203 protein-coding genes, 6 tRNA genes, 9 pseudogenes and 1 riboswitch (1 of these 219 only partly in view) are annotated in these 227249 nt (G+C 72.0%); of the genes and pseudogenes, 109 read left to right on the top strand and 109 right to left on the bottom strand.

Annotated elements, in window-relative coordinates:
- Positions 1 to 1484: pseudogene (locus AY578_RS11240) on the top strand (ABC transporter permease); the annotation flags it as partial.
- A 40-nt stretch (positions 1485 to 1524) separates the two neighbouring features.
- Entirely contained in the window at positions 1525 to 2502 is a 978-nt protein-coding gene (locus tag AY578_RS11245) for an ABC transporter ATP-binding protein (protein WP_028959259.1), read from the top strand.
- Between the two features lie 178 nt (positions 2503 to 2680).
- Here AY578_RS11245 and AY578_RS11250 read toward each other — a convergent pair whose 3' ends face one another.
- The 3 genes from AY578_RS11250 to ettA are packed head-to-tail and all read right to left on the bottom strand — an operon-like array spanning position 2681 to position 5428.
- Entirely contained in the window at positions 2681 to 3346 is a 666-nt protein-coding gene (locus tag AY578_RS11250; protein ID WP_258902321.1) for a DUF8185 domain-containing protein, read from the bottom strand.
- Positions 3343 to 3759, bottom strand: a complete 417-nt coding sequence (locus AY578_RS11255; protein WP_019527603.1) for an acyl-CoA thioesterase — start codon at positions 3757 to 3759, stop codon at positions 3343 to 3345. Before AY578_RS11255 ends, AY578_RS11250 begins: the two co-directional genes overlap by 4 nt.
- Positions 3760 to 3763: 4 nt before the next feature.
- The gene (ettA, locus tag AY578_RS11260; protein ID WP_026244242.1) at positions 3764 to 5428 is read right to left on the bottom strand and encodes an energy-dependent translational throttle protein EttA; all 1665 of its coding nucleotides are present in this window, start codon (positions 5426 to 5428) and stop codon (positions 3764 to 3766) included.
- A 185-nt stretch (positions 5429 to 5613) separates the two neighbouring features.
- Between ettA and AY578_RS11265 the strand changes: the two genes are divergently transcribed.
- The 3 genes from AY578_RS11265 to AY578_RS11275 all read left to right on the top strand — a co-directional run bounded on the left by AY578_RS11265 (position 5614) and on the right by AY578_RS11275 (position 8548).
- Complete coding sequence (locus tag AY578_RS11265; RefSeq protein WP_258902322.1) at positions 5614 to 6501, top strand: aminoglycoside phosphotransferase family protein; 888 nt, start codon at positions 5614 to 5616, stop codon at positions 6499 to 6501.
- A 136-nt stretch (positions 6502 to 6637) separates the two neighbouring features.
- On the top strand, positions 6638 to 7729 hold the full coding sequence (locus tag AY578_RS11270; protein WP_019527600.1) for a cation diffusion facilitator family transporter: 1092 nt from the start codon (positions 6638 to 6640) through the stop codon (positions 7727 to 7729).
- A 318-nt stretch (positions 7730 to 8047) separates the two neighbouring features.
- Positions 8048 to 8548 (top strand): HAD domain-containing protein, encoded by a 501-nt coding sequence (locus AY578_RS11275; RefSeq protein WP_258902323.1) that lies wholly within the window; start codon positions 8048 to 8050, stop codon positions 8546 to 8548.
- Between the two features lie 36 nt (positions 8549 to 8584).
- Here AY578_RS11275 and AY578_RS11280 read toward each other — a convergent pair whose 3' ends face one another.
- From AY578_RS11280 to AY578_RS11295, 4 genes are all read right to left on the bottom strand, one after another.
- Complete coding sequence (locus AY578_RS11280; RefSeq protein ID WP_258902324.1) at positions 8585 to 10006, bottom strand: Cys-Gln thioester bond-forming surface protein; 1422 nt, start codon at positions 10004 to 10006, stop codon at positions 8585 to 8587.
- A 288-nt stretch (positions 10007 to 10294) separates the two neighbouring features.
- Positions 10295 to 10798, bottom strand: a complete 504-nt coding sequence (locus AY578_RS11285) for a single-stranded DNA-binding protein (RefSeq protein WP_258902325.1) — start codon at positions 10796 to 10798, stop codon at positions 10295 to 10297.
- Between the two features lie 276 nt (positions 10799 to 11074).
- The gene (locus AY578_RS11290; protein WP_258902326.1) at positions 11075 to 12979 is read right to left on the bottom strand and encodes a YfjP family GTPase; all 1905 of its coding nucleotides are present in this window, start codon (positions 12977 to 12979) and stop codon (positions 11075 to 11077) included.
- 3 nt (positions 12980 to 12982) lie between these two features.
- Positions 12983 to 14593, bottom strand: coding sequence for a dynamin family protein (locus AY578_RS11295; protein WP_019527595.1), 1611 nt, complete (start codon positions 14591 to 14593; stop codon positions 12983 to 12985).
- A gap of 323 nt (positions 14594 to 14916) precedes the next feature.
- On the opposite strand from AY578_RS11295, the gene AY578_RS11300 reads away from it, so the two are divergent.
- Both AY578_RS11300 and AY578_RS11305 read left to right on the top strand, forming a co-directional pair.
- Positions 14917 to 14992: transfer RNA gene (locus AY578_RS11300), tRNA-Arg, on the top strand.
- An 82-nt stretch (positions 14993 to 15074) separates the two neighbouring features.
- A complete protein-coding gene (locus tag AY578_RS11305) occupies positions 15075 to 15659 on the top strand; it encodes a hypothetical protein (protein ID WP_136239765.1) in 585 nt (194 codons plus the stop codon).
- Between the two features lie 34 nt (positions 15660 to 15693).
- On the opposite strand, the gene AY578_RS11310 is transcribed toward AY578_RS11305, so the two are convergent.
- Positions 15694 to 16251 carry a hypothetical protein gene (locus AY578_RS11310; protein ID WP_136239766.1) on the bottom strand — a complete coding sequence of 186 codons (558 nt, stop codon included), beginning with the start codon at positions 16249 to 16251 and terminating at the stop codon, positions 15694 to 15696.
- Positions 16252 to 16427: 176 nt separating this feature from the next.
- Here AY578_RS11310 and AY578_RS11315 point away from each other — a divergent pair, with 176 nt between their 5' ends.
- Positions 16428 to 17195, top strand: a complete 768-nt coding sequence (locus tag AY578_RS11315; protein ID WP_258907320.1) for a hypothetical protein — start codon at positions 16428 to 16430, stop codon at positions 17193 to 17195.
- Positions 17196 to 17398: 203 nt separating this feature from the next.
- Complete coding sequence (locus tag AY578_RS11320; protein WP_258902327.1) at positions 17399 to 18367, top strand: alpha/beta fold hydrolase; 969 nt, start codon at positions 17399 to 17401, stop codon at positions 18365 to 18367.
- A gap of 92 nt (positions 18368 to 18459) precedes the next feature.
- On the opposite strand, the gene AY578_RS11325 is transcribed toward AY578_RS11320, so the two are convergent.
- The 4 genes from AY578_RS11325 to AY578_RS11340 form a co-directional block, all read right to left on the bottom strand.
- Positions 18460 to 18600: a hypothetical protein gene (locus tag AY578_RS11325; RefSeq protein WP_258902328.1), complete on the bottom strand. Its 141-nt coding sequence runs from the start codon at positions 18598 to 18600 to the stop codon at positions 18460 to 18462.
- A gap of 295 nt (positions 18601 to 18895) precedes the next feature.
- A complete protein-coding gene (locus AY578_RS11330) occupies positions 18896 to 19165 on the bottom strand; it encodes a hypothetical protein (RefSeq protein ID WP_258902329.1) in 270 nt (89 codons plus the stop codon).
- Between the two features lie 214 nt (positions 19166 to 19379).
- Positions 19380 to 19643: a hypothetical protein gene (locus AY578_RS11335; RefSeq protein WP_037779503.1), complete on the bottom strand. Its 264-nt coding sequence runs from the start codon at positions 19641 to 19643 to the stop codon at positions 19380 to 19382.
- Positions 19644 to 19750: 107 nt separating this feature from the next.
- On the bottom strand, positions 19751 to 20023 hold the full coding sequence (locus AY578_RS11340; protein WP_019527569.1) for a hypothetical protein: 273 nt from the start codon (positions 20021 to 20023) through the stop codon (positions 19751 to 19753).
- Positions 20024 to 20338: 315 nt separating this feature from the next.
- Between AY578_RS11340 and AY578_RS11345 the strand changes: the two genes are divergently transcribed.
- Positions 20339 to 20578, top strand: a complete 240-nt coding sequence (locus AY578_RS11345; protein ID WP_028959252.1) for a chaplin — start codon at positions 20339 to 20341, stop codon at positions 20576 to 20578.
- 178 nt (positions 20579 to 20756) lie between these two features.
- Here AY578_RS11345 and AY578_RS11350 read toward each other — a convergent pair whose 3' ends face one another.
- Both AY578_RS11350 and AY578_RS11355 read right to left on the bottom strand, forming a co-directional pair.
- The gene (locus AY578_RS11350) at positions 20757 to 21023 is read right to left on the bottom strand and encodes a hypothetical protein (RefSeq protein ID WP_019527567.1); all 267 of its coding nucleotides are present in this window, start codon (positions 21021 to 21023) and stop codon (positions 20757 to 20759) included.
- A 161-nt stretch (positions 21024 to 21184) separates the two neighbouring features.
- On the bottom strand, positions 21185 to 21997 hold the full coding sequence (locus AY578_RS11355) for a hypothetical protein (protein WP_258902330.1): 813 nt from the start codon (positions 21995 to 21997) through the stop codon (positions 21185 to 21187).
- 325 nt (positions 21998 to 22322) lie between these two features.
- On the opposite strand from AY578_RS11355, the gene AY578_RS11360 reads away from it, so the two are divergent.
- The 8 genes and pseudogenes from AY578_RS11360 (at position 22323) to AY578_RS11395 (ending at position 31734) form a co-directional block, all read left to right on the top strand.
- Positions 22323 to 23414: a DUF3344 domain-containing protein gene (locus AY578_RS11360; protein WP_136239771.1), complete on the top strand. Its 1092-nt coding sequence runs from the start codon at positions 22323 to 22325 to the stop codon at positions 23412 to 23414.
- A gap of 45 nt (positions 23415 to 23459) precedes the next feature.
- Positions 23460 to 24707, top strand: coding sequence for a glycosyltransferase family 4 protein (locus AY578_RS11365; RefSeq protein WP_136239776.1), 1248 nt, complete (start codon positions 23460 to 23462; stop codon positions 24705 to 24707).
- Positions 24704 to 26128 (top strand): exopolysaccharide biosynthesis polyprenyl glycosylphosphotransferase, encoded by a 1425-nt coding sequence (locus AY578_RS11370; protein ID WP_136239772.1) that lies wholly within the window; start codon positions 24704 to 24706, stop codon positions 26126 to 26128. The genes AY578_RS11365 and AY578_RS11370 overlap by 4 nt, the downstream gene beginning before the upstream one ends.
- A 6-nt stretch (positions 26129 to 26134) precedes the next feature.
- Positions 26135 to 27481 (top strand): O-antigen ligase family protein, encoded by a 1347-nt coding sequence (locus AY578_RS11375; protein ID WP_136239773.1) that lies wholly within the window; start codon positions 26135 to 26137, stop codon positions 27479 to 27481.
- The gene (locus tag AY578_RS11380; RefSeq protein ID WP_136239774.1) at positions 27478 to 29193 is read left to right on the top strand and encodes a lipid II flippase MurJ; all 1716 of its coding nucleotides are present in this window, start codon (positions 27478 to 27480) and stop codon (positions 29191 to 29193) included. The genes AY578_RS11375 and AY578_RS11380 overlap by 4 nt, the downstream gene beginning before the upstream one ends.
- Positions 29177 to 29944, top strand: coding sequence for a polysaccharide deacetylase family protein (locus tag AY578_RS11385; RefSeq protein ID WP_136239775.1), 768 nt, complete (start codon positions 29177 to 29179; stop codon positions 29942 to 29944). The genes AY578_RS11380 and AY578_RS11385 overlap by 17 nt, the downstream gene beginning before the upstream one ends.
- A gap of 1 nt (position 29945) precedes the next feature.
- Positions 29946 to 31100, top strand: a complete 1155-nt coding sequence (locus tag AY578_RS11390) for a glycosyltransferase (protein ID WP_028959245.1) — start codon at positions 29946 to 29948, stop codon at positions 31098 to 31100.
- Positions 31097 to 31734: pseudogene (locus AY578_RS11395) on the top strand (lipopolysaccharide biosynthesis protein). Before AY578_RS11390 ends, AY578_RS11395 begins: the two are co-directional and overlap by 4 nt.
- Positions 31735 to 31760: 26 nt before the next feature.
- On the opposite strand, the pseudogene AY578_RS11400 reads toward AY578_RS11395, so the two are convergent.
- A pseudogene (locus AY578_RS11400) lies at positions 31761 to 33067 on the bottom strand (glycoside hydrolase family 26 protein).
- Positions 33068 to 33229: 162 nt separating this feature from the next.
- Between AY578_RS11400 and AY578_RS11405 the strand changes: the two are divergent.
- Both AY578_RS11405 and AY578_RS11410 read left to right on the top strand, forming a co-directional pair.
- Positions 33230 to 34486 carry a carboxylate--amine ligase gene (locus tag AY578_RS11405; RefSeq protein WP_136239642.1) on the top strand — a complete coding sequence of 419 codons (1257 nt, stop codon included), beginning with the start codon at positions 33230 to 33232 and terminating at the stop codon, positions 34484 to 34486.
- Positions 34487 to 34488: 2 nt separating this feature from the next.
- Positions 34489 to 35754, top strand: coding sequence for an NAD(P)-binding domain-containing protein (locus AY578_RS11410; protein WP_136239662.1), 1266 nt, complete (start codon positions 34489 to 34491; stop codon positions 35752 to 35754).
- Between the two features lie 99 nt (positions 35755 to 35853).
- On the opposite strand, the gene AY578_RS33835 is transcribed toward AY578_RS11410, so the two are convergent.
- The 5 genes and pseudogenes from AY578_RS33835 to AY578_RS34070 all read right to left on the bottom strand — a co-directional run.
- On the bottom strand, positions 35854 to 36792 hold the full coding sequence (locus tag AY578_RS33835; protein WP_028959241.1) for a chaplin family protein: 939 nt from the start codon (positions 36790 to 36792) through the stop codon (positions 35854 to 35856).
- Positions 36793 to 36971: 179 nt separating this feature from the next.
- Positions 36972 to 37874 (bottom strand): ABC transporter permease, encoded by a 903-nt coding sequence (locus AY578_RS11425; RefSeq protein WP_019527553.1) that lies wholly within the window; start codon positions 37872 to 37874, stop codon positions 36972 to 36974.
- Positions 37871 to 40516, bottom strand: a complete 2646-nt coding sequence (locus AY578_RS11430) for an alpha/beta fold hydrolase (protein ID WP_136239643.1) — start codon at positions 40514 to 40516, stop codon at positions 37871 to 37873. Before AY578_RS11430 ends, AY578_RS11425 begins: the two co-directional genes overlap by 4 nt.
- A gap of 133 nt (positions 40517 to 40649) precedes the next feature.
- Positions 40650 to 42152 (bottom strand): CoA-acylating methylmalonate-semialdehyde dehydrogenase, encoded by a 1503-nt coding sequence (gene mmsA / locus AY578_RS11435; RefSeq protein ID WP_019527551.1) that lies wholly within the window; start codon positions 42150 to 42152, stop codon positions 40650 to 40652.
- 206 nt (positions 42153 to 42358) lie between these two features.
- Positions 42359 to 42520: pseudogene (locus AY578_RS34070) on the bottom strand (5-deoxy-glucuronate isomerase); the annotation flags it as partial.
- Between the two features lie 422 nt (positions 42521 to 42942).
- On the opposite strand from AY578_RS34070, the gene AY578_RS11450 reads away from it, so the two are divergent.
- Positions 42943 to 43134 carry a helix-turn-helix transcriptional regulator gene (locus AY578_RS11450; protein ID WP_019527550.1) on the top strand — a complete coding sequence of 64 codons (192 nt, stop codon included), beginning with the start codon at positions 42943 to 42945 and terminating at the stop codon, positions 43132 to 43134.
- A gap of 67 nt (positions 43135 to 43201) precedes the next feature.
- Here the strand turns inward: AY578_RS11450 and AY578_RS11455 are convergent, their stop codons facing one another.
- The gene (locus AY578_RS11455; RefSeq protein ID WP_136239644.1) at positions 43202 to 44245 is read right to left on the bottom strand and encodes a zinc-dependent alcohol dehydrogenase family protein; all 1044 of its coding nucleotides are present in this window, start codon (positions 44243 to 44245) and stop codon (positions 43202 to 43204) included.
- A gap of 201 nt (positions 44246 to 44446) precedes the next feature.
- Here AY578_RS11455 and AY578_RS11460 point away from each other — a divergent pair, with 201 nt between their 5' ends.
- Both AY578_RS11460 and AY578_RS11465 read left to right on the top strand, forming a co-directional pair.
- Positions 44447 to 44686 carry a heavy-metal-associated domain-containing protein gene (locus AY578_RS11460; protein ID WP_006136275.1) on the top strand — a complete coding sequence of 80 codons (240 nt, stop codon included), beginning with the start codon at positions 44447 to 44449 and terminating at the stop codon, positions 44684 to 44686.
- Between the two features lie 155 nt (positions 44687 to 44841).
- Entirely contained in the window at positions 44842 to 47109 is a 2268-nt protein-coding gene (locus tag AY578_RS11465) for a heavy metal translocating P-type ATPase (protein ID WP_136239645.1), read from the top strand.
- Between the two features lie 742 nt (positions 47110 to 47851).
- Here AY578_RS11465 and AY578_RS11470 read toward each other — a convergent pair.
- The 3 genes from AY578_RS11470 to AY578_RS11480 form a co-directional block, all read right to left on the bottom strand.
- Complete coding sequence (locus AY578_RS11470) at positions 47852 to 49141, bottom strand: citrate synthase (protein ID WP_019527547.1); 1290 nt, start codon at positions 49139 to 49141, stop codon at positions 47852 to 47854.
- A gap of 178 nt (positions 49142 to 49319) precedes the next feature.
- Positions 49320 to 51674, bottom strand: a complete 2355-nt coding sequence (gene recD2 / locus AY578_RS11475) for an SF1B family DNA helicase RecD2 (protein WP_019527546.1) — start codon at positions 51672 to 51674, stop codon at positions 49320 to 49322.
- Between the two features lie 55 nt (positions 51675 to 51729).
- Positions 51730 to 52221: a MarR family winged helix-turn-helix transcriptional regulator gene (locus AY578_RS11480; protein ID WP_028959237.1), complete on the bottom strand. Its 492-nt coding sequence runs from the start codon at positions 52219 to 52221 to the stop codon at positions 51730 to 51732.
- Between the two features lie 94 nt (positions 52222 to 52315).
- Here AY578_RS11480 and AY578_RS11485 point away from each other — a divergent pair, with 94 nt between their 5' ends.
- Complete coding sequence (locus AY578_RS11485) at positions 52316 to 53434, top strand: epoxide hydrolase family protein (RefSeq protein ID WP_161233001.1); 1119 nt, start codon at positions 52316 to 52318, stop codon at positions 53432 to 53434.
- Here the strand turns inward: AY578_RS11485 and AY578_RS11490 are convergent.
- From AY578_RS11490 to AY578_RS11500, 3 genes are read right to left on the bottom strand one after another with little or no spacing between them, the layout of a single operon-like run.
- Positions 53412 to 54407, bottom strand: coding sequence for a DUF1648 domain-containing protein (locus tag AY578_RS11490; protein ID WP_337590622.1), 996 nt, complete (start codon positions 54405 to 54407; stop codon positions 53412 to 53414). The genes AY578_RS11485 and AY578_RS11490 overlap by 23 nt on opposite strands.
- Entirely contained in the window at positions 54404 to 54751 is a 348-nt protein-coding gene (locus AY578_RS11495) for a GntR family transcriptional regulator (protein WP_019527542.1), read from the bottom strand. Before AY578_RS11495 ends, AY578_RS11490 begins: the two co-directional genes overlap by 4 nt.
- A gap of 40 nt (positions 54752 to 54791) precedes the next feature.
- Positions 54792 to 55247, bottom strand: coding sequence for a VOC family protein (locus tag AY578_RS11500; RefSeq protein WP_019527541.1), 456 nt, complete (start codon positions 55245 to 55247; stop codon positions 54792 to 54794).
- Positions 55248 to 55354: 107 nt separating this feature from the next.
- On the opposite strand from AY578_RS11500, the gene AY578_RS11505 reads away from it, so the two are divergent.
- Complete coding sequence (locus AY578_RS11505) at positions 55355 to 55876, top strand: hypothetical protein (RefSeq protein WP_136239647.1); 522 nt, start codon at positions 55355 to 55357, stop codon at positions 55874 to 55876.
- Positions 55877 to 55909: 33 nt separating this feature from the next.
- Here the strand turns inward: AY578_RS11505 and AY578_RS11510 are convergent, their stop codons facing one another.
- From AY578_RS11510 to AY578_RS11520, 3 genes and pseudogenes are all read right to left on the bottom strand, one after another.
- Positions 55910 to 56122 carry a DUF397 domain-containing protein gene (locus AY578_RS11510; protein ID WP_136239648.1) on the bottom strand — a complete coding sequence of 71 codons (213 nt, stop codon included), beginning with the start codon at positions 56120 to 56122 and terminating at the stop codon, positions 55910 to 55912.
- Positions 56109 to 56315, bottom strand: coding sequence for a DUF397 domain-containing protein (locus tag AY578_RS11515; RefSeq protein ID WP_258902331.1), 207 nt, complete (start codon positions 56313 to 56315; stop codon positions 56109 to 56111). The genes AY578_RS11510 and AY578_RS11515 overlap by 14 nt, the downstream gene beginning before the upstream one ends.
- Positions 56316 to 56318: 3 nt before the next feature.
- Positions 56319 to 56579 (bottom strand): annotated as a pseudogene (locus tag AY578_RS11520) (Scr1 family TA system antitoxin-like transcriptional regulator); the annotation flags it as partial.
- Between the two features lie 139 nt (positions 56580 to 56718).
- Here AY578_RS11520 and AY578_RS11525 point away from each other — a divergent pair.
- The 5 genes from AY578_RS11525 to rbsD all read left to right on the top strand — a co-directional run bounded on the left by AY578_RS11525 (position 56719) and on the right by rbsD (position 62644).
- Positions 56719 to 57759 (top strand): LacI family DNA-binding transcriptional regulator, encoded by a 1041-nt coding sequence (locus tag AY578_RS11525; protein ID WP_019527538.1) that lies wholly within the window; start codon positions 56719 to 56721, stop codon positions 57757 to 57759.
- Positions 57756 to 59297 carry a sugar ABC transporter ATP-binding protein gene (locus AY578_RS11530; protein WP_137208418.1) on the top strand — a complete coding sequence of 514 codons (1542 nt, stop codon included), beginning with the start codon at positions 57756 to 57758 and terminating at the stop codon, positions 59295 to 59297. The genes AY578_RS11525 and AY578_RS11530 overlap by 4 nt, the downstream gene beginning before the upstream one ends.
- A complete protein-coding gene (locus AY578_RS11535) occupies positions 59287 to 61245 on the top strand; it encodes an ABC transporter permease/substrate-binding protein (protein ID WP_258902332.1) in 1959 nt (652 codons plus the stop codon). Before AY578_RS11530 ends, AY578_RS11535 begins: the two co-directional genes overlap by 11 nt.
- A gap of 107 nt (positions 61246 to 61352) precedes the next feature.
- Positions 61353 to 62258: a ribokinase gene (locus AY578_RS11540; RefSeq protein WP_028959231.1), complete on the top strand. Its 906-nt coding sequence runs from the start codon at positions 61353 to 61355 to the stop codon at positions 62256 to 62258.
- Positions 62255 to 62644, top strand: a complete 390-nt coding sequence (rbsD, locus tag AY578_RS11545; protein WP_028959230.1) for a D-ribose pyranase — start codon at positions 62255 to 62257, stop codon at positions 62642 to 62644. Before AY578_RS11540 ends, rbsD begins: the two co-directional genes overlap by 4 nt.
- Before the next feature lie 190 nt (positions 62645 to 62834).
- Here rbsD and AY578_RS11550 read toward each other — a convergent pair whose 3' ends face one another.
- From AY578_RS11550 to AY578_RS11560, 3 genes are read right to left on the bottom strand one after another with little or no spacing between them, the layout of a single operon-like run.
- Positions 62835 to 63668 (bottom strand): sugar phosphate isomerase/epimerase family protein, encoded by an 834-nt coding sequence (locus AY578_RS11550; protein WP_019527533.1) that lies wholly within the window; start codon positions 63666 to 63668, stop codon positions 62835 to 62837.
- Positions 63665 to 64822, bottom strand: coding sequence for a dihydrodipicolinate synthase family protein (locus AY578_RS11555; RefSeq protein ID WP_258902333.1), 1158 nt, complete (start codon positions 64820 to 64822; stop codon positions 63665 to 63667). Before AY578_RS11555 ends, AY578_RS11550 begins: the two co-directional genes overlap by 4 nt.
- Entirely contained in the window at positions 64819 to 65970 is a 1152-nt protein-coding gene (locus AY578_RS11560; RefSeq protein ID WP_028959228.1) for a Gfo/Idh/MocA family protein, read from the bottom strand. The genes AY578_RS11555 and AY578_RS11560 overlap by 4 nt, the downstream gene beginning before the upstream one ends.
- Positions 65971 to 66316: 346 nt before the next feature.
- Here AY578_RS11560 and AY578_RS11565 point away from each other — a divergent pair, with 346 nt between their 5' ends.
- A complete protein-coding gene (locus tag AY578_RS11565) occupies positions 66317 to 67363 on the top strand; it encodes a LacI family DNA-binding transcriptional regulator (protein ID WP_136239653.1) in 1047 nt (348 codons plus the stop codon).
- Between the two features lie 297 nt (positions 67364 to 67660).
- Positions 67661 to 68461 (top strand): sugar phosphate isomerase/epimerase family protein, encoded by an 801-nt coding sequence (locus tag AY578_RS11570; RefSeq protein WP_019527529.1) that lies wholly within the window; start codon positions 67661 to 67663, stop codon positions 68459 to 68461.
- Positions 68462 to 68633: 172 nt separating this feature from the next.
- Here the strand turns inward: AY578_RS11570 and AY578_RS11575 are convergent, their stop codons facing one another.
- The 4 genes from AY578_RS11575 to AY578_RS11590 form a co-directional block, all read right to left on the bottom strand.
- Complete coding sequence (locus AY578_RS11575) at positions 68634 to 69320, bottom strand: response regulator (RefSeq protein ID WP_028959226.1); 687 nt, start codon at positions 69318 to 69320, stop codon at positions 68634 to 68636.
- Between the two features lie 4 nt (positions 69321 to 69324).
- Positions 69325 to 70548, bottom strand: a complete 1224-nt coding sequence (locus tag AY578_RS11580; protein ID WP_028959225.1) for a sensor histidine kinase — start codon at positions 70546 to 70548, stop codon at positions 69325 to 69327.
- Positions 70549 to 70560: 12 nt separating this feature from the next.
- Positions 70561 to 71418: a CPBP family intramembrane glutamic endopeptidase gene (locus AY578_RS11585; RefSeq protein ID WP_028959224.1), complete on the bottom strand. Its 858-nt coding sequence runs from the start codon at positions 71416 to 71418 to the stop codon at positions 70561 to 70563.
- Between the two features lie 309 nt (positions 71419 to 71727).
- Complete coding sequence (locus AY578_RS11590) at positions 71728 to 72645, bottom strand: EamA family transporter (RefSeq protein WP_019527525.1); 918 nt, start codon at positions 72643 to 72645, stop codon at positions 71728 to 71730.
- A gap of 159 nt (positions 72646 to 72804) precedes the next feature.
- Between AY578_RS11590 and AY578_RS11595 the strand changes: the two genes are divergently transcribed.
- The 3 genes from AY578_RS11595 (at position 72805) to AY578_RS11605 (ending at position 76749) form a co-directional block, all read left to right on the top strand.
- Positions 72805 to 73722: a LysR family transcriptional regulator gene (locus tag AY578_RS11595; RefSeq protein ID WP_019527524.1), complete on the top strand. Its 918-nt coding sequence runs from the start codon at positions 72805 to 72807 to the stop codon at positions 73720 to 73722.
- Between the two features lie 343 nt (positions 73723 to 74065).
- Positions 74066 to 75910 carry a glycoside hydrolase family 3 protein gene (locus AY578_RS11600; protein WP_258902334.1) on the top strand — a complete coding sequence of 615 codons (1845 nt, stop codon included), beginning with the start codon at positions 74066 to 74068 and terminating at the stop codon, positions 75908 to 75910.
- A gap of 245 nt (positions 75911 to 76155) precedes the next feature.
- Positions 76156 to 76749, top strand: coding sequence for a hypothetical protein (locus tag AY578_RS11605; protein ID WP_258902335.1), 594 nt, complete (start codon positions 76156 to 76158; stop codon positions 76747 to 76749).
- A 13-nt stretch (positions 76750 to 76762) separates the two neighbouring features.
- Here the strand turns inward: AY578_RS11605 and AY578_RS11610 are convergent, their stop codons facing one another.
- The 3 genes from AY578_RS11610 to AY578_RS11620 all read right to left on the bottom strand — a co-directional run bounded on the left by AY578_RS11610 (position 76763) and on the right by AY578_RS11620 (position 82512).
- Positions 76763 to 78196 (bottom strand): S28 family serine protease, encoded by a 1434-nt coding sequence (locus AY578_RS11610; RefSeq protein WP_137208406.1) that lies wholly within the window; start codon positions 78194 to 78196, stop codon positions 76763 to 76765.
- Positions 78197 to 78302: 106 nt separating this feature from the next.
- Entirely contained in the window at positions 78303 to 78692 is a 390-nt protein-coding gene (locus tag AY578_RS11615) for a hypothetical protein (RefSeq protein ID WP_026244229.1), read from the bottom strand.
- 112 nt (positions 78693 to 78804) lie between these two features.
- A complete protein-coding gene (locus tag AY578_RS11620) occupies positions 78805 to 82512 on the bottom strand; it encodes an ABC transporter ATP-binding protein (protein ID WP_026244228.1) in 3708 nt (1235 codons plus the stop codon).
- Positions 82513 to 82727: 215 nt separating this feature from the next.
- On the opposite strand from AY578_RS11620, the gene AY578_RS11625 reads away from it, so the two are divergent.
- On the top strand, positions 82728 to 83564 hold the full coding sequence (locus tag AY578_RS11625; RefSeq protein ID WP_136239658.1) for an endonuclease I family protein: 837 nt from the start codon (positions 82728 to 82730) through the stop codon (positions 83562 to 83564).
- A 60-nt stretch (positions 83565 to 83624) separates the two neighbouring features.
- Here the strand turns inward: AY578_RS11625 and AY578_RS11630 are convergent, their stop codons facing one another.
- Both AY578_RS11630 and AY578_RS11635 read right to left on the bottom strand, forming a co-directional pair.
- Complete coding sequence (locus AY578_RS11630) at positions 83625 to 83993, bottom strand: hypothetical protein (protein WP_028959219.1); 369 nt, start codon at positions 83991 to 83993, stop codon at positions 83625 to 83627.
- The gene (locus AY578_RS11635; RefSeq protein ID WP_234008017.1) at positions 83990 to 84469 is read right to left on the bottom strand and encodes a hypothetical protein; all 480 of its coding nucleotides are present in this window, start codon (positions 84467 to 84469) and stop codon (positions 83990 to 83992) included. Before AY578_RS11635 ends, AY578_RS11630 begins: the two co-directional genes overlap by 4 nt.
- A 77-nt stretch (positions 84470 to 84546) precedes the next feature.
- On the opposite strand from AY578_RS11635, the gene AY578_RS11640 reads away from it, so the two are divergent.
- A complete protein-coding gene (locus tag AY578_RS11640; RefSeq protein WP_028959217.1) occupies positions 84547 to 85341 on the top strand; it encodes a helix-turn-helix domain-containing protein in 795 nt (264 codons plus the stop codon).
- Positions 85334 to 85555 (top strand): DUF397 domain-containing protein, encoded by a 222-nt coding sequence (locus tag AY578_RS11645; protein ID WP_019527514.1) that lies wholly within the window; start codon positions 85334 to 85336, stop codon positions 85553 to 85555. Before AY578_RS11640 ends, AY578_RS11645 begins: the two co-directional genes overlap by 8 nt.
- A gap of 77 nt (positions 85556 to 85632) precedes the next feature.
- Here the strand turns inward: AY578_RS11645 and AY578_RS11650 are convergent, their stop codons facing one another.
- The 4 genes from AY578_RS11650 to AY578_RS11665 are packed head-to-tail and all read right to left on the bottom strand — an operon-like array spanning position 85633 to position 90302.
- Positions 85633 to 86031, bottom strand: a complete 399-nt coding sequence (locus AY578_RS11650) for a VOC family protein (RefSeq protein ID WP_019527513.1) — start codon at positions 86029 to 86031, stop codon at positions 85633 to 85635.
- A gap of 35 nt (positions 86032 to 86066) precedes the next feature.
- Positions 86067 to 87803 carry a thiamine pyrophosphate-binding protein gene (locus tag AY578_RS11655; RefSeq protein WP_136239659.1) on the bottom strand — a complete coding sequence of 579 codons (1737 nt, stop codon included), beginning with the start codon at positions 87801 to 87803 and terminating at the stop codon, positions 86067 to 86069.
- Positions 87800 to 88768, bottom strand: a complete 969-nt coding sequence (speB, locus tag AY578_RS11660) for an agmatinase (RefSeq protein ID WP_028959215.1) — start codon at positions 88766 to 88768, stop codon at positions 87800 to 87802. Before speB ends, AY578_RS11655 begins: the two co-directional genes overlap by 4 nt.
- Positions 88769 to 88823: 55 nt before the next feature.
- Entirely contained in the window at positions 88824 to 90302 is a 1479-nt protein-coding gene (locus AY578_RS11665) for a sodium:solute symporter family protein (protein WP_136239660.1), read from the bottom strand.
- 183 nt (positions 90303 to 90485) lie between these two features.
- Between AY578_RS11665 and AY578_RS11670 the strand changes: the two are divergent.
- A pseudogene (locus AY578_RS11670) lies at positions 90486 to 91946 on the top strand (PucR family transcriptional regulator).
- A 626-nt stretch (positions 91947 to 92572) separates the two neighbouring features.
- Here the strand turns inward: AY578_RS11670 and AY578_RS11675 are convergent.
- Positions 92573 to 93253 carry a TetR/AcrR family transcriptional regulator gene (locus AY578_RS11675; RefSeq protein WP_240801049.1) on the bottom strand — a complete coding sequence of 227 codons (681 nt, stop codon included), beginning with the start codon at positions 93251 to 93253 and terminating at the stop codon, positions 92573 to 92575.
- A gap of 112 nt (positions 93254 to 93365) precedes the next feature.
- Between AY578_RS11675 and AY578_RS11680 the strand changes: the two genes are divergently transcribed.
- Both AY578_RS11680 and AY578_RS11685 read left to right on the top strand, forming a co-directional pair.
- Entirely contained in the window at positions 93366 to 94337 is a 972-nt protein-coding gene (locus AY578_RS11680; RefSeq protein WP_019525196.1) for an NAD(P)-dependent alcohol dehydrogenase, read from the top strand.
- Positions 94338 to 94425: 88 nt separating this feature from the next.
- Positions 94426 to 95214 carry a phosphatase gene (locus tag AY578_RS11685; protein WP_136238507.1) on the top strand — a complete coding sequence of 263 codons (789 nt, stop codon included), beginning with the start codon at positions 94426 to 94428 and terminating at the stop codon, positions 95212 to 95214.
- A gap of 110 nt (positions 95215 to 95324) precedes the next feature.
- Here the strand turns inward: AY578_RS11685 and tesB are convergent, their stop codons facing one another.
- The 3 genes from tesB to AY578_RS11700 all read right to left on the bottom strand — a co-directional run bounded on the left by tesB (position 95325) and on the right by AY578_RS11700 (position 98137).
- Complete coding sequence (tesB, locus tag AY578_RS11690) at positions 95325 to 96203, bottom strand: acyl-CoA thioesterase II (RefSeq protein ID WP_136238508.1); 879 nt, start codon at positions 96201 to 96203, stop codon at positions 95325 to 95327.
- A gap of 35 nt (positions 96204 to 96238) precedes the next feature.
- Complete coding sequence (locus AY578_RS11695) at positions 96239 to 97396, bottom strand: acyl-CoA dehydrogenase family protein (protein WP_019525193.1); 1158 nt, start codon at positions 97394 to 97396, stop codon at positions 96239 to 96241.
- 138 nt (positions 97397 to 97534) lie between these two features.
- Positions 97535 to 98137: an SACE_7040 family transcriptional regulator gene (locus tag AY578_RS11700; protein ID WP_136238509.1), complete on the bottom strand. Its 603-nt coding sequence runs from the start codon at positions 98135 to 98137 to the stop codon at positions 97535 to 97537.
- A gap of 86 nt (positions 98138 to 98223) precedes the next feature.
- Between AY578_RS11700 and AY578_RS11705 the strand changes: the two genes are divergently transcribed.
- The 10 genes from AY578_RS11705 to AY578_RS11750 all read left to right on the top strand — a co-directional run bounded on the left by AY578_RS11705 (position 98224) and on the right by AY578_RS11750 (position 111403).
- Positions 98224 to 99876 carry a carboxyl transferase domain-containing protein gene (locus tag AY578_RS11705; RefSeq protein ID WP_026243871.1) on the top strand — a complete coding sequence of 551 codons (1653 nt, stop codon included), beginning with the start codon at positions 98224 to 98226 and terminating at the stop codon, positions 99874 to 99876.
- A 26-nt stretch (positions 99877 to 99902) separates the two neighbouring features.
- Positions 99903 to 101927, top strand: coding sequence for an acetyl/propionyl/methylcrotonyl-CoA carboxylase subunit alpha (locus tag AY578_RS11710; protein WP_019525190.1), 2025 nt, complete (start codon positions 99903 to 99905; stop codon positions 101925 to 101927).
- Positions 101924 to 102871 (top strand): hydroxymethylglutaryl-CoA lyase, encoded by a 948-nt coding sequence (locus tag AY578_RS11715; RefSeq protein WP_019525189.1) that lies wholly within the window; start codon positions 101924 to 101926, stop codon positions 102869 to 102871. Before AY578_RS11710 ends, AY578_RS11715 begins: the two co-directional genes overlap by 4 nt.
- A 4-nt stretch (positions 102872 to 102875) precedes the next feature.
- Positions 102876 to 104036, top strand: a complete 1161-nt coding sequence (locus AY578_RS11720; protein ID WP_136238510.1) for an acyl-CoA dehydrogenase family protein — start codon at positions 102876 to 102878, stop codon at positions 104034 to 104036.
- A gap of 198 nt (positions 104037 to 104234) precedes the next feature.
- Entirely contained in the window at positions 104235 to 105278 is a 1044-nt protein-coding gene (locus AY578_RS11725; RefSeq protein WP_136238511.1) for an ABC transporter substrate-binding protein, read from the top strand.
- Between the two features lie 68 nt (positions 105279 to 105346).
- Entirely contained in the window at positions 105347 to 106219 is an 873-nt protein-coding gene (locus AY578_RS11730) for a siderophore-interacting protein (RefSeq protein WP_136238512.1), read from the top strand.
- Between the two features lie 157 nt (positions 106220 to 106376).
- Positions 106377 to 107819, top strand: coding sequence for a lysine decarboxylase DesA (gene desA / locus AY578_RS11735; protein WP_136238513.1), 1443 nt, complete (start codon positions 106377 to 106379; stop codon positions 107817 to 107819).
- Positions 107776 to 109095: a lysine N(6)-hydroxylase/L-ornithine N(5)-oxygenase family protein gene (locus tag AY578_RS11740; RefSeq protein ID WP_086020175.1), complete on the top strand. Its 1320-nt coding sequence runs from the start codon at positions 107776 to 107778 to the stop codon at positions 109093 to 109095. Before desA ends, AY578_RS11740 begins: the two co-directional genes overlap by 44 nt.
- Positions 109092 to 109634, top strand: coding sequence for a GNAT family N-acetyltransferase (locus tag AY578_RS11745; RefSeq protein ID WP_136238514.1), 543 nt, complete (start codon positions 109092 to 109094; stop codon positions 109632 to 109634). Before AY578_RS11740 ends, AY578_RS11745 begins: the two co-directional genes overlap by 4 nt.
- Positions 109631 to 111403: an IucA/IucC family protein gene (locus AY578_RS11750; protein ID WP_028959208.1), complete on the top strand. Its 1773-nt coding sequence runs from the start codon at positions 109631 to 109633 to the stop codon at positions 111401 to 111403. Before AY578_RS11745 ends, AY578_RS11750 begins: the two co-directional genes overlap by 4 nt.
- Before the next feature lie 94 nt (positions 111404 to 111497).
- On the opposite strand, the gene AY578_RS11755 is transcribed toward AY578_RS11750, so the two are convergent.
- Positions 111498 to 113123 carry a beta-N-acetylhexosaminidase gene (locus tag AY578_RS11755; protein WP_136238515.1) on the bottom strand — a complete coding sequence of 542 codons (1626 nt, stop codon included), beginning with the start codon at positions 113121 to 113123 and terminating at the stop codon, positions 111498 to 111500.
- 90 nt (positions 113124 to 113213) lie between these two features.
- On the opposite strand from AY578_RS11755, the gene AY578_RS11760 reads away from it, so the two are divergent.
- From AY578_RS11760 to glmS, 3 genes are all read left to right on the top strand, one after another.
- The gene (locus AY578_RS11760; protein ID WP_136238516.1) at positions 113214 to 114107 is read left to right on the top strand and encodes a DUF4429 domain-containing protein; all 894 of its coding nucleotides are present in this window, start codon (positions 113214 to 113216) and stop codon (positions 114105 to 114107) included.
- Positions 114108 to 114182: 75 nt separating this feature from the next.
- A complete protein-coding gene (locus AY578_RS11765; RefSeq protein ID WP_019525179.1) occupies positions 114183 to 114440 on the top strand; it encodes a hypothetical protein in 258 nt (85 codons plus the stop codon).
- A gap of 12 nt (positions 114441 to 114452) precedes the next feature.
- Positions 114453 to 116270 carry a glutamine--fructose-6-phosphate transaminase (isomerizing) gene (glmS, locus tag AY578_RS11770; RefSeq protein WP_019525178.1) on the top strand — a complete coding sequence of 606 codons (1818 nt, stop codon included), beginning with the start codon at positions 114453 to 114455 and terminating at the stop codon, positions 116268 to 116270.
- A 141-nt stretch (positions 116271 to 116411) separates the two neighbouring features.
- Here the strand turns inward: glmS and AY578_RS11775 are convergent, their stop codons facing one another.
- On the bottom strand, positions 116412 to 116939 hold the full coding sequence (locus AY578_RS11775) for a universal stress protein (protein ID WP_019525177.1): 528 nt from the start codon (positions 116937 to 116939) through the stop codon (positions 116412 to 116414).
- A 338-nt stretch (positions 116940 to 117277) separates the two neighbouring features.
- Between AY578_RS11775 and AY578_RS11780 the strand changes: the two genes are divergently transcribed.
- The 4 genes from AY578_RS11780 to AY578_RS11795 all read left to right on the top strand — a co-directional run bounded on the left by AY578_RS11780 (position 117278) and on the right by AY578_RS11795 (position 120197).
- Positions 117278 to 117646, top strand: coding sequence for a hypothetical protein (locus AY578_RS11780; protein ID WP_258902336.1), 369 nt, complete (start codon positions 117278 to 117280; stop codon positions 117644 to 117646).
- Between the two features lie 378 nt (positions 117647 to 118024).
- On the top strand, positions 118025 to 119257 hold the full coding sequence (locus AY578_RS11785; RefSeq protein ID WP_028959207.1) for a helix-turn-helix domain-containing protein: 1233 nt from the start codon (positions 118025 to 118027) through the stop codon (positions 119255 to 119257).
- A gap of 146 nt (positions 119258 to 119403) precedes the next feature.
- Positions 119404 to 120006: an oligoribonuclease gene (orn, locus tag AY578_RS11790; protein WP_026243869.1), complete on the top strand. Its 603-nt coding sequence runs from the start codon at positions 119404 to 119406 to the stop codon at positions 120004 to 120006.
- Positions 120007 to 120124: 118 nt separating this feature from the next.
- A tRNA-His gene (locus tag AY578_RS11795) sits at positions 120125 to 120197 on the top strand.
- 99 nt (positions 120198 to 120296) lie between these two features.
- Here AY578_RS11795 and AY578_RS11800 read toward each other — a convergent pair.
- Entirely contained in the window at positions 120297 to 121352 is a 1056-nt protein-coding gene (locus AY578_RS11800) for a LacI family DNA-binding transcriptional regulator (protein WP_026243868.1), read from the bottom strand.
- A 343-nt stretch (positions 121353 to 121695) separates the two neighbouring features.
- On the opposite strand from AY578_RS11800, the gene AY578_RS11805 reads away from it, so the two are divergent.
- The 4 genes from AY578_RS11805 to AY578_RS11820 all read left to right on the top strand — a co-directional run bounded on the left by AY578_RS11805 (position 121696) and on the right by AY578_RS11820 (position 126541).
- The gene (locus AY578_RS11805; protein WP_019525172.1) at positions 121696 to 123054 is read left to right on the top strand and encodes an ABC transporter substrate-binding protein; all 1359 of its coding nucleotides are present in this window, start codon (positions 121696 to 121698) and stop codon (positions 123052 to 123054) included.
- A 5-nt stretch (positions 123055 to 123059) separates the two neighbouring features.
- Positions 123060 to 124070, top strand: coding sequence for a carbohydrate ABC transporter permease (locus tag AY578_RS11810; protein ID WP_215048188.1), 1011 nt, complete (start codon positions 123060 to 123062; stop codon positions 124068 to 124070).
- Positions 124071 to 124081: 11 nt separating this feature from the next.
- Positions 124082 to 124987: a carbohydrate ABC transporter permease gene (locus tag AY578_RS11815; protein WP_026243867.1), complete on the top strand. Its 906-nt coding sequence runs from the start codon at positions 124082 to 124084 to the stop codon at positions 124985 to 124987.
- Positions 124988 to 125101: 114 nt separating this feature from the next.
- Positions 125102 to 126541 carry a GH1 family beta-glucosidase gene (locus tag AY578_RS11820; protein ID WP_019525169.1) on the top strand — a complete coding sequence of 480 codons (1440 nt, stop codon included), beginning with the start codon at positions 125102 to 125104 and terminating at the stop codon, positions 126539 to 126541.
- A 228-nt stretch (positions 126542 to 126769) separates the two neighbouring features.
- Here AY578_RS11820 and AY578_RS11825 read toward each other — a convergent pair whose 3' ends face one another.
- The 3 genes from AY578_RS11825 to AY578_RS11835 form a co-directional block, all read right to left on the bottom strand.
- Complete coding sequence (locus AY578_RS11825) at positions 126770 to 127807, bottom strand: chitinase (protein ID WP_026243866.1); 1038 nt, start codon at positions 127805 to 127807, stop codon at positions 126770 to 126772.
- Between the two features lie 112 nt (positions 127808 to 127919).
- A complete protein-coding gene (locus AY578_RS11830; RefSeq protein ID WP_258902337.1) occupies positions 127920 to 129329 on the bottom strand; it encodes a sensor histidine kinase in 1410 nt (469 codons plus the stop codon).
- Positions 129326 to 130060, bottom strand: coding sequence for a response regulator transcription factor (locus AY578_RS11835; protein WP_037778703.1), 735 nt, complete (start codon positions 130058 to 130060; stop codon positions 129326 to 129328). The genes AY578_RS11830 and AY578_RS11835 overlap by 4 nt, the downstream gene beginning before the upstream one ends.
- A gap of 145 nt (positions 130061 to 130205) precedes the next feature.
- Between AY578_RS11835 and AY578_RS11840 the strand changes: the two genes are divergently transcribed.
- Positions 130206 to 130763 (top strand): hypothetical protein, encoded by a 558-nt coding sequence (locus AY578_RS11840; protein ID WP_258902338.1) that lies wholly within the window; start codon positions 130206 to 130208, stop codon positions 130761 to 130763.
- A 38-nt stretch (positions 130764 to 130801) separates the two neighbouring features.
- On the opposite strand, the gene AY578_RS11845 is transcribed toward AY578_RS11840, so the two are convergent.
- Both AY578_RS11845 and AY578_RS11850 read right to left on the bottom strand, forming a co-directional pair.
- Positions 130802 to 131671, bottom strand: coding sequence for a spermidine synthase (locus AY578_RS11845; RefSeq protein WP_258902339.1), 870 nt, complete (start codon positions 131669 to 131671; stop codon positions 130802 to 130804).
- A gap of 76 nt (positions 131672 to 131747) precedes the next feature.
- Complete coding sequence (locus tag AY578_RS11850) at positions 131748 to 132134, bottom strand: hypothetical protein (protein WP_037778713.1); 387 nt, start codon at positions 132132 to 132134, stop codon at positions 131748 to 131750.
- 287 nt (positions 132135 to 132421) lie between these two features.
- On the opposite strand from AY578_RS11850, the gene AY578_RS11855 reads away from it, so the two are divergent.
- Positions 132422 to 133876 (top strand): NsdA family TPR-like regulatory protein, encoded by a 1455-nt coding sequence (locus AY578_RS11855; RefSeq protein WP_215188760.1) that lies wholly within the window; start codon positions 132422 to 132424, stop codon positions 133874 to 133876.
- Between the two features lie 93 nt (positions 133877 to 133969).
- The gene (locus AY578_RS11860; protein ID WP_234008016.1) at positions 133970 to 134446 is read left to right on the top strand and encodes a TetR family transcriptional regulator; all 477 of its coding nucleotides are present in this window, start codon (positions 133970 to 133972) and stop codon (positions 134444 to 134446) included.
- A gap of 24 nt (positions 134447 to 134470) precedes the next feature.
- On the opposite strand, the gene AY578_RS11865 is transcribed toward AY578_RS11860, so the two are convergent.
- Positions 134471 to 135067 carry a histidine phosphatase family protein gene (locus AY578_RS11865; RefSeq protein ID WP_258902340.1) on the bottom strand — a complete coding sequence of 199 codons (597 nt, stop codon included), beginning with the start codon at positions 135065 to 135067 and terminating at the stop codon, positions 134471 to 134473.
- A gap of 185 nt (positions 135068 to 135252) precedes the next feature.
- Here AY578_RS11865 and AY578_RS11870 point away from each other — a divergent pair, with 185 nt between their 5' ends.
- The 5 genes from AY578_RS11870 to AY578_RS11890 all read left to right on the top strand — a co-directional run bounded on the left by AY578_RS11870 (position 135253) and on the right by AY578_RS11890 (position 141643).
- A complete protein-coding gene (locus AY578_RS11870; protein ID WP_019525160.1) occupies positions 135253 to 136206 on the top strand; it encodes a phosphatase PAP2 family protein in 954 nt (317 codons plus the stop codon).
- Positions 136157 to 137305 (top strand): hypothetical protein, encoded by a 1149-nt coding sequence (locus AY578_RS11875; RefSeq protein WP_019525159.1) that lies wholly within the window; start codon positions 136157 to 136159, stop codon positions 137303 to 137305. Before AY578_RS11870 ends, AY578_RS11875 begins: the two co-directional genes overlap by 50 nt.
- Complete coding sequence (locus AY578_RS11880) at positions 137296 to 138897, top strand: amino acid adenylation domain-containing protein (protein ID WP_215188762.1); 1602 nt, start codon at positions 137296 to 137298, stop codon at positions 138895 to 138897. Before AY578_RS11875 ends, AY578_RS11880 begins: the two co-directional genes overlap by 10 nt.
- Positions 138894 to 140243 carry an AAA domain-containing protein gene (locus AY578_RS11885; protein WP_258902341.1) on the top strand — a complete coding sequence of 450 codons (1350 nt, stop codon included), beginning with the start codon at positions 138894 to 138896 and terminating at the stop codon, positions 140241 to 140243. The genes AY578_RS11880 and AY578_RS11885 overlap by 4 nt, the downstream gene beginning before the upstream one ends.
- A gap of 266 nt (positions 140244 to 140509) precedes the next feature.
- Positions 140510 to 141643 carry an LLM class flavin-dependent oxidoreductase gene (locus AY578_RS11890; protein ID WP_258902342.1) on the top strand — a complete coding sequence of 378 codons (1134 nt, stop codon included), beginning with the start codon at positions 140510 to 140512 and terminating at the stop codon, positions 141641 to 141643.
- Here the strand turns inward: AY578_RS11890 and AY578_RS11895 are convergent.
- Positions 141619 to 143562, bottom strand: a complete 1944-nt coding sequence (locus tag AY578_RS11895; RefSeq protein ID WP_037953126.1) for a putative bifunctional diguanylate cyclase/phosphodiesterase — start codon at positions 143560 to 143562, stop codon at positions 141619 to 141621. The genes AY578_RS11890 and AY578_RS11895 overlap by 25 nt on opposite strands.
- Positions 143563 to 144003: 441 nt before the next feature.
- On the opposite strand from AY578_RS11895, the gene AY578_RS11900 reads away from it, so the two are divergent.
- Positions 144004 to 145242 (top strand): M6 family metalloprotease domain-containing protein, encoded by a 1239-nt coding sequence (locus AY578_RS11900; RefSeq protein ID WP_078504591.1) that lies wholly within the window; start codon positions 144004 to 144006, stop codon positions 145240 to 145242.
- Between the two features lie 199 nt (positions 145243 to 145441).
- Here AY578_RS11900 and AY578_RS11905 read toward each other — a convergent pair.
- The 5 genes from AY578_RS11905 to AY578_RS11925 all read right to left on the bottom strand — a co-directional run bounded on the left by AY578_RS11905 (position 145442) and on the right by AY578_RS11925 (position 148466).
- Positions 145442 to 145515 (bottom strand) — tRNA-Lys (locus tag AY578_RS11905).
- The gene (locus tag AY578_RS11910; protein ID WP_026243862.1) at positions 145506 to 146090 is read right to left on the bottom strand and encodes a hypothetical protein; all 585 of its coding nucleotides are present in this window, start codon (positions 146088 to 146090) and stop codon (positions 145506 to 145508) included. The genes AY578_RS11905 and AY578_RS11910 overlap by 10 nt, the downstream gene beginning before the upstream one ends.
- A 156-nt stretch (positions 146091 to 146246) precedes the next feature.
- A complete protein-coding gene (locus AY578_RS11915; RefSeq protein WP_019525152.1) occupies positions 146247 to 146612 on the bottom strand; it encodes a DUF8844 domain-containing protein in 366 nt (121 codons plus the stop codon).
- Positions 146613 to 146880: 268 nt separating this feature from the next.
- A complete protein-coding gene (locus AY578_RS11920; protein WP_161107393.1) occupies positions 146881 to 147612 on the bottom strand; it encodes a maleate cis-trans isomerase family protein in 732 nt (243 codons plus the stop codon).
- Positions 147609 to 148466, bottom strand: coding sequence for a maleate cis-trans isomerase family protein (locus AY578_RS11925; protein WP_019525150.1), 858 nt, complete (start codon positions 148464 to 148466; stop codon positions 147609 to 147611). Before AY578_RS11925 ends, AY578_RS11920 begins: the two co-directional genes overlap by 4 nt.
- A 194-nt stretch (positions 148467 to 148660) precedes the next feature.
- Here AY578_RS11925 and AY578_RS11930 point away from each other — a divergent pair, with 194 nt between their 5' ends.
- Entirely contained in the window at positions 148661 to 149608 is a 948-nt protein-coding gene (locus AY578_RS11930) for a D-2-hydroxyacid dehydrogenase (protein WP_258902343.1), read from the top strand.
- Positions 149609 to 149628: 20 nt separating this feature from the next.
- Entirely contained in the window at positions 149629 to 151017 is a 1389-nt protein-coding gene (locus tag AY578_RS11935) for an amidase (RefSeq protein WP_258902344.1), read from the top strand.
- Here AY578_RS11935 and AY578_RS11940 read toward each other — a convergent pair.
- Positions 150998 to 151492, bottom strand: a complete 495-nt coding sequence (locus AY578_RS11940) for a DUF3830 family protein (protein ID WP_258902345.1) — start codon at positions 151490 to 151492, stop codon at positions 150998 to 151000. The genes AY578_RS11935 and AY578_RS11940 overlap by 20 nt on opposite strands.
- 97 nt (positions 151493 to 151589) lie before the next feature.
- Here AY578_RS11940 and ehuB point away from each other — a divergent pair, with 97 nt between their 5' ends.
- The 5 genes from ehuB (at position 151590) to AY578_RS11965 (ending at position 155587) form a co-directional block, all read left to right on the top strand.
- Positions 151590 to 152504 carry an ectoine/hydroxyectoine ABC transporter substrate-binding protein EhuB gene (ehuB, locus tag AY578_RS11945; RefSeq protein ID WP_028959195.1) on the top strand — a complete coding sequence of 305 codons (915 nt, stop codon included), beginning with the start codon at positions 151590 to 151592 and terminating at the stop codon, positions 152502 to 152504.
- On the top strand, positions 152501 to 153205 hold the full coding sequence (ehuC, locus tag AY578_RS11950; protein WP_028959194.1) for an ectoine/hydroxyectoine ABC transporter permease subunit EhuC: 705 nt from the start codon (positions 152501 to 152503) through the stop codon (positions 153203 to 153205). Before ehuB ends, ehuC begins: the two co-directional genes overlap by 4 nt.
- The gene (gene ehuD, locus AY578_RS11955) at positions 153202 to 153852 is read left to right on the top strand and encodes an ectoine/hydroxyectoine ABC transporter permease subunit EhuD (protein ID WP_028959193.1); all 651 of its coding nucleotides are present in this window, start codon (positions 153202 to 153204) and stop codon (positions 153850 to 153852) included. Before ehuC ends, ehuD begins: the two co-directional genes overlap by 4 nt.
- Positions 153842 to 154633: an ectoine/hydroxyectoine ABC transporter ATP-binding protein EhuA gene (gene ehuA, locus AY578_RS11960; protein ID WP_019525143.1), complete on the top strand. Its 792-nt coding sequence runs from the start codon at positions 153842 to 153844 to the stop codon at positions 154631 to 154633. Before ehuD ends, ehuA begins: the two co-directional genes overlap by 11 nt.
- 195 nt (positions 154634 to 154828) lie before the next feature.
- On the top strand, positions 154829 to 155587 hold the full coding sequence (locus AY578_RS11965) for an IclR family transcriptional regulator (RefSeq protein WP_019525142.1): 759 nt from the start codon (positions 154829 to 154831) through the stop codon (positions 155585 to 155587).
- Between the two features lie 15 nt (positions 155588 to 155602).
- Here AY578_RS11965 and AY578_RS11970 read toward each other — a convergent pair whose 3' ends face one another.
- Entirely contained in the window at positions 155603 to 156154 is a 552-nt protein-coding gene (locus tag AY578_RS11970) for a DUF2690 domain-containing protein (RefSeq protein WP_202414786.1), read from the bottom strand.
- Positions 156155 to 156506: 352 nt separating this feature from the next.
- Here AY578_RS11970 and AY578_RS11975 point away from each other — a divergent pair.
- Positions 156507 to 156580 (top strand) — tRNA-Lys (locus AY578_RS11975).
- A gap of 75 nt (positions 156581 to 156655) precedes the next feature.
- Here AY578_RS11975 and AY578_RS11980 read toward each other — a convergent pair.
- The 3 genes from AY578_RS11980 to AY578_RS11990 all read right to left on the bottom strand — a co-directional run bounded on the left by AY578_RS11980 (position 156656) and on the right by AY578_RS11990 (position 159976).
- Positions 156656 to 157261, bottom strand: a complete 606-nt coding sequence (locus tag AY578_RS11980; RefSeq protein WP_258902346.1) for a lytic polysaccharide monooxygenase auxiliary activity family 9 protein — start codon at positions 157259 to 157261, stop codon at positions 156656 to 156658.
- Positions 157262 to 157400: 139 nt separating this feature from the next.
- Positions 157401 to 158603, bottom strand: coding sequence for an SPFH domain-containing protein (locus tag AY578_RS11985; RefSeq protein WP_258902347.1), 1203 nt, complete (start codon positions 158601 to 158603; stop codon positions 157401 to 157403).
- A gap of 80 nt (positions 158604 to 158683) precedes the next feature.
- Entirely contained in the window at positions 158684 to 159976 is a 1293-nt protein-coding gene (locus AY578_RS11990; protein WP_028959189.1) for a peptidoglycan-binding protein, read from the bottom strand.
- A gap of 196 nt (positions 159977 to 160172) precedes the next feature.
- On the opposite strand from AY578_RS11990, the gene AY578_RS11995 reads away from it, so the two are divergent.
- The 3 genes from AY578_RS11995 to glxA all read left to right on the top strand — a co-directional run bounded on the left by AY578_RS11995 (position 160173) and on the right by glxA (position 164684).
- Positions 160173 to 160246 (top strand) — tRNA-Lys (locus tag AY578_RS11995).
- A 470-nt stretch (positions 160247 to 160716) separates the two neighbouring features.
- Entirely contained in the window at positions 160717 to 162747 is a 2031-nt protein-coding gene (locus AY578_RS12000; RefSeq protein WP_258902348.1) for a glycosyltransferase family 2 protein, read from the top strand.
- Positions 162744 to 164684: a radical copper oxidase GlxA gene (gene glxA / locus AY578_RS12005; RefSeq protein ID WP_136238539.1), complete on the top strand. Its 1941-nt coding sequence runs from the start codon at positions 162744 to 162746 to the stop codon at positions 164682 to 164684. The genes AY578_RS12000 and glxA overlap by 4 nt, the downstream gene beginning before the upstream one ends.
- Positions 164685 to 164763: 79 nt before the next feature.
- On the opposite strand, the gene AY578_RS12010 is transcribed toward glxA, so the two are convergent.
- The 4 genes from AY578_RS12010 to AY578_RS12025 all read right to left on the bottom strand — a co-directional run bounded on the left by AY578_RS12010 (position 164764) and on the right by AY578_RS12025 (position 168437).
- Complete coding sequence (locus AY578_RS12010; RefSeq protein WP_019525135.1) at positions 164764 to 165795, bottom strand: glycoside hydrolase family 6 protein; 1032 nt, start codon at positions 165793 to 165795, stop codon at positions 164764 to 164766.
- A gap of 417 nt (positions 165796 to 166212) precedes the next feature.
- Entirely contained in the window at positions 166213 to 166899 is a 687-nt protein-coding gene (locus AY578_RS12015) for a class F sortase (protein WP_037778708.1), read from the bottom strand.
- 8 nt (positions 166900 to 166907) lie between these two features.
- Positions 166908 to 167468, bottom strand: coding sequence for a hypothetical protein (locus AY578_RS12020; protein WP_136238540.1), 561 nt, complete (start codon positions 167466 to 167468; stop codon positions 166908 to 166910).
- Between the two features lie 189 nt (positions 167469 to 167657).
- The gene (locus AY578_RS12025; protein WP_028959186.1) at positions 167658 to 168437 is read right to left on the bottom strand and encodes an HAD-IIA family hydrolase; all 780 of its coding nucleotides are present in this window, start codon (positions 168435 to 168437) and stop codon (positions 167658 to 167660) included.
- Between the two features lie 102 nt (positions 168438 to 168539).
- On the opposite strand from AY578_RS12025, the gene AY578_RS12030 reads away from it, so the two are divergent.
- On the top strand, positions 168540 to 168701 hold the full coding sequence (locus AY578_RS12030; RefSeq protein WP_161107387.1) for a hypothetical protein: 162 nt from the start codon (positions 168540 to 168542) through the stop codon (positions 168699 to 168701).
- A 67-nt stretch (positions 168702 to 168768) separates the two neighbouring features.
- Here the strand turns inward: AY578_RS12030 and AY578_RS12035 are convergent.
- Positions 168769 to 169066: pseudogene (locus AY578_RS12035) on the bottom strand (ATP-binding protein); the annotation flags it as partial.
- 619 nt (positions 169067 to 169685) lie between these two features.
- Between AY578_RS12035 and AY578_RS12040 the strand changes: the two are divergent.
- Both AY578_RS12040 and AY578_RS12045 read left to right on the top strand, forming a co-directional pair.
- A complete protein-coding gene (locus tag AY578_RS12040; RefSeq protein ID WP_136238541.1) occupies positions 169686 to 170576 on the top strand; it encodes a hypothetical protein in 891 nt (296 codons plus the stop codon).
- A gap of 83 nt (positions 170577 to 170659) precedes the next feature.
- Positions 170660 to 171087 (top strand): annotated as a pseudogene (locus AY578_RS12045) (IS5 family transposase); the annotation flags it as partial.
- A gap of 89 nt (positions 171088 to 171176) precedes the next feature.
- On the opposite strand, the gene AY578_RS12050 reads toward AY578_RS12045, so the two are convergent.
- Positions 171177 to 172262 carry an ROK family transcriptional regulator gene (locus AY578_RS12050; RefSeq protein WP_258907324.1) on the bottom strand — a complete coding sequence of 362 codons (1086 nt, stop codon included), beginning with the start codon at positions 172260 to 172262 and terminating at the stop codon, positions 171177 to 171179.
- A gap of 80 nt (positions 172263 to 172342) precedes the next feature.
- Between AY578_RS12050 and AY578_RS12055 the strand changes: the two genes are divergently transcribed.
- The 3 genes from AY578_RS12055 (at position 172343) to AY578_RS12065 (ending at position 176728) form a co-directional block, all read left to right on the top strand.
- On the top strand, positions 172343 to 173419 hold the full coding sequence (locus AY578_RS12055; protein ID WP_019525130.1) for a Gfo/Idh/MocA family oxidoreductase: 1077 nt from the start codon (positions 172343 to 172345) through the stop codon (positions 173417 to 173419).
- Positions 173416 to 173907 carry a heme-degrading domain-containing protein gene (locus tag AY578_RS12060; protein WP_019525129.1) on the top strand — a complete coding sequence of 164 codons (492 nt, stop codon included), beginning with the start codon at positions 173416 to 173418 and terminating at the stop codon, positions 173905 to 173907. The genes AY578_RS12055 and AY578_RS12060 overlap by 4 nt, the downstream gene beginning before the upstream one ends.
- Positions 173908 to 174043: 136 nt before the next feature.
- Positions 174044 to 176728: an erythromycin esterase family protein gene (locus AY578_RS12065; protein ID WP_258902349.1), complete on the top strand. Its 2685-nt coding sequence runs from the start codon at positions 174044 to 174046 to the stop codon at positions 176726 to 176728.
- A 22-nt stretch (positions 176729 to 176750) separates the two neighbouring features.
- Here the strand turns inward: AY578_RS12065 and AY578_RS12070 are convergent, their stop codons facing one another.
- The 4 genes from AY578_RS12070 to AY578_RS12085 all read right to left on the bottom strand — a co-directional run bounded on the left by AY578_RS12070 (position 176751) and on the right by AY578_RS12085 (position 179618).
- Positions 176751 to 177608 carry a fumarylacetoacetate hydrolase family protein gene (locus tag AY578_RS12070; protein ID WP_028959185.1) on the bottom strand — a complete coding sequence of 286 codons (858 nt, stop codon included), beginning with the start codon at positions 177606 to 177608 and terminating at the stop codon, positions 176751 to 176753.
- A 148-nt stretch (positions 177609 to 177756) separates the two neighbouring features.
- A complete protein-coding gene (locus AY578_RS12075; protein WP_161107386.1) occupies positions 177757 to 178494 on the bottom strand; it encodes a YidC/Oxa1 family membrane protein insertase in 738 nt (245 codons plus the stop codon).
- A gap of 136 nt (positions 178495 to 178630) precedes the next feature.
- Positions 178631 to 178987, bottom strand: coding sequence for a DUF6412 domain-containing protein (locus AY578_RS12080; RefSeq protein ID WP_215188319.1), 357 nt, complete (start codon positions 178985 to 178987; stop codon positions 178631 to 178633).
- Positions 178988 to 179090: 103 nt separating this feature from the next.
- Positions 179091 to 179618: a winged helix-turn-helix transcriptional regulator gene (locus AY578_RS12085; protein ID WP_251143144.1), complete on the bottom strand. Its 528-nt coding sequence runs from the start codon at positions 179616 to 179618 to the stop codon at positions 179091 to 179093.
- Between the two features lie 154 nt (positions 179619 to 179772).
- Here AY578_RS12085 and AY578_RS12090 point away from each other — a divergent pair, with 154 nt between their 5' ends.
- Together AY578_RS12090 and AY578_RS12095 are read left to right on the top strand one after the other, a co-directional pair.
- Complete coding sequence (locus AY578_RS12090; protein ID WP_019525123.1) at positions 179773 to 181173, top strand: MFS transporter; 1401 nt, start codon at positions 179773 to 179775, stop codon at positions 181171 to 181173.
- Between the two features lie 119 nt (positions 181174 to 181292).
- Positions 181293 to 182303 carry an SEC-C domain-containing protein gene (locus tag AY578_RS12095; protein WP_019525122.1) on the top strand — a complete coding sequence of 337 codons (1011 nt, stop codon included), beginning with the start codon at positions 181293 to 181295 and terminating at the stop codon, positions 182301 to 182303.
- A 123-nt stretch (positions 182304 to 182426) separates the two neighbouring features.
- Here AY578_RS12095 and AY578_RS12100 read toward each other — a convergent pair whose 3' ends face one another.
- The gene (locus AY578_RS12100) at positions 182427 to 183260 is read right to left on the bottom strand and encodes an alpha/beta fold hydrolase (protein ID WP_019525121.1); all 834 of its coding nucleotides are present in this window, start codon (positions 183258 to 183260) and stop codon (positions 182427 to 182429) included.
- A gap of 274 nt (positions 183261 to 183534) precedes the next feature.
- Between AY578_RS12100 and AY578_RS12105 the strand changes: the two genes are divergently transcribed.
- From AY578_RS12105 to AY578_RS12140, 7 genes are all read left to right on the top strand, one after another.
- The gene (locus tag AY578_RS12105) at positions 183535 to 183927 is read left to right on the top strand and encodes a very short patch repair endonuclease (RefSeq protein WP_028959183.1); all 393 of its coding nucleotides are present in this window, start codon (positions 183535 to 183537) and stop codon (positions 183925 to 183927) included.
- Positions 183928 to 184131: 204 nt separating this feature from the next.
- Positions 184132 to 186681 carry a Z1 domain-containing protein gene (locus AY578_RS12110; RefSeq protein ID WP_028959182.1) on the top strand — a complete coding sequence of 850 codons (2550 nt, stop codon included), beginning with the start codon at positions 184132 to 184134 and terminating at the stop codon, positions 186679 to 186681.
- Positions 186678 to 187703, top strand: a complete 1026-nt coding sequence (locus AY578_RS12115; RefSeq protein WP_161107383.1) for a PD-(D/E)XK motif protein — start codon at positions 186678 to 186680, stop codon at positions 187701 to 187703. Before AY578_RS12110 ends, AY578_RS12115 begins: the two co-directional genes overlap by 4 nt.
- On the top strand, positions 187703 to 189652 hold the full coding sequence (locus tag AY578_RS12120) for a hypothetical protein (protein ID WP_258902351.1): 1950 nt from the start codon (positions 187703 to 187705) through the stop codon (positions 189650 to 189652). Before AY578_RS12115 ends, AY578_RS12120 begins: the two co-directional genes overlap by 1 nt.
- A complete protein-coding gene (locus AY578_RS12125) occupies positions 189649 to 190542 on the top strand; it encodes a hypothetical protein (protein WP_199781920.1) in 894 nt (297 codons plus the stop codon). Before AY578_RS12120 ends, AY578_RS12125 begins: the two co-directional genes overlap by 4 nt.
- A gap of 2 nt (positions 190543 to 190544) precedes the next feature.
- Positions 190545 to 192365, top strand: a complete 1821-nt coding sequence (locus AY578_RS33840) for a DNA cytosine methyltransferase (RefSeq protein WP_337590558.1) — start codon at positions 190545 to 190547, stop codon at positions 192363 to 192365.
- Between the two features lie 9 nt (positions 192366 to 192374).
- Positions 192375 to 193727 carry a DNA cytosine methyltransferase gene (locus tag AY578_RS12140; protein ID WP_161107381.1) on the top strand — a complete coding sequence of 451 codons (1353 nt, stop codon included), beginning with the start codon at positions 192375 to 192377 and terminating at the stop codon, positions 193725 to 193727.
- Here the strand turns inward: AY578_RS12140 and AY578_RS12145 are convergent.
- Positions 193706 to 194371 carry an ATP-binding protein gene (locus AY578_RS12145; protein WP_258902353.1) on the bottom strand — a complete coding sequence of 222 codons (666 nt, stop codon included), beginning with the start codon at positions 194369 to 194371 and terminating at the stop codon, positions 193706 to 193708. The two genes, AY578_RS12140 and AY578_RS12145, sit on opposite strands and share 22 nt — an antisense overlap.
- Before the next feature lie 245 nt (positions 194372 to 194616).
- Here AY578_RS12145 and AY578_RS12150 point away from each other — a divergent pair, with 245 nt between their 5' ends.
- Together AY578_RS12150 and AY578_RS12155 are read left to right on the top strand one after the other, a co-directional pair.
- Positions 194617 to 195465 carry a helix-turn-helix domain-containing protein gene (locus tag AY578_RS12150; protein ID WP_028959176.1) on the top strand — a complete coding sequence of 283 codons (849 nt, stop codon included), beginning with the start codon at positions 194617 to 194619 and terminating at the stop codon, positions 195463 to 195465.
- A complete protein-coding gene (locus AY578_RS12155) occupies positions 195462 to 195662 on the top strand; it encodes a DUF397 domain-containing protein (RefSeq protein ID WP_028959175.1) in 201 nt (66 codons plus the stop codon). Before AY578_RS12150 ends, AY578_RS12155 begins: the two co-directional genes overlap by 4 nt.
- A gap of 48 nt (positions 195663 to 195710) precedes the next feature.
- Here AY578_RS12155 and AY578_RS12160 read toward each other — a convergent pair whose 3' ends face one another.
- From AY578_RS12160 to AY578_RS12190, 7 genes are all read right to left on the bottom strand, one after another.
- A complete protein-coding gene (locus AY578_RS12160; protein ID WP_136238551.1) occupies positions 195711 to 196244 on the bottom strand; it encodes a GNAT family N-acetyltransferase in 534 nt (177 codons plus the stop codon).
- A 172-nt stretch (positions 196245 to 196416) separates the two neighbouring features.
- Positions 196417 to 197064 (bottom strand): LysE family translocator, encoded by a 648-nt coding sequence (locus AY578_RS12165; protein ID WP_161231570.1) that lies wholly within the window; start codon positions 197062 to 197064, stop codon positions 196417 to 196419.
- A 317-nt stretch (positions 197065 to 197381) separates the two neighbouring features.
- Positions 197382 to 197735, bottom strand: coding sequence for a hypothetical protein (locus AY578_RS12170; RefSeq protein WP_019525111.1), 354 nt, complete (start codon positions 197733 to 197735; stop codon positions 197382 to 197384).
- Positions 197736 to 198064: 329 nt separating this feature from the next.
- Positions 198065 to 199096 carry a peptidoglycan-binding protein gene (locus tag AY578_RS12175; protein WP_258902354.1) on the bottom strand — a complete coding sequence of 344 codons (1032 nt, stop codon included), beginning with the start codon at positions 199094 to 199096 and terminating at the stop codon, positions 198065 to 198067.
- Positions 199097 to 199436: 340 nt separating this feature from the next.
- Entirely contained in the window at positions 199437 to 199940 is a 504-nt protein-coding gene (locus AY578_RS12180; RefSeq protein ID WP_161107415.1) for a TetR/AcrR family transcriptional regulator, read from the bottom strand.
- 166 nt (positions 199941 to 200106) lie between these two features.
- On the bottom strand, positions 200107 to 200610 hold the full coding sequence (locus AY578_RS12185) for a DUF2267 domain-containing protein (protein WP_019525109.1): 504 nt from the start codon (positions 200608 to 200610) through the stop codon (positions 200107 to 200109).
- A 236-nt stretch (positions 200611 to 200846) separates the two neighbouring features.
- Positions 200847 to 201266: an Hsp20/alpha crystallin family protein gene (locus tag AY578_RS12190; protein ID WP_028959170.1), complete on the bottom strand. Its 420-nt coding sequence runs from the start codon at positions 201264 to 201266 to the stop codon at positions 200847 to 200849.
- A gap of 215 nt (positions 201267 to 201481) precedes the next feature.
- On the opposite strand from AY578_RS12190, the gene AY578_RS12195 reads away from it, so the two are divergent.
- Positions 201482 to 201784, top strand: a complete 303-nt coding sequence (locus tag AY578_RS12195; protein WP_019525107.1) for a hypothetical protein — start codon at positions 201482 to 201484, stop codon at positions 201782 to 201784.
- Positions 201785 to 201841: 57 nt separating this feature from the next.
- On the opposite strand, the gene AY578_RS12200 is transcribed toward AY578_RS12195, so the two are convergent.
- Together AY578_RS12200 and AY578_RS12205 are read right to left on the bottom strand one after the other, a co-directional pair.
- Entirely contained in the window at positions 201842 to 203320 is a 1479-nt protein-coding gene (locus AY578_RS12200) for an MFS transporter (RefSeq protein WP_019525106.1), read from the bottom strand.
- 89 nt (positions 203321 to 203409) lie between these two features.
- Positions 203410 to 204768 (bottom strand): DUF445 domain-containing protein, encoded by a 1359-nt coding sequence (locus tag AY578_RS12205; protein WP_258902355.1) that lies wholly within the window; start codon positions 204766 to 204768, stop codon positions 203410 to 203412.
- Positions 204769 to 205086: 318 nt separating this feature from the next.
- Here AY578_RS12205 and AY578_RS12210 point away from each other — a divergent pair, with 318 nt between their 5' ends.
- The gene (locus tag AY578_RS12210) at positions 205087 to 206481 is read left to right on the top strand and encodes a GDSL-type esterase/lipase family protein (protein ID WP_258902356.1); all 1395 of its coding nucleotides are present in this window, start codon (positions 205087 to 205089) and stop codon (positions 206479 to 206481) included.
- A 24-nt stretch (positions 206482 to 206505) separates the two neighbouring features.
- On the opposite strand, the pseudogene AY578_RS12215 reads toward AY578_RS12210, so the two are convergent.
- From AY578_RS12215 to AY578_RS12230, 4 genes and pseudogenes are all read right to left on the bottom strand, one after another.
- Positions 206506 to 207352: pseudogene (locus AY578_RS12215) on the bottom strand (DUF1707 SHOCT-like domain-containing protein).
- A gap of 34 nt (positions 207353 to 207386) precedes the next feature.
- Complete coding sequence (locus tag AY578_RS12220; protein ID WP_258902357.1) at positions 207387 to 208400, bottom strand: ABC transporter ATP-binding protein; 1014 nt, start codon at positions 208398 to 208400, stop codon at positions 207387 to 207389.
- Positions 208401 to 208408: 8 nt separating this feature from the next.
- Positions 208409 to 209230: an ABC transporter permease gene (locus tag AY578_RS12225; protein ID WP_161232875.1), complete on the bottom strand. Its 822-nt coding sequence runs from the start codon at positions 209228 to 209230 to the stop codon at positions 208409 to 208411.
- Positions 209223 to 210023 (bottom strand): ABC-2 family transporter protein, encoded by an 801-nt coding sequence (locus tag AY578_RS12230; RefSeq protein WP_037778661.1) that lies wholly within the window; start codon positions 210021 to 210023, stop codon positions 209223 to 209225. The genes AY578_RS12225 and AY578_RS12230 overlap by 8 nt, the downstream gene beginning before the upstream one ends.
- A gap of 290 nt (positions 210024 to 210313) precedes the next feature.
- Between AY578_RS12230 and AY578_RS12235 the strand changes: the two genes are divergently transcribed.
- The gene (locus AY578_RS12235) at positions 210314 to 212872 is read left to right on the top strand and encodes a transglycosylase domain-containing protein (protein WP_020700129.1); all 2559 of its coding nucleotides are present in this window, start codon (positions 210314 to 210316) and stop codon (positions 212870 to 212872) included.
- A 7-nt stretch (positions 212873 to 212879) separates the two neighbouring features.
- Here the strand turns inward: AY578_RS12235 and AY578_RS12240 are convergent, their stop codons facing one another.
- From AY578_RS12240 to AY578_RS12250, 3 genes are all read right to left on the bottom strand, one after another.
- On the bottom strand, positions 212880 to 213200 hold the full coding sequence (locus tag AY578_RS12240; protein WP_019525098.1) for a DMT family transporter: 321 nt from the start codon (positions 213198 to 213200) through the stop codon (positions 212880 to 212882).
- 33 nt (positions 213201 to 213233) lie between these two features.
- Positions 213234 to 213298: riboswitch (guanidine-III (ykkC-III) riboswitch) on the bottom strand.
- Between the two features lie 83 nt (positions 213299 to 213381).
- Positions 213382 to 213735, bottom strand: coding sequence for a GroES family chaperonin (locus AY578_RS12245; protein ID WP_019525097.1), 354 nt, complete (start codon positions 213733 to 213735; stop codon positions 213382 to 213384).
- 62 nt (positions 213736 to 213797) lie between these two features.
- Positions 213798 to 214127, bottom strand: a complete 330-nt coding sequence (locus AY578_RS12250) for a DUF3618 domain-containing protein (RefSeq protein WP_019525096.1) — start codon at positions 214125 to 214127, stop codon at positions 213798 to 213800.
- A gap of 139 nt (positions 214128 to 214266) precedes the next feature.
- On the opposite strand from AY578_RS12250, the gene bcp reads away from it, so the two are divergent.
- From bcp to AY578_RS12270, 4 genes are all read left to right on the top strand, one after another.
- The gene (bcp, locus tag AY578_RS12255; protein WP_019525095.1) at positions 214267 to 214734 is read left to right on the top strand and encodes a thioredoxin-dependent thiol peroxidase; all 468 of its coding nucleotides are present in this window, start codon (positions 214267 to 214269) and stop codon (positions 214732 to 214734) included.
- 136 nt (positions 214735 to 214870) lie between these two features.
- Entirely contained in the window at positions 214871 to 215521 is a 651-nt protein-coding gene (locus AY578_RS12260; protein WP_258902359.1) for an HNH endonuclease signature motif containing protein, read from the top strand.
- Complete coding sequence (locus AY578_RS12265) at positions 215521 to 216189, top strand: HNH endonuclease (RefSeq protein ID WP_258902360.1); 669 nt, start codon at positions 215521 to 215523, stop codon at positions 216187 to 216189. The genes AY578_RS12260 and AY578_RS12265 overlap by 1 nt, the downstream gene beginning before the upstream one ends.
- Before the next feature lie 15 nt (positions 216190 to 216204).
- Positions 216205 to 216280 (top strand) — tRNA-Leu (locus AY578_RS12270).
- Between the two features lie 56 nt (positions 216281 to 216336).
- Here AY578_RS12270 and rdgB read toward each other — a convergent pair.
- The 4 genes from rdgB to AY578_RS12290 form a co-directional block, all read right to left on the bottom strand.
- On the bottom strand, positions 216337 to 216939 hold the full coding sequence (gene rdgB / locus AY578_RS12275) for an RdgB/HAM1 family non-canonical purine NTP pyrophosphatase (RefSeq protein WP_019525092.1): 603 nt from the start codon (positions 216937 to 216939) through the stop codon (positions 216337 to 216339).
- Positions 216940 to 216975: 36 nt separating this feature from the next.
- Positions 216976 to 217374: a hypothetical protein gene (locus AY578_RS12280; RefSeq protein ID WP_019525091.1), complete on the bottom strand. Its 399-nt coding sequence runs from the start codon at positions 217372 to 217374 to the stop codon at positions 216976 to 216978.
- Between the two features lie 140 nt (positions 217375 to 217514).
- Complete coding sequence (gene rph / locus AY578_RS12285) at positions 217515 to 218252, bottom strand: ribonuclease PH (RefSeq protein WP_019525090.1); 738 nt, start codon at positions 218250 to 218252, stop codon at positions 217515 to 217517.
- Between the two features lie 111 nt (positions 218253 to 218363).
- Positions 218364 to 218597 (bottom strand): PTS sugar transporter subunit IIB, encoded by a 234-nt coding sequence (locus tag AY578_RS12290; protein ID WP_006131663.1) that lies wholly within the window; start codon positions 218595 to 218597, stop codon positions 218364 to 218366.
- A gap of 184 nt (positions 218598 to 218781) precedes the next feature.
- Between AY578_RS12290 and AY578_RS12295 the strand changes: the two genes are divergently transcribed.
- The gene (locus AY578_RS12295; RefSeq protein WP_026243857.1) at positions 218782 to 220089 is read left to right on the top strand and encodes a PTS transporter subunit EIIC; all 1308 of its coding nucleotides are present in this window, start codon (positions 218782 to 218784) and stop codon (positions 220087 to 220089) included.
- Between the two features lie 210 nt (positions 220090 to 220299).
- Positions 220300 to 221550 (top strand): PTS transporter subunit EIIC, encoded by a 1251-nt coding sequence (locus AY578_RS12300; RefSeq protein WP_210633930.1) that lies wholly within the window; start codon positions 220300 to 220302, stop codon positions 221548 to 221550.
- A 90-nt stretch (positions 221551 to 221640) separates the two neighbouring features.
- On the opposite strand, the gene AY578_RS12305 is transcribed toward AY578_RS12300, so the two are convergent.
- Positions 221641 to 222393: an MBL fold metallo-hydrolase gene (locus AY578_RS12305; RefSeq protein WP_019525087.1), complete on the bottom strand. Its 753-nt coding sequence runs from the start codon at positions 222391 to 222393 to the stop codon at positions 221641 to 221643.
- Between the two features lie 202 nt (positions 222394 to 222595).
- On the opposite strand from AY578_RS12305, the gene AY578_RS12310 reads away from it, so the two are divergent.
- A complete protein-coding gene (locus AY578_RS12310; RefSeq protein WP_215188628.1) occupies positions 222596 to 222736 on the top strand; it encodes a hypothetical protein in 141 nt (46 codons plus the stop codon).
- Between the two features lie 66 nt (positions 222737 to 222802).
- Here the strand turns inward: AY578_RS12310 and AY578_RS12315 are convergent, their stop codons facing one another.
- The 6 genes from AY578_RS12315 to AY578_RS12335 form a co-directional block, all read right to left on the bottom strand.
- Entirely contained in the window at positions 222803 to 223753 is a 951-nt protein-coding gene (locus AY578_RS12315; protein WP_019525084.1) for a PLP-dependent cysteine synthase family protein, read from the bottom strand.
- 5 nt (positions 223754 to 223758) lie between these two features.
- Positions 223759 to 224037 carry a MoaD/ThiS family protein gene (locus tag AY578_RS12320; RefSeq protein WP_019525083.1) on the bottom strand — a complete coding sequence of 93 codons (279 nt, stop codon included), beginning with the start codon at positions 224035 to 224037 and terminating at the stop codon, positions 223759 to 223761.
- Between the two features lie 89 nt (positions 224038 to 224126).
- Entirely contained in the window at positions 224127 to 224222 is a 96-nt protein-coding gene (locus tag AY578_RS33845; RefSeq protein ID WP_019525082.1) for a putative leader peptide, read from the bottom strand.
- A gap of 96 nt (positions 224223 to 224318) precedes the next feature.
- Positions 224319 to 224741, bottom strand: coding sequence for a M67 family metallopeptidase (locus tag AY578_RS12325; protein ID WP_019525081.1), 423 nt, complete (start codon positions 224739 to 224741; stop codon positions 224319 to 224321).
- Positions 224742 to 224873: 132 nt separating this feature from the next.
- Positions 224874 to 226292, bottom strand: a complete 1419-nt coding sequence (locus tag AY578_RS12330) for an amino acid permease (RefSeq protein ID WP_028959164.1) — start codon at positions 226290 to 226292, stop codon at positions 224874 to 224876.
- A 401-nt stretch (positions 226293 to 226693) separates the two neighbouring features.
- A protein-coding gene (locus tag AY578_RS12335; protein WP_019525079.1) for a DUF2017 domain-containing protein crosses the window boundary here: on the bottom strand, positions 226694 to 227249 show its 3' portion. Its footprint extends 53 nt past the window's final position; the window shows 556 of its 609 coding nt (coding positions 54–609); its start codon lies off the right edge, out of view; it ends in the stop codon at positions 226694 to 226696.

Genomic DNA, 227249 nt, shown 5'->3' on the forward strand with positions numbered 1-227249 from the left:
CGGGCGCCGTCGCCCTGGTCGCCGCCCTCGCGCTGCCGCTGCGCGCGGTGGCCGTCCACCGTGCGGTGGGGGTGCACACGGGCCGCGAGGACGTCGTCCGGGCCCGGCCCACCAAGCGGCGCCTGGTCGCCGAACTCACACTGCTGGCCGTGGCGGTGGGCGCGGTCCTGACGCTGCGCACGCGCGGCACGTCCGCCGAGGGCGACCCCACCGGCGACGAACTGGTGTCGCTGGCCCCCGTGCTGGTGGCGGTGATCGCCGCCCTGGTGCTGGTGCGCCTGTACCCGCTGCCGCTGCGCGGCCTGGCCCGCCCGGCGCGGCGGATGCGGGGCGTGGTGGGCCCGCTGTCGCTGGCCCGGGCGGGACGCGCGGGCGGTTCCACGGTGCTGCCGCTGCTCGCGCTGCTGACGGCGCTGACCACCGCCGCGTTCGGCGGCTCGGTCCTCACGGGGGTGACCGACGCCCGGGAACGCGCCGCGGTGTTCGCCGTCGGCGCGGACGCCCGCGTCGACAACCTCGGGGAGAGAGCGGCGGCGGACGTCGAGGAGCGCGTACGACGCGTCCCCGGCGTCGAGGACGTCACCCCCGTGAAGGTGTCCTACACCGCGCTCGCCGCGAGCCTGCGCGTGTCGCTGGCCGGGGTCGAACCGGACGCGTACGCGGCGCTGAGCGGCCGCCTGGACGCCGGCGCCTTCGACGCGGACCTGCTGAAGGCGGACGGTGAGGACGCGGTGCCCGCGCTGGGCTCCCCCGAGATGCAGGAGCGGCTCGGCGACGCCCCGTTCCCGGTGATCCTGGACGACGGCGACTCGTTCACCGCGCGGATCGTGGCGGTGCGCACCTGGACACCGGCCCTCGGCGCGGACGACTTCCTGGTGGTGGACGGCTCCGCCCTGCGCGCGGGTCTCGAACCGCCCACCGGGCTGCTGGTCACGGGCGACCACGCGGACGCGGCGGCGCTGAAGAAGGCCGCGGGCGGTGACGCTCAGGTCCGGCTCCGGTCGGACGTGGCCGCCGCCACCGTCGAGTCGCCCCTGCAGACCGGCGCCGAGCGCGTCTACGCGGCCGCGGTGGCGGCGGGCGCCGGGTACGCCGCGCTCGCCCTGCTGCTGACCCTGCTGCGCGCCGCACCGGAACGCGCCGCGCTGCTGGCCCGGCTGCGCACCATGGGCCTCACCCGCGCCCAGGGCAGACGGCTGCTGATCCTGGAGTCGCTGCCGCAGGCGCTGCTCGCGGCGGTGGGCGGCGCCCTCACCGCGTGGGCGGCGATACGGCTGCTCGCGCCCGGCATCGACCTGACGACGGTCGCCGTCGCCTCCGGCGCGCCCGCCGCGGGACGCGCCCTGCTGCGCGCCGACCAACTGTCCCTGCTGGTGCCGGCGCTGGCGGTGGTCGCCCTGACCGTCGGCGTCGCGGCGGCCCAGGCCTGGTGGTCCGGGCGCAGGGGCGCGGTGCGCGAACTCCGGGCGGGTGACGCGCGATGACCCCGCCCGACTCCGTGTCTCTCCCCGCAGGAGGTTGCCGATGACCTCGGACCCGACCCTCGCCGACCTCACCGAGCGCGTCGCGGCCCGCCGCGACCGGCCGGCGTACGGCCATGACGCGCTCATCACCTGCGACCGCCTGGTCCGCGTGTTCACCGCGGACGGCGTGGAGGTGCAGGCGCTCCAGGGGCTCGACCTGCTGGTGCGGGAGGGCGAGCTGATGGCGCTGGTCGGGGCGTCCGGCTCCGGCAAGTCGACCCTGATGAACATCCTGGCCGGCCTGGACACCCCCACGGCCGGCGCGGCCCGGGTGGCGGGCCGTGACCTGCTGACGATGTCCGCGCGGGACCGGCTCGCCTACCGGCGCGAGGTCGTCGGCTTTGTATGGCAGCAGACCTCCCGCAATCTGCTGCCGTATCTGACGTCGGCGCAGAACGTGGCGCTGCCGATGCAGCTCTCCGGCCGCCCCGGCGGACGCTCCCGCTCCGCGCGCCGGGCCCGTGCCGAACGCGCGCTGGAACTGCTGGAGATGCTGGAGGTGGCGGACTGCCGGGACCGGCGCCCGCACGAGATGTCCGGCGGCCAGCAGCAGCGGGTCGCCATCGCCGTGGCCCTGGCGGGCGGCCCGTCGGTGCTGCTCGCGGACGAACCGACCGGCGAGCTGGACTCGCACACGGGTGAGCAGATCTTCGCCGCGTTCCGCACGGCCAACGAGCGGCTCGGCACGACCGTCGTGATCGTCACCCATGACCAGGCGGTGGCGAACGAGGTCAGCCGCACGGTCGCCATCCGCGACGGCCGCACCTCGACGGAGGTGCTGCGCCGCAGCGAGGTGGACGAGGCCACGGGCCACGAGAAGGTGGTCGCGCGCGAGTACGCGATGCTGGACCGCGCGGGGCGTCTCCAGCTCCCGGCGGAGTACACCAGCGCGCTGGGCATGCGGGACCGCGTGGCTCTGGAACTGGAACCTGACCACATCGCGGTCCGCCCGGACGACAGCGGGCGGGAGGAAGGGTGAGACGGGCGCCGGGCCTCAGCGGAGCTGAGCCTTAGGCGCCCCCGAACCGGCCCCCTCAGGCGGGTGCTGAGCCTCACGCGCCCCGAACCGGCCCCCTCAGGCGGATGCTGAGCCTTACGCGCCCTCGAACCGGCCCCCTCAGGCGGGTGCTGAGCCTCACGCGCCCCGAACCCGCGCCTCAGCGAACGCTGAGTCCCAGTGCCCCCACGCCCGCCCGTCGGACGGCGACGGACCCGTAGGGCGTCCGCAGCCGCAGCCAGGAGCCGGACGAGAACAGCGCCTGGTCCTCGCCCCGGAGGAAACCGAGCGACTGGGCGGCGTGCACGGCACGCACGGGCAGACCGGTGTCCGCGACCGTGCGGGACCACAGCTCCCGCCCGATCCGGTCGAGTTCCGCCCGCGTCCGCTGCTCGGGCGGCAACTGCTCGGTGCGGGAGCGGAATTCGGCGACCGAGGCGGCGACGAGCCGGCGCAGCAGCTCCGGCTCGGGCAGACCCGGTACGGGCTGCCAGCCGCCGCGCGGCGGGAGCACCCCGGCCCACGGCGGCCCGGTGACCGCCGCGGGGACGGCCGCGGTGGCGGCGGACTCGTCCACCGACTCCAGCAGCTCACCGGCGGACACGGTCACGTCCAGGGTGACTTCGAGCCCGTTCTCGTACGGCTTGGCCAGCCGCACGGCGCGGATCGCCAGCACCTCGAAGGAGGGCGGCTGGCCGAACACGGCGAGCGCCGTGCCGGCGGCCTGCAGGCGTACCGCTGCTCCACGGTCGTAGTGGAGCAGCCGGGAGAGGAAGGCGGCGAGGTCCGCCGCCTCCGTCCCGTCGGCTAGATGGAGCACCGTCATGCGGCGACGGCCCCCTGGCTGCCGGAGTCGTCCATGTACTCCTTGAGGAAGGCGCGCTCCTCCTCGGTGATACGGCGGGGCCGCTGCGCCTCGAAGTCGAACGGCACGATCACCGTCGACGCGCGGACGTAGACCAGGTCGTCGTCCTTCACCTCGTAGGTGAGGGTGAAGGACGCCGCCCTGATCTCCGTGACCCACAGCTCGACGTCGACCGGGTGGTGCCGGTGCACGAGCTGCCGCTTGTAGTCGATCTCGTGGCGCGCCACCACGGACCCCTGCTGGAAGTCCTTCTCCGGGCGGAACAGGAAGTCGATACGGGCCTCCTCCAGATAGCGGAGGAACACCACGTTGTTGACGTGGCCGTACGCGTCCATGTCCGCCCAGCGCAGCGGGCAGCGGTAGATGTGCCGCAAGAGATCAGCCCCGGGTCAGCTTCTTGTAGGTGGCGCGGTGCGGACGGGCGGCGTCCGGGCCGAGCCGCTCGATCTTGTTCTTCTCGTACGACTCGAAGTTGCCCTCGAACCAGAACCACTTGGAGTCGCCCTCGTAGGCCAGGATGTGCGTGGCCACGCGGTCGAGGAACCACCGGTCGTGGGAGACGACCACGGCGCAGCCGGGGAACTCCAGCAGCGCGTTCTCCAGGGAGGAGAGCGTCTCGACGTCGAGGTCGTTGGTCGGCTCGTCGAGGAGCAGCAGGTTGCCGCCCTGCTTGAGGGTGAGCGCGAGGTTGAGGCGGTTGCGCTCACCGCCGGAGAGCACACCGGCCGGCTTCTGCTGGTCCGGACCCTTGAACCCGAACGCGGACACGTAGGCCCGGCTCGGCATCTCGACCTGTCCGACGTTGATGTAGTCGAGGCCGTCGGAGACGACCTCCCACAGCGTCTTCTTGGGGTCGATGTTCTCGCGGCTCTGGTCGACGTACGAGATCTTGACCGTGTCGCCGACCTTGATCGTGCCCGAGTCGGGCTGCTCGAGGCCCTGGATCATCTTGAACAGCGTGGTCTTGCCGGCGCCGTTCGGGCCGATCACGCCGACGATGCCGTTACGGGGCAGCGTGAAGCTGAGGTCGTCGATCAGGAGCTTCTCACCGAAGCCCTTGGTGAGGTTGTTGACCTCGACCACGACGTTGCCCAGCCGGGGGCCCGGCGGAATCTGGATCTCCTCGAAGTCCAGCTTCCGCATCTTGTCGGCCTCGGCGGCCATCTCCTCGTAGCGGGCCAGACGCGCCTTGGACTTGGCCTGGCGCCCCTTGGCGTTGGAGCGCACCCACTCGAGCTCGTCCTTGAGGCGCTTCTGCCGCTTGGCGTCCTTCTGGCCCTCGACCTTGAGGCGGGCGGCCTTCGTCTCGAGGTACTTGGAGTAGTTGCCCTCGTAGCCGTGCAGCCGGCCGCGGTCGACCTCGCAGATCCACCCGGCGACGTTGTCGAGGAAGTACCGGTCGTGGGTCACGGCCACGACGGTGCCCTCGTACTTGGCGAGGTGCTGCTCCAGCCAGTTCACCGACTCGGCGTCGAGGTGGTTGGTGGGCTCGTCGAGGAGCAGCAGGTCGGGCTGCTCGAGGAGGAGCTTGCAGAGCGCGACGCGGCGCTTCTCACCGCCGGAGAGGTTGGTGACGGGCCAGTCGCCGGGCGGGCAGCCCAGGGCGTCCATGGCCTGCTCGAGCTGGGCGTCGAGGTCCCAGGCGTTCGCGTGGTCCAGTTCCTCCTGCAGCTTGCCCATCTCTTCGAGCAGCGCGTCGGAGTAGTCGGTCGCCATCTGCTCGGCGATCTCGTTGAACCGGTCGAGCTTGCCCTTGATCTCGGCGACGCCGTCCTGCACGTTCTCCAGGACCGTCTTCGACTCGTCCAGCGGCGGCTCCTGGAGCAGGATGCCGACGGTGTAGCCGGGGGTGAGGAACGCGTCACCGTTCGAGGGCTGCTCAAGCCCCGCCATGATCTTCAGAACGGTCGACTTACCGGCGCCGTTCGGGCCGACGACGCCGATCTTCGCCCCAGGGAGGAAGTTCAGGGTGACGTCGTCGAGGATCACCTTGTCGCCGTGCGCTTTGCGCGCCTTGCGCATGGTGTAAATGAACTCAGCCAAGAGAAACCGTCCGGCAACTTGAAATCTGGCAGTGGGCAGATACACCCCATCTTGCCCGACCGCCACCCCTGGGGGGAAACCCGTATCACCTAAGGCCGCTGACCTGGGGGGATGCGGGCGCGGGGCGCGGCGGGACCGTCACTGTCGGTCATGGCCCCGCGTTCCCTCCCGTACTGTGCAGCCGCATGACCGAGATCGAGATCACCGCCGATCTGGTCCGCGAGCTGCTGAGGGAGCAGCATCCGGACCTGGCGGGGCTCCCCGTCCGCGAGGTGGACGGCGGCTGGGGCAACCAGATGTGGCGCCTCGGGGACGAACTGGCGGTGCGCATGCAGCGCATGGACCCCACCCCGGAGCTCCAGTTCAACGAGCGGCGGTGGCTGCCCGTGCTGGCCCCGCGCCTGCCGCTGCCGGTGCCCACCCCGGTGCGGTCCGGGGAACCGTCCGCCCGCTTCCCCAAGCACTGGACCGTGATGACGTGGGTGCCCGGCGATCCGCTGGACTGCTCCTCGATCAGCCGCGGCGACCACTCGGCCGACTCCCTGGCCGGCTTCCTCCGGGCGCTCCATGTGGAGGCGCCCGCCGACGCGCCGGTCAGCAGGGACCGCGGCGGACATCCCAAGGAGTGCACGGACGGCTTCGACCGGTTCTTCCACGCCGTCGTCCCCGCCGGCCTCGCGGGCGACGTCCGGGCCGTCTGGGACGACGCCGTCGCCGCGCCCGAGTGGGAGGGGCCGCCGCGGTGGGTGCACGGCGACCTGCACCCGGCCAACGTGGTCGTCTCGGACGGGACGCTCTCGGGGGTCATCGACTTCGGCGACATGTTCGCGGGCGATCCCGCGTGGGACCTCGCCGCCGCATGGGTCATCCTTCCCGCGGGCGCCGCCTCCCGCTTGTTCGCCGCGTACGGGGACACGGACGCGGGGACGATACGTCGCGCCCGTGGGCTGGCCGCGCTGAAGAGTCTGTTCCTCATGCTGATGGGCCGGAACGGGGAGCTGGGCCTTCCCGGCGGCAAGCCGGCGTGGGGCCCGGCGGGCCGGGCGGCGCTCGATCGGGTTCTGAGGGGCTGACGGGCTGACGCGGCGGACGGCCGTGCGACAGGTCGGGGCAGGTGCGCGCTCGCGGCTGTTGCGAGCGCATCGCACCTGGTCAGGCCATGTACGACGGCTGTAGCCGCAATGCGTTCCTTCTGCCACGGTGTCCCGCATGGACGGGAAGCAGCACGCACACCACGACCATGACCGGCAGGAGCGGCCCACGCGGACGCGGCGGCCGAGGCGGTGGAGGCATCGCCTCGCCCACCTCCTCACCCCCCACAGTCACGAGGCCGGCGACAAGGTGGACGCCGCGATGGAGACCTCCCGCGAGGGCATGCGCACACTGTGGATCTCGCTGGTCGTCCTGGGCGTCACCACCGTCGTCCAGGCCGTGATCGTCGCCCTGTCCGGGTCCGTGGCCCTGCTCGGCGACACCGTCCACAACGCCGCCGACGCCCTGACCGCCGTCCCGCTGGGCATCGCCTTCCTCCTCGGCCGGCGCCCGGCCAACCGCCGCTACACCTACGGCTACGGCCGTGCCGAGGACCTGGCCGGCGTCCTCATCGTGGCCACCATCGCCGCCTCCGCCGTCCTGGCCGCCTGGACGGCCGTCGACCGGCTCCTCAACCCCCGCGACGTCACCCATCTCTGGGCCGTGTCGGGCGCCGCGCTGGCCGGCTTCGTCGGCAACGAATGGGTGGCCCGCTTCCGCATCCGCACCGGCCGCCGTATCGGCTCCGCCGCCCTCGTCGCCGACGGCCTGCACGCCCGCACCGACGGTTTCACCTCCCTGGCCGTCCTGCTGGGCGCCGGCGGCGCCGCCCTCGGTTGGCGCGCCGCCGACCCGGTCGTCGGGCTGCTCATCACTCTGGCCATCCTGCTGGTCCTCAGGGACGCGGCCCGCGAGGTCTACCGGCGGCTGATGGACTCCGTCGACCCGGCGTTCGTCGCCACGGCCCACGCCGCGCTCCGCGGTGTCGACGGCGTCCTCGGCACCGGTCAGGTGCGGATGCGGTGGATCGGCCACGCCCTGCGCGCCGAGGCGGACATCGTCGTCGACGCGCGGCTCACCGTGGTCGAGGCCCACCGCATCGCCGTCGCCGCCGAACACGCCCTCATCCACGCGGTCCCCCGCCTGACGGCCGCCACGGTCCACACGGACCACACCCCGGTCGAGGACGACCCCCACGCCGTCCTCCACCACCACACCTCGGCCGGCCGACGGACGGCCCCCACACCCGCCCCCTCCACCTCGAACTGACCCCGCCCGAGGGGGCGCATGCCGCGATCACCTCATGGTCGGGTGCGCGTACTTCTCGGCCCTGGACGACGCTGCCGCCCTCGGGGTACTGGACCGCCCCGGCGGCCCCCACGGCTCCGCGTTCGACACACGCCCTCCGAGTCCACCGCCCACATCCGTGAGTCCGTCTCTTCGGCCTTTCCGGTAGCGCCCGCCCGCTCGCTCGGAGAGGATCACCGGCATGGTCTCGACGGTGGCGAACAACGAGTTCTGCGTCCTCCTCGCCGAAGCGGAACGGGCCGCGCTGCCCCCCGGCGTCCGCGTAGCCGGCACCCTCGCATGAGTGCCTCAGCGGAGCGTCCCCTCCTCTTCCTCGACGTCGACGGCCCGCTGATCCCGTTCGGGGCACCGCAGCCCCCTCCCCCGGCAGCCACCGCCGACGACGGCAACCCCCTGCTCGCCCGTCTCGACCCCGCCCTCGGCGCCCGCCTGCTCGCGCTGGGGTGCTCGCTCGTGTGGGCCACCACATGGAGAGAGGAGGCGAACGACGTGGTCGCACCGCGCCTCGGGCTGCCGAGGCTTCCCGTACTGGACTGGCCGGAGGCCGACGAGCCAGGCCCTCGCGGCCTGCACTGGAAGACCCGGCCCCTCGTCGAGTGGGCCGGCGGGCGGCCGTTCGTCTGGGTCGACGACGAGATCGGCGCCGTCGACCGTCAGTGGGTCGCCGCCGCCCACCCCGGGCCGGCGCTGCTCCACCGCGTCGACCCGGCCCGATGCCTCCAGGACTCCGACTTCCGCGCCCTCACCGACTGGCTCGCCGCCCTCGGCCGCCCGTCGTGAGGCGCCGCGGGGCACAAGCCCCGCGTCCGTCCTCCGTCAGCCGTGATCGCCGGAGGCGCCCTGCCGCTGGCGGGTGATGACCAGGCCCGCGCCGCCGAGGACGACCAGCGCGATGGCGGTGCCGGTGATCCACGGAGTGGCACTCGACGCGCCGGTCTCGGCGAGGTTGGTGTCCGTGTCCGGGACGGAGACCGCGCTCGGCGTCGGACCCGTGACGGTCTGGGTCGTCGTCCCCAGCTCGGCGGCCTTGGTACGGCAGTCGAGCATCCCGGTGAAGCGCTGCTGGAAGCCGTCCGGCCCCTCGACGGTGAAGTCGTACGGCTGGTCCTCGTTCAGCGGGACGGTCACCGTGTGGGAGCTGCCCGCCTCCACCGTGTACTCGGCGCCCGCCAGCGTGAAGGCGAACGCGGCGTCACCCTGGTTGGCGACCGTGACGTCCACCGCGCCCGCGGCGCAGTTCTCGCGGGCGGACACCGCCGGTATCCCGCCCTCACCCGTCCAGCTGGCGCTCGCCGTCGCGGAGACGGTCGACTCGCTGGACCCGGCCAGGATCTGCGTCTGGCTGCGGCTCTCGGAGACGAAGGCACGGCCGACCGGCACGCTCGTCGCCGCCTGCACGGTCAGCTGGGCGGTGCCCGCCTCCGCGTCCTCGGGGACCTCGACGTACAGCTTGCTGCCGTTGCCGGCGGTGGTGACCGGCTCACCCTTGGCGTCCACGATCCGTATGCCGGAGGTGGCCGCGTCCGCGGGCGGGGAGACCGTGACGCTCCGCGCGTCGGTGCGGACGGTGACCGGGCCGAGCCGCTCGCCCGGGCGGCCGGCGACGACCGGCGGGTCCAGGGTCAGCGACGCCTGCGGCTCCGCCGCCTTCTTCGCCTTCTTCTCCAGGTAGTCGGCGAGCTGCTCGGCCTGCGGGTCGAGCGCGTCGACGTCCACGCCGTCGGAGTGGCGCCATATCGCCACCTGGGTGCCGGCCGCGGCGTCCTGCTCGGTGAGCTGGCCCCGGACGCCCGCCTTCTTCGCGAGCGCCGCCAGGTCGTTCACCTGCGGGTAGGAGTGCTCAAGGATCCAGAGGATCCGGCCGGCGTCCTTGTTGGTGCCGAGCGAGGTGCCGCTCCAGGCGGTCTCGTGGTACTTCGCGTCCTGCTGGGTGGGGGTGTGGATGTCGACGCAGTAGGTGTGCAGCATGCCGCCGCCCTCGACGGACATCTCGAACAGCCCCGCCGACACCTGCATGTCACCGGCGGCCCCGTGGATGACGGCCGCGCCGTACGTCTTGAGCCCGTCGATCGTCGCGGCCGCTCCGTTGTGCTGCGGCATCGTCCCGGGGTCGCCCGCGGAGGCCGTTCCCGCACCGGCGAGCACGGTGGCGGCGACGATCCCCGTCACCAGCGTTCCCGCCGCCAGGCGGGCCGACCCACGTCCGCGCAGGCGCCGCGCGGAGAACGAAACAGACACCGAATTCCCTTCCGAGCAGGACCCGTTACGTGGGGGGACGGTCCCACCAGCAGAATCTCCGGCCCCGAGAACCCCGGAGCCATGCCCGGCATCCTAAGGAGCCGTCGGACAGCGCTTGCCGGTGATCGCGTCGGAGCGGTGATCCGAATCGGAATCGTTATCGCCAGGACGCCGTTGAACAGGGCTTATCGACAAATCCACGCAGGACGGTTCGCCATGGACCCGCCGATAAGCCTCGGTTCGGACAGCCGCCGCGGCGCAGGCCGACACGGACGGTCACCCCTGATTTCACGTCACCATGGCTGCTTCCGGCCGCAGTTGGGCCGTCGCGTCGCTGTCGACGTCCGTCGTCGCCCCGTCAGCGGGCGGTGACGGGGCCGGGTCCGTCTCCCAGGCGGGTTCGGAGCGGTCCGACGCCGGGTTCAGTTCCGCGCGCGGTGTACGGCGGAAGGCGGTCGTGCCGCGGGCGAGGTCGTGTCCGACGGAGACCGCGTCGATGTCCGCCGACATCCAGTCGGGCTGCCCCTCCCGTGTCTCCGTCCGCACCTTCAACCGGCCTTGCACGATCACCGGTTCACCCACCGACAGGGACGCCGCCGCGTTGGTGGCGAGCTGCCGGTTGGCCCACACCGTGAAGAAGTTGGTGTGCCCGTCGGCCCAGCTGTTCTTCTCCCGGTCCCAGTAGCGCGCGGTGACCGCGATCCGGAACCTCGCCGAGGGTCCGGAGACCGTCTCCCGGTACACGGGCCGCGTCGCCACGTTGCCCACCACGCACACCATCGTCTCGTTCATCGCGTTTCCCTCCCTGGCCCGGACCCCGCCGGCTTCCTCGCCGGCACCGGGCGGATACGCGTACGGGTCCGTCCCGTACGGCTGCCGTCTGGCGTGATGACCGCGGAACGCCTCGCGCTCCGTGGTCACCGCGCAGTCAGACTGCCTCCGCCGGGCCGGACCCCGCCGAGCCCTGTGGACCGCCCCCACCCTGTGGAAAACTCCGCCACCCGGACGAGTGCCCCGCCCGCTCCTCTCCGCTCCCCTCCCCTCCCCTCCCCCGGACCGAAGCGGGCCTCAGCGCCTTCCGCCCCCCGTCGTCACCCCCGCCACACGCCCGTACTGCTCCCGCACCTCCCGGTACCGCAGCAGCTCCGCCGCCACCGGATCCAGCACGCGGGCACGCCCGCACCCCGCCGCCGCCTCACGCAGCCGTCTCTCCGCCTCCAGCCCGTACCGCCGTGCCGGCCCCCGCGCGGCCATCCGGCAGCTCCACTCGACGAGCGGCCCGCCCACGATCCCGATGACCATCAGCAGCACCGGCACGCCCAGGTTCGGCGCCACGACGCCGATGATCTGCCCGAGCAGCCACAGCCCGCCCACGAACTGCAGGATCGTCATCGACGCCTGGGCGAGCACGGCCACCGGCCACCATCCCGGCCGCGGCGGGCGTCCCGGCGGCAGTCCGGCCCGTACGGCGAGTTCGTCGAGCGCCTCAGGCAGCCCCTGCGACCCGCGCACCGCCGCCTCGCGCACCGCCTGCGCCCAGGGCGCGGGCAGTCCGGTCGAGGCGCGGTCGGCGACCGTGCGGACCGCCTGTTCCACCCGCTGGCGTGCGGTGACCTCCTCGTCGGGCCGGCCGCCGAGCGGGACCCTGCCGGTGGTGGGCTCGCGCCGCGCCTGGCACCAGCGCCACAGCCGCAGCCAGGGGGTGCCGCAGGCGCGGTTGGCGTTGCGCAGCCAGGCGCGTTCGGCCGCCTCGCCCGCCGCGGTGGCGCCCACGGCGTCCGCGAGCCGGTCGGAGAACTCCTCCCGCGCCTCCTCGCTCAGCCCGGTGCGCCGGCGCGTCGCGTACGCGGACCACAGGCGGGCGGCGGTGATGTCGACGTCGGCGGAGATCCGGCGGGCGGGCGCCCCGCGCTCGGCGACGAACCGGGCGAGCGCCTCGCGCAGGTCGCCCACGCCGTCCCCGGTGAGCGCCGACAGGGCGAGCACGGTCGTGCCGGGTTCGCCGTACTCGCCCAGCACGATGCCGTCCTCGTCGAGCAGCCGCCGCAGGTCGTCGAGGACCTGTTCGGCGGCCTCGCCGGGCAGCCGGTCGATCTGGTTGAGGACGACGAACATGACCTCGGCGTGGGCCGCCATGGGCCGCAGGTAGCGCTCGTGCAGCATGGCGTCCGCGTACTTCTCCGGGTCGACGACCCAGATCACCGCGTCGACGAGCCCCAGCACCCGGTCCACCTGCTCGCGGTGCTCCACGGCCGCCGAGTCGTGGTCGGGCAGGTCGACGAGGACGAGCCCGCGCAGCCGTTCGTCGGCGTCCGTCATGGCCTGGAGGGGGCGGCGGCGCAGCCGGGGCGGGATGCCGAGGCGTTCGATGAGGCTCGCCGCACCGTCGCTCCAGCTGCACGCGATGGGGGCGGCGGTGGTGGGACGCCGTACGCCGGTCTCGGAGATGGGCACCCCGGCCAGCGTGTTGAACAGCTGCGACTTGCCGCTGCCGGTGGCGCCCGCGATGGCGACGACGGTGTGCTGCCCGGAGAGCCGGCGCCGCGCGGCGGCCTCGTCGAGCACGCGTCCCGCCTGGGAGAGGGTGCGGTTGTCGAGGCGCGCGCGGCTCAGCCCGACCAGCTCGCGCAGCGCGTCCAGTCGGGAGGCGAGCTGCGGGTCGTACGACGGGGGGACCACCTTCTGCGGTGTGGAGGCGCGGGGCTCCGCCACGACGGGCCGTTCGTCCGAGGGAGTCCTGGAGACGGCCCTGGAGACGGCCCCGGAGGCGGTGCCGGGGGTGGTGCCGGGGGTGCCGGTGGTGCCGTTCATCCGGCGTGCGATCAGCCCGTCGTCCCAGGCGCCGGCGCCGTCCGCGGAGGCGGGGCGTTCGGGCCTCCCGCCGCTGTCGGAGGACTCGGGGTGCTCGGTGTGCTCGGTGTGCTCGGTGTGCTCGGGGTGCTCGGTGTGGTCCTGGTCAGTGACGGCGGTCACCGGTCACCTCTCCTTCTGCAGTACGGACAACGCGGCGATGAGTTCCGGCTGGGGCTCCGCGTGCACCTCGAGCGTGTCGACCGGGGCGAGCCGGCGTTCGCGTTCGGCGCGCATGATCTTGTCCACGTGGGAGACGAGGAGCCGTCCGCCGCGGTCGCGCAGCCGCAGCGCGCCGTGGGCGCCGATCCGCTCGGCGAGGGTCTCCCCGGCGGTCCGGGCGCGGCGGCCGCCGAGGAGGACCGTGGCGACGAGGGCGGTGACCGTCTCGGGCTCGGGCGCGACGCCGCGTTCCAGCTCGCGTACCTCCTCCTCGGCGAGCTCCTCCAGCTCGCGCCGCCAGCGCCGCACGGCGAGGCCGATGCGGTGCTCGACGCTCTCCTGGCCGCTGTCGCGGGCGGCCAGCTCGGGCGCGTCGGCGGCGGGCTCGCGCCGCCAGGCCTCGTCGACGCGTTCGTCGGCGGCGGCGACGGCGCACAGCAGGAGCGCGCTGAGGCTCTCCACGAGCGTGTCGAGCAGCTCGCCGGGGGTGCAGTCGAGGGGGAAGGCGCGCCACCGCTTGAGGGCGTCCCCGGCGAGCACGGCCCCGGCCTGCAGCCGCCCCCGCACCCGCGAGTGCTCGCTGTCGTACGCGGTCTCCACGGCGGAGGTGAGGCGCAGCGCGGCGGCGTACTGGGCGGCGGCGGCGCCGGCCAGCTCGGGCAGCCGGGAGTTGAGCGAGTCGAGGATGCCGTACGCGGTGCGGGCCATGACGTGCTGGCGGGCGGCCGGGTCGAGGGTCTGGTGGACGAGCCAGCTGCGCAGCGCGGCGACGGCGGTGCCGGGCAGCAGCCCGCCGCCCCAGGCGGACTCGGGCAGCTCGGGCACGGTGAACCGGGGTACGTCGCCGAGTCCGGCCTTGGTGAGGAGGGCGCCGTACTGCCGTGACACCTCGGAGACGACCTGGTGCGGCACCCGGTCGAGCACCGTGACCAGGCTGACGTCGTACTCCTTGGCGGTGCGCAGCATGTGCCAGGGGACGGCGTCGGCGTAACGGGCGGCGGTGGTGACCATGATCCAGATGTCGGCGGCGTTGATGAGCTCGGCGGCGAGGATCCGGTTGTCGGAGACCAGGGAGTCGATGTCGGGGGCGTCGAGGAGGGCGAGGCCGGGCGGCAGGGTGTCGGCGGTCTCGACGCGCAGGACGCGCGCGGGGTCCTCCCCGGGCAGCAGCAGGTCGTCGGCGGGGTCCTGGTGGTGGGGCACCCAGACGCGGGTGAGGTCGGGCAGTACGCGCATCCCGCTGAACCAGTGGTGGTCCTCCGGATGGCAGACGAGCACCGGCGTGCGTGTCGTCGGCCGCAGCACCCCCGCCTCGCTGACGCGCCGGCCGACGAGCGAGTTCACCAGCGTGGACTTGCCGGCTCCGGTGGATCCCCCGACGACGGCCAGCAGCGGCGCCCCGGGGTCTCTCAGCCGCGGCATCAGGTAGTCGTCCAGTTGGGCGAGCAGTTCGTCGCGGTTGGCACGCGCGCGGGCGGCCCCGGCGAGGGGCAGCGGGAAGCGTGCGGCGGCGACACGGTCGCGCAGGGCGGAGAGTGCGTCGAGCAGCTGAGGCCGTACGTCCAAGGTCACCACATGCGAAGAATGCCCAATTTCAGGGTAATTCTGAAGCATATGAGCATGTCTGCGTGCCGACAGGACACAAGCGGATGGAAGGGGCGTCTGCGACGCGCGCACAGCCGAGGCATAACGAGTGCACAACACCCGATGCGCCAGAGGCCAAAACGAGTGCACGATTCGTACCTGCCTGCGATTATCAGGACCGCTTCACCGAACCTCCACATCGAGCCACGGAGGCGAGGCGACAGGGACAAGGATGCGGGAGCCCTATCCTTGTCTGCGGCAACGTCGAGGACAGGCCCCCACCAGGGCACCGCGACGACCGGCCACCACACCCGGCCCCCGTAGCTCAGTGGATAGAGCAGGCGCCTTCTAAGCGCTTGGCCGCAGGTTCGAGTCCTGCCGGGGGCGCCAGTGTCCGCCCTCCCCGTCGGGAGGGCTTTCCGCTGCTCGGCGCGGTGCGTGTGACGCAGGCAGGGTCGGTACGCTCCCCGCCATGGGGCTCGACATCACCGTAGTGATCGCCGACCGCTCATGGCTGGCGCGGGTCCCGCCGCGGGAACGGCTGCCGCGGCTGCGGAACGCCTGGTACGCCGACGCGCCGGCGGGCGACGAGGGGTGGGCGTGGCCACAGGGACGGGACAGTTCCGTCTTCGCCGTGTACGAGTTCCCGGACACCCTCGGCTCCTTCAAGCCGCACTTCTGGGCGGGCCACCGATGGGAACCCGTCCGCGACCACGTGGCCCCCTCGCTGCGCACCGAACTGGACGCGTTGCTCAGCGCGCTGGTCTGGGACGGACCGGACGGCGAGGCCGAGCACACCGATACGGGGTTCTTCGGCGAGGGAGGCCGCGGCGTGGTGCTCGCGCGGTCGCCGGAGAGCGTGCGGGAGCTGGCCGCGGCCTGGGACCGCGCGCGCCCTCATCTCGACGAGCTGCATGGGCCGTTCGCCGAGCATGCCGCAGTTCCCGACGGCTGGATTTCTGACTTCGACGCGTTCGCGGATCTGCTGACGCAGTGGGGGGACGTCCTGACCGAGGCGGCCCGGCGTGGGTGGTGCGTGGTGGGGCTGAGCGAGTAGTTCACGCGGTGCGACACAGGCTCGCCCCAGGCGCTCAGGATTTCCCAGCGACCACGCGGACACGGTGTCCGCCCAGCGCCCGCCTCAAACTGTCCGCGAAGCGGGGACGTAGGGGCGGCCAGTCGTCCAACTGGAAACCCAGGTAGCCGAAGGCGACGCAGTCGTCGGTCCACTCCCAGTCGCGGAGTGGCGCATCACGCCCGCAGGCCGGGCAGTCGACGTCGGCGGAGCCTGTCTCGTACCAGGTGCCGATGGCCTCGACAGGCCCGTCCGGGACGGGGGCCGCGCAGCGGGGACAGATCGCCGGGACGGCGGGCCCCGGCGCGGCGGCGAAGACCGTCCGCCCCGTGACGACGTGCAGTTCGCCGCACGGCTCCTCCTTCACGTCCCTGATCCCGGCTCGCCAGTCCCAGGAAGGGACTTCCACGGCTTCCCTCCAGCGTGGTCCGGTCAAGTACGCCACCTCGCCCTGCCACGGCACCGCGCGGATGATCCCCATGTTCTCCAGCCACTCCCTGCCGCGTCGACCGTATGTACTCGCCTCCTCCGCGGAGACGTCCAGATCCACAACGGTCTGTTGGTACGTGCCCACGACGTCCCCTCTTCTTCGCTCCGTGTACGGACCGCACGGTGCCACAGGGTGCGGAGTGATCAAATCGTTGCCGCTGTGTCCGCAACCCCGTACCGGCCTCCCCTGTCCCCTAATCAGCCGCTCGACATGAGCGGGTCACAGGTGAAGGGGAGGGGCACTTGAGGACGAGAAGGGCCATGTGGAGCGCGTTGGTGGCCGGCGGGGCCACGCTCGTGTTCACGGCGGTCTCCGCGGTGCCGGCGGGGGCGGCTGAGGGAGGGGTCTCCTTCAGCAACGTCAAGGTGAACGGCGGCAAGCCGATCGTGATCGGGGTCAAGGAGGAGGTCGTGGTGCGCGCGACCTTCCGGATGACGACCAAGCTCAGGCACGACCCGGGGGTGGCCGTGTTCCCCTACCGCGGCAGCCTCGAGTCCGGCGACCAGCTGTGGAACACGATCGAGACCTCCGACTGCAAGGTGGTGAACCGGGCCAAGGGCATCTGCGACTACGAGGAGCGGCTGTACATCGACCCGCGCCACTACGACTTCGGCAACGAGGACGCGGGCGCGTGGAAAACCGCCGGCCGCGTATGGCTCGCCGGCGACAAGCACGACATCGACGACGTGAAGGTCCCGCTTCAGGTCAAGCGGGCCACCCGCCTCACCGTCAACGCCTCGCCGGAGCCGCTTCGGAAGGGCAGGACGCTCACCGTGACCGGGAAGGTCACCCGGGCCAACTGGGACACTCACAAGTACCAGGGCTACGCGGGCCGCACCGTGAGCCTGCAGTTCAAGGCGGCGGGCGCCACCTCGTACACCACGGTGCGGAGAGTGAAGTCGAGCAGCACAGGCTCACTGCGCGCGACCGTGAAGGCCACGCGGTCCGGCACCTGGCGCTGGGTGTACTACGGCAACACCACCTCCGGCGCGAAGGCGTCGGCCGGGGACTACGTGGTCGTCCGCTAGGTGCCGCCAGGGGGGCGCTCGCGTGCGCATGCGCTCCCCCACGCGGGCACTTACCGCTGTGTCCGGGCGGGCGAACATCCGTACCGAGCTGGGAATTTAACCAGGATCGCCCACAATTGGGTGGTTACGCCTCAATAGTGAGTTCACTGGTAAGGATGGAGCGGTTCACCATCGTTCTCGTTCCGCCCTTCTCGGAGCCGCTCATGCGCACTGCCGCCATCGCCGCCCAGGCCCCACCCCGTGTGGAGGGATCCCGGCCCGTTCCCTCAGAGCCCGAGCAGGCGGAGGAGCGTAAGCTGGCGTTCGAGGGGTTCCGGTACACCTGCCGGATCGTCCACCAGGGCTCACCGCAGACGGAGCCGTTGCTGCTGCTGGGCGGCTCGTCGCAGAACCGGTATTCGTGGCAGAGCCACGAGAAGTGGCTGGCGCCGCTGTGCACGCTGATCACGGTGGACCTTCCCGGGTACGGCAGTTCGGACTTCCTCCCGGCTTCGTACGACATCAGCTTCCTCGGGGACGCGGTGCAGCACATGCTGACGGAGGTCGGCGTGCCCGAGGTGAATCTGTTCGGCGGCTGCTTCGGTGAGGTCGTGGGGCTGCGTTTCGCGCAGCGCCATCCGGAGTCGGTCAAGCGCATGGTCTTCGCAGCCGCGGCGAACCGGCTGCCCGCGCTCTACAGCGAGGCCGTGCCGCGGCTGACCGAGACGTTGGAGCGGGGTGACATCGCGGGGGCCGCGGAGGGGCTGGTGCGGCTGTTCATGTCGAACCCGGAGGCCGGAAAGGTGCGCCGGCACGCGGCCGTGGCGCGGCTGCTCCAGCGGCAGTTCCTGAACCAGACGCAGGACGAGATCAGGAAGGCCGTCGAGCACAACATCCGGCTGGTGACGCACGGATGCTACGAGCCACTGCCGGTGCCGCGGGTGCCGACGCTGGTGTTCACCGGGGAGTACGACACCCTGTGCACGCCGGACATGGGGCGTGATTTGGCTGCCACCATGCCGGGGGCGCTGTTCACCACCGTGAAGGAGGCGGACCACCTCGTCACGGTGGAGCGTCGGGAGGAGTCGGCGGACCTGATCGCCCGCTTCTGCACGGACCTGTCCGTCGAAGGGCTGGCCTACTGCACCGATGTCGAGGTGCCCTGCCCTGCCCGCCTCCACGCCCAAGCGTGACCCCCGGTCTCGAGTCCTCAAGCGCCCGGGCACCAGGAAGGGCCGGAACCTTACGAGGGGTTCCGGCCCTTCCTGGTGCCTGGCGACGAGCGTCAGACCTGCTGGCCGTCGACGGTGAGGCTGGTCTTGCAGGAGACGTCGGCGTCCTTGCCGGAACAGCTCTGCCGTACGTCGTTGACGATGTGGACTTTCCCGTATGTCCTGCTGGTGAGCTCGCGCTCACTGGTGTCCACGCACCGGATGTCGCCCTAGCGGTCGTCGGAGCATGTCGCAGGGGTCTCGGTCGCGACGGCCTGGCCGCCTCCAAGGCCGAGGAGGACGACGCCTCCGAGAACCGCGACCGTCGCTGACGCTGTCTTGCACTCGAACATCTGCCTATTCCTCACGCTCGGCGCCACCTAGACCGACGGCGACACCGCTTGCGACGCCTTGAACACCTGCCTCATCCAACGAACCGGGCAGGCCCGGAGCCCGTGCCGCCCGATGGACGACAGGACTCCGGAGCCTGCCCGAATCACCCTGCAGTGATCACTCGCCGCCGGCGGCGAAGCTGCTGGCGCACTGGATGGAGTTCGTCTCGCTGTTCTCGGCAACACCCAGGCCGAGGATGCCGATGGCCAGGTTGACGTCGTCGATGACGATGAGACCCTTCGCCGAGTTGTCCTGCGGGCAGGCGGTCGCCTGCTCGTTGTTCAGCTCCACGGCCGGGTCGCCGTTGGCGTGGCTGACGCCCGCGCCGAGGAAGCCGACGCTGCCGAGCATGGCCACAACGACCGCAGCCTTCTGGAACTTGCGCATTGCCTCTCCATTCTTCGATTGACCGCTCCGGACGGACCGATCACTGACGGCCGCCAAATTTAGGACGACCCTTGCGGCAATTGATAGAGAAACGCCGAATGGCGCTGGAATTGCGAAAAATAATCTCCGCGCCGCGGTCGCCCGCTCAGAAAATCCGTCCGGCGAATTTCTGAACCGAGCGTGACGCCACCGCGCAGCCTTCGGCGCCAGGTGTTCAACCGACGACGAGGTCGCTCGCGCAGCTCAATTCACCCTTGCCGCCCGAGCAGGTCTGCGACATGTTGTTGTCGATACGGACACGCTCATCCGTCTGGGTGACCCGGTATTCGCGCACCTGGACGCAGCGGAGGTTCCCCTTGTCATCCTTCGCACACGTCCCGGGATTTTCGGCACCCACCGCGGGAACCGCTCCGAATGCGAGCAGAGCAATACTTGCCAGTACGCTTGCGGCCGCCGCCATCTTCTTCGACTTCACCATGAACCTTTTCTGCAACAGATCCGCCGGAACGACGGCCGGCCGGGCAGGTCCCGGTCTCGAACCACGAGAGGCGAGACCAGGACCTGCCCTCAGCCACCGGAGGGTGGTCAGTGACCGCCCAGAGCCACGCTGGAGGCACACGCGATCGAGTTGGTCTCCTCGTTCTTCGCGATGCCGAGACCGAGGAGGGCGCCGACGCCGGCGTTGACGTCGTCGACCGCGACCAGACCCAGGGTCGAGTTGTCCTGCGGGCAGACCGTCGTCTGCTTGTTGTTGAACTCGAACTCCGGACCCTCGCCGGCGTAGCTGACTCCGGAACCGGCGAGCCCGACGGTACCGAGCATGGCCACGACGACCGCGGCCTTCTGGAACTTACGCATTACCTCTCCGTTTCTCATGTGGACACAGTCCGTAGTGGACCTGTCACCGAACGCTGCCAACCTAAGCGACGTTTGCGACTTTTGGTAGCCGAAACGCCTAAATATGCACGTTTGACACGAAGATGCAGGTCAGAGAGGCGCAGGATGACGCCGGACGGGCGAACGACAGCGCGCGACTCACTTGCCGTCAGGAACAAAACTCATCAAAGAGTGATCTCTGGACATTCCCCGTGACCCGGGCCGCCATCCCGCGTTGAGCGGTACGTGCGGCGCTAGACGTGCTGCCGCGCTTAACCAGTCAGTAAGGAGAACGTGATGTCTCGCATCGCGAAGGCGGCCACCCTGGCTCTCGGCACGGGTGCCATGGTGTTCAGCGGCGCCGGTATGGCCTCGGCCAACTCCGGCGCCGAGGGTGCGGCCGTCCACTCGCCCGGCGTCGTGTCGGGCAATGCGATCCAGGTTCCGATCCACATCCCCGTCAACCTGTGCGGGAACACCGTGAACATCTTCGGTGCCCTCAACCCCGCCTTCGGCAACTACTGCGTGAACAAGTAGCAGCCCGGCGGTCTACGGCCACGGACGTCCGTCGTAGAGCATCGGGAGCCCCGGTGGCGGCCTTACGCCTCCGGGGCTCCTTTTTGTATGCCGTTCTTGTATGCCGGCTCTTCCCGAGCGGAAAAGCATGTGGCCCCCGGTGTTGCACCGGGGGCCACATGCTTGGGGGTGGGAAAGGTCAGGCGTGCAGTCCCACGTCGCCGCGCACCGGCTTGACCTGGTTCACGACGCCCGCCGCCTCCTTCGCGGTGCCCATCACCGATTCCTGGTCGGTCTCGAGCGTCTTCGAGTCCTGCAGCGGCATCAGCTCGAAGGGAACCGCGGTGCGCAGGCCAGTGTCGAGGCCGGTGGACGCCAGGTCGGTGGTGTCGGCGTACGCGGGCGCGGCGACACCGGCGACGATCAGGGACCCGGCAAGGACGGCGGCAGCCTTCAGGGACTTCATCGTGTTCCTTTCTTCGGCAACGCAAGTCGCCGGAGTGGTTCTGTCACCGTGCACAACGATCCCCGGCCGTGGCGGAAACCGTGAAATCGAAGATTGCCGAGTCCTCATACGAAATACGAATTCTATGAGCTGACGGAGCGTCCGATGCGTCCAGTCGCCTTTCAGGAATTCGGCAGCAACAGCGACGTGAGGGCGGGAAGCAGGCCGGGCGACGTGGCGGACTCCGCCGGCTCCGCGGGCGCCGGCAGCGTCGTGGCCGTCTGCGGGTCTGTTCCGGTCAGCGCGTCGAGGAGCTCTTCCACGCGGGCCAGCAGTTCGTCGGTCGACGTCAGTGCCTCCTCGGCCGCCGCCTCCGCCGCCGCGTCGGCCGCGTCCGCCACGGCGGTCTCGTCCGTTGCGGACGTCCCGTCGGTGGCCTCCGTGCTCTCCGTCGTGCCGGACACGGAGGTCTCGGAGGTCGACGAGGCCTCGTCCGTCGTCGTGGCCGTACTGTCGGCCGCCGCCTGGTCGGGCTTCGGGAGCAGCAGGTCCAAGAGCTTGTCCAGTGCCTCCCGCACGGCGCCCAGGGCCCCCGTACCGTCATCCTCCTCCGCCGTCGGCGACAGCACGTTTGACGCCGACGCCGGCGCGCCCGGCAGCAGAGGTGCGAGCAGCGCGGGGGTGTTGATGGCGGCGGCCGCCGGGTCGTCCGCCCCCGCCCGTTCCACCGCCTCCCGTGCCGCCGTCGCCAGCCGCTGGGCCTCCGTCAGGGGGAGTCGGCCGTCCGGCGCGGACAGGATCGCGCGGGCCAGGTCGGTGACCGGGGTCAGGTCCGCCCGGGCCGTGTCGGTCTGCGGCAGCCGTGCGGCGAGGGAGACCGCCGGGTCCTGTCCTGGGTGGGCGTCGGCCGCGAGGGCGGTCGGGCCGGTGGTGGTGGTCAGGAGGGCGGCGCACAGGGCGCCGAATGCGATGCGCCGGGCCGGCAGAGCGCGCATGGAGAGTCCTTTCGCGGAGCTTCGGATCTTGGACCCACCGTCGAAGCGTCCACGAAGTCCCGCAACCGGGCGTACGCCTTTCGGGCCGGAGCGGCGTCACCCTGATGCGCTTTCCAGCAGATGAGCCGGGATGCGGGGATGCTCCCGCGGCGTACCCGGCTTCACGATTCCAACACACTTGTCTCACTTAGGCGAATTTCGCTCTGTTTGTCCGCTTGGTGACTAGAGTTGCGGTGCTCCGACGCACCTTCACCGGGCGGACGCACCGCACTCGTCCCCGCTGCCGTGCCCCCCGCCACCCTTTTCCGAAAGGCTCCGAACGGTCATGCGCCAAACCCTGGGTCAGCTGCTTCGCCGTGCGACGGTGGGCGTCCTCGCCCTGACCGCGTTCTGGGCGCCCTGCGGCCCCACCGCCGTCGCCGCGCCCGCCGCACCGGCCCCGGAGGCGGAGGTACTCCCCTTCGGCGAGCGCTACCGGGCCCTCCAGCACGGCAACATCGTGCGTGCGGCCAACTCCTCCGCGACCTGCCGGGCTTCGGCGTCCTCCTGCCGCTCGGTGCAGAACGGCACGCGGCCGGGGGTGAACGGCGACTTCGACATGCACTACATCGACGTCGACGACGACAAGAACACGTACAACTCCTCCCAGGGGGAGGTGCGGCTGCCCAAGGGGTCGCGGGTGACGTACGCGCGGCTGTACTGGGGCGGCAACCTGCTCGTCGGCGAGCAGAAGCCGGCCGAGGACAACGGGCGCGTGCTGATCGCCGAGCCGGGCGGCAACTACAAGGAGCTGCTCGCCGACACCCTCGTCGGGCACCGCGTGGCGGGCGGCATGGACGCCTTCCAGGCCTCCGCCGACGTGACACGGCTGGTGCGGGACAGCGGGTCCGGGCTCTACACGGTCGGGCAGATCAACGTGGCCGGCGGACGGTCGGCGGACGGCGCGTGGGGCGGCTGGACGCTGGTGGTGGCGTACGAGAACGCTGCCGAGCCGCTGCGGCACCTGTCGGTGTGGGACGGCTTCGCCCGGCTGAGCGGTGACTCCGGCGCGACCTTCACCCTGCGCGACGTGCCGTTCCCGGCGGCCGCCGGGGGCCGGGTGGGCATGGTGGCCTACAACGGCGACCGCGGCACCGTCGGCGACTCCCTCGTCCTGACCGCGGGCGACACGGCCACCGCGCTCGGCAACGGCGCCAACCCCGCGGACGACGTACTCAACTCCACCATCTCCAACCCGGCGGACGCGCCCTCCTCGCGCGTGCCCTCGTACGCCAACACCCTCGGCTACGACTCCGACGTGTTCGGCCTCGACGGGCTTCTGACGCGCGCCGGCGACCAGGCGTCCTTCCGCCTCATCTCCCAGCGCGACACCGCATGGGCCGGCGTGCTCTTCGCCGCCGTCGACGCCCGGCCGTGACTTTGCCCCCCCCACCGTCCCCACACCTGCGTGAGCGAGGAAGCCGTGCCCACGGACCTGACACCGCCCGGCCGCCGGCCGCGGGTCCTGCACCTCACCCAGCCCGTCGACGGAGGCGTCGCCCGGGTCGTGACCGACCTGGTGCGGGCGCAGCTGGCGGACGGCATGGACGTCGCCGCCGTCTGCCCGGACAGCCCCCTCGCCGCCCGGCTGCGCTCCCTCGGCGCGCACGTCCGCACCTGGGAGGCGACCCGCTCGCCCGGTCCTTCGCTGGTGCGGGAGGTGCGGCAACTCGCCGACGCCATCGGCAGCGTGCGGCCGGACCTCGTGCACGCGCACAGCGCGAAGGCGGGGCTGGCCGGGCGGCTCGCCGTGCGAGGGCGCATCCCGACCGTGTTCCAGCCGCACGCCTGGTCGTTCGAGGCGGTCGGCGGGAGCACGGCCGCGCTCGCCCTGCGCTGGGAGCGGTGGGCGGCGCGCTGGGCCTCCCGGGTGATCTGCGTGAGCGAGGCGGAGCGGGACACCGGGGTGGACGCCGGGATCCGCGGGCGGTGGACCGTCGTGCCCAACGGCATCGACCCCGAGCGTTTCCGGCCCGCGGAGGACACCGCCGCCGTCAGGGCCCGGCTCACCGCCCGCCACGGCGCGGACACGGAAGCGCCGCTCGTCGTGTGCGTGGGGCGGCTGTGCCGGCAGAAGGGGCAGGACGTCCTGCTGCGCGCCTGGGACGCCGTACGGCGGCGGGTGCCCGGGGCGCGGCTCGTGCTGGTCGGCGACGGTCCCGACGAGGGACGGCTGCGGGCCGGCGCGCCGCGCTCCGTGGTGTTCGCGGGGGCCGTGGCGGACGCGGCGCCCTGGTACCAGGCAGCCGACCTCGTCGTCCTTCCGTCCCGCTGGGAGGGGATGGCGCTGGCGCCGCTGGAGGCGATGGCCTGCGCGCGGCCCGTGGTGGTCACGGACGTCGACGGGGCCCGCGAGAGCCTGCCGCCGGCGCTGGCCGGCCGCTGCCTGGTACCGCCGGAGGACCCGCGGGCGCTGGCCCGGACCGTGACCGCGCTGCTGCTCGACCCGACGCTGCGCGCCTCCCTCGGCGACCGGGCCCGCCGCCATGTGCTGTCCCTCCACGACGTGCGGCACACCGCGAGGGCGGTCGCCGGCGTCTACCGCGATCTGCTCGGCGCCCGGCCGGCCGGCTCCGGGGCGCACCCGCCCCTGACGGCCGGCGGCGCCGAGGACGACCGGACGACACAGCGCGTCGAGCACTCAGAGGACAGGGAGTCCATCCACTCGTGACCGCCGAACGTACCGTGACCTCCCCCGGTGTCGCACCGCGGGAGCACGGGTCCTCCCCCGTATCCGTCATGCCCCCACGCGGTTCAGGCGCCGTTTCCCGGCCGCCCGCCGCCCGGCCCCCCGAACGGCCCGCCTCCCCCGTCCCCCTGCTCCTCGCGGACGGCGCGGCGGCCCTGCTCGCCTGGTGGGCGGCCGCCGGGCATTCCTCGCTTCTCCTCGCCCTGCTGGCCGGGGCGTCGCTGCTGCTGCGCCCGCGCGGCGGACGGACTCCGGTGCCGGCGCTGCTGGAGGAACTGCCCTCCGTGTGCGGGCGGGTGGCGGTGGCCTGGCTGGCCGCCGCCGCGCTGTGGGCGGCGCTGCATCCGCGGGACGTGCTGTCCATGGTCACTGTGCTGGCCGGGTTCGCCGTGCAGGTGACGGCGGCCGGCACTCTGCGCGCGCTGGTGCACGGGCGGCGGCGTGCCGCGCTGCTGCGCCGTCCGCGCGCGGCCCTGGTGATCGGGCCCGCGGCGACCGCGCAGCGCGTGGCCGCCGCCGTGCTGCGGCATCCCCGCAGCGGGGTGCGGCCGGTGGGGGTCGTCGCCACGCAGGGGGACGGCTCCGAGGGAGGCGTTCCCCTGCTGCGGACCGACCAGGAGGTCGACCGGGCGGTCATCCAGAACGGGGTGCGGGCGGTGCTCGCAGTCGGCCCGTCGGTGCGGACCGAACAGGCCGCGCTGCTGCGGTCGTTGGCCGCGTCGGGGTGCGTGGTGTGGGAGGTCGACGCGGACGCGGCGCCGTACCCGGCGCGGGAGCGGGTGGCCGGGTTCGCGTGCCGGCGGCTGGACCTGGCGCCGGTGCGGGCCGGCGGCGCGGGCAAGCGGCTGCTCGACATCCTGGTGTCGGGGACGCTGCTGCTGCTGGTCAGCCCGCTGCTGCTGGTGTGCGCGGTGACGCTGCGACTCTCGGACGGACCCGGGGTGGTGTTCCGTCAGGAGCGCATCGGGCGGGACGGCAGGCCGTTCACGCTGCTGAAGTTCCGCACCCACCGGCCGGTCGACGAGCACGAGTCGGCGACCCGGTGGAGCGTGGCCAACGAGCACGAGATGCGCCGCTTCTGCCGGATGCTGCGCCGCACCTCGCTGGACGAGCTGCTCCAGCTGTGGAACGTGCTCCGCGGCGACATGAGCCTGGTCGGGCCGCGCCCCGAACGGCCTTTCTTCGTCGCCCAGTTCATCGAGACGTACCCGGGTTACGCCACCCGGCACCGGATGCGCACCGGCATCACCGGTCTCGCGCAGGTCCACGGCCTGCGCGGTGACACCTCGATCGAGGACCGCGCCCGCTTCGACAACGCGTACATCGACGACTGGTCGCTGTGGCAGGACGTCTGCATCCTGCTGCGCACGGCGGTCACGCTGGTCCGTCCGACGGGGAGCTGACGTCAGGTGAGCCACGTCCCCCTCCTGCCCCTGCCGCGCCGGGCCGCCCGCTTCGCGCCGGTGCTGCCTCTGGTGGCGGTGGTGGCGCTGCTGGGCCTGCCGGTCGCGGGTGACGGCGCGCAGCCGGCCGACGCGGTGTCCGCGCTGGTGGTGGGGTACTGCGTGATCCTGCTGCTGCGGGAGCGGCGGCGTCCGCTGTCGCCGCGTGCGGCGGTGGTGCTGGGACTGCCCGTGGCGGGGCTCGCGGTCGCCGCCATGGGCGCGGCCTCGCCGGCGGCGGGGCTCGGCGGGATGGCCCGCTATCTGCAGGTGTTCGTGCTGGTCCCGGCGGCCGTGCTGGTGCTGCTGCGCGGGCGGGCCGACTTCCGGCTGCTGGCCTGGTCGTTCGTGGGCCTCGCGCTGTGGCAGGGGGCCCTCGGCGTGCATCAGTACGTCACCGGGACCGGCGCTTCCTACCAGGGGGAGACCGTCCGCGCGGTCGGCACCTTCGGGGCGCAGGACGTGATGGGCATGGCCACGGCGGTGGCGCTCGGCGTGGTCTGCGCGACCGGGCTCGCGCTGGGCCGCACCCCGTCGTGGCAGCGGGCCGTGGCGGCCGGGTGCGCGGTGGTGCTGCTGGTGCCGCTGGCGGTGTCCTTCAGCCGGGGCGCCTGGATCGCGACCGCCCTGACCTGCACGGTGCAGCTCACGGTGGCGGGGCTGCGGCGGGCGCTGAAGGCGGGGGCGGCCGTGGTCGCGGCGGGGGTGATCCTCGTGGGCGGCTTCGGGGTGGGCTCGGCGATGCTGCAGGAGCGGATCGACAGCATCACGCAGGTCGCGGACGCGCCGGACCACTCCGTGGTCGACCGGTACACGCTGTGGGCGTCGGCCGTCGGCATGTGGCGCGAACAGCCGCTGACCGGCGTGGGGCTGAAGAACTTCCCGGAGTACCGCGACGGGCACGCCACGCTCGCGCTGTCCTCCGGCAGCGACATCGAGGGCGCCGGCGAGACGTTCCACAAACAGGCGCTGCTCTCCCCGCACAGCATGTATCTGCTGGTGCTCAGCGAGCAGGGGCTGCTCGGCTTCTGTTCGCTCGTGGGGAGCTGGCTTGCGCTGCTGGTGTGCGCGGTGCGGGCGCTCGCGCGGGCCCGGCGGGACGGGGCCGGCCTCGACTGCGCGCTGATCGCGTGCGGCCTGCTGCTGTGGCAGCTCGTCGACTACGTGTACGGCGACATCGGCGGCCCGTCGACCGTCCTGACCGGCGTCGCCCTCGGCCTGACGGCGTGGTGGGGGCTGACGGAACGGGCCTCCGCGGACACGGCTCGCCAAGGCACCCTGCCCGGCCGCGTCGAGGAGGCGGTGGCCCGATGACGACCCCCCGCACGGACTGCGCCCCGCCCCGCGCCAAAGCCCGCACCGCCGAGGCGCCCCCTCCCCCGGTCGAGACCTCCGGCACCGGATCCGAAAGCCAGGGCGACCCGAATCCCTCCCGCCGTTTCCTCGCCCGCGCCGCGCTGCTCACCGCTGCCCTGTCCATCGCCGGATCGCTGCTCGGGCTGGTCCGGGACCAGTCGCTGGCGCGGCTGTTCGGGGCGGGGAGCGACACCGACGCGTTCCTCGTGGCGTGGACCGTGCCGGAGATGGCGGCGACGCTGCTGATCGAGGACGGGCTGGCGATCGCGCTGATCCCGGCGTTCAGCATGGCGCTGGCCCGGCGCGCGCGGGGCGTGGCCGGCGACCCGGTGCGGGAGCTGGTACGGGCCACGCTGCCGCGGCTGTGCCTGGCGTTCGCCGCGGTGGCCGCGCTGGCCGCCATGGGGGCCCCGTATCTGGTGGCCGTACTCGCGCCCGGGCTGCCGGACCCGCAGCTCGCCGTGGACTGCACCCGGCTGACCGCGCTCAGCCTGCTGGCGTTCGGGCTCGCCGGGTACTGCAGCGCCGCGCTGCGGGCGCACCGCCGCTTCCTCGCCCCGGCGGCGATCTACGTCGCGTACAACACGGGGATCATCGCCACGATGTTCGCCTTCGGCGGCGGGTGGGGGGTGCGGGCGGCCGCGGCCGGGGTCGCGGTGGGCGGCTGCCTGATGGTGGCGGTGCAACTGCCGTCGCTGTGGCGGCAGCTCACCTCCCGTACACCCGCGCCGGCCGCCGCCGCCGACGGTCCCGCGGACGAGGAGCGGCCGGTGCGGCTTGCGCTGATCGCGGCCGTGCTGCTCTTCGCGCTGTGCCGCCAGTCGCAGGTGCTGGTCGAGCGGTTCCTGGCGTCGTCGCTGCCCGCGGGCGCCATCTCGCACCTCAACTACGCGCAGAAGGTCGCGCAGATCCCGATGACGCTGTCGCTGATGGTGTGCACGGTGACCTTCCCGGTGGTGGCGCGGGCGCTCGCCGACGGGGACTCCGCGCGGGCCCGGGCCCGGGTGCAGCGGGACCTGGTGCTGGCGTCCTGCGTGGTGCTGCTGGGCATGTGCGCGGTGGTCGCCTGCGCCCCGCAGATGATCGAACTGCTCTTCCAGCGGGGGGCGTTCACCTCGTCCGACACCGCCGCGACGGCGGACGTGATGCGGGTGTACGCGCTCGGCCTGCTGGGCCAGACCCTGGTGGGCGCGCTGGTCCGCTGCTACTTCTCGGCGGGCCGCGCCCGCTGGTACCCGCTGGGCGTGATGGGCGTGGGCATCGTCGCCACCTCCCTGCTCGGCGCGCTCGCGGTGGGCCGCTGGGGCGTCGCGGGGATCGCCGCGGCCAACGCCGCCGGCATCACCGTCACCGCCGTCCTGCTGCTGACCGGGCTGCGCGCCGCCCCCTCCGGCGACGCGCCGGGCACCCCGGCCGGGGTCACGGTGGGCGTCCGCCGGGTCCTCGCCGACCTGGCCCGGCCGGTCCTCGCCTCCGTCCTGGCCGTCGCCGCCGGGGTGTTCGCCGCGGGCCGGTTCGCCTCACCCGTGGCGGCGCTCGCGGCCGGCTGCCTCGCCGTCACCGCCGTCTTCGTCCCGATCGCCCTGTCCGCCCTGGGCGTGGGCGCCGCCACCGCGCGGCGCTCCGTCCGTACCGTCACACGAAGGCTCACACATGGCCGCACCCGTTGAATCCCCGCTCGCCGACCGGCCCCCGGCGGCGCGCCGCCCGGCGCCCGTCCCCTGGGTGGCGATGTACCACTCGGTGGGCGACTGCTCCGACGACCCGTACCGGATCACGGTCACCCCGGACCGGCTGGAGCATCAGCTGACCTGGCTGCGCCGGCGCGGGCTGCGGGGCGTGTCCGTGGCGGAGCTGCTGGACGCGCGCGCCCGCGGCGAGGGCCGTGACCTGGTCGGACTGACCTTCGACGACGGCTACACCGACTTCCTCACCGGCGCGCTGCCGCTGCTGCGCCGGTTCCGGTTCAACGCGACCCTGTTCGTGCTGCCGGGACGGCTCGGGGGCGACAACGCCTGGGACCCGCTGGGGCCGCGCAAGCCGCTGCTGGACGCGGACGGCATCCGGCGCGCCGCCGGTGAGGGCGTGGAGATCGGCTCGCACGGGCTGACCCACGTCGACCTGACCCGCGCCGACGACACGCTGCTCGCCGCCGAGGTGACGGAGAGCCGCGCCCGGATCGCCGCGCTCACCGGCGCGGAGGCGGACGGCTTCTGCTATCCGTACGGCACGGTCGACGCGCGGGCCGTCGACGCCGTGCGCAGGGCCGGCTACCGGTACGCCTGCGCCATCGACCCGGGCCCGCTGACCGGCCCGCACGCCCTGCCGCGGGCGCACGTCGGGCAGAACGACACGGCGTGGCGGCTACAGCTGAAGCTGCGGCTGCACCGCTGGCGCCGCCGTCCGGTGGAGGGCGTCTGAGATGAGGGCGCTGCACATCATCACCGGCCTCGGCGTGGGCGGCGCCGAACAGCAGCTGCGGCTGCTCCTGCGGCATCTGCCCGTCGCCTGCGACGTGGTGACGCTCACCAACCCGGGCCCGGTCGCCGAGGGCCTGCGCGCCGACGGCGTGCGCGTGCTGCACCTGGGCATGGCGGGCAACCGCGACGTCGGCGTGCTGCCGCGCCTGGTCCGGGTGATCCGCTCCGGCGGCTACGACCTGGTCCACACCCACCTCTACCGGGCCTGCGTGTACGGCCGCCTTGCGGCGCGGATGGCGGGGGTGCGGGCCGTCGTGGCGACCGAGCACTCGCTGGGCGACTCCCAGATGGAGGGCCGCGCGCTCACACAGGGCGTGCGGGCGCTGTATCTGGCGAGCGAACGGCTCGGCTCGGCCACGGTCGCCGTCTCCCCGACGGTGGCGGACCGGCTGAAGCGGTGGGGGGTGCCCGCTCCCCGCATCGAGGTGGTGCCGAACGGCATCGAGCTGGACCGCTTCCGCTTCGACCCGGAGCGGCGGGAGCGCACCCGCCGGCGGCTCGGGCTGCCGGACGGCGCGTTCGTCGTCGGCGGGGTGGGCCGGCTCGCCCCCGGCAAGCGGTTCGACGTGCTGGTGCGGGCGCTGGCGCGACTCCCCGAGGACTGCTGGCTGCTGCTGGTGGGCGGCGGTCCCGAGGAGCACGTGCTGCGCCGCACCGCCCACGAGGCCGGGGTGTCCGGGCGGGTGCTGTTCACCGGGGAGCGGCCCGCCGTGCCCGACGGCACGCCCGGCCCCGACCTGCCCTCGCTCACCTCGGCGATGGATCTGTTCGCCTCCCCGTCCACGGAGGAGGCGTTCGGTCTGGCGGCGGTGGAGGCCCTGGCCGCCGGGCTGCCCGTGCTGCACGGGTCCTGCCCGGCGATCGAGGACCTGCCGCCGGACGCCTCGGCCGGCGCGCGGCGGGTGCGCGGCGGCCCGGAGGAGTACGCCCGGGCGATCGCCGAGGTCCGCGCGGCGGGCCCCGCCCCGCGCACGGCCGCCGGGGCCGCCCGGCACTACAGCATCACCCGCAGCTCGGCCCGCCTCATGGACGTGTACGCGGCCGCCGTGGCGGGCCCCTCCCCCTCCGTCCACGTCAAGGAAGCACCGTCCTCATGACCGACACACCGATCCGTCTGCGTCTTCCGTCCCTGGACCGTGTCAGAAGGCTGCCTGCCTGGTCCGCGCTGGTGGCGGGCACGCTGCTCGGCGGTCTGTCCGGCGGCGCGTACGGCCTGCTCACCCCGGCCGAGTACACGGCCACCAGTTACGTCGTCGCCGTCCCCACCGACCAGGCCACCCCGGAGTCCGCGCGCGGTTTCGCGCAGGCCTACGGGCGGGTGGCCACCCAGCTCGCGGTGCTGGGGGACGCGCAGGTGTGGGCCGGAGTTCCGGTGCGCACCCTCCGGGACAGCGTGCGCACGGCGACCTCGCCGGACGCGCCGATGGTGTCCGTCACGGCCACGTCGGACGAACCCGGGACGGCGGTCGACATGGCGAACGCGGTGGCGCGGGCGCTGACCCGCCACGCGGAGGACACCAAGGACAGCACCCGGGTGCTGTCCTTGGTGTTCTCCCGCGCGGTGAAGCGTCCGCGCCCGCCCCCCCGCCGTGACCGCCCTGGTCGGGGCGAGCGCGGGCGGACTGCTGGGCGGTCTGGCGCTGCTGGCCCGGCCCCGCCGCGGCCGCGACGGGGCGGGCGCCCAGCGCCTCCGTGCCCGGTCCGGCCTCCGCCGCCGACGTGCCGCGGTGACGGCGGTGGGCCGGACGGTCCCGGCGTCACCCGGTGCGCGACCACCAGTCGAGGCGCAGGCACAGCTTCCCGCCGAGCCAGTGCTCCACCCAGCGTCCGAGGTCCAGCGGCATGCAGTGGTCCGGCAGCTGCGGTCCCGTGGGCGGCTCGGTGGGCGCCGGGGTCTGCGGGTCCTCGGGCGTGCGGCCGTAGAGGGCGTTGCGGAAGACGCGGGAGGAGTCCGGGTTGTCGTCGCACTGCCAGACGCCGTGCGGGCAGTAGTCGGTGACCGTGTGGTAGAGCGGGCGGTGCTGCTGCATCCAGCCGAGCATGCGGCGCATGTACTCGGGATTGTCGCCGTTGCGGAAGAGCCCCCACTCCGGATAGGCGATGGGCTTCTTGTGCGCCTTGGCGAAATCGACGTGCGCCTGCAGTCCGTACGGTTCCTTCACCTGTTCGTCGAAGGACATTCCGCGCGGCTGGTCGTAGGAGTCCATTCCGATGATGTCGACGGTGTCGTCGCCGGGATAGCACTGCGTCCACGGAACGGCGTCACGGCCGCGGTTGGGCGTGAACTCGAACCGGAATTTCTGGCCGGGGACGGAACGCATCGTGGTGACGATGCGGTTCCAGTACTTCTTCCAGTTCTCCGGGTCGGGTCCGCAGCGGTGGGTGTAGGTGACGCCGTTCATCTCCCAGCCGAGGACCAGGACGGTGTCGGGGATGTCCAGTTCGACGAGCCGTTCGGCGAGGACGCGGAAGTGGTGGTCGAACTCGCCGGCCGCGCCCCGCCGCAGCAGCTCGCGGACCTCCGCGTCTGGCACGCCCGCCTCGTTGCGCTCCTGCAGCGGGACGTTGAGGACGAGCATCCGCTTGTCGTCGGCGTTGCGCCAGCGCGCCCAGTCCTCGAGGAAGCCGACGTCGCCCTCGATGTCCCGCCAGTGGTTGCCGGGCAGATAGGTGTGGCCCACGCGCAGTTCGGCGCCGCCGAGCCAGCGGCTGAGCTGCTCCATCCGCTCCACGCCCCGCGCGTCGGAGGCGAGGAACGCGCCGAACGGCGGCACGCCCTTCGCGGCGGGCACGGACGGCGGCCGCAGCTCCGCGACGGACGGCAGCTCGGGCACGGACACGGCGGGGATGTCGACGTCGGGTGTGGGGAACGCCGACGCGGCGGGCTCAGCGCCCGGCGCGGGCGGGGCTCCGGCGGCCGGTGTGGGGCGCCCGGTGGGGCCCAGCGCGCCGCGGCGTCCGCCGCCCCGGCCGCGGGGCCCGCCGCCAGGGCGGCCGACACGGCGACCGCCGCCGCGCCCACGGCCAAGGCCCGGGACCGGACCCGCCTGTGCTGTGGGGCCATGGGCTGCTCCTCTTCTCGCTCGCGTCCGCCTGATGCCTCGCTGTTGACGAACAGTCATATGAAGTCAGCCATAAGAAATACGACAGTGCCACTGTCGATGCGGCTTTCGAGTGCCGTTCTCGCCCGTGTGGGTGAGACGGCGCCAGAAGAAAGTGAGAATGCGTGTCCTTGCTTGACACCCGGGTTCCCGCGGTCGTTCTGCGGATCGACCGGAATCCCTTTCATCACGGCACACTGGGCGCCGTCCGGTCGCTCGGCCGGGCGGGGGTGGACGTGCATGTCGTCGCCGACTGCACGGGAAGTCCCGTGGCCCGTTCGCGCTTTGTGCGCCGGCTCCATGCCCCGCCGCCCCCGGACGCGTCCGCCGAGGAGATCCTCGCCGTGCTGCGCCGGGTCGCCGACCAGGTGGGCCGTCCGGCGGTGCTGGTGCCGATGGACGACGCCACCGCGATCGCCACGGCCCGGCTGCGCGAGGAGCTGACCGGTTCCTACCTGCTGCCGGTGATGCCGTCCGCGCTGCCCGAGCGCGTCGCGGACAAGGCCGAACTGGCCGCCGTGTGCGCCTGGGTGGGCGTGCCGCACCCACGCACGGAGGTCCCGGACACCCCGGCGCGGGCCGCCGAGGACGCGCTGCGGCTCGGGCTGCCGGTGGTCGCCAAGTGGAGCCGCCCCTGGCTGCTCCCGGCGGGCTCCGGGCTGCGCAGCACCCAGGTGCTGCACACCGCCCGCGAGGCGCGGGAGCTGCACGCCCGCACCGCGGAGGCGGGCTGCCCGCTGCTGCTCCAGGCATTCCTTCCGCCCGGCAGGGACCGGGACTGGTTCTTCCACGGCTACGCCGACCGCACGGGCACCGTGTGCGCGGGCGGACCCGGCCGCAAGCACCTGTCCTGGCCGCGCGGCGCGGGACTGACCGCGGTGGGCCGCTGGACGCCCAACTCGGAGGTGATCGCGCTCGCCGAGCGGATCACCGGCGAGCTGGGCTACCGCGGCATCTTCGACCTGGACTTCCGCCGCTGCGGCGCCACCGGCCGCTACCACCTCCTCGACTTCAACCCGCGCCCCGGCGCCCAGTTCCGGCTGTTCACCGACAGCGCAGGACTGGACGTCGTACGGGCGCTGCACGCGGATCTGACGGGGCGTGACCTGCCGGACGGCGATCCGGTGACCGGCAGGGCCTTCGTGGTGGAGAACTACGCGCCCCTCGCCGCGCTGCGCCCCTCGCCCGGCGGGCGCGAACTGGCCTGGTGGGCGGGCGACGACCGCGCCCCGGGTCTCGCGATGTGGGCCCTGTGGGCCCGTCATGTGTCCGGCCGGCTGCGCCGGCGGCTGGGCGCCGCGGCCGAGGTCCCGGCGCAGCGCCCGGCACCCCGGGCGAACACGCCCTCCCTGACGACCGACAACGAGAAAGCGAGCAGCTGATGATGTACGACCTTCTGGTGGTGGGCGCGGGTCCGTACGGTCTGTCGATCGCGTCGCACGCGGCGGCCGCCGGACTGAACCTGCGTGTCTTCGGCCGGCCCATGGCGTCCTGGCGGGACGCCATGCCGGCCGGGATGTTCCTGAAGTCGGAGCCGTGGGCGTCCAACCTGTCCGACCCGGCGGGACGGTGGCGGCTCGACGCGTACTGCGCCGAGCGGGGCCTGACCGCCCGTCACGCGCACCCGATCCCGGTGGAGGACTTCGCCTCGTACGGGCTGTGGTTCGCGCGCAACGCCGTGCCGGACGTGGACGAGCGGATGATCGCGCGGGTGTCGTCGGGGCCGGAGGGCTTCTGCGCGGTCGCCGAGGACGGGGAGGTGCTGCACGCGCGGACGGTGGCGCTGGCGGTGGGCGTGATGCCGTTCATCGAGGTGCCGTCGGCGCTGCGCGGGCTGCACCCGACGCTGGTGACGCACAGCAGCCACCACAGCGACCTGGGCCCGTTCCAGGGCAAGGACGTCACGGTGATCGGCGGCGGGCAGGCGGCGCTGGAGACGGCGGCGCTGCTCGCCGAGCAGGGCACGCGGGTGCGGGTGCTGGCGCGGGCGGAGCGGCTGTGCTGGAACGACGTGCCGCCGCCGTGGGAGCGGCCGTGGTGGCAGTCGCTGCGCTCGCCGCACAGCGGCCTGGGTCCGGGCTGGCGGAACTGGTTCTACTCGGAGCGGCCGGGGCTGTTCCGGCGGCTGCCGGAGGCGACGCGGGCGAGGATCGCGGCGACGGCGCTGGGTCCCGCGGGCGCCTGGTGGGTGCGGGAGCGGGTGGAGCGCGCGGTGGATCTGATGCCGGGGCACGAGGTGACGGCGGCGGCCGCGGTGCCGGGCGGGCTGCGGCTCGAGCTGGCCGACCTGTCGGGCGCGCGGCGCACGATGGAGACGGAGCACGTGATCGCCGCCACCGGGTTCAAGGCGCACCGTGACCGGCTGGGGCTGCTGTCGGCGGAGCTGCGGGGCGCGATGACGGCGCTGCCGGACGGGTCGCCGGTGCTGGACCGGGGCTTCGAGTCGTCCTATCCGGGGCTGTTCCTCGCGGGGCTGGTGACGGCGTCCGGGTTCGGTCCGGCGATGCGGTTCGTGCACGGCGCGACGTTCACGGCGTCGACGCTGGTGCAGGGGGTGCGCAGGCGGCTGCGGGCGGCCCCGGTGCGCGGGTCCGTGCCGGTGCCCGCGGGTCCGGGCCGTGGCGGCACGCCGGCTCCGGTGCGCGGCTGACGGACCGTACGACGAGGCGTCCCCCGGACCGGGTGGTCCGGGGACGTTTCGCGCCGGGGCGCGGACGCCGGGTGGGGTGGGCCCGGCGTCCGCGGGGCGTCAGCGGCGGGCGCCGACGCGGCCGCGGCGGTACAGCAGGGCGCCGCCGGTGAGCAGCACGGCGCCGGCGGCGGAGGCGGCCATCAGGCCGTCGGTGCCGGTCTCGGCGAGGTGCGGCGGGCTGCCCGGGGTGTCGACGGCCGGCGGCTCGACGGGCGTCGGCGGCGTCTTCACCTTGACGGGCGGCTCGGGCTTGTCCTTCTCGGGCGTCTTCTCCGGCTCCTTCTCCGGCTCCTTCTCCTCGTGGTGGCCGGAGACGTTGACGCAGGTGTTGTCGCTCGCCTCGTTGAACAGGCCCACGAGGTTCAGGCTGTTGCCGCAGGCGTTCACCGGAACGTGGATCGGCGCCTGGATGAGGTTGCCGGACAGCACACCGGGCGAGCCCTTGGCGGCGCCGACCGCGTGGGCACCGCCGCTCTCGGAGTGCGAGCCGCCGTAGGAGGCCTCGTGCTGGGGGTCCGCCGAGTGGTCGGAGGACTTCTTCCCGCCGTGCGAGCCGTGCGAGCCCTCGGAGACGTTGGCGCAGGTGTTGTCGGAGGCGCTGTTGAAGCCGCCGCCGATGGTGACGTCGTTGCCGCACGCGTTCACGGGGGCGTGGACGGGCGCCTGCACGTTGTTCCCGGAGAGCACGCCGGGCGAGCCCTTGGCGCCGCCGGACGCGTGCGCGCCGCCGGCCTTCTCACCATGGCCGCCGGACTCGTTGACGCACGTGTTGTCGGACGCGCTGTTGAACGCGCCCACGGCGGTGACGGTGTTGCCGCACGCGTTCACCGGCACGTGGACCGGCGCCTGCACGTTGTTCCCGGACAGCACACCGGGAGAATCCTCGGCACCGCCCCCCGCGAACGAGTCGGCGAGGGCGGGGGTTCCGTACAGGGACAGAATGCCCGTGGCGGCAGCGGCCGCCGCGAACACTCCCCTGCTCAGGGTCTGTCGCAATGTGGTTGTCTTCCTGCTTGAAGATCGGGAGGCCGGCCCCGGCATGGAAAGAGGCGGCCGAGGCCGCGCGTCACGGCCCCGGCTGCCCTGTGGCCTGTCTCCCTCTCCAACCCTGCCGCGCGGAATCGGTTGCGCAGGTTCACCCGGTCGGCCGCGTGGCCGTCACGCGGCCCGGGCGGTCAGGACACCACGTCCTTGCGGGCGAACCCGCGGAACGCCAGTGCGAACAGCACCAGCGCGTACGTCACGGACACCGACGCGCCCTGGATCATGCCGGACCACTCCGGTGTGGGCTGGACGGCGTCCGCCCAGGCGAACTGCCAGTGGGCGGGCAGGAAGTGCCGCCAGTCGCCGAGGGCGGTGACGGCGTCCAGGACGTTGCCGACGATGGTCAGGCCGACGGCGCCGCCGACCGCGCCCAGCGGGGCGTCGGTGCGGGTGGACAGCCAGAACGCCAGCGCCGCGGTGACCAGTTGCGACACGAAGAGGTATGCGACGATCACCACGAGCCGCCCGGCGGCGGTGCCCGCGTCGAGCGTGCCGCCGGTGGGGATGTGCAGCGGGCCCCAGCCGTAGGCGACGGTGCCGACGGCGAGCGCGACCACCGGCAGCAGCACCATCGCGCCGAGGCTCAGTCCCAGTCCGACGACCAGCTTGGACCACAGCAGCCGCATCCGGGGGACGGGCGCGGCGAGCAGGTAGCGCAGGGAGGACCAGCCGGCCTCGGAGGCGACGGTGTCCCCGCAGAACAGGGCGACCGGGATGACCAGCAGGAAGCCCGCCGACACGAAGAGGCTGACGGCGGCGAAGTTCGCGCCGGACGCGGTGGCCGTGTCCATCAGGTTGACGCGGGTGTTGCGGCCCTCGGGTTCGCCGCCGATCGCGAAGGCGGTCACCAGCACGAACGGCAGCAGGGCGAGGACCGCGCCCATGACGAGGGTGCGCCGCCGCTTGAGCTGGCGGACCAGCTCGACGCGCAGCGGCAGGGTGCGGCCGGCGCGGTAGCCGGCGGCGGTCCCGGCGGGTGCGGGCGGCTGCTCGGGGGCCGTGGACTCCTCGGCCCGCTCGGTGAGCGCGCTCATGCGGATCCTCCGATCAGGGTGAGGAAGGCGTCCTCGAGACGGCGGTGGGGGCCCACGGACGTCACGGGCACCTCCAGCCGGACCAGTTCCGCGATCAGCCGGGGGGCGGTGCCGTCGGCGCCGAGCCGGACCAGCAGCCCTTCGTCGGTGCGGACGGCGGACTCGACGCCGGGCAGCGCGGCGACCTTCCCGGCGAGGGGTTCCTCGACGGGCGTGACGGTGCCGACGAGGAGGGTGTCGCCGGAGCCGATGATCTCGTGCACCGGTCCGGCCTGGACGAGCCGGCCGCGGTCCATGACGACGAGGTGGGTGCAGGACTGCTCGACCTCCGCCAGCAGATGGCTGGAGACGATCACCGTGCGTCCGGCGGCCGCGTACCGGATCATCACCTCACGCATCTCGCGGATCTGCGGCGGGTCGAGGCCGTTGGTCGGTTCGTCGAGGATGAGCAGGTCGGGCAGGCCGAGCATGGCCTGGGCGATGGCGAGGCGCTGGCGCATGCCCTGCGAGTAGGTGCGCACGGCGCGGGCGAGCGCGTCGCCGAGGCCGGCGATCTCCAGGGCCTCGTCGAGGTGGGCGTCCTCGGGCGGGCGGCCGGTGGCGGCCCAGTACAGCTCCAGGTTCTCCCGGCCGGACAGGTGCGGCAGGAAGCCCGCTCCCTCGACGAAGGCGCCGACCCGGGACAGCACGGGGGCTCCGGGGCGCACGGCGTGGCCGAACACCCGGATCTCGCCGTCGTCGGGCTTGATGAGGCCCATCAGCACGCGCAGGGTGGTGGTCTTGCCGGCGCCGTTGGGGCCGAGCAGGCCGAGCACCTGGCCCTTCTCCACCCGGAACGACAGGTCCCGTACGGCGTACCGGTCGGCGGAGCGGGCGTACCGCTTGCTCAGGCCGGTGATCTGGAGGGGCACGTCGGCCAGGTCCGGGTCGGGGGCCGGGGCGGTGGTGCGGCGGCGGGCGGTGAGGAGCAGCGCGAGGGCGGTCAGGGCGCCGGCGACGGGCAGCCACACCACCCAGGCGGGCAGCGGGGCGGCGGCGGTGGTGACGCCGGGCGCGGTGGGGACGGTGAGGTCGCTCCTCAGCGCCACGGTGTACGTGGCCGGGGCGGCGGGGGAGGCGTAGGCGAGGTCGGTGGAGGCGAGGACCAGGCGGAGCCGGTGGCCCTTGCGGACCTCGTGGTCGACGGCCGGGAGGGTCAGCTCGACGTCCTTGCCGGCGCGGGCGTCCTCGACGCGGACGGGGGTGACGAGCTGGGAGGGCAGCACCTGCTGACCGCCGCCCGGGCCGACGTCGTAGAGCTTGGCGAAGAGGACCGCGTCGTCGCCGGTGGACGTCACGCGGACGGTGACGGTCGGGGAGCCGGTGACGCGCAGGTCGCGGGTGACGGGGGCGGACTCGAAGCGGGCGTGCTGGCCCGGGAAGTCGAGGGAGACGCCGACGCCGAGGGAGGAGAGCTGGGAGAGGCCGCCGGAGCCCCCGATGCCGGGCAGGGCGGACACGGCGGGCGGGTTGGCGCCGGCCGGGTTGGCGAAACGCTGCTCACGGCCGGTCAGCTTCACGGTCCGCTCGCCGCTGTGCAGGCCCGGGTAGGCGTCGGCGCTCGCGCCCCGCAACTGGGCCTGGCCGTCGGTGGAGTCGACGCCTCCGGTGCGGGTGACGCGGAAGGCGGGGCCGGTGTCGGCGCTCTTGTCGCCCTTGAGGTAGCGGTCGAACCAGGCGCGGACGCGCGCGTGGAGGCGGTCGTTCTCCGGGTCGCCTCCGTCGTGGCCGCCGGCCAGCCAGTCGACCGTGACGGGGGCGCCGTTGGCGCGGATCGCCCGGGCGGCGGCGTCGGCCTGGCCGAGCGGGAACAGCGAGTCGGTCTGCCCCTGCATCAGCAGGGTGGGCACGTCGATGCGGTCGGCGACGGCGACCGGGGAGCGGGCTTCGAGGAGCGCCCGCGCCCGCGCGTCGGGGACGCCGGACTCGGCGACCCGCTCGTACATGGCGCACAGCTCGGGCTCGAAGCGGGCGCAGCCGCCGCCGGAGGTGACGAAGGCGCCCGCCCACAGCTTCTTGAACACGCCGTTGGGGAAAAGGGCTTCGGCGAGGTCGAAGTAGGTGATGGCGGGGGCTACGGCGTCGACCCGGTCGTCGTACGCGGCGCCGAGGAGGGCGATGGCCCCGCCGTAGGAGTTGCCGGCCATGCCCACGCGGGGGTCGCCGGCCTTGTCGAGGCGGACCTCGGGGCGGGTGGCCAGCCAGTCGACGAGCCGGGAGACGTCGGCGACCTCGCCCTGAGGGTCGTTCAGCCCGATCTTCCCGGTGGACCGGCCGAAGCCGCGCGCGGACCAGGTGAGGACGGCGTACCCGTCGCGGGCGAGGTCCTCGGCCTGGGCGCGGACGTCCTCCTTGCTGCCGCCGAAGCCGTGGCCGAGCAGCACGGCGGGACGGCGGCCTTCGGGGCCCGCGGTGAAGAAGGAGGTGTCGATGCGCACCCCGTCGTCCGTGGCCATGACGCGGTCGGCGCGGCGCACCGGGGGCGCGTCGTCGGAGGCGACGGCCGTCCAGGTCCCGGCCCCAGCGAGGACGACGACGGCGGCCGCGGCGGCGAGGGCACGCCGGGGCCGCGGCCGCCGGAGGCGGGGCAGTCGAAGATCCATGCGTCAACCGTACGGGGTCCGCCTGTCGGTCCGATGTCGACCGGAGACCGAACCGGGGGACCTCCCGGGGGTGTACGCGCGTGTGGCCGTGTACCGCGGGCGCGGTACACGGCCACACGTCCCCTGAGCGGGCTCAGTGGTTGCGGGGGAAGCCCAGGTCGACGCCGGAGGGGGCGTCCGCCGGGTCGGGCCAGCGGGTGGTGACGACCTTTCCGCGGGTGTAGAAGTGCGTGCCGTCGTTGCCGTAGATGTGGTGGTCGCCGAAGAGGGAGTCCTTCCAGCCGCCGAAGGAGTGGTAGCCGACGGGAACCGGGATCGGGACGTTGACGCCGACCATGCCGGCCTCGACCTCGAGCTGGAAGCGGCGGGCGGCGCCGCCGTCGCGGGTGAAGATGGCGGTGCCGTTGCCGAACGGCGAGGCGTTGATGAGGTCCAGGGCCTCCTCGTACGTGTCGGCACGCAGCACGCACAGGACCGGGCCGAAGATCTCGTCCTGGTAGGCCTTGGCGGTGGTCGGCACCTTGTCGAGCAGGGAGATGCCGATCCAGTGGCCGTTCTCGAAGCCGTCGACGGTGTAGCCGGTGCCGTCCAGGACGACCTCGGCGCCCTCGTCGGCCGCGCCGGCGACGTAGGAGGCGACCTTGTCGCGGTGGGTCGCGGTGATCAGCGGGCCCATCTCGGAGGTGGGGTCGTCGCCGGGGCCGATCTTGATCTTCTCGGCGCGCTCGCGGATCTTCTCCACCAGCTCGTCGCCGATCGCGCCGACGGCGACGACCGCGGAGATCGCCATGCAGCGCTCGCCGGCCGAGCCGTACGCGGCGGACACCGCGGCGTCGGCGGCCGCGTCGAGGTCGGCGTCGGGCAGCACCAGCATGTGGTTCTTGGCGCCGCCGAGGGCCTGGACGCGCTTGCCGTTGGCGGAGGCGGTGGTGTGGATGTAGCGGGCGATGGGCGTGGAGCCGACGAAGGACACGGCCTTGACGTCCGGGTGCTCCAGGAGGCGGTCGACGGCCACCTTGTCGCCGTGCACGACGTTGAACACGCCCTCGGGCAGCCCGGCCTCGGCGAGCAGCTCGGCGAGGCGGACGGAGGCGGACGGGTCCTTCTCGCTGGGCTTCAGCACGAAGGTGTTGCCGCAGGCGATGGCGATGGGGAACATCCACATCGGCACCATCGCGGGGAAGTTGAACGGGGTGATGCCGGCGACCACGCCGAGCGGCTGGCGGATGGACGCCACGTCCACGCGGCTGGCGACCTGGGTGGACAGCTCGCCCTTGAGCTGGACGTTGATGCCGCAGGCCAGGTCGACGATCTCCAGGCCGCGCGCGACCTCGCCGAGGGCGTCGGAGTGCACCTTGCCGTGCTCGGCGGTGATCAGCTCGGCGATCTCGTCGCGGTGGGCGTCGAGCAGCGCGCGGAACTTGAACAGGATCGAGGTGCGCTGGGCGAGGGAGGACTGGCCCCAGGTGCGGAACGCCTCCTTGGCGGCGGCGACCGCCGCGTCGACCTCCTCGACGGAGGCGAAGGCGACCTTGGTGGTGACCTCGCCGGTCGCCGGGTTGGTCACCGGGCCGTAGGTTCCCGAGGCGCCTTCGGCGGTCTTGCCGCCGATCCAGTGGTTGACGATCTTCGTCATGACCGAGAACTCCTTCGCAGATGGCGGCGTCGGGTGGAGACGTGCCGTTCGTACAGCTCGTGCGGTGGTGCCGCGGGCGGGCGTGCCGCGGCGATGGCCACGGGTCCATCCCACCAGGGGCGGGGTGCCGGGCGGGCCCGACACTGTGTCGGCCGTTCGGGTCCGCGAGTGGACACATGGGTCTCGGGGGCGGACGTACGGGGCTGAACCTCCGGCGCGGGGCCGCGGCGGGCGGGGAGTCGTCGCTCGCACCTCGCTCCTGCCAAAGCGAGGCGGCCTCCCGCGCCGGAGGCGATCTGTGCGGGGGCGCCGCCGTGGGCGCCCCGACGACGGCCGGGGAACGCCCGGCGACGGTGGAGGCTCGCCATGACGCTCCCTTCGAACGTCTAGTCCCCCTGCGGGATCCGAGGGCTTCCCCCGGTTCTAGCCCCGCTCACGAAGCCCTGTCAATGTTTTGTCCGGACATTCGGACGAGATGTCGGAAGTGAGGGTGGGAGGAGGGGTACCGGTCCGGGTCCGCAAGGGCGCCGGTACGCGTCCGGGGGCCGGGGAGTCAATGCGCCCCGCCGGTGTGCCGGGGTGCGCCCGTGTGGCACTCCTGTCACAAACACTCCCGTCGCGTCACGGGTGTCACACGCGGGCGGCCCTTCCGTCACACCCGCGCACGAGCCCTCTCCGTACGCGGGCCGGCTCGTTCTCCCGCACGACGCTGTCGATCGCCAGCGCATGCCCGGCTCCCCCTGACGGCCGCCCCCGGCCGCCGCCGTGGTGTGCGCGGGGAGGTGCACTCATGACCGAGCTGTGGTCGTACAAGGACATCGCGGCCCACATCAAGGTGCAGCCGGACACCGTGCGTTCCTACCGCAAGCACGGCCTGCTGCCGCCGCCGGACCGGGTGGAGAGCGGGAAGCCCTACTGGTATCCCGACACGGTCCGCCGTTGGGTCGCCGCCCGTCCCGGCAACCGCAACCGCCGGGACTGACCGCCGCGGCACGAGGACGCCGTGCCCCCGCGCCGACCACGCGGGGGCACGGCGTCCGTGCGTGCGCTCAGCGCCAGGGCTCGATCACCGTCACCCCGGCGGCCGGCGCGGTGTCCATCGCCGCCAGCGCAGCGGGCACCGCGTCCAGGCCGATCACGGAGGTCACCAGCAGGTCGGGGCGGAGCACCCCGGCGCGCACCAGGTCCAGCATCGGCGGGTAGGCGTGGGCGGCCATGCCGTGGCTGCCGAGGATCTCCAGCTCCAGGGCGACGGCGCGGGCCATGGGCACGGGCGTGGTGCCCGTCTCCGAGGGGAGCAGGCCCACCTGCACGTGCCGGCCCCGCCTGCGCAGGCCGTTCACAGAGGCGGCACAGGTGACAGGCGCACCGAGGGCGTCCAGGGAGAGGTGGGCGCCGCCGCCGGTCAGCTCACGGACCGCGGCTGCGGGGTCGTCCACCGCGGAGGCGTCCACGGTCTCGGCCGCGCCGAACCGCCGGGCCAGGTCGAGCGCGCCCGGCGACACGTCGACCGCGACCACGCGCGCGCCGGACGCCGCCGCGATCATCACCGCGGACAGACCGACACCCCCGCAGCCGTGCACCGCGACCCACTCCCCCGCCGCGACCCGGCCCTGCTGCACCACGGCCCGGTAGGCGGTGGCGAACCGGCAGCCGAGGGAGGCGGCGGTGGCGTACGCCATGCCGCCGGGGACGGCGACCAGGTTCACGTCGGCGTGGTCGAGGGCGACGTACTGGGCGAAGGAGCCCCAGTGGGTGAAGCCGGGCTGCGTCTGGCGTTCGCACACCTGCTGGTCGCCGGCCGCGCAGGCCGGGCAGGAGCCGCAGGCGCAGACGAACGGCACGGTGACCCGGTCCCCGGCGCGCCAGCGGGTGACCCGGGGGCCCGCCGCCTCGACGACTCCGGCGAGCTCGTGGCCGGGGACGTGCGGGAGGGCGACGTCCGGGTCGCGGCCCTGCCAGGCGTGCCAGTCGCTGCGGCACAGGCCGGTGGCCTCCACGCGGACCACGACCCCGTGCTCCGCCGGCTCCGGGTCCGCGACCTCGCGCACCTCGGCCGGTTCCCCGTACCGCTCGAACACCACCGCTCGCATGCCAGGTCCCGCCTTCCGGTGATCGCCGCTGTAGGCGGAACGCTATCGCCGGCCCGTCGCGCGCCGGCTCCCGGGCCGTCCCGCCCGCGCGCTCCACGTCCTGGATTCATACCCCCTAGGGGTATAGTGTGAGTGGTACGGGGTTCTCATGGGCCCCTGCGACCCCCTGCACACCCCACAAGCCCCGACGAGGAGAACGACATGACGTCCCAGACCGACACCCAGGGTTCCGTCACCACCGTCTACAAGGTGACCGGGATGAGCTGCGGGCACTGCGAGGGCGCCGTCTCCGGCGAGATCTCCCAGCTCCCCGGCGTCAGCTCGGTGACGGCCGTCGCCTCCTCCGGCGAGGTGACCGTGGTCTCCGCCGCGCCGCTCGACGAGGCCGCCGTGCGCGCCGCCGTCGACGAGGCCGGCTTCGAGCTGGCCGGCACGGTCTGAGCCACATCCTCACGAAGGCACCCCGCGCGGCGTGAACCGGGCCGTACCGGCCACCCGGCAACGCCCCCCCCGGACACCCCGGCCCACCCGGTCCCCGCGGCCTTTCGGCCCGGCCCGCCGCCGCCCGCATCCCGGACGTCCCCAGGAGCACGGACATGACCAGCACCACCGCCACCGAGGCGCCGGCCGCCGCCGGGCAGCCGCCCCTCTCGGAGGTCGAGCTGCTCATCGGCGGGATGACCTGCGCCTCCTGCGCGGCCCGCGTCGAGAAGAAGCTCAACCGCATGGAGGGCGTCACCGCCACGGTGAACTACGCGACCGAGAAGGCCCGGATCGCGTATCCGCCGGGCGTCGAGGTCGCCGATCTGATCACCACGGTGGTGAAGACCGGCTACACCGCCGAGGAACCGGCGCCCCCGCAGCGGGACGCGGAGGAGGACACCGCATCCGGGAAGGATCCCGGGACGGCGGCCCTGCGCACCCGGCTGATCGTTTCCGCGCTGCTGGCCCTGCCGGTGGTGCTGCTGGCGATGATCCCGCCGCTCCAGTTCGACAACTGGCAGTGGCTCTCCCTGACCCTCGCCGCGCCGGTCGTGGTGTGGGGTGCGGCGCCCTTCCACAAGGCCGCGTGGACGAATCTGCGGCACGGCGCGGCCACCATGGACACCCTGGTGTCGGTGGGCACGCTGGCCGCGTTCGGCTGGTCGCTGTGGGCGCTGTTCCTGGGCGACGCGGGCGAGCCGGGCATGCGGCACCCCTTCGAGCTGACCGTGTCCCGCACCGACGGGGCCTCCATGATCTATCTGGAGGTCGCCGCGGGCGTGACCGCGTTCATCCTGCTCGGCCGCTATCTGGAGGCCCGCTCCAAGCGGCAGGCGGGCGCGGCGCTGCGGGCGCTGATGGAGCTGGGCGCCAAGGACGTCACCGTGCTGCGGGAAGGGCGCGAGGTGCGGGTGCCGGCCGAGCGGCTGGCCGTGGGCGACCGGTTCGTGGTGCGGCCCGGGGAGAAGATCGCCACCGACGGCACGGTCGTCGAGGGCGCCTCCGCCGTGGACGCGTCCATGCTGACCGGCGAGTCCGTGCCGGTGGACGTGACCGTGGGCGACACCGTCACCGGCGCGACCGTCAACGCGGGCGGCCGGCTGGTCGTCGAGGCGACCCGGATCGGCGCGGACACGCAGCTCGCGCGGATGGCGAAGCTGGTGGAGGACGCGCAGACGGGCAAGGCGCAGGTGCAGCGGCTCGCCGACCGGATCGCCGGGGTGTTCGTGCCGGTGGTGCTGCTGATCGCGGCCGCCACGTTCGGGCTGTGGCTGGGCAACACCGGGGACACGGTCTCCGCGTTCACCGCGGCCGTCGCCGTACTGATCATCGCCTGCCCGTGCGCCCTCGGCCTCGCCACGCCGACCGCGCTGATGGTCGGCACCGGGCGGGGCGCCCAGCTCGGCATCCTCATCAAGGGGCCCGAGGTGCTGGAGTCCACCCGGCGCGTGGACACGGTCGTCCTGGACAAGACGGGGACCGTCACCACCGGCCGGATGTCCCTGCGCGCCGTGCACACCGCCGAGGGCGCCGACGAGCGGGAGCTGCTGCGGCTCGCGGGCGCCCTGGAGCACGCCTCGGAGCACCCGGTGGCCCGTGCGGTCGCCGCGGGCGCCGAGGAGCGCGTGGGCCCGCTGCCCGAGGCCGAGCACTTCGAGAGCGTTCCCGGGCGGGGCGTGCGCGGGCGCGTGGAGGGCCGTGAGGTGGCCGTGGGGCGGCTGTCCGAGGTGTTCGGGGAGCTGCCGCCGGAGCTGGAGCGGGCCAAGGCGGACGCCGAGCGCGCCGGGCACACCGCGGTGGTCGCCGGCTGGGACGGCGTGGCACGCGGTGTCCTCGCCGTCGCCGACACGGTGAAGGAGACCAGCGCCGAGGCGGTCCGCGACCTGCGGGCGCTGGGCCTCACGCCGGTGCTGCTGACCGGCGACAACCGGGCGGTGGCCGAGGCCGTCGCGCGCGCCGTCGGCATCGACGAGGACCGGGTGATCGCCGAGGTGCTGCCCGAGGACAAGGCCGACGTGGTGCGGCGGCTCCAGGAGGAGGGGCGCAGCGTCGCCATGGTCGGCGACGGCGTCAACGACGCGGCCGCGCTGGCCGTCGCCGATCTGGGTCTGTCCCTGGGCACCGGCACGGACGCGGCGATCGAGGCGGGCGACCTGACGCTGGTCCGCGGCGACCTGAGGGTGGCGGCGGACGCGATACGGCTGTCCCGGCGCACCCTCTCCACCATCAAGGGCAACCTGGTGTGGGCCTTCGGCTACAACGTGGCCGCGCTGCCGCTCGCCGCGGCGGGACTGCTGAACCCGATGATCGCCGGGGCCGCCATGGCCTTCTCGTCGGTCTTCGTCGTGACCAACAGTCTGCGGCTCCGGTCATTTCATTGAGGTCTCAAGTTGGGCAGTACCCCTGGAGTCCGGTAAGACCCTCACATAAGCTCTTCACAAGCCTCGCGCATCATCCTTACGCTTGGGTCCCGTGAGAGATTTGCGGGCTCCTGCGCAGTGTGGGGACATATGCAAGAGACGCAGATCACAGTGATCTGAACGTAACCATCGAAGGGGTTCGAAGGTCTAAGTTGGCGATGTCGGGCAGCGTCTTGGGGGGCGCTACCTGGCATCTGGAGATGTCTTGGGGGACTTCTCCAGAGATTGCGTTGCCGGGGCACGTGCCCAGGGAAGCTTTGAGCGGCCCTCCCGACGTGCGTTGTCCCGGCAGACCGCACACCGACGAGTGCGGGCGGGTTCAGGTCCGTCCGTGCTCAACAGCGATTCAGGCGCTGTCCTCACAAGCGCCCGGCCGGATCCCGTGGGGGGAATCCGCACCGGGACATGGGAAGGCGCCCTGGTACGTCGGCCCGTGGGGGGACCGGCGACCGGGGCGCCTTTTCCATACGCGCGCGGAGAACGCCCGAAGGGGCGCGGTTCCGCGGGACGCCCAGGGAGCGCCGGCTGCGCAACACGCCAGAAGCGGCGCGGTCCTGCGGGACGCCACTGCGGGCGCGGGCTGCGCAACACGCCAGAAGGGGCGCGGGGAACTGCGCGACCAGCCACAGCCGGCCCGCAGCCGCCCACACCCCTTCGGCGACGAACTCTCAGGCGCTCACGCGCACAACACCCGCAGGGGGTGTCACCGCTCCTCGACCGGCACGAAGTCCCGCTCGACAACACCCGTGTAAATCTGCCGCGGACGGCCGATACGCGACCCCGGCTCCTTGATCATCTCGTGCCACTGGGCGATCCACCCCGGCAGCCGCCCCAGAGCGAACAGCACGGTGAACATCTCCGTCGGGAAGCCCATGGCCCGGTAGATCAGACCGGTGTAGAAGTCCACGTTCGGGTAGAGGCTGCGCGAGACGAAGTAGTCGTCGGAGAGCGCGTGCTCCTCCAGCTTGAGCGCGATGTCCAGCAGCTCGTCGGACTTGCCGAGGGCGGACAGCACGTCGTGCGCGGCGGCCTTGATGATCTTGGCGCGCGGGTCGAAGTTCTTGTAGACCCGGTGGCCGAAGCCCATCAGGCGGACGCCGTCCTCCTTGTTCTTCACCTTGCGGATGAAGGCGTCGACGTCGCCGCCGTTGTCGCGGATGCCCTCGAGCATCTCCAGCACCGACTGGTTGGCGCCGCCGTGCAGCGGGCCCCACAGGGCGTTGATGCCGGCGGAGATCGAGGCGAACATGTTCGCCTGCGAGGACCCCACCAGACGCACAGTCGACGTCGAGCAGTTCTGCTCGTGGTCGGCGTGCAGGATCAGCAGCTTGTCCAGGGCGGAGACGACGACCGGGTCCAGGTCGTACTCCTGGGCCGGGACGGAGAACGTCATGCGCAGGAAGTTCTCGACGTAGCCGAGGTCGTTGCGCGGGTAGACGAACGGGTGGCCGACCGACTTCTTGTAGGCGTAGGCCGCGATCGTCGGAAGCTTGGCGAGCAGGCGGATCGTGGAGAGGTTGCGCTGCTGCTCGTCGAACGGGTTGTGGCTGTCCTGGTAGAACGTGGACAGCGCGGAGACCACCGAGGACAGCATGGCCATCGGGTGGGCGTCGCGCGGGAAGCCCCGGTAGAAGTTCTTGACGTCCTCGTGCAGCAGCGTGTGCTGCGTGATGTCGTCCTTGAAGGCGGCCAGCTCGTCGACGGTCGGCAACTCGCCGTTGATCAGCAGGTAGGCCACCTCAAGGAAGGTGGAGCGCTCGGCCAGCTGCTCGATCGGGTAGCCGCGGTACCGGAGGATGCCGGCCTCGCCGTCGAGATAGGTGATCGCGGATTTATAGGCGGCCGTGTTGCCGTAGCCGCTGTCCAGCGTCACCAGACCGGTCTGGGCGCGGAGCTTCCCGATGTCGAAGCCCTTGTCACCGACGGTGCTGTCGATCACCGGGTAGGTGTACTCGCTGCCGTCGTACCGCAGTACTACAGAGTTGTCGCTCACGTCTTCCCTCACCGACGTTGTGCCTCATCTTCGAGGTGCCCTGACTGTCTCTACCATCCCCCACTCGGCTCAGGAGAGTGCACTCGGGGTCGACCATCGGGCCTATCGGCGGCACTGAGTGCCGCCAACTTGCCCATCCTGCCCCCTGTGTTCCCCATCCGGAAGCCCTGTGTGACCTTCACGACTCATTTGATCGATCATTTTTTGATGACGGGGCCCTCACAGCGGCGTCCGCCCCCGCCGAGAGGCGGTGCGTCCCGGGTCCCCCGCGTGGTGAAGCGGAATCGGCGAGCCGCATGTCGAGGGCCGTGCAGCGGCGGCCCGCCGACACCGTGCGCACGGCCTGTCCGATGGCCTTGCGGGAGCCGACCAGGACGACGAGTTTCCGGGCCCGGGTGACCGCCGTGTAGAGCAGGTTGCGCTGGAGCATCATCCACGCGCCCGTCGTGACGGGGATGACGACCGCCGGGTACTCGCTGCCCTGGGAGCGGTGGATGGTCACGGCGTAGGCGTGCGCCAGCTCGTCCAGTTCGTCGAAGCCGTACGGCACCTCCTCGTCCTCGTCGGTCAGCACGGTCAGGCGCTGGTCGACGGGGTCGAGGGAGGTGACGACGCCGACGGTGCCGTTGAAGACGCCGTTGGCGCCCTTCTCGTAGTTGTTGCGGATCTGCGTGACCTTGTCGCCGACGCGGAACACCCGTCCGCCGAACCGCTTCTCCGGCAGATCGGGGCGTGCGGGGGTGACGGCCTGCTGGAGCAGGCCGTTGAGCGTGCCCGCGCCGGCCGGGCCGCGGTGCATGGGGGCGAGGACCTGCACGTCCCGGCGCGGGTCGAGGCCGAACGTGGCGGGGATGCGCCGGGCGGCGACGTCGACCGTGAGCCGCCCGGCCTCCTCGGTGTCGTCCTCGACGAAGAGGAAGAAGTCCTTCATGCCCTCGGTGACGGGGTGCTGCCCGGCGTTGATGCGGTGGGCGTTGGTGACCACGCCGGACTGCTGGGCCTGGCGGAAGACGCGGGTGAGCCGGACGGCGGGGACGGGGCTGCCGTCGGCGAGGAGATCCCGCAGCACCTCGCCCGCGCCGACGCTGGGGAGCTGGTCCACATCCCCGACGAACAGCAGGTGGGCGCCCGGCGGCACGGCCTTGACCAGCTTGTTCGCCAGCAGCAGGTCCAGCATGGACGCCTCGTCGACCACCACCAGGTCGGCGTCCAGCGGCCGGTCACGGTCGTACGCGGCGTCCCCGCCGGGCTTGAGCTCCAGCAGCCGGTGCACGGTGGACGCCTCGGCGCCGGTCAGCTCGGCGAGCCGCTTGGCGGCGCGTCCGGTCGGCGCGGCGAGCACCACCTTCGCCTTCTTGGCACGGGCCAGTTCGACGATGGACCGCACGGTGAAGGACTTGCCGCAGCCGGGTCCGCCGGTCAGCACGGCCACCTTCCGCGTCAACGCCAGCTTGACCGCGGCCTCCTGTTCGGGCGCCAGGTCCGTCCCCGTACGTCCGCGCAGCCAGCCGAGCGCCTTGTCCCACGCCACGTCCTGGAACGCGGGCATCCGGTCCTGGTCGGTGCGCAGCAGCCGCAGCAGCTGGGAGGCGAGGGCGACTTCGGCGCGGTGGAACGGCACCAGGTAGACGGCGGTGACGGGGTCGCCGCCCTCCGGGTCGGGCACCTTCTCCCGGACGACGCCGGGGTCCTCCCCCGGGTCCTCCGGCTCGGCGGCCAGCTCGGCGAGGCACTCGATGACCAGGCCGGTGTCGACCTGGAGGAGCTTCACCGCGTCGGCGATGAGCTTCTCCTCGGGGAGGTAGCAGTGGCCCTGGTCGGTGGCCTGCGACAGCGCGTACTGGAGGCCGGCCTTCACGCGGTCCGGGCTGTCGTGGGGGATGCCGACGGACTGGGCGATCTTGTCGGCGGTGAGGAAGCCGATGCCCCAGACGTCGGCGGCGAGCCGGTAGGGCTGGTTCTTCACCACGGAGATGGAGGCGTCGCCGTACTTCTTGTAGATGCGCACGGCGATGGAGGTGGAGACCTCGACGGTCTGGAGGAAGAGCATGACCTCCTTGATCGCCTTCTGCTCCTCCCAGGCGTCGGCGATCTTCTTGGTCCGCTTGGGCCCGAGCCCCGGGACCTCGATGAGCCGCTTCGGCTCCTCCTCGATGATCCGGAGGGTGTCCGTCCCGAAGTGCTGGGTGATCCGGTCGGCGAAGACGGGACCGATGCCCTTCACCAGCCCCGAGCCGAGGTAGCGGCGGATGCCCTGGACGGTGGCGGGGAGGACGGTCGTGTAGTTCTCGACGTGGAACTGCTTGCCGTACTGGGGATGCGACCCCCAGCGCCCCTCCATCCGCAGCGACTCCCCCACCTGCGCGCCGAGCAGCGCGCCGACGACGGTGAGCAGGTCGTTGGCGCCGCGTCCGGCGTCGACGCGGGCGACGGTGTAGCCGTTCTCCTCGTTGGCGTAGGTGATGCGCTCCAGCACGCCTTCGAGCACGGCGAGCCGGCGTTCGCCGGGGGGTGCGGGTGGATGGGTGGGCATGGGTCGACGGTACCGGTGGGATCTGACAGAGGGTCCGGGCTCACGGGAGCCTTGCTCAGGACTGCTCGTCCGGGCCGGGGTGGGCGGGTCCGTGGTGCTCGGCGAGGGCGGTGAGCAGGCGGGTGAGCTCGTCGCGCTCGGCCGGGTCGAGGGGGGCGAGGAGTTCGTCCTGCGCCTCACGGATGAGCGCGTCCAGGCGTTCGAGGCGGCGACGGCCCGCGGCGGTGAGGGTGATGACGTTGCGGCGGCGGTCGTGAGGGTCGGGGTCGCGGCGGACGCAGCCCGCGTCCCCCAGGTCGTTGAGGACGGCCACCATGTCGCTGCGGTGGATGCCGGTACGGCGGCTCAGCTCGGCCTGGCTGGCGGGGCCCGCCTCGGCGAGGGTGAGCAGCACCGCGAAGTGCCACTTGTGGGCGCCCTCGGCCGCCAGCCGCTCGCCGACCAGCCGGTCGGCCACCAGGGTGACGCCGGCCAGCAGACGGCTGGGGATGGCGCGGAGGCGTGCGGGGGCGGGTTCCTCCGAGGCCGGTGTGCGACTGGGGCTCATGCGTGGTCCTCCGCGTCTTGCGTTGGTGGGACGAACAGTCTACGTTCGTTAGTGGCACAAACGTTAGTGTCACTATCGATTGCTGGAGGCGACCGTGATCACGCCGTTCCGTATCGACATCCCCCAGGCCGGCCTCGACGACCTCGCCGGCCGGCTGGCACGCACCCGCTGGCCGAACGAGATCACCGGCGCCGGCTGGGACTACGGCTTCCCGCTGGCCCGGCTGCGGGAGCTGGCCGAGCACTGGCGCACCGGCTACGACTGGCGTGCGCACGAGGCCCGGCTCAACGAACTCCCCCATTTCCGCACGGAGATCGAGGGCCAGACCGTCCATTTCGTCCATGTGCGCTCCGCCCGGCCGGACGCGCTCGCGCTGATCCTCACCCACGGCTGGCCGGGCTCGTTCCTGGAGTTCCTCGGCGTGGTGGAACCGCTGTCCCGGGACTTCCATCTGGTGATCCCGTCCATCCCCGGCTACGGCTTCTCCGGGCCGACCCACGAGCGCGGCTGGGACGTCGTCCGCGTCGCCCGCGCATGGGCCGAGCTGATGCGCCGCCTCGGCTACGAGCGGTACGGGGCGCAGGGCGGCGACTTCGGCTCGGGCATCTCGCTGGCGCTGGGCGCGGTGGCGCCGGAGCAGGTGGCCGGCGTGCACGTGAACTACCTGCCCACCCGGCCTGACCCAACCGCCGACGTCACCCTGAGCCCCTCGGACGAGGCCCGGCTGGACAAGGTGCGGCAACTGATGGCGAACCGCCCGCCGTACCAGGCCCTGCAGGCCACGACCCCGCAGACGCTCGGCTACGCGCTGACCGACTCGCCGGTGGGCCAGCTGGCGTGGATCGCGGAACGGTTCGCGCAGTGGACCGACCCCCGGACGCCGGTGAGCGACGAGCGGATCCTGACCGACGTCTCGCTGTACTGGCTGACCGCCACGGCGGCCTCGTCGGCACGGCTGCACCGCGAGTCGGCCCGGCGCGCCGAGGAATGCCCGGTGCCGGTGGGGGTGGCGGTGCTCCCCCACGACATCACCCAGTCGGTACGGCCGCTGGCGGAGCGGCTGTACGACATCCGGCACTGGTCGGAGTTCGACCGGGGCGGTCACTTCGCGGCGATGGAAGTGCCGGAACTGTTCGCGGAGGACGTACGGACGTTCTTCCAGGGACCGGTCGCCGGGGCGGGCGTGTCCGTCACTTCGCGCGCTGCCCGATGAGGGAGTTGAGCAGAGCCGCGCCGCGTTCCGCGTCGTCGACGCTGACCGCGAAGTCCTTGCCCTTGACCGTGCGGATCACCAGGCATTCGCCGCCGCGGAGCATGACGGTGGTGCCGAGGCCGCTCAGGCGGTAGCCCCAGCCGCCGACCTGCCCGGCGGTGCGGTGCTCGGCCCAGGCGGAGGCGATGGTGTCGGCGGGCCAGCGCCGGGCAGGCCAACCGAGCGGGCCGAAGGCGATCTCGAGGCCCTTCTCGGTCACCCGGGCCTGGACGGAGGAGCAGGCGAGCAGCGCGACGGTGGCGAGGGCGAAGGACGCGGCGCCCACGGTGCCTTCAAGCCCGCCGCCCAGGCCGGCCACCGCGCCCGCCGTCGCCGCGAGCGTGAGGATGCCGGTCACGGCCGCCAGGAGGTGGAGCCAGCGGTTGGAGGTGCGGGACAGCCAGACGAAGCGCTGTCCCTTCGGTATCTCCATCGCGGGGCCCGACGGGGGCGGCACCGTGAGGCGGGCCCGGCGACCGGCCCATTGGGCGGCGACGGCCACCACGGTGGCGCCGACGAGGGTGGCGATCACCCAGCCGGTCACGGAGCCGGCGTCACGCCAGTCCGTCCGGTCGAGGTTGGCCCGGACGATCGACGCCTGCGCGCCGAGGAGGGTCACGCCGGTGAAGCCGAGCGTGATGCCGGCCCAGCCGGGTGCGGAGGCCAAGGCTGTACCGGTGCTGCGGCGAGCGCGCCACAGGCCCAGTACGGCAACCGCCGCGATCAGCAGCCAGATCAGCGCCGGGAGGAGCGTCGCGGCCCAGAACGGCATCGAGTCGTCCGGCTCGCCGCTCGCACCCCAGTGGGTCGCCAGCCGGTCGGGCAGCCGGTCCCGGGCGGTGAGCGGGAAGACCACCAGGAGCACGAGCACTCCCACAACCCAGGCGGTGGCGCCCCATGTCGTGGCGTTTCCGCGCGCTGTCCGCTCGGTCACGTGACCTCCCTGATCATGTCGATGACGTCGTCCTTGCCGTACCCGAGGCGCGCCGCGTCGGCCAGAACCTCCCGGACCCGGTCCAGCAACGCCGAACGCCCGTCCGCCCCTTGAGCCACGGTCACCCCACGCCCGCGCCGGAACTCCAGCACGCCTTCGTCCCGCAGGGCGCGCAGGCCGCGGAGCACGGTGTTGACGTTCACACCGAGCGCCTGGGAGAGGTCCCGGGCGGGCGGCAGCCGGTCGCCCGGCGCGCACTCCCCTTCGGCGATGGCCCGCCGGATGGCCCCGGCCACCTGCTCGTGCAGGGGGCGGGTGTCGGCTACGTCGAGTCTCAGCAGCATGGTGCTAATGACAATAGCACCATGTGTCTTTATGGCGCCCTCAGACGACGTCGAACTCGTTGCCCTCCGGATCCTGCAGGGCCGCGGCGTAGAACCCCGCGTCCGGCTCGTCCTTGATCTTGAGGACGGTGGCACCGGCGTCGACCAGCCGCTTCACGGCGGCGTCGACCCGTTCCCTGCGGAGGGCCGGCGGGACGTCACGGCCACCGCCGACCTTCAGGTCGAAGTGCCAGCGGTTCTTGAGGGTCTTCGACTCGGGCACCTGCTGGAACCACACGCGCGGTCCGCGCCCCGTGGGGTCCACGATGGACTCCGCGAGATCACCGGCCCCGGGCGGCAGCTCCTCCGCGGGCACGCCCATCGCCTCCCAGTAGGCACGCCAGGTGGGGTGGCCCTCCGGGGCCGGCTCGGGGACGTATCCCAGGGCGGGGGCCCAGAAGGCCACCATCCGCTGTGGGTCGGAGCAGTCGATCGTGAGCTGCAGTGTCATCTCCATGAGGGGAGACTGCCAGAGGGGTCTGACAACCACTCACCTCCGCACAACTCGCGGGCACCCGGGCACCTGTCGTGAGAACGTGCCGTTCTGCCTGGCGGAGGGGGAGCATGGGGTTGACCTACAGCTATGACATCTACCTGCGCCCCGAGAACGTGGCGCGTGCGCTGAAGGGAGCGGCGAAGCTGGCGCCGCCGGAGCGCAGGGTTCCTCCGCTGACGGTCACCTTGCCGGGCGGCGAGCAGGTGCTGCTGCCGTTCACGTGCGGGTTCAAGAGCGAGCCGGTCGACTGCGCCGGGAGGGACAGGGTTCCGCTGGAGACGTCGCTCATGTTCCCGGCGGACGAGGCGGTACGGGCATACGCGGAGGAGGGCGGTCTCCCTGTCGAGGACGGGCGCGTTCAGGTCGGGTACGTGTACCTGGACATGTCTTTCCCAGCCTTCCGGGATCCGCGCTACGTGTGCCTGGACTTCTGGGCCGCGACATCGAGGATGAGCAGGCTGTTCGAGGACTCGGCCGCGATCGGAAAGGTGTTCACCGACCTCGCGGAGGCGTCGGGTGCGGTGCGCTGTCTCTTCGACAAGGGGGACGGGGGACCCGAGCGGGTGCTTTGGGGCACGGCCCCCGACTGAAGCCTTTTAGGGCGCGGCCCAATGTCTCAACGCTCAGGCGGGCGGGCCCTTGCGTTCCTTCAGCGCGTTGATGAACTCGTCGAAGGCCGAGCCGGAGACGGTGAGTACGGCCTGGCCAGGCGCCTTCGAGTCGCGGACGGATACGCGGGCGGGGGAGGCCGCGACCTCTACACACTCGTTGCCGTCGCCCGGGCCTGAGTAGGACGACTTGCGCCAGCGGCCATCGGGCGTGTCAGTGTGGCTCATTCCTGACCGTCACCTCCTTGAGGCTTGCGACGAAGGTGGTGAACGCCGCCGCGTGAAAGGTAAGGATTCCCCGATTCGGGGCCTTCGAGTCGCGAACGGCTGCGTGAGTGGGCGAGCCGGCGATCTCCACGCAGTTGTTGCCATCGCCTCCGCCGGAATAGGACGACTTCCGCCAGATCTCAGGGGTGCCCACGACTCACAGCTCCTTCGTCAATCTGTGGATGAAGTCGCGTGACCGGCGCGGGGGCAGCGACACAGCCTTCACCTTACGGAAAAGCTCGCGATACGCAGTGAGTTGACCCTCGGCATCGATGAAGGAGGCGCCGTGCGGGCCGTCGCGTACGACGGTGTCCAGTTTCGGCACGGCGCCGCCCGCGTAGGTCATCGCGCTCGCGGCGCCTGCGAAGCCCTCCAGGCCGAAGGGGATGACGCGAATGCTGACGTGATCCGACGCGGATCGCTCCACATCCGGCGCGGTGGCGCACGGTGCACCCCGGTCACGATTCGATTGCGGCCACCCCCCACCCCCTTGCCCCCGCCGATGTAATCGTTTCCAATCCTCCGTGTAATCGATTCCACGAGGAGGTGGGTCGGGCATGGCGGGTATCAAGGACGTCGCCGCCGAGGCGGGGCTGTCCGTCGCCACGGTGTCGCGGGTGCTCAACGGGCATCCGTCGGTCAGTGAGGACGCGCGGCGTCGGGTGACCGCCGCCGTCGAGCGGCTGGGGTACCGGCCGAACGCCGTCGCCCGGTCCCTGCGCACCGATCAGACCCGCACCCTCGGGCTGGTCATCAGCGACGTGATGAACCCGTACTTCACCGAGCTGGCCCGCTCCGTCGAGGAGGAGGCCCGTGCGCTGGGGTACAGCGTGATCATCGGCAACGCCGACGAGCGGCCCGACCTCCAGGACCATCACGTCACCACGCTGCTGGACCGCCGTATCGACGGCTTGCTCGTGTCCCCCACCGACGGCGGCTCGCCCGGCATGCTCGGGGCCGCGCGGGCCGGGACGCCCATGGTGTTCGTCGACCGGTGGATCCCGGGCGTCGACGTGCCCGTGGTCCGGTCGGACGGGCGGGCCGCCGTACGCGATCTGGTCGCGCATCTGTACGGGCTCGGGCACCGACGGCTCGCGATCATCGCCGGGCCCGCCGCCACCACGACCGGCCGGGAGCGCGTGGACGCCTTCCGCGAGGCCCTCGCCGCGTACGGGCTCGAACTGCCCGACGTCTACATCGGGCAGGGCGACTTCCAGGCCGGCAGCGGGCGGCGGGTGACCGAGGGGTTCCTCGACCTCCCCCAGCCCCCCGAGGTCGTCTTCGCCGCCGACAACCTGATGGCCCTCGGCGCCCTGGACGCCGTCCGCGCCCGCGGGCTGCGCGTGCCGGACGACATCGGGCTCGCCGCGTTCGACGACATCCCCTGGTTCGTGCACACCGACCCCCCGGTCACCGCGGTCGCCCAGCCGGTCCGCGACCTGGGGCGGGCCGCCGTGCGCGCCCTGGTCGACCGGATCGAGGGCAGGCCCGGCGAGTCCGTCACCCTTCCCGCCCGGCTCGTCGTGCGCCGCTCCTGCGGCGAGGGCGGGTCCGGAAACGAGAGTTCCCCCTCCCCCGTACGAAGGAGTACGCCGTGAGCAGCCGCAGTCCTGACGAGTTGCTGCGCATCGAGGGCATCCGCAAGACCTTCCCCGGCGTGGTCGCGCTGGACGGCGTGGACTTCGATCTGCGCCGTGGCGAGGTGCACGTGCTGCTGGGCGAGAACGGCGCCGGCAAGAGCACGCTGATCAAGATGCTCTCCGGCGCCTACACCCCCGACGCCGGACGGATCACCGTCGGCGGCGAGGAGGTGCGCATCGGCGGTGCGCAGGACTCCGAGAAGCTCGGGATCGCCACCATCTACCAGGAGTTCAACCTGGTCCCCGATCTGACGGTCGCGGAGAACATCTTCCTGGGGCGGCAGCCGCGCCGGTTCGCGATGATCGACCGCAAGCGGATGGACGCGGACGCCGAGGTGCTGCTGCGGCGCGTCGGGGTGGACGTGTCGCCCCGGGCACGGGTGCGCGAACTCGGCATCGCCCGGCTCCAGATGGTCGAGATCGCCAAGGCGCTCAGCCTGGACGCGCGGGTGCTGATCATGGACGAGCCGACCGCCGTGCTGACCTCGGAGGAGGTCGAGAAGCTGTTCGCGATCGTGCGGCGGCTGCGCGAGGACGGCGTGGGGATCGTCTTCATCACCCACCATCTGGAGGAGATCGCCGCGCTCGGCGACCGGGTCACCGTGATCCGGGACGGGCGCAGCGTCGGGCAGGTGCCCGCCTCCACGCCGGAGGACGAGCTCGTACGGCTCATGGTGGGGCGGTCCATCGAGCAGCAGTACCCGCGTGAGCGTGCCGACGCCGGGGACGCCCTGCTCAAGGTGGAGGGGCTGACGCGGGACGGTGTGTTCCACGACGTCAGCTTCGAGGTGCGGGCCGGTGAGGTCGTCGGCATCGCGGGGCTGGTCGGCGCCGGGCGGACCGAGGTGGCCCGCGCGGTGTTCGGGGCCGACCCGTACGACGCCGGGACCGTGCGCGTCGCGGGGACCCCGCTGCGCCGCCACGACGTGAACGCCGCCATGGAGGCCGGCGTCGGGCTCGTGCCCGAGGACCGCAAGGGGCAGGGGCTGGTGCTCGACGCCTCCGTGGAGGAGAACCTCGGTCTCGTCACCCTCCGGTCGTCCTCCCGCGCGGGGCTCGTCGACCTCAAGGGGCAGCACGAGGCCGCCGCCCGCATCGCCGGGCAGCTGGGCGTGCGGATGGCCGGGCTCGGCCAGCATGTGCGCACCCTCTCCGGCGGCAACCAGCAGAAGGTCGTCATCGGCAAGTGGCTGCTGGCGAACACCAAGGTGCTCATCCTCGACGAGCCGACGCGCGGCATCGACGTCGGCGCGAAGGTCGAGATCTACCAGTTGATCAACGAGCTGACGGCGGCCGGGGCCGCGGTGCTCATGATCTCCAGCGACCTGCCCGAGGTGCTCGGCATGAGCGACCGGGTCCTGGTCATGGCGCAGGGCCGGCTCGCGGGCGAACTCGACGCCGCCGACGCCACCCAGGACGCCGTGATGGCCCTCGCCGTCTCCACCTCTTCCCCCGGCTCCCCCAGCAACGGAACGGAGGCCCCCGGTGGCCACTGACACGCTCAAGAGCAAGCCGGGCGCGCAGGGCGGCGCCGTCGGCGGCCTGCGCCGGCTGCTCCTCGACAACGGCGCGCTGACCGCGCTGATCGTCCTCGTCATAGCCATGTCGGCGCTGTCCGGGGACTTCCTCACCGCCGACAACCTGCTCAACGTCGGCGTCCAGGCCGCCGTGACCGCGATCCTCGCGTTCGGCGTCACGTTCGTCATCGTCTCGGCGGGCATCGACCTGTCGGTCGGCTCGGTCGCCGCGCTCTCCGCGACCGTTCTCGCCTGGTCCGCGACCGAGGCCGGGATCCCGGTGGCGCTCGCGGTCGTCCTCGCCGTGGCGACCGGAATCGCCTGCGGCCTGGTCAACGGCTTCCTCGTCTCGTACGGCAAACTCCCGCCGTTCATCGCCACCTTGGCGATGCTGTCGGTGGCGCGCGGTCTGTCGCTGGTGATCTCGCAGGGCTCGCCCATAGCCTTCCCCGACTCCGTCTCGCACCTCGGTGACACGCTCGGCGGCTGGCTGCCGGTGCCGGTGCTCGTGATGATCGTGATGGGGCTGCTGACCGCGTTCGTTCTCGGCCGGACGTACATCGGCCGGTCCATGTACGCGATCGGCGGCAACGAGGAGGCCGCTCGGCTTTCCGGGCTGCGGGTGAAGAAGCAGAAGCTCGCCATCTACGCCTTCTCCGGCCTGTTCGCCGCCGCCGCGGGCATCGTGCTCGCCTCCCGGCTCGCGTCCGCGCAGCCGCAGGCCGCGCAGGGCTACGAACTGGACGCGATCGCCGCGGTCGTCATCGGCGGCGCCTCCCTCGCGGGCGGCACCGGCAAGGCGTCCGGCACCCTGATCGGCGCGCTGATCCTCGCGGTGCTGCGCAACGGCCTCAACCTGCTGTCGGTGTCGGCGTTCTGGCAGCAGGTCGTCATCGGCGTGGTCATCGCGCTGGCGGTGCTCTTCGACACGGTGCGCCGCAAGGCGGGCGCGACCGCCCCGGCGGCCGGCGCGTCCGGCGGCGGCAACAAGGGCAAGCAGGCACTGACGTACGTGATCGCGGCCGTCGTCGCCGTCGCGGTCGTCGGCGCCACCTCCCTGCTGCACAACGGCTCGTCGGGTGCGGCCAAGCCGAAGATCGGGCTGTCGCTGTCGACGCTCAACAACCCGTTCTTCGTGCAGATCCGGGACGGCGCCGAGGAGGAGGCGAAGAAGCTGGGCGTCGACCTCACCGTCACCGACGCGCAGAACGACGCATCCCAGCAGGCCAACCAGCTGCAGAACTTCACCAGCGGCTCGCTGTCCGTGGTCGTCGTCAACCCGGTGGACTCCGACGCGGCCGGGCCGTCCGTGCGCGGCGCCAACAAGGCGGGCATCCCGGTGATCGCCGTGGACCGCGGCGTCAACAAGGCGGACACGTCCGCGCTGGTCGCCTCCGACAACGTCGAGGGCGGCGCGCTCGGCGCCAAGGCGCTCGCGGAGAAGCTCGGCGGCAAGGGCACCATCGTGATCCTCCAGGGCCAGGCCGGCACCTCCGCCAGCCGGGAGCGCGGGGCGGGCTTCGCCGAGGGGCTGAAGGACTACCCGGGCATCAAGGTCGTCGCCAAGCAGCCCGCGGACTTCGACCGCACCAAGGGCCTGGACGTGATGACGAACCTGCTCCAGGCGCACCCGGACATCGACGGCGTCTTCGCCGAGAACGACGAGATGGCGCTCGGCGCGATCAAGGCGCTCGGCTCCAAGGCGGGCAGGTCCGTGCAGGTCGTCGGGTTCGACGGGACGCCGGACGGGCTGAAGGCGGTGCAGGCGGGCACGCTGTACGCCTCCGTCGCCCAGCAGCCCAGCGAACTCGGCCGGATCGCCGTGCGCAACGCGTTGCGGGCCGCCGAGGACGAAAAGGTGGAGAAGATGGTGAAGGTGCCGGTGAAGGTGGTCACGAAGGAGAACGTGGCCGGCTTCGAAGGCTGACACCGGCACAGGGGCAGGAGCGCCGCACCGGCGCCGAGGCCTCAGGGGCACACGGGCGGGCGGTCACCGGACCGCCCGCCCTCCTCAGCGGATCGGGGAGCGAATTCATGTACGACTACGACCTCCTGGTCGTCGGATCGGCCAACGCCGACCTGGTGATCGGGGTGGAGCGCCGGCCGCGCGCCGGTGAGACGGTGCTCGGCTCCGACCTGGCCGTGCATCCGGGCGGCAAGGGCGCGAACCAGGCGGTGGCCGCCGCCCGGCTCGGCGCGCGCACCGCCCTCCTCGCGCGGGTCGGGGACGACGAGCACGGGCGGTTGCTGCTGGACTCGCTGCGCGAGGCCGGGGCGGACACGGTGGGCGTGCTGGTGGGCGGGGCGCCGACCGGGGTCGCGCTGATCACGGTGGACCCGTCGGGCGACAACAGCATCGTGGTCTCGCCGGGCGCGAACGGCCGGCTGACCCCGGCGGACGTCCGGGCGGCGGCGAGTCTCTTCCACGCCTCGCGGGTGGTGTCGACGCAGCTGGAGATCCCGCTGGAGACGGTGGTGGAGGTGGTGCGGAGCCTGGCGCCGGACAGCCGCTTCGTGCTCAACCCGTCGCCTCCGCGGCCGCTGCCGTCGGAGGTGCTGGCGGCCTGCGACCCGCTGATCGTCAACGAGCACGAGGCGAAGGTGATCCTCGGCGACAGCGCCGGGGTGAGCGACGAACCCGAGGACTGGGCGCGGCTGCTGCTGGCGAAGGGCCCGCGTTCGGTGGTCGTCACCCTCGGCGGGGAGGGCGCGCTCGTGGCGTCCTCGGCCGGGGTGACACGGGTGCCGTCGGTGAAGGTGGAGGCCGTGGACACCACGGGCGCCGGGGACGCGTTCACCGCCGCGCTGGCGTGGCGGCTCGGGACGGGCGACCCGCTCGACGAGGCCGCCGCCTACGCGGCCCGGGTGGGCGCGGCGACGGTCACCAAGGAGGGCGCGCAGGTGTCGTTCCCGACGGCGGCGGAGGTCGCGGAGCTGTGAAGAAGCACGGGATCCTCAACCGCCACCTGTCCGGCGCCCTCGCCGAACTCGGCCACACCGACGGGGTGCTGGTGTGCGACGCGGGCATGCCGATCCCGGACGGGCCGCGCGTGGTGGACCTGGCGTTCCTGGCCGGGGTGCCGTCGTTCGCGCAGGTCCTCGAGGGGCTGCTCGGCGAGCTGGCCGTCGAGGGCGCCACGGCGGCGGAGGAGGTACGGGACGCGAATCCGGCGGCGGCGTCGCTGATGGCCGGTCACTTCCCGGACCTGGCGTACGTCCCGCACGAGCGGCTCAAGCAGCTGACGTCCGGCGCCCGGCTCGTGGTGCGCACGGGCGAGGCCAGCCCCTACGCGAACGTGCTGCTGCGGTGCGGGGTCTTCTTCTGAGGACACCTGGACGAACTTCGAGGGGCCCGGTCCGTCGACCGGGCCCCTCGCTTCCCTCCCCCGCCAGGACCTCCCTGAAGTCCCCCCCCCGGGTCCCCACCCGGAAGTCCTGACGCTACGTACGACAGGCGGGGCGGGGAGAGGGTTGTACGCGCCGGAGAATTTTTTTCCGGCGGGCGGGACCCAGGGCTCAGACGTCGACGTTCTCCGCCCAGCGGCGGGCCGTCTCCGCGAGGAGTTCGCGGCCGTCCCGCGCCCACAGGTCCTCGTTGAACAGCTCCACCTCGATGGCGCCCGTGTAGCCGGCCGCCTCCACGTACCCCTGCCACTCGCGCATGTCGATCGCGCCGTCGCCGATCTGGCCGCGGCCGTTGAGGACGCCCTCGGGGAGCGGGGTGATCCAGTCGGCGAGCTGGAAGGTGTGGATGCGCTGCTGCGCGCCGGCGCGGGCGATCGCCTCGGGGGCCGTGTCGTCCCACCAGATGTGGTACGTGTCCACGGTGACGCCGACCTGGTGCGCCGGGAAGCGTTCGGCGAGGTCCAGGGCCTGGGTGAGCGTGGAGACCACGCAGCGGTCGGAGGCGAACATGGGGTGCAGCGGTTCGATCGCCAGTTTCACCCCGTGGTCCTCGGCGTAGGGGGCGAGTTCGGTCAGCGCGTCCGCGATGCGTTCGCGGGCGGCCCGCAGGTCCTTGGTGCCGGGTGGGAGGCCGCCGGAGACCAGGACCAGGGTGTCCGTGCCGAGGGTGGCCGCCTCGTCGACGGCGCGGCGGTTGTCGGCGAGGGCGGCGGCCCGCTCGTCCGCGTCGACCGCCGTGAGGAAGCCGCCCCTGCACAGCGTCGTCACCGCCAGGCCCGCGTCCCGTACGAGCCCCGCTGCCGCCTCCACGCCGTACTCCTGGACGGGCTCCCGCCACAGGCCTACCGCCGGGACGCCCAGGTCGCGGCAGGCGGTGACCAGGTCGGGGAGCGTGAGCTGTTTGACGGTCATCTGGTTGATGCTGAAGCGGGTCAGGTCGCTCACGGGGTCACTCCGTACAGGTGCAGCAGGGTCCTCATCCGGTCCTCGGCCAGCTTGGGGTCGGGGAACAGGCCGAGGCGGTCGGCGAGTTCGTAGGCGCGGGCGAGGTGGGGCAGGGAGCGGGCGGACTGGAGGCCGCCGACCATCGTGAAGTGGCTCTGGTGCCCCGCGAGCCAGGCCAGGAACACCACGCCGGTCTTGTAGAAGCGGGTGGGTGACTGGAAAAGGTGGCGGGACAGCTCCACCGTCGGGTCGAGCAGGGCGCGGAAGCCGTCCGTGTCACCGGTGTCGAGGACGCGGACCGCCTCCGCCGCCAGCGGGCCGAGCGGGTCGAAAATGCCGAGCAGGGCGTGGCTGAAGCCGTGGTCGTCGCCCGCGATCAGCTCCGGGTAGTTGAAGTCGTCGCCGGTGTAGCAGCGGACGCCCTTCGGGAGACGGCGGCGCAGGTCGATCTCACGCTGGGCGTCCAGCAGGGAGACCTTGATGCCGTCGACCTTGTCGGGGTGGGCGGCGATGACGTCGAGGAAGGTGTCCGTGGCCGCGTCGAGGTCGGACGAGCCCCAGTAGCCCTCCAAGGCCGGGTCGAACATGGGGCCGAGCCAGTGGAGGATCACCGGCTCCGCTGCCTGGCGGAGGAGGTGGCCGTAGACCTCCAGGTAGTCCTCGGGGCCCTGGGCCGTGGCGGCGAGGGCGCGGGACGCCATCAAGATGGCCTGCGCGCCCGACTCCTCGACGACCGCGAGCTGTTCCTCGTAGGCCGCGCGGACCTCGGCGAGGGTGGCCGGGCCGACGGTGAGCTGGTCGGTGCCGACACCGCAGGCGATCCGGCCGCCGGCCGCCTTCGCCTCGGCGGCGGAGCGGCGGATCAGCTCGGCCGCGCCCGCCCAGTCCAGGCCCATGCCGCGCTGCGCGGTGTCCATCGCCTCGGCGACGCCGAGCCCGTGCGCCCACAGATGGCGGCGGAAGGCGAGGGTGGCGTCCCAGTCGACGGCCGCCGGTGAGTCGGGGGTGGTGTCGGCGTACGGGTCGGCCACGACGTGCGCGGCGGAAAAGACCGTACGGGAGGTGAAGGGGGCGCCCGGGGTGAGGGCCAGGGGCTCGGTGCGGGGTTCGTAGGCGCGTAGGGCGCCGTGCGCGTCGGGGAGGCGGAGGGTCACAGGGCGATCTCCGGTACGTCGAGACGGCGGCCCTCGGCGGAGGACCTCAGCCCCAGTTCGGCCAGCTGCACGCCGCGCGCGCCGGCCAGCAGGTCCCAGTGGTAGGGGGCGTCGGCGTAGACGTGCTTGAGGAACAGCTCCCACTGGGCTTTGAAGCCGTTGTCGAACTCGCCGTTGTCCGGCACCTCCTGCCACTGGTCGCGGAAGACCTCGGTGGCGGGGATGTCCGGGTTCCAGACGGGCTTGGGGGTGGCGGAGCGGTGCTGGACGCGGCAGGTGCGCAGACCGGCGACGGCGGAGCCCTCGGTGCCGTCGACCTGGAACTCGACGAGCTCGTCGCGGTTGACGCGGACCGCCCAGGAGGAGTTGATCTGGGCGATCGCGCCGCCCTCCAGCTCGAAGACGCCGTACGCGGCGTCGTCGGCGGTGGCGTCGTAGGGCTTGCCGTTCTCGTCCCAGCGCTGCGGGATGTGCGTGGCGGTGAGGGCCTGCACGGACCTCACGCGGCCGAACAGCTCGTGGAGGACGTACTCCCAGTGCGGGAACATGTCGACGACGATGCCGCCGCCGTCCTCCGCGCGGTAGTTCCACGACGGGCGCTGCGCCTCCTGCCAGTCGCCCTCGAACACCCAGTAGCCGAACTCGCCCCGCACGGACAGGATGCGGCCGAAGAAGCCGCCGTCGATCAGGCGCTTCAGCTTCAGCAGGCCTGGCAGGAACAGCTTGTCCTGGACGACACCGTGCCGGACGCCCTTCTCGGCGGCGAGGCGGGCGAGTTGGAGGGCGCCGTCGAGGCCGGTGGCGGTGGGCTTCTCGGTGTACACGTGCTTGCCGGCGGCGATCGCCTTCCTGATCGCCTCCTCGCGGGCGGAGGTCACCTGGGCGTCGAAGTAGATGTCCACGCTGTCGTCGGCGAGGACCGCGTCCAGGTCGGTGGAGAGGTGTTCGAGGCCGTGGCGTTCGGCCAGCGCCCTCAGCGCGTGCTCGCGGCGGCCGACCAGCACCGGCTCGGGCCACAGCACGGTGCCGTCGCCGAGGTCGAGGCCGCCCTGCTCGCGCAGGGCCAGGATGGAGCGGACGAGGTGCTGGCGGTAGCCCATGCGTCCGGTCACACCGTTCATGGCGATACGCACCGTCTTGCGTGTCACGTCGTTCCCTTCGTACGCGGTCCGCGCGCCGCGTACGCCGCACCCGCCCCACGCGCCCCAGGAGGAGGCGGGGAGACTGGTGGACGTCACAGCAAGCGCTTTCTATGTAGTCAGAAGCTAGCCTCTGGACCGCGTGTGGACAAGACCACTGCCGGTCCCGGCTTGTTCGAGGGGGCGAACAACGGGGCGGATGGCCTTAAGGTCTGGTCGACGGCTTTGGTCGGGAAGCTCCGGCCGGAACCACCGGTGCGGGCGCGGGTGTGTACGGCGGCGTACGGCACGGGCGGACGGACGCGGGTGGACGGGCACGGGCGGACCGGCGCGGCGGCGAGGCGGAGGACGAGACATGACGGTGACCCTGGCGGACGTGGCGGCGCGGGCGCAGGTGTCGCCCGCGACGGTGTCGCGTGTGCTGAACGGGAACTATCCCGTGGCCGCGTCCACCCGCGAGCGGGTGCTCAAGGCCGTGGACGAGCTCGACTACGTCCTCAACGGCCCCGCCAGCGCGCTCGCCGCCGCCACCTCCGACCTGGTCGGCATCTTGGTGAACGACATCGCCGACCCGTTCTTCGGGATCATGGCGAGCGCCATCCAGTCGGAGATCGGCGGTCCGGGCGGGCGCGCGGGCGGGGAGAGACTCGCCGTCGTCTGCAACACGGGGGGCTCCCCCGAGCGTGAACTGACCTATCTCACCCTGCTCCAGCGGCAGCGCGCCGCGGCAGTGGTGCTGACCGGCGGCGCCATCGAGGACGCGCAGCACAAGGCGGCGATGGACGCCAAGCTGAGGAAGCTGGCGGACGCCGGGACGCGGGTGGTGCTGTGCGGGCGGCCGCAGGCGCCGGACACCGGGGCGATCGCCCTGACCTTCGACAACCGGGGCGGCGGGAAGGAGCTCACCGAGCATCTGATCCGCCTCGGGCACCGCCGTCTCGGCTACATCGCGGGCCCCGAGGAGCGCACCACGACCCGGCACCGCCTGGAGGGCCACCGGGACGCACTGGCCGCGCACGGCATCGAGGAGGACCCCCGGTGGACCGTCCACGGGCGGTACGACCGGCGCTCGGGCTACGAGGCCACACTGGAACTCCTCCGCCGCGACCCGTCGTTGACCGCCGTGGTCGCGGCGAACGACTCCGTCGCCCTGGGCGCGTGCGCGGCACTGCGGGACTCGGGACTGCGCATCCCGGACGACGTCTCGGTGGCCGGCTTCGACGACCTGCCGTTCAGCATCGACGCGGTGCCTTCGCTGACCACGGTCAGGCTCCCTCTCGCGGAGGCGGGGGCGCGGGCGGGGAGGATCGCGATGGGGCGGGAGGAGCCGCCGCCGGGCGGGATCGCGTCGGTGCGGGGGGAGTTGATGGTGCGGGGATCTACGGCGGGGCCGCGGGGGTGAGCTTTCTGAGGGGCTGGGGGTGATGCCCTCAGGGGCGCGGGGAACTGCGCGAGCGACCACGACGAACCCGCACGTGCGGACGGCGCGCGACCAGCCCCTCCCAGGGGCGCGGGGAACTGCGCGACCAGCCCCCACGGGCCGTCGCGTGCGGACGGCGCGCAACCGCCCGCCTGAAGGGGCGCGGGGAACTGCGCGACCAGCCCCCACCGCCCCGCACCCGGCGAACCGCCCAAGAACCTACGGCACCGGAGTGACGGGGAGGAGTCGCCCCCGCGCCCGGGGGGTAGTCCCGTATCCATGAAACTGGCGTTCTCCACCCTTGGTGTCCCCGGCCTACCCCTCCCCGAGGTGACCGCCCTGGCGGCCTCGCACGGCTACCACGGCGTGGAGCTGCGCGCCCACCCCGAGGAGCCCGTCCACACGGGGCTCACCGCGGAGCAGCGGGCCGACGTGGCCGCCGCGTTCAAGGCGGCCGGGCTCGACATCCTGGGGGTCGCCGGGTACGCCCGGGTCGCCGCGCCCGGCGACGACGAGCCCGTCCTCACGGAGGTCCGCGCGCTGATCGATCTCGCGCGGGACATCGGCGCCCCGTACGTACGGGTGTTCCCCGGCGGCGGTGACGAGCAGAGCGCGGAGGAGGCCGACGCGACGGCCGCGCGACGGCTGGGGACGGCGGCGGAGTACGCGGCGGACCGGGGCGTACGGATTCTGCTGGAGACGCACGACTCCCATCGCACCGGTGCGGATGCCATGCGGGTGCTGGGGTTGGTGGGGCACCGGCAGGTGGGGGCGCTGTGGGACGTCATGCACACGTGGCTCGGCGGCGAGCAGCCGGCGGACACTTTCGCGGCGTTGTCGCCCCACCTGGGGTACGTGCAGGTGAAGGACATCGCCTCGGCGGAGGACAAGACTCCTGTCGCGCTGGGGGCGGGGGTGTTGCCGTTGACCGATGTGGTCGAGGTGTTGTCGCGGAACGGGTGGGACGGGTGGTTGTGCTGGGAGTACGAGGCGCGGTGGTACGAGGCGGCTGCGCCGCTGCCGTCTTTGCTGGGGGCGGGGCGGGAGCATTTGGCTCGGTTGCTGAACGAGTCCGCGTGAGTTTTTTCGACGCGGGCGCCTGAGGGGTGGGGGGTGCGCGGCGCGTGCGGGTGCCGGTGCGTTGTGGTTCGTCGCGCAGTTCCCCGCGCCCCTGAAGGGGCGGTTGCGCGACGATCCCGGGTGCGGGCTCGTAGGGGCTGAGCGTGCCGTTCCCCGCCCCCCTGGGCTCGTCCTACGGGGTCAGGCCCAGTTTGTGGGCCAGAACCACCGCCTGGACGCGGTCGCGTAGGTGCAGCTTCGCCAGGATGCGGGACACGTACGTCTTCACCGTTTCCGGGGTGATCGTCATCGCCCCGGCTATCTCCGCGTTGGAGAGGCCCTCCGCGATCAGGCGGAACACCTCCAGTTCGCGGGGTGTCAGCGCGTCCACCACGTTCTGACGGGCCGGGTCCGTCGTGTCCGCCGGGCGTACGTGCTGGGCGAAGTGGCCGATGAGGCGGCGGGTGACGGCGGGGGCGAGGAGGGCCTCTCCGCGGGCGACGGTGCGGATGCCGTTGACCAGCTCCGCCGGGGGCGAGTCCTTGAGGAGGAACCCGCTCGCCCCGGCGCGCAGCGCGTCGTACACGTAGGAGTCGACGTTGAACGTCGTGACCACCAGCACCTTCGGCGCGTCCTCCGTCTCCGGGCCGGCCAGTTCCCGCGTCGCCTGGATGCCGTCGAGCAGGGGCATCCGGACGTCCATCACGACCACGTCCGGGCGCAGCCGCCGCGCGGCCTGGACCGCCTCGTGGCCGTTCTCCGCCTCCCCGACGACCTCCATGTCGGGCTGGGCGGAGAAGATCGTGACGTAGCCGGTCCGCACCAGCGCCTGGTCGTCGCAGACGAGCACGCGGATCGGTGACGGCAGCACATCGCTCACGGGGTCACTCCTGTACGGGCTGGGACGGGATCGTCGCGCGGACCTCGAACCCGCCCTCGGGCCGGGGACCGGCCTCCAGTTCACCATCGAGCAGCCGCACCCGTGCACGCAGTCCGGCCAGTCCGCGTCCGCCCGACAGGTCCGGTCGCCGCGGGGCCGGTGCGGCAGCCGGTCCGTCGGTGGCCACCTCGATGCCGAGGTGCTCCCCGCCGTGCCGGAGCACGACCCGGGTGGGTTCCCCCGTCGCGTACTTCAGGGCGTTGGTCAGAGCCTCCTGCACCACCCGGTACGCGGCCAGCTCCACGTCCACACCGCGCGGACGCGGCTCGCCGTGCTCCGTGAGCTCGACGGGCTGGCCCGACCTGCGCGCCTGCTCCACCAGGTCGCCCACCCGTCCCAGGGCGGGCGCCCGGCCGCCCGTGCGTTCCAGGTCGGCGGACGCGGCCTCGCCGGTCGCCTCCAGGACGCCGAGCAGGGACCGCAGTTCGGTCAGCGCGCGGCGGCCGGTGTCGCTGACGGCGGCCAGGCCCTCGCCGGCGCGTTCCGGCGCGGACGTCAGCAGATACTGCGCCGCGTCGGCCTGGACCACCATGGCCGTCACATGGTGGGTGACCACGTCGTGCAGCTCGCGGGCGATCCGCGCCCGCTCGGTGGCCTTCGCCGCCTCCGCCTCCAGCCGCCGACGCTCCGCCTCCTCCGCACGCCGTCTGCGCATCGAGCCGCCCGCCAGCCGGACGGCGGCCAGGATCAGGCCGAACGCGAGGTAGTCCGGTACGTCGTTGGGTGAGCCGAGGCGGTCCAGGGCGACCGCCAGTGCGGCGTAACCCACGCTCGCCAGGACGGCCAGGCTCCGGCGGAAGCGGACCTGGTGGGCTCCGGCGGAGTACAGGGCCACGTACAGGCCGACGCTCGCGAAGGTCGTGGCGTAACCCAGCGCCTGGTGTGCGGCGAACGTCGCCGCGACGGCGACCAGGCAGGCCGCGGGCCATCTGCGGCGGGCCGCGAGCGGGAGGGTCTGTGCCAGGACCAGGGCGATGCCCAGCGTGTCCGGCGTGCGCTCGGGCAGGTCGCCGATCTGGGCGCCTACGCCGGAGAGGGTGGGTACGAAGGCCGGCGCGGTGAGGACCAGGGCGAGGACGCCGTCCTTGAGGAGGGCGTCCTGCTCCTGCCATCGGGCGAGCGCGGTGCGGAGCGCTGGGTTGCTCCAGGGGGCCTGAGGGCGCGTCATGTCCGTTCTCTCCTACGGTCGGTCCATGTCGGCGGCGCGCGCTTCGTGGCGGTTCCTCAGGCGGCCGGCGCGGCGGGCGAGGACCAGCATGGGGACGGCGAGCGCCACACCGACGAGGACGGGCACGAGCGACCCCTCCAGGCCGAACGCGCCTCCGGTCAGGAGCGCGGAGCCGTGGACGTCGACGGTGAACAGGCCGTCTGGGGCGTGCCCGGAGACCGGGATGCCGAGCAGTTGCTCCGTGGTGTTCCAGGCGAAGTGCAGGCCCACGACGAACCAGATGCTACGCCGCCACAGGAACGCGGCGCCGAGGAGGAGGCCCGCCTCCACGGCGATCGCGACGCCGCTCCATAGGGTCGCGCCTTCGGCGCCGAGGTGGGCCACGCCGAAAAAGAGGGAGGTGATGGCGAGGGCCGTCTTGCTGCCCCAGAGGTGTTCCAGTGCCTGGAGGGCAAGGCCGCGGAAGAGGAGTTCTTCGGTGATCGCGGCGGCGGCCTGTGTGACGACCGCGGTCCATATGACGGATACGACGCCGTCGCCTGACCAGGAGAACGAGTAGCCGCCGAGCGTGGTGATGAGGAGGGCGGAGAGGAGGATGAAGCCGAGGCCGACCGCGGCGCCGCGCAGGGTTTCGCGGGCCGCGCCGGGGCGGGCGATCTCCAGGGTGGGGCGGTGGGCGACGCGGCGCATGACGACGGCGTACGCGGCGATGGCTGCGGCCGCGCCGAGGAGAGGTACGGGGCCCGGGCCCGTCGCCGTGAGGGCGGAGATGAGGGCTACGGCGGCCATGCCGGTGAGCATCCAGCCGAGAGGGGTGCGGGTGAGGTGGCCCAGGCGGCCGCGTTTCGTGAGTTCCTTCGTCGGTTCCATGGTGGTCTCCCCTGAGTGGTCGCTCCTTCGGCGACCTGAGAACACGCTAGGAATTCGGGGGGTGTGCGGGATCACCCCCGGATGGACAACTGGGGTAGCTCTTACGGGGGATGGGGCCTGCGGTCGTCGGTCGGGGCGGCGGTGTGGGGGTTGCTCGCGCCGTTCCCCGCGCCCCTGGAGGGGGTGGTCTCGCGCCATTCGCCTGGTGCGGGTGCGTCGTCGTTGCTCGCGCTCCTGGGAGGGGGTGGTCACGCGCCGTTCGCCTGGTGCGGGTGCGTCGTCGTTGCTCGCGCTCCTGGGAGGAGGTGGTCACGCGCTGTTCACTCGTGCGGGTTCGTCGTGGTTGCTCGCGCTGTTCCCCGTGCCCCTGGGGGAACCGGGGGTCAGGGACGTCAGTGCCACCCCTCCCACCAGCAGGGCCGCCGCGCACCACCGTAGGGGGGTGATCGACTCGTCCAGGAACAGGGCCGCCGATGTCATGCCGAAGACCGGGACCAGGAGCGAGAACGGGGCCACCGTGGACGCGGGGTGGCGGTGGAGGAGCCAGCCCCAGGCGCCGAAGCCGAAGACCGTCGCCCCCCAGGCGACGTAGAGGACCGTGCCCGCGCCCGGCCAGTCAAGGGAGCGCAGGGCCTCCAGGTCCGCCGACCAGCCCTCCAGCAGCAGGGAGAGGGCGAGCAGCGGGAGCACGGGGACCGTGCTGACCCAGATCATGAAGTTGAGGGAGTCGGGCGGGGACGCCTTGCGGGTGAGGATGTTGGAGACGCCCCAGCAGGCCGCCGCCGCGACGACCAGGGCGAAGCCGGTCAGCGGGCCCGAGGCGCCCTCGTCGACCGCCGCCACGCCGATGCCGGCCAGAGCCACCGCCATGCCCGCCACACGCACCCGGGTGGGACGCTCGCCGAGCAGCACGACGGCGAACAGGGCCGTGAACACCGCCTGGACCTGGAGGACCAGGGAGGACAGGCCACCCGGCATGCCGACGTCCATGCCGATGAAGAGCAGGCCGAACTTGGCGACGCCCAGGGCCAGCCCGACCCCTACGATCCACTTCCAGGCGACCTTCGGCGGGCCCACGAGGAACACCGCGGGCAGGGCCGCGACCAGGAAGCGCAGCGCGGAGAAGAGCAGCGGCGGAAAGTGGTCGAGGCCGACCTCGATGACCGTGAAGTTCACTCCCCACACGGCGGCGACGAGGACGGCGAGGAAGACGTGTGCAGGTCGCATGCGTCGAGCATCCCCGGAGCCGACACTTCAGCACCAGCGACGATCCCTGCATGGTTGGATGAAGCATCGCTAATCAATCAGCATCGCTGATCAATCAGCCGTCGCTGATCAACCAAGCATCGCTGATCAACCAGGAGCGATCCGATCCCAGGAGCGGTCATGCTCGACCTCCAGCGTCTGCGCGCCCTGCACGCCGTCTCCGTGCACGGCACCGTCGGCGCCGCCGCCTCCGCGCTCGGTTACACCTCGTCCGCCGTCTCGCAGCAGATCGCCAAGCTGGAGCGGGAGACGCGGACCGTGCTGCTGGAGCGCGAGGGCCGGGGCGTGCGGCTCACCGACGAGGCGCATCAACTGGTGCGCGCCGCGCGGGAGCTGATCGCCATCGTGGAGCGCGCGGAGACGGAGCTGGAGGAGCGGCGCGGGGTGCCGTCCGGGCGGCTGACCGTCGCCGCGTTCGCGTCGGCCGCGCGCGGGCTGATGCCGCCGGTGCTGGCCGACCTGGCGCGCCGGCATCCCGCGCTGGACACCCGGCTCACCGAGGTGGACCCGCATCTGTCGGTGGACCTCGTCGCCAAGGGGGCCGTCGACCTGGTGGTGGCGCACGACTGGGACATCGCGCCGCTGCCCGCCCCGGCGAACGTGGAGCAGACGGTGATCGGGGACGACCTGTGCGACCTGCTGGTACCCGAGGGGCACCGGTTCGCGGGGCGGACGGGTGTGCGGCGGGAGGAGCTGGCCGGGGAGCGGTGGATCTGCCAGCCGCCGGGGCGGGTCTGCCACGAGTGGCTGGTGCGGACCCTGCGGGCGTCCGGGCACGAGCCGGAGATCGTGCACATGGCCGACGAGAACCCGACCCTGGTCGCCCTGGTCGCGGCCGGGCTGGGCATCGCGCTGATTCCTCGTCTCGGCCGCGGTCCGCTGCCCGCCGGGGTCGTCGAGGTGCCGCTCGACCCGATGCCCGTACGACGGCTGTACGCGCTGTGGCGCACGGGGGCGGCGCGCCGGCCTGCGATCGCGGAGACGGTCCGCACCCTGGTCGCGCACTGGCCGTCCGTGTCGGCGCACGGGCCCCGCTGACACACACGAGAGCCACGGAGAACGCCCTCGGAAAAGGGCGGAACCCGTCGCCGCCCCCGTACGTCCCACCGCCGAGCTGCCGGTCCGGCCCGGTGCGCGACGCCGTGCCGGAACCTCGCGCCGGCCGCGGCCGCTGTCCCCCCTCGGCGCCGCGCCCCGGCCGGCAGCCCGCCGTCGTCGGCGCCGCCCCCCTCCCGCCGCGCCGACGACGGCCCCTCTCCGTCCCCTCCGGATGCTGCACATGCCCTTGACTGGCAGAAACTTCCCGGATATTGGTGACCTCCTGGCAGTTTCCTTCAGCGGATCCCCGGTCCCCCGCGGATCACCTCCCAAAGGAGCGCACGTGCCCGACAGCAGCCCCGGATCCACGGCAAGCACCGCCCGCCCGTCCAGACGTACCGTCCTCGCCGCGACGGCGGGCGTCACCTCCGTCCTGGCGGCCGGCGGCACGGTCCACGCGGCCACCGGCGCGCACCGTCCCGACGACCGCAAGCTGCGCGCCCTCATCTCCCGTATGACGCTGGAGGAGAAGGTCGGCCAGCTGTTCGTGATGCGGGTCTACGGCCACTCCGCCACCGACCCCGACCAGGCGGACATCGACGCCAACCTGTCCGAGATCGGGGTGCGCACGGCCGCCGAGCTGGTCGCCAAGTACCGGGTCGGCGGCATCATCTACTTCGCCTGGGCGCACAACACCCGCGACCCGCACCAGATCGCCGACCTGTCCAACGGCATCCAGAAGGCGTCCCTCGGTCTCCCGCGCGGACTGCCCGTGCTGATCTCGACCGACCAGGAGCACGGCATCGTGGCCCGCGTGGGCGAGCCCGCGACGCTGATGCCGGGCGCGATGAACGTCGGTGCGGGCGGCTCGCGTTCGGACGCGCGCAACCTGGGCCGGATCGCGGGCCGGGAGCTGCGCGCCCTGGGCATCCGTCAGAACTACTCCCCGGTCGCCGACGTGAACGTCAACCCGGCCAACCCGGTCATCGGCGTGCGCTCCTTCGGCGCCGACCCGGACGCCGTCGCCGAGCTGGTCGCGGCGGAGGTGCGGGGCTACGAGTCGTCCGGTGTGGCGGCCACCGCCAAGCACTTCCCGGGGCACGGCGACACGACCACGGACAGCCACGAGGACCTGCCCACGATCCGCCACACGCGCGAGCAGTGGGAGGAGCTGGACGCGCCGCCGTTCCGGGCGGCGATCGCCGCGGGCATCGACTCGATCATGACCGCGCACATCGTCGTGCCGGCGCTCGACGGCGCCGAGGACCCGGCCACGCTGTCCCACCCGATCCTCACCGGCATCCTGCGCGAGGAGCTCGGCTACGACGGCGTCGTGGTCACCGACTCCCTCGGCATGGAGGGCGTGCGCACCAAGTACGGCGACGACCGGGTGCCGGTGCTGGCGCTGAAGGCGGGCGTGGACCAGCTGCTCAACCCGCCGTCCCTGGACGTCGCGTGGAACGCGGTGCTCCAGGCGGTGCGGGACGGCGAGCTGACGGAGGCCCGCCTCGACGAATCAATCCTGCGGGTGCTGCGTCTGAAGGCCCGTCTGGGCCTCTTCGACGACCCGTACGTCACCCACGCGGGCGTGGACCGCGTGGTCGGCGCCCGCTCGCACCTGGCCGCCGCCGACCGGATCGCCGAGCACGGCACGACCCTGCTGGTCAACGAGGGCGGCCTGCTGCCGCTGTCCCGCCGCCGCACGCCCAAGCTGCTGGTGGTCGGCGCCGACCCGGCGTCCCCGTCCGGCACCACGGGCCCGCCCACCGGGGTGCTCGCGGACGCCCTGACCGAGCAGGGCTTCACGGCGACCGCCCTCTCCACGGGCACGGCGCCCTCGGCGGCGACGATCGCCAAGGCCGTGGCGGCCGCGCAGGACGCGGACGCGGTGGTCGTGGGGACGTACAACGTCACCGCGTCCAGCAGCCAGAAGACGCTCGTCGAGCAGCTGCTGGCGACCGGGAAGCCGGTCGTCGCGGTGGCGATCCGCAACCCCTACGACGTGGCCCACCTGCCCGGCGTGCGCGGCTACCTGGCGTCGTACTCCTGGACCGACGTCGAACTCCGCGCGGCGGCCCGCGCGATCGCCGGCAAGGTCCGCCCCCGCGGCACCCTCCCGGTCCCGGTCCAGCGCGCCGACGACCCGACGGCGGTGCTGTACCCGGTGGGGCACGGGCTGACGTACTGACGGCCGGGGACGCCCGTCCGGACCGTGCCGTCGAGGCGGTCCGGACGAGGTGTCCTGGTCAGCCGTGATCACGGCGTCTCCCCGGCCGGGCGTAATCCCCCCTACGCCACCCGTCCGGCCCATCGCACCCCATATGCGCAAACACCCCCACTTGTCTGGTGTGTCCGGGCGGCCGGCGGCCAGGCTGGGGGCGGGTATCTTCCGGGGGGACGACGATGCGGGTGCGCGGATGGGGGCCTGGGGCCGTGGGCGCGGTCCTGGCGGGGGTGGTGCTGCTCGCCGGGTGCCGTCAGGCGCCGCCGGACGCGGCGGGCGGGACGGCGGCCGTGGCGTCGCCGGTGCGGCCCACGGGGTACGGGGCGGTGTTCCTCGACGTCGGCGAGTGCAGCTCCTTCGGCCGCACCAGCTTCACCGAGGTGTCCTGCGGGAGCGAACGCGCGGCGGCCCGGGTGGCCGCCCGGCACGACGGGACCGCGCGCGACGGGCCGCTCTGCCCGCCCACCACCGACTTCGTGCTGCACATCAGCGAGCAGTGGCCGGCCGCAGACGAGGACGGCGACGGCATGGTGCCCCGCGGTTACGCCTGCATGCGGCACCTCCAGCCGCCGCACCCGGGCGACCCGGGCGGCGGGGGCGGCCCGCGCACCGTCGTCGGCGACTGCGTGTACGCCCTCGACAGCGGCAGGGTGCGGGAGACCGCCTGCGACGGAAGCGGGCCCAGGGAACCGGAGTTCAAGGTGACGAAGGCCGTGGACGCCCGGTCGAAGTGCCCGGCGTCCACGGCCCTCTACGTCCGGCTGGGCGGGGCCGCGCCGGTCGGCTGCGCCGTCCCGGTGTGACCCCGCCCCGGCCTCACGGACGGAGCGCGAACCGCGGTTCGGCGTCCCGCTTGTCGAGCTTGGCGTCGAACTTCGCCAGCGGCTTGGCGGCCGCCGGGTTCGCCTGGACGGCGTTCGGGGCGACGCCCGCCCACTCCAGGATCTTCGCCGTGGCCAGCGCCTTCTCCTTCTCGACCAGACCGGCCACGTTGGCGCCGTGGTTCATGCCGGGCGCGGTGAAGACGTACGCGTCGCGCGCGCCCTTGCCGAGGCGGAACGGCTCGGCGCCCCACGGGTCGTTCTCGCCGTACACGAACAGCATCTGCCGGGCGTTGTTGCGGACCCAGGTGTCGACGTCCCGCATGACGTGCGGCTGGAACTTCATGTCGATGGAGCGCGGCACGAAGTTGCGCGGCGGCTGGTAGCCGTAGCGGACGTACTTCTTCTCGATGTGCGGGAAGTGGATGGTCGGCGCGCCCAGCTGGGTGCCGGCCTGGTAGTAGTACGGCGTGTACGGGCTCAGGCCCTGGTCCGTGTAGAACGAGAAGCCGGAGATCGTGTCGACCGAGGTCCAGATCTCGTCGTCGGTGGCGTTCTTGGCGTCCGCCGGGATCTCCTCGCAGTCGGCGACGGTGCTGTACTGCCAGAAGCCCCACACGTAGTCCAGGACGACCGCCTCGTAGGCGCGGTCCAGGCTGCCGATGGTGTCGAACGTGTAGCCGTTCTCGGCGGCGTAGGCGGCGTACTTCTTCTCCAGCGGGGCCCGGCGCACCAGCGCCTCGCGCTGCACGCCGTTGAGCCGGTCGCGGCACTCCTTGGTGCCGACGGTGCGGAAGAACCGGTCGTAGGCCGAGTCCTCCTTGTTCACCACGTCGTTCGGGGCGACGTAGGCGACCACGCCGTCCATGTCCTTCGGGTAGAAGCGCTCGTAGTAGGTGGCGGTCATGCCGCCCTTGGAGCCGCCCGTGGAGAGCCAGTTCTCGCTGTAGATCTTCTTCAGCGCGGTGAAGATGCGGTGCTGGTCGCTGGCGGCCTGCCAGATGTCCAGCTTGGACCAGTCGGCCGGCTCGGGCCGGGACGGGGTGAAGAAGCGGTACTCCATGGAGACCTGGTTGCCGTCCACGATCTGGGTCGGCTCGGCGCGGCGGGGCGTCGTGGAGACGCTGTAGCCGCCGGTGTAGAAGACGGTGGGCCGCGCGGTGTCCTTGTGCAGCACGGTGATCCGCTGCTGGAACGTGCCCTTGGAGGGCCTGCGGTGGTCGACCGGCTGGGTGTAGTTCAGGACGAAGAAGCGGTACCCGGTGTACGGCTTCTCCTCGATGAGGCTCATGCCCGGGATCGCGAGCAGCCTCTCCTTGATGTCAGTGGTGCCGGTGGCGGCCGGCTCGGCGGCGGTGGCCGCCCCGGCCGTGCTCAGTGTGCCTATGAGCACCGTGAGCGCCAGCAGCCATCTGAGCGCCTTGCGCATGCGCACTCCCCTGTGAGACAGATGTGCGCCGGAAGCTACTCGACCAACTCCTCACCGCACCAGGGGCCATAGGGAAATCCCTGTGCGCCTCTTGCGGACACGCGGGTCAGCAGAGGATCCAGCCGGAGCTGACGGAGTCTCCCGCGACCTGGCCGGTGACCCACACACAGCGGCGTCCGGCGTGCACGGTCACCGGGCCCGCGTGGTAGGCGAACTGGCCCTCGTCGACCACGGGCCGCCCGCCGCGCGCCCGTACGCTCACCGCCATCTTCCGTTTCACGCCCTGCTTCTTGGCGACGGTGACGGCGCAGACGTAGCCGCCGCGCTTGTAGACGAGCACGGATCCGGTGGAGAACGGCAGGGTCCGCATCTTGCGTCCGGGACACAGCGCGGCCGCCTCCGCCTCCTGGGCGGGTGCGGCCAGGGCGAGCAGCCCCGCCGTGGTCAGCACCGCAAGGCCCGCCGCGAGCCGGCGGTGTATCGCTCCACTGCGCACAGTCGTCCTCCCGTACCGAGCCCGCCGGAACCGACGGCGTACGCGTGTACGGACGCACGGCGTAGGCCGCACGGTTGCGCGAGCCGGCGTGCGCCGGTGGCGGGCGGCCGGATCAGGCCGGTGCGGGTACGTCCTCGCCGACGAACGTCCGCCACAGCGCGGCGTACCGGCCGCCCTTGCGCAGCAGTTCCTCGTGCGTGCCGTCCTCGGCGACGCGGCCGTGGTCCATGACGACGACCCGGTCGGCGCGGGCGGCGGTGGTCAGCCGGTGGGCGACGACCAGCGTGGTGCGGCGGCCGGCCAGGCGGTCGGTGGCCGCGTTGACCTGGGCCTCGGTGGCGAGGTCCAGGGCGGCGGTGGCCTCGTCGAGCAGCAGCACGTCGGGGTTCACCAGTTCGGCGCGGGCGAGCGCGATCAGCTGGCGCTGGCCCGCCGACAGGTTGCGGCCGCGCTCGGCGACCTCGTGGAGGTAGCCGCCCTCCAGGGTGGCGATCATCTCGTGCGCGCCGACCGCGCGGGCCGCGGCCTCCACCTCGGCGTCGGTGGCGTCGGGACGGCCGTAGGCGATGGCGTCGCGGACGGTGCCGGGGAACAGGTACGCCTCCTGCGGCACGACGCCCAGCCGGTGCCGGTACGCCGTGAGGTCCAGGTCGCGCAGGTCGGTGCCGTCGACGGTGACCCGCCCCGAGGTGGGGTCGTAGAACCGGGCGACCAGCTTGACCAGGGTGGACTTGCCGGCGCCGGTCTCGCCGACGAACGCGACGGTCTGCCCGGCCGGGATGGTCAGGTCGACGGCGGTGAGGGCCTCCTCGCCGTCGCCGTAGGAGAAGTGCACGTCCTCGAAGGCGATGTCGCCGCGCAGGGACGTCACCGGGAGCGGCTTCGCCGGGGGCTGGGTGGACGTCGGTTCGCGCAGCAGGTCCTGGATGCGGCCGAGGGAGACGGAGGCCTGCTGGTAGCCGTCGAAGACCTGGGAGAGCTGCTGGACGGGCGCGAAGAACAGGTCGATGTAGAGCAGGTACGCGACCAGCGAGCCGATGGCGAGCGTGCCGTCGTCCACCCGGCCGCCGCCGACCACGAGGACCGCCGCCGCGGCGATCGAGGACAGCAGCTGCACGAACGGGAAGTACACCGAGATCAGCCACTGGCCGCGGATACGGGCGCTGCGGTAGGCGGCGCTGCGCTCGGCGAACCGGCGGGCCCCGTCGCCCTCGCGGCGGAAGGCCTGCACGATCCGCAGCCCGGCCACGGACTCCTGGAGGTCGGCGTTGACCACCGACACCCGCTCCCGCGCCAGCTCGTACGCCTTCACGCTGGCCCGGCGGAAGAAGTACGTGGCGACGATCAGCAGCGGGAGGGTGGCGAACACGACGAGGGCGAGGCCGACGTCGAGCACCAGCAGGGCGACCATGATGCCGAAGAAGGTGACGACCGAGACGAACGCGGTGACCAGGCCGGTCTGCAGGAACGTGGACAGCGCGTCGACGTCCGTGGTCATCCGGGTCATGATCCGGCCGGTCAGCTCGCGCTCGTAGAAGTCGAGGCCGAGCCGCTGGAGCTGGGCGAAGATCTTCAGCCGCAGGGTGTACAGCACCCGTTCGCCGGTGCGTCCGGTCATACGGATCTCACCGGTCTGGGCCGCCCACTGGGTGAGGACGGTGAGCAGGCCGAGCAGGGCGGCTGCCCAGACGGCGCCCTGGGCGGCCCGGGTGACGCCCTCGTCGATGCCGTGCCGGATCAGGATCGGCAGCAGCAGGCCCATCCCGGCGTCCACGGCGACCAGGGCGAGGCTGATCAGCAGGGGTGTGCGGAAGCCCTGCAGCAGGCGGCGCAGCCCGTAGGAGTCCTCGGCGCGGACGGCGCGGGCCTCGTCGACGTCGGGCACGTCGTCGGCCGGGGGCAGCGCGGCGACCTGTTCCAGGAGCTCCGGGGTGGCCGGGGCGCCGTCCAGGGCGGTGTCCCTGGGCTCACGGTCGCCCGTCCACAGGCGGGGGGTGACGCCCCGCTCGGCGTCGAACTCGGCGTCCAGCTCGGCGCGGACGGAGGAGTCCTCCTCGCGGGGTCCGGCGGGCGGGGTGTGGCCCGGGGAGACGGCGCCCAGCTCGTCGGGGTCGGTGAGCAGCCTCCGGTACAGCGGGGAGGTCCGCTGGAGCTCGTCGTGGGTGCCGAGGGCGGCGAGGCGGCCGTTCTCGAGGACGGCGATGCGGTCGGCGAGGTTGAGGGTGGAGCGGCGGTGGGCGATCAGCAGGGTCGTGCGGCCCCGCATGACGCTCTTGAGCGCCTCGTGGATCTCATGCTCGACGCGGGCGTCCACGGCGGACGTGGCGTCGTCCAGGACCAGCAGGCGCGGGTCGGTGAGGATCGCGCGGGCCAGGGCGATGCGCTGCCGCTGGCCGCCGGAGAGGGTGAGGCCGTGCTCGCCGACGGTGGTGTCGTAGCCGTCGGGCAGTTCGTCGATGAAGCGGTCGGCCTGGGCGGCGCGGGCGGCGGCCCTGATCTGCTCGTCGGTGGCGTCGGGGCGGCCGTACGCGATGTTGTTGCGGACGGTGTCGGAGAACAGGAAGGAGTCCTCCGGGACCAGGCCGATGGCGGCGCGCAGCGAGGCGGTGGTCAGCTCGCGGACGTCGTGCCCGCCGACCAGGACGGCGCCCCGGGTGACGTCGTAGAAGCGCGGCAGCAGCAGGGAGACGGTGGACTTGCCGGAGCCGGAGGCGCCGACCACGGCGAGGGTCTCGCCGGGACGGATCTCGAAGGACAGGCCGTCGAGGACGGGCCGCTCGGGGTCGTAGCCGAAGGCGACGTCGTCGAACTCGACGGTCGCGGGGGCGTCGGCGGGCAGTTCCTTGGTGCCGTCGGTGAGGGACGGCTCGGTGTCGATCAGGTCGAGGACGCGTTCGGTGCCGGCGCGGGCCTGCTGGGCGACGGTGAGGACGACGGCGAGCATCCGGACCGGGCCGACGAGCTGGGCGAGGTAGGTGGAGAAGGCGACGAACGTGCCGAGCGTGATGTGGCCGCGCACCGCGAGGAAGCCGCCGAGGGCGAGCATCGCGACCTGGCCGAGGGCGGGCACGGACTGGAGGGCGGGGGTGTAGCGGGAGTTCAGCCTGATGGTGCGCAGGCGTCCCGCGAACAGCCGGCGGCCGACCTCGCGGAGCTTGCCGGTCTCCTGGTCCTCCTGGCCGAATCCCTTGACCACGCGGACGCCGCTGACCGCCCCGTCCACCACCCCGGCGACGGCGCCCGCCTGCGCCTGGGCGTACCAGGTGGAGGGGTGCAGCCGGGTGCGGCTGCGCTTGGCGATCCACCACAGGGCGGGGGCGACGGCGAGCGCGATCGCGGTGAGCGGCAGTGACAGCGACGCCATGATCACCAGGGAGATCACGAACAGCAGCAGGTTGCCGATGGTCATCGGCAGCATGAAGAGCAGGCCCTGGATGAGCTGGAGGTCGCTGGTGGCGCGGCCGACGACCTGCCCGGTGGACAGCTCGTCCTGGCGTCTGCCGTCGAGCCGGGCGATGGAGCCGAACATCTCGGTGCGCAGGTCGTGCTGGACGTCGAGCGCGAGGCGTCCGCCGTAGTAGCGGCGGACGTACGTGAGGACGTAGACGGCGAGCGCGGCGGCGACGAGGAGGCCGGCCCAGGTGCCCATGTCCCGGGTCTTGTCCCCGATCACGTCGTCGATGATCACCTTGGTGATCAGCGGGACCAGGGCCATCACGGCCATACCCGCGAGGGAGGAACCGAGGGCCAGGACGACGTTCCTGGGGTGCCGCCACGCGTAGGCGGCCAGTCGTCGTGCCCATCCCCGTTGCGCTGTCACGCGGTGTCCTCCGATCGTCCTGATCTTCCGGAAGGCTGCAACGCCGCCGGAAGCGGATTTCATCCCTCCGCAACAATTCCGTGGACGCACACCGCCTACGCGACGTCGGATTCTCGTCACGCAATCGACACGCTGTCTCCACGCGCTTGACTGCATGTCCATGCCAGTCTCTCGGGTATCTCCCTTGTGCAACCCGCGTAGATCGGACACCCCACATGCCTGTTGTGCGCATACGCCGCCGGAAGGCGGTGGCGCTGGCGAGCGCCGCCGTCCTCGCCGGACTCGCCGTCCCCGCCCTCACCCCCGCCACGGCCGGCGCCGCCGCGCCCGCCCACGAGGCCCCCGCCGCCCAGGCCCGCGTAGCCGCGGTGGCCGACTACTACGAGGGCGCGGAGGGCAAGACCGGCGAGGCCCTCAAGTCCGCCCTCAACTCGATCATCAGCGACCAGACGAAGCTGTCGTACTCGGCCGTCTGGGACGCCCTCAAGGACACCGACGAAGACCCGTCGAACAGCGGGAACGTGATCCTGCTGTACTCCGGCGTCTCCCGCAGCAAGAGCGCGAACGGCGGGAACGCCGGCGACTGGAACCGCGAGCACGTCTGGGCGAAGTCCCACGGCGACTTCGGCACCTCCACCGGTCCCGGCACCGACATCCACCATCTGCGCCCGTCGGACGTGCAGGTCAACAGCATCCGCGGCAACAAGGACTTCGACAACGGCGGCAGCGCCGTCGCGAACGGCGGGGGCAGCCTCACCGACTCCGACTCCTTCGAGCCGCGCGACGCGGTCAAAGGCGACGTGGCCCGCATGATCTTCTACATGGCGGTCCGATACGAGGGCACCGACGGCTGGCCCGACCTGGAGCCGAACAACAGCGTGAGCAACGGCTCCGCGCCGTACATCGGCAAGCTCTCGGTACTCAAGGAGTGGAACGAGCAGGACCCGCCGGACGCCTTCGAGCAGCACCGCAACGACGTGATCTACGAGTCGTACCAGCACAACCGGAACCCGTTCATCGACCACCCGGAGTGGGTCGAGTCGATCTGGTAGACCTCACCTCGGCCGGCCTCCCTCAGACGAAGAGGGCGGCCGGCCCGCCCCAGCGGTGGGTCAGTTGCCCCGGCCCCCTTCCGGGACGGCGTCCAGGTCTTCCTCCTCCCCGTGGGGCACGGAGAGACGCGCTCCCCTGCTGCGGGCGATGCGGTGGACGTCGTGGAGCGCCTCGGCCAGGCAGGCGGCGAGGTGACGGAGCTGGGGCGCGGTGGCCCTGGTGTCGCCCAGGAGATCGACAGCGTGGCCGAGAAGGTCGTCCGCCATGCCGAGCTGGACGGCTTCGATCTCGTCAGCGAGGCGCGAGAGACGGCCGGTTCCGGTGTCGTCGGTGACGAGGTAGCAGGGGTTGCCGTCGAGGTTGGACCAGGGCAGGAGGCGGGGCCGGGCGGCCGTGGTGGCGGCGAGGTCTCGGCTCTCGTAGATCACGCGGCGGTCACCTCGTTGCCCCGCATCCGGCGGGAGCCGACGTCGACACCGTGGATACGCCGTGGCCCTACGTCGATGCCGTGCACGGCGAGCCAGAGGGTCCGGCGCCGGGCGCGCTGCTGCTTGGCCCGCGCGCGCTGCTCATGGGCGAGGAGGTAGGGGCGGACGAGCCGGGAGTCCTCGCCGCAAAGGAGTGCCTCGTACGGGGAGGGGCGGCGGCCGGGTGCGACGGGGGCGGCCGGCTCGGGGGCGGACGCCGCTCCCCCGGCGCGGTGCCGGCTCCCGTGCCGATGGCGCCCGGAGGCGGGCCACAGGAGCCGCAGCAGCGGCTCGAGGAGACAGGCGATACGGTGCAACACGTCTTCAACTCCGTTGCGGTTGAGGGCCATGCCCCCGGGCCGTCGGTAGCGGTCGCGGGGGTCTTCCGTGCCCGAGGGCAGGTCGAGGTGCATGGACATCGCTGTGTAGCGATCCACTCACAGAGTGAGACGGGCCGGGCTAGGCTCGCCAGAGGGTCGGATGTGACGAAGCATCTGTCACACGGGAGTTGGCGATGAGCAACATCTATGGGGAGTGGTTGAAGGCGCAGCGAGAGGCGGCCGGGCTGACGCAACAGGAGCTGGCGACGGCCGCCGTCATGACGCGTTCGCACATCGCGCACATCGAGGCAGGCCGGCGCACCCCGTCCAAGGAGGACGCGCGACGCCTCGACAGGGCGCTGAACACGGGCGATGTGCTCAGCAGCTTCCTTCCGGACGACGACACCGCTGTGGCGGGGTACTTCGAGGCGGCCCTTCAGCTCGAACAGCAGGCGACGATGATCAGGGAGTTCGCCCTGTCGTTCGTTCCCGGCATCCTCCAGACGGAAAGGTACGCACGTGCGGTTCTGAGCATGCCGTTCCCTCCGGCGAGTGAACAGGAACGTGACAGGCGCCTTGTCACACGCCTGGAACGCGCGAAAATCCTTGCCGACCCAGTGACACCCGTAGTGTGGGCGCTCCTGGATGAAGCGGTGCTACGACGCCGGATCGGCGGCCCGGACGTCATGGCGGAGCAGATCAACCACCTCATCGGACTCGCCGAGGCCGAGCGGATCCAGCTTCACCTTCTGCCCTTTACATTGGGCATGCATCCCCTCCTGAGCAACATGCTCACGCTGATGTGGTTCGAAGATCAGCCGCCCGTGGCCTACGGGGAGGGCCTGTACATGGGGAAGATCCACGACAGCCCATCAGTCGTTCAGGAGCTGCAGCATCGCTACGATTTCGCACTGGGCAACGCGCTGCCGCTCAAGGAATCACTGGCTCTGCTCAGCGCAACAGCAAGGGACTACGAACATCATGGCTGACCGAGCGATACCGAACGCTGGGGCACTGAAGGGCTGGCGGAAGTCCTCCTACAGCAACGACCAGGGCGGCAGCTGTCTGGAGGTCTTGGACGACCACCCCGCGGGTGTCCCCGTTCGCGACTCCAAGGCCCCCGAGGGGCCGGCGGTAATCTTCCGGTCGGCCGGCTGGACGCCGTTCGTGACCGCAGTCAAGGACGGGAGCTTCCCGGCTTGATCGCCCCAGAAGGCGCGCTCGCCCGCCTCGGCGACCGCGCGGGGCGCGGGCGGCTGCGGGCGATCTCGTAGGGGCGCTCAGGGGCGGAGCCGGTCGCCGCCCCCGGGTCCGCGGCTCAGGTCGACAACGCAGAAGACGTTGTCGTCCGGGTCGGCGAGCACGACGAAGTCGGGGTCGGGCGGGTAGAGGTCCCAGTCGACGGACCGCGCGCCGAGACCGACCAGCCGTTGGACCTCGGCCCGCTGTTCCTCCGCCGAATCGGTGAAGAGGTCCAGGTGCAGACGTGGGTACGGCTCGGCGGGCGACGCGCTGCGCAGCAGACCGAGAGCCTGGCCGGAGCCGTCGGCGTACTCGAGCGTCCGCCACGTCTCGCTCGACCATTGCTCTGCGACCACGAGGGGCAAAGCCTGCGTCCAGAACGCCACCGCGCGGGCGATGTCCGTGACACCGACGACAGGGATTCCGATCCTCAGCATCCGGGCAGCCTACGGCCCACCCGGCACGGCGGCCCTCAGCCCAGGTGCGTCGGCGCAAACATCCTCAGGACCGCCGGGAGCACGACCACCGAAGGGCCCGGCGTGGAGAGGGACTTGGTGAGGTCCTCCTCCAGGGTTTCCGGGGTGGTGCGGACGCCCGGGACGCCGAAGGACTCGGCCAGGGCCACGTAGTCCGGGCGGGTCAGCTCCGTCGCCGTGGGCTCGCCGAAGGCGTCCGTCATGTATTCGCGGAGGATGCCGTAGCCGCCGTCGTCGACGATGAGCCAGGTGACGTCCAGGTCGTACTGGCGGGCCGTGGCCAGCTCGGCGATCGAGTACAGCGCGCCTCCGTCGCCGGAGACCGCGAGGACCGGGCGGGTGGGGTCGGCGACCGCCGCGCCGAGGGCGGCGGGGAAGCCGTAGCCGAGGCCGCCGGCGCCCTGTGCGGAGTGCAGGCGGTTGGGGCCCATCGCGTCGAACGCGGACCACGCCCAGTAGGCGAGGATCGTCATGTCCCAGAAGGACGGCGACCCCGTCGGCAGGGCGCGCCGCACGGCCGTCAGCACCTGCTGCTCCAGCGCCAGGTCCTGCCCGTCGATGCGGGCCCGCACCCGCTCCAGCAGCTCCCGCACCCGCGCCGGGGCGGTGTCGTCCTCACGCTCCTCCACCGCCTCCAGGAGCGCCTGGAGGGCGAGGCGGGCGTCGGCGTGGATGCCGATGCCGGGGTGGTTGGACTCCAGCTTGCCGAGATCGGCCTCGACCTGGATCACCCGGCCGCGCGGCTTGAACGTGTGGTAGTTCGAGGAGAGTTCGCCGAGTCCGGAGCCGACGACGAGCAGGACGTCCGCGTCCTCAAGGAAGTCGGTGGTGTGGCGGTCCTCGATCCAGGACTGGAGGGACAGCGGGTGGGTCCACGGGAAGGCGCCCTTGCCGCCCGGGGTGGTCACCACGGGCGCCTGGATGCGCTCGGCGAGCTGCCGCAGCTTCCCGGAGGCGTCCGAGCGGACCACTCCCCCGCCCGCGATGATCGCGGGGCGTTCCGCGCCGGACAGCAGATGCGCGGCCAGCGCGGTGAGTTCGGGGCGCGGGGGCAGCTCGTCCGGGGTGGCGTCCATCGCCGTCACGACCGGCAGGACCGTCTCGGCGAGCAGCACGTCCTGCGGGATCTCCACCCACACGGGCCCATGCGGGACGGTGAGCGCCGACTTCCAGGCCGCCGCGATCGCCGACGGGATCTGCGAGGCCGTACGGACCGTGTGCACGGACTTGACGACGCCCCGGAACGAGGCGGACTGGTCCGGGAGTTCGTGCAGATAGCCGTGGCGTCCGCCGCCGAGCCCCGGGGTCGGCACCTGGCTGCTGATGGCCAGTACGGGCGCGGACGCGGCCGCCGCCTCCTGGAGCGCGGCCAGCGAGGTGAGCGCGCCGGGGCCGGTGGACAGCAGCAGCGGGGCCGCCTCGCCGGTGATGCGGCCGTACGCGTCCGCCGCGAAGCCCGCGTTGTTCTCCACGCGCAGGCCGATGTAGCGCAGGTCGGAGCGGCGCAGCGCGTCGAACATGCCGAGCGCGTGCTGGCCGGGCAGCCCGAAGACGGTGGTCGCGCCGAGCCCGGCCAGGGTCTCCACGACCAGGTCTCCTCCATTGCGGCCCGTCATCACGTGGCGCGAAGCGCCCCCTTGAGGGGCGGTGGTCGGGCGACGGGAGGGCGGGTTCAGGGCCGCCTCCGTCTGCGCGGCGGTCGGGCGGAGCTCCAGGTCGTGGTCGTGCGTCACTTGGCGCGGGCCTCCGCAATCTGACGGGACATGATCGTGGTCAGTTCGTACGCCGTGTGCGACGCGGCGACCGAGGTGATCTCGGCGTGGTCGTACGCGGGCGCCACCTCGACGACGTCGGCCGAGACCAGGTTGCAGGAGGCGAGGCCGCGCAGGATCTCCAGCAGCTCGCGGGAGGTCATGCCGCCGGCCTCGGGCGTGCCGGTGCCGGGGGCGTGGGCCGGGTCGAGGCAGTCGATGTCGATGGAGATGTACAGCGGGCGGTCGCCGATGCGCTGGCGGAGCTGGTCGGCGACCTCGTCGGCGCCGCGGCGGTAGACGTCCGCGGAGGTGACGATGCCGAAGCCCATCTTCTCGTCGTCGGTGAGGTCCTGCTTGCCGTAGAGCGGGCCGCGCGTACCGACGTGGGAGAGCGCCTCGGTGTCGAGGATGCCCTCCTCGACGGCCCGGCGGAACGGCGTGCCGTGGGTGTACTCGGCGCCGAAGTACGTGTCCCAGGTGTCGAGGTGCGCGTCGAAGTGCAGCAGCGCGACCGGGCCGTGCTTCCTGGCGACCGACCGGAGCAGCGGCAGGGCGATGGTGTGGTCGCCGCCGAGGGTCATCAGTCGGGCGCCGGTGCCGAGGAGGTCGTCGGCGGCGGCCTCTATGGTCTCGACGGCCTCGTTGATGTGGAACGGGTTGACGGCGATGTCGCCGCCGTCCGCGACCTGCGCGAGGGCGAACGGGGAGGCGTCCTGCGCGGGGTTGTAGGGGCGCAGCAGCCGGGACGCCTCACGGATCGCGTTGCCGCCGAAGCGGGCGCCCGGCCGGTACGAGACGCCCGAGTCGAACGGCACGCCCACGACGGCGACGTCGGCGCGGCCGACCTCGTCGAGGCGGGGCAGCCGGGCGAAGGTCGCGGGGCCGGCGTACCGCGGGACGCGGGAGGAGTCGACGGGGCCGCGGGGCGTCTCGTTGCTGCTCATGGAGGACTGCTCTCTTTCCTACACTTCGTCGCGTATGTACTGACTGCCCACGATGCTACTGGGCGGCCGGGACCTGTTCGGACACGGTTTCGGACGCGTTCTCCGGCTCGGCGCCGCGTCCGGCGAGGCGCTCGCGCCAGGCGGCGAGGACGGCCGCGTCGGTCGGGCGGGTGGCGAGGGAGACGACGACGTAGGCCGCGAGGGAGGCGAGGAGACCGTAGTAGACGGGCTCGTTGGCGAGGATGCCGTAGGTGGCCATCAGGCCGATCACGGCGAGGCCGCCGACGGCGACGGACGCGAGGGCGCCCTGCGCGGTGCCGCGCTTCCACAGCAGCCCGCCGAGGATGGGCACCAGCAGTCCGCCGACCAGCAGGTTGTACGCGACGGTCAGCGCCTGGACCACGTCGTTGAGGGCGATGGCGGTGGCGATCACGGCGAGGCCCATCAGCAGGATGAAGGCGCGGTTGCCCTTGACCTCGTCGTGCTGTTCGCCCTCCGGGCGGACGATGCCGCGCAGCCGGGACCAGATGTCGTTGTTGGCGACGGTGGCACAGGCGATCAGCGCGCCGGAGGACGTCGACATCACGGCGGCGAGGGCGGCGGCCAGCACCAGGCCGCGCACGCCGACGGGCAGCTCGTCCTTGACGATGGTGGCGAACCCGTCGTCGGCGCTGGCCAGGTTCGGGTAGAGCACCTTGGCCGCCGTGCCGATGACCGCGCCGGCGACGGCGTAGGCGAGGCAGTAGGTGCCGGCGACGGTGCCGCCCCAGCGGGCCGTGCGGTCGCTGCGGGCGGTGAACACGCGCTGCCAGATGTCCTGCCCGATGAGCATGCCGAAGGTGTAGATCAGCACGTAGGTGAAGATCGTCTCGCCGCCGATGCCCAGCGGGTCGAAGTACTCGGTCGGCAGCTTCGCCTTCATCTCGGCGAACCCGCCCGCCTTGACCACGGCGATGGGCAGCAGCAGGAGCAGCACGCCGATCGTCTTCACGACGAACTGCACCATGTCGGTGAGCGTGATCGACCACATGCCGCCGAGCGTGGAGTACGCGACGACGATCGAGCCGCCGAGGACGATGGCGAGGGTGCGGTTCATGTCGAAGAGGACGTCGAAGATCGTGGCGTAGGCGATCGTCGAGGTCACCGCGAGCATGAGGGTGTACGCCCACATGACGAGGCCGGAGATGACGCCGGCCCGGCCGCCGTAGCGCAGGTCGAGCATCTCGGAGACGGTATAGACCTTCAGCCGGGCGATGCGGGCGGAGAAGAAGACGGACAGGGCGAGCAGGCCGAGGCCGATGGTGAACACCATCCACGCGCCGGACAGTCCGTACTGGTAGCCGAGGCCCACGCCGCCGATGGTGGACGCGCCGCCGAGGACGATGGCGGCCATGGTGCCGGAGTACATGGCGGGGCCCAGGCGGCGGCCCGCCACCAGGAACTCGCTCTTGGACTTGGCGCGGCGCATGCCCCACCAGCCCATGGCCAGCATGCCGGCCAGATAGACGACGATGACCAGGTAGTCCACGGCCATGCGGGGGCCTCCTTCGCGCACTGTCGGTGGCGTGTCGTGCAGACGGGTCGCTCACCGGCGCCGCGCGGGGACATCCGCCCGTACCCGCGGGTTGCCGGTGACCCGACCTTAGGTGGCCGAAAAGCGACTGCGAAGTGTACGTTTCATCCAGATCGGCAGCCTGGGATGGAGGAAACGTCCACCATGCCGGACCCCACTGTTCCGCCCACACCCCCCGTGCCCCTGGACGCGCTGCTGGCCCGCGCGGACCTGGGCCTGCGCCGGATCGCGGGCCCCGCGGACCCGGCCGTCGTCCTGCACTGGGCGCACACCTCGGAGATGGCCGACCCGTACCCGTACCTGCTGGGCGGCGAGCTGCTGCTGTCGGCGGGCGTGCACATCCCGGACGGGGCGGGCGCGGGCTACTTCGACGCGTACGCGTCGCGGATCGTCGCGGCGGGCGGGGCGGCGCTCGGCTTCGGTGTCGCGCCGGTGCACGACACCGTGCCCGGGGCGCTGGTGGAGGCGTGCGAGATGCACGGGCTGCCGCTGCTCGAGGTGCCGCCGCGGACCACGTTCTCGGCGGTGGCGCGGGCGCTGTGGCAGCTGATGGCGCAGGCCCGCACGGCCGAGCTGCGGCGGGTCACGGAGGCCCAGCAGAGCCTGGCCACCGCCGCCGCGCGCCCCAACCCGGTCCCCTCCGTCCTCCAGCAGCTCGCCCGCCGCCTGGGCGGACGCGCGGTGCTGTACGGCCCCGAGGGCACGCGGATCGCGGCCGCGGGGCCGGACCCGGGCGAGGCGGTGCGGACGGCGCTGGCGAAACTCGCGGAAGTGGTGCGCCCGTCGGGCGAGGAGCCCTCGCCCGCCTCCGCGTCGGACACGGTGGCCGGGCTGCGGCTGGTCGCGCACGCGCTGGGCAACGGGGAGGGGTTCGTGCTCGGGACGGCCGCCCCGCAGCGGGATGCGGGCGACCACACCATCGCGTCCGTCGCGGCCGTGCTGCTCTCCCTGCTCACCGGCGAACGCCACAGCGGCTCGGGCGCCGGCCGCTCCTCCGCGCTGGTACGGCTGCTGCTGGGCGCGGCGCCCGCGGAGGTGGCGCCGCTGCTCGGCGAGGGCCGGTGGCGGGTGGTGCACGGCAGGCCGGACGGGAGGGTGGCGCCGGACCCGGTGGCCGCGTCCGCGCTGGGCGCGGCTCTCGGCTCGTCGCTGGTGACGTGGCGGCGAGGTGTGCGGGTGCTGGTGCGGACGGGCGCCCGGTGGAGCGGGTGCAGGGCTGGACGCTCGGCGTGAGCGCGCGGCGTCCCGCGGACTGGCCGGCCCGCACACCCAGCCGCCCGCGCCCTGGCCCGTGCCCGCGCCACCCGCGCCCCGCTGCTCCGCCACGGCGACCGCCCGGCGGCCCTCACGGACCTGGTCCCCCCGGCGGAGGCGGCCGCCCACGCCCGCGCGCTCCTCGCCCCGATAGAGCAGTCCCCGGCGCTGGTGGACACCCTGCGCACCTGGCTCTCCCTCCACGGCAGCTGGGACCGCACGGCGGTAGCCCTGGACGTCCACCGCAACACGGTCCGCCAGCGCGTCGCGCGGTGCGCCGCCCTCCTGGACGCGGACCTGGACGACCCGGACGTCCGCATGGAGCTGTGGTTTGCGCTGCGGACGCCGTAGCGAGGCACGCGCGGCGGCTTCGCCTGCACGCCTCGGATGCGGCGGGCGCCAAGCACCGCCGCCCGGCGCGAGGGCCGCGGGTTGGAAGTGTCCGCCCCTCGGACCCGGCAGCAGCGACCGCCGGAAGCGCCGCGCGGGACCACCCGGCCGACGACATCACGGCTCACACGCGGGCGCAGCAGCTTCCGCACGCGGCCCCGGACGTCCGCAGGGAGCCGCGCCCACCCCGAACGCACCCGGCGGCGACCGTCACCCAGCACCGCCCGACGCGCAGGACACATGTCCCACAGGTCCCCGCCTCGGACGTGGCGACAGCGGCCACCGGGCTCACCACGCGGCCGCCCGGCCGACGACATCACGGCTCACACGCCGGCGCAGCAGCTTCCGCACGCGGCCCCGGACGTCCGCAGGGAGCCGCGCCCACCCCGAACGCACCCGGCGGCGACCGTCACCCAGCACCGCCCGACGCGCAGGACACATGTCCCACAGGTCCCCGCCTCGGACGTGGCGACAGCGGCCACCGGGCTCACCACGCGGCCGCCGGGCCGACGACATCACCGGCTCACACGCCGGCGCAGCCGACGCGCTCGTCCGCCGCAAGCCGCCCCGGTGCCCACGGCACCTGCTCATGCGCGGCGGGACGCCCGGCTTCCGCTCTCCGGTGTCGCCGGGAAGCCGCGCAGCGTCAGCGTCGTCGGCGGGGGCAGGGGATCGGTGGCCGGGGTGGCCCGGAAGGACCGGAGCAGGTACGCCACCAGGCGGCGGGACGCCTTCGGGTCGTCCGGGAGGGCCGCCACCAGGCCGCAGTGGGCGACCAGGGCCACGACGAGGTCGGACGGGTGGAAGTCGGGGCGGAGCGCGCCCGACGCCTGGGCCCTGCGCACCAGAACCGTGAGGTCCCGTTCGGCCTGCTCCCGGGAGCGCGCGTGCTGTGCGCCGGCCTGCGGAAAGGCGTCCAGGAACGCGGCCGGGAATCCACGCTCCTCCCGCTGGAGGGCGCAGACCGTCTCGACCAGGTGCGTCAGGCCCGTCCACGGGTCGTCGGCGGCCAGGGCGTCGCGGAGGGCCCGGCCGCAGGTCTCCATCTGCCGCGCGAACGCGCCCCGCACGAGCGCGTCCCGGGTCGGGAAGTGCCGGTACAGGGTCGCCACACCGACCCCGGCCCGGCGGGCCACGGTCGCCATCGGGGCGTCGAGCCCGTGCTCGGCGAAGACCTCGCGGGCCGCGGCGAGCAGGCGCTCCCGGTTGCGCCGGGCGTCCGCCCGCACGCCGTCGCGGGCCGTGTTCCGAGAGGATCCTGCCGTCACTGTCTCTCACTTCCGCCGTAACCGGACGATCTCGTCCGCTTACCAGCCTACGGTCGGTCCCGGATCCCCCGACGGACCCCCTGAACGACCCGACGCGAAGGCGACAGCAGCGATGGACGACCGCATGATGAAGGCAGTGCTCCACGACCGCTACGGCGGCCCCGACGTGCTCTACGTGGGCCGCGTGCCCCGGCCCGAGCCCGGACCCGGCGAGGTCCTGGTGAAGGTGCACGCGTTCAGCGTCAACGGCGGCGAGCTGGCGGCCCGTTCGGGCCGTCTGCGCCTCCTGCTCGGCCGCCGCTTTCCCAGGCGTGTGGGCCTGGACTTCACCGGCGAGGTCGCCGAGCGCGGCGCCGGGGTCACCCGGTTCGCGCCCGGCGACCGCGTCTGGGGGGTCCTGGGGCGGACCTCCCGGTCCGGCAGCGCCGCCGAGTACGTGACCGTGCCCGCGGAGCGCGTCGGTCTCGTCCCCGACAGCCTCGACCCGGTGGACGCCGCCGCGCTCCCGGTGGCCACCACGGCCGTCACCGCACTGCGCGCCAAGGCCGGGCTGCGCCCCGGCGAACGCCTCCTCGTGCGGGGCGCGGCGGGCGGCGTCGGCAACGCCGCCGTCCAGCTCGGACGGGCGTACGGCGCCGAGGTCACGGCCCTGGCCCGCGCGGCCAACCTCGACCTGGTCCGAGAGCTCGGCGCGCACGAGGCCGTCGACCACCGGAGCGTGCGCCCCGCGGACCTGGGCCGTTTCGACGTCGTCCTGGACACGGTCGGGACCGAACTGCGCTCCTACCGGCGTCTGCTGAATCCAGGCGGCCGCATGGTGACCATCGCCTTCGACCTCGGCCGGCCCGTCACCTCACTCGGCTACGTCGCGGGCAGCGCCCTGCACGGACGGGGGCGGGTCCGCTTCTTCAGCGGCAACCCCCGGCAGTCCGACCTCGACGCCCTGGCCCGGCATGTCACCGAGGGCGCGCTGCGTCCCGTGGTCGACACGGTCTTTCCGCTGGAGGAGACGGCCGAGGCCCACCGGGCGCTGGAGGCAGGCGGCGTCCGGGGCAAGTACGTGGTGCGGGTCGCCGCTGAGTAGCCGTACGCAATCCACCTGAGTACGTGACGCACGTCCCAGCGCGCGATACGTGAGGGACGCCCCCTGTTCCCTGCCTCACAATGGGAGCATGCCGATACCCGGGACCCCCAGCCGCGCCGAACTCGTCGAGCACCTGGTCGCCACCCGCATCGCGGGCGAGGTCGCCACGCCCCGCGAGAACAACCTCTCCCACTACCGGAAGCTGGCGAACGGCGACCGGCACTACTGGCTCGGCCTGGAGCTCGGCGAGCGGTGGACCGACGAGCAGGACGTGCTCGCGGTGATGGCGGAGCGCGTCGGTGTGAACGACGACCCCGAGCACCGGTACGGGCAGGACACCATCGACCCCGAGCTGACGGTCGACGGCCTGGAGCGGATGGCGGGGCGGCTGCGCAAGGCGGCGGAGGGCCGGCAGCGGGTGCTGCTGGCGACCGGCCACCCGGGCGGTCTGCTGGACGTGCACCGGGCGACGGCCGCCGCGCTGCGGGCGGCGGGCTGCGAGATCGTGGTGATCCCGGACGGGCTGACCACGGAGGAGGGCTACGTCATGCAGTTCGCGGACGTGGCGGTGCTGGAGCACGGGGCGACGCTGTGGCACACCCACTCGGGCTCGCCGATGAGGACGATCCTCACGGCGCTGGAGCGCGAGGGGAGACCGCTGCCCGACCTGGTGGTCGCCGACCACGGCTGGGCGGGCGCGGCGGGACAGTACGGCGTGGACTCCGTCGGGTACGCCGACTGCAACGACCCCGCGCTGTTCCTCGCCGAGGCCGAGGGCACCGTCCAGGTGACGGTCCCCCTGGACGACCATGTGACGAGCCCCCGCCACTACGACCCGATGACGGCGTACCTGCTGGATCAGGCCGGCCTGAGCTGAGGCGGACGCCCCTCGGGCGCGCCTTCGGGCCGCGGCCGGCCCGAAGAGGCGTCGCGGCCTCACCCCCGGGCGTCAGCCTCACCCCCGGGCCTCAGCCTCACCCCCGGGCGTCAGCCCTCGTCGCGCGGGACGCGGACCACGCCCTCCTGGATGACGGACACCGCGAGGCGCCCGTCCTGGGTGTAGATGCGGCCCTGGCCGAGACCCCGGCCGCCGTGCGCCGACGGGGACTGCTGGTCGTACAGCAGCCACTCGTCCGCGCGGAACGGGCGGTGGAACCACATCGCGTGGTCCAGGGACGCCCCGACCACGTCGCCGACGGCCCAGCCGCCGCGCCCGTGGGCGAGCAGGATCGAGTCCAGCAGCGTCATGTCGGAGACGTACGTGGCGAGCACGACGTGCAGCAGCGGGTCGTCGCCCTCGACCTTGCCGTTGGTGCGGAACCACACCTGGCTGTGCGGGTCGCGCGGCTCGCCGAAGCGGCCGTAGGGCGGATCGTCGACGTAGCGCAGGTCGACGGCGGCGCGGGCGCCGAGGTAGCGGTGCACCACCTCCGACGACAGGTGCGGATAGCCCCGCAGCCGGTCCTCCGAGGTGGGGAGCGTCTCCGGGTCCGGGGAGTCCGGTATCGGCGCCTGGTGGTCCAGGCCCTCCTCGTGCGTCTGGAAGGACGCGGAGAGGTGGAAGATCGGCTTGCCGTGCTGGACCGCCACCACCCGGCGGGTGGTGAAGGACCGGCCGTCGCGGATCCGGTCGACGGTGTAGACGATCGGCGCGCCCGGGTCGCCGATGCGCAGGAAGTACGCGTGCAGCGAGTGCGGGGGCCGGTCGGCGGGGACGGTGCGCCCCGCGGCGACCAGGGCCTGCGCCGCCACCTGCCCGCCGAAGACACGGGGGACGGCGGAGGCGCGGGACTGGCCGCGGAAGATGTCCTCCTCGATCTGCTCGAGGTCGAGCAGATCGAGGAGTTCCTGGAGAGCCTGACTCATGGAATCAGTTGTATACGGCAGGGATTTCCGGGACCTTACAGGCCCATGTCCTTCGCGATGATCGTCTTCATGATCTCGCTGGTGCCGCCGTAGATGCGGTTGACCCGGTTGTCCGCGTACAGGCGGGCGATCGGGTACTCGTTCATGTAGCCGTAGCCGCCGTGCAGCTGGAGGCAGCGGTCGATGACGCGGTGGGCGACCTCGGTGCAGAACAGCTTGGCGCTGGCGGCCTCGGCGGGCGTGAGCTCGCCGGCGTCCAGGGCCTCGGTGGCGCGGTCGGCGACGGCCTCGGCGGCGTCCACCTCGGCCTGGCAGGCGGCCAGCTCGAACTTCGTGTTCTGGAAGTGCGCGACCGGCTTGCCGAAGACGGTGCGCTCCTGCACGTACTGCTTGGCGAACCGGACGGCGGCCTTGGCCTGGGCGTAGGCGCCGTAGGCGATGCCCCAGCGCTCGGAGGCCAGGTTGTGGCCGAGGTAGTAGAAGCCCTTGTTCTCCTCGCCGAGCAGGTCCTCGGCGGCGACCTTCACGTCGACGAACGCCAGCTCGGCGGTGTCGGAGGTGCGCAGGCCGAGCTTGTCGAGCTTGCGGCCGACGGAGTAGCCCTCGGACTTGGTGTCCACGACGAAGAGGGAGATGCCGTGGCGGCGGTCCTCGGCGGTGGGGGCCGCGGTGCGGGCGCAGACGATCACCTTGTCGGCGTGCACGCCGCCGGTGATGAAGGTCTTGGCGCCGTTGAGGACGTAGTGGGTGCCGTCCTCGCTCAGCTTGGCGGTGGTCTTCATGCCCGCGAGGTCCGAGCCGGTGCCCGGCTCGGTCATCGCGATGGCCCACATCTCCTCGCCGGTGACGAACTTCGGGAGGTACCGCTTCTTCTGCTCGTCGGTGCCGAGCATCTTGATGTACGGCAGGGCGAGCAGCACGTGCACGCCGGAACCGCCGAACTGGACGCCCGCGCGGGCCGTCTCCTCGTAGAGGACGGCCTCGAACTTGTGGGTGTCCATGCCCGCGCCGCCGAACTCCTCCGGCACGCTGATGCCGAAGATGCCCAGCTCACCGAGCTTGTAGTAGAAGTCGCGGGGCGCCTGTCCGGCCGCGAACCACTCGTCGTAGACGGGGACGACCTCGGCCTCGATGAAGGCCCGGATGGTCTCCCGGAACGCCTCGTGATCCTCGTTGAAAATCGTACGGCGCACTGCCGCCACCTCCGCAGCCTGGGCATGTCTAAGCGCTTGCTCAGAGAAAGGTACCGGCGAGTATCCGCACCCGTCCAGACCGGGCACCCCGTAACGCTCGTCACTCCGCGGGGCCCTTGAAGCGGACCCCGCCTCCCCTCAGGCCCCCGCCGCCGCCGCGAACGCCCCCCGTGCCATCCGGTGCAGCAGCTCCGCCGTGCCCGCGCGGTCCGGGAGGGAGCCCGGGCGGGTGAGGTGCGGGGTGGAGTTGAGGAGGCCGAAGACCGAGTGGACCGCCGAGCGGGCGGCGGGCTCGGCGAGGTCCGGGTAGAGGCGGCGTACGACGCCCACCCACAGCTCGACGTACTGCCGCTGGAGCTGGCGCACCAGCTTGCGGTCGGCGTCCCGGAGGCGGTCCAGCTCACGGTCGTGCAGGGTGATGAGCGGGCGGTCGTCGAGCGCGAAGTCGATGTGCCCCTCGATCAGCGAGTCGAGGACCGCCTCGGGAGCCACCCCGGCCGCGTCCGCATCGGAGAGCCGCCGCTTCGCCCCGGTCAGGAGCGACTCGCTGATGCCGACCAGCAGCTCCGCCAGCATCGCGTCCTTGCCCGCGAAGTGCCGGTAGAGCCCGGGCCCGCTGATGCCGACGGCGGCGCCTATCTCGTCGACGCCGACCCCGTGGAAGCCCCGCTCGGCGAAGAGCCGTGCGGCCTCCTTGAGGATCTGCTCTCGGCGGGTGGGGGCATCGGTTCTGGTGGCCATGAAGACGATTCTAGACAGGGAGGTTAGCGGTCGTTAACCTGAAGGAAACGCGTTAACGCTCATTAACACGTGAGGGGACCCGCAGGATGCATGAGGCACCGGAGCTTCACAGCGACGGGGGTGCCCCCGCGCGAGTTCTTTCGAGCGTGGGGGAAGATCCCGCGTCAGAGGCCTTTCGGGCCAACGAGGAGGCGCACCGCGCCCTCGTCGGGGAGCTGCGCGGCAAGCTGGCCGCGGCGGCACTCGGCGGCGGCGAGCGGGCGCGCGCCCGTCACACCGCGCGCGGGAAGCTGCTCCCGCGCGACCGGGTGGACACCCTCCTGGACCCCGGCTCGCCCTTCCTGGAGCTGGCCCCGCTGGCCGCCGACGGGATGTACGACGGGCAGGCGCCGGCGGCCGGGGTGATCGCCGGAATCGGCCGGGTCGCGGGCCGCGAGTGCGTGGTCGTCGCCAACGACGCCACCGTCAAGGGCGGCACGTACTACCCGATGACCGTGAAGAAGCACCTGCGCGCGCAGGAGGTGGCCCTGGACAACCGGCTGCCCTGCGTCTATCTGGTGGACTCCGGCGGCGCCTTCCTGCCGATGCAGGACGAGGTCTTCCCCGACCGGGACCACTTCGGCCGCATCTTCTACAACCAGGCCCGGATGTCCGGCGCCGGTATCCCGCAGATCGCGGCGGTGCTCGGCTCCTGCACGGCCGGCGGGGCGTACGTGCCCGCGATGAGCGACGAGGCGGTGATCGTCCGCAATCAGGGCACGATCTTCCTCGGCGGCCCGCCGCTGGTGAAGGCGGCCACCGGTGAGGTGGTCACGGCGGAGGAGCTGGGCGGCGGCGAGGTCCACTCGCGGGTGTCCGGGGTGACCGACCATCTCGCCGAGGACGACGCGCACGCGCTGCGGATCGTGCGCCAGATCGTCTCCACGCTGCCCGGGCGCGGTCAGCTGCCGTGGCGGGTGGAGCCGGTCGCCGAGCCCAAGGTGGACCCGGCGGGGCTGTACGGCGCGGTGCCGGTGGACTCCCGCACGCCTTACGACGTCCGCGAGATCATCGCGCGCGTCGTGGACGGCTCGCGGTTCGCGGAGTTCAAGTCGGAGTACGGGCAGACCCTGGTCACCGGCTTCGCCCACATCCACGGCCACCCGGTGGGGATCGTCGCCAACAACGGCATCCTGTTCTCGGAGTCCGCCCAGAAGGGCGCGCACTTCATCGAGCTGTGCGACCAGCGCGGCATCCCCCTGGTGTTCCTGCAGAACATCTCGGGCTTCATGGTCGGCCGGGACTACGAGGCGGGCGGCATCGCCAAGCACGGCGCCAAGATGGTCACGGCGGTGGCCTGCACGCGCGTGCCGAAGCTGACCGTCGTGGTCGGCGGCTCCTACGGCGCGGGCAACTACTCGATGTGCGGCCGGGCCTACTCCCCCCGCTTCCTGTGGATGTGGCCGAACGCCAAGATCTCGGTGATGGGCGGCGAGCAGGCCGCCTCGGTCCTCGCGACCGTCAAGCGGGACCAGCTGGAGGCGCGCGGCGAGGAGTGGCCGGCGGACGAGGAAGAGGCGTTCAAGGCCCCGATCCGCGCCCAGTACGAGCGCCAGGGGAACGCCTACTACGCGACGGCCCGCCTCTGGGACGACGGCGTGATCGACCCGATGGACACCCGGCAGGTGCTGGGGCTGGCCCTGACCGCGTGCGCCAACGCGCCCCTGGGTGACCCCCAGTTCGGCGTCTTCCGGATGTGAGGGGACCCCTGACGATGACTGATCAGATGTTCGACACGGTGCTGGTGGCGAACCGGGGCGAGATCGCCGTCCGTGTGGTGCGCACGCTGCGGTCGCTGGGCGTGCGCTCGGTGGCGGTGTACTCGGACGCGGACGCGGACGCCCGGCACGTACGGGAGGCCGACACGGCGGTGCGGATCGGCCCGGCGCCTGCGGCCGAGAGCTATCTGTCGGCGGAGCGGCTGCTGGAGGCGGCCGCCCGCACCGGCGCGCGGGCGGTGCACCCGGGGTACGGCTTCCTCGCGGAGAACGCGGAGTTCGCGCGGGCCTGCGAGGCGGCGGGGCTCGCCTTCATCGGGCCGCCGGCGGAGGCCATCGCCCTGATGGGCGACAAGATCCGCGCCAAGGAGACGGTGCAGGCGGCCGGGGTGCCGGTGGTGCCCGGCTCCAGCGGCAGCGGGCTGACGGACGCGCAGCTCGTCGACGCGGCCCGGGAGATCGGCATGCCGGTGCTGCTGAAGCCGTCGGCGGGCGGCGGCGGCAAGGGCATGCGCCTGGTGCGGGACGAGACGCGCCTCGCGGACGAGATCGCCGCGGCCCGGCGTGAGGCCCGCGCCTCCTTCGGCGACGACACGCTGCTGGTGGAGCGGTGGATCGACCGGCCCCGGCACATCGAGATCCAGGTGCTGGCCGACGGCCACGGCAACGTGGTGCATCTGGGCGAGCGCGAGTGCTCGCTCCAGCGCCGGCACCAGAAGATCGTCGAGGAGGCGCCCAGTGTGCTCCTCGACGAGAAGGTCAGGGCGGCGATGGGCGAGGCGGCCGTGCAGGCGGCCCGCTCCTGCGGCTACCGGGGCGCGGGCACGGTGGAGTTCATCGTCCCGGGCGACGACCCGTCGGCGTACTACTTCATGGAGATGAACACCCGGCTCCAGGTGGAGCACCCGGTCACCGAGCTGATCACGGGGCTCGACCTGGTGGAGTGGCAGCTGCGGGTCGCGGCCGGCGAGCGGCTGGCGTTCGGGCAGGACGACGTACGGCTCACCGGACACGCGGTCGAGGCGCGGCTGTGCGCCGAGGACCCGGCGCGCGGCTTCCTGCCCTCCGGCGGCACGGTGCTGCGGCTGCGCGAGCCGCAGGGCGACGGTGTGCGCACGGACTCCGGGCTGAGCGAGGGCACGGAGGTCGGCAGCCTCTACGACCCGATGCTCTCCAAGGTGATCGCGTACGGCCCCGACCGGGCGACCGCGCTGCGCAGGCTGCGGGCGGCGCTCGCGGAGACGGTGACGCTGGGCGTGCAGACCAACGCGGGCTTCCTGCGGCGGCTGCTGGCGCACCCGGCGGTCGTGTCGGGCGAGCTGGACACCGGTCTGGTGGAGCGGGAGGCGGACTCCCTGGTCGGCGGCGAGGTGCCGGCCGAGGTGTACGCGGCGGCGGCGCTGCTGCGCCAGGCCGCCCTCGAACCCGCCGCGGGTCCCGGCTGGCGTGACCCGTTCGACGCCGCCGACGGCTGGCGGATGGGCGGCGGCCGGGCCTGGACGGCGCACCCTCTGCGGGTGGCGGGCCACGACCCGGTGACCGTACGGGTGCGGGCCACGGCCGACGGCGGCACGGAGCTGCTGCTGCCCGGCGCGGACACCCCGCTGCGGGCGTCCGCGGGGCCGTTGGAGGGACACCGGTTCACCTGTGCGCTGGACGGCGTCGCGCACACCTTCGCCGCCCTGCCCGACGGTTCCTGGCTGGGCCGGGACGGCGACGCCTGGCAGGTGCGGGACCACGACCCGGTCGCCGCGTCCCTCACCCGGGCGGGTCAGGCGGGCGCCGACTCGCTGACCGCGCCGATGCCGGGCACGGTGACGGTGGTGAAGGTCGCCGTCGGCGACGAGGTGGACGCGGGCCAGAGCCTGCTGGTGGTGGAGGCGATGAAGATGGAGCACGTCATCTCGGCCCCGCACGCCGGCACGGTCACGGAGCTGGACGTGTCCCCGGGCACGACGGTCGCCATGGACCAGGTGCTCGCGGTCATCGCGCCCGTGGAGACCGCGGAACCGGCGGAAGGGGAGACGGCATGAACGTGAGCGAGCTGGGCCTGCCCATGGCCGTACCGGCCGAGGGGCTGCCCGCGCGGGTGCGGATCCACGAGGTGGGCGCCCGCGACGGCCTGCAGAACGAGAAGCAGATCGTGCCGACGGCGGTGAAGGCGGAGTTCGTCCGCCGGCTGGCCGGCACGGGCCTGACGACGATCGAGGCGACGAGCTTCGTGCACCCGAAGTGGGTGCCGCAGCTCGCGGACGCCGAGGACCTGTACCCGGCGGTGTCGGACCTGCCGGTCGAGCTGCCGGTGCTGGTGCCCAACGAGCGCGGCCTGGACCGTGCGCTGGCGCTGGGCGCCCGCCGGGTGGCGGTGTTCGCCAGCGCCACGGAGTCCTTCGCCAAGGCCAACCTCAACCGCACGGTGGACGAGTCGCTGGCCATGTTCGAGCCGGTGGTGGCCCGCGCCAAGGAGCAGGGCGTCCATGTGCGCGGATACCTCTCGATGTGCTTCGGCGACCCCTGGGAGGGCGCGGTCCCGGTCCCCCAGGTGGTGAAGGTGTGCCGGGCGCTGCTCGACCTGGGCTGCGACGAGCTGAGCCTCGGCGACACCATCGGGGTGGCGACCCCGGGCCATGTGACGGCCCTGATCCGCGCGCTCACGGAGGCGGGCGTGCCCGTCCCCGCACTGGGCGTGCACTTCCACGACACCTACGGCCAGGCGCTGTCCAACACCCTGGCCGCGCTCCAGCAGGGCGTCGCCACGGTCGACGCCTCGGCGGGCGGGCTGGGCGGCTGCCCGTACGCGAAGTCCGCCACCGGCAATCTCGCCACCGAAGACCTCGTGTGGATGCTGCGGGGCCTCGGCATCGACACCGGGGTCGACCTCGGCCGTCTGGTCGCCACAAGCGTCTGGATGGCCGCCCACCTGGGCCGGCCCAGCCCGTCCCGCACCGTACGAGCCCTCTCCCACCAGGAGCAGTGACGACATGGACCACAAGCTCTCCCCCGAACTCGACGAACTCCGACGCACGGTGGAGGAGTTCGCGCACGACGTGGTGGCGCCGAAGATCGGCGACTTCTACGAGCGGCACGAGTTCCCGTACGAGATCGTGCGCGAGATGGGCCGCATGGGGCTGTTCGGGCTGCCGTTCCCGGAGGAGTACGGCGGCATGGGCGGCGACTACTTCGCGCTCGGCGTGGCCCTGGAGGAACTGGCCCGCGTGGACTCCTCGGTGGCCATCACCCTGGAGGCGGGCGTCTCGCTGGGCGCCATGCCGCTGCACCTGTTCGGCACCGAGGAGCAGAAGCGCGAGTGGCTGCCCCGGCTGTGCTCGGGCGAGATACTCGGCGCGTTCGGTCTGACCGAGCCGGACGGCGGCAGCGACGCGGGCGCGACCCGGACCACGGCCCGCCTGGACGAGGCGACCGGCGAGTGGGTCGTCAACGGCACCAAGTGCTTCATCACCAACTCCGGCACGGACATCACGGGTCTGGTCACCGTCACCGCCGTCACCGGCCGCAAGCCCGACGGGAAGCCGCGGATATCGTCGATCATCGTCCCGTCCGGCACCCCGGGCTTCACGGTGGCGGCGCCGTACTCGAAGGTCGGCTGGAACGCCTCGGACACCCGTGAGCTGTCCTTCCAGGACGTGCGCGTCCCGGCGGCCAACCTGCTGGGCCAGGAGGGCCGCGGCTACGCCCAGTTCCTGCGCATCCTCGACGAGGGCCGCATCGCCATCGCCGCGCTCGCCACGGGTCTCGCGCAGGGCTGTGTGGACGAGTCGGTGAAGTACGCCAAGGAGCGGCACGCGTTCGGGCGTCCGATCGGCGCCAACCAGGCGATCCAGTTCAAGATCGCCGACATGGAGATGAAGGCGCACACGGCGCGCCTCGCGTGGCGGGACGCGGCCAGCAGGCTGGTGGCGGGCGAGCCGTTCAAGAAGGAGGCGGCGCTGGCCAAGCTGTACTCCTCCACGGTGGCCGTGGACAACGCGCGCGACGCGACGCAGATCCACGGCGGCTACGGCTTCATGAACGAGTACCCGGTGGCCCGCATGTGGCGCGACTCGAAGATCCTGGAGATCGGCGAGGGCACGAGCGAGGTCCAGCGGATGCTCATCGCACGGGAGTTGGGCCTGGCGGGCTGAGCCACCGCTCCCCATGAATGAACGGCCCGCGCCACCCCGGCGCGGGCCGTCGTCGTGCGGCCGGGTGACCCGAATCACGGCGCGGAACCGGCGTAAGCCGGACAGGGAACCCCGAACACCCTCTGGACAGATCGTTTGGTTAGGCTAACCTAACGCTGTTTGCACATCGGTCCCGTACGCACGAAAGCAGACCCTTCCATGTCGAACGCCAGAACCGCCCGTTTCTCCCGTCGTGGACTGCTCGCCGCCGGCGGCGCGCTGGGGCTCGGCGCCGTGCTCACCGCCTGCGGGGACGACGACGCGAAGGACGGCGGCGCGGACACGAAGGGCTCCGCCGCGTCCGGTCCCTGGACGTTCAAGGACGACCGCGGCACCACGGTGAAGCTCGACGAGGCGCCCAAGAACATCGTCGCGTTCACGGGTGTGGCCGCCGCGCTGTACGACTACGGCATCGAGGTCAAGGGCGTGTTCGGCCCGACCACCACCAAGGACGGCAAGGCGGACGTCCAGGCGGGCGACATGGACGTCACCAAGGTGACGGTCCTGGGCAACGTCTGGGACCAGTTCAACGTCGAGAAGTACGCGGCCCTCGCGCCCGACGTCCTGATCTCCACGATGTTCGACGACGCCGGCACCCTCTGGTACGTCCCCGAGGCGTCCAAGGACAAGATCGCCAAGCTCGCGCCCAGCGTCGGCATCTCCGTGTTCGACCGTCAGCTCACCGGCCCGCTGCAGCGGATGTGGGAGCTGGCCGAGTCGCTCGGCGCCGACATGACGGCCGCGAAGGTCACCGACGCCAAGAAGCGGTTCGAGGCGGCCTCGGAGCGGCTGCGCAAGGCCGCCAAGGCCAAGCCCGAGATCAAGGTGCTGGTCGGCTCCGCGAGCCCCGAGCTGTTCTACGTCTCCGGCAGCAACCTCTCCGTCGACCTGGAGTACTTCAAGGCCCTCGGCGTGAACTTCGTGGAGCCGACGGAGGAGGCCAAGAAGGCCACCGGCGGCTGGTTCGAGAGCCTGAGCTGGGAGAACGTCGACAAGTACAAGGCCGACGTGATCCTGATGGACGACCGCTCCTCGGCCATCCAGCCCGCCGACATCACCGAGGCGACCTGGAAGCAGCTGCCCGCCGTCAAGGCCGGTCAGGTCATCGCCCGTTCCACCGAGCCGATCCTGTCCTACGACAAGTGCGTGGCGCCCGTGGAGGCGCTCGCCGAGGCCATCGAGAAGGCCAAGAAGGTCAGCTGACCCTCGCACGGTCCCCCGCGCCGGTCCCCCCGTAAGGGCCGGCCGCCCCCGACTTGCAGGAGTACGCCGTGACGACTGCCGTGGCCGCCCCGTTCCGTTTCTTCGCCCTTCAGGTCGCCGGGACGCGGCGGCTCGGCCCGTCGCTGGTCCGGGTCACCTTCACCGGGCCGGAACTGCGCGACTTCCGCTCCGACGGACGGGACCAGTCCCTGTCACTGTTCCTGCCCCACCCGGGGCAGGACGCGCCGGTCGTCCCGCTGGAGCTGGGTGACGGCTGGTGGCAGGGCTGGCGCGAACTGCCCGACGACGTACGGGCGGTGATGCGCTCGTACACGCTGCGGGCGCTGCGCGCGGACGCCCTGGGGCGGACGACCGAGATCGACGTCGACTTCGTGCTGCACGGCGTCGGCGCGGAGGCGGGCCCGTCCGCCGAGGCCGGTCCCGCGTCCCGCTGGGCCGCCCGTGCCACGGCGGGCGACCGGGTGCTGCTGCTCGGCCCCGCGATCGCCGACAACCGCGCGATCCGCTTCCGCCTGCCCGAGGACGCCTCGACGGTGCTGCTGTGGGCCGACGAGACCGCCCTGCCCGCCGCGGCCGCCGTCCTGGAGACCCTCCCGCCCGGCGTCCGCGCCCGGGTATGGCTGGAGGTGCCGCACGCCGGGGACGTCCAGGAGCTGCCGACCGCCGCGGACGCGGAGATCACCTGGTTCGTGCGGGAGGGCGCCGCCTCCCCGGAGACCCCGCTGGCCCTGGACGCCGTCCGGCAGACCGCCCTCCCCTTCCCCGAGCACGCCTACGTGTGGATCGCCGGGGAGTCCGGCCATGTGAAGCAGCTGCGCCGGCACTTCGTCCGGGAGCGTGGTGTCGACCGCCGCCGGGTGACGTTCGTGGGCTACTGGCGGCGCGGCCTGACGGAGGAACAGCTCCGCGAACAGGCTTGAGCCGTAAGCAAGTTGAGGCTTCGTGGCGTCCCGTTGAGGACGTGACGACGGTCACGGCGGAAACGGGATTACCCCCGGAAGAGTTTGGTTAGGCTAACCTAAGTTCTGCCGCACCGGCCCTCTCCCCGCACGGACCGTCCCCACCGGAGGACCCCACATGCGCTCTCACCTGCTCAACGACACCACCACGGAGCACTACCGCCGCTCCGTGACCGAAGGAGTCGAGCGGGTGGCCGCCAAACTCGCCGCCACCGACCGGCCGTTCACCGGCGTCACGGTCGACGACCTCGCGCCGCGCATCGACGCGATCGACCTCGACCAGCCGCTGCGCGACACCACCGCGGTGCTGGACGAGCTGGAGGACGTCTACCTCAGGGACGCGGTCTACTTCCACCACCCCCGCTACCTCGCCCACCTCAACTGCCCGGTCGTCATCCCGGCCGTGCTCGGCGAGGCGGTGCTCTCCGCCGTCAACTCCTCCCTGGACACCTGGGACCAGTCGGCCGGCGGCACCCTGATCGAGCGGAAACTGATCGACTGGACGGCCGCCCGCATCGGTCTCGGCCCCGCCGCCGACGGCGTGTTCACCTCCGGCGGCACCCAGTCCAACCTCCAGGCGCTGCTGCTGGCGCGGGAGGAGACCAAGACCGACGAGCTGACGAAGCTGCGCGTCTTCGCCTCCGAGGTCAGCCACTTCAGCGTACAGAAGTCCGCGAAACTGCTCGGCCTCGGCCCGGACGCCGTGGTGGTGGTCCCCGTCGACCACGACAAGCGGATGCAGACCGTCGCCCTCGCCCACGAGCTGGAGCGCTGCGCCGAGGCGGGGCTGATCCCGATGGCGGTCGTCGCCACCGCGGGCACCACCGACTTCGGCTCGATCGACCCGCTGCCGGAGATCGCGGGCCTGTGCGAGCAGTACGGCGCCTGGATGCACGTGGACGCCGCCTACGGCTGCGGACTGCTCGCCTCCCTGAAGTACCGGCACCGCATCGACGGCATCGAGCGCGCCGACTCGGTCACCGTCGACTACCACAAGTCCTTCTTCCAGCCGGTCAGTTCCTCGGCCGTGCTGGTGCGCGACGCGGCCACGCTGCGGCACGCCACCTACCACGCGGAGTACCTCAACCCGCGCCGCATGGTGACCGAGCGCATCCCCAACCAGGTCGACAAGTCCCTCCAGACCACCCGCCGCTTCGACGCGCTGAAGCTGTGGATGACCCTGCGCGTGATGGGCGCCGACGGCATCGGCGCGCTCTTCGACGAGGTGTGCGACCTCGCCGCCGAGGGCTGGAAGCTGCTGGCCGCCGACCCCCGTTACGACGTGGTGGTCGAGCCGAGCCTGTCCACCCTGGTCTTCCGCTACATCCCGGCCGCCGTCACCGACCCCGCCGAGATCGACCGCGCCAACCTGTACGCCCGCAAGGCCCTGTTCGCCTCCGGCGACGCGGTGGTCGCGGGCACCAAGGTGTCCGGGCGCCACTACCTGAAGTTCACCCTGCTCAACCCCGAGACCACGACGGCCGACATCTCGGCCGTCCTCGACCTGATCGCCGGCCATGCCGAGCAGTACCTGGGAGAGTCCCTTGACCGCGCTTGCTGACACCACGGAACCCACCTACGACTTCGTAGGCATCGGGCTCGGCCCGTTCAACCTGGGGCTGGCCTGCCTGACCGAGCCCGTCGACGAGCTCGCGGGCGTCTTCCTGGAGTCCAAGCCGGACTTCGAGTGGCACGCGGGGATGTTCCTCGACGGCGCGCATCTGCAGACGCCGTTCATGTCGGACCTGGTCACCCTCGCCGACCCGACCTCCCCCTACTCCTTCCTCAACTATCTGAAGGAGAAAGGCCGGCTGTACTCGTTCTACATCCGGGAGAACTTCTACCCGCTGCGCGTCGAGTACGACGACTACTGCCGCTGGGCCGCCGCGCAGCTCGGCAGCATCCGCTTCGGCACCACGGTCACCGAGGTCACCTGGGACGACACCGCCGAGGTGTACGTCGTGGCCACGGACACCGGCACGACGTACCGCGGCCGGCACCTGGTGCTCGGCACCGGCACCGTGCCGTTCGTGCCCGAGGCGTGCCGCGGCCTGGAGGGCGACCTCTTCCACAACGCGCAGTACACGCACCGCAAGGCCGGCCTGCTGAAGAAGAAGTCGGTCACGATCGTGGGCAGCGGGCAGTCCGCCGCCGAGATCTACTACGAGCTGCTGTCCGAGATCGACGTCCACGGCTACCAGCTCAACTGGGTCACCCGTTCCCCGCGGTTCTTCCCGCTGGAGTACACCAAGCTGACCCTGGAGATGACGTCCCCGGACTACATCGACTACTTCCGCGCTCTCCCCGAGGACACCCGCTACCGGCTGGAGAAGCAGCAGAAGGGCCTGTTCAAGGGCATCAACTCGGACCTGATCGACGCGATCTTCGACCTGCTGTACCAGAAGAACGTGGAGAGCGGCGGACGCGGCGTGCCCACCCGGCTGCTCACCAACTCCTCGCTCACCGCCGCCCGGTACCAGGACGGCACGTACACGCTGGGCTTCCGCCAGGACGAGCAGGGCAAGGAGTTCGAGATCACCACCGAGGGCCTGGTGCTGGCCACCGGCTACCACTACGAGCAGCCCGCCTTCCTGGAGCCGGTGCGCGACCGGCTGCGCTACGACGGCCACGGCCGCTTCGACGTCGCCCGCAACTACGCGATCGACGTCACCGGGCGCGGTGTGTTCCTGCAGAACGCGGGCGTGCACACGCACAGCATCACCAGCCCCGACCTGGGCATGGGCGCCTACCGCAACGCGTCGATCATCCGCGAGCTGCTGGGCACCGAGTACTACCCGGTCGAGAAGAGCATCGCCTTCCAGGAGTTCGCCGTATGAGCACCATCGGTACCTTCACCGTCCGCCCGCTCGTCCCGGAGAAGGACGCGGAGCTGCTGCACCGCTGGGTGACGCACCCCAAGGCGGCGTTCTGGATGATGCAGGACGCGAGACTCGAGGACGTCGAGCGCGAGTACATGCGCATCGCCGCCCACGAGCACCACCACGCCTACCTGGGCCTGCACGACGGCGAACCCGCCTTCCTGATGGAGAAGTACGACCCTCGGTACGTCGAACTGGTCGGGCTCTACGAGCCGGAGCCCGGTGACGTCGGCATGCACTTCCTGGTCGCCCCCACCGACCGCCCCGTCCACGGCTTCACCCGCGCCGTCATCACCGCCGTGATGGAGGAGCTGTTCGCCGACCCGGCCGTCCGCCGGGTCGTGGTGGAGCCGGACGTCGGCAACAAGGCCGTGCACGCCCTGAACGCGGCCGTGGGGTTCGAGCCCGAGCGTGAGATCGACAAGCCGGAGAAGCGCGCGCTGCTGAGCTTCTGCACGCGTGAACAGTTCGAGGCCGCCCGAGGAGCCGCCGCATGACCCTGTCCGACGCCGTGGCGCATCTGTCCCCCCACCGCTGGGCGCGGGCCAACCGTCTGCTCATCCGCAAGGCGCTCGCCGAGTTCGCGCACGAGCGGCTCGTCACGCCCGAGCCGGCCGGTGACGGCCGGTACGTCGTCCGCAGCGACGACGGCGAAACCCGGTACACGTTCACCGCGCGATTGCGCGGCCTGGACCACTGGCAGGTCGACGCCGGCTCGATCACCCGCCACCGCGGCGACGCCGAACTGGAGCTCGCCGCGCTGGACTTCTTCATCGAGCTGCAGAAGTCCCTGGGGCTCAGCGAGGAGATCCTGCCGGTGTACCTGGAGGAGATCTCCTCCACCCTCTCCGGCACCTGCTACAAGCTGACCAAGCCGCCGGTCACCTCCGCCGAGCTGGTCGACGCCGGCTTCCAGGCGATCGAGTCCGGCATGACCGAGGGCCACCCCTGCTTCGTCGCCAACAACGGACGGCTCGGCTTCGGCGTGCACGAGTACCGGCGGTACGCCCCGGAGGCCGCTCACCCGGTGAAGCTGGTGTGGCTGGCCGCCCACCGCTCCCGGGCCGCGTTCACGGCGGGCGTCGGCATCGAGTACGAGTCGTTCCTCCGGGAGGAGCTGGGCGAGGAGACCGTCGAGCGGTTCCACGGCGTCCTCCGCGCGCAGGACCTGGACCCCGCCGACTACCTGCTGATCCCCGTCCACCCCTGGCAGTGGTGGAACAAGCTGTCCGTCACCTTCGCCGCCGAGGTGGCCCGCCGGAACCTGGTGTGCCTGGGCGAGGGCGACGACGAGTACCTGGCGCAGCAGTCCATCCGCACCTTCTTCAACCGCTCGCACCCGGAGAAGCACTACGTGAAGACGGCCCTGTCTGTCCTCAACATGGGCTTCATGCGGGGCCTGTCCGCCGCCTACATGGAGGCCACCCCGGCCATCAACGACTGGCTGGCCCGCCTGATCGACAACGACCCGGTGCTGCGGTCCACGGGACTGTCGGTCATCCGGGAGCGCGCCGCCGTGGGCTACCGGCACCTGGAGTACGAGCAGGCCACCGACCGCTACTCGCCGTACCGGAAGATGCTGGCGGCGCTGTGGCGGGAGAGCCCGGTGGCGTCCCTGGCCGACGGCGAGTCGCTGGCCACCATGGCGTCCCTGGTCCACGTGGACCACGAGGGCCGGTCCTTCGCGGCCGCCCTGATCGAGCGCTCCGGGCTCGCCCCGGAGGAGTGGCTGCGGCGCTATCTGCGGGCCTACTACGTCCCGCTGCTGCACAGTTTCTACGCCTACGACCTGGTGTACATGCCGCACGGCGAGAACGTCATCCTGGTCCTGGAGGACGGCGCCGTGAAGCGGGCCGTCTACAAGGACATCGCCGAGGAGATCGCGGTGATGGACCCGGACGCGGTGCTGCCGCCGGAGGTGTCGCGGATCCGCGTGGAGGTCCCGGACGACACCAAGCTGCTGTCGATCTTCACGGACGTCTTCGACTGCTTCTTCCGCTTCCTCGCGGCGAACCTCGCCGAGGAGGGCGTCCTCGACGAGGACGGCTTCTGGCGCACGGTCGCGGAGGTCACCCGCGACTACCAGGCGTCGGTGCCGGAGCTGGCCGACAAGTTCGCCCGCTACGACATGTTCGCCCCGGAGTTCGCCCTGTCCTGCCTGAACCGCCTCCAGCTGCGCAACAACAGGCAGATGGTCGACCTGGCGGACCCGTCGGGCGCGCTCCAGCTGACAGGCACCCTGAAGAACCCCTTGGCGGCCTTCTGACCGCACAGGACGGGCGAGCCCCCGGAGTACGGTCCTCCGGGGGCTCGCCCGTCCTAGGGGCGCGGGGAACTGTGCGCCCGGCCCCCACTACGGGTCACTGCCACGCAACCTGAGGCGACCGGTAGAAGTTCACCCCCAGCGCCTCCCACCGGGGCCCCTGCGCGGCGAGCCGCGACCGGTACGACTCCCAGTCGTGAGTCTCCGCGGGCGACCACCCCAGCTCCGCGATCCCCGGCAGCCGCGGGAACGCCATGAACTCCAGCTCCCCCGCCTCGTCCAGCGTCTCCGTCCACAGCGGCGCCTCGACGCCCCGCACCGCGGACTCGGGCACGCCCTCCAGGTAGGCCCCCGGGTTCCAGTCGTAGGACCGCCGGACCTCGACGTACCCGGCCCAGGACAGCCCCAGCGGGGTGTTCGCGTCGTACTTCATGTCCATGTACGCCCGGTCGGCCGGCGAGAGGATCAGCCCGGTGCCGTTCCGCGCGGCCTGCGCGACCTGGGCCTTCTCGCCCGCACTCGTGCCGTCGAGACCCCAGTACTGGGCGAGCGCCCCCTTCGCCGGGGTGGCCCCGGTCAGCTGGTGCCAGCCCACCACCGTCTTGCCGTACCGGGCGACGACCGGCTGGACCCGCTCCATGAACGCCGCGTACTCCTCGTGCGGCGTGGAGTGCGCCTCGTCGCCGCCGATGTGGAGGTAGCGGCCGGGCGTGAGCGCGGCGATCTCCCGCACCACGTCCTCGACGAAGTCGTACGTGATCTCCTTGCCGACGCACAGCGAGCTGAAGCCGACCTGGGTGCCGGTGTAGAGCGGGGGCGCGACGCCGTCGCAGTTCAGGCCGGCGTAGGAGGCGAGGGCCGCGTTGGTGTGGCCCGGCATGTCGATCTCGGGGACGACCTCCAGGTACCGGGAGGCGGCGTACCGCACGATCTCGCGGTAGTCGTCCTTCGTGTAGTACCCGCCGGGCCCGCCGCCGACCTCGGTGGAGCCGCCGTAGGTGGCGAGCCTCGGCCAGGAGTCGATCGCGATCCGCCAGCCCTGGTCGTCGCTGAGGTGCAGATGCAGCTTGTTGATCTTGTAGAGGCTGATCCGGTCGATGTAGCGCTTGACCTCCTCGACGGAGAAGAAGTGCCGGGAGACGTCGAGCATGGCGCCGCGCCAGCCGAAGCGCGGGCTGTCGGTGACGGTGCCGCCCGCGACGAGCCACGGCCCCGGCCGGCGGGTCCGCTGCTCCACGTCCGCCGGGAGCAGCTGCCGCAGCGTCTGCACGCCGTGGAAGAGCCCGGCGGGCTTCGCGGCGGTCAGGGTGATCCCGGAGGGGCCGCTGCGCAGCCGGTAGCCCTCGCTGCCGTAGGGGCCGTCGGCGATGCGCAGCCGTATGCCTCCCGCGCCGCGGTCGCTGACGGGCAGCGGATAGCCGGTGGAGGGCCGCAGCACGCCGGCGAGGTACTCGCCGACCCTCCGGGCCTCGCGGGAGCCGTCGACGCGGATACGGGTCTTCTCCGTGATGCGGTACGGACGTCCGCCGGGGTCCACGGACGCGGGGGCGGGGATCACCCGGTCCAGCGGGACGGGCGTCCGTCCCTGCGCGCCGTCCGGGGCCGGGCCCCGGACGGGGGCCGCCGCGACCGTGGCGGCGCCCACCGCCACGACGAGCAGCAGGGACCCGAGCAGGCGGGTGGTGCGGGGAGTCGTACCGTGGTGCCGTCGTTGCCGTCTCACACGTGCTCCCTTCTCAACTCCTGTTCCCTGTAAGGGAACCCGGAATGGGTATAGACCACTCTCCCGCAGATCCGGTGAAACAATCCCCCCATGGCGGAAATCATCCAGAAGGACGGGACGTGGACGTTCGACGGGGAGACCCTGCGCCTCACCCCCGGCCGGGACAAGAACGTCGGCCTGCTGCGCCGCACCCTGGGTGAACTGGCCGTCCCTCTGGAGGCGTTGGCGGGCATCTCGCTGGAGCAGGGCAAGAAGGCGGGACGGCTCAGGCTGCGGCTGCGCGACGGCGCCGACCCACTGCTGCACGCGACCGGCGGCCGCCTCGCCGAGCCGCACGACCCGTACCAGCTGACCGTGGAGTCCGACCGCTACGGCGTCGCCGAGTACTTCACGGAGGAGGTCCGCACCGCGTTGCTGCTGGAGCAGATCCCGTCAGGTCCGGTGACCGGCTATCTGCTGCCCGGCCCGCCGCTCCCCCTGTCCGTGTCCGCCGGTGACGGCACGGTGAGCTTCGACGGGGAGCGGGTCCGGCTGGAGTGGAACTGGAAGACGGAGGACGCCAAGGCCGCCGCGGGCCCCCGCACCCTGGCGGTGGCGGACCTGGAGGGCGTGGAGTGGCAGCCGGCCGCCGGTCTCGAGAACGGCCACCTCCGCTTCCTCGTGCGGCACGCCCCGACCAAGGTGCCCGCCAAGTACGACCCGAACGCGGTGGAGCTGTGGGGGTTCAAGAAGGACCCGCTGATGGCGCTGGTGGCCGCCGCCGTGCAGGCTCGGCTGCCGCACCCGTCCGCCCCCGCCGCCCCGGCCCTGGACGGCCCGCGCGCCCCCGAGGCCGATGGCCCCGCACCGCCCGGCCGCGCCGCCGAGGACGACCACGACGCGCTGCTGCGCCGGCTGCGTGAGCTGGGCGAGCTGCACAGGTCCGGGATCCTCACCGACGAGGAGTTCACCCTCGCCAAGCAGGCGATCCTGAAGCGCATGTAGAGGCCACCCGGCGTGACCTGCCCGAAATCGGGCACGTTTCTTGCGAAACGGCCGCCGGTACTCCAGGATCATCGGGTGCACGACGAACTTGTCGATCATCTGACGCGGTCCACGCCCCTCAGCCGGGGCGAGGCGCTGCGGGTGATCCAGGACGTGCTCGCGTACTTCGACGAGACGACCGAGGAGTACGTCCGGCGCCGCCACCGCGAGCTCCAGGCCCAGGGCCTGGTGAACGCGGAGATCTTCCAACGGATCGAGGCGGACCTGAGATACCGCGCGGTGGCGCCGCCCGAGCTCTCGCTCCGGCAGCTGCGCCGCATCGTCTACGGCTAGGAACATACCTGTATGTGCGGAATCGTCGGTTACATCGGCAGGCGTGAGGTCGCCCCCCTGCTGCTCGAGGGCCTCCAGCGCCTGGAGTACCGCGGCTACGACTCGGCGGGCATCGCCGTGACCTCCCCGAAGACGGGGACCCTGAAGATGGTCAAGGCCAAGGGCCGGGTGCGCGACCTGGAGGCCAAGGTCCCGGCGCGTTTCAAGGGCACCACCGGCATCGCCCACACCCGCTGGGCCACCCACGGCGCCCCGTCCGACGTGAACGCCCACCCGCACCTGGACGCCGAGGGCAAGGTCGCCGTCGTCCACAACGGCATCATCGACAACGCCGCCGACCTGCGCCGCAAGCTGGAGGCGGACGGCGTCGAGTTCCTCTCCGAGACGGACACCGAGGTCCTCACCCACCTCATCGCCCGCTCGTCGGCCGAGAAGCTCGAGGACAAGGTCCGCGAGACGGTCCGCCTGATCGAGGGCACCTACGGCATCGCCGTGCTGCACGCCGACTTCCCGGACCGCATCGTCGTCGCCCGCAACGGCTCCCCGGTCGTCCTCGGCATCGGCGAGAAGGAGATGTTCGTCGCCTCGGACATCGCCGCGCTGGTCGCCCACACCCGCCAGATAGTCACCCTCGACGACGGCGAGATGGCCACCCTCAAGGCCGACGACTTCCGCACCTACACCACGGAGGGCACGCGGACCACCGCCGAGCCCACCACCGTGGAGTGGGAGGCCGCCTCCTACGACATGGGCGGCCACGACACGTACATGCACAAGGAGATCCACGAGCAGGCCGAGGCCGTGGACCGCGTGCTGCGCGGCCGGATCGACGACCGCTTCTCCACCGTGCACCTGGGCGGCCTCAACCTGGACGCCCGCGAGGCCCGCCGCATCCGCCGTGTGAAGATCCTCGGCTGCGGCACCTCGTACCACGCCGGCATGATCGGCGCGCAGATGATCGAGGAGCTCGCGCGCATCCCCGCCGACGCCGAGCCGGCATCCGAGTTCCGCTACCGCAACGCGGTCGTCGACCCCGACACCCTGTACGTCGCGGTCTCCCAGTCCGGCGAGACGTACGACGTGCTGGCCGCCGTGCAGGAGCTGAAGCGCAAGGGCGCCCGCGTCCTCGGCGTGGTCAACGTGGTGGGCTCCGCGATCGCCCGCGAGGCCGACGGCGGCGTCTACGTGCACGCCGGTCCCGAGGTCTGCGTCGTCTCCACCAAGTGCTTCACCAACACCACGGTCGCCTTCGCGCTGCTCGCCCTGCACCTGGGCCGCACCCGTGACCTCTCCGTCCGCGACGGCAAGCGGATCATCGAGGGCCTGCGCCGCCTCCCCGCCCAGATCGCCGAGATGCTGGAGCAGGAGGAGGAGATCAAGAAGCTGGCGCTGGAGTACGCCGAGGCCCGCTCGATGCTCTTCATCGGCCGCGTCCGGGGCTACCCGGTGGCCCGTGAGGCCTCCCTGAAGCTGAAGGAGGTCTCGTACATCCACGCCGAGGCCTACCCGGCCTCCGAGCTGAAGCACGGCCCGCTGGCCCTGATCGAGCCAGCCATGCCGACGGTCGCGATCGTCCCCGACGACGACCTGCTCGAGAAGAACCGCGCCGCGCTGGAGGAGATCAAGGCCCGCAGCGGCCGGATCGTCGCCGTCGCGCACCAGGAGCAGGAGAAGGCGGACCACACGATCGTGGTCCCCAAGAACGAGGACGAGCTGGACCCCATCCTCATGGGCATCCCCCTCCAGCTCCTCGCCTACCACACGGCCCTGGCCCTCGGCCGGGACATCGACAAGCCCCGCAACCTGGCGAAGTCGGTCACGGTCGAGTAGGACGCCCGTAAGGGGCGCGGGGCTGTGCCGATATGCGGCTCCGCCGCGCGGGCGCGAGCAACCCCCACCGGCCGTCAGAGGCCAACAAACAGAAACGGGCCCCCCAGGTGACGCCACCTGGGGGGCCCGCCTCACATCACGTCATGGAATGACGACAACGGGCCGCTGCGCCCGCTTGGCCAACCTCCCCGCGACCGACCCGAAAAGCCGCCCCACGAGCCCGTGGGTGGAACCCACGACAATCGCATCGGCGGCGTACTCCCGCCCCACCTCTTCGAGTTCATGGCAGATGTCCCCACCCCGCTCGACGAGGATCCACGGCACCTCGGCCAGATAGTCGGCGCAGGCCAGCTCCAGCCCCAGCACCTCCGTCCGGTGGTCCGGGACGTCGACGAAGACCGGTGGTTCGCAGCCCGCCCACACCGTGGTGGGCAGCCGGTTGGCGACATGGACGATGATCAGTCCGGAACCGGAGCGCCGTGCCATGCCGATGGCGTACGCGAGGGCCCGTTCGCTGGAGGTGGACCCGTCGAAGCCGACGACCACCCCGTGCCGGAAGGCGGGGTCGCACGCATGGCGTGATTCCTCCGCCGCCAGGGGTTCGGACGCCGTCGGATCGGCGACCGGCCGCTTGCGGTCCGCGGGTTCGAAGAATTCGTGACCGGCCATGGCTGTCTCGGGGTTGTGATCCTTTATGGGGGACGACAGTGTGCGGCGGAGCTGTGTCCGGGAAGTATCTTCCCAACCCCATACCCCCAAGGGTACGGCGGCACGCCTCCTTGGCCCAGATCCCGCGCGAACCGGGAGGCGGGTTCCCCGGAGCATGCACGAGGGTCCGCCCACGACGCAACGGTTGCTGGCCTGTACAGGCGGTTTGCGGGGTATTCGCTTGACACCTGAACCATCCGCCACAGGCGACCCGCGCCACAGAGACCACGGTGACCAACAGCCGGCCCGCCCGTTGGGAGGGTGGAACCCCGCCAACACAGGAAGCGCCCCGCACCCCGATGCCCCGCCCCGCCCGCCTCGCCGGCCGCACGGCTGCCGCACGGCCACCCCGCGCCGCCGGCCGCGCGGAGGACGACCTCCTCCCCTGGGCCGCGCTCGCCTGCCTGCTGGCCCCGCGGCCTGCTCTGGCGCGGCGCGCCGTTCTCACGGCGGCCGGCGCGGCATGCGGCCTGGCGGCCGTCACCGCCGCCTCCCGCCTCCTGATCCGCCGCTCCCGCCGCCTGGCCGCCCCTGCCCCCTCCCGGCGCCCGGGCGCCACCACCCACTCCCGCCGCCCCGGCCCCGCCCCTCACGCCCGGCGTGCGGGAGCGCTTCCGCACGCGCGGGCGCACGCCCGGCGGGACGCCGGCAGCACACCGGCCGGTTGACCGGTTTCCGCACCCCCGCCCGTCTCTTTTCAGCCAACTTCCGGTTCTGGCGCACCCCGTGCCGCGACCACCCCCCAACCGCCGTTCCACCTGCACGGAAAGCACCTCGCGGGCCCCGCGCACCCTACGTGCTTTGGCCACCGCGACGAGGCGCACTTCCCTGTACGCCGCGCGAGTGCAACGCTTCGTGATCGAATGCTTCACGCCAAGTTGCCAAGTCGACAATGCACCGAGTGCCGAACTGGCCAACGGTGCACGACGGGACACAGTAGATTCGATCTTGACTGTCTTACGGCGGGGGACTCGTGCAGGACCGAGGGGAAACGTGCAGGAGCGACACAACCGAGGAGCCGCGACCACCGAGGGGGGCTTAGCAGGATGAGCCACGACTCCACTGCCGCGCCGGAAAACGCGGCCCGGAAACTGTCCGGGCGCCGCCGCAAGGAGATCGTCGCGGTGCTGCTGTTCAGCGGCGGCCCCATTTTCGAGAGTTCCATACCGCTGTCGGTGTTCGGGGTTGACCGCCAGGACGCCGGCGTGCCGCGCTACCGCCTGCTGGTCTGCGGCGGCGAAGAAGGCCCGCTGCGGACCACAGGGGGCCTGGAACTCACCGCGCCACACGGCCTGGAGGCGATATCCCGGGCGGGCACCGTCGTGGTGCCGGCCTGGCGATCGATCACCTCCCCGCCACCGGAGGAGGCCCTGGACGCGCTGCGCCGGGCCCACGAGGAGGGCGCCCGCATCGTCGGGCTGTGCACCGGCGCCTTCGTCCTCGCGGCGGCGGGACTGCTGGACGGCCGTCCGGCGACCACCCACTGGATGTACGCGCCGACGCTGGCCAAGCGCTATCCGTCGGTGCACGTCGATCCACGCGAGCTGTTCGTGGACGACGGCGACGTGCTGACGTCCGCGGGCACCGCGGCCGGCATCGACCTGTGTCTGCACATCGTGCGCACGGACCACGGCAACGAGGCGGCCGGCGCGCTCGCCCGCCGTCTTGTGGTCCCACCGCGCCGCAGCGGCGGTCAGGAGCGCTATCTCGACAGGTCTTTACCTGAGGAGATCGGCGCCGACCCGCTCGCCGAGGTCGTCGCCTGGGCGCTGGAGCACCTCCACGAGCAGTTCGACGTGGAGACGCTCGCCGCCCGCGCGTACATGAGCCGCCGCACCTTCGACCGCCGGTTCCGCTCGCTGACCGGCAGCGCGCCGCTGCAGTGGCTGATCACGCAGCGGGTGCTCCAGGCGCAGCGCCTTCTGGAGACGTCGGACTACTCGGTCGACGAGGTGGCCGGGCGCTGCGGCTTCCGCTCGCCGGTCGCGCTGCGCGGCCACTTCCGGCGCCAGCTCGGTTCGTCCCCGGCCGCCTACCGGGCCGCGTACCGGGCACGGCGTCCGCAGGCCGAGCGGGGCCAGGACGACGGGACCGCGCAGAGCGCCCCCACGGGCGTCCCTGCGGGCCGTCCGGAGCCCGCGGGGCAACACCACGTGCACCAGCTGCATCCGGACGGTGCGGTGCCGCACCAGTCACGCCGGACGGCGGCGGCCGGCGCGCTGGGGTCGTCGCTGACCGCGTCGGCGCCGGGCGTGCCGGGGCAGCGCAGCGCGCCCTGAGGTGACCGCCGGTGAGGGCCGGAGGCCGTGTGCCTGCGGCCCTCACCGCTGTCCCGTACGGTCTCGCCGCCGCGCGCGGAAGATCCGGGAAACCGGCGCTTCACCGCCCGGTCACGCCCGGCGTCACGCACCGTAGGGTTAGACACATGAACGATCGCATGGTGTGGATCGACTGCGAGATGACCGGCCTCTCGCTGTCGGACGACGCGCTCATCGAGGTGGCCGCCCTCGTCACCGACTCCGAGCTGAACGTGCTCGGCGAGGGGGTCGACATCGTCATCCGCCCGCCGGAGCGGGCCCTGGAGACGATGCCGGAGGTGGTGCGCGCGATGCACACCGCGTCGGGGCTGCTCGACGAGCTGCCGAACGGCACGACGCTGGAGGACGCCGAGCAGCGGGTCCTGGCGTACATCAAGGAGCACGTCAAGGAGCCCGGCAAGGCGCCCCTGTGCGGGAACTCCGTCGGCACCGACCGCGGCTTCCTGCTGCGCGACATGCCGACCCTGGAGAGCTACCTGCACTACCGGATCGTCGACGTGTCCAGCATCAAGGAGCTGGCCCGCCGCTGGTACCCGAGGGCGTACTTCAACAGCCCCGAGAAGAACGGCAACCACCGGGCGCTCGCCGACATCCGGGAGTCCATCGCGGAGCTGCGCTACTACCGTGAGGCGGTCTTCGTGCCGCAGCCGGGACCCGACTCCGACACCGCGAAGAAGATCGCGGCGAAGCACGTCCTGCCTGCTCAGTAGGGTGCCGAGGGGGCTCAGGGGGGCCGCGCGGAAAGGCGTGCGCGAGCACCCCTTCGGACCCTGTACACTTTTTCTCGGCCGGTCGGGGAAATCACTGATCTCCCGGAAACAGGCCGTGGTGGGTGTAGCTCAGCTGGTAGAGCACCTGGTTGTGGTCCAGGATGTCGCGGGTTCAAGTCCCGTCACTCACCCTCACCGCAGAAGCCGGTGACCTCGACGAGGTCGCCGGCTTCTGGCGTTCCCGAGACAAGGGCGGGGTGCGGGCGTCCCCGCCCGCGCCCATCGCGCCCTCAGGACGACGCCCGCTCCACCAGCTCCGTGGCCAGCACCATCTGACGCCTCTCCAGCTCCCGCGTCGCGGACGGGCGGCGGTCGGCGATCTCCCTGAGCAGCAGGTCGGTCATCGCCCGGCCCATCTCCTCGATCGGCTGGCGCACGCTGGTCAGCGGCGGCTCCATGTGGCGGGCGATCGCGGAGTCGTCGTAGCCGACCAGCGCCACGTCGTCCGGGATGCGGCGGCCCGCCTCGCGCAGCACCTGGCGGGCGCCGGCCGCGGTGACGTCGGAGGCGGCGAAGACCGCGTCCAGGTCGGGGCGGCGCTCCAGCAGGGCCTCCATGGCGCGGCGGCCGCCGCCCTCGGAGAAGTCGCCCGGCTCGATCAGCAGCTCGTCCACCTCGTGCCCCGCCTCACGCAGCGCGTCCCGGTAGCCGTCGACGCGGCGCTGGGCGCCGTAGACGTCGAGGCGGCCGGTGATGTGCGCGACGGTGCGCCGGCCGCGGCCGATGAGGTGCTCGACGGCCTGCCGGGCGCCGCCGTAGTTGTCGGAGTCCACCGAGGTGAGCGTCTCGTCCGCGGAGCGGGGGCCGCTGATCACGGCGGGGATCTCCAGCTGGGACAGCATGTCGGGCAGCGGGTCGTCGGCGTGCACCGAGACCAGCAGCACGCCGTCCACGCGGTGCGCCGCCAGGTACTGGGCGAGCCGCTGCCGCTCCCGGTCGCTGCCCGCGAAGATCAGCAGCAGCTGCATCTCGGTGTCGGACAGCGCGGCGCCGACACCGCGGAGCATGTCGGAGAAGTAGGGCTCGGTGAAGAACCGGGTCTCCGGCTCGGGCACCACGAGCGCTATCGCGTCGGTGCGGTTGGCCGCGAGGGCGCGGGCCGCGGTGTTGGGGACGTAACCCAGCTCGGCGACGGCCGCCTCGACGGCGGCGCGGGTCGCCTCGCTCACCCGCGGGGAGCCGTTGATCACGCGCGACACGGTGCCGCGGCCGACCCCGGCGCGCGCTGCCACCTCCTCGAGGGTGGGGCGGCCACCGCTCCTGCCCCGCACTCCGTGGCTTGCCATCCGCCCCCGCCTTCCTCTGTGTGTCACCCTGGCCTGGAATGTAACAGCCCCGGCAGTGACGGTGACCACCCGCGAGGGCGTCCGTGCGGACCCCGGCGTTCCGAAGGGGCGGCACCCCGGGCCAAGTTAACGGGCAGATAACTGAACGCACTTTGCCGCGTCTGTTCCCTTGACACCCCCGCCCGGACCCGCGACTCTTCAACACATCACTTGTGGGAGCGCTCCCACAGTACCTGACACATACACAACCCGCACGTTCCCCGCCCGAGCCGCAACGCGCAGAATACGGGTCAACAACGCCGTTGGCCGGGGGGTCGGCACGTCAGGGCAACAGGAGGACGCAATGCGAGCACGTACCCTGCCCCTCACCAGGCAGCGGTCGGGCGGGGGGAAGCCCTTCGCCCGCAAGGCGCTGGCCGTCGCGGCCGTCGTGTCGCTGGGCACCGGGCTGCTGGCCGGCTGCGCCGACGACGGCGGAGACGACAGCTCCGGTGGTTCCTCGTCCGGCGAGGGCAAGACCACGATCACCCTGGGTCTCTTCGGCACCATGGGCTTCAAGGAGGCGGGCCTCTACGCCGAGTACGAGAAGCTCAACCCGGACATCAAGATCGAAGAGAACGTGGTCGAGCGGAACGAGAACTACTACCCCGCTCTCGTCAACCACCTGACCACCAACAGCGGGCTGATGGACGTGCAGGCCGTCGAGGTCGCCAACATCGCCGAGGTCGTGGGCACCCAGGCGGACAAGTTCACGGACATGTCCAAGGTCGAGGGTGTGAAGAAGGACGGCTGGCTGCCCTGGAAGTGGGAGCAGGCCACCACCAAGGACGGCCAGACCATCGGTCTCGGCACGGACGTCGGCCCGATGGCCATCTGCTACCGCAAGGACCTCTTCGAGAAGGCCGGTCTGCCCAGCGACCGCGAGCAGGTCGGCAAGCTGTGGGCGGGCGACTGGAACAAGTTCATCGCGACCGGCGAGAAGTACAAGAAGGCGGCCGGCAAGGACACCTTCTTCATGGACTCCCCGGGCGGCCTGCTGAACGCGGTGCTCTCCAGTGAGAAGGAGAAGTTCTACGACGCCTCCGGCCAGGTCATCTACAAGACCAACCCCGCCGTGAAGGCCGCCTTCGACCTGACCGCCGAGGCCGCCGAGAAGGGCCTGGTCCAGTCGCAGACGCAGTTCCAGCCCGCCTGGGACACCACCATCGCCAACAGCAAGTTCGCCACCGTGGCCTGCCCGCCGTGGATGCTCGGCTACATCAAGGGCAAGTCGAAGGCCGACGCGGCCGGCAAGTGGGACGTCGCCGTGGCCCCGAAGTCCGGCAACTGGGGCGGCTCCTTCCTGGGCGTGCCGAAGAGCGGCAAGAACGTCGAGGAGGCGCAGAAGCTGGTCGCGTGGCTGACCGCGCCCGAGCAGCAGGCCAAGCTGTTCAAGGTCCAGGGCTCCTTCCCGAGCGCCCCGGCCGCGTACTCCAGCCCGGAGGTGACCGGCGCCACCAACGAGATGACCGGTGACGCCCCGATCGGTGAGATCTTCTCCGAGGCCGCCAAGCAGATCCCCGTCCAGGTGATCGGTCCGAAGGACCAGATCATCCAGCAGGGTCTGACGGACAACGGCGTCATCCTCGTCACCAAGGGCAAGTCGGCCAAGGAGGCCTGGGAGACGGCCACCAAGACCATCGACAACAACCTGGACCAGTGACCCGCATGGCCACCCGCTCCGACATCGCCGCGTCCCCCGTCAAGGGGGGCGCGGCCCCGGGCCGTACGCCCGGGAGCCGCCCCGTGGACAAGGACGACCGGCGCCGGACCAAGCTGTCCCGCCGCTGGCAGCGCGACGCCCGCTGGAGCCCGTACGCGTTCGTCGCGCCGTTCTTCCTGCTGTTCGCGGCCTTCGGGCTGTTCCCGCTGATCTACACCGGCTGGGCCTCTCTGCACCAGGTCGAGCTGACCGCGCCGACCGACATGACCTGGGTCGGGCTGAAGAACTACACGCGGATCTTCGACGACGACTTCTTCTGGAACGCGGCGCGGAACACCCTGACCATCGGCGTCATCTCCACCGTTCCGCAGCTGATGATCGCCATGGGCATCGCCCACATCCTCAACTACAAGCTGAGGGCGTCCACGTTCTGGCGGGTCGCGATGCTCGCGCCGTACGCCACCTCGATCGCCGCCGCGACGCTGGTGTTCGTGCTGCTCTTCGGCCGTGACTACGGCATGATCAACTGGGCGCTCGGCGCGGTGGGGGTCGACCCGATCGGCTGGCAGGACGACAAGTGGCCCGGCCAGATAGCCGTCTCGACGATCATCATCTGGCGCTGGACCGGCTACAACGCGCTGATCTACCTGGCCGCGATGCAGGCGATCCCGCAGGACCTGTACGAGTCGGCGGCGCTGGACGGCGCCAGCCGCTGGCGGCAGTTCCTGCACGTGACGCTGCCCTCGCTGCGTCCGACGATCCTGTTCACCGTGGTCGTCTCGACGATCGGGGCCAGCCAGGTCTTCGGCGAGCCGCTGCTGTTCGACCCCAACAAGGGCGCGTCGGGCGGCGCGGAGCACCAGTTCCAGACGCTCGGCCTGTACCTGTACGAGCAGGGCTGGGTGAACCAGCACCTGGGCCGTGCCTCGGCGATCGCCTGGGCGATGTTCGCGATCCTGATCGTCATCGGCATCATCAACCAGCTCATCTCGCGCCGGCTGCGCGCCAGCAGTTAAGGAGTGTGGCCGTGACGACAACCGTGACGCCCCCCGAGGCACCGATCGTCAAGGAACAGAAGCGCTCGCGCCTGCCCAAGTCGGCGCGGGCCGGCGGCACCCTGCACGGCGGACCGCTCGCGTACGTGATCCTCGCCGTGTTCACGCTCGTGTCGCTGTTCCCGCTGGTGTGGACCGCGATCGCCGCGTCCCGTGACAACCAGCGCCTGGCGGAGAACCCGCCGCCGCTCTGGTTCGGCTCCAACCTGATGAAGAACCTGGAGATCGCCTGGAAGGACGCCAACCTCGGCGAGGCCTTCCTCAACACCACCATCGTGGCGGGCATCTCCGCGCTGACCATCGTGGTGCTGTCGACGGTCGCCGGGTTCGCCTTCGCCAAGCTGCGCTTCAAGGGCCGCAACGCCCTGATGCTGCTGGTGATCGGCACGATGATGGTCCCGCCGCAGCTCAGCATCATCCCGCTGTACATGATGGTCGCGAAGCTGGACTGGACCGACCAGCTCCAGGCGGTCATCTTCCCGTCGCTGGTGAGCGCGTTCGGCGTGTTCTTCATGCGGCAGTACCTGCTCCAGGCGCTGCCCGACGAGGTCATCGAGGCCGCGCGGGTGGACGGCGCGAGCAGCTGGCGTGTGGTGTGGCACGTGGTGTTCCCCGCCGCGCGGCCGGCCATGGCCGTGCTGGGCATGCTGATGTTCGTGCAGGCGTGGAACGACTTCCTGTGGCCGTTCCTGGTGCTGACGCAGACCGGCAACCCGACCGTGCAGGTCGCCGTCGCGGGTCTCGGCCGCGGGTACACCCCCGACCAGTCCCTGATCATGGCGGGTGCGCTGCTCGGCACGCTGCCCCTGCTGCTGGTCTTCGCGATCTTCGGCAAGCAGATCGTGGGCGGCATCATGCAGGGTGCGGTCAAGGGCTGACGCCCGCACCCATCCCGGTGGGGCCGGGTCGCCGCCGCCTCGGCCCCCTTTCCTTCCTCTCACGTATCCGTCGGTCTTCCACGACCCCTATGCGACCTCTATGGGAGCGCTTCCATGTCTGACTCCGCCACGCCGGCGACCCCGGTGACCTTTCCTCCGGCCTTCCTCTGGGGCGCCGCGACCTCCGCGTACCAGATCGAGGGGGCGGTGCGGGAGGACGGGCGTACCCCTTCCATCTGGGACACCTTCAGTCACACGCCGGGAAAGACGGCGGGCGGCGACACCGGTGACGTCGCCGTCGACCACTACCACCGCTACCGCGACGACGTGGCGCTGATGGCCGACCTCAACCTGCAGGCCTACCGCTTCTCCGTGTCCTGGTCCCGGGTGCAGCCCACCGGGCGCGGCCCGGCCGTGCAGCGCGGTCTGGACTTCTACCGCCGGCTGGTCGACGAGCTGCTGGAGAAGGGCATCAAGCCGGCCGTCACCCTCTACCACTGGGACCTGCCGCAGGAGCTGGAGGACGCGGGCGGCTGGCCGGAGCGCGACACCGCCTACCGCTTCGCCGAGTACGCGCAGATCGTGGGCGAGGCGCTCGGCGACCGCGTCGAGACGTGGATGACGCTCAACGAGCCCTGGTGCGCCGCCTTCCTGGGCTACGCCTCCGGCGTGCACGCCCCCGGCCGCACCGAGCCGGCCGCCGCGCTGAAGGCCGCCCACCACCTGAACCTGGCGCACGGCCTGGGCACCAAGGCGCTGCGCACGGTGATGCCGGCCCGCAACCAGATCTCCCTCAGCCTCAACACCTCCGTGGTGCGCCCGCTGAACCCCGGATCCCCCGCGGACCTGGTGGCGGCCCGCAAGATCGACGACCTGTCGGGCGGCATCTTCCACGGCCCGATCCTGCACGGCGCCTACCCGGAGACGCTGCTGGAGGCGACCTCCTCGGTGACCGACTGGTCGTGCATCCAGGACGGCGACCTGGACACCATCCACCAGCCGATCGACGCGCTGGGCCTCAACTACTACACGCCGACCCTGGTGTCGGCCGCCGACCCCGACGACAAGGGCCCGCGCGCCGACGGTCACGGGGCGAGCGAGCACTCGCCGTGGCCGGCCGCCGACGACGTGGCGTTCCACCAGTCGCCGGGCGACCAGACGGAGATGGGCTGGTCGGTCGACCCGACCGGGCTGCACGAGCTGATCATGCGCTATCACCGCGAGGCTCCCGGCCTGCCCCTCTACATCACGGAGAACGGCGCCGCCTACGACGACAAGCCGGACGCCGACGGCAGGGTCCACGACCCGGAGCGCGTGTCCTACCTGCACGGCCACCTCTCCGCGGTGCGCCGGGCCATCGCCGACGGCGCCGACGTGCGCGGGTACTTCCTGTGGTCGCTGATGGACAACTTCGAGTGGGCGTACGGCTACGAGAAGCGCTTCGGCGCGGTGTACGTCGACTACGCCAGCCAGAAGCGGACGCCGAAGTCGAGCGCGCTCTGGTACGCGAAGGCGGCCAAGGCCGGTGAGCTTCCGGACCCCGAGGGCGTCTGACCAGCCCTCGGCGGCCCGGAAGGACGGGGCGCGAGGTTCGGGGGGCGGGGCGCGGCGGTCCCTGGGGAGTGCCGCGCCCCGCTCGTGCGTGTCCGGGTCCTGCCACGCGGGCCGCTGAAGGTCTGTCGCCGGACGCACGGGTGCCCCGGCCGGGTGGGGGGAAGGGTCCGGCCGGGGCACGCGTTCCCCGTTCTCTTCAGATGGCTCGCAAAGCTGTCCCTGGAGGGCTCAGTTGTAGGCCGCGAAGGCCTTCGAGAAGGCGAACTTCTCCTGGAGGATCGAGCTGCAGGTGGCGTCGGCTGCCGGCTTCTCGCCCTCGGCGCACTGCTGGTCGCGGGTGCCGGACCACATCGACAGCCGGCCAAGCCCCTTGGCCTTGGCGAACTCCACCAGCTGGGTGGCGTCCTCGACCGTGAAGATCTCGGTGACGACGTCGTTCACACCGATCATCGGGGTGACCGCGACCGCCTTCCACGCCTCCTCCTCGCCGAGCCCGAGTACGTCCTTGAGCTGCGCCTGGGTGGCGGTGGCGGCCTGCTCGGCGTAGGTGCCCATGTCGTCGCTGTACGCCGGGCCGTAGTCCATCGCCATGATGTTGACGGCGTCGACGCGTACGCCGTTCGCCTTGGCGTCGGCGAGGAGGTTCACGCCGTCCTGCGTGAGCCCTTCCGGCATCACCGGGAGGGTGAAGGAGACGTCCAGGTCCGGGTGGGACTTCTGCAGGGCCGCGATCGCCTGCGCGCGGCGGGTGTTGGCCGCCGTGTTGGGCAGCGCGCCGCCCTCGACGTCGAAGTCCACCTTGGTGAGCTGGTAGGTGTCGACGACCTCGGTGTAGGCGGCGGTGAGCGCCTCCACCGAGCCGCAGGTGGTGCCGAGTTCGGAGCCGGCCGCGCCGCCGAAGGATACGCGGACGTCGCCGCCCGCCTCGCGCAGCGCGCCGATCCGCGCGGCCACCGGGTTGTCGCCGAGCCCGCCGGTGCCGCCCCACGTGGGGGTGCAGCCGCCGCCGTCGGTGACGAACGCGAGGGTGTACTCCTTCACGCCGGTCGCCTCGGCGCTCGCCATCAGGTCGAACGCCGGGCTGAGGGACGTGTCGACGTACGGGGCGAAGCCCGCGCCGGCCGCCTTGGGGGACGCGGGGACCGCCTCGTCCGTGGCCAGTGCGGTGTTCGTGAACAGGAACGCTCCGCCGGCGGCGACGGCCGCGGCCGCCACCGCGCCGATCGCCTTGTTCCTGCCGCTGATCCTGCGCCGGTGCGTGCTCATCGCATGCCTGCCTTCGTTGCCGTTCGTGGGGGGAGGTTGCGGCAGCACGCTAGTGATCCGGAAAGGGACAACTCGCCTGATCCGGACGGCAGCAGGGAAGCTTAGGGTCCGCTTAAGGAAGGGATCGGGAGCGGTTAAGGGACAGGGCGCCACGGCCCGTCCTGCGGCGGCGGACGCTCCCCCGGTGCCCGCGCCGCCGGGGCGAGCGGTCGCGGCCGTCGAGCTGGATCCAGATGCGCACCTCGGTCCCGCCGAGTACCGACCGGCCGATGCGCACGTCGCCGCCGGTGGACTCGGCGAGGCGGCGCACGATGTCCAGGCCGAGCCCGGTGGAGCCGTCGGTGCCGGAGCCGCGGCCTCGGGCCATCGCCGTCTCGGGGTCGGCTATGCCGGGGCCCGCGTCGGAGACGAGCACGATCACCGCGTCCTCGCCGTTGTGCACGTCGACCGCGAAGGCGGTGCCCTCGGAGGTGTGCCGGAAGACGTTGCCCAGGAGGGCGTCGAGGGCGGCGGCCAGGTCGGCGCGGGCCACGGGTATGCGCACCGGCCGGTTCGCCCCGGCCACGCGCCACTTGCGGCCCTCGTCCTCGGCGAGCGCGGACCAGAACGCCATCCGCTCGCGCACCACTTCGGCCGCGTCGCAGCCGGCGCCGGGTCCTGCGGCGGCCGTCTGCGGCTTGGCGTCGCGGGCGGTGCGGATGATGGTGTCGACCTCGCGCTCCAGCTGCTCGACGGCGGCGCGGGTCTGCTCGGCGGCCGGACCGTCGCCCAGGGAGGCGGCGTTGAGCCGCAGCACGGTGAGCGGCGTGCGCAGCCGGTGGGACAGGTCGGCGGCCAGCTCCCGCTCGTTGGCGAGGAGCTGGACGACCTGGTCGGCCATGGAGTTGAACGCCACGGCCGCCAGCCGCAGTTCGGTCGGCCCCTCTTCGGGGACGCGGGCGCCGAGCTTGCCCTCGCCCAGTTCGTGTGCCCCCTCGACCAGCCGCTGGGCGGGGCGCACCATGCGCACGCCCAGCCGGTCGGCGACCGCGACGGAGCCGACGATCAGGGCGACGCCGACGGCCGCGAGGACCGCCCAGGCGGTGCCGACACCGTTGGTGACCGCGGACTCCGGGACGAACACCTCCACGACGGCGATCTCACCGGAGCTGAGTGCGACCGGCTGGAGCAGCGCCGAGCCGCCGGGCACGGTGGAGGTGGAGGCGCGGCCCAGCTCCCGCACGGCGGCGATGTCCTCGTCGGAGGCCCGCCGCTCCCCTATGTCCAGGGGCTGTTCGCCGCCGGAGGCCGGGAGGTGCACGGCCATGGAGGTGCCGGAGCCGGCCGAGGCGACGACCCGCTCGAGCTGGGCGCGGTCGGTGGTGATGGACAGCGCGGGGGCGACGGCGGCGGCCTCCCGCTCGGCGCCGGCGAAGGCGCGGTCACGGGCCATCTCGCGGATGACCAGGCCGAGCGGGACGGCGAAGGCCACCACGACCATCGCGGTCACCGCCAGCGACACCTTCACCAGGGCCCATCTCATCGCGGTGGCTCCGCTCCGGGCGCGTGCACGGGTCCGGCCGCGTCGGCCGGCGGCTCCAGCTTCACGCCGACGCCCCGCAGGGTGTGCAGATAGCGGGGGCGGGCGGCGGTCTCGCCCAGCTTCCGGCGCAGCCAGGACAGATGGACGTCGATGGTCTGGTCGTCGCCGTAAGACTGCTGCCACACCTCGGCGAGCAGCTCCCGCCGGGGCACGACCACGCCGGGCCGCCCGGCAAGGAAGGCGAGCAGGTCGAACTCGCGTCTGGTGAGGTCCAGTTGGACGCCGTCCAGCTCGGCCTGGCGGCGCAGCGGATCGACGGTGAGGCCGCCGACCCGGATGACCGGGGAGGGCGCGGCCTCGCCGCCTTGGGCGCGGGCGCGGCGCAGCACGGCGGCCATCCGGGCGGAGAGGTGCTCCACCGAGAAGGGCTTGGTCAGATAGTCGTCCGCGCCGGCGTTGAGCAGCCGCACGATCTCCGTCTCGTCGTCGCGGGCGGTGGCGACGATGACCGGGACATCGGTGATGCCGCGGAGCATCTTCAGGGCCTCGGAGCCGTCGAGATCCGGCAGTCCGAGGTCCAGGACGACCACGTCGAAGCGGAAATGGGCGACCTCGCGCAGCGCCTCCAGCGCGGTCCCGACGCTGCGCACGGTGTGCGAGGCGTCGGTCAGCTGCCGAATGAGCGCCGAACGTACGAACTGGTCGTCCTCGACCACGAGAACACTTGCCATGGGCGGCACCGTACGCCATGCCGGGCGGGGCCGGCCGGGGCCTGTGGACAACTCCGGACGACCTTCTCGAAGCCTGCGGACGGCCGGTCCGGACCGTCCCCAGGGCGCGACACGGGTGGGGCGTGTGGGGCACTATGGGCCGACGATGCGCAGAGGACTCCTACACGTACTGGCCTGGCTGCTCGCCACGGGCGCGGCGGTCACGCTGTCGTGGTGGGGCGTCAGCACGGTGATGGAGGGCACGGCCTACGACCCGCCGCGCGCCCTGCCGATCCCGGCGGGCGAGGAGAGGGCGCAGGCGGTGTCGTCGTCCACGCACCGCCCGGCCCCCGAGCCGTCGAAGGACGAGGACGACAAGGGGCCGGAAAAGTCCCGTGAGCCGTCGGAGACTCCGTCCACCGGGTCCGCGCCGCCCGACCCGACGCCCTCGCGTACCGCCTCCCCCTCGAAGACCCCGTCCGCGCCGGAGGCGACCGCGGCCGGCGAGGTCAAGAGCTACGACACCCGGGGCGGCCGGGCGGTGTTCGACCTCGGGGAGACCTCCGCGTCGCTGGTGTCGGCGACGCCGGGGGCCGGCTGGTCGATGCAGGTGTGGAAGACGGAGACGTGGATCCGCGTGGAGTTCGCCTCGGGCGCGGACCGGGTGACGGTGTTCTGCACCTGGCACGACGGCCCGCCGCGGGTGGAGATCGCCACGTACTGACGCCCCCGGAAAGGGTGTTCAGCCTCCGCCGGGCGCGTTCAGCGGAACGCGTCGGCGGGCGGCGGAGGTGAGGCGACCGCCCTGAGGTCGGTCACGGGGACCGCGCCGCCGGCGAAGTCGGTGAGTTCGCGGCCGTGCAGGACCCGGCCGGAGTGCGGGTCGGAGGCGGCCCTGCGGGTCAGCTCGGCGACCGGCAGCGGCGCGTCGGAGGCGACCAGGACCGCGTTGCCGAACCGCTTGCCGCGCAGCACGGCCGGGTCGGTGATCAGCGCGAGTTCCGCGAACCGGGCGGCGGCGGTGGCGATCTGGCCGCGCAGATGCGTGAGAGGCGGCCCGTCGGCGAGGTTGGCGGTGTAGATCCCGCCGGGGGCGAGCGCCCTGCGCACCTCGTCGAGGAACTCGGTGGAGGTCAGGTGGGCCGGGGTGCGGGCCCCGCTGAAGACGTCGGCGACGACGAGGTCGCCCCAGCCGTCGGGCACCTTGGCGAGCCCTTCGCGGGCGTCCGCCGTGCGCACCCGGATCCGCGCCCGGGGGTCGAGCGGCAGCTCCCGCCGCACCAGCTGGACCAGCGCCCCGTCGCGCTCCACGACCTGCTGGGTGGAGCGGGGGCGGGTGGCGGCGACGTACCGGGCGAGGGTGAGGGCGCCGCCGCCGAGGTGCACGGCCCGCAGGGGCTTTCCGGGCGGGGCGGCGAGGTCGACGACGTGCCCGAAGCGGCGCTGGTACTCGAAGGAGAGGTGGGCGGGGTCGTCCAGGTCGACGTGCGACTGGGGGGCGTCGTCGATCAGCAGCGTCCAGGCGCGGGGCCGGTCGCGGTCCGGGACGAGCCGGGCGGTCCCTCCGTCGACCTGCTCGGTGACGGCCTCGGCGGCCGCCTGTCCCCGTCCGCTGCTCCTGCCCCGTGCCATGCGGCCATTGTCCCAGGCGGCGCGTCCGCACCCCGCCCGGGCCCGGCGGCCGGCCGCTCCCCGGCCGCCCGGGCGCTCAACGGCAGCTGTCCGCCGCCTCGATCATCCGCTGGGCCTGACCGAGGGCCTCGCGCAGCACCGCGGGATCGGTCGCCAGGTCGGCCTCGCCGGGCGGCACCAGCCAGTCGGAGTCCTCCGCCGGGCGGTCGGGCATCAGACAGATGCCGCGGCCGTCGGTCTCCGTGCAGACGCTGCCGGGGACGTCCCACGCGGCGGCGGTGCCGGGCGGCACCAGGAAGCCCAGGGTGCCGCAGCCGCCGTCGTGCAGCACCGGACCCACCGCGTCCCCGGCTCCCCGCCGCAGGATGTCCACCGCCTCGAGTCCCTGCCGGGCCGGGACGGTGACCACGTCCCAGTCCGGTGCTGCGGGTTCAAGGGGGTCGTTGTTCCGGCTGGTCGTCATCATCCCGGCCTCCACCACACGGATCACGCTCGGACGAGGGGCGGGAGTCGGGGGGGCTCCCGTTCCACGAAGTCCAACGAGCCGCGCCGTCAAGGGCTACGCCGGAAGTCCGCCGCAAAGGATGGCACTTCATGGCAGATCGCGGACGACATGTCCGGCATGTAGCCAAACTCAGCGTACCCAGCTCGTCACAGCAGGTACGTTCATGCCCGCCGGAAACAGGGTGGCACTCGGACAAGCCGCCCCGTTCCCGGCATGGTTCGACGGTTCGCAGAGAGGACCCGGCCATGGCGTCGTCAACGGTGCCCTCGTCCCAGCCAGCTCGGCCACCGCGGCCGAATCTCGTCTTCCGGCAACTGCGCGGTTCGCGCTCGCCGGCCGAGTTCGCCGCGGCGGTACGGCGGGCCGCCCGCGAGATCGGCGAGCGGGTGAGCTGTGACGCGCGGTACGTGCACCGGGTGGAGGCGGGCGAGATCCGCTGCCCCAACTACGCCTACGAACGGGTCTTCCTGCACATGTTCCCCGGCCGCACGCTGACCGACCTGGGCTTCGCGGCCCGCTCGTCGGTCCGCGGGCGCCGGATCCGGGCCGCCGGGGACCAGCCCGCGGCCCGTCCCGAGAACCCGGCGAACGCCACGAGTGAGACCAGCGGGGCGTGCGAGCCGTATGAGACGCACAGCAGGTTCGACCCGTACGACGAGTACGACCCGCACGACCACGAGGAGAGCGACGTGCTGCGTCGCGCATTCATGACCGGCGGTGGCGCCACGGTGGCCGCCGCCCTGAGCCCGTACGGGCTCGCCCCGGAGGCTTCGGCGGCACAGCGCCCGGTGCGCCGTGCGGGGACGTCGGACGCCTGCGCCCTGGAGGAGGCCGTACGCCGGATCCGGGTGCTCGACGACCGTCACGGGGCGGACGGGCTCTACCGCCGTGCGGCTGCCCCGCTGCGGGCCGCGTACGAACTGCTGGAGGCCGGGACGACCCGGCAGCGCACGGCGGACCGGCTGTACGCGGGCGCCGGGGAGCTGGCCATCTCGGTGGGCTGGCTGGCGCACGACTCGGGCCGCTTCGACGACGCCCGCTCGCACTACGCGGAGGCGCTGGCGACCGCCCGGGTGACGGGTGACGCGGCGCTGGAGGCGCACGCGTTCTGCAACACGGCGTTCCTCGCCCGGGACGCGGGCCGCCCCCGGGAGGCGGTGCGGGCGGCGCAGGCGGCGCAGCGGGCGGCGCGGTCGCTCGGCTCGTCCCGGCTGATGTCGCTGCTGGCGCTGCGCGAGGCCGGCGGCTGGGCCGGGCTCGCCGACCGCACGGGGTGCGAGCAGGCGCTGGCCCGGGCCCACGCGTACTTCGGCCGCGGTCCCGCGGAGGCGGATCCCGAGTGGATGACGTTCTACGGGGAGGCCGAGCTGGAGGGTCTGGAGGCGCAGTGCTGGTCCACGCTGGGCGACTGGACGCGCGCGGCGCGGCACGCCCGGCGGGCGGCGGAGCTCCAGGACCCGCACTTCACCCGCAACATCGCGCTGTACACGGCGGAGCTGGCCGACGACCTGGCCCGCGGCGGGCATCCCGAGGAGGCCGCGCAGGCCGGGATGCGCGCCCTGGACCTGCTGGGCGAGGTCCAGTCGTCCCGCGTCCGCTCGATGCTCTCCGGCACCTCGCGCGTGCTGCTGCCGCACCGCCGTACGTCCGGCGTCTCGGACTTCCTGGACCGCCACGCCTCGCTGCCGCGCATGGTCTGACCGCACGGGACACGGGACACGGGCCGCGGGGCCCCGCCGGCGCAGGGGGAACGCCGGCGGGGCCCCGCGGTGTCCGGGCCGGGTCACGCGCCCTTGGCGGCGCGGCCCAGGCGGAGGGCGGAGACGAGGAAGAACACGCCTAAGGAGCTGGTCCTCGCCTATCTCGGCGAGGCGGACCAGGGCATGCGCGCGCAGATCACCGGCGCCCTGTCGCCGGACGTCTCGCCTGAGGACGACGTACGGGCGGTCGCGCGGGCCATCGCCGACGGCATCCGCTCCCCCGGCTTCCGCGGCTGCGCGTTCCTCAACGCGGTGGCGGAGTACCCCGACCCGGACCACCCCGTGCACCGGGCCGTGCTGGCGCACCGGGAGTGGTTCCTGGAGACCGTCACGGAGCTGCTCGGCCGGGCGGGCCTCGAGCCCGCCGACGCGGCGGGACGGCACTTCGTGATGCTCAGGGACGGCGCGATGGCGGCCGGCTGCCTCTTCGACCCCGAACTGGTCTGCGAGACCTTCCTGAACGGCGTCGAGTCGTTGCTCACAGCGGGCGCCGTCACATCACGCGCGTGACGCGCGCGTAGACGCACGGGTGCGTCAGGGGACGAGGTGCCCCACGTCGTTCCAGCTCTCCACGGCCGGTTCGCCGTACGCCCAGCCCAGGACCGACAGGGACGTCGGGTTGAGGCGGATACGGGCCGCGAAGTCCAGCGGCAGGCCCAGCCAGCGGGCGCCTATGGAGCGCAGGATGTGGCCGTGCGCGAAGACCAGCACGTCACGGTCGGCGGAGCGGGCCCAGGCGACCACCTCGTCCGCGCGGGCCGTCATCTCGGCGAGCGTCTCGCCCTCCGGGACCCCGTCGCGCCAGATGAGCCAGCCCGGGCGCACCGCCTGGATCTCCGCCGGGGTCATGCCCTCGTAGGCGCCGTAGTCCCACTCCAGGAGCGCGTCCCAGTGCTCGGCGCGGTCGCCGAAGCCGGCCAGCTCACAGGTCTCCCGCGCGCGGGACAGCGGGCTGGTGCGCACCTCGACGTCCGGCAGCCCGTCGTACGGCGGCCGGTGCAGCCGCTCGCCCAGCAGCTTCGCCCCCTGGCGGCCCTCCTCCAGCAACGGCACGTCGGTCCTGCCGGTGTGCTTTCCGGACAACGACCACGCGGTCTGTCCGTGCCGGGCCAGCAGGATGCGCGGAGCCATGGGGAACCTTCCGGGAATGTCACAGGCGGAACCCGTCCATCATCGCTCACCCTGGTCGCGGGCAACCCGGGGGGCGATCCAGGCGTCTATCCGGTTCCGAAGACGTGTACGCGGGAAGACGCGCACACACCGTAGAGTGGCTGGCCGCCGACCAGGACAGCACGAGGACGAGGGGGAGCGATCGGATGCCGCACACCGAGACACCGGGCACCGAGGCGGTCCCGGCGACCCGGATGCGCTGGTGGACGGAGCTGCCGCTCATCCTCCTCGTGTACGCCTGCTACTCCGCGGGACGGCTCGTCGTCCGCGGCGACGTCGCCGACGCGGTCGACCACGGCCTGGCGCTGCTGCGCATGGAAAAGGCGTTGTACCTCAACGCCGAACACCCGCTGAACCGCCTGTTCACCCGCGAACCGTGGATCGGCATACCCGCCGACTTCTGGTACGCCTCCCTGCACTACCTCGTCACCCCGGCGCTCCTCGTGTGGCTGTTCCGCTCCCGGGCGGTGCGCTACCGGGCGGCCAGGACCTGGCTGATGACGTCGACGTTCATCGGCCTCATCGGCTTCACCCTGCTGCCCACCTGCCCGCCCCGGCTGCTCGACGCGAGCCACGGCTTCGTCGACACGATGGCCCACTACAGCTCGTGGGGCTGGTGGGGCGGCGAGGCCAGCGCCCCGCGCGGCCTCGGTGGCATGACCAACCAGTACGCGGCGATGCCCAGCCTGCACGTGGGATGGGCGCTGTGGTGCGGCGTGATCCTCTGGAAGTACGGGCGCGGCCGCTGGGCCAGGACGGCCGCGGTCGTCTATCCGCTGGTCACCACGATCGTGGTGATGGGAACGGCGAACCACTACTTCCTCGACGCGGTCGCGGGCGCCGCCGTGATGGGCGCAGGCTATGTGCTCGCCCCGTACGTGACGCGGTCCGCGGACGCCCTCAAGGCCCGCTTCCGGATCGGCGCGACGGCCGTCCCGGCGGTCTCGTCCGGCACGGATGCCGCGATTGTCAGTGACGGATGCCAGACTTCCGCGGGTGAGCGAATTCCACGGCAGCGGCAGCCCGAGCCGCGGTACGGAGCCGAACCGGGTGCCTCCCCCACGGACGCCGGAGAAGGGGCTCCGGCACCGGCTCGCTGAGCTGCGCGGTCCCGACACACAGGCCAAGGCGCTGGACGCGCGCGCCCTGGCCGCCCTCGCCGCCAACCCGGGCTGCAGACGGCGCGCGATCCTCGACGGCGCCGGGGTGGACAAGGCGGCGCTGGCGAGCGCGCTGGGCTCGCCCTCGGTCTTCGGCCAGTCGCAGTTCGCGTTCGTCCGGGGCAACGCCTTCGAGGCGAAGGTCAAGGCCGACGGCGGCACCGAACTGCTGCGCCTCGCCCACGAGAAGCTGGACCGCGGCGCCGAGCCGCCCGCCGAGGCGCGCGTGCCCGACCTCACCGCGCAAGGCCCCGAGGGCCGCACGGGGCGTACGGAGCTGGCGCTGCGCGAGGCCGCCGCCGAGCCCGGCGTCTGGACGCTGCTGGACCATCCGATGCTCGCCCTCGATGTGGCGGGCTCCCCCGCGTTCCTGGAGCCGGACGCGGTGGTGGTGCACCCCGACGGCAGCTGGACCGTCGTGGAGATCAAGTCGTTCCCCATGCTGGACGGCGCCGCCGACCCGGCGAAGGTCGGCGCGGCCGCCCGCCAGGCCGCGGTGTACGTGCTGGCGCTGGAGCGGGTGGCCGAGCGGCTCGACCCGCCGCCCCGGGTGCGTCACCGTGTGCTGCTGGTGTGCCCGAAGGACTTCTCCAACCTGCCCACCGCCTCCGCCGTGGACGTGCGCAAGCAGCGCGCGGTGACCGCGCGCCAGCTGGCCCGGCTCACCCGCATCGAGGAGATCGCCGACACCCTCCCCGAGGGCGTCTGCTTCTCCCCCGAACTGCCCGCCGAGCAGCTCGAACAGGCCGTGGAGGCGGTCCCGGCGACCTACGCGCCGGAGTGCCTCTCCGCGTGCGAGCTGGCCTTCCACTGCCGTGACCGCTCCCGCGCGGCCGGTGCCGTGACCGCCCTGGGCCGCCCGGTGCGGGCCGAGCTGGGCGGTCTGACGACCGTCGGGGACGTGCTGGCGGCGGCCCGCGGCGAGGCGGGCGACCCCGACGACCCGGCGGTGGCCGCACTGCGCCGGGCCGCCGCCCTGCGCGCGGAGGCGCTCGCATCCGCCGCCGAGGAGGCCCGGGAGGTGGCCGGGTGTCGCTGATCTCCACCCTCGCCCGGCTCGAGGCGGTCGACACCGGCCGCGCGCAGCCCGCCGCGACCGTCCGGCACCGGCATCTGTCCGAGCGGCCGCTGGTGTTCGTGCCGCTCATCACCGCCGGTGAGGCGGGCGCCCCGCTCGGCGCGCTGGTGGGCACCGACCGGGACGCGCCGCGGCTCCTTGTGGTGCCGCAGCCGCGCGACCGCGAGCTGCGGTTCGCGTTCCTCGCCGAGCTGGCGGACGTCGTCCTGCCGTACGTGGACAGGTTCGCGGACGCCGTGGAGGCGGCCGAGCGCTCGGAGACCGACCCGGAGACCGGCAAGCGGGTCAAGGTCGAGGTCGAACTGTGCGCGGACGCGCCGCAGCTGATCGTGCCCAGCCGGGCCGGCGTCGACCTCGTACGGCTGCTCGGCCGGTCCATGCGGTTCCGGCGCACCGCGGAGCAGGACCCGGAGACGCCGTTCCCCGCGCCGCCCCGGGTGCCGCTGCTCGGCCGGTGGCTCACGCACTTCGGGGAGCGGGCCCGGGTGCCCGGCTCCTGCCTGCTGCTCGCCATGACCGACGTGCTGGGCCGGCACTGGGCGACCGGCCAGTCCACGCTGGAGGACCAGCACCTGGGGGCACTGCTCGCCTGGATCGACCCGCCCGAGGGCCGCTCCGGTGCGGAGGCCGCCGAGGAGGCGGAGCTGGCGCGGGGCGCCGACGGGCAACTGGTGTGCCCGCCCGCGGGCCCGGCCACCGACCCGGCGTTCGACAACAAGCTGCTCGCCCCCGCCATCGAGCGCTACGACCGCGCGCGTACGGCGCTGGCCGCCGCCGAGGACGGTGTGGAGGCCGACGACCGGCTGGGCGCGCTGACCGCCGCCGAGCGGGAGATCCGCGCCCTGGTGGAGAGCCGCACGCGGCCTACCTGGGACGCGGTGTGGCGCGGCCTGGACCTGCTGCGGGAGCTGCCGGAGGGCGCGCGCGTGGAGGAGCGCTGGACGCGCGACCGCTGGTCTTTCACGAGCCACCGGGACCGGGTGGCGGCCGGGGAGCCGCCGCAGCCGCGCCGCGACGACGCGGTGACGGCGGCGAACAAGCTGGCGGCCCGCGAGCGGGAGCAGGCGCGTCTCGAGGCGCAGGAGGCGCTCGACGACCCGCTGGTGATGGCGGCCCGGCGGCTGTCCGGTGAGGCGTTCGCCGGGGAGGTCGTCGACGTGGTGATGGCGTACAGCGAGAGCAAGCGGCCGAGCCCGCGCCCGCTGGTCACGGTCCGCACGGACGACCGGCCGCACCTGGGCGAGCGGGTGAAGGCGTACCGCTCGCTGGGCGGGAAGCCGCAGACGGCGGAGTTCGTGGAATACGCGGCGGGCCCCGACGACGGTCTGCTGGTGCTGCGGATCATGGACAAGATGGGGCGGGGCAAGGAGCCGGAGCCCGGGTCGGTGCCGGAGAAGGGCGACCGGCTGTGCTTCACGCTCTTCGAGCACGAGCCGCGCGGCGGCGCGAAGCTGCCCGACCCGGAGGAGACGCCGTGGACCCACGGCGGGCCGCCCGGTGAGGAGCCCGCCCCCGAGCCCGCCGACCCGGTGACCGAGGAGGACGTGCTGTGACCGCCCCTGTCGAGGAGACGGTGTTCGACCCCGGCTCCGCGGCCGCCCGCGCCACGGACGCGATCCTCCACGACACGCTCCACGGCGCCGCGCGCGGTGTCGTCGTCGACTCCCCGCCCGGCGCCGGCAAGTCCACGCTGGTGGTGCGCGCGGCGCTGGAGCTGGCGGAGGCGGGCCGCCCGCTGATGGTGGTCGCGCAGACGAACGCGCAGGTGGACGACCTGGTGCTGCGTCTCGCCGAGAAGAACCCCGACCTGCCGGTGGGCCGCCTGCACAGCAGCGACACCGACCCGTACGACAAGGCGCTCGACGGGCTCGACCAGGTGCGCACGTCGGCGAAGGCGGCGGACCTGGCAGGGCTGCCGGTGGTGCTGTCGACGGCGGCGAAGTGGGCGCACGTGAAGAACGTGGAGCCGTGGCAGCACGCGATCGTCGACGAGGCGTACCAGATGCGCTCGGACGCGCTGCTCGCGGTGGCCGGGCTGTTCGAGCGGGCGCTGTTCGTGGGCGACCCGGGTCAGCTGGACCCGTTCTCCATCGTGGGCGCCGAGCAGTGGGCGGGCCTGTCGTACGACCCGTCGGGCTCGGCCGTGACGACCCTGCTGGCGCACAACCCCGACCTGCCGCAGCACCGGCTTCCGGTGTCCTGGCGGCTGCCCGCCTCGGCGGCGCCGCTGGTGTCGGACGCGTTCTACCCGTTCACGCCGTTCCGCAGCGGCACGGACCACGGCGACCGCGCCCTGACCCTGGCCGTCCCGTCGGACGGATCGGGCCCGGACCGGGTGATCGACGAGGCCGCCGAGTCCGGCTGGGGCCTGCTGGAGCTGCCCGCCCGCCACACCCCGCGCACCGACCCGGAGACGGTGGGGGCGGTCGCCCAGGTGGTGCGCCGGCTGCTGGACCGGGGCGGCGCGGCGGTCTCCGAGCGCTCCCCCGACCCGGTCCCGCTCACCGCGGACCGCGTCGCGGTCGGCACGGCCCACCGCGACCAGGCGGCGGCGATCCGTGCGGCGCTGGCGGACCTGGGTGTGAGCGACGTGACGGTCGACACGGCGAACCGCCTCCAGGGCCGCGAGTACGACGTCACGGTCGTCCTCCACCCGTTGTCCGGCCGCCCGGACGCCACGGCGTTCCACCTGGAGACGGGCCGCCTCTGCGTCCTGGCCTCCCGGCACCGCCACGCGTGCATCGTGGTCTGCCGCGAGGGCGTGACGGACCTCCTGGACGACTACCCGTCCACGGAACCGGTCCAGCTGGGAACCCTGGTGAAGTTCCCGGACGGCTGGGAGGCGAACCACGCGGTGCTGTCGCATCTGGCGGAGCACAGGGTGGCGTGGCAACCCTGAGAAGCGTCCTGGATGTCAGGACCGGGCGCGTTTCGTCCTGAGCCAAGCTGCGGCGATGACGACGCTGCCGTCAGTGCACGGTCCGCGGAGTCCCAGGAATGGGGCCCGGAGCGCGAGAGCGCGACTTCGTGACTAACTGTGACTGGTCCGCCACGGAGAGTCACGTGGTGTGCCCCGGAGGCACCCCGCGGCACGGGGTGTTGAGCCGACGGGCGAGCAGGCCCGCGGGAATAACCGGGGACCACCCCCTGTTCCTCCCACCGCACATGCACCGAGTGCGAGGACGTTCGACAGGAGGCACCCACGTGACCGCAGGCGACGAGATCAGGGGCACGACACACGGCACCGCCCCCGTGCCCCTCTCCGTGCTGGATCTGGTGACCGTGGGGGCCGGGCGGACCGCGTCCGACGCGTTGCGGACCAGTGTGGAGCTGGCGAAGCTCGCCGAGGCGCGCGGGTTCCACCGGTACTGGGTGGCCGAGCACCACTCCATGCCGGGCGTGGCCTCCTCCTCGCCTGCGGTGATCCTCGCGCACCTGGCCGCGTACACGGAGCGGATCCGGCTCGGGTCGGGCGGTGTGATGCTGCCCAACCACGCGCCCCTCGTGATCGCCGAGCAGTTCGGCACGCTGGAGGCCATGGCGCCGGGGCGGATCGACCTCGGGCTCGGGCGGGCGCCCGGCACCGACGGCGCCACCGCCGCCGCCCTGCGCCGCACCGACCGGCTGAACGAGGGCGCCGACGACTTCCCGCAGCAGCTCGCCGAGCTGACCCGGTTCCTGGACGACGACTTCCCCGACGGGCACCCGTACCGGCGGATCCACGCCGTGCCCGGACCGGTGCAGGCCACCTCGCCCGGCGGGGTGCAGTCCCCGCACCGGCCGCCGGTGTGGCTGCTCGGCTCCTCCGGGTTCAGCGCCCGGCTGGCCGGCATGCTCGGTCTGCCGTTCGCCTTCGCCCACCACTTCTCCGCGCAGAACACGGTCCCGGCGCTCGACCTGTACCGGGAGAGCTTCCGGCCGAGCGAGGTGCTCGACGCGCCCTACGCGCTGATCGGGGTCGCCGCGCTCGCCGCCAACGACGAGAAGGAGGCGCGCCGCCAGGTGCTGGCCGCCGCGCTGAACATGGTGCGGCTGCGCACCGGACGCCCGGGGCTCGTGCCCACGCCGGAGGAGGCGGAGGCGTACGACTTCAGCCCGATGGAGCGGGAGTTCGTGGAGTCCTGGAACGCCAACGTCATCCACGGCACGGCGGACGAGGTCCGGGCCGGCCTGGACGACCTGCAGAAGCGCACCGGCGCCGACGAGCTGATGCTCACCGCCAACGCCCACGGCGGTGACGTCCGGGTGCGGTCGTACGAACTGATCGCGGACGCCTACGGGTTGCCGACGCCCGCCTGAACGCCGGGAGTGCCGAGGAGCTCGGAGATGCGGTCGGGCGGGACGGGCCGTGAGTACAGCCAGCCCTGCCCGGTGTCGCAGCCGATCCGGCGCAGCCGGGTGGCCTGCGCGGAGGTCTCCACGCACTCCGCGGTGACGGTCAGCCCCAGCCGGTGGGCGAGTTGGACCATCGCCTCGACGATGACCTCGTCCGCCGGGCTGCCCTTGGCGGCGCGGTCCTCGATCTGGAAGCCGCGGACGAAGGAGCCGTCGAGCTTCAGCACCGACACCGGCAGCCTGCTGAGGTAGGCGAGGTTGGAGTAGCCGGTGCCGAAGTCGTCGATGGCGATGCGCACGCCCATGTCGCTGAGAGCTTTGAGCGCCTGCAGGGGGCGGCCCGAGGAGCCCATGACCGCGGACTCGGTCAGCTCCAGCTGGAGCAGATGCGGGGGCAGCCCGGTCTCCTCCAGGGTGTCGGCGACGTCCGCGACCAGGTCGGAGTCCCAGACCTGACGGACCGCCACGTTCACGCTGACGAAGATCGGCGGTTCGTCCGGGTACCGCGTCTGCCAGTCGCGCGCCTGCCGGCAGGCGGTGCGCAGTACCCAGCGGCCGAGCGGCACGATCGAACCGTCCTCCTCCGCAAGGGAGATGAACCGATTCGGCGTGAGCGTGCCGAAGCGGGGGTGGTGCCAGCGGATCAGCGCCTCCACGCCGTGCACGCGGTCGTCGTCCATGCCGACCAGCGGCTGGTACTCCAGGGCGAACTCGCCGCGGTCGATGGCCGGGCGGAGGGAGGAGGCGAGGGCCTGCCGGGTGACCCGGGACGCGTTGCGCTCGGGGTCGAACAGCGTCCAGCGGGCCTTTCCGTCGGCCTTCGCCCAGTACAGCGTGGTGTCGGCGGCCTGCATCAGCGCGGTGGGGGTGGTCCCCGCCGCGTGCCGCTCGACCACGCCGATGGAGGCGGACACCTTCAGACGGCGGCCGGACACGTCGAACGGCTCCTGGATCGCGTCGAGCAGCGACTCGGCGAGGTCGGCGAGCTGTTCGGTGCCGGTGGAGTCCTCCACCAGCAGGGCGAACTCGTCGCCGCCGAGCCGCGCGACCAGCGGAATCCCGGCCCGGGCCCGGCCCGCGTCCTGCGCGCACCGGGTGAGCCGGTCGGCGACCGCGGCGAGCAGCTGGTCGCCGACGCGATGGCCGAGGGTGTCGTTGACGGCCTTGAAGCCGTCCAGGTCGAGGTAGCAGACGCCGATCCGGCCGGTGCCGCTCTCCGCGTACGACTCCGCCTCCAGGGCGGTGGTCAGCCGTTCGAAGAACAGGGTGCGGTTGGGCAGCCGGGTCACCGGGTCGTGCATACGGAGATGGCGCAGCCGGGCCTGGAGGGCGCGGTGGTCGCTGATGTCGGCGACGGACACGAGGACGCCGCCGTCGTCGGGGGGCAGCGGGGCGACCGTGACCCGCACCCACAGGGCGTGCCCCTCGGGGTGCTTCAGCCGTCGGGTGCAGCGCAGCCGGGCGCGGCGGCCGCGCAGGAGTTCGCGGTAGGCGTGCCAGGTGCGGGCGTCGGAGGCGAGGTCGACCAGGTCGGCGGCGACGGCGCCGGCGAGGCTGTCCTGGTCGCGGCCCAGCAGGTCGGCGAAGGCGGCGTTGGCGCCGGTGACCAGGCCCTCGCGGTCGACGACGGCCATGGCGAGCGGGGCGGCGGTGAAGACGGAGCGGTAAGACGGGGGCGCGGGCGAGTGCGGGGCGGCGAGCTCGGCGGAGCCGGCCGGCTCCAGTGGCTCGACGGGCTCCAGCGACTCGGCAGACTCCACAGGCTCGACGGCCTCCACAGGCTCGGAGGACTCCGCACCGGAAGCCGCCAGGATCTCACTCTCCGTGACGACCGGCCGGTTGAGCTCAGTCGCGGGCGTCGGCCCTTCGGACGTTCCGCTCACCACTCGCTCCCGCAGTGCACTCGCTCGCTGTCGGGCAGGAAAACACCTTCCGCATCCGGAAAGTGTGCCGATCATAGAGGCCCGCGTCGGGCCCTTCCAGCCACTGTCCGGCCTCCGGGCCGGTTCCGCATCTCTGCCAGATCGTTTCTGCGTGGGGGCGAACGGCTTCTGCGAGGCTCCGACCAGTTGTGACGTTCCGTGAGTGCGGGCGGTGCGGGGTGCGCGCGGTCCCGCCCGTTTCGCCGCTGTTCTCACCCGACCGGTGCAGTTGAACAGGCCGTAGTACGACAAATCATCTCACTCTGGGTGCGGTGTCCCGCGAACCGTCTCCCGGAGGTCCTTGTGCCGCCTCAGCTCACCCCGAGAGGACTCGGTCGTGAGGCACTGCGGCGGAGGATCGGCCGTTCGGGTGTCCGGCCCCGGCTGCGGACCACGGCGGCGATGTGCACGACGATGTCGGCGCTCGCGGCGACGTCCATGGTGAGCGTGCCGTCGGCTCCCGAGCCGTTCTCGGCGGAGCCGTGCGTGCTGACCCGCACCGACGCCCACCACTCGGAGGGCCTGGACACCTGGAACGCGGCCTATCCGCGCCCCTCCAGCCGGCTGGACGCGGTCATGGTCTTCCTGTCGTTCCCCGACTCGCGCCCGCTGACCTCGCCGGACGAACTGGCCGCCGACCACTTCCCGATGACGAGCCGCTTCTTCGAGCAGACCTCGTACGGGAAGTTCAGCCTGCGGGCGCACCCGGTGAAGCGGTGGATCCGCATGCCGCGCCCCTCGACGTCGTACGCCATACAGCGCGACTGGACGGTGGCGCACCGGGCGGCCTACCTGCGGGACGCGCTCGCCGCGTCCGATCCGCACGTCGACTACTCGCGCTACGACATCGTGTACTTCGTCGCCGATCCGGACGCGCCGGGGGTGGACTCCGACGCCACGAAGGTGGTGAACCTGGACCGTCCGATGCGGGCGGACGGCGCCGACATCCGGCGGGTGGTCACCGTGTTCGAGAACCATCCACCGGACCGGCTGGTGCTGGCGCACGAGACGGGGCACGTCTTCGACCTGCCGGATCTGTACCACCGGCCGGTGGACGGCAAGGGCGACTGGGACACCCATGTCGGGGACTGGGACCTGATGGGCAGCCAGTTCGCTCTCGCCCCGGATCTGTTCGGCTGGCACAAATGGAAGCTGGGCTGGCTGGAGCCGCGGCAGGTGCGCTGCGTGCAGGAGGGCGGTCCGGTGCGGCTGACGCTGGAGCCACTGGAGGCGGCGCCGGGTACGCCGGTGACGGGCGCGGCCGGGGCGCCGTCGTTCGGTCTGGGGCGCGGCACCAAGCTGGCGGTGGTGCGCACGGGCACGGACACCGCCCTGGCCTTCGAGGTGCGCAGCCCGGTCGGCAACGACCGCGCGGCCTGCCGGCCGGGGGTGCTGGTCTACCGGGTGTCCAGCGGCACCCGCTCGGGCCGCGGCCCCGTCGAGGTGATCGACGCCCACCCGCGCACCGAGGCGTGCTGGGAGGACTCGGTCTATCCGCCGCTGGCGGACGCCCCGGTCGCCCTGGGCGAGAGCTTCACGGTCCCGGGCGAGTCCGTCCGCGTCGACGTGGAGGGCCGCACGCCGTCCGGCGCCTGGACGGTCAAGATCACCACGGGTGAGCGGGCGGCCCGGGCGTCCTGAGGCACACTCCGCCTGGGCGGCGGCGCCTGTTCCAGCCGGCAGCCGGCACGGAGGGCATGGCCCGGCGATCACGGCGGTGCAGGCGCCCACCCCGGGATCACGCGCCGCGAGGCTCCGCGGGCCCGGAGCGCGCCGCGGGGCCGCAGGTCGCGCAGACGCGAAAAAGCCCCTCGCTTCCGCGAGGGGCTTTTCGTGTCTGTGCGCCGCCAGGGACTCGAACCCCGGACCCGCTGATTAAGAGTCAGCTGCTCTAACCAACTGAGCTAGCGGCGCCTGCTGACGTCGTAGACATTAGCACCACGATCGGCGGGAGGAAAAATCGATATCCGCACCGCCGTCCTGGCCGCCCGTACCGCCGCCCAGAGCAGGACCTCCGGGCCCGGCAGCCAGGGGCTGCGGCTGTCGGGGGCGACCAGCCAGCGGGCCGGGGAGCCCGTGTCGGAGCGGGCGGGCCCGGACGGGGCGGGGACGGTCACCGCGTCGCCGGCGCCGTGGCACAGCAGGGGCGGGACACCGTCCGTGCGGCTGCCGTGGGCGCCCCACTCCTCCCACCTCAGCAGGGCGGGCAGCCGCTGGGCCGTGCCCACGGCGCCGAACAGCAGCATCCTGCCCCGGTACTCCGCGACGGGGCCCGAGCCCGGCCCCTCCTTCCACAGGCGGTCCAGCATCCGGCGCCCGAAGATCGCGGGCACGCTCACCACGTCGAAGACGACGCCGCAGGGCAGGACCACCGGGGCGTCCGGCCGCTCGCAGCCGAAGGAGCGGACGGCGCCGGAGGCCGAGGCGAGCCAGGCGGCTCCGTCCGGGGTGACACCGCTGACGTCGGAGACATTCGGTGCGCTGCTCATACAGATATTTCTACGGGCCGTGAGGGAACGCTTCCGCAGAGTTGCCGAAATCCGGGACGAAAGGCCGGCCGGGCGCGTACCCTGCCGCCCGGCATATGCCGCACGCGTTCGACGGCCCAGGAGGCCGACCAGAAGGCCAGGAGGGGCCGGCGCGGCTCACACAGGGTCGGCGTGCCCCGGGCCCTCGCCGCCGCGCATCAGGTCGCGGCCGAACTCGACCATCTTCTTCGCGTAGTCCTCGGTCCACTCGGCGCGCTCGGCGATGTCCGCCGTCGACAGCCGGTCGAAGCGCCGGGGGTCGGCGAGCTGGGCCGCCGCCATCGCCTGGAACTCCGTCGCCCGGTCCGCGGCGGCCCGGAACGCGAGCGTCAGCTCCGTGGCCCGCTCGAGCAGCGCGCGCGGATCCTCGATCGACTCCAGGTCGAAGAAGTGCTCGGGGTCCGAGGCCGCCTGCGCGGGCTCGAACAGCAGGGGCGCGGGGCGTAGCCGCGGCTGGTCCGGGCGCGGCGTGTGCTCCGCCATGACTTCTCCTTCGTACGTCGCGGTGGCCCCCGGGTACCGGAGGGCCACCGTCCATTGTCCCGCGCCCCCGCAAGAGGGCGTCCGGCCCGCGGGGACCGGCCGGCCCCGGCCGTGCGGGCGCGCCGACCGGTGACTACCCAGCTCGCGGGGCGCACAAAGACGGCGACGGGACGCGCTCCGGGCGCGTGGAAGGGCGTACGTCGATGTCGGTGGCGTTCCTCACGTCCCTGCTCATCCCTGCAGATCCCTGCAGGGGCCTGCGGACGCGTCACACCTGGACGACCGGCTCCCGGGTGAAGAGGGCGCCCAGTCGGGGCGCGTTGACGCGGCGGTCGGTGAGGCGCAGGCACTCCCAGACGGAGACCTGGTTGGCGGTGAGGACCGGCTTGCCCAGCTCCTTCTCCAGGGCGGGGATGTGGGCGACGGTGTGCAGGGCGGTGTCCGGCAGGAGCAGCGCCTCCGCGTCGGCGGTGTCGGCGGCGCGGGCCAGCGCGAACAGCTCCCGTTCGCCCCAGGTGCCGACCTCGGCGGCCGTGACGATGCCCGAGCTGTGCACCCCGGTGACTTCCGCTCCCCCGGCCCGCAGGAAGTCCGCGAACAGCTTCGCGACGTCCTCGGGGTAGGTCGCGCCGACGGCGACCCTGCGCACCCCGATCTCGCGCATCGCGTTGACGAAGGCGAAAGAGGTGGAGGAGGCGGGCATGCCCGCGGCGAGGGCGAGCCGGCGCACCTGGTCGCGGGCGCCGTCCCAGCCGAGCACGAAGCTGCCGCTGGTGCACGCCCACACCACGGCCTCGGCGCCGGCCAGGCGCAGTTCCTCCAGGCCGGCCGCCAACCGCTCGGGCGAGCCCATCTCGCGCAGCGCGTCCACCCGGTGCGCGTCCTCGCCGATGTCCGTGTGCACCAGGTCCACGCGGATGTCGCCGCCCAGCAAGAGCTCGATGCGCGGATACTCGTCCTCCGCGGAGTGGCCGGGGTAGAGGAATCCCAGTGCGGTCATGTCCAGCCTTCCTGCTGCTTCTCTCCGGGTGCGTCCGGCAGCACCGGTCCTGGCGCCGCCTGGCCGGGCAGTACGGTCGGCGCCTGGCCCGGCGTGACGGTCCCGGGGCGTGCGGACGCGTCGATCAGCGCCTGATACGGTCCCACCGCCCGGGTACCCAATCGGCGCAGCGCCGCCCACATGGTCACCTGGTTGGCCGAGATGACCGGTATGCGCAGTTCTGCCTCCAGCTGGGGGATCACCTCGTACGTCGGCAGGTTGGTGCAGGAGAGGAACAGCGCGTCGGCCGTGCCGGGCCGGTCGCGGACCGCCTGCCGGGCCATGTCCACCACCTCGCGGTAGGTGACCTTCCAGATGTGCCGGGTCAGCCCCATGTACGCGCAGCCGGTGACGGTGACGCCCGCCCGCGCCACGTAGGTCTCCAGCGCCCGGGTGACCGAGACCGTGTACGGGGTGACGAGCGCGACCCGGCGGACGTCCAGCTCGACGAGGGCTTCGAGGAGCGCGCCCGAGGTGGTGATCGCGGGGACCGCCCCGGCCCGGCTCATCGCCTCGCACATGGCGCGTTCGCCGACGATCCCGCCGACGAAGCTGCCGGAGGTGCAGGCGTAGGCGACGACCTCGGGGGCGACAGCGGTGAGGGTGCGGACCGCGTCGCCCAGCGTCTCGTGCTCGCTGACCAGCCTGGCCAGATCGAGACTGACCTCGACGGGCACGTACGGGGTACGCGTGACGTGCAGGGAGACGCCGTCCGGGATCCAGCGCCACAGCTCCCGGTCCAGCGCGAAGTCGAAGGGTGCCACCACCCCGACCCCGCGCTGCGGGCTCGGGCCGCCGAGAAGGGAGACGTCCATGCCAGGCACCGGCCTCACGCTGGGAGACGAGCACACGAAGGAACGCGGAAAGACCCGTGTCGACGACGGTAGGTTCGGGTAGGGGCGCGGTCAATCCACCCGGGTCACCCCCCGGTCAACACCCGGTTAACTCGTCGTCACCGGCCTTCGCCGGGGCCGCCGCACCGCATCCGAGCCACCTGGAGACGAGGCCCATGACCAGGCCCACGCTGCTTGTCCTGGACGCCGAACCGCTCCCCCGTCTCGGCGGGCTCACCGGCCGGGTGCGGATCGAGCACGCGGACGAGTCGACGCTCGCCGAGCGGCTGCCGCACGCGGACGTGCTGCTGGTGTGGGACTTCACCTCGCACGCGGTGCGCCGGGCGTGGCCGGGCGAGGGTCCCCGGCCGCGCTGGGTGCACACGGCGAGCGCCGGGGTTGACCATCTGCTCTGTCCCGAACTCGCCGCGTCCGACACGGTGGTGACCAACGCGCGCGGTGTCTTCGACGGTCCGATCGCCGAGTACGTCGCCGGTCTCGTCCTCGCGTTCGCCAAGGACCTGCCGCGGACGCTGCGGCTCCAGCGGGAGCGGACCTGGCTGCACCGGGAGACGCGCCGGGTGGCGGGGACGCGGGCGTGCGTGGTGGGGTCCGGGCCGATCGGCCGGGCGGTGGCCGGCACGCTGAAGGCGCTCGGTGTGCGGACCGCGCTGGTGGGGCGTGCCGCGCGGGCCGGGGTGCACGGCCCTGAGGACCTGGACCGGCTGCTGGCGCGCGCGGACTGGGTGGTGGCCGCGGCGCCGCTGACCGAGGAGACGCGGGGGATGTTCGACGCCCGCCGGTTCGGGCTGATGCAGCCGTCGGCGCACTTCGTCAACGTGGGCCGGGGCGAGCTGGTGGTGGAGGAGGCGCTGGTGCGGGCGGTGCGCGACCGGTGGATCGCGGGGGCGGCGCTGGACGTGTTCACGGCCGAGCCACTGGCCGCCGGCAGCCCGCTGTGGGAGCTGGAGGGCGTGGTCCTCTCGCCGCACATGAGCGGGGACACGGTCGGCTGGCGGGACGAACTGGCGGCGCAGTTCGTGGAGTTGTACGAGCTGTGGGAGGCGGGCCGGCCGCTGGTGAACGTGGTGGACAAGCGACGCGGGTATGTACCGGGTCACTGACGTCTTCCCAGGGAGTGTGGATGTCCGAGCTCACCGAACTGACCGCGACCCGGCTCGTCGACGGCTACCGCAAGGGCGAGTTCGGCCCCGTGGAGGTGACCCGCGCCGCGCTGCGCCGGGCCGAGGAGATCCAGCCCGAGGTGAACGCGTTCGTGCGGCTGCTCGCCGAGGAGGCGCTGGAGCGGGCGGCCGCCTCCGAGGCGCGGTGGCGGCGGGGCGAGCAGCTCGGGCCGCTGGACGGGGTGCCGGTCACGGTGAAGGACATCCTGCTGCTGCGCGGCGCGCCGACCCTGAAGGGGTCCCGGACCGTCGACCCGGCGGGGCGGTGGGACGAGGACGCGCCGTCGGTGGCGCGGCTGAGGGAGCGGGGCGCGGTGTTCCTCGGGAAGACGACGACGCCCGAGTTCGGCTGGAAGGGCGTGACGGACTCCCCGCTCAGCGGGATCACCCGCAACCCGCACGACCCGTCGCGTACGGCGGGCGGGTCCAGCGGGGGCGCGGCGGCGGCCGTGGCGCTGGGCGCGGGGCCGCTGGCGCTGGGCACGGACGGCGGGGGCAGCGTGCGCATCCCGGCGGCGTTCTGCGGGATCTTCGCGCTGAAGCCGACGTACGGGAGGGTGCCGCTGTATCCGGCGAGCGCGTTCGGGACGCTGGCGCACGTCGGTCCGATGACCCGGACCGCGGCGGACGCGGCGCTGCTGCTCGACGCGATCGCCGCGCCGGACTCCCGTGACTGGTCGGCGCTTCCGCCGGGCCCGGGATCGTTCCCGGAGGCGCTGGGCGGCGGGGTGCGCGGGCTGCGGGTGGCGTTCTCGCCGTCGCTGGGCGGACAGGTGCGGGTGGACCCGGGTGTCGCGGCCGTGGTGCGGCGGGCGGTGGAGCGGCTGGCGGGGCTCGGCGCGTACGTCGAGGAGACCGACCCGGACCTGGCCGACCCGGTGGAGGCCTTCCACACCCTGTGGTTCGCGGGCGCGGCGCGGGTGACGCAGGCCCTGGGCCGGGAGCAGCGGGAACGGCTCGACCCGGGGCTGCGGGAGATCGTCCGCGAGGGGAGCCGGCTGTCGGCTCTGGACTATCTGGCCGCGGTGGACGTGCGGATGGACCTGGGCCGGCGGATGGGCCGCTTCCACGACACCTACGACCTGCTGGTCACGCCGACGCTGCCGGTCACGGCGTTCGAGGCGGGAGCGGAGGTGCCGCGCGGGTCCGGGCACCGGCGCTGGACGGGGTGGACGCCGTTCACGTATCCGTTCAACATGACGCAGCAGCCCGCCGCCAGTGTGCCGGTGGGTCTGGCGGACGGGCTGCCGGTCGGGCTGCAGCTGGTGGCCGCGCGGCACCGGGACGACCTGGTGCTGCGGGCGGCGCACGCGCTGGACGAGGCGGGGGTTACGCTCTCCGGAAGCTGAGCCTCTCCCCCGCGGCGCCGGTGCGCCACAGGTCGTTGCAGGCGTCGGCCAGGGCGTCCAGGCCCTCCACCACCTGCCCCCAGACGATGCCGGGGACCCAGCCGACGTCGCCGTTGAGCAGCAGGTTGTTCCGTTCGTAGAAGAGCGCGAGGTCCACCACGGTGGAGCCGGGGCGGACCTCGCGGTCGTAGCCGTAGGACGTGGTGCCCAACTCGGCGCCGGAGAAGGTGAAATAGCACAGGTCACCCGGAATGGGGGTGACCGTGGGGTTTTCCAGGGGTGGCTCCCGGTCCGCGAAGGGCGGGAAGAGGGCGTAGACCTCGTTGCGCGCGTACTTGGCGTGGTAGACGTCGCCGGACAGCGGGAGAGATTTCCAGACGGCTCCGCAGGTGATCGGGGCGCGGTCGTCGAGCAGCCGCGCGATGCCGGTCACCTCACGCTTGACCAGGGAGATCTCGAGGAATCGGTCGGCCATGCACTCCATGGTCCCGTGCCGGTCAAGACCGCCCCACCGCCGGACGGGGCCGAAACTGGCCGGAATAACTCGCATCGGTTCGGGTAGCCGCGCCGCCATGGCTCCACCACTTCAACCACTGAGACGAATCACAGGGACCTCCGGGCCCTCGCGTCGGTCGCTGCTCGCGGGGGTCGCGGCGCTCGGCGCGCTGGGCGCGGCGGGGTGCTCGCGGGTTCCGACGGCGTCCACGACGGACGGCGGCGACCTGCTCGAGCGGCTCAGGGCGGCGGGCGTGGTCCGGCTGGGCATCGCCGGCGAGATCCCGTTCGGCTACATCGACAAGGACGGTGAGCTGACCGGCGAGGCGCCCGAGCTGGCCGAGGTCATCTTCAAACGGCTGGGGGTGGACCGGGTGCAGCCCGTGCCCACCGAGTTCGGCTCGCTCATACCCGGGCTGAACTCCCAGCAGTTCGACGTCGTGGCCGCGGGCATGTACGTGAACCCCGAGCGCTGTGAGCAGGTCATCTTCTCCGACCCCGACTACCAGATGCTCGACTCGTTCATCGTCCGCAAGGGCAACCCTCTGGGGCTGCGCACCTACCAGGACGTCGTGAAGAAGAAGGCGAAGTTCGCCACCGGCACCGGTTACGCGGAGATCGCGTACGCCGTGGAGGCCGGCTACAAGGAGAGCGACATCCTGATCGTCCCCGATCAGGTGGCCGGCCTGAACGCCGTCGAGGCCGGACGTGTCGACGTCTTCGCCGGTACCGCCCTCACCACCCGCGAGGTGGTCAAGAAGTCGAACAAGGCCGAGGCGACCGAGCCGTTCAAGCCCCTCGTCGGCGGCAAGCCGCACGTGGACGGCGGCGCGTTCGCGTTCCGCCCGACCGAGACCAAGCTGCGGGACGCCTTCAACGTGGAGCTGGCGAAGCTCAAGAAGAGCGGCGAGCTGCTGCGGATCCTCAAGCCGTTCGGGTTCACCGAGGACGAGATGACCGATCTGACCGCGAAGGAGCTCTGCGGCGGATGACTTCCGGACTCTGGGAACGCGTACTCGAGGGCGTCTGGGTCACGATCCAGCTGCTCGTGCTCAGCGGACTGCTCGCCACCGCGGTGTCGTTCGTGGTCGGCGTCGCCCGCACCCACCGGCTGTGGATCGTCCGCTTCCTCGCGGGCTTCTACACCGAGGTGTTCCGCGGCACCTCCGCACTGGTGATGATCTTCTGGGTGTTCTTCGTGCTGCCCCCGGCCTTCGGCTGGCAGCTCGTGCCGCTGTGGGCGGGCACCCTGGCGCTCGGCCTGACCTACGGGGCGTACGGCTCGGAGATCGTGCGCGGCGCGCTCGCCGCGGTCGACCCGGCCCAGCGCGAGGGCGGCATCGCCCTCAGCTTCACGCCCTGGCAGCGGATGAAGCTCATCCTGCTGCCGCAGGCGGTGCCGGAGATGATCCCGCCGTTCTCCAACCTGCTGGTCGAGCTGCTCAAGGGCACCGCCCTGGTGTCGGTCATGGGCATGGGCGACCTGGCGTTCAGCGCCAACCTGGTGCGCCTGGCGCTGCAGGAGAGCGCGGAGATCTACACGTACATCCTGCTCATCTACTTCGTCATCGCCTTCCTGCTCACCCGGTCGATGCGCGGGCTGGAGAAGAAGCTGAAGGCGGGCGTCGGCAAGGCGCCGCGGAAGAAGGTCACCGCCGCCGGGCGCGTGCCTGAGGGAAGTGGTGTCTCGTGACGTGGGACTGGGGCGCGGTCGCCGACTTCATGCCGTACTTCTGGGACGGTCTGTGGGTCACCCTGCAGATCCTGGTGTTCGGTTCGCTGATCTCCTTCGCGCTGGGCCTGGTGTGGGCGCTGCTGATGCGGGCGCCGACGCGCTGGGTGACCTGGCCGGTCGGCGGCGTCACGGAGTTCATCCGCAACACCCCGCTGCTGGTGCAGCTGTTCTTCCTCTTCTACGTGCTGCCCGAGTGGGGGATCACCTTCTCGGCGCTGACCACCGGCGTCTTCGCCATCGGGCTGCACTACTCGACGTACACGATGCAGGTCTACCGCGCCGGTATCGAGGCCGTGCCGGTGGGCCAGTGGGAGGCGGCGACGGCGCTGAACCTGCCGCTGCGCCGGACGTGGACGGTGGTGATCCTGCCGCAGGCCGTGCGCCGCGTGGTGCCCGCGCTCGGCAACTACGTCATCTCGATGCTGAAGGACACCCCGCTGCTGATGGCCATCACCGTGCTGGAGATGCTCGGCCAGGCACGGCTGTTCGCCCAGCAGAACTTCCAGTTCACCGAGCCCCTGACGGTGATCGGCGTGGCCTTCATCGTCATCTCCTACCTGGCCTCCCTTGCCCTGCGAGCCCTGGAGCGACGCCTTGTCCACTGACACCCATGCCCCGTTCGAAGACAAGCCCGAGACCCCGCGCGCGACGGGTGAGCTGATCCGGCTGGAGCGGGTCACGAAGCGGTTCGGCGACCACACGGTCCTGGACAACCTGGACTTCTCGGTCGACGCCGGCAAGCACGTGACGCTGATCGGCCCGTCCGGGTCCGGCAAGACCACGATCCTGCGGCTGCTGATGACGCTGCTGAAGCCCGACGAGGGCGTGATCACCGTCGACGGGCAGCAGCTGTTCCCGGCGCCGGAGAAGCAGGTCCGCGAGGTCCGCAAGAAGATCGGCATGGTCTTCCAGCAGTTCAACCTGTTCCCGAACATGACCGTGCTGCGGAACATCACCGAGGCCCCGGTCACCGTGCTCGGCATGTCCAAGGACGCGGCCGAGGAGCGGGCGCGGGAGCTGCTGGAGATGGTCGGGCTGACCGACCACCTCGACAAGCACCCGGCCCAGCTCTCCGGCGGCCAGCAGCAGCGGGTGGCGATCGCCCGGGCGCTGGCGATGCGCCCGCAGGTGCTGCTGCTGGACGAGGTCACCTCGGCCCTGGACCCGGAGCTGGTGGCCGGCGTGCTGGACGTGCTGCGGGACATCGCCCGCTCGACCGACATCACCATGCTCTGCGTGACCCACGAGATGAACTTCGCGCGGGACATCTCGGACCAGGTACTGATGTTCGACTCGGGCCGGGTCATCGAGGCGGGCTCGCCGGAGAAGATCTTCAACGAGCCGGAGCACGACCGGACGCGGGAATTCCTGAGCGCGGTCCTGTAGTCACGGAGCGCGCCCGGCGCATCACCCGAGGTCCACGCCCTGGGTCATACCACTGGCATATGCCAGAGGGTCGGTGCCGCAGTTCAGAGGGCCGCAATCTTGTCAACCCCCGCCTTCCACAAAGCCGTTGACGGCTATCGTGGAGGGGATTCGTTGACCGGATTGCGGCCCTACGAGCGAGCGCAGGGGGAAACCGTGGCGCTGAGGCACGAGCCGACCGCGTCGTACCACTCGGTCCAGGACGCACTGCGCGTCCTGGAGACGGTGGCGCGGCGCAGCACAGGAATCAACGAGATTGAACTGGCCCGCGACACCGGCATCGCCACGGAGCGGCTGACCACCCTCCTGCGCATGCTGCGCCGCGAGGCCTACGTCGAGCAGATCGCCGACGGCGGCTACGTCACCGGGGCGGCCTTCGTCCGGCTCGGCTCCGCCGACGGACACCGGCAGGCGCTGCGGGACACCCTCCAGCGCACCCTCGACCGGCTGCGCGACTCCGTGGGCGCCGCCGTCTACCTCAGCCGGTACGTCGACGGCGAGGTCAGCCTCACCCAGTACGCCGACTCCCCGGCCACCCCGAAGGTCAACGAGTGGGTGGACTTCCGCTACTCGGCGCACGCCACGGCGGTCGGCAAGAGCCTGCTCACCCAGCTTGACCACGACGGCCGGCGCGACCACCTGTCCCGGCACCGCCCGGCCCGGCTCACCTCCCGGACCATCACCAGCGACCGAGTGCTGCTGTCGAAGCTCGCCGCGCAGCCGCCGACGGTTCCGGTGCTCGACCTCCAGGAGTACGCGGTCGGCACGGTCTGCGCGGCCGTCCCGCTCACCGCCGGATCCACGGCCGGATGCCTGGCGCTGTCCCTGCCCTTGGAGCACGCCCACCGGCTGCGCCGGGCCGCCGACACCCTCAACCGCAACGCCGCCCCGGTGCTGCTGTCGCTGGCGATCTGAGCGGCGGCCCGTCCGTCACCGCCATGCGGTCACCTCGGACCCGTGGATGCAGTAGTGCTCGTACGTGCTCTCGCCGCCGGCCTTGGGGACCGCGCACACGATGACCTCGAACTCGCCGTCGCCCACGCGCACCATGGGGGTGTAGGTGTCGTCGTCGTACTTGATCTCGGCGGCGCGCACGGCGCCTCCGACGGCCTCGACCGTGACCAGGTCCCCCTTGGCTCCGTGCTCGATCTTCCCCCACACCGCCTGGCACTCCTTGCTGTAGCGGATCGAGAGTTCGGCGGGGTTGCCGGCGGGCGGCTTGAAGGTGGCGGCGCCGTCGTCGCAGCCCTGGCGGCCGGGGTTCTTCCCCTCGCAGGCCTCACCCGGGCAGGTGGGCTCGTCGAGGACCGCGTTCATGACGTGCTCGCCGAGCGGAGTGAGAAGGGCGGCCGCCACGGCGCCGACGACCGCCACGGCGAGGGTCACGGAGGTCGGGCCGTTCCACCAGCGCCGCCCTTGGGGCGGCTGCGCCGAGGGCCCGGAAGGGGTCGTGGAACCGTTGTCGGAACTGCCAGTCGTCATGGGTCTCGCCTTGGTGCTCGTCTCACTGCGCACGCGCCCTCGCCCATGCGCCTCTCACCCCGCCGAACGATCTCCCGCCCGGCCGGGCAACAGGCGCACGGTCGCTCCACGGGCGCACAAGGGAGCGGGAATGCCCGACGGTGACGTCGACGACACGCTGGACCCCGGGGACGAGCGGCCGCGTGGTCCGGGCCCTGGGCCGCCTGACACGTCGGCACTCGCCCGGCCGGCGGGCGGCGCGCGACGGCGGCGGAGCGCCACCGCGTTCCGCCCGGCGGTGGTCCGGAGCACCCTCGGGAACCAGGTACTATTTTCTTCGTCGCCGACCGCGAAAGCGGACGGCGGGAGTCATGCGCCGCTAGCTCAGTTGGTTAGAGCAGCTGACTCTTAATCAGCGGGTCCGGGGTTCGAGTCCCTGGCGGCGCACCGAGAAGGGCCTCTCGTGGGAGCGAGAGGCCCTTTGACGTGCCTGGATCCTTGCCGGGCCGAAGCCTGACCGGCCTAGAAGGTCACGTCCGAGCAGGCGTAGAACGCGTTGCCCGTGTCATGGACCGTCCACACCGCGAGGATCACGTGGTGGCCGCTGAGCCCGGTGGGCAGCCGGCCGCTGTGCGACAGGGTCTGCGGCGGGCGCTGGCCGTTGTAGGGGACGGTCAGGAACGGGGTGAGGTTGAGGTCGGACCGGGACAGGTTGTGGTTCTGGTTCCAGCCCGGCTTGGTCACGTAGTACTTGAAGTCCGTGGTGGCGTGCATGGCCGTGAACTGCCACCGGAAGGCGTACTCCTGGCCGCCGGTCACCCGGGTGGTGGGCCAGGCGCCGCCGGACGGGGTGCGCGGTGCGTCGAGGGGGGCGAAGGACGCGTTGCCGGCCGAACAGAGCTTGCCGTCGGCGGGTCCGGCCGACGGGAAGCCCTTGGGGCCCTCGACGCTCTGCGGCTCCCACTGGATGGCGCCGCAGTTGGAGACGCCGCCGTTCTGGCAGAGCTTCTGCCTGCTGACCGGCAGGTCGGTGTAGCCGTGGCCGCTGGCGCCGCCGGAGGAGAGCATGAGCGCTCCGGTCGTGGCCAGTCCCACCGCGGCCGCGTACAGCTTGGTCCGTTTACGCATGCTGCCGCTCCTGGAGTGTGGGGGTTGTCAGGGGGTGCAGGTCTAGACCAAGTCTCAGCGTAGGGACGTTAGTTGAACATGTCCATACCAATCACGGAGGCTGTTTCTCCGCTGCCGGGCCCCGCCGGTGCCACGTCCTTCAGGCCCCGGTGTCCCCCCGACCCGCGCAGAACGCCACCGTCAGGTCCTTCACCAGCGTCCGGCGCTCGTAGTCGTCCAGGTCCAGCAGACCGCGCATGGTCAGCCGGGTCACCGTGTCCTCCACCGAGTCCACGACCGAGCCGACCACGCTCGCCCGGTGCCGGGCGTCCAGCGCCGCGACCCTGCGCCGGTGCATCGCGGCGGCCACCTCCGGCGCGTACTCCACCCGCAGCGGACGCACCGCGCACACCTCCACCCCGACCGGCCCGGCGTCCGCCGCCACCAGCCGGGTCAGCGCGTCCTGCGTCGCCTGCACCGCGCCCCGTCCGGCGCCCGGCGCGGCCACCGGCACCCGCAGCAGCGCCGCCTCCACGCACGCCCGCAGATACCCCTGGTGGTCCTCGACACCCAGGGTCGCCCGCGCGGTGTCCCGCACCCGCCACACCACCAGCACCGCCACCCGCAGCGCGACCCCGCCCCGGTCGGCGGCCGGGAGCGGGTCACCGCGCCAGTGCCGCAGCCGCACGTCCACGCGGCGGCGCAGCAACAGCGGGTTCACCCACAGCAGTCCGGTCGCGCGCACGGTCCCCCGGTACCGGCCGAACAGCTCCAGCACCCAGGCCCGCCCGGTCCGCCCGCGGGCCAGACCGCCGAAGCCGAACAGCCCGAGCGCCCCGGCCCCGGCGAACGCCGCCCACTGCGCGGGCCCGAGGCCGCCGGTCCCGGCGGACACCCCGAGCGCCTCCACGGCGAGCGGCGGCAGCACGCCCGACCACCACGCGGTGACCGCGCAGCCCGCCGCGCCGAACGTCCCCGCGAGCACCCCGGCGATTCCCGGCAGCACCCGCGCGGGGCGTTCCGCGATCTCCGGGTCGACGCCGGGCGCGGACGGACGGGCCCGTAGGCCGATGTCGCGCGTGTCCCGGTCGTCCTTCGCGGACTTCGCGGACTTCGCGGACTTCTCGGGCTGCTCGGCCTGCTCGGGCGGGGGACGGTGCCCGACGACCGCGGGCCGCAGCTTCACCTCGGCGGGAGGTGCCGAGGAGGACGCGGCCGGTTCCTCGCGGAACAGCAGGTGGACGGGGATCTCGGTGGTGGACTCGGTGTGGATCAGCCGGGCCGGGCGGGCGGCCGCGACGCCGCCGTCGGGCCCCTCCGACTCGGGGACGTGCTCGGGGATGTGGGATGTCGTGGTGGTCATGCGTGCCTCCAGCCTCCGCGCCAGATGCGTCACATCGAGGGACTCGGGCGGGGGCGGACCGCCCGGCGCCCCGGTAGGGGTCAGGCGAAGAGCCGCCGCCAGGTCTCCGGGCCCGGGACGCCGTCCGCCGCCCGGCCCCGCCAGCCCTGCGCCCGCTGGAAGTCGGCCACGTTGCGCCGGTCCTCCTCGCCCCAGCGCGGGCCGGGCCCCTGGGTGTAGTGCCGGCCGAACCCCTTGGCCACCAGTTGCCGGCCCAGCCGGGTGACGTGCTCGTTCTCCGCGCCCGGGCGGAACGGCGCCCGGCCCGGATAGCCCGTCACCCCGTGCGAGCCGGGGGTGGCGAGAAGGCCCGCCGGGGCAGAAGCGGAACCTCCGTTTGAGCCATCCGGAGCCCCGCCGGACCGTCGTCCCGACGGCCCGGGAGCACCGTCCGCGGCGACACCCCGCCGGGCCGGCGCCACACCGGCCGACCCCTCCCCGGCGTCCGGTTCGCGCGAACCGTCCGGCAGGGCGGGCTCGAGCACCCCGCCGCCCGGCCCGAGGGCGTCCGCGCCCTCGGTGACAAGGGAGGAATCCGCCACCTGCGGCTCGGGCACGGAGGCGGGCACGGCGGTCTCCGGAGCGGCCCCCGCGGCGCCGTCGGTCACGCCTTTGTAGCGGTAGGGCACATAGCGCGCCGAGTTGCTCCAGTAGGCGTACGGGGTGGTCATCTTGCGGGCGCCCGGCGGGGTCTGCTCGTAGGCGATGTACTGGGTGCGGGCGGAGTTCGCCCACCCGCCGAAAATGACGACGTGCGAACCGCTGTACGGGTCGGACGCATTGTGGAACAGCAGGATGTCGCCCGGCTGGAGTTCGGCCTTGGTGATTTTCTCGCCGTATTGCGCGAGGCTGCCCGTCCATTCGTTGCCGGGAAGTTTCCAGGCCATCGACACATAGCCCGAGCAGTCCTGCCGGTATCCGTCGGACCAGTAGGAGGACACGCTGTAGGGGACCTTCTGGGTGACCCAGGAGGCGGCCCGCTTGACGATGTCCGTCCTGCTGATCGCGGGGACCGTCCCGGGCGGCAGCGCCGGACCCGTGCGCCCCTCCTGCCCGAACAGCGGACCCGGCACGCCCTGCCCGCCGCCGCTGCCCCGGTCTGCGGGGACGCCCTGGCCGGCGGAGACCCGGGTGTCGTGGGCGGCGGCCGCGGGGACCGGGTGGGCGCCGAGCGCGGCGGACGTGACCGCGGCCACCACGAGGGCGGTGCGGTGCGCCAGGGAGCGCCGCAGCCGGCCCGTGCGGGGAAGCGGCCGCTCCCGCCGTTCACCCGTGCGGCGGGGCAACGCGTGGTCTCCGGCCGGACCGAATTCCTCGCACACCGGAGACTCCATGCGATTTCCCTCACATTCCCGGAACGTTTCTCCGCATCTGCGCACGAGCGTCAGTGTCGCAACGGTCTTCCGGGCGCGCACTTTGACGGTCCGAATGATGTAAAGCGCCCCTCCACCGGACGCCCCGGGTGGCGAGGGCCGGGCCGGGGTGGTCACGAGCACCTTCCGGCGTCCTGTAGAGTTCTGCCGTCAGCAGGCGCCGCTAGCTCAGTTGGTTAGAGCAGCTGACTCTTAATCAGCGGGTCCGGGGTTCGAGTCCCTGGCGGCGCACCGACACGACGGGCTCCTCGTTACCACGAGGGGCCCCGTCGCTTTTTGGCCGGAAACTCTCTCGCCTTCATTGAGCACAACGCTCCCGCGCCCCGTACGGAACTGTGACACCACAGGACACCCTCGGGCGTCACATTCGCCCCCTTTGCCCGGTCCGCACCACGTTTCGCACCTTGCGATCATGAGGAGCGAACCGGGAACCTGGTCCCTTCAACGAACCGTGCCATCGCGGCCGTTGGGGGGAATCGGGGAGGACCGGCCACCAGTCGGGACGGGGTGAGGGACCCCGTTCCCTCGCGTCGGCACCAAAGGGGGATCATGCAACCGGAAGGCGCGGGATCGTGTCTATAAGGTGTGCGTGACGTGGTGACCGCGGTCCGCCACTGACACGTCCGGAGGTCGAGGGGGACCGGCGCGGACGGAGGAAAGCGACGAAACACGCGCTCTTGCCGCGTGTGGGGGGATGACTCATGACGTCGACGCCGACGGGCGCCCACCGGGACGACGACCCGTCCCAGACCACCCAGCTGCGGGTGCCCGGCCATCGGAACTGGAACACGGGTACGTTCCGCAGGATCAAGAAAGCGCTGCCCAGATACGACTACGAGCACTACAGCCGCCTCGCGGGCCCCCTCACCCAGCCCGACCCGAACAGGCCGTACAAGGTCCAGTACCGCTCGCTGATCTCGCAGGAGCCGCACCGCATCCGCATCGCGCTGATGCTGCTGGCGGCCCCCGTGCTGTCGCTGGTGCTGCTGGTGTGGCTGCTCCAGCCGTCGCACTGGACGGAGCGCGACTATCCCGCGTTCGAGTGGCTGCCCGCCCTCGACGTCGTGATGCTCGTGTCGATCGGCCTGATCGAGTTCTTCCGCTGCATGAACGTGGTGTCGAACGCGCACGCCACGCTCGTCGCCCGCGACCCGGTCCCGGTGGTGCCCGAGACCGGCACCCGGGTGGCCTTCCTCACCTCCTTCGTGCCCGGCAAGGAGCCGCTGGAGATGGTGACGAAGACCCTGGAGGCGGCCGTGAAGATCCGCCACCGGGGCCTGCTGCACGTCTGGCTGCTCGACGAGGGCGACGACCCCGAGGTGAAGGCGGTCTGCGAGCGCCTCGGCGTGCACCACTTCTCCCGCAAGGGCGTCGCCAAGTGGAACCAGAAGAAGGGCCCGCACCGCGCCAAGACCAAGCACGGCAACTACAACGCCTGGCTGGACGCGTACGGCGACAACTACGACTACTTCGCCTCGGTGGACACCGACCACGTGCCGCTGCCGAACTACCTGGAGCGGATGCTCGGCTTCTTCCGCGACCCGGACGTCGGCTTCGTCATCGGCCCACAGGTCTACGGCAACTACGACAACTTCGTCACCAAGGCCGCCGAGTCCCAGCAGTTCCTCTTCCACGCGCTGATCCAGCGCGCCGGAAACCGCTACGGCTCGCCCATGTTCGTGGGCACGTCCAACGCGGTGCGCATCAAGGCGCTGAAGCAGATCGGCGGCCTGTACGACTCGATCACCGAGGACATGGCGACCGGGTTCGAGATGCACCGGGCGAAGAACCCGGAGACCGGACGGAAGTGGCGCTCGGTCTACACCCCGGACGTCCTGGCGGTCGGTGAGGGCCCCAACGCCTGGACCGACTTCTTCACCCAGCAGATGCGCTGGTCGCGCGGTACGTACGAGACGATCCTCAAGCAGTACTGGAAGGGCTGGTTCTCGCTCCCGCCGAGCAAGCTCTTCAACTACACGATGATGATCATCTTCTATCCGATGTCCGCCCTGAACTGGATCCTCGCGGCGCTCAGCTGCGCGCTGTTCCTGGGCCTGGGCGCCTCGGGTGTGAACATCGACCCGGCCGTCTGGCTGATGCTCTACGGCAACGCCTCCGCGCTGCAGATCGGCCTGTACGTCTGGAACCGCCGGCACAACGTCTCGCCGCACGAGCCGGAGGGCTCCGGCGGTGTGGCCGGCATGGTGATGTCGGCGCTGTCGGCCCCGCTGTACGCGAAGGCGCTGATCGACTCGGTGCTGCGCAGGAAGAGCAAGTTCGTGGTCACCCCGAAGGGCGACTCGGCCAGCCCGGACACCTGGTTCGGCACCTTCCGCTACCACTGGTACTTCATCCTGATCTTCGCCGGCTCCATCACCGCCGGCTTCGTCTTCGGGCACTCCCACCCGGCGATGGTCATCTGGGCCACGTTCGCCCTGCTCATCACCGCGGCGCCGATGTTCGCCTGGCGCCACGGCATGCGGCAGGACCGCAAGAGGCCCGGTGCGCACGCGGCGGGTCAGCGGCGCGACGCGACCCCGGCCGACGGGGCGCCGGTGCCGCAGCAGCACGCCCCGCACCAGCCGCAGTCCCGGCCCCACTGGGCCGGCTCCCACGGCGCGCCGGGTGGACCAGGGGGCCCCGGAGCGCCGGGAGGATCCGGGGGCGGCCACCCCGGTGACGACCAGACCATGCAGATCGCCCTTGGCGGACTTGGGGGACGTAAGGAATGACTGACCGTGCAGGCCGCCGTCGCGCCCGTCGGATCGCGATAGGCACGGCGGTGGTGCTCGCGCTGGCCGGGATGAACGGCCCGTGGCTCTACCGCTTCGGGACGGAGAAATACCACCAGTACAAGATCAATCAGCCGGAGTACAAGGCCGCGAACGGCAAGTGGGAGATCGTCGAGTTTCCCGAGGAGTACCGGCAGAACACCATCCACGCGGCGCTGCTGCGCACCGGCAAGGTGCTGCTCGTCGCGGGGTCGGGCAACAACCAGGACAACTTCGACGCGAAGAAGTACGACACCCGGATCTGGGACCCGGTGAAGGGCACCATCAAGAAGGTGCCCACGCCGAACGACCTGTTCTGCACCGGGCACACGCAGCTCGCCAACGGCAACCTGCTGATCGCGGGCGGCACCAAGCGGTACGAGAAGCTCAAGGGCGACGTGAAGAAGGCCGGCGGCCTGATGCTCGTCCACAACGAGAACCCGGACAAGCCGATCACCCTGCCGGCGGGCACCAAATTCACCGGCAAGGAGAACGGCAAGACCTTCGTCTCGAAGGACCCGGTGCTCGTGCCGCGCGCCAAGAAGAACTTCGACGCTGCCACGGGCGAGTTCCTCGGCAACACCCCGGGCGTGGGCCGTATCTACGTCGAGGCGCAGAAGGAGGGCGCCAAGTACGAGACCGGCACGCAGGACAACTACCGGGTGCAGGGCCTCACCGGCGCCGACGCGCGCAACACGTACGGCATCGCCGAGAAGCTCGCCCTGGACAAGAAGGACTTCCAGGGGATCCGGGACGCCTACGAGTTCGACCCGGTCGCCGAGAAGTACATCAAGGTCGACCCGATGAAGGAGGCCCGCTGGTACCCGACGCTCACCACCCTGAGCGACGGGAAGATCCTCAGCGTCTCCGGCCTCGACGACATCGGCCAGCTGGTCCCGGGCAAGAACGAGGTCTACGACCCCAAGACCAGGACGTGGGAGTACACCGGCGAGGAACGGCAGTTCCCGACCTACCCGGCGCTGTTCCTGATGCAGAACGGCAAGATCTTCTACTCCGGGTCGAACGCGGGCTACGGACCGGACGACGTCGGCCGTGACCCGGGGATCTGGGACGTGGAGACCAACAAGTTCAAGAAGATCCCCGGCCTGAGCGACCCGAACCTGATGGAGACGTCCGGCACGGTGCTGCTGCCGCCCGCCCAGAACGAGACGTACATGGTCATCGGCGGCGGCGGTGTGGGCGAGTCCGAGCAGTCCAGCAACAGGACGCGCATCGTCGACCTGAAGGCCGACGACCCGAAGTTCGTGGACGGACCGTCGCTGGACAAGGGCACCCGCTACCCGCAGGCGTCGATCCTGCCGAACGACGAGGTGCTGATCTCCGGCGGCTCGGAGGACTACCGGGGCCGCAGCGACTCCAACATCCTCGAGGCGCGGATCTACGACACGGAGAAGAACGAGCTGCGGCGGGTCGCCGACCCGCTGGTGGGCCGCAACTACCACTCGGGCTCGATCCTGCTGCCCGACGGCCGCGTGATGTTCTTCGGCTCGGACTCGCTGTACGCCGACAAGGCCAACACCAAGCCGGGCACGTTCGAGCAGCGCATCGAGATCTACACCCCGCCGTACCTGTACGGGGACGACGAGCGGCCCGACCTGTCCGGCGGACCGCAGACCATCGAGCGGGGCGGGTCCGGCACGTTCACCTCGCGGGACGCGGCGTCGGTCAAGAAGGTCCGGCTGATCCGGCCGAGCGCCACCACCCATGTCACCGACGTGGACCAGCGCTCGATCGCCCTGGACTTCACGGCCGACGGCGACAAGATCACGGTGACCGTGCCGAAGAACAAGAACCTGGTGCAGTCGGGCTGGTACATGCTGTTCGTCACCGACGGCGACGGCACGCCCAGCAAGGCCCAGTGGGTGCAGGTGCCGTAGCGCGCCTGCCGGTACGACGAAGGGGGCGCCGTGCGATCCGCACGGCGCCCCCTCGCGTTCTGCGTGCGCTGTCCCGCCGTCAGCCGGCCGACGCGCGCGCCAGGTCCAGGGCGTAGTCCTCCCACCACTCGCCGGCCTTCGGGCCGCCCTTGCACTCGCCGTCCGACTCGCCCGGGCGCTTGATCCACAGGTAGGCGTCGACGAGCGGGTCGGCCGTGCGGGTCGTCGGGGTCTCGCCGAGCGCCCGGCCGGGCGGGTTGCACCAGCGCTCGTCCGGATCGCCCTCGGTGTAGGGGCCGTTGCCGTTGCGGCTGGTGTCGACGACGAAGTGCTTTCCGCCGACCTTGGCGGACAGCTCCTTGCCGTAGGCGATGGAGTCCTCGGTGGTGTAGAAGTTCGAGACGTTCACCGCGAAGCCGTCGGCCCGGTCGAGTCCGGCCCGCTGGAGCGGCTCGTGGATCTGGTCGGGGTTGCCCCAGCCCGCGTTGCCCGCGTCCACGTACACCTTGGTGTTCTTCAGGCCCTTCAGCGTGGAGACGGCGCCGTCGAGGAGGTCGTAGCGCTCCTCGTGGAACTCCTGCGGGGTGCAGCCGTCGACCAGGTGCAGCACCGCGTCCGGCTCCAGCACCACCGTCGCCGGGCGGTCCCCGATGCCCTCGGCCACCGCGTCCACGAAGTCCCGGTAGGCGTCACCGTCGGCGGCCCCGCCCTGCGAGTACTGCCCGCAGTCGCGGTGCGGGATGTTGTAGAGGACCAGCACCGCGCGCCGGCCGACCTTGTCGGCGCTCTCGGTGAACTCCCGGGCCTGCTCCTCGGCCTTCTCCGGGTTGATCCACTCCGCGACGGGCTGCTCGGCGATCTTCCTCAGCTGCCGCGCCTCGGGCTTCCTGCCGTCCCCCAGCAGTTCGCCGACCTCGCGCGCCGCGACACCGTCCGGGTTGACCCAGAAGGGGTCCGCCTCCTTCGGCTGCTGCGTGACGACGGCCGCGGCCGAGCCCTCCTTGCCGTCGTCACCCCCGGAGGAACATCCCGCGAGCAGCAGCGCCGCCCCCAGCACCGCTGCGGACGCCCGCCCCCCGGCGAACGCCCCGACCCCCCTGCTGCCGTACATCCAACCCCCCTTGGGTGCACTTGTTCCAAGTGTTCCGAGCCCCAATCCTGGCATATCTCACGGCCCGCCAGGACGGCCGAGTGCCGCTTGTCCACGGCCTGTTACAGCCGTCGGGGACCGCCGTGGAGTCCTCCGCGCGCCACATGGCCGGATCCGCGCCCACCTGCGCCGATCACGGAATGCGACCGGTCCGGGACTTGACGTGGAACGGACCCTGGGCGGGGCCCGGCTTTGCCTCTAGAGTCGTGTGCGCCGGCCGGCCGACCGTCGGGCCGGTGCTCCCGCGCGCCCTTGTGCAGACCTCCCGCGCGTCCGCCGGGTCACCTCCCGCGGCCCGGGCTCCGCGCGGTAGAGGACCGGCCCGGCCGGCGGCCTCCGGGGAGCAGGCCGCCGGCCGGGCCGGATGGCGCCCGCCGTTCACGCGTCGGTGCGGGGCGCCGAGGCGTCGGTGCGGGGCTCCGAGGCGTCGGTGAGGTACGCGGAGACGACGACGTTGGCCTCGTAGGCGCCGGCCTCCGGGTCGTAGGCGCCGCCGCAGGTGATGAGGCGGAGTTCGGCGCGCCCGTCGTGGCGGGGCCCGTACGCCTCCTGGGCGTCGAAGCCGTCCCGGTCGAGCACGCGGACGTCCTCGACGGTGAACTCGGCGACCGTGCCGTCCGTGCGGGCCACGCGGATCTCCTGGCCGGGCTCGAGGGTGTCCAGCCGGTGGAAGACGGCGGGGCTCGTCTCGGTGTCGACGTGTCCCACCAGCAGCGCGGCGCCCTCCGCTCCGGGGGCGGCGCCGTCCGCGTACCAGCCGACCTCGCCCGCGTGGTCCAGCGGCGGCGGCTCGGGGGCGCCGCGCCCGTCCAGGCCGCGGGCGACGACCGGGGCGCGCAGGTCCAGGCCGGGGATGTCGAGGGTGAGCGGGTCGGCGGCCTTCAGCGGCCGGTGCACGGTGGGCAGGTCGGTCAGGGGCGGGCGTCCGGCCGCCGCCATGTCACCCGTGGCGGGCCCGGCCGTCCCGGCGGGCACCTCGGTGAGGCTCTGCCCCCACAGCCACAGTCCGAGCAGCAGCGCCACCCAGACCACGCCGGCGGGGAGCCGCTTCGTCAGGTCGCGCATGATGCCGGTCAAACCGTCCCCCGGCCGCTGCGCGCCTGGCGGCGGGCCGCCCGGTGCACGGTGAGGGCGGCGGTCCCGGCCAGGGCGAGGGCGACGACCGTCTGCGCGGTGCCGGGTCCCTGCGGCTCGGGGCCGCCGACGAGTTCGCGCGCGGCGCCGCCGGCTCCGGCGTTCACGGGGGCGACGGGCGAGGGATGCGCGGAGGGTCCGGCGGCCGCGGCGGGCGTGCGCTTCCGGACGACCTCGACGGTGCCCTTGTGCTCCGTGCCGTCGCAGGCGACGGTCACCGTGTACGTCCCGGCGGTGAGCGTGGACCGTACCCGCCCGTCACCCGTGAGGCCGTCGCCGTCGGGGGTGAGGCGGGCGTCGGACACCAGCGCCGGGGACTGCGCGACCGCCTCGCGCGCGTCGCATCCGGTCACCTTGAGGGCGACGTCGGCGCCGGGCACGGGAGCCGCGGGGACCACCGAGACGCCCCCGCCGTCCGCCGCGTACGCCGCACAGGCCGCCGGACCGAACGCGGTGACGGCCAGGACACCCGCACAGAGAGCGAGTCGCCGCTTACCCATCGTGTACCTCCAGACACTCTGGAGGTTCCCCCGCCCGGTCCGGCCCCGCACCCTCGTACGCGCGGCACTGGACCGGTCGGGTGAAGGAAGTACGGCGAAATGGCCGTACGACGAGTACGACGAGTGTGACGTGTACGACGACATGTACGACGTGTACGACGTGTACGACGGTCGGACGGGGTCCGGCGATCAGACGTGGTCGACGATGTCCGCGATGGAGTCGACGACCATGCTCGGCCGGTACGGGAAGTTCTCCACCTGCTCCGGCCGGGTCAGCCCGGTCAGCACCAGGTACGTCTTCATGCCGGCCTCCATGCCCGCCAGCACGTCGGTGTCCATCCGGTCGCCGATCATCGCGCTGCTCTCGGAGTGCGCCCCGATGGTGTTGAGCCCGGTGCGCATCATCAGCGGGTTCGGCTTGCCCGCGAAGTAGGGCTGCCGGCCGCTCGCCTTGGTGATGAGCGCGGCCACCGCGCCGGTCGCCGGGAGCGGGCCCTCGGTGGAGGGGCCGGTCTCGTCGGGGTTGGTGCAGATGAACCGGGCGCCGGCGTTGATCAGCCGCACGGCCTTGGTCATCGCCTCGAACGAGTACGTGCGGGTCTCACCCAGGACCACGTAGTCGGGTTCGTGGTCGGTGAGGATGTAGCCGATGTCGTGCAGCGCGGTGGTGAGGCCGGCCTCGCCGATGACGTACGCGGAGCCGCCGGGGCGCTGGTCGTCGAGGAACTTCGCGGTGGCCAGGGCGGACGTCCAGATGTTCTCGATCGGCACCTCGAGCCCCATCCGGCGCAGCCGGGCGTGCAGGTCGCGCGGGGTGTAGATCGAGTTGTTGGTCAGCACGAGGAAGGGCCGGCCGGACTCCTTCAGCTTCTTGATGAAGGCGTCCGCGCCGGGGATCGGCACGCCTTCGTGGATGAGCACCCCGTCCATGTCGGTGAGCCAGGACTCGATGGGCTTGCGATCTGCCATGTGCACGCTCTCCTGCCGTCGGCGGTCCCGTGGGGCCCAGCCTAAATCGTCCCGGGTGCGGGCAGTCGGTGGCTGATCGCGCAGTTCCCCGCGCCCCTGAGGGTGCTGCGGCCGGAACTCGGCATCGGCCTGGACGGCGTCCGGGCCGTGCTGGAGCAGGTCCTGACCGGGCAGTACTCAGAGACCCTGCCCGAGATGGAGCTCCTGGCGCGGAAGCTGCGGGCATCAGGCCTCGAAGCGTCCGCTTCGCAGACGGTGGATTGAGTGAGCTTGCCGGGCGGAACGACTGGGTTCGGCGAGGACGGCGGGCCGAGGTAGGTAGTGACAGAGATCAGCCGGCCCTGGCTGCCTCCTCAGCGCGGGCTCGGGTGCTGGCAAGGCGGTACGAGTCGGTGCCGATCTCGATGATGGTGCCGTTGAAGTAAGGCGGTCAACGATGGCCGCGCAGGCGTGGGTCGGTGAAGGTCTTGGTCCAGCCGCGAACGACTCGTTGGAGGCGATGGCCACGCTGTTCTTCTCTTCGCGTCGGTCAGAACCTGGAAGAGGAGTTCGGCGCCGCGGCGGTCGAGTTCCATGTAGCCGAGTTCGTCGATGCAGAGCAGGTCGACGCTGCCGTAGCGGGCGATCTTCTTCTTGACGGCCTGTTGGCGTCCTTGCCGGTACCGCCGCGACTGATCAGCGGGGGAGTAGGTCACTGCCCTCCAGGTCAAGGACCGCCTGGACCTGGGGGAGTTGGGCAAGCCGGAGAAGATCGAGGAGCGGGTATGTGCTGTTGCCTTCAGAATGAACTAGAGGCACGCGGCCACCAGGGAACGGCAGATGGCCAGGGGTCCTCCGTTGGTCAGTAATCTCCCTAGCCGGCATGAGGACCTGGATAGGGGAATCGTCATGTCTCCAGCTCGCATTTATCGGTACGTACTCCGCAATCAGACCACCGACTGTAGCCTGAACCTCATTTCGCAACATCGATGCTTCGGAGACTGGACACCCGGTTGGGAGCCTCCGGGTGCAATCAATGCGGGGGAAGAGCGCGGATTTCAGGGCGAATCAGGTACAATCGTCAGCGGCACCGAAGGGTGGGTAAAATATGGGATCACTAATAACTCCGACGGTTCCATACCTGGCCTAATTTACTTGTATTGGAATAATCCCTATTTGGGTGTCACGTATCAGAAACTCTCCCTCTCAGGTTCGGACGTCAGAGCGGACTGTGACCCTGATGAGGGATCTCGCGGGAGCACATTCGGCATGCCGACCGCATCCGCCCCACCCTCGGATTTGCGGCTTGCCATCACCGGCACCAAACGAGACGGTAATCCCAATGTTATCGACGAAATAGGTGATGCCTACAGAATCCCGCTCGCACCTGTATTCATCTTCGGCGCAGCGGGCATTTGGGAACGTATGGAGCTAGATGTCGACCTTCGCCCAGTTCCCGTAGTGTCAAGTCCGCTCTTTGGTGCATCCCCCACCGGGCCTCGGACGTTCAAGTTGATGAAGAAAACGGCCACGGAGGACTGGTCCCCAAGGCGACGTGGACACTGGTCGGGCAAAAACATTGACGTGCGGGTGGATCACGTGGATAAAGGGCCGGAGCTCAGGTTTTCACCGCGACATTTCATCGTCTCCGTCGATGACCAAACACCGGGCTGGGCCCTGCAGTACTCGAAAGAGTGCGTACTGGATGGCACGGAGATGCCGGATGGTCTACTGCATACGTTCGTGGACTCCTTCTCCATGGCCACACCTGCCGACGGCGGCGACGGGCGGGGCCCTGAGGAAGCGGTCAGAGCCGCGGCAGAGGCTGTGTACTCGGCGGCCAAGCCCAGTGGAGCACGTGCGATCCAGCGATCCCCGTCCGACGCCGATGTAACGCGGATCGCTATGGAACTGAGTGACCGGGCCCGGTCGTTCGGTCTCCGCGACTCGCGCATCCTGAAAACAATTCCGGGGGCCATGGCCGCCTTGATGAACCAGGCTACCTTCACGATGTTCCCGAGTTCCGGCACCACGCTCCAACTGTTCGAGGTACAGGTGAACCAGCAGCCGGTGGATACGGTCCTCCGGTATGTCCGCACGACGCCTGATGGACGCGTCTTCGTGGACGAGTACCTCAGCTGGTATCAGGACCTGGGTTGAGGCCCTAACTGGACGGCCATCCACGCTATCGGTCTGCCTATTAGACGCCGTTTCTGATGGCGCGATCGTTCGTTGAGCAGTGCATGACGGATCTGGTTGAGCGGTTGGTACCGGACGAGTTGTGGGCGCTGTTCCGGCGGGCGGTCCCGCCGACGGAGGTCGTACGTCCGCAGGGCTGCGGCAAACGGAGGGCCGGCGACCGCGAATGCCTGGCAGCGATCATCTTCGTGGCCACCTCGGGCTGCACGTGGCGGCAGCTGCCGCCGGTGTTCGGGCCGGCCTGGCCCACCGTTTACCGGCGCTTCGCCCAGTGGAGCCAGGCCAGGGTGTGGGCCAGGCTCCACCGGGTCGTCCTCGACGAACTCGGTGCGCGGGGCGAGTTGGACTGGTCGCGGTGCGCGATCGATTCGGTCAGCGTCCGGGCGGCAAAAGGGGGCCTCTGACCGGACCGAATCCGCCCGACCGTGGCAAGAGCGGATCGAAAATCCACCTCATCACCGACCGGAACGGGTGGGCGCGGCGGCACCCCGTACGGCGCCGGGTTGCGCTGTCCCCCCGGCCCGCACCGACACCGCCGTGTCTCAACCCACGCCCGCGCAGCTAACCGTCCTGCCCGAACACCGGTGCCAGCACCAACTGCGCCGCGCCTTCCGCAACCCGCTCCTCCCCCGACACCAGCCCCACCCCCACACACTCCTCCCCCGTCCGCCGCGCCCGCGCCTCAAGCACCCCCCGTACGCCCGAGAGAAACACCCCCGGCGCCCCCTCCACCGTGCGCCCACCCACCAGAACCCGGTCGATGTCCAGCAACCCCACCAGGTTCGCCGCCCCGGTCCCCAGTACCCGAGCCGCCTCCCCCACATCCCCCCGGTCCACGGCCGCCAGGCACAACGCCTCCACGCACCCCCGGTCCCCGCACCCGCACACCGGCCCGTCCAGCTGCACCACCTGATGCCCGAACTCCCCCGCCCCGGTCCGCGGCCCCCGGTGCACACTCCCGCCGATCACCAGCCCCGCCCCCAGCCCCGTACCCAGGTGCAGGTAGGCGAAGGACCCGCCCTCACCCCCGACCGCAAGCCCCAGCGCCACCGCGTTGGTGTCCTTGTCCACCACCACCGGCACACCCCCCAGCCGCGCCGTCAGCGCATCCCGCAACGGGAACCCGTCCCACTCGGGAAAGCCCGTCACCCGATGCAGCACCCCCCGCCGATGATCGAGCGGCCCGGGCAGCGCAACGCCCACCCCCAGCAGCGACCGGACCCCGGCGACAGCCCCCAACTCCCCCACCGCAGAAGCGACCCGTCCCAGCACCGCCTCCGATCCCGCCCCCAGATCGAGCGGCGCGTGCCGACGCGCGACCACCGTGCCGTCCAGATCCGCCAGCACCGCCCGCAGCTCGTCGCGATCCAGATGCACCCCCACCGCGTGCCCCGCCTCCGGCACGAGCCGCAGCACCGTCCGCGGCTTGCCGCCCGTCGACGCCCGCCGCCCCGCCTCCGCCGCGAGGCCCTCCTCGCGCAGCCGGGCGGTTATCTTGCTGACCGCCTGCGGGGTGAGCCCCGTGCGCTCGGCGAGCTCGAGCCGGCTGATGCCCTCCGCCCCGGCCGTGCGCAGCAGGTCCAGCACCAGCGCGGTGTTGTGGCTGCGCAGCGCGAGCAGATTCGCGCCGCCGCCCGCGCCTCGCATGCCACCGCCGTACGTCCTGTTCACCCGCCCATTGTGTCCCGCTCTTGCACTTTGGCAACAGCGTTGCGAAAGTAGGACGCATGACTGGCACTCCCCTCCGCGTCGGCCTCGTCGGCTACGGCCTCGCGGGTTCCGTGTTCCACGCCCCGCTGATCGCCGCGACCCAGGGCCTCGCGCTCGACACGGTCGTCACCTCGAACCCCGAGCGGCAGGCCCAGGCCCGCGCCGAGTACCCGGACGTACGGGTCGCCGCCTCGGCGGACGAGCTGTGGGCGCGCGCGGACGACCTGGACCTGATCGTGATCGCGTCCCCCAACAAGACGCACGTCCCGCTCGCCACCGCCGCGCTGGAGGCCGGTCTGCCGGTCGTCGTGGACAAGCCCGTCGCGGGCACGGCGGCGGAGGCCCGCGCGCTGGCCGAGCTGGCCGAGAAGCGCGGCCTGCTGCTCTCGGTCTTCCAGAACCGCCGCTGGGACAACGACTTCCTCACCCTGCGGGGGCTGATCGCGGACGGCGAGCTGGGCGAGGTGTACCGCTTCGAGTCGCGCTTCGAGCGCTGGCGCCCGCAGCTCAAGGGCGGCTGGCGGGAGTCGGGCGACCCGGCGGAGATCGGCGGCCTGCTGTACGACCTCGGCAGCCATGTCGTCGACCAGGCGCTGGTGCTGTTCGGCCCGGTGACGTCGGTGTACGCGGAGACGGACGTCCGCCGCGAGGGCGCCCAGGCCGACGACGACACGTTCCTCGCGCTCACCCACGTCAGCGGCGTCCGCTCCCACCTGTACGTCTCCGCGACCACCGCCCAGCTCGGCCCGCGCTTCCGCGTCCTCGGCTCGAAGGCCGGGTACGTCAAGCACGGCCTGGACCCGCAGGAGGCCGCCCTGCGCGAGGGCGCGCGCCCCGGCGCGTCCGACGTCGAGTGGGGCACGGAGCCTGAGGAGCTGTGGGGCCGGCTCGGCGCGGGCGAGTCCCCGGTGACCGGCGGCGGCACCCCCGTCCGCACCCTGCCGGGTGACTACCCCGCCTACTACGCGGCCGTGGCGCGGGCGCTGCTCTCCGACGGCCCCAACCCGGTGACCGCGCCGGAGGCCGCCGCCGCGCTCGACATCCTGGAGGCGGCGCGCCGTTCGGCCGCCGAGAAGGTGACGGTGACCCTGTGACCACCCCGAAGCAGTCCCCGGAGCTGCCCCCGACGGTGGAGGAGCTGGAGGCGCAGGAACGCCGCCTGGTCTTCCGCCAGTTCACGTACGACGACGCGTGGGCGCTCGGCTCGCTGCTGGTGGAGCTGGCGCGTGAGCGGCAGGCGCCGGTCGCGATCGACATCCACCGCGCGGGCCAGCAGCTTTTCCACGCCGCGCTGCCGGGCTCCACGCCCGACAACGACGCGTGGATCGCCCGCAAGCGCCGGGTGGTGGAGCGGTACGGCTCCGCGTCCTACCTGGTGGGCGCGCGGTTCCGGGCGAAGGGCACGACGTTCGAGGAGTCGTCCCGCCTCGACCCGGACACGTACGCGGCGCACGGCGGCTCCTTCCCGGTCACCGTCGAGGGCGTGGGAGTTATCGGCGCGGTGACGGTCTCGGGCCTGCCGCAGCTCCAGGACCACCGGCTGGTGGTGGAGGCCCTGGAGCACTTCCTGTCCCGGGCGTAGGCGCCGTGGCGGGGAGGGGTGTGCGGACGCCGGCGCAGTGACGCGCTCCTCCCGGGAGCCTCACCCGCCGGCGCCGCTGGTCCGGGCGGGTGACCTTCGGAGCGCGGACGCGTTCGTGGCCGGTGACGCTGGCGGCATGACGTGCTCTCTCGGGCGACGGCTGGCCGTCGCGCTGCTCGTGTGGGTGACCGCGATACCCGGGACGGCCGCCGCGCTCCCGGCCGGTGGGGACACCGGGGCGTCGGACGGGGCCCCGGCCGACGCCGAGGTCCTGCGGGACCTGGAGCGGATCGCCCGCCCGCTCCGTACGACCGGCTCCTCAGGGCCGACCGGCGACCTGCGCCCGTTCGGGGCGGCGGTCGGGGACGCCGTGGTGGTCGGGATCGGCGAAGCCGCGCACGGCGCGCGGGAGTTCGTGACCGTACGGCACCGGATGCTGCGGTACCTGGTCGAGGAGAAGGGGTTCCGCTCCTTCGTCCTGGAGGCCAACTGGAGCGCGGGCGCCCGCCTGGACGCGTATCTGCGCACCGGCTGCGGCGATCCGGTGCGGATCATGGCGGAGGAGTTCCAGGACGCCCATCTGCTGCTGCACAGCCGGGAGTACCTGGACATGGTGCGGTGGATGCGCGCGTACAACACCGGCCACCCGGACGATCCCCTCCGGTTCGCGGGGGACGACATGGGCTACGCGGGGCCGGAGCTGTACGACCGGGTCGTGGACCACGTCCGCCGCGCGCACCCGGACCTGCTGTCCACGGTCGCCGGGCTGTACCGGGGGCTGCGTCCGGCCGTGCCCATGGGCGAGTGGATGCGCACGGCCGTGACCACGCCCCTGGAGGAGCGCCGCGAGCGGGCCGCACGCACCGGCCGTGTCCTCGGCCTGCTCCGCGCCCGCGATCCCGAAGAGGCGGACGCCGACCATGCGCTCGCGGTGCAGCACGCCGCCGCCGTCGACCAGGTGGCGCGGCTGTACGCGTTCGACCTGGCGGACCCCGAGGTCGTGCCGGACGTCATGGTGTACCGGGACACGGTGATGGCGGAGAACACCCTGTGGTGGCACCGCCACACCGGTCACCGTGTGGTCCTCGGCGGCCACGACAGCCACGTCTACACGCTCACCTCCACACCGACGCTCCCTCTCGCGCAGGGCACGGTGCTGCGGGAGCGCCTGGGCGACGGCTATGTGGCGGTGGCCGCGTCCTTCGGCCGGGGCGCGGTGCACGCCACCGAGGAGGGGCTGCAGAACCCGGCCGCCGCCGACGTACGGCGCATCGAAGTTCCCCCTGCCCCACCGGAGTTCCTCGAGCACACCCTGGACCGGGTGGGCCACCGCGTCTGGTACGCCGATCTGCGCGAGGCGCCGCCGGCCGCCCGCGCCTGGCTGGACGTGGTCCGGCCCAAGCGGGAGATCGGCACGGACTACCCGCCCGGGGAGGACCAGGTCAGCCTGCCGAAGTCGGCGGACCTGGTGGTGCATCTGCGGGAGATCACCCCGAGCGCCCGTCTCCCACGCCCCGCGCCCGGCGGGACCTCACCGGAGCAGGACGACTGCTCCGACCCGGTGAGCGCCGTACGCCAGGCCGCCCGTCCCCTGCGCACGGTGGAGCCGGACGGCCCACTCGACGACCTGCGCCCGCTGAAGGGGATCGTGGGCGACGCCCGGCTGGTCGGCATCGGGCAGGCGGCGCACGGCGGACGGGACTTCCTGGCGCTCCAGCACCGTATGTTCCGGTATCTGGTTGAGGAGGAGGGCTTCCGGCTGTTCGTGCTGGAGGCGCCCTGGAGCGCCGGGCTGCGTCTCGACGACTACGTACGCACCGGCCGGGGCGACCCCGCGCGGATCATGGCGGAGGAGTTCCACAACGCGTACCTGTTCATGCGGACGCCCGAGGTGCTGGAGCTGGTGCGGTGGATGCGCGCCTACAACGTCCGCCACCCCGGGGATCCGCTGCGGTTCGCGGGGAACGACAGCAGCTGGGCCGGTCCCGATCTGTACGACCGGGTCATCGGGTACGTCCGCCGCGCCCACCCCGACCTGCTGCCCGCCGTCACCGAGCTGTACCGGGGGCTGCGGCCCACGCTGCCCGCCGGGGAGCACATGCTCGCCGCCATCGAGGAACCCCTCGCCGTTCGGTGGGAGAAGGCCGAACGGACCGGTAAGGCCGTGGAGTTGCTGCGCGCCCGGTCGTTCGCCGGGCGCACCGTGGCGGCGGGGAGCGCGCACGCCGAGGCCGTGGCGAATGCGGAGATCGTCCATCAGGTCGCCCGCCAGAACGCCTTCGACTACGACGAACCGGCCGACGCACGCGCGGGCCTCGGTTACCGGGACGAGGTGATGACGGACAACACCCTGTGGTGGCTGCGGCACACCGGCCGGCGGGCCGTGCTGGCCGCCCACAACGGCCATGTGTACCTGGAGGGCTTCGACCCGGACTACCCGGTGATCCAGGGCGGGGTGCTCCGCCGCACGCTCGGCGACGACTACCGGGTGGTGGGGCTTGCCTTCGGCCGCGGGGCGTTCCTCGCCACCGATCCGGGTGTCTCGGACCCGGTGGACGCGGACGTGAAGGTGTTCCGCTCGGGGCCGGTGGCGGCCGGGTCGGTGGAGGAGACGCTGGAGGCGGTGGACGGCCGGGACTTCCTTCTGGACCTGCGCACCGCGCCGCCCGCCGCCCGTGCCCTCTTCGAGGCGTCCCGTCCGAAGCGGGAGATCGGCACGCACTGGCCGCGAGACCCCGACGAGGTGTCCCTGCTGCGGGCGGCGGACGCGCTGGTGTACCTCCACGAGATCGGGGCGAGCCGCCTGCTGCCGGGGATGTGACCCCGACAGCAGACTCCGCGCCCTACGCCTGCGCCAGCACCTGCCGTTGCCGTCCGAGCCCCGTGACCTCCAGCTCCACCACGTCCCCGGCCCTCAGGTACGGCTTCGGTCCGGGGTGGCCCATCGCGACGCCGGCCGGGGTGCCGGTGTTGATGACGTCGCCCGGGTGGAGGGTCATGAACTGGCTGACGTAGCGGACCACTTCGCCTACCGGGAAGATCTGTTCCGCCGTCGTGCCGTTCTGCTTCAGCTCGCCGTTGACCCACAGCCGCAGGGTCAGGTTCTGCGGGTCGGGCACCTCGTCGGCGGTGACGAGCCAGGGGCCGAGGGGGTTGAACGTCTCGCAGTTCTTGCCCTTGTCCCAGGTGCCGCCGCGTTCGATCTGGAACTCCCGCTCGGAGACGTCGTGGGCGACGGCGTACCCGGCGACGTGCGCGAGTCCGTCCTCCGCCGACTCCAGGTACCGGGCGGTCCGCCCGATCACGACGGCCAGTTCGACCTCCCAGTCGGTCTTCACCGAGCCGCGCGGGATGAGCACGGTGTCGTCGGGGCCGACGACGGTGTCCGGCGCCTTGAAGAAGATCACCGGCTCGGCGGGAGGCTCGGCGCCGGTCTCGCGGGCGTGGTCGTGGTAGTTCAGCCCGATGCACACGATCTTGCCGATCCGTGCGAGCGGCGGCCCGGTGCGCAGTCCCGTCGCGTCCAGCGCGGGCAGGTCGCCGGCGGCGGCCGCGCTCCTGATCCGGCCGAGGGAGTCCTCGTCGGCGAGGAGCGTCCCGTCGATGTCCGTGACGAGTCCGGACAGGTCGCGCAGGGTCCCGTCGGGGTCGAGCAGCGCGGGCCGTTCCCGTCCCGCCGTACCGACGCGCAACAGCTTCATGGTCGTGTCTCCCTCGCTCGCGGGCGCCCGCCCGACGGGGACGACCGGTGCGGCGGGCGCGGCCGTCGGAGGACCGGCCGATCTTCCAGGCCGGGCCCTCCATTCCGCAAGACCCGGTTCACGTACTGGACCGCGCCCGCCGCCCGGCTCATCGGTACAGCACGGACCGCTCGATGACGCTCCAGGTGGTGGAGGTGACCACGTAGAGCGCGGCGGCGAGGGGCACGACGGCGACCGTGACCAGGGTGAAGAAGGACATGAACGGCATCACCTTCATCACCCCGCCCATGGCGGCGGCGCCCGGCACCTGCGGGTCCGCGCCCGTCCCCGTTCCCGTGCCCGCGAGAGCCGCCGAGGCCGCCGTCATCCGGCGGGAGAGCCGGTAGCTGAAGTACGCGACGACCGTGACGACCGCGAAGAGGCCCAAATACACCAGGCCGGCCCCGCCGAACATGCCGCCGTCGTCGAGGGCGTCCGCCCACCGGCCGCCGAGGGGCGCGTCGAACAGCTGGTGGGTGAGGAGGGTGTTGGGCTCGCCGCCGATCGAGCCGCTGGAGAAGAGGTGGTAGAGCAGGAAGAACGCGGGGAGCTGGAGCAGGCTGGGCAGGCAGCCGGAGAGCGGGGACACCTTCTCCTCGGCGTGCAGTTCCATCACGGCCTTCTGGAGCTTCTCCGGGTTCTTGCCGTGCGTGCGGCGCAGTTCGGCGATGCGCGGCTGGAGCGCGGCCCGCGCCTTCTGCCCGCGCGCGGCGGCCCGGGAAAGGGGGTGGACGAGGAGCCGTACGAGGGCCGTGAACGCGATGATCGCGGCGGCCGCGGCGGACAGGCCGAACAGGGGGCGGAGCAGGTCGGCGAGGTGTTCGACCAGGGTGGCGAAGACAGACAAGGGTGAGCCCTCCGGGGGTCTCGTCGTGCCGGGGGTCCCGTCACGGCGGACGGCCGTGACGGGACGGGGAAGGTCGGCATGACGACCCACGCGCGGGGCGTGCGGAAGGAACGTGGAGAGAGGACGTCCCGCGGAATCAGCCCTGCGCGGCGGTCGCCGGGAGGGCGCGTCCGGGCGCTCGGGGACGGGTGCGCCCCTTGGCGTCGGGATCTCGCTGGGGGAGGAAGGCCGTACGCCGGTCGCGGTCGCGCAGGGCGGTGCGGACCCGGGTGGGCGGCACGGCGGGCGCGCTGCGGGCGGCGATCACGGCGCAGACCGTGAGAGCCGCCCCGGCCGCGGCCAGCGTGACGTGGACCAGGGCGAGGCCGCCGTCGGGGGCTGGGCTCAGCAGCAGGGCGATCTGGAGCAGCGGGAAGAGGACGGCGAGAAGGGTGCGCGCGGAGCGCGTGGCCGGGCGTCCGGCGGGCGTGCGCCGTGCGGTGAACCCTGTCATGGGCCGTGTCGCCCTCTCTCCGTCTCGTGGTGCATCGCTCGTGTGCACCGCATTGTGCCAGGTCCCTCTGTCAGCGCGGCGTGAGCTGAGCTGCCGGCGGGGTTCAGGCGGGGTCGACCTCGACGGGCTGCAGCAGCCGCTTGGGCTTCAGCAGGGCCCGGCTGACCGGGTCGGCCGGGTCCCGGCTGAGGTCCGGTCCCGGCACCACCTCGACGTCCGGGACGGGCACGACGGTTCCGCAGGCGGGGCATTCGCCGTACGGGCCGAGCTCGGTGCCGCAGGCGGCGTGCCGGAAGATCCGCAGCTGCCGCTGGGTGAGGTGCTCACGCCCCCACAGCCCGAGGGCGCGCAGGGTGGGCCACAGCGCGATGCCGCGGTCGGTGAGGACGTACTCGTCGCGGGGCGGCGACTCCTGATAGCGGCGCTTCTCGAGGATGCCCTGGGCGGTGAGCGTCTGGAGGCGGGAGGCGAGGACCGCGCGCGGGATGCCGAGGTGGACGAGGAAGTCGTTGTAGCGGCGCACGCCGTAGAACGCGTCCCGGATGACGAGCAGCGTCCAGCGTTCGCCGATGACCTCCAGGGCGCTCGCGATGGAGCACTCTTGCGTCGCGTAGTCCTTGCCCAGTGCCATGCCGTCCACTGTAACCACTTTTCCGATTGTTGGTTCAATGACCGAACCGACTGGTGTTACCGTGGTCAGGTCCCATTGAGTTCAATGAACGAACCTACCTCCTTCCGCCTCTCTCCCTGCCCCTCCCTCCCGATCCGCAGAGGACCCCGACGACATGACCGCCACTCCCGCCACCGCCGCACAGGCGCAGGCCGCCACCGCGCGCGCCGCCGGCCCCGGATCACCTCCGCGCCCCGGCGCGACCCTGGCCCTGACCAGCGCCGCCACGGCCGTGGCGCTGATGACGTACACCGCCCCGATCGTCACGCTGCCCGCGACCGCGGCCGCCCTGCACACCCCGCTGTCCGCCCAGGCGTGGCTGCTCAACGGCACCCCGCTGGGGCTCGCCGCGCTGCTCCTGGTGGCCGGCAGCCTCGCCGACGACTACGGCCGCCGCCGGATCTTCGTCTGGGGCACCCTGGCTCTCGGCATCACCACGGCACTCAGCGCCCTCGCCACGGACACATGGCTGTTCACCCTGACCCGGATCGCGCAGGGCGCGGCCAGCGCGGCCCTGCTGGCGAGCAGTCTCGGCCTGATCGTGCACGCCTTCCCGACGGCCGCCGGACGGCTGAAGGCGACGGGCGTGTGGGGCGCGTTCGTCACCGGGGGCATCGCGGTGGGCCCGTTGCTGGCCGCCGGGATACCGAACTGGCGAGGGGTCTACGGCGTCCTCGGCGCCGCCGCCCTGGTCATCGCCCTCCTCGGAACCCGAGGGCTCACCGAGTCGAAGTCCCCACGCGGCGGCCGCCCCGACTTCGCGGGAGCCGCGACCTTCGGACTGGCCCTGGTCTCCCTGGTGGCGGCCCTCACGCTGGGCCGGGACGGCTGGCTGCGCACGCCGGTGTGGCTGCTGCTGGGCGCGGCGGTCGTCCTCCTCGCCGGCTTCGCGCTGGTGGAGCGGCGCTCGGCGACCCCGATGATCGACCTGTCCCTGCTCCGCCACCGCGGTTTCCTCGCGTCGTCCGCGGGCGGCCTGTTCACGGGACTGTCGGTGATCGGCCTGTTCAGCTTCCTGCCGGCGGTGCTCCAGCGGGTGCTAGGGATGTCCGCGATGCAGACGGCGCTGCTGACCCTGCTGTGGGCGGGGCTCGCGTTCTTCGTCGCGCTGCAGGCCCGCCGTCTGGCCGGACGCGTCCCGCCGCGCGTCCAGCTCGCCATCGGCTTCGCCCTGCACGCCGTCGGCGTCATCACCATGCTCGGCGCGGTCGACGCGGGCTCCACGGCGCGGTTCGTGCCCGGCATGCTGATCGCCGGTGTCGGCAGCGGCCTGCTCAACGCGGCGCTTCCGCTGCTCGCCGTCGAGTCGGTCCCGGCCGCGCGGGCCGCGATGGGCTCCGGCGCGCAGCAGACCCTGCGGTACATCGGCTCGTGCGCCGGCGTCTCCCTCACCATCGCCGTGGCGACGTCGTCGAGCGGCGGCCCGGCGCACGGCACGGACATCGCGATGGTGGTGTCCGTGGTGCTGGCGCTGGTCGCGGCGGTGGCGGTGCTGGCGCTGCGGGAACGGTCGTAGGAGCGCGGCGGGTCGGGGGCGGGCGGGACGTGGACCCCGGCCCTGGACCGGCCGTGGACCGGCACCGGAGGGCCGTGGGGCCCTCACTTCTGTCACCTGTCGGCAGTACGGTGTCCCCCATGCGCCCCGACACGCCTGCCGAAAACGTCGACCACATCAACGAGGCCGCCCGTCTGGAGCGGACCGCCGACCGCTACCCCGAGGACGCCGAGGCCCTGCTGCTGCGGGCCGCCGCGCACCGGGAGCTGGCCGGCGACCGCCCGGCCGCGACGGCGCTCTACGACCGCCTGCTGACCTCGGGCGCGGACCTGGACAACCCGTACCTGGTCCGCGCCCTGAAGGCCTCCAACCTGTGGGAGTACGGCCACGAGGCGGAGGCCCGCGCGATCATCGACGGCATCCGCACGGCGTCCCCGCGCGACCCCGCCCCCTGGGTGATCGTCGCGGAGGCGCTGGAGGCGCACGACGAACTGGAGCAGGCGCACGAGACGTTCACCGAGGCGGTGCGCCTGCTGCTGACCGACGTGGGCGAGCCGCCGCGCGCCACGCATCCGCTGCTGTTCGGCCGCCACCGGGTGCGCAGGATGCTGGGCGCGGCGCACGACGAGTGGGACGCGCTCGCCGACTCGGTGCACTCGCACCCCATCGGCCTGGACGAGCTGCACGACCCGAAGCGCGTGTGGTCGCTGGGCTCGGAGAACCCGGAGGAGCTGGAGGCGGAGATCCTGCGGCTGCGCGCGGAACTGGGCGCGTACCGGGAGGCGCTGTCCCGCCCGTTCCCCGTGGCGGTGCTGCACTGGCCGTCCGACGAGCTGGCGGAGCTGACGGAGGCGTACCCGGACCTCGCCGAGGAGTACCCGTCCTACGAGGCGCACCTCGGGACGATAGAGGCGGCCCTGCGCGAACTGGCCGCCTCCGGCACGCCGAACCTGGGCATCGTGCGCGGCACGGTCCCGTCGTACGAGGCTTTCGCCGCCTCGGAGTTGACGTCCCCCTCGGACGCGTCGCTCCTCCCCCAGTACGCGACGACGCTGGCGGCGCGGGGCCGTGCGGTGGCATGGCCGCCGGAGCGGTCGGAGGCGTGCTGGTGCGGGTCGGGGACGGCGTACGGGGAGTGCCACGGGGTGTAGGCGCGTCTTCGGGTTGCGCGCTTTGCGCTTGGCGCTTTGGGCTGACGCGCGAAGGGGTGCGCCCGGCTACCGGTTTCGTCCGGCGGCCGGGCGCGCTTGCTTCTGCGGCTCGCTGTCGCCGCGTTACTTGGCGAGGAAGGCGAGGAGGGCGTCGGTGACCTCCTGGGCGTGGGTCCAGAGCAGGCCGTGCGGGGCGCCCTCGATCACGACGTAGTCGGCCTGGGGCAGGGCCTGGTGGAAGGGCTCGCCGGTGGCCTCGATGGGCAGGATCCGGTCGGCGGTGCCGTGCAGGATCAGCGCCGGGACGTCGATCTTGGCCAGGTCGGCGCGGAAGTCCGTGGTCCAGGTGGCGACGGCGGCGATGGACGCGTACGGGGAGGACCCGGCGGCCACGTTCCAGCTGTTGCGCAGAGCCTCTTCGCTGATGCGGGTGCCGAGGTTCTCGTCCAGGTTGTAGAAGTCCTGGTAGAACGCGGTGAAGTAGGCGTACCGGTCCGCGGTGACGGCCTTCTCGATGCCCTCGAAGACGGAGCCGTCGACGCCGGTCGGGTTGTCGTCCGTCTTGAGCAGGTACGGCTCGAGCGAGGCGAGGAACGCGGCCTTGGCGACACGCTCCGACCCGTAGGTGCCGAGGTAGCGGCCGACCTCGCCGGTGCCCATGGAGAACCCGACGAGCACCGCGTCACGCAGGTCCAGGGTCTCCATGACGGTGTTCAGGTCGGCGGCGAAGGTGTCGTAGTCGTACCCGGTGGTGGGCTGGCTGGACTGCCCGAACCCGCGCCGGTCGTAGGTGATGACCCGGTAGCCGGCGGCGAGCAGGGCGGCGGTCTGCTTCTCCCAGGAGTGACCGTCGAGCGGGTACCCGTGGATCAGCACGACGGGCTGCCCGGTGCCGTGGTCCTCGTAGTACAGGTCGATGGTGGTGCTGTTCTCCTGGCCGACGGTGATGAACGGCATGGTGTGCCCCTCTCTGAGGTCCGGTGTGCGCTGAGCACTGATGAAGAAGGTAGCGCGCCATTAGATCGTGCGCAACTAGATTGCGCACGATCCATTTGGCTGAGGTGCGCCTGGGACGGGAGGGGTACCGGGGGCGGCGGGGCTACTAGGCGATCGGGCTGGGGGCGGCCGCAGTGGCCCTCCCGTTCACATGGACCTCCGCCCACCCTTCCGACGCCGGCAGAATGCAGGTGTGTCCGGTGTCGTCCCGTCCTCCCCCAACGTCTCCGCCCGCATGAGTCGCCAGAACCGTCGCGACACGGCTCCCGAGGTGGCGGTACGGAGGATCCTGCACGCCGGAGGCCTGCGGTACCGGGTGAACGTGCCCGTACCCGGGATGCCCCGCCGCACGATCGACATCGTCTTCCCCAAGGCCAAGGTCGCCGTGTTCCTCGACGGCTGCTTCTGGCACGGGTGCCCGCAGCACGCGACGAGCCCGAAATCCAACGCGGAGTGGTGGCGAACCAAGCTCGACAAGAACATGGCCCGCGACACCGAGACGACGGAGCATCTGACCCAGGAGGGCTGGACCGTCCTTCGCTTCTGGGAGCACGAACCCGTCGACGACGTGGCATCCCGGATCGCCGCCGCGGTGAGACCGCCACGGGAGACCGACGGCCGCCCCTGATCAGAGGCAGGTTCATCGCATCCCACCCGTTTCATCCGTTATGCGTCCCACGCACGGACGGAGGGATTTGCGAGATCGATTTACTCTGCAACGACCTACACCAATAATGTGTGGGCGATGTGAACGCGGGGGCGTTGATCTGTGTCGCAGCATCATGTCTGCGAACAGGCGAACGGTAAACGACACTGGGGGGCGGTCGACCGCATGACCGACGATTTCGATGCCATGTACGAGACGTTCCAGGCGCTTCTGGAAACGTTTCCCCCTTCGGAGGCCGTGAAGCGGCTCGAACTGCTCGGCGTCGAACAACACGTCATCGAGAAGATCCGTCGGCGCCACGAGGAACGCACGATCCGCATCAAGGAGCTCGAGGAGCCCCACGCGGTGGTGCTGGGCAACCGGGACACCTGGTACACAGGGCCGCAGGCCAAGGACAAGTACTGGCCCGCGATCGTGAAGTTGCTCCGCAAGGACGGCTGGCCCGAGAAGCCCGCCATCCAGGATCTCGACGACTCGTCCACCCGTGTCGTCTCCCTGCTCAACCACCCCAAGGAAAAGGCCTTCTCGACCCGCGGCCTGGTGGTCGGGTACGTGCAGTCCGGCAAGACCACGAATTTCACCTCGGTCATGGCCAAGGCGGCCGACCGCGGCTACAAGCTCTTCATCGTGCTGGCCGGTATCCACAACGGACTCCGCCGCCAGACGCAGGCCCGACTGGTGCAGCAACTCGTCGAGCCCAACCCCTCGATGTGGTCGCAGCTCACGGGCCTGGACAAGGACTTCACGCCCCAGGAAAACCCCGCAGGCTACTTCGGGAAGAGCAACAAGACGCACGTCCTGTGCGTGGTGAAGAAGAACGCGACGGTGCTGCGCAAGCTGTCGCAGTGGCTGGCCAAGGCGTCCGACTACCTGGAGGACTGCCCGGCGCTGATCATCGACGACGAGGCCGACCAGGCGACGGTGGCGACCAAGTCCATCAACCCGCTGATCCTCAGCATCATGAACAGCCTGCCGCGTTCCGCCTACGTCGGTTACACGGCCTCCCCGTTCGCCAACCTGTTGATCGACCCCGCCGCCGAGGACCTGTATCCCCGCGACTTCGTCGTCAACCTGCCCAAGCCCAAGGGCCACTTCGGCACCGAGGTGCTGTTCGGCCGGTACGCCCTGGAGGGCGAGGACAAGGAGGACGTCGACGACGGCCACGACATGATCCGCTCGGTGCCGAAGGACGACGTGCCGTGCGTCCGCCCCGAGACGAAGGCCGACGTCGAGGGCTTCGAGCCCGTGATCACGGACACCCTTGAGCGGGCCATCGACTACTTCTGGCTGGTCACCGCCGCCCGCAGGGTCCGTGGCACCGGTAACCCGCACAACACGATGCTGATCCACACGAGCGTCAACACGGCGGTGCACAACAGTTTCAAGAGGCCGCTGGAACACCTCAGGCGGAGAAGGGCCGAGTCGCTCACCGACGCCGACGTGCTGAGGCGACTGCGCGCACTGTGGGACCAGGAGACCGCTCGCGTCCCCGCCGAGGAGTTCGGCGAGACCAAGGTGCCGTTCGACTCGCTGCTTCCCGAACTGCCTGGCGTCCTCGACAGCTGCCGGGTCATCATGGACAACTCCAGCAGCGAGGACCGCCTGGACTACGAGAACGGACCGGTGGTCGCGATCGCCGTGGGCGGCAACACCCTGTCGCGTGGTCTGACGCTCGAGGGCCTGTCGGTCAGCTACTTCGTGCGGGCGGTCTCCGCCTACGACACGCTCCTGCAGATGGGGCGTTGGTTCGGGTTCCGCAACGGCTACGCCGACCTGCCCCGGATCTGGATGACCGATGAACTGGCCGAGTGGTTCCGCCATCTGGCGACCGTCGAGACCGAGATGCGGCGGGACATCGACGTCTACATGACGGAGTCCGAGACCCCTCTGACCTTCGCGGTCCGGCTGCGCACGCACCCCTCGCTGCGCGTCACGGCAGCCGCCAAGATGCGCTCGGCGGTCACGGCCGCGTCCTCCTACGGCGGCCGGCGCGTGCAGACCCACTACTTCCGCACCGACGCCGAGTGGCTGCGCGGCAACATCGAGGCCGCCCGCAAGCTGGTCGGGGCATCGCTGGCCAATGCCGTACGGGTGGAGGACCGGTCTGCCGAGGGGCGCTACGTGTTCCGCGACGTCCCCTACGACGTGGTGACCGACTTCCTGGCGGAGTACAAGTTTCACGAGAAGTCGCCCGAGAACGACGGCGACCTCATGACCGCGTACATCCGCAAGCGCATCTCTGCGGCCGGGTCCCTGCGCCGCTGGAACGTGGCCGTCGTCGGCAACCCCAAGGGTGAGCCCTTCGAATTCGCGCCGAACGTGGCCGTCGGTCGAAGCGTCCGTGCCCGCCTGGCCGACACGTTGGGTCCCGAGCACGCCGACATCAAGACCCTGATGAGCCGCCGTGACGCCGCGGTCGACCTGTCGGGCGACGTGTCGAAGCTGAAGGAGGAGGAGATCATGCGGGAGCGGAAGGCTCAGCTCCCGGACACCGGCCTCCTGATCCTCTACCCCATCGACAAGACGTCGGCGCCCAATCCGCCCAAGCAGACGCGCCGCCCCCTGAATGCCGAGGAACACGTCATCGGTGTCGGCCTCGTCTTCCCCGAGCCCCGCGACGGGGACAGCACCGTGGAGAAGTACATCTCGGCCGACCTCTCCGGCGTCAGCATCGAGGACGAGGACCTCAGCCTCCTTGAGAGCGAGGAGGCATGAGCGAGCCCGTATGGAACATGCTCGTCGAGGAGCACTGGACCGCGCTGGAGGCGAGGCCCACCACGGGTGAGCACCGCCTCCGCGTGTCCCACCTCCCGGTGACGACGGGCGAGGGACCGATAGCCGCAGCCGTCGACCAGGAAGGCCACCACCACCTCCTGGTGCCGGTGAACAGCCGCACCAAGGTCCGCTCCGGCCTCGACGGCCCGGTGCTGCGCCTGCGCAAGCGCCCGCTGGAGGACGAGGAGACCTACCAGACGTACGCGGACCTGGCCTGTCTCCAGGACGACTTCGAGGACCTGTTCACCAAGCTGTGCGCCGACGTGCTGTCGACTGTGGGCGGGGCGCCCCAGCACCCCCTCAAGGGGCTGTATCGCGTCCTCGATCGTTGGAAGGCGTTGTTCCAGACAAAGGGGCCCGCTCTGGGACCCGAGCAGCTCGCGGGCCTGTTCGGTGAACTCCTCGTCCTCGACCGGCTACTGGAGCGCGATCCAGGTGCCCATCGCCTGTGGGCCGGTCCGAAGGGGCACCGCCACGACTTCTCGACGGGTCTTGAAGCCGTCGAGGTCAAGACGGCGGTGGAACCCTCCGGTCGCAAGCCCCGCATACACGGACTGGACCAGTTGGAGCCTCCGAAGGACGGCAGTCTTCACCTGGTGTGGGTCGCGCTGCACCGGATGACGGCGTCGGGGGGCGGCACCGGCTTCGTCGAGCTGGTCGAGCGCACGCTGCGACACTGCGACGACGAGAGCGCCCTGCTCGGTCTGCTGTCCGAGGCCGGCTACCGCCACTTCGAGGCCGACCGCTACCGGGATGTCCGTTTCGCCGTCGGGGAGGAGACGTGGTTCCACGTCCTCCCCGAGTTCCCCGGACTGACCGGCGGCGCGCTCGCCGCGGTCGGCCTGCCGGTCTCCGTGCTGGACGTCGAATACACCATCGACCTCACGGGCGAGGTCCCCGGCACGCTGACGCCCGACGAGGTGTCGCGTGTCGTCGAGCGCATCACTCAGGAGTCCGACTGATGGAAGTCGCGTGGTACTCCCAGCCCTACCCGCCCGAGGGGGCCAGCGCCGCCGAGGGCATTCGCAACCAGCTGGGGCGTCCGGAGCTCGACCTGTTGACCATCCTGGTCCGTGAGTCGGCGCAGAACAGTTGGGACGCCCGCCTGTCCGACTCCTCCACTCCGGTCGACTACGGCATCGACATGTGGACGGTCGCCCCCGCGCATGCCGGAGCCTGGCGGACGCTCCTCCCGGCCGGAGCCCCCACGAACCCCGATCACTTCCCGCTGCGCACCACGCTGAGGCATCCCGTCATCCGTGTGCTCGCCGTCTCCGACCGCGGAACGCGTGGCCTGGGAGGCCCGACGCGCGCCAACGACGCGGTCGGTGCGGACCGGGACTTCGTGTCGTTCATCCGCAACATCGGAGAGCCCCGGGACAGGGCCCTGGGCGGCGGCACGTACGGCTTCGGCAAGGGCATCTTCTACCTGCTCTCCAAGTCCGGCTCCGTACTGGTGCATTCCCGCTGCCGCACCCCTGGCGGGGATTACGAGACCCGTCTCATCGGGTGCACGCTCTGGAAGAGTTACGTGGCCACCGAACGCGGAGGAGAGCGTCGTTACACGGGCCGCCACTGGTGGGGCGACACCTCCGGCGACGTGGTGGAGCCCCTCGTGGGCACGGCGGCCGACGCCGTCGCCCAGCGGTTGGGTCTGCGGCCGTTCGGCCCGCGGGAGACCGGGACGACCGTGGTCGTGATCGACCCCAATCTCGATGAGTTCGAGCAGCCGACGGACGCGGCCGACTACCTGGCCGAGACGATCGCCTGGCACCTCTGGCCCAAGATGATCTCTACGGACGGCAAGCCTCCCGCGATGCGCTTCTCCGTCACCTGCGACGGCGTCCCGTACGAGGTGCCGGACCCTCGCAGCACGCCTCCGCTGCACATGTTCGTCAAGGCGTACGAGAGGATGAAGGGCGAGCAGGGCCGTGACCTCGCATGTCGTAACCCGAAAAAGCACCTGGGGCGGCTCGGCCTGGACAAGCGCATCATGCCGGCCCTCGAACGGTCCCGTGCCAAGGAGCTCCTCGGCATCGAGGACGTCGTTCATCACGTGTGTCTGATGCGCCCCGCCGAGCTCGTCGTCACCTATCGTCCGGGCCCCAAGCCACCCAGCATCCATCAGGGATACGCGGGCGTCTTCCGGGCCGACGAGTCCATGGACGAGGTCTACGCCAAGGCCGAACCGCCCACCCACGACGCCTGGAACTCCCAGTCGTTGGAGCGGCCGGAAAGCACGTACGTCCACACCACGTTCACCCGCATCGGTGAGGCGCTGAACGGGTTGCTGTCCCTCAACGGGAACGCCGGTCAGGGCGCCAGCAGCGTGGCCCTGGGTGCCGCCAGCTCGTACTTCTCCGGCCTCGTGGGCGGAGCATGGGGCATCGGCGGAGCCACCGACTACTCGAAGCCGGGAAGCACCGTGACCCGGTCGACCGACGTCGACGACGACACCGGCGGACGGGGGCGGAACACGAAAAAGGGCAAGGCCACCGGTGGGGCGAGCGCTGGCCGTGGGGACGGCGAAGGCGCAGGTGCTCCGCACGGTGGTGGTGAATCCACGCTCCGACGCCGCCCTCGGGTGCAGTACGTCGGCGACCCCTACTACGAGGACCACGGGGAGAGCACCCTGCTGGTGCAGGAGTTCCGCATGCCGGTGGCCGGTCCGCAGCGCGTCCGGAGCGACCTCGCGGTCACCTTGCCTGGAATCGGTGGACGCGAGACGGACCCGCCCCTGGGAGCGAGCATGCCCGTGCTCGTGGGTTGGCAGGACGCCTCGGGGCGCGTGCACGAAGGCGACCCCTGTGTCGTCGAGGGGGGCGACGCCCTGTGGCGCGCGCTCGTCCGTCCCGCCCCCGACACGATGACCGAGATCGGCATCAAGGTGGAGGCGGTGAAGGAGTCGTGAGCCGCCGCGTTCTTCCTTACCGCGTTCCGACGGAGGACGTCGTCTCGGCCGAGTCCTGGCGACTCGTCGTCGATGACGGCGAGGTGCCGTTGCCGGAGGCCATGCCGGACTGGGACTACCAACTGGACCTGCTGTTGCGTCGGACCGTTAGCGTCGACCTCGAACGCGCGCGGCGTCAATCGGGGCTGCCCGACGACGCACCGATGGTGCTGTCGGCGGTCTGGACGGCGACCGGTTCGAACCTGAGCGGTCCGGCCCAGCAGATCCCGATGCCGGCGGACGCCACCGGCGTCGCCGAGTTCGACTTCCGGTTGCGGGGCGCAGATCTGGGGGGTCTGCTCCTGCTGGACACGGCACTGCTGCTCGCCGAACGAAGGGTCGACGCACGCCCCTCCACACCCCGCAGGGCGGGATCGGTCCTGTGGAGCGACCGGCAGACCCTGCGGCTCCAGGGTGACGCGCCGCAGTTCCCCATGGCCGTCATCGACTTCGCACGGACGTCGTTCCCCGACGACGCCGCCTGGCACCTGCAAATCAGCGGCGGCCTCGACAGCGCGACCATGGGCTCCCTGCTGCTCCTCGTCAACGAACGCAACAGCGCCACTGCGAACGCGTTCCAGAAGGCGTCGAAACCCGGACCTGTGGACCGGATCGTGCTGTCCGCCGTCTACGCCGACGCGGCGCGCATCATGGTCGAGCACGCCTTGAACCAGGACGACTTCACCGAGGAGACCGACTTCCCCGAGGGATCACTGGGCGCCACCCTTTTGAACCTCGTGGAACAGCTCTTCCCCGGACAGTCGATCACCGACATCCGACTGCGCCGACAGCAGTCCCCCGCCTTGTTCGCCTCCGACCTGCAGGCGGCAGTGAAGATTTTCAAGGTGTAGACATGGGCTTCCTCTATCCTCGGCTGCTCGCAGACCAGGCGAAGCCGCTGTTCCACGAGTACCGCGAGCTGACCGTCACCGAGCTGACCGCCCGCGTCGGTGTGACGCACGAATCCGCCGTCTACGTGGCGACGGGAGGGGACCGGGTCCCCGAGTCACGTCTGAAGGAACTACGCGAAGGCGTCCTCGACCTCGCGAGACGGGCGGGCTTCCCCGACGACTCGGATCGTGCGCGCAACGCCGAGTTCGACCTGGCGTTGGCCGCGTTCCTCCACTCCGAAACGGGCATGGTGCCGGCGGAGGCCGCCGCCCGGGACGTCTGGGCGTTCCTCGCCCTGGTCCTCATGCCGGACGTCGCCTTCTGGCGCTACCCGAAACCGCCGGGGGACCGCGTCCTCGGCTCAGACCTGACGCGTCACGTCTACGGACGGCTCTGGTGGCGGGCCCAGTTGGTACGGGCTCCCGAGCACCCGGAGCCGTATCACGCGCTTCACATCCTGGGCGAGGCTGCGTTCGACCAGATCTACGCCCGCCGTGCCGCGCTGGGCGGAAGCCCTCATCTGGTGCGTGCCATCCTGCGGGTCTGGAAAGAGCTGGACCTGAACGGGCTGAACGAGCGTGACACGCTCCGGGACTTCCTGAAGCGTCTGCTCCGACTCGCCCCCTTCGTGCTGTTCGACGGCATCGGCGAGAGAGCCTTGGACGACGAGTTGCGTGCCGTGGCTCAGGAGTCCATCACTGCTCAGCGAGGCGACTCGTCGACCGGCCCCGCCTCCGCCCCCTCGATCCCCACACAGCAGATCGGCGAGGCCAGGACGTCCACCCCCGTCGAGGCCGCCCCGCAGCCCGCGCTCGCACAGGAGCCGGCCGACCGCCGCTTCACGTCGGTGGAGATTTGCGCGGGGGCCGGAGGCCAGGCCTTGGGGCTCGAGGCCGCCGGCTTCGACCCGGTCGTACTGATCGACAGCAAGTCCGACGCCTGTTCCACCCTCATCCGGAACCGCCCCCAGTGGCAGACCATCTGCATCGATCTGGCGGAGTTCCAGCCTGACGAACGCCCCGACGTGATGAACGTCGATCTGCTCAGCGGTGGACTACCCCGCGTAAAGTCGGTGGCGACCCTTTCCCGTCCCGAGGACGCCGAGGAGCGCCGGGTTCTGCGTGTGGCGATCGATCTGGCGTGGAGAATCGGACCGCGCGCCGTCCTCTTCGAGAACGTGCCCGAACTCGTCGAAGGACAGGAATTCGAGTCGGACCGGTACTGGATCGAAACCACACTGGCCCAAATCGGACTGCGGTGCAGTTGGAAGGTGCTGAACGCCGCCGACTTCGGCGTACCACAGAATCGGAGGAGCGGTTTCCTCGTCGCGATGCGCGAGCCATGGTTCGGTGCCTTCTCATGGCCCGAGCCGATCGGATCCGAGGCACCGAGTGTGGGTCAGGTCCTCGGGCCTTCGATGGCGTCCGGCGGCTGGTCGGGCGCCGAGACGTGGGCCAGGAACGCGGACCGGATCGCCCCGGCGCTCGTCGGCGGCTCGGACCGGCGCGGTGGAGCCGACCTCGGTCCCACGGGCAGCAAGAAGGCTTGGGCGACGCTCGGAGTGAACGGCAACAGCCTGGGCGACGAGCCGCCCGGCGCCGACTTCTCCCCGGAGGAGATGCCCAAGTTGACCGTGGAGCAGGCCGCCCTCATCCAGTCCTTCCCCACCCAGTGGACCTTCGTCGGCGGCAAGACCTCCCGCTACCGCCAGATCGGCCACGCCATGCCCCCGCCCCTCGCGACTGCTGTGGGCCGCAGCGTCGCGGCGGCTCTCCGCAGCTAGGATCCATCCATGCGCACGCCCCGTCCGGACACCCCCAAGCCCATCACCGTCGTTGATCTTTTCAGCGGCTGCGGGGGTTTCACGCAGGGCTTCCACGAGTTCCGCCCGGCACACGCCGGCGACACCGGGCCCGTCTTCCACAGCGTCGCCGCGGTGGAGCACAACGAGGCCGCCGCTGCCACGTACGCGGTCAACTTCGGCAAGCTCCGCCCCGATGAGCAGCTCCCGCCGGCTCACGTGCACGTCGGTGACATCGAGGTGTGGCAGCCCACTCCCGAGGCCCTCGGGGCGGAGGTCGTGGTGGGAGGGCCACCGTGTCAGGGATTCTCGGCTCTGAACCGCGCGAAGAAGGGCAGCGAGCGTAATCGCCTGTGGGAGGACTACGTACGCATCGTCGCCGAAGTGCGCCCCAAGGTCTTCGTCATCGAGAACGTCGACCGCTTCGTCAGGTCGGACGAGTTCAGGAGCCTGCTCCGGGAGGTCGGGCCCGGCGGCAAGCTGGCCGACTACCGCCTCGTGGACCCTCCGGGACACCAGCCGACCGACGACGCCGAGACCAGGGCGAAGCGGTATCTCCTGAACTCGGCCGACTACGGGGCGCGTCAGGCGCGGCGCCGGGCCATCGTCATCGGTGTCCGGAAGGACGCGGACACCGGACACGCCATGTCCTACCCGGAACGGACCCACGTACGGCGACCGAAGCGCCCTGTGGCTGACGCCGCCGCGTCCCTGCTGGACGGTATCGAGACCTCCGTCTCGTACTGGAACACGGTGGACGAGGTCTTCGCCGAGTCCGCCCGTCGTGAGCTGCGTGGCACGGAACTCCCCGAGGGCACGGAACTCGTTCCGGAGATCAACGCCGAGAAGCCCGGGATCTTCACGACGGAGGACCTGCACTTCCGCCGGAATCCTGTGCTGCTGTCCCGGGCCCGCTATCGCGCCATTCCGCCGGGAGGCAACCGCAAGGATCTCCGGGGCAAGTACTTCGTGCAGGACGATTCGGGGGAAATCCTCATCCTCACGGAGGAAGAAGCCGCGGCGTACGAAGATCCCCAGTACCTGTCCACGAAGAGCTGGGACAGCCATAATTCCGGCACCGGCGACGTCATGGGACGACTCCGCCGCGGTGAGCCCTCGGTCACCATCAGGACCGAGTTCTACAAGCCGGAGAAGGGCCGCTACCTGCACCCCGAGTTGAATCGGCCCATCACCCACTTCGAGGCCGCGCGCATTCAGGGCTTCCCTGTCGACTTCCGCTGGTGCGGGACCAAGACGGAAATCGCCACGCAGATCGGGAACGCGGTGCCGATTCCCCTCGGCAAGGCGATAGCGTCCGCCGTCTACGCGTTCCTGCGAGGTTGACCGACCGCGTCTTGGGTGTCCGCGTTGAGGGCGACAAAGGAAGCCGCACCTTCGAGGCGGCTCTGCGCACAGTCCAGCGCCCGGTCCACGTCACCACCGTGGGCGCGGAGCCGAAAAAGGAGGTCGGTGACCATGTCGATCACGGACTCCTCCTCGACCCGCCGCCGCACCCGCCCGGACTCGCGGTCGTACGAGCACGCCGGCGGCTTCAAGGTCACGTAGACGTCCAGCAGGGCATCGGCGCGTTCCACCGACGGCTCCCCTTCCGGGGCGGCCGATGCCGCCACCGCGAACTCGCACCACGTCACCTTGTGGTCGTCGTGCACCTGCACGCCCCAGCGGTCGGCCAGCGCGGCGACGAGCGCCATCCCCCGTCCACCCTCCGCGTCGATCTCCGCGTCCACGAGGGTGGGCAGCGCCCGCGTGTCCGGGTCGTGCACCTCGACGCGCAGGCGCTCCCCGTCCGTCGACAGCGCGAGCGAGCCCGGAGTACCGGTGCCGACATGCGTGACGATGTTGGAGACGAGCTCGCTCACGCAGAGCTGTGCCGTGTCGACCTGGTCGTCGAGGCCCCATGCCGTCAGGTGGATCCGTACGGCGCTGCGCAGGTGGGTGACTTCCTCGGGTTGTGCGGTGAAGGCCACGTCCCACGACCTTCGCGTCACCCGGTGTCCCTGGATCACGGCGTCTTCTCCCATCACGTGCGTACGCGACTGTCCCGGAGCGTGACCGTCGATAACTCTCCGTCGCTCCATGACTCCAGAATGGGTCGATCCCATCCCGTCGTGCAATGTGCACGACGGGATTCCCACTTCCGTGTGATTGGCACGCGGCGCTCTTGGCAGCAGACTGAACTCTCGCTACGGACTGAACGGTTGAGGGGAACGTCATGGCCGGTTCACCGACGGCACGCCGTCGGCGTCTGTCGATCGAGCTGAAGAAGCTCCGGGAGAACAGCGCACTGACCTGCGCGCAGGTCGGCCAGGCGTTGGACTGGAGTGGCTCCAAGGTCAACCGCATGGAGACCGGCAGCGGGCGGGTCCAGCCCTCGGACGTCGACGCCCTGTGCCGCTTCTACGGCACCAGCGACGAACTGCGCGAGTTCCTCAAGTCCCTGGCGCGCGAAGCGAAGACGCGCGGGTGGTGGCAGGTGCACGGGGCGGGTGTGCCCGAGTGGTTCAACATCTACATCGGTCTGGAACAGGACGCGTCGACGCTGCGCCAGTACCAGTGCGAGGTGTTGCCGGGCCTGATGCAGACCGAGGCGTACGCCCGCGAACTCCACACGACCGGCGCCCACATGTCGGCCGAGGACATCGACCGGGCCGTACGCGTACGACTCGAACGGCAGGCGATGCTGACGCGTCCCGACGCTCCCGAGGCGTGGTTCGTCGTGAACGAGGGGGCCGTGCGCAACGTCATCGGGGACCGGGAGGTCATGCGGGAGCAGCTCGAACGGATCCTGGAGACGACCGAACTGCCCGGTGTGACCTTGCAGGTACTGCCCTTCGACTCGGGCACGTACCCCGCGACGGGCTCCTTCACCATGCTCGGATTCCCGGCTCCGGAGGACCCCGACCTGGTGTACCGGGACGGCATCACGGACGCCGTGTACCTGGAGGGCGAGCATCATGTCCGTGAGTACACGCGGGCTTTCGACGGCCTGCGTGCGGCGGCCCTCAGCCCTCAACGGTCCGCCCGGCTCATCCAGTCCGTCGTGAAGGAGTACTCGAAGTGACCACCGCCGCGCCGACCGACCGCGCACTCGTCTGGCACACGTCCTCGTACAGCAACGGCGCGGGCGGTGAGTGCGTGGAGTGCGCGATCACCTCGACGCGCGCCCATGTGCGGGACACCAAGAAGGTCGACGGGCCTGTGGTGACCGTGGCGGGGTCCGCGTGGAGCGTATTTCTGCAGGTGCTCAAGAGCGAGTGAACGCAGCGCCTTCCCCCAGGGCGCCGGCGTTCGGGCGTAGGGAGCGGCCTACCCCCCTGCCCCCTTCCACTCCCCCGCCAACAGCCCCAACACCACCTCATCCATGAACTCCCCCAGCACCCACGCAGACGACCGCAGCACCCCCTCGCGGACGAAGCCGTTGCGTTCCGCGGCGCGGAGCATGCCCTCGTTGTCCGCGAGGGTCTCGATCTGGAGGCGTTGCAGGCCGCGCACGGCGAAGCCGTAGTAGCAGAGGGTCGCGACGACGTCCGTGCCGTAGCCCTTGCCGCGGGCGGCGGGGAGCAGGCCGATGCCGATGTGGGCGTTGCGGCTGTGGGTGTCGATGCCCCACAGGTTCGCCGTGCCGATGAGGGTGCCGCCCTCCAGCTCCACCACGGAGAAGGACGCCAGGTTCTCCGGTGGGTCGTCGAAGGCGAGCTGCGGGCTGTTCGCCGTGACCGGGCGCCACGGGCCGCCCTCGGCACGCGCGGCGTTGACCACGTCGTTGTAGAGCTCGGCCCGCAGCACCGGTATGTCGTCCTCGTGCCGCGCCCGCAGGCCCACCCTGGTTCCCTTCAGCATGCGGCCCTTCCTATCCCCGCGCGCCGGCCGGCCGCAATCGATTAAGAGGCGCCGTACGCGCGCCGGTTCCCGCTCGTCACGGGCCGGGCGGACCCGGGGGGCCCCGGGACCACCGCACCGGGTCCGGGGCCGGCGGGCCCGGCCTCCGTGCCCGCCCCGGGCGGCGCCTCCCTCACTCGGCGCGGCCGGTGAACGCCACCGTCGCGCCGAGGCCGATCATGGCCAGGCCGCCGGTGCCGCCGATCGCCGCCGTCCTGCGCGGCGACCGGCCCAGCCAGTCCCGCGCGGTGGCGGCGCCCAGGCCCCAGATGCCGTCCGACAGCAGCTGCAACAGGGCGCCCGCCAGGCCGAGTACGAGCATCTGCGCGGTCGCGTGACCGGCCTCGCGGTCGACGAACTGGGGCAGTACGGCGGTGAGGAAGACGACGCTCTTCGGGTTGGTCACCCCGACCCAGAAGCCCGCCCGGACCGAACCGGCCGTCCCGTCATCGGCCATGGCGTCCGCCGGCCGCCCGGCCACGTCCCGGCCCCGCCAACTCGCGTGCACCGCCCTCACACCGAGCACGATCAGGTAGGCGGCGCCGAGGAGCTTGATCGTGTGGAACAGCACCGCCGACCGCTCGACCAGGCTCCCCACGCCCAGCGCGACGGCCACGACCAGGACGTATCCCCCGAGCGCGTTGCCCAGTACGGACGCGAGGGCGGTCGCCCGGCCGTGGGCGAGGGCGCGCCCGACGACGAACAGCACGCTCGGGCCGGGGACGGCGGACAGCAGCAGGGACATCGCGCAGAAGGCGAGCAGGTGGTGGGCGTCGACCATGCGCCGATCCTCCCGGGCACCCGGCACCACCCACCAGACGGACTTTCGGCCTAGGCCTTCCCTTGATGGTTCTGCGCTTCGACGCCGACCGGTACGACGCCGAAGTGGCCCGCACGGAGGCCGAGAGGGCTTCGGACGTCCTGCGGTGCCACTTCTGACCGGCACCAGTCGGTGACATGTCCGGACGCGGACGCGAGCGGGCGGCCGCAGGCCGCCGTACAGGCACACGCGTACGCACCCGTCCGGACTCCCCCGTGGACGGGTGCGCACACGGACGTTCCGGGGCGGGCGTCACCCTCCCCGCCCCGGAACGGCGCTCAGGCGAGGGCCAGCCGCGCCTGAGCCGACTTCGTGCCGTTGAACGTGTAGCTGAACTGTTCCCGGACGCCCGAGCTGCAGGCCTTCGGCGCCTTGTAGGCGCCGTTGCCGGCGTTGATGCGGACGACGGCGCACTTGCCGTCCATGCGCGTGTCCTCGAGCCAGCCGGACACGGTAACGGAGTTGCCCGAACAGCGCAGGGACCAGCCGGCCTTCGCGCCGTCGATCTTCGGGGACGCCGAGGACGGGCAGGTGGCCGCGCTCGCCGGGCCCGCGGCGGCGCCGAAGGCGATGCCGCCGGCGAGGACGACGGTCGACAGCGCGGACATGACGGTCTTGCGGAAAGCGGACATGGAGGTACCCCTTCGGGTGGAGAGACATCAGGAAACGCACCGGCTGTACGCACCGGACGGGTCGCCCGCCGACGTGGACGGGCCGGTCCCGTCGGTCTGGGAGCGCCGGGTGCCGTGATCAGACTGCCCCGGCGAAAGGGGTGCCGGAAGCCGATTCCGGGGGTCTGCACAGGCGCATCCATGCATGCTCCAGGCATTCGGCCGGGAACCTCACTGACCTGCGGTTATGACCACACCGCACGAGAGGTGCGCTTCATGCGGCACACTGCCGACGGCCTGCATGCGGTCCACGGCCGCGGATGTCGCACGCGGACGGCAGGCTCGTCGGCTCACGCCGGTGTGGAGGGCGTCGGACTCGTCGGCTCCTGGTAGGCGGGGGCGCCGCCCGGCGGGCGCTGGTGCACCAGCAGGGCCAGCCAGGTGTCGACGTCCGCCTTGCCGGTGGGCCGCAGGCGGTGGAGGTCCTGGAAGTACTTCAGGTCCTTGGCCGTCGCCGCGGTGAACTGCCCCGACACCTCCGTGCCGCCCTGCCCCGTGTTGTGCAGCAGCTCCTGCAGCGCCCGGACCGCGTGCCCGTCGTCGCCGCGTCCGACGGGCACCACCAGTTCGGGCCAGGTGTCCTCCCCGACCTTGCCGTCGGACGACAGACGGTGGGCGCGCTGGAACTCCATGACGGCGTCCTCGGTCTCCTGCGTGAAGAAGCCGTCCGGCCTCACCTCGTGGCCGTGCGCGTTCAACAGGTGCTCGAGGGCACGGCCCACGGTGTACCAGTCCTGCTCCCGTTTCTTCAGCAGCGGCCAGGGCTCTCGCTCCAGCGGCGCGCCGCTCGCCGCGAGGGCCCCGGCCGCCGCGCCGTCCTCGACGGCCCCCCGGCCCGGGCCGAACTGGTCCCGTACGACCGCCCCGGCGGCGAAGGCCACCACCATCACCGCCGCCACCAGCACCGGCCTGGCCCACGCCATCCGTCCCGGCCGGCCCGAGGTGTCGCGTCCGCCCGTGTCGCCGGTGGCGTCGGGGGAGTCACCGGGGCGCGGGCTGTCGCCTCCGGGCGCGGGGCCGCTGGTCTCCCGCAGTACGGCCCGGCACAGCTCCCGTGCCCGCTCCAACTCCGCCGCCGGCGCCCGCAGGTGGGCGTGCAGCGCCTCGACCACCCGCAGCGGAGCGGTCGACGTGTGCTTCGGGTTGAGGTAGCGGGACAGCGTCGTCTGGTCGACGCCCAGCTTCGAGGCCAGCGCCTGCTGCGTGGGCCGGGTGCCGCCGGACGCGCTCCCCGCCTCCTCCCACCAGCGACGCAGCAGCCGTGACAGTTGCTCCCCCGGCGGCAGTTGTCCCCGGTCCCGCGCTTCCGGCTCGTACGCCATGTGTCTCTCCCCGTCGTCTCACAGAACGGCCGGGCGTCCACGCTGCCGCATCGCCGCATAGCAGCAGGTCAAACCGCATGCACGGCGGTGAACGCGGATGCATCGGCCCACAGCAGCGCAGATCGTAGTGACGCCCGACGGCCGGTCCGGCCCCTCCGGTCCGGGCCGTCGACACGCTCCGTACGGACGCGGACGGGACACACCCTTGTGATCAAACGGGCCGGACTGCTCGGCGGCGCAGCGCCGGACGTCGGCACGGCACCCCCGTCTTCACCCGGACGAGTGGCGAAGCGGCGCGCCCTCGACTCCGGTCGTTCACCCACAGGGAGGGGCCGCCTGGTCAGGCGCCCGTGATCCTCCCCACCGCCTCCCGCGTCACCGGCCGCTCCGGCGGATCGTCGTCCAGGGCGCGGTGGAGGGTGAGGCCCTCGATCAGCGCGTCCACTTGGCGGGCCGACTCCGGGGGGAAGTGAGATTCCAGGAGGGCGCGGCTGCGGCGCATCCAGCGGGCGCACAGCGCGCGGTACGGCTCGCTGCGCGCCGCCGGCGTGTACAGCTCCTGGACCAGGATCAGGTCGCGGCGCGGGCCGCCGGAGAGGGTGTGGATCAGGTCGGTGACCGCCTCCCGGGCCTCCTCCGGCGTCGCGGTGCCCGCGAGGTGCCGGTCGAAGACGGCGACCACGTGGTCGGCGTACCCCCAGAACGCCTCCGGCAGCATCTCGTCGATGCCCGTGAAGTGGTACGTCATCGAGCGGAGCGGCACCCCCGCGCAGGCCGCGGTCTTGCGACGGGAGACTCCGGCGACGCCCTCCTCGGCGATCAGGTCGAGCGCCGCCGTGAGGATCCGTTCGCGGCGGCGGGGGTCGGTGTGTCCGGTGGCCGCCCCGGGGTGGCCACCGGCGACAACCCGGTGACCGGCGCGGGCGCGGTGGTCACGAAGGCGAGCGCCCCCGCGCCGTGTCGGGCACGGGGGCGCTCGCCGGTGAGGAAGGGGAGCTACGGCGTGGTCGTCACGCCGCCGGTGTCAGCTCCGCCCGGCCGAAGAGGAGCGCGTAGCCGGGTGGGAGCTGGTCGAGGATGCGCGTCACCAGTTCGTCGCCGATCAGTGGCGGCAGGACACTGAGCACGGAGCTGACGTCCCAGCGGGCCGTCGCCGGGGTCGCGCCCTCGATGCGGGCCGCGACCGAGTCGACGAACTCGGCCGCCGTCAGCTTGCGCGTCGCCGGGATCTGCGAGGCGACCACCCGCGCGGCCTCCTCGGGCAGGGCGCGGGCCAGGTCGACGCGTTCGTCCCCGACGACGTGGCCGCCCAGGGCGGACAGGACGATACGGGTGACGCTCTCCGCCTCCGACCGCGTCCGGTACTGCCCGGCCTCCCGCACGGCGTCGACGAGTTCACGCCAGGCGGGGTCCTGCGCCGGGCGCGGCTGGGCCGCCGGGGCGGTGGTGCGTCGCGGCTGCTGGATGCTTCCCGGCTGCGGGATCGCGGGCTTCTGCGGCGTCAGCGTGGTCATCCGAAGCTCCTCTCCTTCTCCGGTATTCGGTTCTTCGTGGGGCGGGCCGGCCGGTCGGGCCGGTGGCCGGTCGGGCCCTCGGGCCGGTTCCCGTGGCTGGGGTCGGTGGGGGCCGGTCGGCGGGCGACCCCGCGGCCCCGGCCTGTTCGCGCCGTCGCCCGCCCCCGGGCGTCCGGCGCGCAGCCGCGTCCCGCAGGCCCGGAAGCCCGCGGGACGCACGGAAGGGGCTGGTGTGATCAGCCGGCGATCTGCTTGCGCTCGCCGCCCGTGATCTGGATACGGCGCGGCTTCGCCGACTCGGCCACCGGGATGCGCAGGGTCAGGACACCCGCGTCGTACTGGGCGTCGATGCGCTCGGTGTCCAGGGTGTCGCCGAGGAACAGCTGGCGGCTGAAGTTGCCGGTCGGACGTTCGGCGACCACCACGTCCGCGTCCTCGGGGACCGGCGAACGGCGCTCGGCGCGGACGTTCAGGACGTTGCGGTCGACGTCGATCTCGATGGACTCCGGGTCGATGCCGGGGATGTCGAAGTGGACGATGTAGTCGTCCCCCGCCCGGTACGCGTCCATCGGCATCGCCGAGGTGCTGGTGCCCGGGCCGAAGACCTGCTGCGCGAGACGGTCGAACTCACGGAACGGGTCGGTACGCATGAGCATCACAGTCCACTCCTCTCCATGAAAGTCGTCTGTGCGATGCCCTACGGATCACTTCCTTATATAGCTCACGAGCTGGAAAGTTGACAACCCCAGGCTCAGCTTTTTTCCGCGGTCGTTCCGGGGCTGGTGGGAGGGGGCGGCGCCGGGCGCGTTAGCCTCGGACATCCGTGGTTTCCCGCGCCCCGCGTGGGGCGCAGTGGCAGGAGGCAGCAGGCATGGCGAAGGTTCCCAGTTCGGTCGTGGCCGCGAGCGGGCTCGTCGGCGGGTACGGCGTGGCCCGCTGGACCCGTAAGCGGCAGCTCGGCGGGGTCGTGCTCGCCGCCGCCGGGGTCGCCGCCGCCCAGCAGTGGCGCGAGCGGGCCGGCGGCACGGCGGCCGGTGTGCTGTCGGCGGCGTACGTGGCCGCCTTCGCCGGGTCGCACCCGCTGGCGAAGAAGGTCGGCGCCTGGCCGGCCGTGTTCTCGGTGGCCGGCGCCGTCGCCCTCGCGTCGTGGGCCGTGGCCGACCGGCGGGGCTGAGAGCACCCCTGCGGGTCCACCCCGTCACCCAGGCATGGTCGCCCGTCCCCCGGGGACTCAGGGGCGGGCCGCCGCCTGCTGCGGTTCGGCCGCCGACAGCGGTGCGGCGATGTCCTCCAGCGACCGCCGCTCCGCGTTCACCGCGAGGAGCGCAGCGACGACGCCCGCCGCGGCCATCAGCCCCGCGCCGATCTGGAACGCGAGCACCGTGTCGCCGACCTTGCCCGTGTTCGTCAGCTCGGCGAAGAGCAGCGGGCCGCTGATGCCGCCCGCGGCGGTGCCGAGGGCGTAGAAGAAGGCGATGGACATGGCCCGGGTCTCCATCGGGAAGACCTCGGAGACCGTCAGGTAGGCGCTGGACGCGCCGGCCGAGGCGAAGAACAGCACCACGCACCAGCACGCCGTCATCGTCACCGCCGTGAGCGAGCCGCGGTCGAACAGCCAGGCCGTGCCGAACAGCAGCGCCCCCGAGAGTACGTACGTGCCGGAGATCATGATGCGGCGGCCGACCGTGTCGAACAGCTTGCCCAGCAGCAGCGGGCCGAGGAAGTTGCCGGCCGCGATGACGGCGAAGTAGTAGCCGGTGTGCCCGGACGGCACGTCGAAGAACTGCGTGAGGATCGCGCCGAAGCCGAAGGTGATCGCGTTGTAGAGGAACGCCTGCCCGATGAACAGGGCGAAGCCGAGCGTGGAGCGCCTGCGGTAGCGGGCGAAGACGGTCCGGGCGATCTCGGCGAACGTGGTGCGGCCCCGCTGATGGATCGTCATCTCGTCCTCGGCGGGCGGCAGCTCCTTGCCCGCCTCGGCGGTGACGCGCTTCTCGATGCCGTCGACGATCCGGTCGGCCTCCTCGTCCCGGCCGTGGATCAGCAGCCAGCGCGGGCTCTCCGGGACGTGCCGCCGTACGAGCAGGATGACCAGGGAGAGGACCGCGCCCAGGGCGAAGGTGAGGCGCCAGCCGACGTTCGCCGGGAAAATGGAGGTGTCCAGGGCGACGATCGACAGCAGCGCGCCGGCGACCGCGCCGAGCCAGAAGCTGCCGTTGATCAGCAGGTCCACGCGGCCCCGGTACTTCGCCGGGATCAGCTCGTCGATCGCGGAGTTGATGGCCGCGTACTCGCCGCCGATGCCGAAGCCGGTGAAGAAGCGGAAGAGGAAGAACCACCAGGTGTCGAAGGACAGGGCGGTCATCGCCGTCGCGCCCAGGTAGACGGCCAGGGTGATCAGGAAGAGCTTCTTGCGGCCGTAGATGTCGGTGAGGCGGCCCCAGAAGAGGGCGCCCAGGCAGGCGCCCGTGACGTAGAGGGCGGCGGAGATGCCGGTGACCTGGCCGGAGGTGATGGGCAGTCCGCTGCCGGGCTCGGACAGGCGGGCCGCGATGTTGCCGACGACGGTGACTTCCATCCCGTCGAGGATCCATACGGTGCCGAGGCCGATGACGACGGACCAGTGCCACCGGGACCACGGCAGGCGGTCCAGGCGGGCGGGGATTCTGGTGGTGACGGTGCGTCCGGTCCCGGACTGGGCGGTGGCCATGGGCTCCCCTCCTCGACGAAGTGAACCTCGTGTGCCCCGCACCGGCCGGTTTCACGCCCGCCCCAACCCCTCCGCGGCCGGTACGCCCCCTACGCCCCCAGCGCCCGCGACACCGTGTAGATCAGCAGGCCCGCCAGGGAGCCGACCACCGTGCCGTTGATGCGGATGAACTGCAGGTCGCGGCCGATGTTGGCCTCGATCTTCTTCGTCGTGTGCTCCGCGTCCCAGCTCGCCACCGTGTCCGTGATCAGGGAGGTGATCTCCTTGCGGTAGGTCGTCACCACGTACACCGCGGCGCTCTCCAGCCAGCCGTCGACCTTGCCCTGGAGCTTCGGGTCGAGGGACATGCGGGCGCCCAGCGACAGCAGCGACGCGCGCAGGCGCAGCCGCAGCTCGCTGCGCTCGTCCTCCGCCGCCGAGACGATCATGCCGCGTACGGCCGTCCAGGCGGACGCGATCAGGTCCTGCACCTCGCTGCGGCCGAGGATGTCGCTCTTGAGGCGCTCCACGCGGGCTCGGGTGTCGGTGTCGGACTGGAGGTCGGTCGCGAAGTCCGTGAGGAAGCGGTCCAGGGCGCCGCGCGCCGGGTGGCTCGGCATGTCCCGCATCTCGGTGACGAAGCGCAGCAGTTCCTTGTAGACGCGCTCGCCGACCTTGCGGTCCACGAACTTGGGCGTCCAGCCGGGGGCGCCGCCGTGCACCGCGTCCATCACCGTGTCGCTGTGCAGCACGAGCCAGTCGTGGGCGCGGGCGACGACCACGTCCACCGCGCGTTTGTGGCCGCCGTCGGCGACGATCCGCTCCAGCATCTTGCCCATGCCGGGCGCGATCTCCTGGGCGTTGGCCCGGCGGGTGATCGCCTCCCCGACGACCGCCTGCACATCGGAGTCGCGCAGCACGGTCAGCGCGCCGCGCAGGGCCGCCGACGCCTCGGCGGTGACCCGGTCGGCGTGCTCGGGGACGGCGAGCCAGGCGCCCAGCCGGGCGCCGATGCCCACGGCGCGCAGCCGTCTGCGCACGACGTCCTCGGAGAGGAAGTTCTCGCCGACGAAGTCGCCGAGGGCCGTGCCGAGCTGGTCCTTCTTGGTCGGGATGATCGCCGTGTGCGGGATGGGCAGGCCCAGCGGGTGCCGGAACAGCGCGGTGACGGCGAACCAGTCGGCCAGCGCGCCCACCATGCCGGCCTCCGCCGCCGCGGCCACGTACCCTGCCCAGGCGCCGGCGCCTTGGTGCGAGGCCCACTTGGCGAGGATGTAGACGAGGGCGACGAACAGCAGCAGGCCGGTCGCCGTGAGCTTCATCTGGCGCACCCCGCGCCGCTTCTCCTCGTCCGCGGGGCTGAACGTGGTCATCGCGCGGTTCGTCGCGGCACCGGTGCGGGCATGCTGCTCGGCGGCGTCCCGGTCCTCGGTGCCGTCCTCGGTGCCTGCCGTCTCAGTCCGTTCCATCCGCTCCACCCGTTCGGTGATCTCTCACACATTGTCCCTTCCTGACCGACTCCTGGAACGGAACAGGAGTTCCCGGCGTCTGTCCGTGGGGGGATTGTCCAGGGACGTCACCTAGGGGTACCCCGAGCCGGCCCCGGACACCCCGGGCCGTCCGGACCGACCACCCGAAGGCCCGCCCGGGGTCACATCGACGGCTGTCCGGGTCCGCCCGGATGATCTTCGGCCGCGTCCCGCACCCGGCCTCCCCCGCCCTGACCGACCATGGTGCGACGGACGGAGCCGCGAGCGGCTCCCGCTTCCCGAGGAGAACAGAACAGCATGACCCGTGACGGGGACACGGCGGCGCCGCCCCGCGCACCACAGCCCCCCGCCCCGCCGGGGCGGCCCGGACGGCACGCGGCCCTGCTCGCCGCGGTGCTCGCGGCGGTCCTCGCCATGTCCGCCGTGATCTTCGTCGGAGTGTCCGCCGACGGCCTGCGCGGGCGGACCACCCCCGCCCGGGACGGCGGCGGGGCCGGGAACCCCGTCTCGCCCGCCTCCGCCGGCACCTGGGTCACCGCCTGGGCGGCCCCACCCGGCGGCGGTGAACCCGGCACGGAGACGACGGGGCTCGCGGGCCGGTCCGTACGCAACGTCGTCCGCACCACCGCCGGCGGCACCCGCGCCCGCGTCACCCTGTCCAACCTCTACGGCCGCGCCCCGCTCACCCTCACGCACGCGTCGATCGCCGTCTCCGCCGGCCCGGACACCGCCGCCGCGCTCGCCGGCACCATGCGGCCCCTCACCTTCGCCGGGAACCCGTCCGTCGTCGTCCCGGCGGGCGGACAGGTCGTCAGCGACGCCGTGCGCGTCCTGATCCCGCGCGACGCGCACGTGCTGATCAGCGTGTACTCCCCCGCCCCTGCGGGCCCGGTGACGTACCACAGGCACGCCCGGCAGATCTCCTGGGTCGCCGAGGGCGAGCACACCCGCGACGCCACCGGGGCTCCCTACGGCGGGCAGACCACCGTCTGGCGGTACGTCACCGCGCTGGACGTGCTCAGCGACGACTCCGAGGGCACGGTCGTCGTCCTCGGCGACTCCCTCACCGACGGCATCTCCGCGAGCATGGGCGCCGACGCCCGCTGGCCCGACGTGCTGTCCGACCGGCTGCGCGCCGCCCTCGCGTCCGGCCGGGACCTCCCCCGCTACAGCGTCGTCAACGCCGGGCTCAGCGGGAACCGTATCCTCGCCGACGGGCCCGGCCGGCCCCCGCGCAACCCGAGCGCGCTGCGCCGCTTCGACCGGGACGTGCTGGGCCACGCGAACGTCCGGGTCGTGGTCGTCGTGCTCGGCGTCAACGACATCCTCCGCGCGCCGGACACCGCCGACCCGGAGCGGATCGTGGGCGGTCTGACGGCCCTGACCGAGCGGGCGCACGCGCGAGGGCTCAAGGTCGTCGGGGCGACCCTGATGCCGTACCGCGGGCACCGCGGGTACTCCTCGTACGGCGAGGACGTGCGGCAGCGGGTCAACGCGGAGATCCGCGACGGCGGGGTGTTCGACGAGGTCGTGGACTTCGACGAGGCGGTGCGCGACGCGTACGACCCGCGCCGCCTCCGGGCCGGCTACGACTCCGGGGACGGGCTGCACCCCAGCGACAGGGGTTACGCGCGCATGGCGGAGACGTTCGAGCTGAAGGCGCTCGAGGGCGGGGCGCCGGCCCGGCTGTGACAGGCGCCGGACCGGTGCACGCGGTCAGCGGTCCTCGGGCCGCCGCTCGTGCTCCCTGTGCGGGCTGTGCAGGTTCAGCGGGTCGTGCGGACGCCGCGGCTCCTCCAGCTCACGGCGGTGCCGCTCGGCGCTGTCCAGATGGTCCTGCCGCTGCCGCTCGGCACGCGCCAGGTGCTCCCGCCGCCGCTCCTCCTTGAGCGCCTGCTTCTCCCGGCGCCGCTCCTCACGCAGCCGCTGCCGCTCCGCGCGGGGAAGCTTGCGCTGCACGCCGACCCCGCCCCAGAAGGCGAGCCCGGTGACGACCACGCGCGGGGCGCCCGGCTCGGGCGGCACACCCTCCTCGCGGTGGTCGAAGCCGCCCATGATGCCGACGCCGCGCACCACGACCTCCACGCCCGGCGGCACGATCACCTCGACGCCGCCCATGATGGCGACGGCGTTGATGACGATCTCCCGGTCGGCGAAGTTCGCCTCGCGCAGGTCGATCTCGCCGCCGCCCCAGAAGGCGAAGCAGTTGAAGCGCCGGGGCGCCGTCCAGCGGCCCTTGCGCTGGAAGCCGCTCATCACCGCGACCGCCCAGGACGACGTCCCCGGGTCGTCCCCGCCGACGATCCGGTCCGCCCAACTGCCGTTCGGGCGCGGCGTCCTTCGTCAGCGAGACGGGCGCGACCGCCGCACCCGACGCGGGCAGGTCGCGGGTGATGGGGGCCAGTTCCCCGTAGGTGCGCGCCCGGTAGGTGGCGTCCAGCCGCTCCTCGAACTCCTCCATGTCCAGGCGGCCCTCGGCGAGGGCGTCCCGGAGGACTTCGGCGACCCGTTCACGGTCGGCGTCGCAGGCGCGGAGGTCCGGTGCGGGTGCGTCGTCGGTCATACCCAGCAGCCTACGAGTTGTCCCCGTCACACGGCTACGAGGACTGCGGGGACCGCGTGGGCGCCCGCCCGGCGCGCTCCGCGTACATCTGCGCGATCACCGCCTCGATGTCGGGCTCCCGCACCGACAGATCCACCAGCGGATAGCGCTCCGCGATGCGCGTCACCAGCGCGGCCGCGGGCTCCGACGCGGGGAACGCCACCCACTGACGGGGCCCGTCCACCCGTACCACCCGGGCGGGAGCGGGCACCTCCACCGGCGGGCACTCCCGCTCCAGGTCCACCACCAGCGTCCGCTCGCTCTCCCCCACCTCGTGCAGCCCGGCGAGGGCCCCGTCGTACACCAGCCGGCCCTGGTCGATGACCATCACACGGGAGCACACCTGCTCGATGTCCTGGAGGTCGTGCGTGGTCAGCAGCACCGTCGTGTCGCGTTCGGCGTTCACCTGCCGCAGGAACTCCCGCACCCGGGTCTTGGAGACGACGTCCAGGCCGATCGTCGGCTCGTCCAGGTACAGCACCTCCGGGTCGTGCAGCAGCGCCGCCGCGATGTCCCCGCGCATCCGCTGCCCCAGCGACAGCTGCCGCACCGGCACCTCCAACAGGTCCCTCAGATCGAGCAGTTCGACCAGCCGGGCCAGGTTCTCCCGGTAGCGGGCGTCGGGGATGCGGTACATGCGGTGCATCAGCTTGTACGAGTCGATCAGCGGAAGGTCCCACCACAGGGTCGTCCGCTGCCCGAACACCACCCCTATCCGGTGCGCCAGCCGCGTCCGCTCCCGCGACGGGTCGATCCCCGCCACCCGCAGCCGGCCCCCGCTCGGCGTGAGGATGCCCGTCAGCATCTTGATCGTCGTCGACTTCCCGGCGCCGTTCGGCCCGATGTAGCCGACCATCTCGCCGCGCGCCACCGTGAAGGAGATCGAGTCCACCGCCCGCACCTGGTGCCGCTCCCGCCGCAGCAGCCCCTTGCGCCGGCGCACGTCGAAGACCTTCTCGACCCGGTCCACCTCGATGAACGCGCCTTCGGACCCCGCAGTCGTTCCCATCCGCCCGCTCAACTCCCCACGCTCCTGTACGACCTGAGTCCCGTCCGCCACGCCAGCCCCGCCAGCGCGCAGCACGCCGCAGCCACCAGCGGCGACGCGAACGCCGCCCACCCCGGCAGCTCCAGCGGGTACGGGCGCCCCAGGACGTGCGCGGCGGGCACCCAGTTGACGAAGGCCAGCGGCAGCACGAACGTCACCCCGCGCACCAGCTCCTTCCCGAACACCGCCGGCGGGTACTGCAGCATCGTCGTCCCGCCGTACGTGAACGCGTTCTGCACCTCCGCCGCGTCCTGCGCGTAGATCTGGAACGCCGCGCCCGCCACGAACAACGCCACGAAGATCGCCGCGCCGGACACCACCATCAGCGGCACCAGCAGCACCTTCGCCACCGTCCAGTCGACGTCCGCCGCCACCAGCGCCCAGCCCAGCACCGCCCCGCCCTGCACGACCCGCCCCAGGCGGCGCAGCGAGAAACGGTCCCCGCCGACCTGCGCGAGCACCGGCACCGGACGCACCAGCAGCACGTCGAAGGAGCCGTCCCGGATCCGCGTGCCGAGCTGCGGCATCGACCCCGCCGCCAGATGCGCCAGCCCGAACGACGTCACCGACGCCGCGTACAGGAACGCCACCTCGGGCAGCGACCACCCGGCCAGCGAGTCGACCTGCGAGAACATCAGCAGGATCCCGACGAAGTCCATCCCCGTCAGCACCAGGTTGCCGAACAGGGTGAAGACGAACGACGTCCGGTAGGTCATCCCGGACCGCACCCACATCCCGGCGATCATCCGGTACGCCCGCAGCCCCTCCACCACCGCGCCCCGCTCAGCCACCCTGCACCACCACCCGGCGCGTGGCCGCCGCCTGCAGCAGCCGGCCCGCCGCGAGCAGCAGCACCGCCCACATCGCCTGGAACGCGAGCGCCCCCGCCACCGCCGTCTCCCCCATCAGCACGTCCGCCGGGACCTGCAGCTGCGCCGCCCACGGCAGCGCCCGCGCCACCTCGCCGAACCCGCCCGGGAAGACGTTCAGCGGCAGCACCATGCCCGAGAAGAACACCCCGAGGATCATCATCAGCTGGCTCACACCCGTGCCGTCCAGCAGCCAGAACACGCTCAGCGCCAGCAGATGGCGAATCCCGAAGCTCACCAGCGCCGCCAGCGTCAGCGCCACCGCGAACCACACCCACGTGTCGAAGCGTGTGGGCAGCGCCGTCGGGAAGAACAGCCCGCCCACCAGGAACGGCAGCACCCCGCGCCCCAGCAGCTGGAACGCCGCCCGGCCCAGGTCACCGGCCAGCCACCACAGCTGCAGATCCGCCGGCCGGTACAGATCCACCGCGATCTCACCGGTGCGGATGCGCTCCATCAGCTCCGCCTCGACGCCGCCGCCCTGGATCGCCAGCGCCGCGAACAAGCACTGGCCCAGCCACACGTACGTCACCGCCTGCGCCTGGTCGTAGCCGCCGAGGTCCGGACGCTCGTCCCACAGCGCCAGATACGTGTACACGAGGATCAGCCCGAACACCGTGTTGGTGAACACCCCGGCCGCGGTCGCCGCCCGGTACGACGCGTACCGCCGGAACCCCCGGGCCGCCACGGCCAGGTACAACCGTGCCGAACCCACCGTTTCCCTCCCCATTCACGCCGCGACACCGAAGCGCAGGAGCCTAGTCCGCGCGGCAGATGCCCCGCCACGGGTTTTCCGGCCCGTCCTCCGGTCAGGTGAACACCCTGCGCGGCCGTACGGCCGGAGCCGCAGGGTGCACGACGCGCGTCGCCGCCCGGCGAACGCGGAGACGGATGCGACAGTCTTCAATAAGAGGCACGCACGTGGCGTACGCGCACAGAAGACGCGTACGCCTATGCATGAGGCGTACGGGAACGAACGAGGCGAATCAGGAGTCCGTGCACGACATGAGCGACGAGCCGCAGCCGAAGAAGCCCCGCCCGGGCTGGGCATCGCACGAGCCTCAGGCGGCCGACACGCCCGACGACGCCCGGGACGACACCCGGACGAATGAAGCCGCCCTCGCACGATCGGGTGATTCCGACGGGGAACCCGGTGAGGGCGCCGCCACTCCTGAGAGCGGCACCGCCTCCGCGAAGGCCGGCGTCTCCGCGAAAGCCGGCGTCTCCGCGAAGAAGGCCGCCCGCGAGGAACGCCGGGCCGCCCTCAAGGCCCGCCGCACCGGCTGGCGCCGCCTCGTCCCCACCTGGCGCATGGTCGCCGGCGCGTTCCTCGTCACCGCCCTGCTCCTCGTCGGCGGCTTCCTCCTCGGCTACGCCCTCGTCCAGATCCCCGCCGCCAACGCCCTCGCCACCCAGCAGGCCAACGTCTACCTCTACGCCGACGGCTCCGTCATCGCCCGCGACGGCGAGGTCAACCGCGAGAACGTCACGCTCTCCCAGATCTCCAAGGACGCCCAGCACGCGGTCCTCGCCGCCGAGGACCGCGACTTCTACACCGAGTCCGCCGTCGACCCCCAGGCCATGATCCGCGGCGCCTGGAACACCGTCACCGGCAAGGGAAAGCAGTCCGGCTCCACCATCACCCAGCAGTACGTGAAGAACTACTACCTGCGCCAGGAGCAGACCGTCACCCGCAAGGTGAAGGAGTTCTTCATCGCCATCAAGCTGGACCGCAACCAGTCCAAGGACGAGATCCTCGAGGGCTACCTCAACACCAGCTTCTTCGGCCGCGGCGCCTACGGCATCCAGGCCGCCGCCCACGCCTACTACGACATGGACGCCTCCCAGCTCGACGCCGGACGCGCCGCCTACCTCGCCGCCCTCGTCAACGCCCCCAGCCAGTACGACGTGATCGCCCGCCCCGAGAACCGGGCCTTCGTCGAGAAGCGCTGGAACTACGTCCTCGACGGCATGGTCGACGAAGGCTGGCTCGACCCCGCCGAACGCGCCCGCCTCACCTTCCCCGTGCCCAAGCGGAGCACCCACTCCACCGGCATGTCCGGGCAGCGCGGCTACATCGTCAACATCGTCAAGCAGCACCTCACCGACAACAAGATCGTCGACGAGGGCGCCCTCGACGCCGGCGGCTACCGCATCACCACCACCCTGCAGAAGAGCAAGCAGGACGCCTTCGTCGAGTCCGTCAACGACAACCTCATGGCCCGCCTCGACAAGAAGAACCGCAAGGTCGACACCTACGTCCGCGCCGGCGGCGCCTCCGTCGAACCCAAGACCGGCAAGGTCGTGGCGATGTACAACGGCATCGACTACGTCAAGCAGTACACCCCCAACGCCACCCGCCGGGACTTCCAGGTCGGCTCCAGCTTCAAGCCGTTCGTCCTCACCGCCGCCGTCGAGAACGACTCCCGCACCCAGGACGGCCGCCGCATCACCCCCCAGACCCACTACGACGGCACCAGCGAACGCCCCGTCCAGGGCTGGGCAGGACCCCGCTACGCGCCCGAGAACGAGGACCACGAGGACTACGGCGACATCACCGTCAGCGAGGCCACCGACAAGTCCGTCAACGCCGTCTACGCCCAGATGGCCGTCGACGTCGGCCCCGAGAAGGTCCGGCAGACCGCCGTCGACCTCGGCATCTCCCCAAAGACCCCCGACCTCGCCGAACCCGGGCCCTCCATCGCCCTCGGCGTCGCCAACGCCAGCGTCCTCGACATGGCACAGGCGTACGCCACCCTCGCCAACCACGGCAAACACACCCCGTACACCCTCGTCGAGAAGATCACCCAGAACGGCCGCGACATCCCCCTCCCCGAACGGCGCACCCGGCAGGCCGTCGGCCGCGAGGCCGCCGACACCACCACCTCCGTCCTCAAGGGCGTCGTCGAAAAGGGGACCGCCACCGCCGCCCAGACCTCCGGACGCCCCGCCGCCGGCAAGACCGGCACCGCCGAGGACGACACCGCCGCCTGGTTCGCCGGCTACACCCCCGACCTCGCCACCGTCGTCGCCGTCATGGGCCAGGACCCCGTCACCGCCGGCCACAAGTCCCTCTACGGCGCCATGGGCCTGCCCCGCGTCAACGGCGGCGGCGCCCCCGCCGAGATCTGGGGCCAGTACACCCGCGACGCCCTCCGGGGCGAACCCGTCAGCTCCTTCAGCCTGCGCCTCCAGCCCGGCGCCAACGAGAGCCAGCCCCCGGCCCCCGACTCCAGCGGCGGACCGTCCTCCTCCGACGACCCCTCCTCCTCCGCCTCCGACTCCCCCGACGACGAGGACACCGACAGCGGCACCCCCGAGGACGGCGGCAGCAGCACCGGCGCGGAAGAGGGCACGGCGAGCGAGGGCCAGGACTCCACCGGCGGCACCGCCACCGGCTCCCCCACCGGAGGCCAGACCGGCGACACCGGCGGCGGCACCGGAACGGGCGGCACGGACACGGGCGGCGGTGGCGGGAACACCGACGACGGCGGCTCCAACCGCGACGAACTCCCCGGCCCCGGCGGACTCAGCGGCGCCCTCGACGGACGCCGCTGGAACTAGACCCTGCTCAGTGTCCGGAGGTGGCCTTCAGACCCACCACGGCCACCAGCAGCAGACAGATGAAGAAGATCCGGGCGGCGGTCACCGGCTCACCCAGCACCACCATGCCCAGCACCGCCGCCCCCGCCGCGCCGATCCCCACCCACACGCCGTACGCCGTCCCGATCGGCAGCGTCCGCGCCGCGTACGACAGCAGCAGCATGCTCGTCACGATGCCGGCGCCCGTCAGCACACTCGGCCACAGACGGGTGAAACCGTCCGTGTACTTCATGCCGACCGACCAGCCGACCTCCAGCAGACCGGCGACCACCAGCAGAACCCAGGCCATGACGGCACCTCCGGGACACGACAGCGAAACGGGGGTGCGTCGTCTTTGCCATCACCCCGGTACGGCGCGTCTCGTCGGGGCCCGCACGGCGGAGCCGCACAGGACCTCCCACGGTAGCCGACCACGCGGAAAGGGCCGGTGACGGCAGTCACCGGCCCCTCTGTCCACGAGGAAACGCGGGCTACAGATACAGCCCGGTCGAGTCCTCCGCCCCCTCGAACCGGTCCGCGGCCACCGCGTGCAGATCGCGCTCGCGCATCAGCACGTACGCCGTCCCGCGCACCTCGACCTCCGCCCGGTCCTCCGGGTCGAACAGCACCCGGTCACCCGGCTCCACCGTCCGCACGTTCTGCCCCACCGCGACCACCTCGGCCCAGGCCAGCCGGCGGCCCACCGCCGCCGTCGCGGGAATCAGAATGCCGCCCCCCGAACGCCGCTCGCCCTCACTGGACTCCTGCCGCACGAGCACACGGTCGTGCAGCATCCGGATCGGCAGCTTGTCGTGCTGGGAACTGTCGTTTCTGTTGGCGCTCACAGCCTGAAACCTACCTGCCTCGACGAGGGACGCACGCGGGAGGGGGACCCGAAGGAGGGCACCTAGCGGCGCCGCTTACGAGTACCCAGGGCCAGCAGCCCCACGACCCCCACCACCAGCAGACCCACCGGAACCACCCGCTCCAGCCGCGGCGACCCCTTCTCGTCCACGAACTGCGCCTTCACCTCGCTCACCGCACGGTTCACGCCCACGTAGGCGCGCCCCAGCGTGTGGTCCACGTTCGACACGACCCTGGCCTTCGCGTCCCCCACGATCGTCTTCGGGTGCACCCGCACCCCGATCTCGTCCAGGGTCTCCGCCAGCACCGCACGGCGACGCGCGATGTCCGCCTCGATCTGCGCCGGGGTCCTGGTGTCCGCCGTGTCCGCCACCGTGTCGCCTCCACGATCCGCTGTGTTGCCTGTGCCGGACAGTCTGTCAGCTTCAGGCCGTGCCGCACTGTCAGGACCCCCGGTTACCCTCGATCCCGGCACCCGATCCACGCAGTGCACGTAAGAGGAGACGAGACCGATGAGCGCACGCCTCACGCCCGGGGACGAGGCCCCCGCCTTCACCCTGCCCGACGCCGACGGCAACGAGGTGTCGCTGGCCGACCACAAGGGCCGCAAGGTCATCGTCTACTTCTACCCGGCGGCGCTGACGCCCGGCTGCACCAAGCAGGCGTGCGACTTCACCGACAACCTCGACGTGCTGGCCGGGGCGGGGTACGACGTGATCGGCATCTCCCCGGACGCCCCGGAGAAGCTCGCGAAGTTCCGCGAGAAGGAGAACCTGAAGGTCACCCTGCTCGCCGACCCGGACAAGAAGGTCCTGGACGCGTACGGCGCGTACGGCGAGAAGAAGAACTACGGCAAGACCTACATGGGCGTCATCCGCTCCACGATCGTCGTCGACGAGCAGGGCAAGGTCGAACACGCCCTCTACAACGTCCGCGCGACGGGCCACGTGGCCAAGATCATCAAGGACCTGGGCATCTGAGTCCGCCGAGCCCGCGGAACGGCCCGTACCGGAACTCCGGTACGGGCCGTTCTGTTTTTCGTACGTGACCGTCCGGCATTCGGTTCGTTACTCCGTGCGAGGCCACGAACAGGCGGCCGAGGAACGGAGGGGTCCGATGGGGGCCAGTGCGTACACCAAGGAGCGGCTGGAAGAGGCGGCTGGGGGAGCACGGACGTTGACGGAGGCGCTGGAGCGGCTGGGGGTGGATCCGAAGAGCTGGAAGCGGCGGTACATCTTCGACCGGATGAGGAAGCTGGAGGTGGACGTCTCGCACTTCGAGCGCGAGGGACCGAAGTGGACAAGGCAGATTCTTGAGCCTGTCGTCGCCGCATCGACGAGCGTCAATGAGGTGCTCCGTCGGCTCGGCCTCGACCCGGTCGGTGGGCACCACACGAACATCTCCCACCGGATCAAGATCTACGGCATCGACACCTCACACTTCACACCAGCCGCTCGTACGGAGCGGCAGCGGTACAACCAGCGCCGCCGGACCCCTGCGGAGATCCTCGTAGAGGACACCTCCGGTCACGCCCGACGCATCCCGGGCCGCCGGCTGAAAAGGGCGATGCATGAACTCGGGGTGGAGGAGCGCTGCGCACTGTGCGGCATCGAGCCGGTATGGCTCGGGGAGCCTCTCCCTCTCGAGGTGGACCACGTCGACGGCAACTGGCGGAACAATCGGATCGAGAACCTTCGCATGCTCTGCCCCAACTGCCACTCGACGACGGAGAATTACCGAGGCCGAAGCAAACGGCGGGCCTCGTGATGGCCGGAACGCAGTACACCCGCGAGCGGCTCGTCGAAGCAGCTGCCAGCTGTTCCGACATCGACGAGGTCATCGTCTTCTTCGGCACCCCGCCCTACGGCAATCTCCGTCGGTACCTGCACAAGCGCTTCGAGCACTTCGGCATCGACATCTCCCATTTCCCGCGCGGACAACGGGGGCCGGTCTTTTCCCTCAGACCAACCACTGACGAGCTGCGGAGTGCCGTCACTGAGAGCATCTCCATCGCCGGCGCCCTGAACGTTTTGGGCAAACCCAGCAATGGCCGACTACGCGCGCTGTTCCATCAATGGGTGGCAGAAGACGGCATCGACACGTCGCACTTCCTCGGACAGGCGCACCAGCGCGGCAGATCAAGTTCGACAGCCAAAGCGGCCGAAGACATCTTGATCCGGCACGACGGCACACGCCGAACCAAGACCACTCTGCTGCGGCAGGCGCTGCGCGATGTCGGTGTTCCCGAGCTGTGCGCCAGGTGCGGCGTCGCACCGGAGTGGCGCGGCAAGCCGATGACCCTGGAGGTCGATCACATCAACGGGGACTGGCGTGACAACCGGCGCGAGAATCTCCGGTTGCTCTGCCCGAACTGTCACGCGGTCACCACTACGTGGTGCAGAGGAGGCCGACGGTCCCGTCTCAGCGCCCAGTAGAGTAAGCACCGCTGCGGGCCCGTACCCCAGCTGGCCGAGAGGGCGCCGGTTTAGGTCCGGTGTGTCGTGGGTTCGAGTCCCACCGGGCCCACAGGGAGAAGAGGCTCGGTACCTTCACATTGAAGGTGCCGAGTCTCTGTCATGCCCTCAGCCCAGCAGCTCCCGCACCACCGGTACCAGCCCCCGGAACGCCTTCCCCCGGTGGCTGATCGCGTTCTTCTCCTCCGGGGTCAGCTCAGCGCAGGTCCGCGTCTCGCCCTCCGGCTGGAGGATCGGGTCGTAGCCGAAGCCGTTCGTGCCGGCGGGGGTGTGGCGGAGGGTGCCGTTCAGGCGGCCCTCGACGACCCGTTCCGTGCCGTCCGGCAGCGCGAGGGCCGCCGCGCAGGCGAAGTACGCGCCGCGGTGTTCGTCGGCGATGTCGGCGAGCTGGGCGAGGAGGAGGTCGAGGTTGGCCTTGTCGTCGCCGTGGGTGCCGGCCCAGCGGGCGGAGAAGATGCCGGGCGCGCCGCCGAGGACGTCGACGCAGAGGCCGGAGTCGTCGGCGACGGCGGGCAGGCCGGTGGCCTGGGCGAGGGCGTGGGCCTTGAGGAGTGCGTTCTCGGCGAAGGTGACGCCGGTTTCCTTGACGTCGGGGACGTCGGGGTAGGCGTCGGCGCCGACGAGTTCGTGGGGCAGGCCCGCGTCGGCGAGGATCGAGCGGAGCTCGGTGATCTTTCCGGCGTTGCGGGTGGCGAGGATCAGGCGGGTCATGGGCCCAGTATCCCTGGGCCCGTGACGGGGCCGTCGCTACGGGGTGCAGACCTTGGTGAGTTCGCCGGCGGCGTCGGTGACGGGGCTGAGGTCGGGGGTGGTGTCGCCGTTGTCGACGGAGGTGCGGACGTTGGCGACGGCCTTCTCGAGGTCGTCGACGGCCTTGCTGACGTCGGCGTTGTCGGTCTGGTCGCTGAGTTCGCCGAGGTTCTTGTCGATGGAGTCGAGGGCTTCCTCGAGCTGGGTGACGTCGTTGGAGGCGTTCTCGACGGCCTGTTGCATGTCGGTGACGCTCTCGGCGACGGCGTCGGCGGTGCGGACGCAGTCGAGTGCCTTGTCGACGGCGGAGCAGCCGGTGGTGAGTCCGGCGGTCAGCGCGACGGCCGCCAGGGTGGCGGCGACGGCTGCGGTGCGGCGTCGACGGCTCGCTGCCATGGGTGGTTCCCTCCCTCGTCGGGCCGGTGGGGCCCGGTGTGTCGGCGGGGCGCGCGGGGGTGCCCGTGCGCCCGTATCCCTTCAGACGCGGCGGTGGCCGGCGCGGTTGCTCGCGCCGGCCCTGCTTCTTGGGGTGCCCTTTACCTTTGGAGGAGGATGTCGAGTGCGGTGCGCTGGGCGGCGGCGAGCTGGGTGCATCCGGTGACGGCGAGGTCGAGGAGGGCGTCGAGTTCGGCGCGGGCGAAGGGTTCGGCCTCGGCGGTGCCCTGGACCTCGACGAAGCGGCCGTCGCCGGTGCAGACGACGTTCATGTCGGTGTCGGCGCGGACGTCCTCCTCGTAGCAGAGGTCGAGGAGGGGGACTCCGGCGACGATGCCGACGGAGACGGCGGCGACGGTGCCGGTGAGGGGTTTGCGGCCGGGCTTGACGAGTTTCTTGTCCTGGGCCCAGCCGATGGCGTCGGCGAGGGCGACGTAGGCGCCGGTGATGGCGGCGGTGCGGGTGCCGCCGTCGGCCTGGAGGACGTCGCAGTCGAGGACGACGGTGTTCTCGCCAAGGGCCTTGTAGTCGATGACGGCGCGCAGGGAGCGGCCGATGAGGCGGCTGATCTCGTGGGTGCGGCCGCCGATGCGGCCGCGGACGGATTCGCGGTCGCCGCGGGTGTTGGTGGCGCGGGGGAGCATGGCGTATTCGGCGGTGACCCAGCCCTCGCCGCTGCCTTTGCGCCAGCGGGGGACGCCTTCGGTGACGGAGGCGGTGCAGAGGACCTTGGTGTCGCCGAAGGAGACGAGGACGGAGCCTTCGGCGTGTTTGCTCCAGCCGCGTTCGATGGTGACGGGGCGGAGCTGTTCGGGGGTGCGGCCGTCGATGCGAGACATGGCGTCGAGCCTAGCCGTAGACGCACCCGGGCCCTTCCCCGTGTTGGGGAAGGGCCCGGGTGCGGTGGCGGCCGGTGGGGCCGCGGCGCGCGGGTCAGACGTGAGGGTGGTTCACATCATGTCTTCGATCTCGGCGGCGATGGGGTCGGCGTCGGTGCCGATGACGACCTGGATGGCGCTGCCCATCTTGACGACGCCGTGGGCGCCGGCGGCCTTGAGGGCGGCGTCGTCGACCTTGGAGGGGTCCACGACCTCGGTGCGGAGGCGGGTGATGCAGCCCTCGACCTCTTCGATGTTGTCGATGCCGCCGAGCCCGGCAACGATCTTCTCAGCCTTGGTGGCCATGTTCGTTCTCCCTGATGCGAACCGCTTTGTCGCAGTAACCCACAGTTGGCCCATCTTTGCGAGCGGTCATGTCGTGGGCGCTCGATGATGGGCGTCACGACAGCGGAACCGTCCTGCCTCACTGGTCTACACCACCGGGTGGACTGCCGCCAAACCCTCCGGGCCGTCCAGCGAAGGGGACTTGATGAGCGCCGAGAGCCCCGCGGGTGCCGATGCCGGGGTGAGCCCGCTGCGGGAGCGCTGGCACCGGCTGTTCCAGGGTCTGCAGAAGATGGGGCGGAGTCTGCAGTTGCCGATCGCGGTGCTGCCGGCGGCGGGCATCCTCAACCGGCTGGGGCAGCCGGACGTCTTCGGGGACGACGGTCTGGGGTGGACGAACGTCTCGAAGGTGATGGCGGGGGCGGGCGGAGCGCTGCTGGACGGTTCGCTGGGGCTGCCGCTGCTGTTCTGTGTGGGTGTGGCCATCGGGATGGCGAAGAAGGCGGACGGGTCGACGGCGCTGGCGGCGGTGGCGGGGTTCCTCGTCTATTTCAATGTGCTGCGGCAGTTCCCGAAGGACTGTCCGGAGGGGTCCCAGGCGGTGCCGAACGTCGGGTGTCAGCTGGCGGACGGGACGGTGACGGCGTTCGACTACCAGAATCCGGGGGTGTTCGGGGGCATCGTCATCGGTCTGACGGCGGCGTATCTGTGGCAGCGGTTCCACCGGACGAAGCTGGTGGACTGGCTGGGGTTCTTCAACGGGCGGCGGCTGGTGCCGATCATCATGGCGTTCGCGGCGATCGTGTTCGCGGCGCTGTGTCTGTGGGTGTGGCCGCCGATCGGTGAGGCGCTGGAGAGTTTCAGCGACTGGATGACGGGTCTGGGCGCGTGGGGTGCGGGGGTGTTCGGGGTCGCGAACCGGGCGTTGCTGGTGATCGGGCTGCATCAGTTCCTGAACGTGCCGATCTGGTTCCAGTTCGGGTCGTACACGAAGCCGGACGGGACGGTGGTGCACGGTGACATCAACATGTTCCTGGCGGGTGACCCGGATGCGGGGCAGTTCCTGTCGGGGTTCTTCCCGATCATGATGTTCGCGCTGCCGGCGGCGGCGCTGGCGATCACGCACTGTGCGCGGCCGGACCGGCGCAAGGAGATCGGCGGTCTGATGCTGTCGGTGGCGCTGACGTCGTTCGTCACGGGCATCACGGAGCCGATCGAGTACTCGTTCCTGTTCGTGGCGCCGCTGCTGTACGCGGTGCACGCGGTGCTGACGGGTGTGTCGATGGCGGTGACGTGGGGGCTGGGGGTGCACGACGGGTTCAGTTTCTCCGCGGGACTGATCGACTACGTCATCAACTGGAACCTGGCGACGAAGCCGTGGCTGATCATCCCGATCGGGCTGGTGTTCGCGGCGGTGTACTACGTGGTGTTCCGGTTCGCGATCACGCGGTTCGACCTGAAGACTCCGGGGCGGGAGCCGGAGGAGGAGGTGGAGGACGCGACGCGGCGCTGATCTCTTAGGCTGGTGGCGGCTGTCCGAGCCCTCGGGACCTCGAGTTCCGGGGGCTTTTCGGTGTGCTCGCGCAGGGGCCTCGTGGGCGCTTTCGTGAGGGCACGGTGCGTAGTCCTGCGGTCGCGGATTCGCGGGTTCCTTACGTGGCCTTCATCGTGCTACAACAGGTCTACACCAGTAGTGGTGTAGACCACCACCGATGGAGGAAGTATGAGCACCGCCACCGACTCGGCGGCCCCCGCAAAGAAGCGGGGATCCGGCCTCTTCCAGGGCCTGCAGAAGGTCGGCCGCAGCCTTCAGCTCCCGATCGCCGTGCTGCCGGCGGCGGGCATCCTGCTGCGCCTCGGCCAGCCGGACGTGTTCGGCGCGGACGGCCTGGGCTGGGACAAGGTCGCGGCCGTCTTCGCCACCGCTGGTGGCGCCATCTTCGACAATCTGCCGATGCTGTTCTGCATCGGTGTGGCCATCGGCTTCGCGAAGAAGTCCGACGGCTCGACCGCTCTCGCCGCGCTCGTCGGCTTCCTGGTCTACAGCAACGTGCTGAAGGCCTTCCCGGTCACCGAGGCCAAGGTGCAGGACGGCGCGGACATAGCCGCGACGTACAACAACCCGGGTGTCCTCGGCGGCATCCTGATGGGTCTGCTGGCCGCGGTGCTGTGGCAGCGGTACCACCGCAAGAAGCTGGTCGACTGGCTCGGCTTCTTCAACGGCCGCCGCCTGGTCCCGATCATCATGGCCTTCGTCGGCACGCTCGTCGGCGTCTTCTTCGGCCTGGTGTGGGAGCCGATCGGCAACCTGATCTCCGACGCGGGCGAGTGGATCACCGGTCTGGGCGCCGCGGGCGCGGGTCTGTTCGGTCTGATCAACCGTGCGCTGATCCCCATCGGCATGCACCAGTTCGTGAACACCGTCTCCTGGTTCCAGATCGGTGACTTCACCAACGCGGCGGGCGAGGTCGTCCACGGCGACCTGAACCGCTTCTTCGCGGGTGACCCGGACGCCGGCCAGTTCATGTCGGGCTTCTTCCCGATCATGATGTTCGGTCTGCCGGCCGCCGCGCTCGCCATCGCGCACGCCGCCCGGCCCGAGCGCCGCAAGGCCGTGCTGGGCATGATGCTCTCGCTCGCCCTGACGTCGTTCGTGACCGGTGTGACCGAGCCGATCGAGTTCGCGTTCATGTTCATCGCCCCGGCGCTGTACGTGATCCACGCGGTGCTGACGGCGCTGTCCATGGCGATCACCTGGGCGCTCGGAGTGCACGCCGGCTTCACCTTCTCGGCGGGCTTCATCGACTACGCCCTGAACTGGAACCTGGCGACCAAGCCGTGGCTGATCATCCCGATCGGCCTGGTGTTCGCGGTGGTCTACTACGTGCTCTTCCGCTTCGCCATCACCAAGTTCGACCTGCCCACCCCGGGACGTGAGCCCGAGGAGGAGCTGGAGGACGCCACCAAGGCGTGACCCTCCCCCTGCGACGCGGAAGGCCCCGGAACCGTCTCGGTTCCGGGGCCTTCCGCGTGGTGCCGCAACGTTCCGCGGTCTCGTGAAGCCTCAGATCTCGTACGTCGCCCCCGGCGCCGCCAGTCCCACCGGGCCGTCGTACACGGCGCGCGCGTCGGTGAGGTTGACCTGCGGGTCGGTCCACGGCGGGATGTGCGTGAGGATGAGCCGGCGGGCGCCCGCGCGGGCCGCGGACTCGCCCGCCTCACGGCCGTTGAGGTGCAGGTCCGGGATGTTCTCCTTGCCGTGCGTGAAGGCGGCCTCGCACAGGAAGAGGTCGGTGTCCCGGGCGAGGTCGTCGAGGAGCGGGGTCACCCCCGTGTCGCCGGAGTAGGTCAGCGTCTTCCCGCCGTGCTCGATGCGGATGCCGTACGCCTCGACCGGGTGCGCGACGCGCTCGATGTGGACGAGGAACGGGCCGATCTCGAAGGTGGACGGCTTGACCGTGTGGAAGTCGAAGACCTCGCTCATGGAGGAGGCCGAGGGGGTGTCGGCGTAGGCGGTCGTCAGCCGGTGCTCGGTGCCCTCGGGGCCGTAGACCGGCAGCGGGGCGCAGCGACCGCCGTCGTGCCGGTAGTAACGCGCCACGAAGTAGCCGCACATGTCGATGCAGTGGTCGGCGTGGAGATGGCTGAGGAAGATCGCGTCGAGGTCGTAGAGACCGCAGTGGCGCTGCAGCTCGCCCAGGGCGCCGTTGCCCATGTCGAGGAGCAGCCGGAAGCCGTCGGCCTCGACGAGGTAGCTCGAGCAGGCCGATTCCGCGGACGGGAACGACCCCGAGCAGCCGACGACGGTGAGCTTCATGAAGCAGAAACCTCCGCTGGCGGATGGGAGAAGACGGGGGTCGTGCGGTTCGTCGAGCGTAAGGCGCAAAACCTGCGGTCGCTCCTCCACCAGGCGCCGTTGTGGGCGAACTCACCTGTGCTGTCACCGGTTCGGCTGGAAGGGGCGCGTGCCGGGGCGGGGAGGGGCGCGCGCCCTGGCCCCACGCCGGTACGGTCTGGTCATGAACACGGCCTGGTGGCTCGCACTCGCCGCGGTGGTCCTGCTCGCCCTGGTCACCGCCCTCGTCGACGGCTGGGGCAGAGGGGGCCGGCCGCGCAGGGACCGCCGCCCGAAGCGGGAGAGGGAGGGGGAGGCGGAGTGAGCCGCCCCTGGACAGGGAAAGGGCCGGGGAGTGTGTCCCCGGCCCCGGAATGTCACGCGTGACGGGCTACGCCCAGAGCTGTCCCTGCAGTGTCTCGATGGCTTCCTCCGTCGTCGCGGCCGTGTAGACGCCCGTCGACAGGTACTTCCAGCCGCCGTCGGCGACGACGAAGACGACGTCGGCGGACTCGCCCGCCTTGAGCGCCTTGTTCGCGACGCCGATCGCCGCGTGGAGGGCGGCGCCGGTGGAGACGCCCGCGAAGATGCCCTCCTGCTGGAGGAGTTCACGGGTGCGGGTGACCGCGTCGGCGGAGCCGACGGAGAAGCGGGTGGTGAGGACGGACGCGTCGTACAGCTCGGGCACGAAGCCCTCGTCGAGGTTGCGCAGGCCGTAGACCAGGTCGTCGTAGCGCGGCTCGGCGGCGACGATCTTCACGTCGGGCTTGTGCTCGCGCAGGTAGCGGCCGACGCCCATGAGGGTGCCGGTGGTGCCGAGGCCCGCGACGAAGTGCGTGACCGAGGGGAGGTCGGCGAGGATCTCCGGGCCGGTGGTCGCGTAGTGAGCGCCCGCGTTGTCCGGGTTGCCGTACTGGTAGAGCATCACCCAGTCCGGGTGCTCGGCGGACAGCTCCTTGGCGACGCGCACGGCGGTGTTGGAGCCGCCCGCGGCCGGGGAGGAGATGATCTCCGCACCCCACATGGCGAGCAGGTCGCGCCGCTCCTGCGAGGTGTTCTCGGGCATCACGCACACCATGCGGTAGCCCTTGAGCTTCGCGGCCATGGCGAGGGAGATGCCGGTGTTGCCGGACGTCGGCTCGAGGATCGTGCAGCCCGGGGTGAGCCGGCCGTCCTTCTCCGCCTGCTCGATCATGAACAGGGCCGGACGGTCCTTGATGGAGCCCGTCGGGTTGCGGTCCTCCAGCTTGGCCCAGATGCGGACGTCGGCGGACGGCGACAGCCGCGGCAGGCGCACCAGGGGGGTGTTGCCCACCGCGGCCAGCGGGGAGTCGTAACGCATGCGGATCAGGCCATACCGCCGGCGACCGCCGGCAGGATCGTCACGTTGTCGCCGTCGCTCAGCTTGGTGTTGATGCCGTCGAGGAAGCGGACGTCCTCGTCGTTGAGGTAGACGTTGACGAACCGGCGCAGCTGGTCGCCGTCCACGATGCGGGCCTGGATGCCCGAATGCCGGGTCTCGAGGTCGGCGAAGAGCTCGGCGAGGGTGTCCCCGTTGCCCTCCACCGCCTTCTGACCGTCGGTGTACTGGCGGAGGATGGTGGGGATGCGGACCTCGATGGCCATGGCTGAGGGCTCCTGTCGGAAGGGGGCGTGGGTTCTTCAAAGGGCGCACGGCGGCGCCGCGGCTCACGGCCGCAGGCGGCGGCGGAACGTCAACAGATGGCGCTGTTCAGCCTGCACAGGTCGACGTGGAGCCGCGCCACGAGCAGCATGCCCGGCGCGTTGTCGCCCACGTCGAAGAGAACCATGAACTCATCGTATCGATTCCCGGTCCGGATCCCGGAGTGTGATCCCACACTCCGGACCTGGACCATCCGCCATGCGGGATCGGGCCGCCGTGCGGATCAGTACGCGTCGACGACGCGCACCTCCTCCTCGGTGACCTCGCCCTCCACGATGCGGAAGGAGCGGAACTGGAAGTCGCCGGCGCCGTCGGTGTCGGCGGTGGAGACCAGCACGTAGTGGGCGCCCGGCTCGTTGGCGTAGGTGATGTCGGTGCGCGAGGGGTAGGCCTCGGTCGCGGTGTGCGAGTGGTAGATGACCACCGGTTCCTCGTCGCGGTCGTCCATCTCCCGGTACAGCTTCAGCAGGTCCTGGGAGTCGAACTCGTAGAACGTGGGCGAGCGGGCCGCGTTCAGCATGGGGATGAAGCGCTCGGGGCGGCCGGAGCCCACCGGGCCCGCCACCACGCCGCACGCCTCGTCCGGATGGTCCTTGCGGGCGTGCGCGACGATCTGGTCGTGGAGGGCCTTGGTGATGGTCAGCATGGGCTCAGGATAAGCAGAGGGCCGTTCCGTACCGAGGGGTGGTACGGAACGGCCCGTATGCCGGACGCCTTGAGCGGACGGCGGCGGGGAACCCCACGAGTGCTCCCCGTGCGCCGGCGTCCTTCGGGGTGGTCAGCCGACCTTCTCGAACCGGTCCTCGTCGCGGTCCGCGATCGTCGGGTTGCCCTTCTTGAGCACGGTCCAGCCGACGCCCAGGGCGACGGCCCAGCCGGCCGCGACGTACAGACAGACACGGGCATCCGCGTCCGCCGCGATCATGACGGTGACGCCGATCAGGAAGGCCAGGGCGACCCAGCTGAACAGGGCGCCGCCGGGGGCGGGGAAGGACGAGGCGCGCAGCCGGCCGGCGTCGACGGCGCGGCGGTACCGGATGTGGCTGACGAGGATCATCATCCAGGTCCAGATGCCTGCCGCGGTGGCGACGGAGGTGACGTAGGCGAACGCCTTCTCCGGGACGACGTAGTTGAGGATCACGCCGATGCCCATGAGGGTGACGGAGACGGTGATGCCGACGGCCGGCGTCTTGCGGGCGTTGAGCCGGGCGAAGATCTGCGGGGCCTCGTTGTTGGCGGCGAGGCCGCGCAGCATCCGGCCGGTGGAGTACATGCCGGAGTTGCAGGACGACAGGGCCGCGGTGAGCACGACGAAGTTGACGATGCCCGCGGCGAGCGGGATGCCGATCTTGCCGAAGGCGTGCACGAAGGGGCTCTCGCCGGCGGAGAACTCGGTCCACTTGACGACGGAGAGGATCACCAGCAGGGCGCCGACGTAGAAGACGATGATGCGCCAGGGCAGCGTGTTGATGGCCTTGGGCAGGGTCTTCTCGGGGTTCTCGGACTCGCCCGCGGTGACGCCGACGAGCTCGACGGCGAGGTAGGCGAACATGACGCCCTGGAGGGTCATCAGGCTGGAGCCGATGCCGTTCGGGAAGAACCCGTCGTGCGACCAGAGGTTGGAGACGGCGGCGGTGTCACCGGCGTCGGAGAAGCCGAGGGTGAGCACGCCGAGGCCGATGACGATCATGCCGATGATGGCGGTGACCTTGACCATCGAGAACCAGAACTCGACCTCGCCGAAGATCTTGACGGAGATCAGGTTCACGCCGAACAGCACGACGAGGAAGACCAGGGCGCTGACCCACTGCGGGATCTCGGGGAACCAGAAGTGGATGTAGATGGCGGCGGCCGTGAGCTCGGCCATGCCGGTGACCACCCACATCAGCCAGTACGTCCAGCCGGTGACGAAGCCGAAGAACGGGCCGAGGAACTCGCGGGCGTACTCGGCGAAGGAGCCGGAGACGGGCCGGTAGAGGAGGAGCTCTCCCAGGGCCCGCATGATGAAGAAGATGACCACGCCGGCGAGGGCGTACATCAGGATGATGCTGGGGCCGGCCTTGGCGATGTTCGCCCCGGCGCCCATGAAGAGGCCGACGCCGATGGCGCCGCCGATGGCGATCATCTGGACCTGGCGGCTGCCGAGTCCGCGCTCGTACCCCTCTTCAGGGGCCTCGGTGACCTTCTCAGAGGTCATGTGTCGTGCGCCTTTCTCCATGCCGACCCGGGCCGTCACTCGGCCTCGGATCGGGTCTCGATCCCCCCGGACTGATGGAGCTGAGCGGGCGCCGGGGCCCGCTCGTGCCTGGCCGGCGGTGACCGGCTCGGTGGCGCACCCGGCCGAACGTTCGGGTGGCGTTCGCCGGGCGGTCGTGAAGGTCTATCACGGCCGCCATACTGATCACACCGGGCCGCTGTGGCGCGCGTCACGGGAAGAAGCGGACAAAAGGCACCTGAAGAGCCCATAGATGGCGATCATTTGACGCGATCGTTATCCGGATTTGAGTGTCCTCTGAGCGAACACTTCCGTGGACTTTTCCGGACATTCAGACCGCATGTCCGGCATGCCGCCCGGCCGGACGGCATGCGGCGGCGGGCTCACGGCATCAGCGTCGAGACGAGTGTCTCCTGGAGGCCGCCCAGCCAGAGGTAGGCCATCACCATCGGCTTGCGCGGGTCCTCGTCCGGGAGGTGGAACAGCACGTCGCTGTCGTCCTCGTCGGTGATCTCCAGCCGGGCGCCGATCGCCAGGCGGAGGTCGTTCAGCGCGCCGAGCCAGCGCAGGGACTCCTCCGGCGTCAGCTTGAGGACCGCCTCGCCCTCGCCGCCGGCCGCCGCCCTCAGCCCGTCCAGGGAGCGGATCACCGCCAGCGCGTTCTCCCGCTTGCCGGCCCGCAGGTCGTTCTCCGTGTACCGGCGGAACTCGGCGGAGTGCGTCCGCTGCTCCTCGGCCTCCTCGGGCCGCTCGGCGCCCTCCGGGTCGACGTAGGCGTCGGGGAAGAGGCGGCGCAGCACCGGGTCGGAGGGCGGCTCGCTGGGGCCGTCGGCGAAGAGCTCCGCGAGCGGGTCGCCGCCGGACTCGTCGGCCGGGCCGGGGCCGATGAGCTCCACCAGCTGCACGGCGAGCGAGCGGATGATGGAGATCTCGACGTCG

Source organism: Streptomyces thermocarboxydus, assembly GCF_024760485.1.
In the GTDB taxonomy this organism is placed as follows: domain Bacteria; phylum Actinomycetota; class Actinomycetes; order Streptomycetales; family Streptomycetaceae; genus Streptomyces; species Streptomyces cellulosae.

Coding starts and splice junctions, on each gene's coding strand:
- AY578_RS11245 (WP_028959259.1), top strand. CDS start 1,525: ATGACCTCGGACCCGACCCTCGCCGACCTCACCGAGCGCGTCGCGGCC.
- AY578_RS11250 (WP_258902321.1), bottom strand. CDS start 3,346: ATGACGGTGCTCCATCTAGCCGACGGGACGGAGGCGGCGGACCTCGCC.
- AY578_RS11265 (WP_258902322.1), top strand. CDS start 5,614: ATGACCGAGATCGAGATCACCGCCGATCTGGTCCGCGAGCTGCTGAGG.
- AY578_RS11270 (WP_019527600.1), top strand. CDS start 6,638: ATGGACGGGAAGCAGCACGCACACCACGACCATGACCGGCAGGAGCGG.
- AY578_RS11275 (WP_258902323.1), top strand. CDS start 8,048: ATGAGTGCCTCAGCGGAGCGTCCCCTCCTCTTCCTCGACGTCGACGGC.
- AY578_RS11285 (WP_258902325.1), bottom strand. CDS start 10,798: ATGAACGAGACGATGGTGTGCGTGGTGGGCAACGTGGCGACGCGGCCC.
- AY578_RS11305 (WP_136239765.1), top strand. CDS start 15,075: ATGGGGCTCGACATCACCGTAGTGATCGCCGACCGCTCATGGCTGGCG.
- AY578_RS11315 (WP_258907320.1), top strand. CDS start 16,428: ATGTGGAGCGCGTTGGTGGCCGGCGGGGCCACGCTCGTGTTCACGGCG.
- AY578_RS11320 (WP_258902327.1), top strand. CDS start 17,399: ATGCGCACTGCCGCCATCGCCGCCCAGGCCCCACCCCGTGTGGAGGGA.
- AY578_RS11330 (WP_258902329.1), bottom strand. CDS start 19,165: ATGCGCAAGTTCCAGAAGGCTGCGGTCGTTGTGGCCATGCTCGGCAGC.
- AY578_RS11335 (WP_037779503.1), bottom strand. CDS start 19,643: ATGGTGAAGTCGAAGAAGATGGCGGCGGCCGCAAGCGTACTGGCAAGT.
- AY578_RS11340 (WP_019527569.1), bottom strand. CDS start 20,023: ATGCGTAAGTTCCAGAAGGCCGCGGTCGTCGTGGCCATGCTCGGTACC.
- AY578_RS11345 (WP_028959252.1), top strand. CDS start 20,339: ATGTCTCGCATCGCGAAGGCGGCCACCCTGGCTCTCGGCACGGGTGCC.
- AY578_RS11350 (WP_019527567.1), bottom strand. CDS start 21,023: ATGAAGTCCCTGAAGGCTGCCGCCGTCCTTGCCGGGTCCCTGATCGTC.
- AY578_RS11355 (WP_258902330.1), bottom strand. CDS start 21,997: ATGCGCGCTCTGCCGGCCCGGCGCATCGCATTCGGCGCCCTGTGCGCC.
- AY578_RS11360 (WP_136239771.1), top strand. CDS start 22,323: ATGCGCCAAACCCTGGGTCAGCTGCTTCGCCGTGCGACGGTGGGCGTC.
- AY578_RS11380 (WP_136239774.1), top strand. CDS start 27,478: ATGACGACCCCCCGCACGGACTGCGCCCCGCCCCGCGCCAAAGCCCGC.
- AY578_RS11385 (WP_136239775.1), top strand. CDS start 29,177: ATGGCCGCACCCGTTGAATCCCCGCTCGCCGACCGGCCCCCGGCGGCG.
- AY578_RS11390 (WP_028959245.1), top strand. CDS start 29,946: ATGAGGGCGCTGCACATCATCACCGGCCTCGGCGTGGGCGGCGCCGAA.
- AY578_RS11410 (WP_136239662.1), top strand. CDS start 34,489: ATGTACGACCTTCTGGTGGTGGGCGCGGGTCCGTACGGTCTGTCGATC.
- AY578_RS11425 (WP_019527553.1), bottom strand. CDS start 37,874: ATGAGCGCGCTCACCGAGCGGGCCGAGGAGTCCACGGCCCCCGAGCAG.
- AY578_RS11430 (WP_136239643.1), bottom strand. CDS start 40,516: ATGGATCTTCGACTGCCCCGCCTCCGGCGGCCGCGGCCCCGGCGTGCC.
- mmsA (WP_019527551.1), bottom strand. CDS start 42,152: ATGACGAAGATCGTCAACCACTGGATCGGCGGCAAGACCGCCGAAGGC.
- AY578_RS11450 (WP_019527550.1), top strand. CDS start 42,943: ATGACCGAGCTGTGGTCGTACAAGGACATCGCGGCCCACATCAAGGTG.
- AY578_RS11455 (WP_136239644.1), bottom strand. CDS start 44,245: ATGCGAGCGGTGGTGTTCGAGCGGTACGGGGAACCGGCCGAGGTGCGC.
- AY578_RS11460 (WP_006136275.1), top strand. CDS start 44,447: ATGACGTCCCAGACCGACACCCAGGGTTCCGTCACCACCGTCTACAAG.
- AY578_RS11465 (WP_136239645.1), top strand. CDS start 44,842: ATGACCAGCACCACCGCCACCGAGGCGCCGGCCGCCGCCGGGCAGCCG.
- recD2 (WP_019527546.1), bottom strand. CDS start 51,674: ATGCCCACCCATCCACCCGCACCCCCCGGCGAACGCCGGCTCGCCGTG.
- AY578_RS11480 (WP_028959237.1), bottom strand. CDS start 52,221: ATGAGCCCCAGTCGCACACCGGCCTCGGAGGAACCCGCCCCCGCACGC.
- AY578_RS11495 (WP_019527542.1), bottom strand. CDS start 54,751: ATGCTGCTGAGACTCGACGTAGCCGACACCCGCCCCCTGCACGAGCAG.
- AY578_RS11500 (WP_019527541.1), bottom strand. CDS start 55,247: ATGGAGATGACACTGCAGCTCACGATCGACTGCTCCGACCCACAGCGG.
- AY578_RS11505 (WP_136239647.1), top strand. CDS start 55,355: ATGGGGTTGACCTACAGCTATGACATCTACCTGCGCCCCGAGAACGTG.
- AY578_RS11510 (WP_136239648.1), bottom strand. CDS start 56,122: ATGAGCCACACTGACACGCCCGATGGCCGCTGGCGCAAGTCGTCCTAC.
- AY578_RS11525 (WP_019527538.1), top strand. CDS start 56,719: ATGGCGGGTATCAAGGACGTCGCCGCCGAGGCGGGGCTGTCCGTCGCC.
- AY578_RS11540 (WP_028959231.1), top strand. CDS start 61,353: ATGTACGACTACGACCTCCTGGTCGTCGGATCGGCCAACGCCGACCTG.
- AY578_RS11565 (WP_136239653.1), top strand. CDS start 66,317: ATGACGGTGACCCTGGCGGACGTGGCGGCGCGGGCGCAGGTGTCGCCC.
- AY578_RS11570 (WP_019527529.1), top strand. CDS start 67,661: ATGAAACTGGCGTTCTCCACCCTTGGTGTCCCCGGCCTACCCCTCCCC.
- AY578_RS11580 (WP_028959225.1), bottom strand. CDS start 70,548: ATGACGCGCCCTCAGGCCCCCTGGAGCAACCCAGCGCTCCGCACCGCG.
- AY578_RS11585 (WP_028959224.1), bottom strand. CDS start 71,418: ATGGAACCGACGAAGGAACTCACGAAACGCGGCCGCCTGGGCCACCTC.
- AY578_RS11590 (WP_019527525.1), bottom strand. CDS start 72,645: ATGCGACCTGCACACGTCTTCCTCGCCGTCCTCGTCGCCGCCGTGTGG.
- AY578_RS11595 (WP_019527524.1), top strand. CDS start 72,805: ATGCTCGACCTCCAGCGTCTGCGCGCCCTGCACGCCGTCTCCGTGCAC.
- AY578_RS11610 (WP_137208406.1), bottom strand. CDS start 78,196: ATGCGCAAGGCGCTCAGATGGCTGCTGGCGCTCACGGTGCTCATAGGC.
- AY578_RS11625 (WP_136239658.1), top strand. CDS start 82,728: ATGCCTGTTGTGCGCATACGCCGCCGGAAGGCGGTGGCGCTGGCGAGC.
- AY578_RS11640 (WP_028959217.1), top strand. CDS start 84,547: ATGAGCAACATCTATGGGGAGTGGTTGAAGGCGCAGCGAGAGGCGGCC.
- AY578_RS11645 (WP_019527514.1), top strand. CDS start 85,334: ATGGCTGACCGAGCGATACCGAACGCTGGGGCACTGAAGGGCTGGCGG.
- AY578_RS11650 (WP_019527513.1), bottom strand. CDS start 86,031: ATGCTGAGGATCGGAATCCCTGTCGTCGGTGTCACGGACATCGCCCGC.
- speB (WP_028959215.1), bottom strand. CDS start 88,768: ATGAGCAGCAACGAGACGCCCCGCGGCCCCGTCGACTCCTCCCGCGTC.
- AY578_RS11665 (WP_136239660.1), bottom strand. CDS start 90,302: ATGGCCGTGGACTACCTGGTCATCGTCGTCTATCTGGCCGGCATGCTG.
- AY578_RS11680 (WP_019525196.1), top strand. CDS start 93,366: ATGGACGACCGCATGATGAAGGCAGTGCTCCACGACCGCTACGGCGGC.
- AY578_RS11685 (WP_136238507.1), top strand. CDS start 94,426: ATGCCGATACCCGGGACCCCCAGCCGCGCCGAACTCGTCGAGCACCTG.
- tesB (WP_136238508.1), bottom strand. CDS start 96,203: ATGAGTCAGGCTCTCCAGGAACTCCTCGATCTGCTCGACCTCGAGCAG.
- AY578_RS11700 (WP_136238509.1), bottom strand. CDS start 98,137: ATGGCCACCAGAACCGATGCCCCCACCCGCCGAGAGCAGATCCTCAAG.
- AY578_RS11705 (WP_026243871.1), top strand. CDS start 98,224: ATGCATGAGGCACCGGAGCTTCACAGCGACGGGGGTGCCCCCGCGCGA.
- AY578_RS11710 (WP_019525190.1), top strand. CDS start 99,903: ATGTTCGACACGGTGCTGGTGGCGAACCGGGGCGAGATCGCCGTCCGT.
- AY578_RS11715 (WP_019525189.1), top strand. CDS start 101,924: ATGAACGTGAGCGAGCTGGGCCTGCCCATGGCCGTACCGGCCGAGGGG.
- AY578_RS11720 (WP_136238510.1), top strand. CDS start 102,876: ATGGACCACAAGCTCTCCCCCGAACTCGACGAACTCCGACGCACGGTG.
- AY578_RS11725 (WP_136238511.1), top strand. CDS start 104,235: ATGTCGAACGCCAGAACCGCCCGTTTCTCCCGTCGTGGACTGCTCGCC.
- desA (WP_136238513.1), top strand. CDS start 106,377: ATGCGCTCTCACCTGCTCAACGACACCACCACGGAGCACTACCGCCGC.
- AY578_RS11740 (WP_086020175.1), top strand. CDS start 107,776: ATGCCGAGCAGTACCTGGGAGAGTCCCTTGACCGCGCTTGCTGACACC.
- AY578_RS11745 (WP_136238514.1), top strand. CDS start 109,092: ATGAGCACCATCGGTACCTTCACCGTCCGCCCGCTCGTCCCGGAGAAG.
- AY578_RS11750 (WP_028959208.1), top strand. CDS start 109,631: ATGACCCTGTCCGACGCCGTGGCGCATCTGTCCCCCCACCGCTGGGCG.
- AY578_RS11760 (WP_136238516.1), top strand. CDS start 113,214: ATGGCGGAAATCATCCAGAAGGACGGGACGTGGACGTTCGACGGGGAG.
- glmS (WP_019525178.1), top strand. CDS start 114,453: ATGTGCGGAATCGTCGGTTACATCGGCAGGCGTGAGGTCGCCCCCCTG.
- AY578_RS11775 (WP_019525177.1), bottom strand. CDS start 116,939: ATGGCCGGTCACGAATTCTTCGAACCCGCGGACCGCAAGCGGCCGGTC.
- AY578_RS11780 (WP_258902336.1), top strand. CDS start 117,278: ATGCCCCGCCCCGCCCGCCTCGCCGGCCGCACGGCTGCCGCACGGCCA.
- AY578_RS11785 (WP_028959207.1), top strand. CDS start 118,025: ATGAGCCACGACTCCACTGCCGCGCCGGAAAACGCGGCCCGGAAACTG.
- orn (WP_026243869.1), top strand. CDS start 119,404: ATGAACGATCGCATGGTGTGGATCGACTGCGAGATGACCGGCCTCTCG.
- AY578_RS11800 (WP_026243868.1), bottom strand. CDS start 121,352: ATGGCAAGCCACGGAGTGCGGGGCAGGAGCGGTGGCCGCCCCACCCTC.
- AY578_RS11805 (WP_019525172.1), top strand. CDS start 121,696: ATGCGAGCACGTACCCTGCCCCTCACCAGGCAGCGGTCGGGCGGGGGG.
- AY578_RS11810 (WP_215048188.1), top strand. CDS start 123,060: ATGGCCACCCGCTCCGACATCGCCGCGTCCCCCGTCAAGGGGGGCGCG.
- AY578_RS11820 (WP_019525169.1), top strand. CDS start 125,102: ATGTCTGACTCCGCCACGCCGGCGACCCCGGTGACCTTTCCTCCGGCC.
- AY578_RS11825 (WP_026243866.1), bottom strand. CDS start 127,807: ATGAGCACGCACCGGCGCAGGATCAGCGGCAGGAACAAGGCGATCGGC.
- AY578_RS11830 (WP_258902337.1), bottom strand. CDS start 129,329: ATGAGATGGGCCCTGGTGAAGGTGTCGCTGGCGGTGACCGCGATGGTC.
- AY578_RS11835 (WP_037778703.1), bottom strand. CDS start 130,060: ATGGCAAGTGTTCTCGTGGTCGAGGACGACCAGTTCGTACGTTCGGCG.
- AY578_RS11840 (WP_258902338.1), top strand. CDS start 130,206: ATGCGCAGAGGACTCCTACACGTACTGGCCTGGCTGCTCGCCACGGGC.
- AY578_RS11845 (WP_258902339.1), bottom strand. CDS start 131,671: ATGGCACGGGGCAGGAGCAGCGGACGGGGACAGGCGGCCGCCGAGGCC.
- AY578_RS11850 (WP_037778713.1), bottom strand. CDS start 132,134: ATGACGACCAGCCGGAACAACGACCCCCTTGAACCCGCAGCACCGGAC.
- AY578_RS11855 (WP_215188760.1), top strand. CDS start 132,422: ATGGCGTCGTCAACGGTGCCCTCGTCCCAGCCAGCTCGGCCACCGCGG.
- AY578_RS11865 (WP_258902340.1), bottom strand. CDS start 135,067: ATGGCTCCGCGCATCCTGCTGGCCCGGCACGGACAGACCGCGTGGTCG.
- AY578_RS11870 (WP_019525160.1), top strand. CDS start 135,253: ATGCCGCACACCGAGACACCGGGCACCGAGGCGGTCCCGGCGACCCGG.
- AY578_RS11890 (WP_258902342.1), top strand. CDS start 140,510: ATGCACCGAGTGCGAGGACGTTCGACAGGAGGCACCCACGTGACCGCA.
- AY578_RS11900 (WP_078504591.1), top strand. CDS start 144,004: ATGTGCACGACGATGTCGGCGCTCGCGGCGACGTCCATGGTGAGCGTG.
- AY578_RS11910 (WP_026243862.1), bottom strand. CDS start 146,090: ATGAGCAGCGCACCGAATGTCTCCGACGTCAGCGGTGTCACCCCGGAC.
- AY578_RS11915 (WP_019525152.1), bottom strand. CDS start 146,612: ATGGCGGAGCACACGCCGCGCCCGGACCAGCCGCGGCTACGCCCCGCG.
- AY578_RS11920 (WP_161107393.1), bottom strand. CDS start 147,612: ATGACCGCACTGGGATTCCTCTACCCCGGCCACTCCGCGGAGGACGAG.
- AY578_RS11925 (WP_019525150.1), bottom strand. CDS start 148,466: ATGGACGTCTCCCTTCTCGGCGGCCCGAGCCCGCAGCGCGGGGTCGGG.
- AY578_RS11930 (WP_258902343.1), top strand. CDS start 148,661: ATGACCAGGCCCACGCTGCTTGTCCTGGACGCCGAACCGCTCCCCCGT.
- AY578_RS11935 (WP_258902344.1), top strand. CDS start 149,629: ATGTCCGAGCTCACCGAACTGACCGCGACCCGGCTCGTCGACGGCTAC.
- AY578_RS11940 (WP_258902345.1), bottom strand. CDS start 151,492: ATGGCCGACCGATTCCTCGAGATCTCCCTGGTCAAGCGTGAGGTGACC.
- ehuB (WP_028959195.1), top strand. CDS start 151,590: ATGGCTCCACCACTTCAACCACTGAGACGAATCACAGGGACCTCCGGG.
- ehuC (WP_028959194.1), top strand. CDS start 152,501: ATGACTTCCGGACTCTGGGAACGCGTACTCGAGGGCGTCTGGGTCACG.
- AY578_RS11970 (WP_202414786.1), bottom strand. CDS start 156,154: ATGACGACTGGCAGTTCCGACAACGGTTCCACGACCCCTTCCGGGCCC.
- AY578_RS11980 (WP_258902346.1), bottom strand. CDS start 157,261: ATGCGTAAACGGACCAAGCTGTACGCGGCCGCGGTGGGACTGGCCACG.
- AY578_RS11985 (WP_258902347.1), bottom strand. CDS start 158,603: ATGACCACCACGACATCCCACATCCCCGAGCACGTCCCCGAGTCGGAG.
- AY578_RS11990 (WP_028959189.1), bottom strand. CDS start 159,976: ATGGAGTCTCCGGTGTGCGAGGAATTCGGTCCGGCCGGAGACCACGCG.
- AY578_RS12000 (WP_258902348.1), top strand. CDS start 160,717: ATGACGTCGACGCCGACGGGCGCCCACCGGGACGACGACCCGTCCCAG.
- glxA (WP_136238539.1), top strand. CDS start 162,744: ATGACTGACCGTGCAGGCCGCCGTCGCGCCCGTCGGATCGCGATAGGC.
- AY578_RS12010 (WP_019525135.1), bottom strand. CDS start 165,795: ATGTACGGCAGCAGGGGGGTCGGGGCGTTCGCCGGGGGGCGGGCGTCC.
- AY578_RS12015 (WP_037778708.1), bottom strand. CDS start 166,899: ATGCGCGACCTGACGAAGCGGCTCCCCGCCGGCGTGGTCTGGGTGGCG.
- AY578_RS12020 (WP_136238540.1), bottom strand. CDS start 167,468: ATGGGTAAGCGGCGACTCGCTCTCTGTGCGGGTGTCCTGGCCGTCACC.
- AY578_RS12025 (WP_028959186.1), bottom strand. CDS start 168,437: ATGGCAGATCGCAAGCCCATCGAGTCCTGGCTCACCGACATGGACGGG.
- AY578_RS12040 (WP_136238541.1), top strand. CDS start 169,686: ATGCCGACCGCATCCGCCCCACCCTCGGATTTGCGGCTTGCCATCACC.
- AY578_RS12050 (WP_258907324.1), bottom strand. CDS start 172,262: ATGCGAGGCGCGGGCGGCGGCGCGAATCTGCTCGCGCTGCGCAGCCAC.
- AY578_RS12055 (WP_019525130.1), top strand. CDS start 172,343: ATGACTGGCACTCCCCTCCGCGTCGGCCTCGTCGGCTACGGCCTCGCG.
- AY578_RS12065 (WP_258902349.1), top strand. CDS start 174,044: ATGACGTGCTCTCTCGGGCGACGGCTGGCCGTCGCGCTGCTCGTGTGG.
- AY578_RS12070 (WP_028959185.1), bottom strand. CDS start 177,608: ATGAAGCTGTTGCGCGTCGGTACGGCGGGACGGGAACGGCCCGCGCTG.
- AY578_RS12080 (WP_215188319.1), bottom strand. CDS start 178,987: ATGACAGGGTTCACCGCACGGCGCACGCCCGCCGGACGCCCGGCCACG.
- AY578_RS12085 (WP_251143144.1), bottom strand. CDS start 179,618: ATGGCACTGGGCAAGGACTACGCGACGCAAGAGTGCTCCATCGCGAGC.
- AY578_RS12090 (WP_019525123.1), top strand. CDS start 179,773: ATGACCGCCACTCCCGCCACCGCCGCACAGGCGCAGGCCGCCACCGCG.
- AY578_RS12095 (WP_019525122.1), top strand. CDS start 181,293: ATGCGCCCCGACACGCCTGCCGAAAACGTCGACCACATCAACGAGGCC.
- AY578_RS12100 (WP_019525121.1), bottom strand. CDS start 183,260: ATGCCGTTCATCACCGTCGGCCAGGAGAACAGCACCACCATCGACCTG.
- AY578_RS12105 (WP_028959183.1), top strand. CDS start 183,535: ATGAGTCGCCAGAACCGTCGCGACACGGCTCCCGAGGTGGCGGTACGG.
- AY578_RS12110 (WP_028959182.1), top strand. CDS start 184,132: ATGACCGACGATTTCGATGCCATGTACGAGACGTTCCAGGCGCTTCTG.
- AY578_RS12115 (WP_161107383.1), top strand. CDS start 186,678: ATGAGCGAGCCCGTATGGAACATGCTCGTCGAGGAGCACTGGACCGCG.
- AY578_RS12120 (WP_258902351.1), top strand. CDS start 187,703: ATGGAAGTCGCGTGGTACTCCCAGCCCTACCCGCCCGAGGGGGCCAGC.
- AY578_RS33840 (WP_337590558.1), top strand. CDS start 190,545: ATGGGCTTCCTCTATCCTCGGCTGCTCGCAGACCAGGCGAAGCCGCTG.
- AY578_RS12140 (WP_161107381.1), top strand. CDS start 192,375: ATGCGCACGCCCCGTCCGGACACCCCCAAGCCCATCACCGTCGTTGAT.
- AY578_RS12150 (WP_028959176.1), top strand. CDS start 194,617: ATGGCCGGTTCACCGACGGCACGCCGTCGGCGTCTGTCGATCGAGCTG.
- AY578_RS12160 (WP_136238551.1), bottom strand. CDS start 196,244: ATGCTGAAGGGAACCAGGGTGGGCCTGCGGGCGCGGCACGAGGACGAC.
- AY578_RS12165 (WP_161231570.1), bottom strand. CDS start 197,064: ATGGTCGACGCCCACCACCTGCTCGCCTTCTGCGCGATGTCCCTGCTG.
- AY578_RS12170 (WP_019525111.1), bottom strand. CDS start 197,735: ATGTCCGCTTTCCGCAAGACCGTCATGTCCGCGCTGTCGACCGTCGTC.
- AY578_RS12175 (WP_258902354.1), bottom strand. CDS start 199,096: ATGGCGTACGAGCCGGAAGCGCGGGACCGGGGACAACTGCCGCCGGGG.
- AY578_RS12185 (WP_019525109.1), bottom strand. CDS start 200,610: ATGACCACGCTGACGCCGCAGAAGCCCGCGATCCCGCAGCCGGGAAGC.
- AY578_RS12190 (WP_028959170.1), bottom strand. CDS start 201,266: ATGCTCATGCGTACCGACCCGTTCCGTGAGTTCGACCGTCTCGCGCAG.
- AY578_RS12195 (WP_019525107.1), top strand. CDS start 201,482: ATGGCGAAGGTTCCCAGTTCGGTCGTGGCCGCGAGCGGGCTCGTCGGC.
- AY578_RS12200 (WP_019525106.1), bottom strand. CDS start 203,320: ATGGCCACCGCCCAGTCCGGGACCGGACGCACCGTCACCACCAGAATC.
- AY578_RS12205 (WP_258902355.1), bottom strand. CDS start 204,768: ATGGAACGGACTGAGACGGCAGGCACCGAGGACGGCACCGAGGACCGG.
- AY578_RS12210 (WP_258902356.1), top strand. CDS start 205,087: ATGACCCGTGACGGGGACACGGCGGCGCCGCCCCGCGCACCACAGCCC.
- AY578_RS12220 (WP_258902357.1), bottom strand. CDS start 208,400: ATGGGAACGACTGCGGGGTCCGAAGGCGCGTTCATCGAGGTGGACCGG.
- AY578_RS12235 (WP_020700129.1), top strand. CDS start 210,314: ATGAGCGACGAGCCGCAGCCGAAGAAGCCCCGCCCGGGCTGGGCATCG.
- AY578_RS12240 (WP_019525098.1), bottom strand. CDS start 213,200: ATGGCCTGGGTTCTGCTGGTGGTCGCCGGTCTGCTGGAGGTCGGCTGG.
- bcp (WP_019525095.1), top strand. CDS start 214,267: ATGAGCGCACGCCTCACGCCCGGGGACGAGGCCCCCGCCTTCACCCTG.
- AY578_RS12260 (WP_258902359.1), top strand. CDS start 214,871: ATGGGGGCCAGTGCGTACACCAAGGAGCGGCTGGAAGAGGCGGCTGGG.
- AY578_RS12265 (WP_258902360.1), top strand. CDS start 215,521: ATGGCCGGAACGCAGTACACCCGCGAGCGGCTCGTCGAAGCAGCTGCC.
- rdgB (WP_019525092.1), bottom strand. CDS start 216,939: ATGACCCGCCTGATCCTCGCCACCCGCAACGCCGGAAAGATCACCGAG.
- AY578_RS12280 (WP_019525091.1), bottom strand. CDS start 217,374: ATGGCAGCGAGCCGTCGACGCCGCACCGCAGCCGTCGCCGCCACCCTG.
- rph (WP_019525090.1), bottom strand. CDS start 218,252: ATGTCTCGCATCGACGGCCGCACCCCCGAACAGCTCCGCCCCGTCACC.
- AY578_RS12290 (WP_006131663.1), bottom strand. CDS start 218,597: ATGGCCACCAAGGCTGAGAAGATCGTTGCCGGGCTCGGCGGCATCGAC.
- AY578_RS12295 (WP_026243857.1), top strand. CDS start 218,782: ATGAGCGCCGAGAGCCCCGCGGGTGCCGATGCCGGGGTGAGCCCGCTG.
- AY578_RS12300 (WP_210633930.1), top strand. CDS start 220,300: ATGAGCACCGCCACCGACTCGGCGGCCCCCGCAAAGAAGCGGGGATCC.
- AY578_RS12305 (WP_019525087.1), bottom strand. CDS start 222,393: ATGAAGCTCACCGTCGTCGGCTGCTCGGGGTCGTTCCCGTCCGCGGAA.
- AY578_RS12310 (WP_215188628.1), top strand. CDS start 222,596: ATGAACACGGCCTGGTGGCTCGCACTCGCCGCGGTGGTCCTGCTCGCC.
- AY578_RS12315 (WP_019525084.1), bottom strand. CDS start 223,753: ATGCGTTACGACTCCCCGCTGGCCGCGGTGGGCAACACCCCCCTGGTG.
- AY578_RS12320 (WP_019525083.1), bottom strand. CDS start 224,037: ATGGCCATCGAGGTCCGCATCCCCACCATCCTCCGCCAGTACACCGAC.
- AY578_RS33845 (WP_019525082.1), bottom strand. CDS start 224,222: ATGGTTCTCTTCGACGTGGGCGACAACGCGCCGGGCATGCTGCTCGTG.
- AY578_RS12325 (WP_019525081.1), bottom strand. CDS start 224,741: ATGCTGACCATCACCAAGGCCCTCCACGACCAGATCGTCGCGCACGCC.
- AY578_RS12330 (WP_028959164.1), bottom strand. CDS start 226,292: ATGACCTCTGAGAAGGTCACCGAGGCCCCTGAAGAGGGGTACGAGCGC.